General features: G+C 75.5%; 171 protein-coding genes and 4 tRNA genes. 97 read left to right on the top strand and 78 right to left on the bottom strand.

Annotated elements, in window-relative coordinates; all coding sequences use genetic code 11:
* Positions 1-681: MFS transporter (locus AAHH18_RS00870; protein ID WP_343300215.1), on the bottom strand; the 681-nt coding region annotated here is incomplete at its 3' end.
* Between the two features lie 149 nt (positions 682-830).
* Here AAHH18_RS00870 and AAHH18_RS00865 point away from each other — a divergent pair.
* The 5 genes from AAHH18_RS00865 to AAHH18_RS00845 all read left to right on the top strand — a co-directional run bounded on the left by AAHH18_RS00865 (position 831) and on the right by AAHH18_RS00845 (position 8,458).
* Positions 831-2,681, top strand: coding sequence for an MBL fold metallo-hydrolase (locus tag AAHH18_RS00865; RefSeq protein ID WP_343300214.1), 1,851 nt, complete (start codon positions 831-833; stop codon positions 2,679-2,681).
* A gap of 22 nt (positions 2,682-2,703) precedes the next feature.
* The gene (locus tag AAHH18_RS00860; RefSeq protein ID WP_343300213.1) at positions 2,704-3,753 is read left to right on the top strand and encodes a LacI family DNA-binding transcriptional regulator; all 1,050 of its coding nucleotides are present in this window, start codon (positions 2,704-2,706) and stop codon (positions 3,751-3,753) included.
* A 731-nt stretch (positions 3,754-4,484) separates the two neighbouring features.
* The gene (locus tag AAHH18_RS00855) at positions 4,485-5,831 is read left to right on the top strand and encodes an ROK family protein (RefSeq protein ID WP_343300212.1); all 1,347 of its coding nucleotides are present in this window, start codon (positions 4,485-4,487) and stop codon (positions 5,829-5,831) included.
* A complete protein-coding gene (locus tag AAHH18_RS00850; RefSeq protein WP_343300211.1) occupies positions 5,824-6,405 on the top strand; it encodes a D-sedoheptulose-7-phosphate isomerase in 582 nt (193 codons plus the stop codon). The genes AAHH18_RS00855 and AAHH18_RS00850 overlap by 8 nt, the downstream gene beginning before the upstream one ends.
* Positions 6,406-6,436: 31 nt before the next feature.
* Complete coding sequence (locus tag AAHH18_RS00845; protein WP_343300210.1) at positions 6,437-8,458, top strand: hypothetical protein; 2,022 nt, start codon at positions 6,437-6,439, stop codon at positions 8,456-8,458.
* A gap of 73 nt (positions 8,459-8,531) precedes the next feature.
* Here AAHH18_RS00845 and AAHH18_RS00840 read toward each other — a convergent pair whose 3' ends face one another.
* From AAHH18_RS00840 to AAHH18_RS00830, 3 genes are all read right to left on the bottom strand, one after another.
* Positions 8,532-9,506: a carbohydrate ABC transporter permease gene (locus AAHH18_RS00840; protein ID WP_343300209.1), complete on the bottom strand. Its 975-nt coding sequence runs from the start codon at positions 9,504-9,506 to the stop codon at positions 8,532-8,534.
* Entirely contained in the window at positions 9,506-10,480 is a 975-nt protein-coding gene (locus AAHH18_RS00835; protein ID WP_343300208.1) for a carbohydrate ABC transporter permease, read from the bottom strand. Before AAHH18_RS00835 ends, AAHH18_RS00840 begins: the two co-directional genes overlap by 1 nt.
* A gap of 223 nt (positions 10,481-10,703) precedes the next feature.
* Positions 10,704-11,591, bottom strand: a complete 888-nt coding sequence (locus AAHH18_RS00830) for a Sir2 family NAD-dependent protein deacetylase (RefSeq protein ID WP_459349052.1) — start codon at positions 11,589-11,591, stop codon at positions 10,704-10,706.
* A gap of 132 nt (positions 11,592-11,723) precedes the next feature.
* Here AAHH18_RS00830 and AAHH18_RS00825 point away from each other — a divergent pair.
* A tRNA-Ser gene (locus AAHH18_RS00825) sits at positions 11,724-11,810 on the top strand.
* A gap of 105 nt (positions 11,811-11,915) precedes the next feature.
* On the opposite strand, the gene yidD is transcribed toward AAHH18_RS00825, so the two are convergent.
* Positions 11,916-12,194 (bottom strand): membrane protein insertion efficiency factor YidD, encoded by a 279-nt coding sequence (gene yidD / locus AAHH18_RS00820; RefSeq protein WP_343300207.1) that lies wholly within the window; start codon positions 12,192-12,194, stop codon positions 11,916-11,918.
* A gap of 146 nt (positions 12,195-12,340) precedes the next feature.
* Between yidD and AAHH18_RS00815 the strand changes: the two genes are divergently transcribed.
* Positions 12,341-12,730, top strand: a complete 390-nt coding sequence (locus tag AAHH18_RS00815) for an aldehyde dehydrogenase (protein ID WP_343300219.1) — start codon at positions 12,341-12,343, stop codon at positions 12,728-12,730.
* A gap of 16 nt (positions 12,731-12,746) precedes the next feature.
* Here the strand turns inward: AAHH18_RS00815 and AAHH18_RS00810 are convergent, their stop codons facing one another.
* Positions 12,747-12,998, bottom strand: a complete 252-nt coding sequence (locus AAHH18_RS00810) for a nuclease (protein WP_283318954.1) — start codon at positions 12,996-12,998, stop codon at positions 12,747-12,749.
* A gap of 737 nt (positions 12,999-13,735) precedes the next feature.
* Between AAHH18_RS00810 and AAHH18_RS00805 the strand changes: the two genes are divergently transcribed.
* Genes AAHH18_RS00805 through AAHH18_RS00795 form a run of 3 tightly spaced genes read left to right on the top strand, consistent with a single transcriptional unit; the run spans position 13,736 to position 21,563 of the window.
* Positions 13,736-14,449, top strand: a complete 714-nt coding sequence (locus tag AAHH18_RS00805) for a hypothetical protein (RefSeq protein ID WP_343300206.1) — start codon at positions 13,736-13,738, stop codon at positions 14,447-14,449.
* On the top strand, positions 14,446-21,210 hold the full coding sequence (locus AAHH18_RS00800) for a DUF6531 domain-containing protein (RefSeq protein WP_343300205.1): 6,765 nt from the start codon (positions 14,446-14,448) through the stop codon (positions 21,208-21,210). Before AAHH18_RS00805 ends, AAHH18_RS00800 begins: the two co-directional genes overlap by 4 nt.
* Positions 21,210-21,563, top strand: a complete 354-nt coding sequence (locus AAHH18_RS00795; protein WP_343300204.1) for a hypothetical protein — start codon at positions 21,210-21,212, stop codon at positions 21,561-21,563. Before AAHH18_RS00800 ends, AAHH18_RS00795 begins: the two co-directional genes overlap by 1 nt.
* A 138-nt stretch (positions 21,564-21,701) precedes the next feature.
* On the opposite strand, the gene AAHH18_RS00790 is transcribed toward AAHH18_RS00795, so the two are convergent.
* The 5 genes from AAHH18_RS00790 to AAHH18_RS00770 all read right to left on the bottom strand — a co-directional run bounded on the left by AAHH18_RS00790 (position 21,702) and on the right by AAHH18_RS00770 (position 25,385).
* Entirely contained in the window at positions 21,702-22,520 is an 819-nt protein-coding gene (locus tag AAHH18_RS00790) for a PH domain-containing protein (RefSeq protein ID WP_343300203.1), read from the bottom strand.
* 16 nt (positions 22,521-22,536) lie between these two features.
* Entirely contained in the window at positions 22,537-23,793 is a 1,257-nt protein-coding gene (locus AAHH18_RS00785; protein WP_343300202.1) for a hypothetical protein, read from the bottom strand.
* Positions 23,790-24,083, bottom strand: coding sequence for a hypothetical protein (locus AAHH18_RS00780; RefSeq protein ID WP_343300201.1), 294 nt, complete (start codon positions 24,081-24,083; stop codon positions 23,790-23,792). The genes AAHH18_RS00785 and AAHH18_RS00780 overlap by 4 nt, the downstream gene beginning before the upstream one ends.
* Entirely contained in the window at positions 24,080-24,283 is a 204-nt protein-coding gene (locus tag AAHH18_RS00775) for an SAV_915 family protein (protein ID WP_343300200.1), read from the bottom strand. The genes AAHH18_RS00780 and AAHH18_RS00775 overlap by 4 nt, the downstream gene beginning before the upstream one ends.
* A gap of 250 nt (positions 24,284-24,533) precedes the next feature.
* Positions 24,534-25,385, bottom strand: coding sequence for a helix-turn-helix domain-containing protein (locus tag AAHH18_RS00770; protein ID WP_343300199.1), 852 nt, complete (start codon positions 25,383-25,385; stop codon positions 24,534-24,536).
* Positions 25,386-25,512: 127 nt separating this feature from the next.
* Between AAHH18_RS00770 and AAHH18_RS00765 the strand changes: the two genes are divergently transcribed.
* Entirely contained in the window at positions 25,513-26,253 is a 741-nt protein-coding gene (locus AAHH18_RS00765) for an SDR family oxidoreductase (protein ID WP_283318959.1), read from the top strand.
* Between the two features lie 61 nt (positions 26,254-26,314).
* Here AAHH18_RS00765 and AAHH18_RS00760 read toward each other — a convergent pair whose 3' ends face one another.
* The gene (locus AAHH18_RS00760) at positions 26,315-26,821 is read right to left on the bottom strand and encodes a septum formation family protein (RefSeq protein ID WP_283318960.1); all 507 of its coding nucleotides are present in this window, start codon (positions 26,819-26,821) and stop codon (positions 26,315-26,317) included.
* 222 nt (positions 26,822-27,043) lie between these two features.
* On the opposite strand from AAHH18_RS00760, the gene AAHH18_RS00755 reads away from it, so the two are divergent.
* The 5 genes from AAHH18_RS00755 (at position 27,044) to AAHH18_RS00735 (ending at position 34,239) form a co-directional block, all read left to right on the top strand.
* Positions 27,044-28,774 carry an SdrD B-like domain-containing protein gene (locus tag AAHH18_RS00755; RefSeq protein WP_343300198.1) on the top strand — a complete coding sequence of 577 codons (1,731 nt, stop codon included), beginning with the start codon at positions 27,044-27,046 and terminating at the stop codon, positions 28,772-28,774.
* A 32-nt stretch (positions 28,775-28,806) separates the two neighbouring features.
* Positions 28,807-29,538, top strand: a complete 732-nt coding sequence (locus AAHH18_RS00750) for a response regulator transcription factor (protein ID WP_283318963.1) — start codon at positions 28,807-28,809, stop codon at positions 29,536-29,538.
* Positions 29,538-31,001: a sensor histidine kinase gene (locus tag AAHH18_RS00745; RefSeq protein WP_343300197.1), complete on the top strand. Its 1,464-nt coding sequence runs from the start codon at positions 29,538-29,540 to the stop codon at positions 30,999-31,001. Before AAHH18_RS00750 ends, AAHH18_RS00745 begins: the two co-directional genes overlap by 1 nt.
* 89 nt (positions 31,002-31,090) lie before the next feature.
* Complete coding sequence (locus tag AAHH18_RS00740; RefSeq protein ID WP_283318965.1) at positions 31,091-31,897, top strand: hypothetical protein; 807 nt, start codon at positions 31,091-31,093, stop codon at positions 31,895-31,897.
* 125 nt (positions 31,898-32,022) lie between these two features.
* Complete coding sequence (locus AAHH18_RS00735; protein WP_343300196.1) at positions 32,023-34,239, top strand: MMPL family transporter; 2,217 nt, start codon at positions 32,023-32,025, stop codon at positions 34,237-34,239.
* Between the two features lie 10 nt (positions 34,240-34,249).
* Here the strand turns inward: AAHH18_RS00735 and AAHH18_RS00730 are convergent, their stop codons facing one another.
* The gene (locus AAHH18_RS00730) at positions 34,250-37,306 is read right to left on the bottom strand and encodes a DEAD/DEAH box helicase (protein WP_343300195.1); all 3,057 of its coding nucleotides are present in this window, start codon (positions 37,304-37,306) and stop codon (positions 34,250-34,252) included.
* Positions 37,307-37,365: 59 nt separating this feature from the next.
* A complete protein-coding gene (locus AAHH18_RS00725; RefSeq protein WP_343300194.1) occupies positions 37,366-38,121 on the bottom strand; it encodes a hypothetical protein in 756 nt (251 codons plus the stop codon).
* 165 nt (positions 38,122-38,286) lie between these two features.
* Here AAHH18_RS00725 and AAHH18_RS00720 point away from each other — a divergent pair, with 165 nt between their 5' ends.
* Positions 38,287-38,484: a hypothetical protein gene (locus AAHH18_RS00720; protein ID WP_283318970.1), complete on the top strand. Its 198-nt coding sequence runs from the start codon at positions 38,287-38,289 to the stop codon at positions 38,482-38,484.
* Between the two features lie 28 nt (positions 38,485-38,512).
* Entirely contained in the window at positions 38,513-39,478 is a 966-nt protein-coding gene (locus AAHH18_RS00715; RefSeq protein ID WP_343300193.1) for an Fpg/Nei family DNA glycosylase, read from the top strand.
* 28 nt (positions 39,479-39,506) lie between these two features.
* On the opposite strand, the gene AAHH18_RS00710 is transcribed toward AAHH18_RS00715, so the two are convergent.
* Together AAHH18_RS00710 and AAHH18_RS00705 are read right to left on the bottom strand one after the other, a co-directional pair.
* Positions 39,507-39,941 carry a GNAT family N-acetyltransferase gene (locus AAHH18_RS00710; RefSeq protein ID WP_459349051.1) on the bottom strand — a complete coding sequence of 145 codons (435 nt, stop codon included), beginning with the start codon at positions 39,939-39,941 and terminating at the stop codon, positions 39,507-39,509.
* A gap of 101 nt (positions 39,942-40,042) precedes the next feature.
* The gene (locus tag AAHH18_RS00705) at positions 40,043-40,708 is read right to left on the bottom strand and encodes a DUF1684 domain-containing protein (protein WP_283318972.1); all 666 of its coding nucleotides are present in this window, start codon (positions 40,706-40,708) and stop codon (positions 40,043-40,045) included.
* Between the two features lie 85 nt (positions 40,709-40,793).
* Here AAHH18_RS00705 and AAHH18_RS00700 point away from each other — a divergent pair, with 85 nt between their 5' ends.
* Positions 40,794-41,738 (top strand): LLM class F420-dependent oxidoreductase, encoded by a 945-nt coding sequence (locus tag AAHH18_RS00700; protein ID WP_283318974.1) that lies wholly within the window; start codon positions 40,794-40,796, stop codon positions 41,736-41,738.
* Here the strand turns inward: AAHH18_RS00700 and AAHH18_RS00695 are convergent.
* On the bottom strand, positions 41,719-42,999 hold the full coding sequence (locus AAHH18_RS00695; RefSeq protein WP_343300191.1) for a glycosyltransferase 87 family protein: 1,281 nt from the start codon (positions 42,997-42,999) through the stop codon (positions 41,719-41,721). The two genes, AAHH18_RS00700 and AAHH18_RS00695, sit on opposite strands and share 20 nt — an antisense overlap.
* Positions 43,000-43,188: 189 nt before the next feature.
* On the opposite strand from AAHH18_RS00695, the gene AAHH18_RS00690 reads away from it, so the two are divergent.
* Positions 43,189-44,535 (top strand): uracil-xanthine permease family protein, encoded by a 1,347-nt coding sequence (locus AAHH18_RS00690; protein WP_343300190.1) that lies wholly within the window; start codon positions 43,189-43,191, stop codon positions 44,533-44,535.
* Between the two features lie 57 nt (positions 44,536-44,592).
* Here AAHH18_RS00690 and AAHH18_RS00685 read toward each other — a convergent pair whose 3' ends face one another.
* The gene (locus tag AAHH18_RS00685) at positions 44,593-45,258 is read right to left on the bottom strand and encodes a LytR C-terminal domain-containing protein (protein WP_283318977.1); all 666 of its coding nucleotides are present in this window, start codon (positions 45,256-45,258) and stop codon (positions 44,593-44,595) included.
* Positions 45,248-45,556, bottom strand: a complete 309-nt coding sequence (locus AAHH18_RS00680; protein WP_222170677.1) for a type II toxin-antitoxin system VapB family antitoxin — start codon at positions 45,554-45,556, stop codon at positions 45,248-45,250. The genes AAHH18_RS00685 and AAHH18_RS00680 overlap by 11 nt, the downstream gene beginning before the upstream one ends.
* A gap of 153 nt (positions 45,557-45,709) precedes the next feature.
* Here AAHH18_RS00680 and AAHH18_RS00675 point away from each other — a divergent pair, with 153 nt between their 5' ends.
* Positions 45,710-48,550: a putative bifunctional diguanylate cyclase/phosphodiesterase gene (locus AAHH18_RS00675; protein ID WP_343300189.1), complete on the top strand. Its 2,841-nt coding sequence runs from the start codon at positions 45,710-45,712 to the stop codon at positions 48,548-48,550.
* A gap of 2,573 nt (positions 48,551-51,123) precedes the next feature.
* Positions 51,124-52,074: a prephenate dehydratase gene (gene pheA, locus AAHH18_RS00670; protein ID WP_343300188.1), complete on the top strand. Its 951-nt coding sequence runs from the start codon at positions 51,124-51,126 to the stop codon at positions 52,072-52,074.
* Between the two features lie 11 nt (positions 52,075-52,085).
* On the opposite strand, the gene AAHH18_RS00665 is transcribed toward pheA, so the two are convergent.
* Positions 52,086-53,216, bottom strand: coding sequence for a diacylglycerol/lipid kinase family protein (locus tag AAHH18_RS00665; RefSeq protein WP_343300187.1), 1,131 nt, complete (start codon positions 53,214-53,216; stop codon positions 52,086-52,088).
* A gap of 92 nt (positions 53,217-53,308) precedes the next feature.
* Here AAHH18_RS00665 and serS point away from each other — a divergent pair, with 92 nt between their 5' ends.
* The 7 genes from serS to AAHH18_RS00630 all read left to right on the top strand — a co-directional run bounded on the left by serS (position 53,309) and on the right by AAHH18_RS00630 (position 61,241).
* Positions 53,309-54,622, top strand: a complete 1,314-nt coding sequence (gene serS, locus AAHH18_RS00660; protein WP_283318981.1) for a serine--tRNA ligase — start codon at positions 53,309-53,311, stop codon at positions 54,620-54,622.
* Positions 54,619-55,431 (top strand): HAD family hydrolase, encoded by an 813-nt coding sequence (locus AAHH18_RS00655; RefSeq protein WP_283318982.1) that lies wholly within the window; start codon positions 54,619-54,621, stop codon positions 55,429-55,431. Before serS ends, AAHH18_RS00655 begins: the two co-directional genes overlap by 4 nt.
* A 120-nt stretch (positions 55,432-55,551) precedes the next feature.
* Positions 55,552-56,574, top strand: coding sequence for a LacI family DNA-binding transcriptional regulator (locus tag AAHH18_RS00650; protein WP_283318983.1), 1,023 nt, complete (start codon positions 55,552-55,554; stop codon positions 56,572-56,574).
* 101 nt (positions 56,575-56,675) lie between these two features.
* On the top strand, positions 56,676-58,064 hold the full coding sequence (locus AAHH18_RS00645; protein ID WP_283318984.1) for an ABC transporter substrate-binding protein: 1,389 nt from the start codon (positions 56,676-56,678) through the stop codon (positions 58,062-58,064).
* 99 nt (positions 58,065-58,163) lie between these two features.
* Complete coding sequence (locus AAHH18_RS00640; protein WP_283318985.1) at positions 58,164-59,153, top strand: carbohydrate ABC transporter permease; 990 nt, start codon at positions 58,164-58,166, stop codon at positions 59,151-59,153.
* Positions 59,150-60,127, top strand: coding sequence for a carbohydrate ABC transporter permease (locus AAHH18_RS00635; protein WP_283318986.1), 978 nt, complete (start codon positions 59,150-59,152; stop codon positions 60,125-60,127). Before AAHH18_RS00640 ends, AAHH18_RS00635 begins: the two co-directional genes overlap by 4 nt.
* Positions 60,128-60,200: 73 nt before the next feature.
* Complete coding sequence (locus AAHH18_RS00630) at positions 60,201-61,241, top strand: EamA family transporter (protein ID WP_343300186.1); 1,041 nt, start codon at positions 60,201-60,203, stop codon at positions 61,239-61,241.
* Between the two features lie 33 nt (positions 61,242-61,274).
* On the opposite strand, the gene AAHH18_RS00625 is transcribed toward AAHH18_RS00630, so the two are convergent.
* Positions 61,275-61,844 carry a bacterial proteasome activator family protein gene (locus AAHH18_RS00625; RefSeq protein WP_283318988.1) on the bottom strand — a complete coding sequence of 190 codons (570 nt, stop codon included), beginning with the start codon at positions 61,842-61,844 and terminating at the stop codon, positions 61,275-61,277.
* A gap of 86 nt (positions 61,845-61,930) precedes the next feature.
* Complete coding sequence (locus tag AAHH18_RS00620; protein ID WP_343300185.1) at positions 61,931-62,914, bottom strand: NAD(P)H-quinone oxidoreductase; 984 nt, start codon at positions 62,912-62,914, stop codon at positions 61,931-61,933.
* 209 nt (positions 62,915-63,123) lie between these two features.
* Between AAHH18_RS00620 and AAHH18_RS00615 the strand changes: the two genes are divergently transcribed.
* The 13 genes from AAHH18_RS00615 (at position 63,124) to AAHH18_RS00555 (ending at position 79,305) form a co-directional block, all read left to right on the top strand.
* The gene (locus AAHH18_RS00615; protein WP_343300184.1) at positions 63,124-67,467 is read left to right on the top strand and encodes a sensor histidine kinase; all 4,344 of its coding nucleotides are present in this window, start codon (positions 63,124-63,126) and stop codon (positions 67,465-67,467) included.
* Between the two features lie 52 nt (positions 67,468-67,519).
* The gene (locus tag AAHH18_RS00610) at positions 67,520-67,969 is read left to right on the top strand and encodes a roadblock/LC7 domain-containing protein (RefSeq protein WP_222170662.1); all 450 of its coding nucleotides are present in this window, start codon (positions 67,520-67,522) and stop codon (positions 67,967-67,969) included.
* A 7-nt stretch (positions 67,970-67,976) separates the two neighbouring features.
* Complete coding sequence (locus AAHH18_RS00605; RefSeq protein ID WP_283318992.1) at positions 67,977-68,351, top strand: DUF742 domain-containing protein; 375 nt, start codon at positions 67,977-67,979, stop codon at positions 68,349-68,351.
* Positions 68,332-68,973 carry a GTP-binding protein gene (locus AAHH18_RS00600; RefSeq protein WP_255595830.1) on the top strand — a complete coding sequence of 214 codons (642 nt, stop codon included), beginning with the start codon at positions 68,332-68,334 and terminating at the stop codon, positions 68,971-68,973. Before AAHH18_RS00605 ends, AAHH18_RS00600 begins: the two co-directional genes overlap by 20 nt.
* A 54-nt stretch (positions 68,974-69,027) precedes the next feature.
* Positions 69,028-69,435, top strand: coding sequence for a PIN domain-containing protein (locus AAHH18_RS00595; protein WP_283318993.1), 408 nt, complete (start codon positions 69,028-69,030; stop codon positions 69,433-69,435).
* Positions 69,436-69,490: 55 nt separating this feature from the next.
* Positions 69,491-70,285, top strand: a complete 795-nt coding sequence (locus tag AAHH18_RS00590; RefSeq protein WP_343300183.1) for an SDR family NAD(P)-dependent oxidoreductase — start codon at positions 69,491-69,493, stop codon at positions 70,283-70,285.
* A gap of 168 nt (positions 70,286-70,453) precedes the next feature.
* Positions 70,454-71,467, top strand: coding sequence for a LacI family DNA-binding transcriptional regulator (locus tag AAHH18_RS00585; protein WP_343300182.1), 1,014 nt, complete (start codon positions 70,454-70,456; stop codon positions 71,465-71,467).
* Positions 71,468-71,547: 80 nt separating this feature from the next.
* Positions 71,548-73,596, top strand: a complete 2,049-nt coding sequence (locus AAHH18_RS00580) for a beta-galactosidase (protein WP_343300181.1) — start codon at positions 71,548-71,550, stop codon at positions 73,594-73,596.
* Positions 73,597-73,609: 13 nt separating this feature from the next.
* The gene (locus tag AAHH18_RS00575; RefSeq protein ID WP_343300180.1) at positions 73,610-74,911 is read left to right on the top strand and encodes an ABC transporter substrate-binding protein; all 1,302 of its coding nucleotides are present in this window, start codon (positions 73,610-73,612) and stop codon (positions 74,909-74,911) included.
* Positions 74,908-75,855, top strand: a complete 948-nt coding sequence (locus AAHH18_RS00570) for a carbohydrate ABC transporter permease (protein WP_283318998.1) — start codon at positions 74,908-74,910, stop codon at positions 75,853-75,855. Before AAHH18_RS00575 ends, AAHH18_RS00570 begins: the two co-directional genes overlap by 4 nt.
* Positions 75,852-76,763, top strand: coding sequence for a carbohydrate ABC transporter permease (locus tag AAHH18_RS00565; protein WP_283318999.1), 912 nt, complete (start codon positions 75,852-75,854; stop codon positions 76,761-76,763). The genes AAHH18_RS00570 and AAHH18_RS00565 overlap by 4 nt, the downstream gene beginning before the upstream one ends.
* Positions 76,764-76,821: 58 nt before the next feature.
* Positions 76,822-79,161: an alpha-xylosidase gene (gene yicI, locus AAHH18_RS00560; RefSeq protein WP_343300179.1), complete on the top strand. Its 2,340-nt coding sequence runs from the start codon at positions 76,822-76,824 to the stop codon at positions 79,159-79,161.
* Positions 79,162-79,215: 54 nt separating this feature from the next.
* A tRNA-Ser gene (locus AAHH18_RS00555) sits at positions 79,216-79,305 on the top strand.
* 29 nt (positions 79,306-79,334) lie between these two features.
* Here the strand turns inward: AAHH18_RS00555 and AAHH18_RS00550 are convergent.
* Together AAHH18_RS00550 and AAHH18_RS00545 are read right to left on the bottom strand one after the other, a co-directional pair.
* Positions 79,335-80,000 (bottom strand): hypothetical protein, encoded by a 666-nt coding sequence (locus AAHH18_RS00550; protein ID WP_343300178.1) that lies wholly within the window; start codon positions 79,998-80,000, stop codon positions 79,335-79,337.
* Positions 80,001-80,196: 196 nt separating this feature from the next.
* A complete protein-coding gene (locus AAHH18_RS00545) occupies positions 80,197-80,589 on the bottom strand; it encodes a YchJ family protein (RefSeq protein WP_343300177.1) in 393 nt (130 codons plus the stop codon).
* A gap of 93 nt (positions 80,590-80,682) precedes the next feature.
* Between AAHH18_RS00545 and AAHH18_RS00540 the strand changes: the two genes are divergently transcribed.
* Positions 80,683-81,951 carry a threonine/serine exporter family protein gene (locus AAHH18_RS00540; RefSeq protein WP_283319003.1) on the top strand — a complete coding sequence of 423 codons (1,269 nt, stop codon included), beginning with the start codon at positions 80,683-80,685 and terminating at the stop codon, positions 81,949-81,951.
* A gap of 48 nt (positions 81,952-81,999) precedes the next feature.
* Positions 82,000-82,088, top strand: a tRNA-Ser gene (locus AAHH18_RS00535).
* Positions 82,089-82,308: 220 nt separating this feature from the next.
* On the opposite strand, the gene AAHH18_RS00530 is transcribed toward AAHH18_RS00535, so the two are convergent.
* Positions 82,309-83,133: an alpha/beta fold hydrolase gene (locus tag AAHH18_RS00530; RefSeq protein ID WP_283319004.1), complete on the bottom strand. Its 825-nt coding sequence runs from the start codon at positions 83,131-83,133 to the stop codon at positions 82,309-82,311.
* A gap of 138 nt (positions 83,134-83,271) precedes the next feature.
* On the opposite strand from AAHH18_RS00530, the gene AAHH18_RS00525 reads away from it, so the two are divergent.
* The 5 genes from AAHH18_RS00525 (at position 83,272) to AAHH18_RS00505 (ending at position 87,561) form a co-directional block, all read left to right on the top strand.
* Entirely contained in the window at positions 83,272-84,309 is a 1,038-nt protein-coding gene (locus AAHH18_RS00525) for a helix-turn-helix domain-containing protein (protein WP_343300176.1), read from the top strand.
* 144 nt (positions 84,310-84,453) lie between these two features.
* On the top strand, positions 84,454-85,287 hold the full coding sequence (locus AAHH18_RS00520) for a DUF4397 domain-containing protein (protein ID WP_343300175.1): 834 nt from the start codon (positions 84,454-84,456) through the stop codon (positions 85,285-85,287).
* A 105-nt stretch (positions 85,288-85,392) separates the two neighbouring features.
* Positions 85,393-86,169 carry a class F sortase gene (locus AAHH18_RS00515; RefSeq protein WP_343300174.1) on the top strand — a complete coding sequence of 259 codons (777 nt, stop codon included), beginning with the start codon at positions 85,393-85,395 and terminating at the stop codon, positions 86,167-86,169.
* Positions 86,166-86,804, top strand: a complete 639-nt coding sequence (locus tag AAHH18_RS00510) for a sigma-70 family RNA polymerase sigma factor (protein WP_459349047.1) — start codon at positions 86,166-86,168, stop codon at positions 86,802-86,804. Before AAHH18_RS00515 ends, AAHH18_RS00510 begins: the two co-directional genes overlap by 4 nt.
* Positions 86,791-87,561 carry an anti-sigma factor gene (locus AAHH18_RS00505; protein WP_343300173.1) on the top strand — a complete coding sequence of 257 codons (771 nt, stop codon included), beginning with the start codon at positions 86,791-86,793 and terminating at the stop codon, positions 87,559-87,561. The genes AAHH18_RS00510 and AAHH18_RS00505 overlap by 14 nt, the downstream gene beginning before the upstream one ends.
* Before the next feature lie 43 nt (positions 87,562-87,604).
* Here AAHH18_RS00505 and AAHH18_RS00500 read toward each other — a convergent pair whose 3' ends face one another.
* From AAHH18_RS00500 to AAHH18_RS00485, 4 genes are read right to left on the bottom strand one after another with little or no spacing between them, the layout of a single operon-like run.
* On the bottom strand, positions 87,605-89,008 hold the full coding sequence (locus tag AAHH18_RS00500) for an ABC transporter permease (protein WP_343300172.1): 1,404 nt from the start codon (positions 89,006-89,008) through the stop codon (positions 87,605-87,607).
* Positions 89,008-89,727, bottom strand: coding sequence for an ABC transporter ATP-binding protein (locus AAHH18_RS00495; RefSeq protein WP_343300171.1), 720 nt, complete (start codon positions 89,725-89,727; stop codon positions 89,008-89,010). The genes AAHH18_RS00500 and AAHH18_RS00495 overlap by 1 nt, the downstream gene beginning before the upstream one ends.
* Positions 89,724-91,487 carry a hypothetical protein gene (locus tag AAHH18_RS00490; protein WP_343300170.1) on the bottom strand — a complete coding sequence of 588 codons (1,764 nt, stop codon included), beginning with the start codon at positions 91,485-91,487 and terminating at the stop codon, positions 89,724-89,726. Before AAHH18_RS00490 ends, AAHH18_RS00495 begins: the two co-directional genes overlap by 4 nt.
* A gap of 1 nt (position 91,488) precedes the next feature.
* Positions 91,489-92,565: a hypothetical protein gene (locus AAHH18_RS00485; RefSeq protein ID WP_343300169.1), complete on the bottom strand. Its 1,077-nt coding sequence runs from the start codon at positions 92,563-92,565 to the stop codon at positions 91,489-91,491.
* A 267-nt stretch (positions 92,566-92,832) separates the two neighbouring features.
* On the opposite strand from AAHH18_RS00485, the gene AAHH18_RS00480 reads away from it, so the two are divergent.
* Positions 92,833-92,905 (top strand) — tRNA-Arg (locus AAHH18_RS00480).
* Here the strand turns inward: AAHH18_RS00480 and AAHH18_RS18280 are convergent.
* From AAHH18_RS18280 to AAHH18_RS00465, 4 genes are all read right to left on the bottom strand, one after another.
* Entirely contained in the window at positions 92,864-93,136 is a 273-nt protein-coding gene (locus AAHH18_RS18280) for a helix-turn-helix domain-containing protein (protein WP_459349050.1), read from the bottom strand. The genes AAHH18_RS00480 and AAHH18_RS18280 overlap by 42 nt on opposite strands.
* Before the next feature lie 1,275 nt (positions 93,137-94,411).
* The gene (locus tag AAHH18_RS00475; RefSeq protein ID WP_343300168.1) at positions 94,412-94,927 is read right to left on the bottom strand and encodes a hypothetical protein; all 516 of its coding nucleotides are present in this window, start codon (positions 94,925-94,927) and stop codon (positions 94,412-94,414) included.
* A 1,056-nt stretch (positions 94,928-95,983) separates the two neighbouring features.
* On the bottom strand, positions 95,984-96,565 hold the full coding sequence (locus AAHH18_RS00470; RefSeq protein WP_343300167.1) for an LbetaH domain-containing protein: 582 nt from the start codon (positions 96,563-96,565) through the stop codon (positions 95,984-95,986).
* 183 nt (positions 96,566-96,748) lie between these two features.
* Positions 96,749-97,024: a glutaredoxin family protein gene (locus tag AAHH18_RS00465; RefSeq protein WP_343300166.1), complete on the bottom strand. Its 276-nt coding sequence runs from the start codon at positions 97,022-97,024 to the stop codon at positions 96,749-96,751.
* Positions 97,025-97,314: 290 nt separating this feature from the next.
* On the opposite strand from AAHH18_RS00465, the gene AAHH18_RS00460 reads away from it, so the two are divergent.
* The 5 genes from AAHH18_RS00460 (at position 97,315) to AAHH18_RS00440 (ending at position 101,686) form a co-directional block, all read left to right on the top strand.
* Positions 97,315-98,046, top strand: a complete 732-nt coding sequence (locus AAHH18_RS00460; RefSeq protein ID WP_343300218.1) for a response regulator transcription factor — start codon at positions 97,315-97,317, stop codon at positions 98,044-98,046.
* Positions 98,043-99,191, top strand: coding sequence for a sensor histidine kinase (locus AAHH18_RS00455; RefSeq protein WP_343300165.1), 1,149 nt, complete (start codon positions 98,043-98,045; stop codon positions 99,189-99,191). The genes AAHH18_RS00460 and AAHH18_RS00455 overlap by 4 nt, the downstream gene beginning before the upstream one ends.
* 210 nt (positions 99,192-99,401) lie before the next feature.
* Positions 99,402-100,370 (top strand): cytochrome c biogenesis CcdA family protein, encoded by a 969-nt coding sequence (locus tag AAHH18_RS00450; protein ID WP_343300164.1) that lies wholly within the window; start codon positions 99,402-99,404, stop codon positions 100,368-100,370.
* On the top strand, positions 100,367-100,993 hold the full coding sequence (locus tag AAHH18_RS00445) for a peroxiredoxin family protein (protein WP_343300163.1): 627 nt from the start codon (positions 100,367-100,369) through the stop codon (positions 100,991-100,993). The genes AAHH18_RS00450 and AAHH18_RS00445 overlap by 4 nt, the downstream gene beginning before the upstream one ends.
* Before the next feature lie 108 nt (positions 100,994-101,101).
* Positions 101,102-101,686, top strand: coding sequence for a DUF305 domain-containing protein (locus tag AAHH18_RS00440; protein ID WP_343300162.1), 585 nt, complete (start codon positions 101,102-101,104; stop codon positions 101,684-101,686).
* 135 nt (positions 101,687-101,821) lie between these two features.
* On the opposite strand, the gene AAHH18_RS00435 is transcribed toward AAHH18_RS00440, so the two are convergent.
* Positions 101,822-102,991, bottom strand: coding sequence for an MFS transporter (locus AAHH18_RS00435; RefSeq protein ID WP_343300161.1), 1,170 nt, complete (start codon positions 102,989-102,991; stop codon positions 101,822-101,824).
* A complete protein-coding gene (locus tag AAHH18_RS00430; RefSeq protein WP_343300160.1) occupies positions 102,979-103,296 on the bottom strand; it encodes an MFS transporter in 318 nt (105 codons plus the stop codon). The genes AAHH18_RS00435 and AAHH18_RS00430 overlap by 13 nt, the downstream gene beginning before the upstream one ends.
* A gap of 83 nt (positions 103,297-103,379) precedes the next feature.
* Here AAHH18_RS00430 and AAHH18_RS00425 point away from each other — a divergent pair, with 83 nt between their 5' ends.
* The 3 genes from AAHH18_RS00425 to AAHH18_RS00415 all read left to right on the top strand — a co-directional run bounded on the left by AAHH18_RS00425 (position 103,380) and on the right by AAHH18_RS00415 (position 108,289).
* Positions 103,380-104,018, top strand: coding sequence for a TetR/AcrR family transcriptional regulator (locus AAHH18_RS00425; RefSeq protein ID WP_343300159.1), 639 nt, complete (start codon positions 103,380-103,382; stop codon positions 104,016-104,018).
* 258 nt (positions 104,019-104,276) lie between these two features.
* Positions 104,277-106,388 (top strand): RCC1-like domain-containing protein, encoded by a 2,112-nt coding sequence (locus tag AAHH18_RS00420; RefSeq protein WP_343300158.1) that lies wholly within the window; start codon positions 104,277-104,279, stop codon positions 106,386-106,388.
* Between the two features lie 290 nt (positions 106,389-106,678).
* Positions 106,679-108,289, top strand: a complete 1,611-nt coding sequence (locus AAHH18_RS00415) for a methyl-accepting chemotaxis protein (RefSeq protein WP_343300157.1) — start codon at positions 106,679-106,681, stop codon at positions 108,287-108,289.
* A gap of 30 nt (positions 108,290-108,319) precedes the next feature.
* Here AAHH18_RS00415 and AAHH18_RS00410 read toward each other — a convergent pair whose 3' ends face one another.
* Complete coding sequence (locus tag AAHH18_RS00410) at positions 108,320-109,156, bottom strand: SDR family oxidoreductase (protein ID WP_343300156.1); 837 nt, start codon at positions 109,154-109,156, stop codon at positions 108,320-108,322.
* A 94-nt stretch (positions 109,157-109,250) separates the two neighbouring features.
* Between AAHH18_RS00410 and AAHH18_RS00405 the strand changes: the two genes are divergently transcribed.
* A complete protein-coding gene (locus AAHH18_RS00405; protein WP_343300155.1) occupies positions 109,251-109,943 on the top strand; it encodes a TetR/AcrR family transcriptional regulator in 693 nt (230 codons plus the stop codon).
* Between the two features lie 11 nt (positions 109,944-109,954).
* Here the strand turns inward: AAHH18_RS00405 and AAHH18_RS00400 are convergent, their stop codons facing one another.
* Positions 109,955-110,770: an AraC family transcriptional regulator gene (locus tag AAHH18_RS00400; RefSeq protein WP_343300154.1), complete on the bottom strand. Its 816-nt coding sequence runs from the start codon at positions 110,768-110,770 to the stop codon at positions 109,955-109,957.
* 129 nt (positions 110,771-110,899) lie between these two features.
* On the opposite strand from AAHH18_RS00400, the gene AAHH18_RS00395 reads away from it, so the two are divergent.
* Positions 110,900-111,340: a universal stress protein gene (locus AAHH18_RS00395; RefSeq protein ID WP_283319172.1), complete on the top strand. Its 441-nt coding sequence runs from the start codon at positions 110,900-110,902 to the stop codon at positions 111,338-111,340.
* A gap of 22 nt (positions 111,341-111,362) precedes the next feature.
* On the opposite strand, the gene AAHH18_RS00390 is transcribed toward AAHH18_RS00395, so the two are convergent.
* From AAHH18_RS00390 to AAHH18_RS00380, 3 genes are read right to left on the bottom strand one after another with little or no spacing between them, the layout of a single operon-like run.
* On the bottom strand, positions 111,363-112,043 hold the full coding sequence (locus tag AAHH18_RS00390) for an MBL fold metallo-hydrolase (RefSeq protein ID WP_343300153.1): 681 nt from the start codon (positions 112,041-112,043) through the stop codon (positions 111,363-111,365).
* Positions 112,044-112,050: 7 nt separating this feature from the next.
* On the bottom strand, positions 112,051-112,710 hold the full coding sequence (locus tag AAHH18_RS00385; protein ID WP_283319174.1) for a TetR/AcrR family transcriptional regulator: 660 nt from the start codon (positions 112,708-112,710) through the stop codon (positions 112,051-112,053).
* Between the two features lie 56 nt (positions 112,711-112,766).
* Positions 112,767-113,306: a TetR/AcrR family transcriptional regulator gene (locus AAHH18_RS00380; protein WP_343300152.1), complete on the bottom strand. Its 540-nt coding sequence runs from the start codon at positions 113,304-113,306 to the stop codon at positions 112,767-112,769.
* Between the two features lie 81 nt (positions 113,307-113,387).
* On the opposite strand from AAHH18_RS00380, the gene AAHH18_RS00375 reads away from it, so the two are divergent.
* Positions 113,388-114,398, top strand: coding sequence for an SDR family NAD(P)-dependent oxidoreductase (locus tag AAHH18_RS00375; protein ID WP_343300151.1), 1,011 nt, complete (start codon positions 113,388-113,390; stop codon positions 114,396-114,398).
* A gap of 14 nt (positions 114,399-114,412) precedes the next feature.
* Here the strand turns inward: AAHH18_RS00375 and AAHH18_RS00370 are convergent, their stop codons facing one another.
* Positions 114,413-115,618, bottom strand: coding sequence for an amidohydrolase (locus tag AAHH18_RS00370; protein WP_343300150.1), 1,206 nt, complete (start codon positions 115,616-115,618; stop codon positions 114,413-114,415).
* Positions 115,619-115,697: 79 nt separating this feature from the next.
* Between AAHH18_RS00370 and AAHH18_RS00365 the strand changes: the two genes are divergently transcribed.
* Positions 115,698-116,747, top strand: coding sequence for an Lrp/AsnC family transcriptional regulator (locus AAHH18_RS00365; RefSeq protein ID WP_283319179.1), 1,050 nt, complete (start codon positions 115,698-115,700; stop codon positions 116,745-116,747).
* A 57-nt stretch (positions 116,748-116,804) separates the two neighbouring features.
* Positions 116,805-118,202, top strand: a complete 1,398-nt coding sequence (locus AAHH18_RS00360) for an L-serine ammonia-lyase (RefSeq protein ID WP_283319180.1) — start codon at positions 116,805-116,807, stop codon at positions 118,200-118,202.
* A gap of 24 nt (positions 118,203-118,226) precedes the next feature.
* On the opposite strand, the gene AAHH18_RS00355 is transcribed toward AAHH18_RS00360, so the two are convergent.
* The 3 genes from AAHH18_RS00355 to AAHH18_RS00345 form a co-directional block, all read right to left on the bottom strand.
* On the bottom strand, positions 118,227-119,027 hold the full coding sequence (locus tag AAHH18_RS00355) for an alpha/beta fold hydrolase (protein ID WP_343300149.1): 801 nt from the start codon (positions 119,025-119,027) through the stop codon (positions 118,227-118,229).
* 4 nt (positions 119,028-119,031) lie between these two features.
* On the bottom strand, positions 119,032-119,886 hold the full coding sequence (locus AAHH18_RS00350; protein ID WP_283319182.1) for an enoyl-CoA hydratase/isomerase family protein: 855 nt from the start codon (positions 119,884-119,886) through the stop codon (positions 119,032-119,034).
* Between the two features lie 138 nt (positions 119,887-120,024).
* Positions 120,025-120,624 carry a TetR/AcrR family transcriptional regulator gene (locus AAHH18_RS00345; protein ID WP_283319183.1) on the bottom strand — a complete coding sequence of 200 codons (600 nt, stop codon included), beginning with the start codon at positions 120,622-120,624 and terminating at the stop codon, positions 120,025-120,027.
* Between the two features lie 270 nt (positions 120,625-120,894).
* Here AAHH18_RS00345 and AAHH18_RS00340 point away from each other — a divergent pair, with 270 nt between their 5' ends.
* The gene (locus tag AAHH18_RS00340; RefSeq protein ID WP_343300148.1) at positions 120,895-122,196 is read left to right on the top strand and encodes a hypothetical protein; all 1,302 of its coding nucleotides are present in this window, start codon (positions 120,895-120,897) and stop codon (positions 122,194-122,196) included.
* Positions 122,197-122,209: 13 nt separating this feature from the next.
* Here AAHH18_RS00340 and AAHH18_RS00335 read toward each other — a convergent pair whose 3' ends face one another.
* A complete protein-coding gene (locus AAHH18_RS00335) occupies positions 122,210-122,698 on the bottom strand; it encodes a GNAT family N-acetyltransferase (RefSeq protein ID WP_283319185.1) in 489 nt (162 codons plus the stop codon).
* Positions 122,695-123,210 (bottom strand): MarR family winged helix-turn-helix transcriptional regulator, encoded by a 516-nt coding sequence (locus AAHH18_RS00330; RefSeq protein WP_283319186.1) that lies wholly within the window; start codon positions 123,208-123,210, stop codon positions 122,695-122,697. Before AAHH18_RS00330 ends, AAHH18_RS00335 begins: the two co-directional genes overlap by 4 nt.
* Before the next feature lie 94 nt (positions 123,211-123,304).
* On the opposite strand from AAHH18_RS00330, the gene AAHH18_RS00325 reads away from it, so the two are divergent.
* A complete protein-coding gene (locus AAHH18_RS00325) occupies positions 123,305-123,937 on the top strand; it encodes an FMN-dependent NADH-azoreductase (protein WP_343300147.1) in 633 nt (210 codons plus the stop codon).
* Between the two features lie 105 nt (positions 123,938-124,042).
* Here AAHH18_RS00325 and AAHH18_RS00320 read toward each other — a convergent pair whose 3' ends face one another.
* Complete coding sequence (locus tag AAHH18_RS00320) at positions 124,043-124,510, bottom strand: VOC family protein (protein ID WP_343300146.1); 468 nt, start codon at positions 124,508-124,510, stop codon at positions 124,043-124,045.
* 107 nt (positions 124,511-124,617) lie between these two features.
* On the opposite strand from AAHH18_RS00320, the gene AAHH18_RS00315 reads away from it, so the two are divergent.
* From AAHH18_RS00315 to gap, 4 genes are all read left to right on the top strand, one after another.
* Complete coding sequence (locus tag AAHH18_RS00315) at positions 124,618-125,616, top strand: helix-turn-helix transcriptional regulator (RefSeq protein ID WP_343300145.1); 999 nt, start codon at positions 124,618-124,620, stop codon at positions 125,614-125,616.
* A 182-nt stretch (positions 125,617-125,798) separates the two neighbouring features.
* A complete protein-coding gene (locus tag AAHH18_RS00310) occupies positions 125,799-127,433 on the top strand; it encodes a methyl-accepting chemotaxis protein (RefSeq protein ID WP_343300144.1) in 1,635 nt (544 codons plus the stop codon).
* A gap of 33 nt (positions 127,434-127,466) precedes the next feature.
* Positions 127,467-128,423 (top strand): GlxA family transcriptional regulator, encoded by a 957-nt coding sequence (locus AAHH18_RS00305; RefSeq protein WP_343300143.1) that lies wholly within the window; start codon positions 127,467-127,469, stop codon positions 128,421-128,423.
* 115 nt (positions 128,424-128,538) lie between these two features.
* Positions 128,539-129,543 (top strand): type I glyceraldehyde-3-phosphate dehydrogenase, encoded by a 1,005-nt coding sequence (gap, locus tag AAHH18_RS00300; protein ID WP_283319195.1) that lies wholly within the window; start codon positions 128,539-128,541, stop codon positions 129,541-129,543.
* 21 nt (positions 129,544-129,564) lie between these two features.
* On the opposite strand, the gene AAHH18_RS00295 is transcribed toward gap, so the two are convergent.
* On the bottom strand, positions 129,565-130,152 hold the full coding sequence (locus AAHH18_RS00295; RefSeq protein WP_459349049.1) for a GNAT family N-acetyltransferase: 588 nt from the start codon (positions 130,150-130,152) through the stop codon (positions 129,565-129,567).
* Complete coding sequence (locus AAHH18_RS00290; protein ID WP_343300141.1) at positions 130,152-130,598, bottom strand: SRPBCC family protein; 447 nt, start codon at positions 130,596-130,598, stop codon at positions 130,152-130,154. Before AAHH18_RS00290 ends, AAHH18_RS00295 begins: the two co-directional genes overlap by 1 nt.
* A 108-nt stretch (positions 130,599-130,706) precedes the next feature.
* On the opposite strand from AAHH18_RS00290, the gene AAHH18_RS00285 reads away from it, so the two are divergent.
* The 7 genes from AAHH18_RS00285 (at position 130,707) to AAHH18_RS00255 (ending at position 138,314) form a co-directional block, all read left to right on the top strand.
* Positions 130,707-130,868: a hypothetical protein gene (locus AAHH18_RS00285; protein ID WP_283319199.1), complete on the top strand. Its 162-nt coding sequence runs from the start codon at positions 130,707-130,709 to the stop codon at positions 130,866-130,868.
* Positions 130,865-130,954: a potassium-transporting ATPase subunit F gene (locus AAHH18_RS00280; RefSeq protein ID WP_222170594.1), complete on the top strand. Its 90-nt coding sequence runs from the start codon at positions 130,865-130,867 to the stop codon at positions 130,952-130,954. Before AAHH18_RS00285 ends, AAHH18_RS00280 begins: the two co-directional genes overlap by 4 nt.
* On the top strand, positions 130,954-132,624 hold the full coding sequence (gene kdpA, locus AAHH18_RS00275) for a potassium-transporting ATPase subunit KdpA (RefSeq protein ID WP_343300140.1): 1,671 nt from the start codon (positions 130,954-130,956) through the stop codon (positions 132,622-132,624). The genes AAHH18_RS00280 and kdpA overlap by 1 nt, the downstream gene beginning before the upstream one ends.
* A gap of 5 nt (positions 132,625-132,629) precedes the next feature.
* A complete protein-coding gene (gene kdpB / locus AAHH18_RS00270; protein WP_343300139.1) occupies positions 132,630-134,798 on the top strand; it encodes a potassium-transporting ATPase subunit KdpB in 2,169 nt (722 codons plus the stop codon).
* 42 nt (positions 134,799-134,840) lie between these two features.
* Entirely contained in the window at positions 134,841-135,440 is a 600-nt protein-coding gene (gene kdpC, locus AAHH18_RS00265; protein WP_343300138.1) for a potassium-transporting ATPase subunit KdpC, read from the top strand.
* A gap of 82 nt (positions 135,441-135,522) precedes the next feature.
* Positions 135,523-136,467: a glycoside hydrolase family 43 protein gene (locus AAHH18_RS00260; protein WP_343300137.1), complete on the top strand. Its 945-nt coding sequence runs from the start codon at positions 135,523-135,525 to the stop codon at positions 136,465-136,467.
* A gap of 233 nt (positions 136,468-136,700) precedes the next feature.
* A complete protein-coding gene (locus tag AAHH18_RS00255; RefSeq protein ID WP_343300136.1) occupies positions 136,701-138,314 on the top strand; it encodes a methyl-accepting chemotaxis protein in 1,614 nt (537 codons plus the stop codon).
* 36 nt (positions 138,315-138,350) lie between these two features.
* On the opposite strand, the gene AAHH18_RS00250 is transcribed toward AAHH18_RS00255, so the two are convergent.
* The 6 genes from AAHH18_RS00250 to AAHH18_RS00225 form a co-directional block, all read right to left on the bottom strand.
* Positions 138,351-139,016 (bottom strand): TetR/AcrR family transcriptional regulator, encoded by a 666-nt coding sequence (locus tag AAHH18_RS00250; RefSeq protein WP_343300135.1) that lies wholly within the window; start codon positions 139,014-139,016, stop codon positions 138,351-138,353.
* An 81-nt stretch (positions 139,017-139,097) separates the two neighbouring features.
* Positions 139,098-140,639: a sucrose phosphorylase gene (gene gtfA, locus AAHH18_RS00245; RefSeq protein WP_343300134.1), complete on the bottom strand. Its 1,542-nt coding sequence runs from the start codon at positions 140,637-140,639 to the stop codon at positions 139,098-139,100.
* Positions 140,640-140,752: 113 nt separating this feature from the next.
* Positions 140,753-141,769 (bottom strand): alpha/beta hydrolase, encoded by a 1,017-nt coding sequence (locus AAHH18_RS00240; RefSeq protein ID WP_343300133.1) that lies wholly within the window; start codon positions 141,767-141,769, stop codon positions 140,753-140,755.
* Positions 141,766-142,590 (bottom strand): carbohydrate ABC transporter permease, encoded by an 825-nt coding sequence (locus tag AAHH18_RS00235; RefSeq protein ID WP_283319208.1) that lies wholly within the window; start codon positions 142,588-142,590, stop codon positions 141,766-141,768. The genes AAHH18_RS00240 and AAHH18_RS00235 overlap by 4 nt, the downstream gene beginning before the upstream one ends.
* Positions 142,587-143,552, bottom strand: a complete 966-nt coding sequence (locus tag AAHH18_RS00230) for a carbohydrate ABC transporter permease (RefSeq protein ID WP_343300132.1) — start codon at positions 143,550-143,552, stop codon at positions 142,587-142,589. The genes AAHH18_RS00235 and AAHH18_RS00230 overlap by 4 nt, the downstream gene beginning before the upstream one ends.
* Positions 143,552-144,916: an ABC transporter substrate-binding protein gene (locus AAHH18_RS00225; RefSeq protein WP_343300217.1), complete on the bottom strand. Its 1,365-nt coding sequence runs from the start codon at positions 144,914-144,916 to the stop codon at positions 143,552-143,554. Before AAHH18_RS00225 ends, AAHH18_RS00230 begins: the two co-directional genes overlap by 1 nt.
* 221 nt (positions 144,917-145,137) lie before the next feature.
* On the opposite strand from AAHH18_RS00225, the gene AAHH18_RS00220 reads away from it, so the two are divergent.
* The 3 genes from AAHH18_RS00220 (at position 145,138) to AAHH18_RS00210 (ending at position 149,234) form a co-directional block, all read left to right on the top strand.
* On the top strand, positions 145,138-146,178 hold the full coding sequence (locus AAHH18_RS00220; RefSeq protein WP_343300131.1) for a LacI family DNA-binding transcriptional regulator: 1,041 nt from the start codon (positions 145,138-145,140) through the stop codon (positions 146,176-146,178).
* 130 nt (positions 146,179-146,308) lie between these two features.
* Complete coding sequence (locus AAHH18_RS00215; protein ID WP_283319212.1) at positions 146,309-147,835, top strand: SPFH domain-containing protein; 1,527 nt, start codon at positions 146,309-146,311, stop codon at positions 147,833-147,835.
* Between the two features lie 61 nt (positions 147,836-147,896).
* Positions 147,897-149,234 (top strand): APC family permease, encoded by a 1,338-nt coding sequence (locus tag AAHH18_RS00210; RefSeq protein WP_283319213.1) that lies wholly within the window; start codon positions 147,897-147,899, stop codon positions 149,232-149,234.
* Positions 149,235-149,238: 4 nt separating this feature from the next.
* Here the strand turns inward: AAHH18_RS00210 and AAHH18_RS00205 are convergent, their stop codons facing one another.
* The gene (locus AAHH18_RS00205; protein ID WP_343300130.1) at positions 149,239-150,255 is read right to left on the bottom strand and encodes a serine hydrolase domain-containing protein; all 1,017 of its coding nucleotides are present in this window, start codon (positions 150,253-150,255) and stop codon (positions 149,239-149,241) included.
* 465 nt (positions 150,256-150,720) lie between these two features.
* On the opposite strand from AAHH18_RS00205, the gene AAHH18_RS00200 reads away from it, so the two are divergent.
* The 7 genes from AAHH18_RS00200 (at position 150,721) to AAHH18_RS00170 (ending at position 158,382) form a co-directional block, all read left to right on the top strand.
* Positions 150,721-151,101, top strand: coding sequence for a PLDc N-terminal domain-containing protein (locus AAHH18_RS00200; RefSeq protein ID WP_283319215.1), 381 nt, complete (start codon positions 150,721-150,723; stop codon positions 151,099-151,101).
* A complete protein-coding gene (locus AAHH18_RS00195; RefSeq protein WP_343300129.1) occupies positions 151,098-151,628 on the top strand; it encodes a hypothetical protein in 531 nt (176 codons plus the stop codon). Before AAHH18_RS00200 ends, AAHH18_RS00195 begins: the two co-directional genes overlap by 4 nt.
* A gap of 88 nt (positions 151,629-151,716) precedes the next feature.
* The gene (locus AAHH18_RS00190; RefSeq protein WP_283319217.1) at positions 151,717-153,351 is read left to right on the top strand and encodes an AbgT family transporter; all 1,635 of its coding nucleotides are present in this window, start codon (positions 151,717-151,719) and stop codon (positions 153,349-153,351) included.
* Positions 153,352-153,388: 37 nt separating this feature from the next.
* Positions 153,389-155,197 (top strand): SLC13 family permease, encoded by a 1,809-nt coding sequence (locus AAHH18_RS00185; RefSeq protein ID WP_343300128.1) that lies wholly within the window; start codon positions 153,389-153,391, stop codon positions 155,195-155,197.
* Positions 155,198-155,225: 28 nt separating this feature from the next.
* Positions 155,226-156,719 carry a leucyl aminopeptidase family protein gene (locus AAHH18_RS00180; RefSeq protein WP_343300127.1) on the top strand — a complete coding sequence of 498 codons (1,494 nt, stop codon included), beginning with the start codon at positions 155,226-155,228 and terminating at the stop codon, positions 156,717-156,719.
* A 29-nt stretch (positions 156,720-156,748) separates the two neighbouring features.
* Positions 156,749-157,789 carry a lysylphosphatidylglycerol synthase domain-containing protein gene (locus AAHH18_RS00175; protein ID WP_343300126.1) on the top strand — a complete coding sequence of 347 codons (1,041 nt, stop codon included), beginning with the start codon at positions 156,749-156,751 and terminating at the stop codon, positions 157,787-157,789.
* A 50-nt stretch (positions 157,790-157,839) separates the two neighbouring features.
* The gene (locus AAHH18_RS00170) at positions 157,840-158,382 is read left to right on the top strand and encodes a GNAT family N-acetyltransferase (protein ID WP_343300125.1); all 543 of its coding nucleotides are present in this window, start codon (positions 157,840-157,842) and stop codon (positions 158,380-158,382) included.
* Between the two features lie 10 nt (positions 158,383-158,392).
* On the opposite strand, the gene AAHH18_RS00165 is transcribed toward AAHH18_RS00170, so the two are convergent.
* The 6 genes from AAHH18_RS00165 to AAHH18_RS00140 all read right to left on the bottom strand — a co-directional run bounded on the left by AAHH18_RS00165 (position 158,393) and on the right by AAHH18_RS00140 (position 165,193).
* Positions 158,393-158,752 (bottom strand): VOC family protein, encoded by a 360-nt coding sequence (locus AAHH18_RS00165; RefSeq protein WP_283319222.1) that lies wholly within the window; start codon positions 158,750-158,752, stop codon positions 158,393-158,395.
* A 101-nt stretch (positions 158,753-158,853) separates the two neighbouring features.
* Positions 158,854-159,963, bottom strand: coding sequence for a sugar-binding protein (locus AAHH18_RS00160; RefSeq protein WP_343300124.1), 1,110 nt, complete (start codon positions 159,961-159,963; stop codon positions 158,854-158,856).
* Positions 159,964-160,047: 84 nt separating this feature from the next.
* Positions 160,048-161,337: a multiple monosaccharide ABC transporter permease gene (mmsB, locus tag AAHH18_RS00155; RefSeq protein ID WP_343300123.1), complete on the bottom strand. Its 1,290-nt coding sequence runs from the start codon at positions 161,335-161,337 to the stop codon at positions 160,048-160,050.
* Positions 161,338-161,362: 25 nt separating this feature from the next.
* Positions 161,363-162,910: a multiple monosaccharide ABC transporter ATP-binding protein gene (mmsA, locus tag AAHH18_RS00150; protein ID WP_343300122.1), complete on the bottom strand. Its 1,548-nt coding sequence runs from the start codon at positions 162,908-162,910 to the stop codon at positions 161,363-161,365.
* Positions 162,911-163,178: 268 nt separating this feature from the next.
* On the bottom strand, positions 163,179-163,964 hold the full coding sequence (locus AAHH18_RS00145) for an ATP-binding cassette domain-containing protein (RefSeq protein WP_343300216.1): 786 nt from the start codon (positions 163,962-163,964) through the stop codon (positions 163,179-163,181).
* A 53-nt stretch (positions 163,965-164,017) separates the two neighbouring features.
* Positions 164,018-165,193 (bottom strand): ROK family transcriptional regulator, encoded by a 1,176-nt coding sequence (locus AAHH18_RS00140; protein WP_283319226.1) that lies wholly within the window; start codon positions 165,191-165,193, stop codon positions 164,018-164,020.
* Positions 165,194-165,380: 187 nt separating this feature from the next.
* On the opposite strand from AAHH18_RS00140, the gene AAHH18_RS00135 reads away from it, so the two are divergent.
* Positions 165,381-165,683: a hypothetical protein gene (locus AAHH18_RS00135; protein WP_343300121.1), complete on the top strand. Its 303-nt coding sequence runs from the start codon at positions 165,381-165,383 to the stop codon at positions 165,681-165,683.
* 43 nt (positions 165,684-165,726) lie between these two features.
* Here the strand turns inward: AAHH18_RS00135 and AAHH18_RS00130 are convergent, their stop codons facing one another.
* A complete protein-coding gene (locus tag AAHH18_RS00130; protein ID WP_283319228.1) occupies positions 165,727-166,221 on the bottom strand; it encodes a glutathione peroxidase in 495 nt (164 codons plus the stop codon).
* Between the two features lie 50 nt (positions 166,222-166,271).
* Positions 166,272-167,078 (bottom strand): GNAT family N-acetyltransferase, encoded by an 807-nt coding sequence (locus AAHH18_RS00125; protein WP_343300120.1) that lies wholly within the window; start codon positions 167,076-167,078, stop codon positions 166,272-166,274.
* A 235-nt stretch (positions 167,079-167,313) separates the two neighbouring features.
* Between AAHH18_RS00125 and AAHH18_RS00120 the strand changes: the two genes are divergently transcribed.
* On the top strand, positions 167,314-168,372 hold the full coding sequence (locus tag AAHH18_RS00120) for a GGDEF domain-containing protein (RefSeq protein WP_343300119.1): 1,059 nt from the start codon (positions 167,314-167,316) through the stop codon (positions 168,370-168,372).
* A gap of 76 nt (positions 168,373-168,448) precedes the next feature.
* Here the strand turns inward: AAHH18_RS00120 and AAHH18_RS00115 are convergent, their stop codons facing one another.
* Positions 168,449-170,932 carry a helix-turn-helix transcriptional regulator gene (locus tag AAHH18_RS00115; protein ID WP_283319231.1) on the bottom strand — a complete coding sequence of 828 codons (2,484 nt, stop codon included), beginning with the start codon at positions 170,930-170,932 and terminating at the stop codon, positions 168,449-168,451.
* Positions 170,933-171,221: 289 nt separating this feature from the next.
* On the opposite strand from AAHH18_RS00115, the gene AAHH18_RS00110 reads away from it, so the two are divergent.
* From AAHH18_RS00110 to AAHH18_RS00100, 3 genes are all read left to right on the top strand, one after another.
* Entirely contained in the window at positions 171,222-173,822 is a 2,601-nt protein-coding gene (locus AAHH18_RS00110) for a LuxR C-terminal-related transcriptional regulator (RefSeq protein WP_343300118.1), read from the top strand.
* Positions 173,823-174,020: 198 nt separating this feature from the next.
* On the top strand, positions 174,021-174,344 hold the full coding sequence (locus tag AAHH18_RS00105) for a hypothetical protein (RefSeq protein ID WP_343300117.1): 324 nt from the start codon (positions 174,021-174,023) through the stop codon (positions 174,342-174,344).
* Positions 174,341-174,832, top strand: coding sequence for an ArsR/SmtB family transcription factor (locus AAHH18_RS00100; RefSeq protein ID WP_343300116.1), 492 nt, complete (start codon positions 174,341-174,343; stop codon positions 174,830-174,832). The genes AAHH18_RS00105 and AAHH18_RS00100 overlap by 4 nt, the downstream gene beginning before the upstream one ends.
* A 157-nt stretch (positions 174,833-174,989) precedes the next feature.
* Here the strand turns inward: AAHH18_RS00100 and AAHH18_RS00095 are convergent, their stop codons facing one another.
* On the bottom strand, positions 174,990-177,536 hold the full coding sequence (locus tag AAHH18_RS00095; RefSeq protein WP_343300115.1) for a LuxR C-terminal-related transcriptional regulator: 2,547 nt from the start codon (positions 177,534-177,536) through the stop codon (positions 174,990-174,992).
* A 342-nt stretch (positions 177,537-177,878) separates the two neighbouring features.
* On the opposite strand from AAHH18_RS00095, the gene AAHH18_RS00090 reads away from it, so the two are divergent.
* Complete coding sequence (locus AAHH18_RS00090) at positions 177,879-178,274, top strand: hypothetical protein (protein WP_343300114.1); 396 nt, start codon at positions 177,879-177,881, stop codon at positions 178,272-178,274.
* Between the two features lie 90 nt (positions 178,275-178,364).
* Here AAHH18_RS00090 and AAHH18_RS00085 read toward each other — a convergent pair whose 3' ends face one another.
* The 5 genes from AAHH18_RS00085 to AAHH18_RS00065 form a co-directional block, all read right to left on the bottom strand.
* The gene (locus AAHH18_RS00085; RefSeq protein WP_283319238.1) at positions 178,365-178,823 is read right to left on the bottom strand and encodes a hypothetical protein; all 459 of its coding nucleotides are present in this window, start codon (positions 178,821-178,823) and stop codon (positions 178,365-178,367) included.
* A gap of 87 nt (positions 178,824-178,910) precedes the next feature.
* A complete protein-coding gene (locus tag AAHH18_RS00080) occupies positions 178,911-181,448 on the bottom strand; it encodes an MMPL family transporter (RefSeq protein ID WP_343300113.1) in 2,538 nt (845 codons plus the stop codon).
* A gap of 51 nt (positions 181,449-181,499) precedes the next feature.
* Complete coding sequence (locus tag AAHH18_RS00075) at positions 181,500-182,138, bottom strand: TetR/AcrR family transcriptional regulator (protein WP_283319240.1); 639 nt, start codon at positions 182,136-182,138, stop codon at positions 181,500-181,502.
* A 69-nt stretch (positions 182,139-182,207) separates the two neighbouring features.
* Entirely contained in the window at positions 182,208-182,798 is a 591-nt protein-coding gene (locus AAHH18_RS00070) for a response regulator (RefSeq protein ID WP_459349048.1), read from the bottom strand.
* 56 nt (positions 182,799-182,854) lie between these two features.
* Positions 182,855-184,153 (bottom strand): sensor histidine kinase, encoded by a 1,299-nt coding sequence (locus AAHH18_RS00065; protein WP_343300111.1) that lies wholly within the window; start codon positions 184,151-184,153, stop codon positions 182,855-182,857.
* A gap of 116 nt (positions 184,154-184,269) precedes the next feature.
* Between AAHH18_RS00065 and AAHH18_RS00060 the strand changes: the two genes are divergently transcribed.
* Positions 184,270-184,905 (top strand): hypothetical protein, encoded by a 636-nt coding sequence (locus AAHH18_RS00060; protein ID WP_343300110.1) that lies wholly within the window; start codon positions 184,270-184,272, stop codon positions 184,903-184,905.
* Here the strand turns inward: AAHH18_RS00060 and AAHH18_RS00055 are convergent.
* From AAHH18_RS00055 to AAHH18_RS00045, 3 genes are all read right to left on the bottom strand, one after another.
* On the bottom strand, positions 184,891-185,457 hold the full coding sequence (locus tag AAHH18_RS00055) for a hypothetical protein (RefSeq protein WP_343300109.1): 567 nt from the start codon (positions 185,455-185,457) through the stop codon (positions 184,891-184,893). The genes AAHH18_RS00060 and AAHH18_RS00055 overlap by 15 nt on opposite strands.
* Positions 185,458-185,723: 266 nt before the next feature.
* Positions 185,724-187,532, bottom strand: coding sequence for a glycoside hydrolase family 2 protein (locus AAHH18_RS00050; RefSeq protein WP_343300108.1), 1,809 nt, complete (start codon positions 187,530-187,532; stop codon positions 185,724-185,726).
* 87 nt (positions 187,533-187,619) lie between these two features.
* Positions 187,620-188,642: a LacI family DNA-binding transcriptional regulator gene (locus tag AAHH18_RS00045; protein WP_343300107.1), complete on the bottom strand. Its 1,023-nt coding sequence runs from the start codon at positions 188,640-188,642 to the stop codon at positions 187,620-187,622.
* A 113-nt stretch (positions 188,643-188,755) separates the two neighbouring features.
* On the opposite strand from AAHH18_RS00045, the gene AAHH18_RS00040 reads away from it, so the two are divergent.
* Genes AAHH18_RS00040 through AAHH18_RS00025 form a run of 4 tightly spaced genes read left to right on the top strand, consistent with a single transcriptional unit; the run spans position 188,756 to position 193,122 of the window.
* Positions 188,756-190,069, top strand: coding sequence for an ABC transporter substrate-binding protein (locus AAHH18_RS00040; RefSeq protein ID WP_343300106.1), 1,314 nt, complete (start codon positions 188,756-188,758; stop codon positions 190,067-190,069).
* Positions 190,070-190,072: 3 nt separating this feature from the next.
* Positions 190,073-191,002 carry a carbohydrate ABC transporter permease gene (locus AAHH18_RS00035; protein ID WP_343300105.1) on the top strand — a complete coding sequence of 310 codons (930 nt, stop codon included), beginning with the start codon at positions 190,073-190,075 and terminating at the stop codon, positions 191,000-191,002.
* Positions 191,002-191,892 (top strand): carbohydrate ABC transporter permease, encoded by an 891-nt coding sequence (locus AAHH18_RS00030; protein WP_343300104.1) that lies wholly within the window; start codon positions 191,002-191,004, stop codon positions 191,890-191,892. Before AAHH18_RS00035 ends, AAHH18_RS00030 begins: the two co-directional genes overlap by 1 nt.
* 6 nt (positions 191,893-191,898) lie before the next feature.
* On the top strand, positions 191,899-193,122 hold the full coding sequence (locus tag AAHH18_RS00025) for a family 1 glycosylhydrolase (protein ID WP_283319250.1): 1,224 nt from the start codon (positions 191,899-191,901) through the stop codon (positions 193,120-193,122).
* Here the strand turns inward: AAHH18_RS00025 and AAHH18_RS00020 are convergent.
* From AAHH18_RS00020 to AAHH18_RS00005, 4 genes are all read right to left on the bottom strand, one after another.
* Positions 193,106-194,641 (bottom strand): DHA2 family efflux MFS transporter permease subunit, encoded by a 1,536-nt coding sequence (locus AAHH18_RS00020; RefSeq protein WP_343300103.1) that lies wholly within the window; start codon positions 194,639-194,641, stop codon positions 193,106-193,108. The two genes, AAHH18_RS00025 and AAHH18_RS00020, sit on opposite strands and share 17 nt — an antisense overlap.
* A gap of 38 nt (positions 194,642-194,679) precedes the next feature.
* A complete protein-coding gene (locus tag AAHH18_RS00015; RefSeq protein ID WP_343300102.1) occupies positions 194,680-195,237 on the bottom strand; it encodes a PadR family transcriptional regulator in 558 nt (185 codons plus the stop codon).
* An 87-nt stretch (positions 195,238-195,324) separates the two neighbouring features.
* Complete coding sequence (locus AAHH18_RS00010) at positions 195,325-195,825, bottom strand: hypothetical protein (protein WP_343300101.1); 501 nt, start codon at positions 195,823-195,825, stop codon at positions 195,325-195,327.
* A 38-nt stretch (positions 195,826-195,863) separates the two neighbouring features.
* On the bottom strand, positions 195,864-196,598 hold the full coding sequence (locus tag AAHH18_RS00005) for an SIR2 family NAD-dependent protein deacylase (RefSeq protein ID WP_343300100.1): 735 nt from the start codon (positions 196,596-196,598) through the stop codon (positions 195,864-195,866).
* Positions 196,599-196,699: the final 101 nt, after the last annotated feature.

Here is a 196,699-nt window from a genome sequence, read left to right as displayed (position 1 = left end):
GTCGCCCGGTCCGGACGCGACGCCGCCGTCGTCCCGCCGCGCCGCGACCCACACCCCGGCGGCGACCACCGCCGCGGCCGCGGCGACCACGGGCACCGCCGCCCCCGCCGCCCCGAGGGCTGCTGCGAGCCCGGCGCCGGCCATCGTGCCGAGCCCGCGGACGGCGCCGGCCCGCGCGATCCAGCCGACGCGCTCCCGCTCCGACCCGGAGTCCGCCACCAGCCGCACCTGCGTCGCGGGCCCGGCCGCCGCGACCGCGGTGCCGAACACCAGGCCGCGGGCCACCAGGAGCGCCACCCAGCCGGGAGCCGGCGCGAGCGTCCCGGTGACCGTGAGCACGGCGGCGACGCCGAGCGTGCCGAGGGCGCCGGCCACCGCCGCGGCCAGCAGCACCGGCCGGGGTCCGGCGGCGTCCGCGCGGCGCCCCCACCAGGGGCTGGTGAGCACCACGACCGCCGCGGAGGCGGACGTGACGACGCCCGCCTGCCAGTCCGCGAGCCCGAGCAGCCGGGAGGTCGCGGGCAGGGCGGCGGCGGTGGCGGCCTGCGCGACGACGACGGCGAACAGCGTCGCGAGCGCGGCGGTGCCCGCGCGGGACGGGGTCAGGGCCGCGCGAGCGGGTGCGGAGCCGGCCACCGCGGGGCGGGTCGCGGGCGGCGGGTCGCTCGGGCTCGACGACACGTCAGGCACTGTACCGACCACCCGGACCGGGACAACCCCGGCTATCCGGGCCATCGGGTCGACCCGGACGAGCGGCGCGGATCGGGTGAAACCGCCCCTGAGCAGCGCTTCTCTTGTCCCGCCCGGTCTGGAATCGATACCATAACCGCATGACCCCCGTCACCGAGGTCGCTCCCGGGGTGTTCCGCATCGCGGACACGTGCCAGGTCTACGTCGTGCGCGCCGAGCAGCCCGCACCCGACGGCACACGCACCGCGGTGGCCGTCGACTTCGGGTCCGGCACCGTGCTCGACCACCTCGCCGAGATGGGCGTGGACCGCATCACCGACGTGCTCATGACGCACCACCACCGGGACCAGGGCCAGGGGCTGCCGCGCGCCGTCGCCGCCGGCATCGCCGTGCACGTCCCGCCGGTGGAGCGCGACCTGTTCGAGCACGTCGACGAGATGTGGCGGACCCGACCCGTCGTCAACGACTACAACCTGCGCCAGGACCGGTTCTCGCTGCTGGAGCCCGTGCCCGTCGCCGACGTCGTCCCGGAGTACCGGGTGCGCGAGTACGGCGGGGTGGCCGTCCAGGTGGTGCCGACCCCCGGCCACACGACCGGCTCGGTGACGTACGTCGTCGAGCGCGCGGGCCGGCGCCTGGCGTTCACGGGGGACCTCGTCTACGCGCCCGGCAAGGTGTGGTCGCTCGCCGCGACGCAGTGGTCGTACACGGAGAACGAGGGGCCGGCGATGACGGTCCTGTCCTGCTACCTGCTGATGGACGAGCGGCTCGACCTGCTGCTGCCCTCGCACGGCGCCCCCATGGACGACCCGCAGCACGCGCTCGGGCTGCTCGCCTCCCGCATGCGCGGCTACGTCGACTCCCGCCGCCCGCAGCCGTGGGACCTGCGCACCCGCCTGACCGAGCCGTTCCAGCGCATCACCGAGCACTTCCTGCTCAACGTGTCGTCCAACGCCTGCTCCTACGTGCTGGTGTCGCGCGACGGCGCCGCGCTGCTCATGGACTACGGCTACGACATGACGACGGGGCTGCCGACGGGCACCGACCGCGCGTCCCGCCGGCCCTGGCTCGCGTCCCTGCCCGCGCTGCGCCGGGACCACGGCGTCACGGACGTCGAGGTGGTGCTGCCCACGCACTACCACGACGACCACGTCGCGGGCATGAACCTGCTGCGCGAGGTCGAGGGCACGCAGATCTGGGCGCCGGAGAACGTCGCGCCGGTGCTCGAGGAGCCGCTGCGGCACGACCTGCCCTGCCAGTGGTACGACCCGATCCCGGTGGACCGCGTGCTGCCGCTGGGGGAGACGTTCCGGTGGCACGAGTACGAGATCACGGTGCACGAGCTGCCCGGGCACACGCTGTACGCCGCGGCGTTCGAGGTCGAGGTCGACGGCGTGCGGGTGCTCGTCACCGGCGACCAGCAGGACGGCCTCGGCATCCCCGGCCACCGCCGCGAGATCCTCAACTACCAGTACCGGAACCTGTTCCGCATCACCGACTACCGGGACTCGGCGGCGCTCTACCGGCGGATCGCCCCCGGCGTCATGGTCTCCGGGCACTGGGAGCCGCGCTGGGTCGACGAGGCGTACCTCGACATGCTCGCGCAGGAGGGCGACGAGCTCGTGCAGATCCACCACGACCTGCTGCCGCTCGACGAGTACGACCTGGGTGCCGACGGCCGGCTGGCGCACATCGCGCCGTACCTGTCGCAGGCGCGCGCCGGCGAGCCGGCACGGTTCACCGTGACCGTCCGCAACCCGACCCGCGCGGACAGCAAGGCCACGGTGCGGCCGGTGCTGCCGCTAGGCTGGCGCGCGCACCCCGACGAGGTCGTCGTCGCCCTCCCGCCCGCCGGGACGGCCGATGTGGACCTCGAGGTGGTGCCCACGGGCCCCGGGGCACGGCGCCGTCGGCTCGCCGTCGACGTCAGCATCGGGGACCTCCGGCTGGGTCAGCACGCCGAGGCTCTCGTGGACGTGACGGGGGACTGAGGACGACGCTCGAGGAGCACGCATGGACGCCGTCGCGCAGGGGACGCGGGGCCCGGTGACCGCCGGGCGTCGCGCGACGATCAAGGACGTGGCCGAGGCGGCCGACGTCTCGCGCTCCACGGCGTCGCGCGCACTCACCGGCCGCGGCTACGTCGCCCCGGCCGTGCGGGACCGCGTGCGCCGCGCCGCGCAGACGCTCGGCTACGTGCCCGACGCGATGGCCCGCAACCTCCGCCAGCAGGTCAGCCGCTCCATCGGCGTCCTGGTGTCCGACCTGCGCAACTCGTTCTACGCCGACCTCGCCGCCGGCGTCAGCCAGCAGTCCCGCCGCCGCGGCTACGCGATGATGCTCGCCGACGACAACGGGTCGGTCGAGGCCGAGCTGGAGGCCGCCGAGACGTTCGTGGCGCTGCGCGTCGCCGGCGTCATCCTCACGCCGCTGTCCGTCGAGGTCACCGAGTACCTCGCCCGCCACCGCATCCCCGTCATCGAGGTCGACCGGCAGTTCGCCGAGGGCGCCTGCGACGCCGTGGTGGTCGACAACAAGTCCGCCGCCGAGCGCGTCACCGCCGGGCTGCTCGCGCAGGGCCACCGCCGCGTCGCCCTGCTCATCGACGAGATGGACTGGACGACGGGCCGCGACCGCCTGGTCGGGTACCGCTCCGCGTTCCTCGCGGCCGGCATCCCGCTGGACGACCAGCTCGTGGTCCGCGGCGGCTGGGACGTCGGGGCCGCGCAGGGCGTCGCGCACGAGCTGCTCGGCTCGCCCGACCGGCCCACCGCGGTGTTCGCCGCCAACAACGTGCTCGCCGAGGGCGTGTGGCGCGCCGCCCAGGGCCTCGGGCTGCGCATCCCCGAGGACCTCAGTCTGGTGTCGTTCGACGACGCCCCCTGGATGACGATGGTCCGGCCCGGCGTCACGGCCGTGGCGCAGGACGCGGTCGCGCTCGGCGAGGCCGCGGTGGCGCAGATGCTCGACCGCATCCAGAGCCCCGAGTCGCCCGTGCGGACCGTGATGCTCTCCGCCGCCGTCGCCGAGCGCGGCTCGACGGCCCCGCCCGCCGCCGTCTGAGCCGGTCCCGCCCCCGGGCGGCACAGGACCCGCCCCCGGGCGGCACAGGGCCCGTGCGCGGGCGGTGCCGGGCCCGTGCCCGGGCGGTGCGGGGGCCCCCGTGCGCGGGCGGCGCGAGGCCCGGGCGTGCGGGAGGCTGACGCCCAGAGGTGCCACCCATCCCGTCGGAGGCTCCGAACGCGATCGGAGACTCCCGCGCGGGATCGGAGACCTCCCCGGACCCCTCCGATCCCGCGCGGACACCTCCCACCACGGGGGGAACCTCCGAACCCCCGTCGGAGGCTCCGACCGCGACCGGAGACTCCCGCGTGTCATCGGAGACCTCCCCGGACCCCTCCGATCCCGCGCGGACACCTCCCACCACGTGGGGAACCTCCGAACCCCCGTCGGAGGCTCCGACCGCGAACGGAGACTCCCGCGTGTCATCGGAGACCTCCCCGGACCCCTCCGATGGCGCGCGGACACCTCCCAGCACGTTGGGAGCCTCCGAACGGGCGGAGGGTGAGGGGGCCGTGCCGGCTGGACTCGTTCCCATGCTGACGTCGCAGGCCGGACCGCCTCCCTGGCCGCATCGCCGCCCCGTGGCTTGACGGTCGATCAGGCATCCTCCTATGCTCGTTCTGGAATCGATCCCAGGCCGGATCGGCTGCACAGGAGCCGCCGAGCCGCCGCCGGGGTCCCGCGCTCGACGCCTGCCGCGTCGCGCGCCGTCGGGGGTCTGGAGGACGTGCATGACGACGGATCGACCGCTCGCGCCTGCCCGCACGGCGCAGGTCGCCCGCGACGCGGCACCAGGCCCAGCGGCGGCCGCGGCACCCGCGCCGGGGGCCTCGCGCGCGGCCGGCGCTGAGCCCGTCCTGGCGCTCGACATCGGCGGCACCAAGCTCGCGGTCGCGGTCGTCACCGCCGACGGCGCCGTGCACGGCCTGCGCATCCGGCCCACCCGGCGCGAGGAGGGCCCGCAGGCCGTCATCCGCCGGCTGTTCGACATGGGCCACGAGGCGGTCGCCGAGGCCGGGCTCGGTCCCGTCGGCGCGGTCGGCATCGCGTGCGGCGGCCCGCTCGACGCCCCCGCCGGCCTGCTGCAGTCCCCGCCGCACCTGCCGGGCTGGGACGACATCCCGATCGGCCCGCTGGCGTCGCAGGAGTTCGGCGTCCCGTTCGCGCTCGAGAACGACGCGACGGCCGCCGCGGTCGCGGAGCACCGCTACGGCGCGGGCCGCGGGCTGCGCTCCCTGGTGTACCTCACGGTGTCGACGGGCATCGGCGGCGGCGTGATCCTCGACGGGCGGCTGCACCGCGGTGCCGCGGGCAACGGCGGCGAGCTCGGCCACATCACCGTACGGCGGGGCGGGCGCGCGTGCTCCTGCGGTCGAGACGGCTGCATCGAGGCCTACGCCTCCGGGACGTCGATCGCGCAGCGCGCCCGGGAGGCCCTGGCCGCGGACCCCGGCTCGACGCTGGCCGGGCTGCCCGCGGTCACCGCCGCCGACGTCAGCGCGGCCGCCGCGGCGGGGGACCCGCTCGCCCGGGGGCTGTGGGACGAGACGACCGACCTGCTCGGCTGCGCCGTCGCCGACCTGGTGAACGTGCTGGAGCCCGAGCTCGTCGTGCTGGGCGGCGGCGTCACCCGCTCCGGTGCGATGCTGCTGGACCCGGTGCGGGACCTGGTCGCCCGTGAGGCGATGCCGCCCGCCGCCCGCGCCGCGACCGTGACGCTCGCGGCGCTCGGGGACGTGGTGTGCGTGGTGGGCGCCGGGGCGATCGCGCTCGACGTGCTGCCGGCCGCAGCCCCGCCCGCTGCCGGTGCCGTCGGCGATGCCGCCGCGCCCACGACCGCCGCGCCCACGACCGCCGCGCCCACGACCGCCGAGCCCACGACCGCCGAGCCCACGACCGCCGCGCCCACGACCGCCGCGCCCACGACCGCCGCGCCCACGACCGCCGCGCCCACAACCGCCGCGCCCACGACCCCCGCGCCCACAACCGCCGCGCCCACAACCACCCCGCCCACCTCCGCCGGGCACCCGTCCGCCGGCCCCCCGCCCCCCACCGCCCCGGAGGCCGCTCGTGTCTGACTGGCTGCAGGCCCACCTGACCGCGCACACCGACGTCGCCCACGCGATGTCGGGCCTCGCGGAGCAGATCCGCGCGACGGGCGAGCTGGTGCGCGACACGTTCGCCGCCGGCGGCACGCTGTACACGTTCGGCAACGGCGGCAGCGCCGCGGACGCCCAGCACCTCACCGGGGAGCTGGTCGGCCACTACAAGCGCGACCGCCGTCCGCTGCCCGCGGTGACGCTGAGCACCGACCCGACGTCCATGACCTGCATCGCGAACGACTACGCCTACGACGACGTGTTCGCCCGCCAGGTGCAGGCGCTCGCGCGGCCGGGGGACCTGGTGGTGGCGTTCACGACCAGCGGCCGGTCTCCGAACGTCGTCGGCGGGCTGGCGGCGGCGCGGGCGAACGGCGCGACCACCCTGCTGCTGGCCGGCGGCGACGGCGGTCCGGCGCGGGAGCACGCCGACCACCTGCTGCTCGTCCCGTCGGCCACCACCCCGCGCATCCAGGAGATGCACACCTTGGTGCTCCACGTCATCAGCGAGATGGTGGACGCCTGGGCCGCCGACGAGGCGCCCACCGCCTGACCGCGTCCCCCGAGACGAGAGGAACCGCGCCGTGGACGAGGGTGTCCTGCTGCGACCCGCGGGGACCCGGTGGCCGGGCGGCGACGCGCCCGTCGTGGGCACCGTCCCGCACGTCGTCGAGGTCGTGGCCCCGGACGGCACCGTCACCCCGGTGCCCCCGACGTCGTCCCCCGGCCCGGGGGCGGTCGCCGGCGAGGCGGCGGGGTTCCGCGCCACGGCGTGGTGGTCGCCGCCGAGCGCCACCGGTCGCGTGGACGTGCGGCTCGACGTCGAGCACCGCGGCGCGGTCGAGCGGGACGCGTGCCTGCGCGTCCGCGTGCTGCTGCCCGCCGCCCCGCACCCGCCGTGGTGGCTGGTGCCGGGCGCGTTCTACGGCGAGAACCGGCCGGTCGGCTGCGAGCGGGCGTTCCCGCGGTTCGAGGTCGGCGCCGACGACCCGGCCGGCATGGTGAGCGACCACTGGGAGCTGCGGGCGGACCGCGCCGCGACCCCGGCGGTGCTCGCGTGGGCCGGCCCGGGGGGCGTCGCGCTGCTCGCGCCCGAGACGACGCCGCTCGGCATGACGGGGCTCGGCCTGGCGCACGACGCGGCGACCGGGGTCGGCAGCATCCACCTCACGTTCCCGTTCCGGGAGGGGCCGGTGTCGTACACGGGGTCGGCCACGCCCGCCCCGGCGGAGGTCACGACGCACCGCTGGGCGCCCGGCGAGCGGGTGTCGCTGCGGTTCGCCGTGCACCCCACCGGCCCGGACCGCCACGCGTACGCGGCCGTCCTGCGGGAGGAGCACGAGCGGACCCGCGCCGGCTCGCCGCTCGCGCCGTGGGTGGGCGTCGACGAGGCGGCCGACCTCGCCGCCGAGGGCCTGCACCGCTGGCACTACGCCGAGCCGGGCGTCCTGCTGGAGACCGTCGGGTTCGACCGCGAGGTCAGCGGCCGCGACGGCCTGACGGTGGACCGGCAGGCCATGCACGTCGGCTGGGTCAGCGGCATCCCGTGGGCGCACGCCCTGCTCGCGCACGCCCGCCGCCGCGGCCGCCCGGACGTCGGCGCCGCGGCCGCCCGCGTCATCGACTTCATCTGCGAGAACCTCGCGCCCTGCGGCACGTTCTGGGGCGTCTGGTACGCCGAGCACGGCTGGTCGCAGTCGTGGTCGCACACCAGGGGCGCCCTGCACTCGCGGACGCTGGCCGAGGCGGCGCAGTTCCTGGCGCGCGCGCTCGAGCTCGGGGCGGACGTGCGCGCCGCGCACCCGCGGTGGGAGGCGGCGCTGCTGTCGAACCTCGACGCGGTGGTGCGCCGGCAGCGCGCCGACGGCAACCTCGGCTCCGCCCACCACGCGCAGACCGGGGAGGTGCTGTCCTGGGAGGGCGCCGCGGGCCTGGCGTGGGTCGGGGCGCTCGCGGAGGCCGGACGCTGGGACGGCCCCGGTGGCGGCGACGGCGCGTACCTCGCGGCCGCGGTGCGCGCGGGGGAGTACTACGCGCAGTTCGTCGACCGGGAGTTCCTGCACGGCGCACCGGAGGACGTCGACCTCGCGCCGACGTCCGAGGACGGGTACGTGGCCGTCATGGCGTACGTCGCGCTGCACCGCCGCACCGGTGACCCGCGCTGGCTGGACCTCGCGCGCCGCGCGGCCGACTGGATGCTGACGTTCCGGTACTCGTACAACACGCGGTTCCCCGCGGGCACGATGCTGGAGCGCTACGGCTTCGCGACCCGCGGCGCCGACAACGCCTCGCCGTCCAACCAGCACCTGCACGCGTACGGGCTGGTGTGCACGGCCGAGCTCGCGGAGCTGTCCGGGGCGCTCGGGGACCCCTGGTACGCCGAGCGCGCCGCCGAGACGCTCGCGTGCTTCCGGCAGATGGTCGCGCGGTTCGACGGCGACATGAACGCCTACCGCGGCATGACGTCCGAGCGGTACTACCAGACCGCGTGCTTCCAGCCGAAGGGCATGCTGCTCACGCTGTCGCACGCCTGGACGACCGGGGTGCTGCTGCTGGCGTGCGAGCAGGTGCTGGCGCGCCCGGGGCTGCTGCCCGACCCGGTCTGAGCGACCGCGTGCACGACGCGAGGGCCGGGTCGCCGTGTGCGCGGCCCGGCCCTCGTCGTCGGTGCGGCGGGTGTCAGCCCTTGCGGCCCTGCGTCGCCACACCCTCGATGAAGTAGCGCTGCCCGAAGGCGAACAGCGCCAGCATCGGCAGCGTGACCAGCAGGGAGGCGACCATCACGTACTGGTAGTCGCCCTGCCCGCCGGCGGTCGGCGAGTACTTCGTCATCGCGTACGCGATGCCGAGCGGCGCCGTGAACTCGTCCGGGCTGCCGGCGTTGAGGTAGATCAGCGCGGCCTGCAGGTTGTTCCAGGACGCCTGGAACTCGAACAGCAGCACGATGATGAACGACGGCACCGACAGCGGGAACGCGATCCGCCAGTACGTCCGCCACTGGTTCGCGCCGTCGATGCGCGCGGCCTCGAACAGCTCCCGCGGCAGGCCCAGGTAGAACTGCCGCTGCAGGAAGATGTAGAACGCGGACCCGAACAGGTTCGCGCCGAACAGGGGGACCCAGGTGCCGAGGAACCCGAGCTCCTTCCAGATCAGGTAGATCGGGATCATCGTGACCGCGCCGGGCAGCATCATCGTGGCGAGCACGAGACCGAACAGCGGGCCGCGCAGCGGGAACCGGAAGTGCGCGAACCCCCACGCGACCAGCGAGGACGACACGGCGACGCTCACGGCCGCCAGCACGGCGATGCCGATGCTGTTGACCATCCAGCTGCCCAGCGGCAGCTCGTCGAAGACGCGGACGTAGTTGTCCCAGTGGAACGTCGTGGGCCACAGCGAGTTGTCGAACACCTGCCCGCGGCCCTTGAGGCTGGCGGCGAGCAGCCACGCGAACGGGTACAGGAACACCAGGGAGATGACCGCGAGCGCCGCGAGGACCACGCCGCGCCGGATGCGGCGGCCGGTGCGCCCGCCACCGCGGACCTCGCTGGGTGCGGGCCCGGTCGGGTCGATGGGGCGGTCGCCCTGCCCGGCGGCGTCCTCGGGGAGGCCGGGGACCTGGCGGACGGGCGTGTTCGTGGTGCCGGTGCTGGCCATCAGTCCTTGCCCCCCTCGTAGTAGACGAACCGGTTGCCGAACTTCATCTGGATGGCCGTGATCGCCATGATGATCACGAAGAGCAGCCAGGCCATCGCGGCGGCGAACCCGAAGTTGAACTGCCGGAACGCCTGCTGGAACAGGTAGATCGCGTAGAACAGCGAGGCCTCGGGGGAGGCGTTCGACTGGTCGCGCCAGAACAGCAGGTACGCCTGGTCGAACACCTGGAACGCGGCGATCGACAGCACGATCACGTTGAAGAAGATGGCGCTCGAGATCATCGGCAACGTGATGTTGCGGAACCGCTGCCAGACGCCGGCGCCGTCGAGCTCCGCGACCTCGTAGAGCTCGCGGGGGACGTTCTTCAGGGCGGCCAGGAAGATCACCATCGTCCCGGAGACGCCCCACAGCGTCATGAGCACGATGGACGGCTTGATCCACGCCGGGTCGACGAGCCACTGCGGCCCCTCGATGCCGAAGATCCGCAGGAACTGGTTCAGCGCCCCGGTGTTGCCGTTCAGCAGCAGGAAGAACACGGCGGCGGTCGCCACGGCGGGCGTCATCTTGGGCAGGTAGTACACCGTGCGGAAGAACCCGGCGCCGCGACCGGCCTGGTTGAGCAGCGAGGCGAGGCCCAGCGCCACCAGGATCTCCAGCGGCACGGCGAGCACCGCGTAGAACAGCGTGTTGCCGAGCGCCGTGGCGACGCGCGGGTCGGTGAACAGCTGCGCGTAGTTCTCGAAGCCCGCCGGGCGGGCCGTGTTCGTGGCCAGGTTGTAGTGGCTGAACGAGATCACGAGGCTGTAGACCATCGCCCCGGCCGTGAAGATCAGGAACCCGACGATCCACGGCGAGATGAACAGGTAGCCGGCCAGCGCCTCGCGCTTGTTGTAGGGCACCTTGTCCCGCCGCTTGCGCGGGGCCCGGGTCGAGCGCGCGACCACCGGGGCGGCGTCGGCTCTGAGCTGCGTCATCGGGGCCTCCAGTCGACCGATATCGCCGGTCGAGGCCTGCCCCTGCTCCGTTGCCCGGCGATGTGGCAACGATGCCACATGCCGCGACTATAGGGCGCAGGGGGTGCTGCCGCAAGACACCGGCCGGAGCCCGCGGGCTACCTCACGGGCGCTGTCGGGGGCAGCGTGGCACGAAGCGCGGGACCCCACGACCGGAGCGGCCACCGCGCCCCGGACCCCGGCGTCAGAGCCGCGCCGCGAGCTCCGTCAGCGCCTCCGACGCGCCCTCGTCCAGCGTCAGCGTCGCCAGCGGGTCGCCCCGCGTGGCCCCCCGGTTGAGGATCACGACCGGCTTGCCCGCGGCCGCCGCGTGCCGCACGAACCGCAGCCCCGACTGCACCGTCAGCGACGACCCCGCCACTAGCAGCGCGTCCGCCTCGTCCACCAGCGCGTACGCCTCGGCCACCCGCGGGGCCGGCACCGTCTCCCCGAAGTACACGATGTCCGGCTTCAGCATCCCGCCGCACGGCCCGTCGCCCCCGTCCGGATCCGGCAGCCAGCAGTCCACGACCCGGAAGTGCGCGGTCCGCTCGACCACCGCGTCCGCGTCCGGCGCGATCTCCACGTCGCCCACGGCCCCGACCGACTCCGCGAACCCGGGGTTCGCCGCCTCGAGCCGCTCCGCCAGCTCCGCGCGCGACACCGTGCGCCCGCACCGCAGGCACACCACCCGGTCGTACCGGCCGTGCAGGTCGATCACCCGCCGCGACCCCGCCTGCTCGTGCAGCAGGTCCACGTTCTGCGTGATCACCCCCAGCACCACGCCGTGCGCCTCCATCGACGCCAGCGCGCGGTGCCCCGCGTTCGGGTGCGTCCGGTGCACGTACCGCCACCCCACGTGGTTGCGCGCCCAGTAGTGCCGCCGGAACGCCGCGTCCCCCACGAACTGCTGGTACGTCATCGGGTTGCGCGGCGGCGAGTCCGGCGACCGGTAGTCCGGGATCCCCGAGTCCGTCGACAGCCCCGCGCCCGTCAGCGCCGTCACCCGGCTGCCCCGCAGCAGCGCCACCACGTCGTCCACCGTCCCCGGGTTCGGCCGCACGTCGTCGTGCGCCGGCACCGGCAGACGCACCGGCGGCGCCGGCGTCACGGGCGGGAGGGGCAGCGCGGGGGCGGGGGGCACGGGGTCCGGGGACGTCACGGGTCCACGCTACGTCCGCCGATGCGGGAGTTCGTCCCGGCATCCGGTAGTCTCTCCTGCCGAGGTAGCGTGTCCGAGCGGCCTAAGGAGCACGCCTCGAAAGCGTGTGTGGGTGAAAGTCCACCGTGGGTTCAAATCCCACCGCTACCGCTCGAGAGGAGCTGACGACGCTCAGCCCCTCGCAGTGACGACACCCCCGCCGGGTCCCCGGCGGGGGTGTCGTCGTCCCGAGGGTGGGTCGCCGGGTGCGGGCCGTCAGAACCGGAACGGGATGGGGATGCCGCCGCAGCAGCACACCCCCCGCACGTCGGACTGGGCCAGCATCGCCGCCGCCTGGTAGCAGGCGACGAACCGGGCCGCCGCCGGGCGGACGCCCCGCAGCGCCCCGCGCGCGACGACGGTCCGGCGGATCTCCTCGGAGCAGGACGTGCCGCCGTGCGCGACGCGGTGCGCGCACGCGTAGCCCTTCCGGGGCGAGATCCAGCGCTGGTAGACCCGGATGAGGCGGTCGGCGACGACGGAGGCGGGGCTCATCGCGTCACGGTAGGCGGCGTCGGTGCCGCGCGCGCGACGAGCGCTCAGCCCGCCCCCGACCACTGGTCGCCCTGCGCGCCCCCGGCGTAGCGTCGTGCGTGCCGGAAGCACCAGCCGATCGCACGAGAGGTGGCACTGCCGTGAGCATGATGATGGACATGATGAAGTCGATGCCGGCGGGCACGACGGGGATGGACATGACCGCGATGCAGCCGTGCATCGAGGCGTGCTCGGCCGCCGCGATGGCGGCGACGATGTGTGCCGACGCCGACGCCGGGGAGAGCATGGGCCGGTGTGCGTCCATGTGCGCCAGCACCGCGGACGTGGCGACCACGACGATGCGGATGATGATGCGGCCCGCGGGCTACGACATGACCGTGATGTCGGCGATGATGCAGGCCTGCGTCGCGATGGGCGAGGCGTGCGCGGCGGAGTGCGAGATGCACGCGTCCATGTCGGAGCACTGCCGGATCTGCGCGCAGGCCTGCCGGGCGATGGTCGACGCGTGCCGGTCGATGATGTCCTCGATGGCCTGACGCGCGGCGGGGACCGCTAGACCGACGGGCGGGCGGCGTACCAGACGCCGCCCACCGCGAGCAGCCCGGCGACCGGGTGCACCGCCACCGGCTCCCCGGGCTGCGGCGTCGCGCGCGTCGTGAGCGCGTGCAGCCCGCCGTCGAGCAGGGCGACCGTCACCTGGGCCTCGCCCTGCTCGACGACGAGGCCGTCGCGCCAGGCGCTGGGCGAGGCGGAGGCGACGACCTCCTGGATGGGGAGGACGTCGACGCGGGTGTGCTGCGGCACTTCAGGCTCCTGGGGTCCGGCGGGTCGTGCGGTGCGGGTGCGCTCACGCGCCGGGACCGGGTGGACCGGGGCGGGGCGCGGCTGCTGCGGGATGACGCGGGCCCGGCCCGGGGCGCGCCTCAGGCGCGGGCGGGGGGCCGCTGGGACGTCAGCGACACATTCGACAGCGGCACCGCACCGTCGGCACGGCGACGGACCCCGCGGGGAGCGGGGTCGCGTGGGCGTGCCGGACGGCGGACATGGCGACGAGTCTGAGCAGGCCCGGAGGACGTGTCAAGGGTGATCGTCGCCCCCCGCACGGCGTCGCTGGTCAGGGCCGCGAGCGCCCCGCGGGCGCCGTCCGGGGCGTGGACGCACCCGGTGGCTCCGCGCGCCGGAACTCGGGCGGCCGACCTGAGCGCCCCGACAGCGACGAGCTGGCCGAGTCGGCCAGGTAGGTGCCGGGCCGGTGAGGCCGCGAGCACTCAGCGGCGCCGGGCGACTCCACCTGGTCACCGGGCTCCTGCCACTCAACTCTCGCGCTCGCGCACCTGAAGGCTGTCAGACGGCTGCGGCTGGGTGGTGCGCGCCCCTAGCGTCTCGACCCCGGTGGCCCGAGCCCGGTCCGCTGCTCGCCTCCAGGGGAAGGCCCGTGCCGCGTGCGCTCGTTCCGTCATCTGCTGTCCGCCGCTGAGGGACCACGGGCAGCTGCCGGTGCTGCGCCGGTCACGCGGGACTCGTCTCGGACGAGGGCGCTCGTGACCGCTGGCGTCGTGCTCCTCGCCCTGGCCGCCGTCGCCGCGTTCGCGGCCACGGCGGCACCGGACGGGCCTGGCAGCCGGGCGGCGGCGCACGTGCTCCCGGGGCTGGAGCGCACCGGGACGCCCCTGGCGCAGCTGGGGTTCGTCTCGCTGGCAGGCACGGGCCTCATCGACCGCACCGCGTGGGCGGACGTCGACGAGGACGGCGTCGCGGACCGCGTCGAGGAGGCGCTGTGCGGGTCGGCCACGTGCGCGGTCCCGTGGGCGGACGTCGACGGGGACGGTGTCCCGGATGCGGTGGACGTCGTGGTGTGCGGGACCGCTGGCTGCGTGGACGCCCGGGTCGACGCGGACGCCGACCAGATCCCCGACTTCGTGGGCGTGCTGCTGTGCGGGGAGGTCGGGTGCTCGGCCGGGACGCTGCGCGGCGACGTCGACGGCGACGGCGTGGAGAACTGGGTCGAGGCGCTGATCGCCGGGGACGCCACGGGGGCCACCGGTCAGGAGGACCTGGACGGGGACGGCATCGCGGACGAGGCGGCGCTGATGGAGTGCCTGCGTCTGGTCGACAGGCTGGCGATGACCGGTGCCGAGGCGTGGTGGCTGCTGGCCGCTGCGTGCGCCGCCGGTGGGGCGGGGCTGGTGCTGCGCGGGTGGCGTGACCTGCGCGTGGAACGGGACGGGACGTCGTCGGAGGGGGTGGCGGCGTGAACACCACCCGCACGAGCAGCAGGGTCCGCGCGGTCGGCCGCGGTGTCGAGGTGGCGTTGGCCCGGTGGGCAGGGCGAGGCGTGGTCGCCGCCGTGGCCGCGGGCGCCCTGGTCGCGGTGATGCTGGTCCCCGCGGAACCCTCGGCGGCGCACCAGCAGGCGCAGGCCGCGGCGGAGGTGCTGGCGTGGGCGCGTTCGAACGCCCCCGCCGCGACCACCGCCACCGACCCCGCTCCCGACCCGCAGCCCCGGCCCGCTCCTGACCACACCGGCGACGCCCAGGCGCCGGTGTGGGGGACCGGCGCCGTCACGCCGGGTGCGGGTGGGCAGGTCACCGGCGACGTGGCCTCGGTCGAGTTCTCGGGCCACGGACTGACCGCACCGGTGGATGTGATCGTCACGGCCCTGGACGACGCCGTGGCGGCGACGGCGGCCGATGGGGACACCACCGTCGTCCTCGCGCCGGGTTTCGATGTGACGGCACTCGACCCGGACGGCGAGCAGGTCACCGCGTTCCCCCACGACTCCCCGGACGCACCGGCGCCCGGCACTGCCGCGGCAGCTCGTCGAGCGGGTGCCTCCGGGCTGCCGGTGACGCAGGCCGAGGACGGCTCCACGCTGATCGGCGGGCTCCCCGTGGGGCAGGCGCCGCACCCGGACGCGGCGAACCTGGACGCCGGGCTGGGTGAGGCGATGGCCGGCGACGACGGCGAGACCACGCCGGGCGTCCGGATCGAGGTGCAGGTCGCGCCGACCGAGCTGGACGGCATCCGTCCCGGGTCGGTGCGGTTGATGACCCGTGAGTCCGACGCCGACCCGTGGACCGTCGTCCCGTCGTACCTCGACGCCGCGCGGTCGGTGGTGGTGGCCGAGCTGGACCACCTGTCGCAGTTCGTCGTCATCGGCGGCAAGGACCTCGGCGACCCACGCCCGCGCGTCGTGCTCGACCCGGACAACGACCGGGCGTTCGCGAACTCCCCGGGTCCGCGCGTGACGGAGGTCGGGTACAACGTCGCCCTCGCGAACCAGGTCGCGGCCCGACTCACCCAGACCTGCAACGCCGACGTCGTCGTCACCCGCACCACTCCGATCCCGGACCTGGGGCGCGACATTCGGGCGGGGATGGCGGTCGCCCACCACCCGGACCTGACCGTGACGTTCGGGTTCAACGGCAACGACGGGGACGCGTGGGGGAACGTCGGCAACGGTGGGTCCGAGGTGTACTCGCGCGGCGGCGGCCTCGACGAGCAGGCCCGCGCCACGATGCTGAACGTCCTGCCCGTCTACACCGGTCGCCCGGCGAACCCGAAGTCGCGGGTCAACCTGACCTACCCCGAGTACGCGGGCCTTCCGGGCGCCCTGATCCACCTCGAGGCGCTGTTCCTCGACCACAACTTCGACCGGCCCGTCATCGACAACGGGTTCTCCTTCATCGTCGACGGGGTCTTCACCTCGCTGGGCCTCCAGCTGGAGAACCAAGGGTTCGACTGCTCGGACCCCGACCGCGGGGGCGGGTGGCCGTCACCGCCGTCGGCGGCGCAGGTCGCGACGTGGATGCAGCTGGGGTTCAAGAACTACGCCGCCTACGGCGCCGACCCCGTCAGCTTCGCCACCGGCAACCTGGTCGAGCTCGAGGACCTGTTCCACCTGACCGGCCCCGGCGGGTCGGACACGCAGATCGCGCTGATCCACAACTCCCAGGACGGGCGGGTCAGCCGGTTCGGGGCCGGGTGGACGAGCGACCTGACCGCGAGGGCCCAGCGGTTCGCCGACGGGTCTGTCATGGTCGTGCGCGGCGACGGCGCGTCGTTCGTCTTCACGCCCGACGGGACCGGTGGGTACAGCGCGGACCCCAATACCGGGGCGGCCCTGGCCGAGGCCGGCAGCGGGCAGCTGGTCCTGACCGTGGACGATGGCACCAGGTGGCGGTTCGACACGTCCCATCCCGAGGGCGTCGGGGACGTGGTCGAGCGCCGCGACCCCACCGGCGCGGTCACCCGGTTCGAGTACGCGCCACTGTCGGGGGACCCGTTGTTCCGCTCGCTGACCGCCGTGGTGCTGCCCGGCGACCAGCGGATCGCCGTGGAGTCCGACGCGCGCGGGCTCGTGACGGCGCTGACCGCACCCGACGGGAGGGCCTGGCGGCTGGGGTACGACGACGCCCTCGACCTGCGCACGATCACCCTGCCTGACGGGCGCGTGCGCGGCTTCGACTACGACACCGCCCACCGGATCACGGTCGCCCGGGACGCCGCGGGAGCGGTGTACCTGACGAACAGCTACGACGCGGCCGGCCGTGTGGTGTCCCAGGGGGACGGCGTCGGTGGGACGCGCACCTTCGCGTACCGCACGGGCGGGACGGACTACACCGACGCCGCCGGGTCCGTCTGGCGGTACCAGGTCGACGCGCGGTCCCGGGTCACCGGGTTCACCGACCCCCTCGGGCACACCACCAGAGTGGAGTACGGGGCGCTCGACGCACCGACCGCCGTGGTCGGCCCCGACGGGGAACGCATCACCTACGAGCTGGACGCCCAGGGCCGGCCCACAGCCGTCGACGTCCCCGGGACTGGTGCGACGGAGCTGGTGCTCGACGAGCTCGGCCGGGTCACGCAGGTGACCGCACCTGGCGCCGGCGGTGCCGCCGTGACGACCCGCATCGAGCGGGACGGGGCGGGGCGGCCCACCCAGGTGCAGCACCCCGACGGGGTGGTCGAGGTCACGCGGTACGACGCCGCCGGTAACCCTGTCGCGTTCACCGATGCCGCCGACGAGACCTGGACGGCGACATTCGACGCCCGCGGGAACCAGACGTCGAGCACCGATCCGCTCGGGCGGACCACGACGTTCGCCTACGACGCCGGCAACCGCCTGACTGCCCGCACTCTGCCCTCCGGCGCCACCTGGGGATACGGGTACGACGCGGTGGGGCGTCTGGTGTCGGAGACCGACCCCACCGGGGCGGCCACCACCTACGGGTACGACGCGAACGACAACCTCACCCGGATCACCGATCCCACCGGGGCCGTGACCCGCCAGACCTGGGACACCGGCCGGCGCCTGACCCGTGTCACCGACCCGAACGGCGGGGTGACGACGTACGCCTACAACGGCGAGGACGTCGTGGTGCGCGAGACCGACCCGACCGGTGCGACGACCGCATACACCCTCGACGCCGCGCACCGGGTGGTCGCTGTGACCGATCCGAACGGCGGAGTCTGGGAGCGGACCCTCGACGAGTCCGGCAACGTGGTCGCCCAGACCGACCCGGGCGGCGGGGTGTCGACCTGGGAGTACGACCAGGGCGGGCGGCTCATCGCCCAGAGTGATCCCGACGGGGTCGTCACCGCCTTCGCCTACGCCCCGGGTGGCGGGCTTCTGGAGACCCGCGACGCGGCCGGTGCCACGACGACGTTCACCTACGACGCCGCAGGCCGCGTCGTCGCCGAGTCCGGTCCGGCCGGGACGACCCGGTACGCCTACGACGCGGTCGGACGGCTCATCGCGACCACGGACCCGGCGGGGCGCACCACCGAGGTCGCCGTCGACGCCGCCGGGCAGGTCACGGCCGTCACCGACCGGACCGGAGCCACCACGGCTTTCGAGTACGACGCAGACGGTCACCAGGTCGCGACCCTGGACGCCGACGGTGTGCGCCAGACCGGGAACCTCGACCTCGCGGGGAGGGTCCTGGCCGCCGGTGTCGAGGGCGGCGCGGTGCGGGAGTACACCTACGACGCCGCTGGTCGGGTGACCGCCGAGACCGACGGCCTGGGTGCCGCCACGGCGTACTCCTACGACCCGGCCGGGCAGCTGATGGGGGTCACCGACCCGACCGGCTCCGTCACGACGTTCGCCTACGACGGTGCGGGGAGGCAGACCGCGACCACGGACCCCGACGGGGTGGTGACCGCGTACTCCTACGACCGGGCCGGGCAGCTCGTCGAGGTCGTGCAGAACGCCACCGGCACAGGCGACGCCTCCGATGACGAGAACGTCACCACCACGTACGCCTACACCCCCGTCGGGGACCTGTCGCAGGTCACTGGCCCGCGCGGCGCCGTGACCAGGTACGCCTACACCCCCGGTGGGCGGCTCGTGGCCGAGACCGATCCGCTGCGCCACACCTGGACCTCCGCCTACGACGACGCGGGACGGCTCGCGCGAGAGACGGACCCGGACGCCCGGACCGTCACGTACGCGTACGACGACGCGGGACGGGTCCGGTCGGTGGAGTACACCCAGGGCCGTCGTGCGGCGCGTGCCGCCCGTGACGAGCCGCTGCGGGTCGAGCTGGAGTACGACGCCACCGGGAACGCGATCGCGATGACCGACCCCACGGGCGTCACCGGGTGGACCTACGACGCCGAGGGCCGCCGCACCGCCCAGCGGACCGTCGCCGGCACGGTGAGCACCGCCTACAGCGCTGCGGGCCGTCAGGTCAGCCTGACCACCCCCGACGGGACGACGCAGACGTGGGCGCACGACGCCGCAGGCCGCGTGGCCGAGCAGGGCACCCCGGCCGGGGTCATGACCTACGCGTACGACCAGACCGACCAGGTCACCGCGATCAGCCGCACCAACGCGGACGGCACGCCCGGCCCGATGACCGCCTTCGCCTACGATCCCGCGGGGCGCACCACCGGCATCCGCCACCGCGTCACCGAAGTCGACCCGTTCATCGCGCCCGAGCCCGGCGAGGTGGCGCTGACGTGCGACACCTGCCTGCCGGGGCCGGACTACCTCGCCGGACGCACCCTGCCGGGGACCGGCACATCCGGGTCCGGGGTCTGGGACATCCAGATCGACCAGACGTACACGCCCACCGGCCACGTCGCCACGCGCACCCGTGTCGACGCGGGCGGACGGACCCTGTCCGGTGCGTACACCTACGACCCGCTCGGGCGGCTGACCGGCGGCACCGAGACCGACCGGATCCCCGGTCCTGAAGCCACCGACGAGGCGGAGGCGTGGGACCTCGCGCAGGTCCCCGCGGTGCCGGCTCCGCGCGCGCCGGACACCCCCGCGGCCTCGGACGCCGGATCGGGCGAGACGGCTCCCGAGACGCCGGCCACGCAGCTGACGTACGCCTACGACGCGGCCGGCAACCGCACCGCCGCTAGGGCCACAGGCCCGGACGGGACCACCCGTACCCGGGCTGCGGTCTTCGACCAGGCGGACCGGCTCACCCGCACCACCGACACCACCACGCAGCAGGACGACGGCGCCGACGTCCTGTCCGGGCTGATGGCAGCCGCCCGGGGCGGGTCGGTGACCGAGTACCGGTACGACGAGGCGGGCAACCGCACCCGCGAGGCCACGACCCCGGCCGGCGGGGGCCTTCTCACCGCGGGAACGTTCGTGCGCGACTACGTCTACGGGCCGGACGGGCGCCTCGGACAGGTCACCGACCTGGACCGGACCGTCGCGTTCACCCGCGACGGCCTTGGGCGCACGGTGACCACGACGACGGCGACCGAGTTCGTGACGCACACCGCCACCGCGACGTGGGACGGGTTGACCCAGGTCGCCACCACCGACGACCAGTTCGGCACCACCACGTACGCGCGGGATGTGACCGGGGACCTCGCGGTCCAGTCGTCGGCCCGGACGGCGACGACGGGTGGCGTGGGGAACAACGACCCGACCGTCCTGCCCGGCGGGGTGACGTCCGGGGCGGTGTGGGAGCTGACGGACGCCCTCGGCTCCGTGATCGCCCAGGCGGTGGGGGACACGATCACCCAGGTCGCCTCCTACGACCCGTGGGGCGACGCCACTACCCGCACCGCGGGGTGGGACGCCGATCACGGGTACACCTCCCAGACCGCCGACCTCGGGCTCGGTGAGGTGTGGTTCTACGCGCGCACGTTCGACCCGACCACCGGGACGTTCACGACCCAGGACGCCTGGGAGGGACTCCTCACCGCCCCCGGCACCCTCAACGCCTACGCCTACGTCCTTGCCGACCCGCTGACCACAGTCGACGTGCTCGGGTACTGGCCGGACTGGCTGGACGACGTGAACTGGCGCGAGGTCGGGGGAGCCGTCGCAGGCGTGGCCGCGGGTATCGCGGTGGGCGTCGCTGTCGGCGCGTGCATCGCCGCGACCGCCGGGATCTGCGGTGGCGTGGTCGCGGGTGTCGCGGTCGCGGTTGCCGGCGGTGCTGCAGCCGGAGCAGCCGGGGCGGCAGCCAGCTACGCCGTCACCGGGAGCAACGGGCAGTACTCCTGGGGCGGCTTCGGCACGCAAGTCGGCCTCGGAGCCGCCGTCGGGGCAGCAACCGGCGGTCTCGGCTACGGGGTGACGTCGGGGCTGCGAGCGGTGGGTAACCGCATCGCCGCAGCACACCGGGCAGCGCAAGCTCAGCGTGCAGCCCAGGCCGCCGCGAGGCGCAATCCGAGCGGACGGTCGACCGTGGGTCGGTCGAGCCAGGTGACGTCTGGATCTCACGCCACCCAGGCGCCACCGAAGGCGTCGGGCGCCTCGGCTGCTACCTTCACGGATGATGCCATCGCTTACGCGATGACACCTCAGAGATACGGGCACATCTTCCGTGCTAAACACCTTCTGGGTCCCGTGTTGGCACGTGCGGGCTCCGAGCGAGCGCTCCTGCGTGCTGTGATCGGCACCGTTCGCCCGTCTCTACCCGCTCGAGGTCCGTTCGCGCGAATCGTGCGGGTCTACGGCTACCAACTCGAAGTGCGAGGCTCCGTGATGGAGGGACGGCTCCTAATCGGGAGCATCTTCCGGAAGGGGAAGTGATGGCTCCTCGATTGCTCTCTACGCAACGAGCCATCGCGTTGATTGAGCGCGCCCGTGAACTGCTCGGGTCCGAATCCATGTCCCCTTATTCGGGCATCTCCGAGGTGGTGCAGGAAGAAGTCTCAACCTTCGCTCGGCTCGGCCCCGACGACTCTTCTGTTCAGCGGCCTGTTCCGGCCGATAGCCAGCTTTTCTGTGGGCACGATGACTCTGGATTTCCGATGGGCGAGTTGATTTTCTGGGTCAAGGACACCGGAGAGGTCGGCGAAATCGAGCTGGTCTGGTACTCCAACGACCTGCCGGACGAATGGCCGTCTGCTGCTGATTTGTGGGTGTCGGCGAAGCGGCTGTGAGGAGGCGCCGCTTTTCGCGGTCTGGGTGCGGCGACGTCGGATGACGCCCGGTGTGGGGGCGATGGACCGGAGCATGGGCCCCGGCGTCGTCGCTGAACGGGACGAGGCCGAGGGGCGTCACCGCGGAGGCACCGGCCGTCAGGCCACGGGCCGCACGCGGTCGACCAGGCGGGTCCGAGCCGTGCCGTCGCCGAGCTCGTGCCGCGCGCCCGGGGTGGCGGCGTAGAAGAGCAGCGTCCCGGCGAGGAACAGCGGGTCGGCGTCGAGCACCGGGGCCGGCACGCCGAGCACCGCACCCGGGGGCGAGCCGAGCCCGCCGGGCGCGGGGGCGCTCAGGAACCGGCCGCGCCGCCGCCAGGTCGCCGAGCGGGCGCCCGGCCTCGCGATCAGGTGGAGTACCGGCCAGGAGCCGGTGTCGCCGAGCCGGACGTCCGCGAGGTCGTCCCAGGCGAGGTGCCCGTCACCGTCCCAGCCGTGCACGGTGACGCCGCGGGCGTCCAGGACGAGGCGGTGCGGACGGCGGCGCAGGCGCAGCAGGCTGTCGGGGAGCGGCAGCGCGAGCAGCACGGCGGCGCCGATCATCACCCCCGTGATCGGGGCGGGTTCGCCGAGCTGGAGCGAGGCCCCCGCGAGCAGCACGACGACGAGGCCGCCGATCGTCGCCGCGGGCACGGTGAGCAGGGTGGTGGACCACGTGAGCACGGTGGCGCGGCTGCCGTCGGGGAGCCTCTCGACCGTCACGCGCCGGCCGTCGAGAGGCGGTCGGCGCAGGTACATCCGGTGGAACCCGACCGCGCCGGCGCCGACCCACAGCAGTCCCGTCCCGGCGACGACCACGCAGGTCGCCGGAGACCAGGTGTCGGGCGAAGCCACCAGCAGGGCGACGGCGAGCAGGGCCAGGGCCGAGCCGAGAAGCGCGTTGCCGACGACGACCGCCCACAGCACCGGGCGAGACATGCCGCGACGAGGCCGGTCAGAAGAGGGCATCCCACACGTCCTTCACGCCGTCGCCGACCGCACCGGCTGCATCGCCGACGATGTCGGCGGCGTCGCCGACGGTGCCGGCGAGCTCGTCCCAGCCGTCGGCGATCGCGTCACCCACGTCGCCCAGTGAATCCACCCCGTTCTCCCACATCGAGTCGATAGCCCCCGAGGTGATGAGTCCGGCCGCGGTACCGACCACGGTACCGACCACGGCGCCTGCAACAGTTCCGACCACCGGGACGGGGATGAAGGAGCCGATGATCGCACCGGTGGCGGCGCCAGCGCCCGCGCCGGCGAGCAGCGAGACGCCGAAGCCGACGCCGTTGGACACCGCTGCCTGCGCGGGCGACTCGCCGTTCTGGATGTCGTCGTAGATGCCGTAGCCGGTCGCGGCGATGCCGAGCACCATGAGACCGCGACCGAGCGCCACTGGGGTACGGGCGGATCCGGCTGCGCGGGCAGCGTCGTCGGCGAGCGCCGCCTGGCCGCGCATCTGGTCGTAGAGGTCGTACCAGTGCGGTCTGGACGTGACGACGCGGCCGTCCGGGGCGAGCTCGTCGACGTGCCGGGCGAGCGCAGCGGCCTGGTCTGCATGCGCCTGGGCGGCCGCAGACGAAAACCGCGATACGGCAGAGATGGCGGCGACCTCGGCCCCGCTCGACAGCAGGTCGGTCGTCAGGCCGACGAGGTTCGCTGCGTTGTCACCCCAGATGGCGGTGGCGTCGGTGAGCGCCTCCGCCCAGCGGCGTCGGGCATCCTCGACGATGCCGACCGCCTCGTCCCAGGTCGCGATGCGCGCGGTGGCCTCGCGATGCCGAGCCATGGCCTGCTCGTGCTCCCGCGCCTGAGCCGGGCTCGACCCCGGGGGCAGGGCGGGCACGGCCTGGGCGGGTGAGGGGGCGTGCACCGTGGTGCCGACGACGGTCAGCCCGCCGCTGGTCGCCACTTCCAGGGCTCGCGCTGCCTCGCCCTTCGCCGCAGCGAGCTCGGCGGCGAGCCCGTCGAGAGTCCCAGCAGTGGAGGTCGAGATCTCGGCGAGACCGGACGTGCGGTCTGCGAGCGTGGCCATGCGACCGCGTGCTCCGTCGCCTGCGTCGCCGGTCCACGAGCTCTGTGCGCGCCTCGCCTGGCCGGTCGCGACCTCGCCGGCGCTGGTCGCCGTGCGCGCGAGCGCGTCGCGCAACCACGCCGATACTCCGAGGATCGTCGAGGTCTCGCCCTCGATCAGCGTCTCGAGCGTCGTCATCTGCCCGCTGCGCCGTCGAACATGCTGGACAGGTTCCGCGACACGGTGCGGTCGGTCTCGTCGTAGGCCCGCTCGCACTCGGCGACCTGGGTGCCGATCACATCCGCCTCGTAGGCAAGGAGCGCGACCGTCCCGGACACGGTGGCGAGGATGTCGCCCAGTAGCGGCGCGGCGTCGCCCGTCCCGGGCGACGAGGGCTGGCTCGCGCACGTGCCGTCGAGATCCTGACCTGCGGCGACCATGGCCTCGGCGATCGCCGTGAGCGCGCCGTGGTCGACGTCGATGCTCACGTGTCCGCGCCGATCCGCTGGTCCTCGGGGACGACCAGGTCGAGCAGAACCAGGTCGAACGGGCGTACGTCCCAGAGCTTCTGCAGCTCGACGGTCGGCAGGACGAACCAGGGTTGCTCAGCCCCGGCGCACCGGTGCAGCCGGTCGAGGGCCGAGTACACGAGCAGCGCGGTGCGGCCGTCACGCGTGGTGCGGTACACCACCTCAAGATCGCCTGGGTCCGTCACGGCTCGCACGCACGGGATGTACAGCACCGGTGGGTAGTCCGGTGGCAGCGACCGACTCATGGCCCCCTCCAGGGTCGACGTCAGCGTGACCGTACCCGATGGGTCCGTGCGGTGGTGCCCCACCTGACACGTTCGGATCTCATCCGCCGGGGGGCGCAGGAAGATGGGCGGCCGACTTCTGTGGAGGCTGCACCGTGGCGGTCGAAGAAGGCGCGGGGCGCCGTCACCCGGACACCACGTCCCCCGCCACCCCCGCGTCCTCCGCCGCGAGCGCCCCCAGCAGCCGCAGCCGCTCCGCGCTGGGGCTGCCCGCGTCGGCGTAGTAGACGACCAGGACCACGCCCTCGACCGGCAGCTTGTCGCGGTGCAGCGTCAGCTCGCCGACCACGGGGTGGTGCACGACCGTCGTGCCGCCGGTGAGCGGGCGCACGTCCTGGCGCGCCCACAGGGAGCGGAACCGGGCGCTCGCCAGCGAGAGCTCGCCGACGAGCTCGATGATGCGCGGGTCGTCGGCGTCGTCCCCGACGCTCTGGCGGAACGCGCCCAGGAACCCGGCGACGGCGGCGTCCCAGTCGGCGTGGAAGGCCCGCTCCTCGGGGTCGAGCAGCAGGGACCGGAGCCGGTTCTCGCCCGGTCGCAGCCGAGGCGAGAACGCGGCGGCGAGCGGGTTGGCGGCGAGGACGTCGAACGCGCGGCCCTCGACGAACGCCGGCACGTCGAACGCCGCGAGCAGGTGGTGCAGCCGCTCCGGCACCCGCTCGGGCGGCCGGCGGCGGGGACGGGAACGGGGCTGCGGCACGGCGAGGTCCCGCAGGTACGCGGCCTCGACGTCGTCGAGCCGCAGCACCCGGGCCAGCGCGTCGAGCACCTGGGCGGACGGGTTGCGGTCGCGGCCCTGCTCGAGCCGCAGGTAGTAGTCGGCGCTGATGCCGGCGAGCAGCGCGACCTCCTCGCGGCGCAGCCCGGCGACCCGCCGGTTCGCGCCGCCGGGGATGCCGGCCTGCTCGGGCGTGACGAGCGCGCGGCGGGCACGCAGGTACGCGCCGAGCCGCCGGGTGCCGTCGTCCGCGCTCACCGGACCACGGTAGGCGCGCGGCCCCGTCCGCGGGGTGGTCCCGTCACTCCCAGGAACCACGGGGCCGACCCGCGTCGGCGCCGCCGGGCCGAACCTGGAGGTCCCCGCACGGAAAGAAGGAACGACCATGGACCTCTCGCACCGCACCGCCCTGATCGTCGGCGGCACGTCCGGCATCGGGCTCGGCCTCGCCCACCGGCTGGCACGCCTGGGCAGCACCGTCGTCGTCGGGGGCCGCCGGCCCGAGCCCGTCGACGGCCTGGAGTCGGTGCAGGTCGACGTCACCGACCCCGCCTCGGTGCTGCGCGCCCGGGACGAGGTGCTCGCCGCCCACCCGGACCTGGACCTCGTGGTGACGATGTCCGGCGTGATGCTCGTCGAGGACCTGCTGGACCCCGCGCACATCGCCGCCGCCGAGTCGACGGTCGCCACCAACCTGCTCGGCACCATCCGCGTGCTCGACGCGTTCACGCCGCACCTCGTCGCCCGGGGCGCCGGGGCGTTCGTCACGGTGACCTCCGGCATCGCGTTCCTGCCGTTCCCGGCGATGCCGACCTACGCGGCGTCGAAGGCCGGCGTCCACGCCTACACCGAGGCGCTGCGCGTGCAGCTCGCCGGCACGGGGGTCGAGGTCACCGAGCTGGTGCCGCCCGCCGTCGCGACCGCCGGGCAGGAGACCGTGAACCCCGCGGCGCTGCCGCTCGACGCGTTCCTCGACGAGGTGCTGGACCTGCTCGGGCGGACGCCGACGCCCGACGAGGTCCTGGTGCAGGGCGTGCGGATGCACCGCTGGGCGGAGCGCGACGGCACCTACGCCGAGCTGGTGGCGCGGCGGTCGCAGGCGCTCGCGACGATGCTCGGGCGCTGACGGACCGAGGCCCCCCGCCGGGTGTCCGGCAGGGGGCCCCGGCGCAGGCGGTCGCGCGACGTCAGAGCGCGGAGCCCTCGAACGACTGCGTCACCATCTCGGACGGGTGCTGCGCCACGCACTGCAGCGCGTCGTCGCCCTGGTCCCAGCTCTGCTCGGTCGGGTACAGGAACGTCACCTCGAGCACCGAGCTCTCGTACGCCGCACCGACGAACGGCTCGAACTCCGCGAGGCAGAACTCCTGGGCCATCGCGTCCAGCTCGGTCTGCTCCGGCAGCTCGGTGAGCGTCTGCTCGGCGTAGATCTGGCCGTCGTGCGGCTGGTCGCACGGCAGCGCCTGGAGGGACTCGACCATCGTCTCGCCCGCGGACGGCATGACGAGGCAGTCCTTCACCTCGAGCGAGAAGACGCTGGCCTCGGCGGACTCGGTGATCTCACCGGACGCGGAGTCGCGCTTGGCGTCGTCGGCGCCGCCCAGCACGCCGCAGGCGGAGACGGACAGGACGAGCGCTGCGGCGCCCGCGAGGACGGCGGCGGGGCGGGACAGGTGGTGCACAGGGAACGTCATGGCGACATCCCAGCAGGTCACAGCCGGTTCTGCTCGCCGGGTCACACCGCGGACGCCCGGTTCGCCCGATCGGACGCCCCGCCCCGCGCCGGGTCGCCGCCCCAGGTGCTACCACCCCCGGGCCCGGACCTCACCCGCCCGCCCGGCTACCGAACCCCGCTGCGGAGCCGATGAACACCCGGCGGGACCCCACCGGGAGGTCCACAGGGGGAGGGATCCAGGATGGGCGCACGACGCACGGCGGCGGCCGCCGCCGTCACCGCGGTGCTGGTGGGGGTGACGGTCGCCCCGGCGCTCGCCGCTCCGGCCGGGAGCACCACGTCGGTGACCATGTGCCACCGGACGCGTTCGGTCACCAACCCCTACCGGCTCATCACGGTGTCGCAGTCCGCCGTCACGGGCAACAACGGCGCCGGCTCCGGCAACGCCAGCGGGCACGGCGGGCACAGCGGGCCCGTGTTCGACGCCACGCCCGGCTACTACACGACGCACGCCAAGAGCTGGGGCGACATCATCCCGCCCTTCGGCAACTACAAGGGCCTCAACACCACGGGCCCTCTCCCCGCGTCCCCGACCTGCCGGGGGATGGCCGCGCAGGAGTTCTACGACGTCCAGCGCGAGGCCGGCGTGCCGCGCGACGAGATCATCGCCGACCTCCAGGAGCAGGGCGCCGCGGGTGATCCCACGACGACGGAGCTCGCCGCGTTCGTGTACACCGGCACCGACTCGACGCTGACCGCGGAGGACCAGGCGGCGACCGGCACGACCCCGCCGAGCACGGATCCCCCGACGGATCCCGACCCGTCGACCGACCCGTCGACCGACCCGGACCCGAGCACGGATCCGGACCCGAGCACGGACCCGGACCCGAGCACGGACCCGGACCCGAGCACTGACCCGGACCCGAGCACGGACCCGGACCCGTCGACCGACCCCGACCCGTCCACGGATCCGGACCCGAGCACCGATCCGGACCCGAGCACGGATCCGGACCCGAGCACGGATCCGGACCCGAGCACTGACCCGGACCCGTCGACCGACCCCGACCCGTCCACGGATCCCGACCCGGGGTCCGGCGGCGGGGAGCCGACCCCGAGCACCCCGCAACCGTCACCGTCGCCCACACCCACGCCCACGCCGACCCCGAAGCCGACCCCGTCGGTCCCCGCGCCGTCGGCCCCGGTGACGGGTGACCAGCGGATCACGGGCACCGTGTGGCTGGACCGTGACCGCGACGGGGCGCAGAGCCTCCCGGCCGAGCCGGGCCTCGCGGCGGTCGCCGTGGAGCTGTACCGCGTCGAGCTCGCGGGCGGCGGTGGCGCGGGCCGCGTCACGTCCGCCGCGGCCCCGGCGGTCGCCGGCACCCTGGTGGCGCGGGTGACGACGTCGGCGTCGGGGGAGTTCGCGTTCTCGTCCGTCGCGCCGGGCTCGTACTCGGTGCGCGTCCTGTACCCGGAGTCGCTGGCGGTGACGTGGGACTCGGAGGGCGCGGCCGACGCGTCGGCACTCGTCCTCGTTCCGGAGCGCGGTGAGGCGCAGGCGCAGGTCGGGCTGGCCGGCGACGCCCGCGCGGACCTGCGCGTGACGACGCCGGCGGGCACGCCCGTCGACGGCACGGTGCTGCTCTGGTGGGCCGGCCCGGACGGCGTCTTCGGCACCGACGACGACCTGCAGGTCCCGGTGACGGCGGTCGGCGGCCGGGTGCTGGCCGACGGCCTGCCGCCGGGGGAGTACCGCGTGCTGTCGCAGGACGGCGCGGTGGTCTCCGGGACGGTCGCGCTGTCGGCGGCCGGTGGCGCGGCGGCCGTGACGCTCGGCGCGGCGCCCGCGGCCGGGCCCTCGCTCGCGGAGACCGGCGCCGTGCTCGGGACCACGCTCCTGGCGGCGTCGTACCTGGTCGTCGGTGGGCTCGTGCTCACGGTCGTCGCACGTCGCCGGGGCCGCCGGGCCTGACCGGTCCGCGCAAGGCCTGGCAGGATCGGGCCGTGCCTGCCGACCGTCCGCACGTCCTGGTCGTCGACGACGACCCGGGCATCCGGGAGCTGCTCACCGCGGGGCTCGCGTTCTGCGGGTTCGCGGTGACGGCCGTCGGCACGGTCGCGTCGGCGCTGACGGCGCTGCGGGAGCAGCGGCCGGACGTCGTGGTGCTCGACGTGATGCTGCCCGACGCGGACGGCGTCGACATGCTGCGGGTGGTGCGGCGGTCGGGGGACCGGACGCCGGTGGTGCTGCTCAGCGCGCGCGACGCCGTGGCCGACCGGGTCGCGGGGCTGGCGGTGGGCGGCGACGACTACGTGACCAAGCCGTTCGACCTCAGCGAGGTGGTGGCCCGCCTGGAGGCGGTGCTGCGGCGCACGCGGGACGGCGGCGCGGTCGGTGCGGGGCCGGAGGGGGCGTCGGCGGCGGACGAGGTGCTGGCCTACCGCGACCTGCGCGTCGACACCGCGCGGATGCTGGCGCACCGCGGCGGGCGGGACCTGGAGCTGTCCCCGGCCGAGTTCCGCCTGCTCGCCGCGCTGGCCGCGAGCCCGGAGCGCGTGCTGTCGAAGGCGCAGCTGCTCGACCGCGTGTGGGCGTACGACTTCGGCGGCGACACCTCCGTGGTCGAGAAGCTGGTGTCCCGCCTGCGGCGCAAGGTGGACCCGCCGGACGAGGAGCCGCTGGTGCGGACCGTGCGGGGGTTCGGGTACGCGCTGCGCGCCGGGGGCGGCGGCTGATGGCGCAGGCCCCCGCGCGCCGCCCGCGTCCGCCCCGGTCGATCCGCGGCCGGGTCGTCGCCGGCGTCGCGGGCGCCGTGGTCCTCGCGCTGCTCGTCGCCGGGCTGTTCAGCGTCGTCGCGCTGCGCGCCTCGCTGCTCGCGCGGACCGACGACCGGCTGCGCGACGGCGCGGGGACGGTCCGGCAGGCGCTCGGGGCCGCCGGTGACGACGGCCTGCTCGTCCGCGACGCCCGGGTCCGGGTGCTGCTCGAGGCGTCCACGGCGGACCTCGCGGTGCACCTCGTCGCCGGGGACCGCGTCGTGGAGACCGTCGCGGCGTCCGGCGCGGTGCCCGCCCCGGTCGACGTCGCCGACGCCGACGCCCTGCGCGACGGGCCCGGGTGGCTGCCCGGCGACCGCCCGCTGCGGGCGCTCACCGTGGAGACGCCCGGCCTGACGGTGGCGGACGGGGACGCCGAGACCGCCGTGGACGAGGTCGTGCTCGTCGCCGACGTGTCGGAGGACCGGCGGACGGTCGCGAGCCTCGCGCGGATCGAGGTGGCCGCGGGCGCGGGGGCCACGGTGGTCGGTGTCGTGCTGGCCTGGTGGGCGGCGGGTGCCGGCCTGCGCCCGCTGCGGCGGATGGCGGCCTCCGCGGAGCGCATCGCGGCCGGCGACCGGTCGGTGCGGATCCACGACCCCGCCGCGCAGCCCACCGAGACGCGGCTGCTGGCGACGGCGCTCGACGAGGCCCTCGACCAGCGGGCGGTCGCCGAGCAGCGGGTGCGGGACTTCGTGGCCGACGCCGCGCACGAGCTGCGGACCCCCCTGACGAGCGTGCACGGCTGGGCGGACCTGTACCTGCAGGGGGCGCTCGACGAGGACGGGCTGGACCGGGCGATGGAGCGCATCGGGCGCGAGACCACGCGGATGCGGCACCTCGTCGAGGAGCTGGCGCTCCTCGCGCGGCTCGACGCGGACGTGCCGCTGCGCGCCGAGGCGGTCGACCTCCGGGGCGTCGTGGCGGACGTCGTGGCGGACCTGGGCGTCCTCGCCCCGGGACGCCCGGTCGTGTGGCGGCCGCCCGCGGAGCCGGTGGTCGTCTCGGGCGACCGGGACCGCCTGGTGCAGGTGGTGCAGAACCTCGTCGGCAACGTCCTGCGGCACACCCCGGCGTCGGTGCGCCTCACCGTGACGCTCGACGGGTCCGCAGCCGACGGCCGCGCCCGCCTGGTCGTCCACGACGACGGACCGGGCGTGCCGCCCGAGCTCGTGCCCCGGGCGTTCGACCGGTTCGTGCGGTCGCGCGCGGTGCCCGCGACCGGGCCGCAGGGAGCGGCGGGCGGCCCCCGACGGGAGGGCTCCGGGCTCGGCCTGGCGATCGTGGACGCCCTCGTCCGGGCGCACGGCGGGACCGTCACGCTGCGGTCCGGCGCGGATGAGGGGACGACCGTGACGGTGGAGCTGCCGCTGCTGCCCTGACCGGCTCCCAGGGACCCGGGGGCGGGACGTCAGCCTCCGGTCAGGTCCGCGGGAGCCGTCGTGCAGCCTGCCCTGGTCTGCTGCGCGACGTGCCCCGACACCCCCGCCCCGCCCGCACCCCCGCCCGGCAGCCCCGGCCCCCGGCGCCGCGCCCGGGCCTGCGCCGGCCCCGGCGGCGGACCGTCGTCCTGGGCGCCGTCGTCGCCGGGCTGCTCGTCGTCCTCGTCGGGGCCGACCTCGCCACCCGGTGGTGGGCGGAGGGCCGCGCCGCCGACCGGCTCGGCACCGAGCTCGCCGACCGCGGCCTCCGGGACGTCGGCGTGCACCTCGACGGCGTCCTGGTGCTGCCCCAGCTGCTGGGCGGTGACCTCGACGGGGTCGTCGTCTCGGCGGTCGTGCCGTTCGAGGCGCTGGACGCGTCCGGGCTGTCGCAGGGCTCCGACGGGTCCGGCACCGAGGGGCAGGGCGACGGGGAGGACGGCGGACGCACCCCGCCCGCGGGCGGCTCCGGCGCCGCCGGGTCGCTGGACGGGCTGAGCTGGTCCGGCGAGGACGGGCTGCTGGTCGCCCGCGGCGAGCTGACGCGCCGGTCCCTCTCGCTGCCTGTCGCGGTGGCCTCCGAGGTCGCCGCCGCCGACGGGGACCTCGTCCTCACGCCGCGCACGGTGACGGTCTCGGGCGTCACGCTCCCGGTGGACCGGGCCGCCGGCCTGCTCCCCGGCGGTCTGGCGGACCTGCTCGCGCCCCGGCGCGTCGACGTCGGCGCGCTGGTCCCGGAGCGGTTCGACGGCGCCGAGCTGCGCTCCGCCTCGGTGACCGAGCAGGGGGTGGCGGTGTCCGTCGCCGTCCCCGGCGACGTGCTGCCGGGTCCGGGTGCGGCGGCGTCCGCCCCGTAGCCCCGTCCGCCCCTCGTCCTCCCCCCGTCGTCGTCCGCCGCCCGCAGACCGGACGCGCCGCCCCGCCCGACCTGCCCGTCCCGCCCGACCCGGTCCGCCCGTCCCTGCTCCTGAGAGGTCCTCCCGTGCCCCGTCCTGTGATCGCCCTCGCCCGGTTCAGCGCCCGCCACCGGCGCCTCGTCCTGGCCGGCTGGGTGCTGCTGGCCGTCGCCCTGCTCGCGGGGAGCCGCGCCCTGGGCTCGGCGCTGGACGACGACCTGTCCGTCCCCGGCAGCGACAGCGCCGCGGCGGCCGAGGTCCTCGGCACCGTCGGAGGCTCCGACGGCGCAGCGGACGAGGTGGCGACGTCCAGCGTGCTCGTGGCGTCCGACGGCCCGGTCGCCGACCGTGCCGCGGACGTCGCCGCCCTGGCCGCGTCCCTCGCCGCGGTGGACGGCGTCACCGGGGTGACCGACCCCCTGGCCGACGCCGCGCCCGGCGACCGGCCGGCCGGCGTCAGCCCCGACGGCAGGGCCGTCACGCTGCGGGTCGCCGCGCAGGACGACGTCGACGCCCCCGCCCTGCGCGCGGCGGTCTCCGAGGCGCGGGACGACGGCCTGGACGTCGGCGTCGGCCAGCCGCTGGTCCGCGACCTGGAGCCCGCGGCCGACTCCCGCGTCAGCGAGGTCGTCGGGCTGGCCGCCGCCGTGCTGGTGCTGCTCGTGGCGCTCGGCTCGGCGGTCGCGATGACGGTCCCGATCGCGACCGCGCTGGTCGGCGTGGTGGGCGGCCTGTCGGCGCTGCAGCTGCTCGGGCACGCGGTCACCATCCCGACGGTGGTCCCGACGCTGGCGACGATGATCGGCCTGGGCGTCGGCATCGACTACGCGCTGTTCCAGGTGGCCCGCCACACCGAGAGCCTGCGGGCGACCCCCGACCGGGTGGAGGCTGCGGCGGTCACCGCCGCGACGTCGGGCTCGGCGGTCGCGTTCGCGGGCGTCACGGTCGCGGTGGCGATCTCCGCGCTCGCGGTGACGGGGGTCGACTTCGTCTCGTGGCTGGGGTTCGGCACGGCGGTCGTCGTGCTGGTGGTGCTGCTCGCGGCGCTCACGTTCACGCCGGCGCTGCTCGCGACGCTCGCGCCCCGGCTCGCGCGCCCGCGGCGCCGGTGGGGCCGGGGCCGCGCGGCGGCGTCCGACCAGGCGGCGGCGTCCGACCAGGCGGCGGCGTCCGACCAGGCGGCGGCGTCCGACCAGGCGGCGGCGTCCGACCCCGCGGCGGCGCTCGACGCCACCCGCTGGGCCGGCTTCGCGCGGCTCGTGACCCGCCGGCCGTGGGTGTCCGTCGCGGTCAGCTCGCTCGTCCTGGGGGCGATGGCCCTGCCGGCCGCCTCGATGACGCTCGGCCAGGGCAGCGACGGGGACCGGCCGCTCGGCACGGAGCGACGGACGGCCTACGACCTGACGGCCGAGCACCTCGGGGCCGGCGCGAACGCGACGCTCGTCGTCGCGGCGACGCTCGACCCGGCGGCGTCCGGTCCCGACGACCCCCGCGCGGCCGGCCTCCGCGCGGACGTGGCGGCGGTCGAGGGCGTGGCCGCGGTGGCGGCGCCGCAGCTCGCCGCCGACGGCTCCGCCCTCACGCTGCGCGTCACGCCGACCACCGACCCGGCGGACCCGGCCACGGCCGACCTCGTGGGGCGGCTGCGGGCGCTCGACCCGGCCGGCGCCGAGGTCCACGTCGGCGGGCAGACGGCGGCGCGGCTCGACCTGTCCGACCGGATCGCCGAGCGCCTGCCGTGGCTCGTGCTCGCGACGGTCGCCGTGGCGGCGCTGCTGCTGGTCCTCGCGTTCCGGTCGATCGCGGTGCCGCTGAAGGCCGCCGCGATGGACCTGGTGTCGGTGGCCGCGGCGTACGGGGTGGTGACCGCGGTGTTCGAGTGGGGCTGGGGCGTCGGGCTGCTCGGCCTGGACGGCCCGGTGTCGGTGGACGCCTACGTGCCGATGATGCTGTTCGCCGTGCTCTTCGGCCTGTCGATGGACTACGAGGTGTTCCTGCTGTCCTCGGTGCGCGAGCACTGGCGGGCGACGGGTGACGCCACCCTGGCGGTGCGCCGGGGCGTCGCCTCCACGGGGCGCGTGATCACGGCCGCGGCGGCCATCATGCTCGCGGTGTTCGGGTCGTTCGTGCGGGTGGACGACCCCACCATCAAGGTGTTCGGCGTCGGGCTCGCGGTCGCGGTGCTCGTCGACGCCACGCTGGTGCGCTGCGTGCTCGGCCCCGCGGTCATGGCGCTCATGGGCCGCTGGAGCTGGTGGCTGCCCCCGCGCCTCGACCGGGTGCTCCCGCGGGTCGAGGTGTGACGACGGGCGCTCAGGCCAGCAGCTCGCGCACCTCCGCCGCGGTGACGGCCGCCGAGAACAGGTCCCCGTCGTCGACCACGGCGTCGACGAGCGCGGCCTTGCGCCGCTGCAGCGCCACGACCTTCTCCTCGATCGTGCCCGCCGCGAGCAGCCGGTAGACCATCACCGTGCGGTGCTGACCGATGCGGTGCGCGCGGTCGACGGCCTGCTGCTCGACGGCCGGGTTCCACCAGGGGTCCAGCAGGAACACGTAGTCGGCCTCGGTGAGGTTCAGGCCCGTGCCGCCGGCCCGCAGGCTGAGCAGGAACACCGGGGCGTCGCCGCGGCGGAACCCGTCCACGACCTCCTCGCGGCGGGTCGTCGAGCCGTCGAGGTACGCGTGCTCGACGCCGGCGGCGGTCAGCCGCTCCGCGACGAGCCCCAGGTAGGACGTGAACTGGCTGAACACGAGCGCCCGGTGGCCCTCGGCGACGACGTCGGCGATCTGCTCCACCAGCGCCTCGGTCTTCGCCGACGGCACGCCGGCCAGGGCCGGGTCGATGAGGGAGGCGTCGAGCGCGAGCATCCGCAGCAGCGTGAGCGAGCGGTAGACGATGAACCGCTGCCGGTCCAGGTCGTCGACGAGCCCGAGGACCTTCTGCCGCTCGAGCTGGAGGTACCGGTCGTACACCGCGCGGTGCTCCGGGGAGAGCTCGACGGCGAGCGTCTGCTCCTGCCGGTCGGGCAGGTCCGCGGCGACCAGGTCCTTGGTGCGGCGCAGCAGGAACGGCCGGACGCGCCGCCGCAGCCGGTCGAGCCGCAGGGACCGCAGGCGCTCGGCGCTCGCGGGCAGGTCACCCGCGCCGGGCCCGGCGCTGATGCCCGCGTGCACGCCCTCGATGGGACGCACGTAGTGGTCGGCGAACCGGCGCGCGGACGGCAGCAGGCCCGGCGTCGTGAGGGCGAGCAGCGCGTGCAGCTCGGTCAGCGAGTTCTCGACGGGCGTCCCGGTGACCGCCAGCGTGAACGGGACGCCGAGGTCGCGGACGGCCCGGTGCCCCCGCGACGCGGCGTTCTTCACCTGCTGCGCCTCGTCCAGGACGACCCCGGCCCAGCCGTCGCCGGCGGCGACGCGGGCGTACGCGTCCGCGTCCAGCCGCAGCAGCGCGTAGCTGGTGACGACGACGTCCGCCCCGCGGGCGACCTGAGCGAGGGGCGTCGGCGCGGTCGCCTCGGTGCCCGCCACCCGGCGGACCGTCAGGCCCGGGGTGAAGCGGGTCGCCTCGGCGACCCAGTTCGGGACGACGGAGGTCGGCGCGACCACGAGGAACGGCCGGCGCGGCTCCGCCGGCGCGCGCTGCTCGACGGCGTGCTGCACGAGCGCGAGCGTCTGCACCGTCTTGCCGAGGCCCATGTCGTCCGCCAGCACGCCCCCGACCCGGTGCCGCCACAGGAACGCGAGCCACCGGAACCCCTCGGCCTGGTACGGGCGCAGCTCCGCCCGCAGGCCGGCGGGCAGCGGCACCGTCCCGCCGGCCGGGTCCTGCGCGTCGGCCAGGAGCGCCTGCCACGCGGGGGCGGCCTCGGCCTCGTCCGCCAGCTCGGCCAGGTCCTGCCACAGGGCCGTCTGGTGCCGGCTGATCCGCAGGCCCGTCTCCCACTCGGTGAGGTCGCGGGCCTCCGCGATGAGCTCGACCAGGGGCTGGAGCGCGGGGTGGTCCAGGGACAGGTAGGTGTGGTCGACCAGCAGGAGCTTGCGCCGGCCCTTCGCGAGGGCCGTGAACAGCGGCACGAACGGCACCGTCCGGCCCTCCAGGGTCACGGTCACGCCGAGGTCGAACCAGTCGTTCTGCTCGGTGGGCTGCGCGGTCACGGTGAGCACGGGCGTGCCCCGCAGCTCGCGGTACGCCGGGGCGTCGCCGACCGTGTCCACCCGCACGCCCGGCAGGCCCGCGAGGCGCGGCAGCACGGTCGTGGCGGCCTCCGCGGCCTCCACGTCGCGCAGGGTCAGCCGCCGCGGCAGCACGCCGCCCGGTGTGGCGTCCCCGGCCGCGTCGTCCGGCCACCACCCCGCGGGCAGCGCAGCACCGAGCAGCGCCCGCGGGTCCGGCGCGGGCGCCGCGGCGCGGCCGGCGTCCCAGCGCCAGGCCAGGTCGAGCACGTGGCCGGGGGAGTGCGTCGCGGTCAGGACGAGCGTCGGGGGTGCGGGCGGCGGGAGGTCCACGGTCCCGTCGGCGCTCGTGACCTCCATCCCGGCCCGCAGCGCCGGCAGGTGCTCCGCGAGGAACGCGGGCGCGTCGGCGTCGGGCACCACGACGCCGGCCCCCAGCGCGTTGCCCACCGTGCGGCCGCCGGCCGCCCCGAGCAGCGCGAGGTGCTGCGGCGTCAGCGGTTCCGCGACCGGCGCGAGCACGACGTCGCGGGGCCGCGCCGGGTCGGCCACCCACACGCCGTGCGTCCCGACCGGGTGCGCGTGGCGGACGGGCACCGCCGCGTCGTCGACGGTGACCCGGGCGCCGAGCCGGATGCCGCCGTCGACCCGGGTGGCGTCGATGCCCACCGCGGCTGCTGCGGCGACGCGGACCTCCGCCCGCGCGGACGCCCCGACGAGGGGCAGCCCGAGGCCGTCCGCCTGGGCCAGCAGCTCCCACAGCACGGGGTTGACGAAGTCGTCGAGGAACAGCCAGCCCGGGTCGTCCCCGGGCCGGGGAGGCCGGCCCGCCCGGTGCAGCGCCCCGAGCTGGCACAGCCAGCGGTGCTGGGCGTCGTCCAGGTCGAGCCGCTCCTGCAGGTGCGGCAGGTTCGACCACGTGAGGCCGGCGCGTGCCCAGCCGCGCGCCGTGCGGACCACCGGGCGTGCGCCGAGGCGCAGCTCGCCGCTGCCGGGGGCGCCGTCCGCCGGCGTCCGGCGCCCGGCGGCGCGCGAGGTCGGGCCGTTCCAGCGGTCCCGCGTCCGGGGCGTCAGCTCGCGGACCTCCAGCTGGAGCGCGGCCCGGCCGGAGCGCGCCGCGTCCTCGGTGCCTCCCCACGCCAGCAGCCCGTCGAGCACGGCGTGCCACGGCTCGGGTGGGACGGGGGGCTCGGGCACCGGGCGATCGTGCCACAGGCCCCCGACAACCTCCGGGGCCGTCAGAGGGCGGGCGGCGGTCAGCCCCGCAGCGGGCCCGTGGCCTGCTCGACCGCCTCGCGGGCCCCGTCCGCCTCGCGCGTCGCGGCGAGCACGGCGTCGACGTCGGTGCGGTCGACCGGCGCCGCCAGGACGGCCTCCGCCCCGGCCAGCGCCTCGCCGAGCACCGCGCGCTGCTCGGGCGTCCCGCGTCCCTCCGCCAGCGCGGAGGCCGCGGGTCCCGTCGCGCTCCGCAGCGCGTCCCGGGCGGACGCGAGCGCCGAGGTCGCCCGGGTCAGCTCCCACGCGGCCGAGGACTCGGCCGCGTCCGCGGACGCCGCGCGGACCTCGGCGGCGCTGCGTCCTGCCGCCCGGGCGTGCTCCCGCGCGGCGGCGGCGCGCTCCGGGCGGGACCCGGTCGCGTCCGGAGCGGGCCCCAGGGCGGCCGCCTCCTCGAGCGCCTCGGCGAGCGCGTCGCGCGTCGCGTCGGACTCGACCCGGCCGGCCGTGCTGAGCAGCACCTGCTCCCCGGCGGAGGCCGCGTCGTCCAGGTCCGCGACCGCCGCCGCGAGCTCCTGCTGCGCCGCGGCGAGCACCCGCTCCTCCCGGGCGACCTGCTGCTGGTGGCGCAGCAGCCACGCGCCGCCGCCGATGGCGAGCGCGAGGACGAGCAGCGCGACGAGCGCGGTCGCGCGGCGGCCGCGCTCGCCGGTCACCGGCGACGCGGGCGGCGTCGACGGCATCGGCGGCGCCGGTGTCGCGGCGGCCGGGTCGGGGGCGGGCGTCGTGGGGGGCATGCGGGTCCTGCGGGTCGGGTCGGGAGGGCACCATCCTCCCCCCTCGGGCCCGGTGGTCGCGCAGGACCCCGCCGACACGCGCCCGAGGACTTCCTGGGAGCGGGCTGAGGATGACAGGATGGGCCTCATGACCAGCACGGACGTCCTCCAGCACCGGTGGTCCGCGTGCTGAGCGGGTCGACCGACGCGCTGGTGGAGATCGTGCTCCGGCTCGCCTCCGCCCTCGTCGAGCGCGTGGTCGCCGGCGGCGGAGCGGTGACGGAGCTCGCCGCGCAGTGGTCGTGGACCGTCGTCGGCCCGGCGCTCGGCCTGGTCGCCGTCGCGCTCGTGCTGGGCGCGTGGACGGCGTTCTGGGACGACTGACGTCGGACCCCGCACCTAGCCTGGGCGCATGCCCGAGGGTCACACCGTCCACCGCATCGCCCGCCAGTTCGCCCGGGACCTCGTCGGCCACCGACCGGCGGTGTCGTCCCCGCAGGGACGGTTCGCCGCCGGCGCCGCGCTGCTCGACGGCCGGGAGCTGCTGACCTCGGCGGCCGTCGGCAAGCAGCTGTTCCTCGGCTTCGAGGGCGGGCACGTGCTGCGGGTGCACCTGGGGCTGTACGGCGCCTGGGACTTCGCCGGCGTCGTCTCGCCCCTGGAGGACGGCGTCGCCGCGGTCGCCAGCCTCGGCGCCCCCCGGGTCCGGCGCCGGCTGCGGATGGGCGAGGGGGAGCGGGAGGGCGACGTCGGGGCCGAGGTCGAGGAGTTCCCGCCGGCACCGGTCGGGCAGGTTCGCGTCCGGATCGCCACGGAGGCGACGGTGGCCGACCTGCGCGGCCCGACGGCGTGCGAGGTGCTCGACCCGGCCGCGACCGCCGCCGCGATCGACCGGCTCGGGCCTGACCCGGCGGTCGAGGACGACGTCCGCGCCCGGGTCACCGGGACGCCGTCGGAGGCGGCCGGACCCGGGGCGGGCGACGTCGTGGTGCAGCGCCTCACCGCGCGCCGCACGCCCGTCGGTCAGCTCCTCATGGACCAGGCCGTCGTCGCCGGCATCGGCAACATCTACCGTGCGGAGCTGCTGTACCGCGCTCGGCTCGACCCGCACACCCCGGGGACGCGGGTGCCGCGCGAGACCGCCCGGGCGCTGTGGGACGACTGGGCGCTGCTGCTGGCGGACGGCATCCGCACCGGCGTCATGCTCACCCGCGAGGACCTCGACGAGGCGGGCCGGGCCGTGGCGCTGGCGGACCCCGCCGAGCGGCACTGGGTCTACGGCCGGGCGGGGGAGCCGTGCCGGACGTGCGGCACGCCGGTCGCCGTCGAGGAGATGGCCGGCCGGCGGCTGTACTGGTGCCCCACCTGCCAGCGCTGACCGCCGGGCCGGCCGGGCGGCGGCGGGCTCAGGCCGGGCGCCGGACCATCGGCACGTGCGGGATCCCGTCCTCGTCGTAGCCGTCGCCCGCCCGCTCGAACCCGAAGCGGGCGTACCAGCCCTCGAGGTGCGCCTGCGCGTGCAGGTCGATCGCCGCGTCCGGTCCGCACAGGCCCACGGCGTGCTCGAGGAGGGCCGCCGCCACCCCGCGACCGCGCGCGGCCGGCGCCGTGACGACCCGGCCGATCGCGGGGGAGGCGCTGCCGGCCCGCAGCACCCGCAGGCAGCCCAGCACGTCGCCGCCGTCGTGCGCCCAGACCTGCAGGGTGTCCGGCAGCAGGTCACGGCCGTCCAGGTCCGGGTACGGGCACGCCTGCTCGACCACGAACACGTCGACGCGCAGCCGCAGCAGCGGGTACAGCTCGGCGGCGGTGATGTCGGCGGCGGTGCGGGTCTCGACCACGAGGCCGCCGGCGCGGGTGGTGCGGGCGGGCACGGCGACGTCGGGCTCCAGGGGCTGGTCGGGCACCGCGCCAGCCTAGGCGGCGGGACCCGCGCCCGCGGTCAGCCGGCCTCGTCCTCCGCGTCGATCACCAGCATCGGGTCGGGCTGCCGCTCGCCGACGGGCACCTCCGCGTCGAGCACGTTGCCCCGCGTGGCCAGCGGGCACGCCCACGCGGGGTCGTACGCGCACGACGGGTTGTAGGCGAAGTTCAGGTCGACCACCAGGCCGCCGTCCGCCGCGCGCCCCAGGTCGGCGCCCTTGACGGTGTCCAGCACGTACCGGCCGCCGCCGTAGCTCCCGCGGCCCGACGTGCGGTCCTTCACGGGGACGAAGATGCCGCCGCCGTACGTGCGCAGCGCCCACACCGACAGCCCGCCGAGCCCCTCGAGCTCGACCCGCCCGACGCGGTCGAACGGCACGACGCCGTCGGTCCCGGTCGCGACCTCGAGCCGCTGGGCCGACGTCGCGCGCACCCGGACCTCGAACCGGTAGGCCGGGTCGTACGGCGCGACGTCCAGGCCGCGGAACACCGCCTTGGCGGCCGGGCGCAGGGGCGACGCGGCGTGCTCGGCGAACAGCTCGTCGCGGCGCGCCACCCACTCGGCGTGCGCGGCGGCCGGGTCGTCCGCGGCGATCCGGCGGACGTCCGCGTAGGTCTGCGCGGTGCGCCGCCGCCAGTCGGCGACCGCCAGCGCGTCGAGGGCGAGACCGAGCTGCGTCACCATGTCCTCACCGTCTCACGCGCCGGCGGGCAGCGGCATCCGTACGTCGCAGGGCACGCACCCGGGACGACGTGAAAGGCTCGGCGGCATGGACCTGAGGATCTTCACCGAACCGCAGCAGGGCGCCTCCTACGACGACATCCTCGCCGTCGCGCGCGCCACCGAGGAGCTGGGCTTCGACGCCTTCTTCCGCTCCGACCACTACCTGAGCATGGGCGGCGACGGGCTGCCCGGCCCCACGGACGCCTGGACCACGCTCGCCGGCCTGGCGCGCGAGACCAGCCGCATCCGGCTCGGCACGCTCGTGACCTCCGCGACGTTCCGGCACCCGGGCGTGCTGGCGATCCAGGTGGCGCAGGTCGACCAGATGTCGGGCGGCCGCGTGGAGCTCGGCCTGGGCGCCGGGTGGTTCGCGCAGGAGCACGCCGCGTACGGCATCCCGTTCCCGGCCAGGCGCTTCGGCCCGTTCACCGAGCAGCTCGAGGTCGTGACCGGCCTGTGGGGGACGCCCGTGGGGGAGCGGTTCTCCTACGCCGGCGAGCACTACACGCTGACGGACAGCCCGGCGCTGCCGAAGCCGGTCCAGCGCTCGCCCCTCGACCCGTCGCGCGCGGGCGTGCCGGTGATCGTCGGCGGCCTGGGCCCGAAGCGGACGCCGGCGCTCGCGGCCCGGTTCGCGAGCGAGTTCAACCTGTCGTTCCCGCCGCTGGACCAGGTCGGCGAGAGGCTCGAGACCGTGCGCGAGGCCTGCCGGGCGATCGGCCGCGACCCGCAGTCGCTCACGATGTCGGCCGCGCTCGTGGTGGCGGTCGGCCGGGACGACGCGGAGGTGGACCGCCGGGCCGCCGCGATCGGGCGCGACCCGAAGGAGCTCCGCGAGGTCGGCGTCGCCGGCACGCCCACCGCGGTCGTCGACCGGCTCGGCGCGCTCGCGGACCTGGGCGTGAGCCGGGTCTACCTCCAGGTGCTCGACCTGCACGACCTGGACCACCTGGAGCTGGTGGCCTCGCAGGTCATGCCGCAGGTGCGCTGACCCGCGCGGTCGTGGTGGCCGGGGCCCGTCCCGTGCGGACGACGTCCCGCGCCACCACGACCGCGAGGACCACCAGCAGCACGTTGCGCAGCACCAGCAGGAGCGACGGCCCGGCCTGCTGCGCCGTGATCCCGTCGTAGGTCACGGGGAACACCCACTGGGTGAGGGCCGCCACGACGAGCACCAGCACCGCGGGCAGCCGCCAGGCGCGCGCGCCCGCCGCGCCGGGCCGGGCCAGGCCGACGACCACGGGACCGGCCAGCCACCCCACGAACTGCGGCGACCCGACCTTGTTCGCCACGATCAGCGTCACGGCCACCAGCAGCGCACCGCGGGCGAGGAACCCCGCGGTGTCCAGCCGGTCCCCGGCGCGCAGCCGCACCCACGCGAGCAGCGCGGTGACGGCCGCGAGGGCCAGCGGCAGCAGCAGGCCGAGCGCCCCGGCCACGGCGGCCGTGCCGGGGCCGGTGATCTCCCACGTGGTGATCGCCTGGTTGAGCACCACGCGCACGTCCGGCGACCCGAGCCCGGCCAGCACCCACGGCGTGGCCGCGACCGCCTCGACCTGGAGCCCCCGGTCGCCCTGCTCGGTGAGGAACGACGTCAGGTGCGCCGCCCCGCCGCCCGCGACGACGGCCGTCGCCACGGCGACGCACACCAGCGCGGCCGGCAGCACGAGGTCGCGCCACGGCCGCCGCACCACGAGCACCAGCGGCAGCAGCAGGGCGCCGGGGGCGACCTTGATCCACGCGCCGGCCGTCAGCAGGGCCGAGGCGACCGCCGGCCGGCGCAGCGCGAGCGTGAGCGCGACGACCACCACCGGCGCGACCACCGCGTCGAGGCGGCCCACCGCCACGGGGCCGAGCAGCAGGACGAACGCCAGCCACCACCACGCGCCCGCCGCGGGGTCGTGCCCCGGCTGGCCGGTGACCACCCCGGCGACGACGCCGTCCGGCCCCGGCCGCGCGTCCCGGGCCGGCGCGCGCGTCCCGCGCAGCAGCACCCCGACGGCCGCGGCGTTCGCGGCCGCGATCAGCACCGTCCACGCGACGGCGTACGCGCGGGTGTCGACGGCGTCGACCACCAGCGCCGGCGCGAGCATCGGCAGCACCGCGCCGGCCGGGTACACCCAGTCGCCGCTCAGCACCGGCCACACGCCCTCGTGCAGCCCCTGCCACATCCACCAGCGGTACAGGTCGACGTCCCAGAACGCCTTCGTCGGGATGAGGACGGTCCCGACGTACCCGATCCAGGCGTGCACCGCGACGAACGCGGTCCACAGCGCAGCGCGGGAGCGCAGCAGGCGGTCGATGGCGCACCTCCGCGTGTGAGTCCGGGCGCGGGACACCCTACGCGGCGGACCGTCCCGACGGGCCCGGGGACCGAGCCGCTAGCCTGCGGTCCGGCGCGCCCGGACGGACCGGGCCGGGCAGCGAGGAGGCGGGACCGCGTGAGCGCGTTCGGGTGGCGGGTGCACGGCGACGGCAGGAGCGTCGCCCCGGGGGCGGTCGTCGCCCCGGAGGAGCGGTTGAGCTGGCCCCGGACCATCGGGATCGGCATGCAGCACGTCGTCGCGATGTTCGGCGCGACGTTCCTGGTGCCGCTGCTGACCGGCTTCTCGCCGGCGACGACGCTGCTGTTCTCGGCGATCGGCACCGTGACGTTCCTGCTGGTCACGGGCAACCGGCTGCCGTCCTACCTCGGGTCGAGCTTCGCGTTCATCGGCCCGATCGTCGCGGCGACCGCCTCGGGCGGCCAGTCCGCCGCGGTCGGCGGCATCCTCGTGACCGGCGTGCTGCTCGCGGCGGTCGGCCTGGTGGTGCACCTCGCGGGGTCCCGGTGGATCGACGTCGTGATGCCCCCGGTGGTCACCGGCACCGTCGTCGCGCTGATCGGCTTCAACCTCGCCCCCACGGCGTGGGGGTCGTGCGACGCGGAGGGCGTGTGCAGCGGGTTCCGCGCCGCCCCCGTGACGGCGCTCGCGACCCTCGGCGCGATCGTCCTCGCGGCCGTGCTGTTCCGGGGCATCCTCGGCCGGCTGTCCATCCTCGTCGGTGTGGTCGTCGGGTACGTCGTCGCCTGGGTGCGCGGCGAGGTCGACTTCGCCGCCGTGGGTGACGCCGCCTGGTTCGGCCTGCCGGACTTCGTGACGCCGACGTTCGAGCCGCACCTGCTCGGCCTGTTCCTCCCGGTCGTCTTCGTGCTGATCGCCGAGAACGTGGGGCACGTGAAGTCGGTCGCCGCGATGACGGACCGCAACCTCGACCACCTGACCGGTCGCGCCCTGTTCGCCGACGGCCTGGCCACCACGTTCGCGGGCCTCGGCGGCGGCTCGGGGACCACGACCTACGCCGAGAACATCGGCGTCATGGCGGCCACCAAGGTGTACTCGACCGCCGCGTACTGGGTGGCCGCCGCCACCGCGCTGGTCCTCAGCCTGTCGCCCAAGTTCGGCGAGCTCATCAACACCATCCCGCCCGGGGTGCTCGGCGGTGCCACGACGGTCCTCTACGGCATGATCGGCGTGCTCGGCGCCCGGATCTGGGTGCAGAACAAGGTCGACTTCTCCGACCCGGTGAACCTCACGACCGCCGCCGTCGCGCTGGTCATCGGCATCGCGAACTTCACCTGGACGGCGGGCGACCTGCAGTTCGCCGGCATCGCGCTGGGCACGGCCGCGGCGATCGGCGTCCACCACGTCATGCGGGCCGTGGCCCGGTGGCGCGGGACGAGCCAGGAGCCGGCGTCGCCGGCCTCCGTCCCGGGCGGCACGGAGCTCGAGGGCCGGACGCGCTGACCACCGGCGCGCGGCGTGGGCCCGTGGGGGCTCCCGCCGTGCGCCGCGTCGGCGGGGTCAGCCCGCGGGCGGCGCGGTGGTCGCCGGGGCGGTCGGCGTCGGCTGCGGCCGCGCCGTGACCTGGTCCAGGGCGATGCAGCCCTCCGGCACGGCGAACGGCTGGTCCGGCGTCAGGACGACGTCCGCGGCGGCGACCAGGTTGTTGAACGCGGCGCCGACCACCACGTCGACCGTGGCGTCCTCGCGGGTGTCGAGCACCAGCTGCGGGGAGTCGAACTGCGCGGCCACGGTGTAGGCGGCGGCGACGCCCTGCGACCCGAACTGGATGAGCGCCGTGTCCGGGTACGTGGCGTAGCCGGCGCCGCGGGCGTTCGCCTCGGCGCCGATGACGAAGCCGCGGGACTCGAGCGCGTCGCCGGTGTCGCCGGCCAGCCCGACGCGGTTCGTGCTGTTGTACACGTTCACGGTGATCTGCCCGTAGGGCACCGGCGTGGCGCCCTCCGGCGGGCAGGGCGAGTCCGCGACGGCCAGGCCGGTCGGCTCCGGGGACGAGAAGTCCCGCGTCAGGAACGGCAGCTCGAGGTTGCCCGTGTAGACGGCCCCCGCGCCGGCGGCGGCGACGCCGAGGCCGGCCAGCAGCACGCCGAACACGACGGCCTGGCGCTCACGGGTGTGCCGGCGGCGTCGCTGCCGGGCGGCGTCGGGGGTGCGGTCAGTGCTCATCGGTCTCGATCACCAGGACGCGCGCGTGCAGCACGGGCCGCTGCTGCAGCGCGGCGCGCACCGCCCGGTGCAGGCCGTCCTCCAGGTAGAGCACGCCGCGCCACTGCACGACGTGGGCGAACAGGTCGCCGTAGAACGTGGAGTCCTCGGACAGCAGGTTGTCGAGGTTCAGGGTGCGCTTGGTCGTGACCAGCTCGTCGAGCCGCACCTGCCGCGGCGGCACGTCCGCCCACTGCTTGGGCGTCACGAGCCCGTGGTCGGGATAGGGCCTGCCCTCGCCCACCGACTTGAAGATCACGCTGGCGAGTGTAGGTGAGAGGCGCGCGCCGCCGTGGCGCGGCTCGCGGGGCGGGACGAACCGCCGCGCATCGGGTGAATCTGCGGCGCCGTGGTCGCGCGGGGGTGCGTGCCGGCCGATGGGAGGGGGACGCAGGACGCGAAGGAGGTGGGCATGCCGCTCGACGAGCGCCGACGTGCCCGCACCCGAGTGCGCGTGATCGTCGCGGTGGCCGTGCCGGTCGGGCTGGTGCTGTCCCTCGCGGTCTCGGCGTTCGACGGGCACCAGCGGCGCGACCACGCGGCGGACGAGGCCCGGGCCCGGCTGGCCGTCACCGCCGAGGCGCTGGTGGCGCGGTGGGACATGCAGCTGCGCCTCGCGCGGACGTCGGCGCTGATGCTCACGCCCGGCCCCGACGACGCGTGGACGGCGACCGCCGACGCCTGGGAGTCGCACCTGCGGGTGTTCGTCGGCCCGGCGGGCAGGACCGAGACGATCGGCGGGGTCGCCTGGATCCCGGCCCCCGCGGACCCGGCGGACCGCGCGGGGCTCGTCGACCTCGTCGGCGGTGGGACGGAGCTGCCGCCCGGAGCGGTGGCGGCCGCCCAGGTCGTGCGCCTCGGGCCGGCCTCGCTGGTCGACGAGCTCGTGGCCGGGCGCACCGCGGACCCCGTCGCCGTGCGCGCCCTCGAGGAGGCGCTCATCGCGTCCCGCGACCTCGGGGACGTGGTCGTGTCCGAGCCGTACACCGCCGACGTCGGCGCCGCCTACGACGGGGCGGACGCGGGTCTGGTCGCCCGGGCCGGGGCCGTCGGGGGCATGGAGACGGCTGCCGTCGCGCCAGTGTTCGACGGCCCGGACGCTCCCCGGTCGCGCGGGGAGCGGGTCCGTCGCCTGCTCGGGTGGACGGTGACGACCGTGCGGTTCGACCCCCTCCTCGCCCTCCTCGACGAGCCGGAGGACCCCACCGCGGTGCTGGACGGCGACCAGTTGCTGGGGGCGCTGCCCGCCGGTGCGGGCGCCGCCGCGGTCCGGGCCCCGGTGGTGCGCACGCGGGACGTGCCCGTCGCCGGCCGGACGTGGACGCTGGTCGCGGCGCAGTCCGACGTGCCCGGGCCGCTGACGTGGTTCCCGCTGCTCGCCGGGACGGTGCTCACCGCCCTCGTCGTGGGGCTGCTGACGTCGCGCGCCGCGGCGGAGAACCGCGCCGTCGAGCTCGCCGCCGAGCGGACGCGGGCGCTCGCGGACCGGACGCGCGACCTGGAGTCGATCACCCGCAACACCCCGGACGCGATCGCCCGCGTGGACGTCGAGGCCCGGCTGCGGTTCGCGAACGTGGCCATGCGCCGGGCCGCGCAGCTCACGGAGGACGACATCGGGCTGCGGGCGGCCGAGCTCGCGTCCCGCTCCCCGGTGATGGACGCCGTGCGCGCGCTCGCGAACCACATGCTCGCGATCGCCTCCGACCCGGGCGCCGACGTCGAGCACGACCCCCGCCGCCTCATCAGCATGTCCGCGGAGCACCAGGGCAGCTGGTACGAGATCCGCGCCGTCCCGGAGCGCGGGCCGGCGGGGACCGTCGACTCGGTGCTGGTCGTCGCGCGCGACGTCACCCGGTTCCGCGACGCCCAGGACCGACTCACGCACGCCGCCACCCACGACCCGCTCACCGGGCTGGCGAACCGGGACGTCGCCCGCGAGCGGGCCGTGGCGGCGCTCGCCACGTCGCGCGTCGGCACCGCGCTGCTGCTGCTGGACCTGGACCGGTTCAAGCTCGTCAACGACTCCTACGGGCACGTGGTGGGCGACGAGCTGCTGCGTCGCGCGGCCGCCCGGGTCGCCGCGGGCCTGCCGCACCGCGCCACGCCCGCCCGGGTCGGCGGCGACGAGTTCGTGGTGCTGCTGCCGGACGCCACCCCCGGGGTGGCGGACGCCGTGGCGTCGCGCATCGTCGCCGCGTTCGACGAGCCGTTCGCGCTGCACGACGAGGAGTTCGCCGTCGGGTGCAGCGTCGGCGTCGTCCACGCCCCGCCGGGGACCATGCCCTGGGACGAGCTGCTGCGGTGCGCGGACGTGGCGATGTACCGGGCGAAGGCCGCCGGCGGCGGCTGCCACGAGTGGTACGAGGAGCAGGCCGCCGACCGCGCGCGGCAGCGGCTCACCATGGCGGCCGACCTGCGCCGCGCGGTCGCGGAGGGCGAGATGGCCCTCGTGTACCAGGCGGAGGTCGACCTCGTGCACGGCCGGGTCGAGGGCGTCGAGGCGCTCATGCGGTGGACCAGCCGGTCCCGCGGGCCCGTGCCCCCGGCGGAGTTCATCCCGGTGGCGGAGGAGACCGGCCTGATCGGCGAGCTCGGCGCGTGGGCGCTGGACCGCGCGCTCGGCGAGGTCGTCGCGCACAACCGCGGCACCGGCGCGGACCTGCGGGTGTGGGTCAACGTCTCCCCGCGGCAGTTCGTCGGCCAGAAGGACCGCCCGGACCTGGTCACGCTCGTCGTCGACCTGCTCGCGGCGCACGACGCCCCCGCGGCTTGGCTCGGCATCGAGGTGACCGAGGGCGCGCTGGCCGACGACACGCGCGTGGTGCCGATGCTGCGCGCGCTGCGCGAGCTCGGCGTCGGGGTGGCCGTCGACGACTTCGGGACCGGGTACTCGTCCCTGTCCCGCCTGCACGACTACCCGGTCACCCTGCTGAAGATCGACCAGTCGTTCGTGCACGGCCTCGGCGGCTCCGGGCCGGTCGGGCCCCGCGCGGCGGGCGTGGTGGAGGCGGTGGTCGCGCTCGGCCGGTCGCTCGGCGCCGACGTCATCGCCGAGGGCGTCGAGGACCGCACCCAGCACGTCGCGCTGCGGGAGCTCGGCTGCGACCTCGTGCAGGGCTACCTGTTCGGGCGTCCCTGCACGTTCGCCGACGCGGTGCGGCCGCCGGCCGCCGTCGACGAGCCGGTCCCCGCGGCGGCGCTCGTCGCCGAGGGCGCCGCGGACGCCGTGGCCGGGGTGCCGGGCGGCCTCTGACCCGCGGCGTCGCCGCCCGCGCGCCCGGCGGCGGGCGGCTGCAGCGAGAGCATCCACGTCGCGCACGTCGCGGCCAGCAGCGGGACGGCCAGGCCGATGCCCGTGGCCGGCACCACCACGCCGGAGTCGTTCAGGGCGAAGCCGATGCCGAGCGTGACCGCCAGCGCCGTGAGGCCCTTGAGCAGCACCGGGGCGTCCGTGGCCAGCCGCCGCAGCGGGGCGCCCGCGGACAGCCAGGCGTACGGGCCCCCGTCGTCCGCGCGCACCGCCGACCGCGCGGGGCGGCCGACCAGCAGCACGACGAGCAGCAGGCCGCCGATCGCCAGCAGGGTCTGCTCGCTGCCGAACAGGATGCGCAGGTTGGTCTCGGCCTTGCGGGCCAGCACCGTGGTCAGCCCGCCGTCGAGCACGGTCTCGATGAACCGCCCGAGGTGGGTCCGGTCGTCCGGGGGCCGCATCCAGTCCACCACCGCGATGCCGACGACCGTCACGGCGCCCGCGCCGAGCACCGCCACCACCCGGCGCCAGCTGAGCCGCAGGCCCGCGGTGAGCAGCCCCAGGATCAGGAAGCCCGGGACCAGCGCCGGCGGCCCGCCGAAGTCGGCCCCGAGGGACGGCAGGCCGTTGACGACGGTCGCGACCAGGCCCGTGGCGGCGACCACGCCGACGGCCAGGCCCCGGCGGCCCGCGCGCAGCAGCGGGTCCGCGAGCGCCACCGCCGTCAGGATCATCGCCGTCGCGAACAGGGCGAACGCCGGGTTGCCGAAGCCGTAGAACCGCCCGGCGACGAGCGACCCCGGCCCCATCATCGAGTCCAGGGCGAGGCGCGCGCCGGTCGCGACGTCGAGGGCCAGCACCGCGGCCGTCACGCCGCTGACCACGCCGAGCGGGCCGAGCAGCCGCCCGCCCCACCACGGGGGCAGCAGCGCCAGGGCGGTCACGGCGGCGGCGAACAGCGCGACGGCACCGGCCAGCGCCCACCCGGGGGTCGCCGAGCGCCACCAGGGCAGCAGGTTCGCCAGGAACGTCGAGACCGGGACCGCCGCCACGACGACGGCGCCCACGCGCAGGCCGTGCAGCACGCGCGCGGGGTGGGCCGAGCCGGCGACCCAGCGCGGCCACAGCCGGTGGAGCAGCCGGGACCAGGCGGTGCGCACCCGGTGGTTCAGGCCGACCATCACGAGCAGGTACAGGGCGAGGTTCATCCCGACCCAGAACACGTAGAACCCGCCGACGAGCGGCTTGGCGGCCTGCGCGTGCCGGTTCTGGTCGATGAGGTACGCGACGCGCTCCCCGGCCGGCGCGTCGTCGGGCGTCTGCCGGATGGTCGAGCCGACGAGCGCGCCCGACGGCGCCCGGTCGCGGATCCCGAGCGCGTCGAGCAGCGTCGGCGTGATGTCGGTCGTCTGCAGGTACCCGGTCTGCCGCGTGGACGGCGCGCCGATCGTCCCGCCGTCGTAGCCCGGCCCGGTGGCGGCCGCGAGCTGCAGGTGCGCCCGCCGGCTGGAGTCCGCGACGGACGCCACGAGCACGGTCGCGTCCGGGTCCGCGCGCCGGGCCGCCGCCAGGACGGCGCCGACGCGGGCGTCGATCTCCTGCACCTGCTCGGCGCGGGTCGGCGCCGTGACGACGTCCGTCCCCGAGAGGTCCGGGACCTCCTGCTCGGCGTCCGGGTCGGCGGTGCCGTCGGACTCGACGCGGCCGCGGGTCTGGTAGCCCGGGTCGCGGACCGTCCCCACGTCCACGACGACCAGCCGGGCGTCGGCCAGCGCGACGGCGACGGCGGCCTCGAGCGCCTGCGCGTCCGCCGGCTTGCGCACGTGCGTCCCGACCGGCGTGCCGTCCGACCCGGCCAGGGCGATCGCCGCGCCGGGGCCGATGCCGACGGCCGGGATCCCGGCGTCCGCGAGCGTGTCCCCCAGCAGCCCGAGGCGCGAGGAGTACGAGGACGCGTCCGTCGCGGCGACGTAGTCCGCCCACCCCGGGACGGCGCCGTTCGCCAGCGGGTCACGCAGGGTCCGGCACGTGCCGTCGGGCACGCGGAGGTCGTCCGCGCGGCCGCCCGCGGACACGGCGAGCCACCCCGCGCTCGGGCACGTGTACGACCACACGGACCGCACGACGGTCGTGCCGAGCGACCCCTCCCGGGAGAGCTGCCACAGCGCGGGCGTCGTCAGCGAGCCGAGGTCGTCCCACCGCAGGCCGGTCGCGCCGACGAGGACGACGGGCCCGTCGACCTCGTCGGGGACGGCGGCGGCCGTCGCGGCGGTGCCGGCCGCCGCCGGGGTCGCGGACCACCCGAGGGTCAGCACCAGCAGCGCGGCGAGCAGCGCCGCCACCCGTGCGCCGCGCGTCCGCCGGGACGTCCGGGCGGCGGGCGGTGCGGGAACGGGTGTGGACGGCGGCACCGGCCCAGCGTACGGGCGCACTACGCTCGGCCGGGTCGCCCGGGCGTGCCCGGACGGCACGTGCACGCGCGCCCCACAGCGTGCTCACGCCGTCCTCACGCGCCCCGCGCGACCGCTCGTCCCGTCCGTCCCGCCGCACCGCCACCGCCCGACCCGGAGGTCCCCATGCCCGGTCGTCCCCGCTACGCCTACCTGGGCCCCGCGGGCACCTTCACCGAGGTGGCGCTGCGGCAGGTCGCGAGCCCGCAGGAGGCCGTCTACCTCCCGCAGCCCGACGTCGTCTCGGCCATCGAGGCGGTGCGCTCCGGGGACGCCGACCACGCGGTGGTCGCGATCGAGAGCACGGTCGAGGGCGGGGTCACGGCGACACTCGACGCGCTCGCGGTCGGGAGCCCGCTCGTGCTGCAGCGCGAGGTGCTCGTCCAGGTCGGCTTCTCGCTCGTCGCGCGGCCCGGCACCTCCCTGGCGGACGTGCGGCGCGTCGCGGCCCACCCGCACGCGTGGGTGCAGTGCCGCCGGTGGCTCGCGGCGCACCTGCCGGGGGTCGTCCACGTGCCCGCGACGTCGAACACGGCGCCGGCGGCGCTGCTCGCGCAGGCGGGCGACGGCGACGCGCTCGGCTTCGACGCCGCGCTCGTGCCGCCGGCCGCCCCCGCGCACTACGGGCTGCCCGTGCTCGCGGACGGCGTCGCGGACAACCCGCACGCCGCGACGCGGTTCGTGGTCGTCGGCGCGCCCGGTGCGGTGCCGGCGCCGACCGGCGCGGACAAGACGACCCTCGTCGTGCACCTGCCGTCCAACGAGGCCGGCGCGCTGCTGACGATGCTGGAGCAGTTCGCCGCGCGCGGCGTGAACCTGTCCCGCATCGAGTCCCGCCCGATCGGCGACTCGCTGGGGCGGTACTCGTTCTCCATCGACGCGGAGGGCCACATCGCCGAGGAGCGGATGGGTGAGGCGTTCATGGGCCTGCACCGGGTGTGCCCGCAGGTGCGGTACCTCGGCTCCTACCCGCGGGCGGACGGGCAGGCGGCGGACGTGCACCTCGGCACGGCGGACGCCGACTTCCGCGGGGCCCGGGAGTGGCTGCGGTCGGTGCGGGACGGCACGAGCGTCTGACCCCGGCGGGGTCAGGCCCGGGCGACCCGCACGACCAGCGCCCCGGCGTCGACCCGGGCGGACAGCTCCGTCACGTGGCCGAGCACGTCCCCGTCCACCTGCACGTACTCGCCGCCGGCCACCGTGAGGTGGACCTCGCGGGCGCGGGTGTGGTCGATGCGGCCGATCTTCGCCGGGAGCTGGCTGCGCACGCCGACGCCCTGGAGCACCACCTCGCCGAACAGCTGCGCCCAGCCGGCGACGCCGCCGCGGGTGTCGATGGCGGCGACGTCGAGCCAGCCGTCGTCGAGCTCGGCGTCCGGGAGCAGCGTGATGCCGCCGGGCAGGCGCCCGCAGTTGCCGATCAGCAGGGAGCGGACGCGGGCGTTGGTCGGCGGGGCGTCGTCGAGCCGGAGCACGGTGCGCAGCCGGCGGCCGTGCAGGTGCTTGATGCCGGCGACGAAGTACGCGATCCAGCCGACCTTCGCCTTCAGCTCGTCGTCCGCGTCGGCGACCATCGCCGCGTCGAAGCCGACCCCGGCGATGACCAGGAAGATGTGGTCGCGGGGGACGTCGGTGTCAGCCGGCAGGTCGTCGGCGGCCTCCGCGATGTCGTCGTCCACCTGGGACTCGTACCGGATGACGCGGAGCCAGCCGACGTCGATCGTCCGGTCCGTGCCCTCGAGCGCGATCTGCAGGGCCGCCAGCGGGTCGCCGATCGGGATGTCCAGGTTGCGGGCGAGCAGGTTGCCGGTGCCGACGGGCACCAGGCCCATCGGGACGCCGGTCCCGACGAGCGCCTCGGCGACCGCGCGCACGGTGCCGTCACCGCCCAGGGCGACCACGACGTCCGCGCCGCGGGCGACGGCGTCCCGCGTCTGGCCGATGCCCGGGTCCTCCGGGGTGGTCTCGAGCCAGAGCGGCTCCGGCAGGTACTGCTCCGCGCACACCCGGCGCACGGTCGCGCGCAGGTCGGGCACTCCGGGCTTGGACGGGTTGGCGACGAACGCGACCAGCGGCCGCCGGCTCCCCGGCCCGCCCGGCGCCGTGGCCGCGCGCCCCGCACCGCGCGCGGCGGCGCCCCGCCACGCGGCGACCGCGACCCCGGCGGCCACCACCGACAGCACGAGGGCGGTGACGGACAGCCAGGCTTCCCAGGTCATGCGAGGAATCTACGGCCCGGCGGCCGGTCCTGCCCACGGCGGGCGTCGACCGGTCCGGTCCCGCGTGCGCCGGCGGTCGGTAGGCTCGCCGTGTGATCGATCTGAAGCTGCTGCGCCAGGACCCGGACGTCGTGCGTGCGAGCCAGGTGACCCGCGGCGACGACCCCGGTCTGGTCGACCAGGTGCTCGACGCCGACGCCCGCCGCCGTGCCGCGCTCACCGACTTCGAGACGCTGCGGGCCGAGCAGAAGTCCCTCGGCAAGCAGGTCGCCTCCGCGCAGGGCGACGAGAAGCAGGCGCTGCTCGCCCGCGCGAAGACGCTCGCGGAGCAGGTCAAGGCCCTGCAGGCGGACGCGGAGGCGGCCGACGCGCTCGCCACGGAGCTCGCGCGGCGGATCGGCAACGTCGTCGAGGAGGGCGTGCCCGCCGGCGGCGAGGACGACTACGTGGTGCTGCGGCACGAGGGCACCCCGCGCGACTTCGCCGCGGAGTACGGGCCGGACTTCGCGGTCCGCGACCACCTGGAGCTGGGCGAGGGGCTCGCCGCGATCGACACCGAGCGCGGCGCGAAGGTCTCCGGCGCGAGGTTCTACTACCTCACGGGGATCGGCGCCCGCCTGGAGCTCGCGCTGCTGAACGCCGCCGTGGACCGGGCGCTGGCCGTGGGCTTCACCCCGGTCATCACGCCGACCCTGGTCAAGCCGGAGATCATGGCCGGGACCGGGTTCCTCGGGGCGCACGCGGACGAGATCTACCGCCTCGAGGCCGACGACCTGTACCTGGTGGGCACCAGCGAGGTGGCGCTCGCGGGCTACCACTCCGGCGAGATCCTCGACCTGTCGGCGGGGCCGCGCCGCTACGCCGGCTGGTCGGCGTGCTACCGCCGCGAGGCCGGCTCGTACGGCAAGGACACCCGCGGCATCATCCGCGTGCACCAGTTCCACAAGGTGGAGGCGTTCTCCTACACGACGGTCGAGGACGCGGCGGCCGAGCACCGGCGCATCCTCGGCTGGGAGGAGGAGATGCTCGCGCTCGCCGAGCTGCCGTACCGGGTCATCGACACCGCCGCGGGCGACCTCGGGTCGAGCGCCGCGCGCAAGTTCGACTGCGAGGCGTGGCTGCCGAGCCAGGAGCGCTACCTGGAGCTGACGAGCACGTCCAACTGCACGACGTTCCAGGCCCGCCGGCTGGGCGTGCGGGAGCGCACGGCGGACGGCGAGGTCCGCCCCGTCGCGACGCTCAACGGCACGCTCGCGACCACGCGGTGGATCGTCGCGATCCTCGAGAACCACCAGCAGGCGGACGGCTCGGTCCGGGTGCCGGAGGGGCTGCGCCCGTACCTCGGGGGCCTGGAGGTCCTGGAGCCGGTGCGGGCCGCCGCGGCGGCGGGGGGCGGATCGCGATGAGCCACCCGCGCACCGTGGCCGGGACCCTGGTCGCCCTCGACGTCGACGGCACGCTCATGACCTACGACGGCGTGGTCTCGGACGAGGTGCGCGCGTGCGTGGCGTCGCTGCGCGAGGCGGGCGCCCACGTGGTGCTCGCGACGGGCCGCGCGGTCCTGGCGACGGTGCCGGTGGCGCGCGACCTCGGCATCGACGACGGCTGGCTGGTGTGCTCGAACGGCGCGGTGCTGGCGCGGGTCGCCCCGGAGCGGCCGGAGGGCTACGAGGTCGTCGAGCTCACGACGTTCGACCCCGAGCCGGTGCTGCGGGTGCTGCAGATGGAGCTGCCCGACGCGTTCTTCGCGGTGGAGGACCTGGGCCGCGGGTTCCTGGTGTCCCGGCCGTTCCCGGACGGCGAGCTGACGGGGGAGCAGCGCGTGTCGACGTTCGAGGAGCTGTGCGCGAGCCCGGCGACGCGCGTGGTCATCCGCGACCCCGGCAGCACGCCCGAGGAGTTCCACGCGCTCGTGGAGCGGGTCGGCCTGCACCAGGTGTCCTACGCGGTCGGCTGGAGCGCGTGGCTGGACCTGACGCCGGGCGGGGTGTCCAAGGGCAGCACGCTGGAGGAGCTGCGGCGGCGGCTCGGCGTGGAGCCGTTCGCGACGGTCGCGGTGGGCGACGGCGGCAACGACGTCGAGATGCTTCGCTGGGCGGCGCGCGGGGTGGCCATGGGTCACGCGCCCGACGCGGTGCGGCAGGCGGCGGACGAGGTCACCGGCACGATCGCGGACGACGGCGTCGTCGCGGTGCTGCGCAGCATCGGCCGCTGACGGCGACGGCCGGTGCCCGCGGGAGGCGTGCGCGCCGTCCCGGAGGCCGCGAAAAGCGGTAGCGCTCCCACGGGCTCCCCCGGTGGACCCGGCCCAGCCGCGCGGAGCACAATCCCCGCCATGGCGCACGGCATCGTCGACGTGGCCCGGGCAGCCGGGGTGTCCACCGCGACCGTGTCGCGCGCCCTGCGGGGCCTGCCGAACGTCACCGCCGCCACGCGCGAGCGGGTGCGCCGGGCCGCCGACGAGCTCGGCTACGTGCCGTCGCCGTCGGCCTCGTCGCTCGCGTCGGGCCGCACCCGCACCATCGGCCTGATCACGCCCTGGGTCGCACACTGGTTCTTCGCCCACGTCATCGAGGGCGCGGAGCGGGCGCTGCGGGTCGAGGACTTCGACGCCCTGCTGTACACGTTCGAGCTGAGCCGCGACGTGCGGCGGCTGCGCGTGGACCCGGACGTGCTGCGGCGGCGGGTGGACGGGGTGCTCGTGGTCGGCCTGCCCCTCGAGGCCGAGGAGGTCGCGGCGCTCGAGGGACTCGGCTACCCGCTGGTGTTCGTGGGCGCGGGCGCGCCGGGCCGCGTCACGGTCGGGCTGGACGACGTGGCGACCGCGCGCACGGCCGTCGCGCACCTGGCGGACCTCGGGCACCGGACGATCGCGCACCTGTCGGGCGAGCCCGACGACTGCCTGCCCTGGTCCCCGGCGGTGCGGCGCGCGGCCGGCTGGCGCGCCGAGATGGCCGCCCGCGGCCTCCCGGTCGAGGGGCTGGAGGTGCACGGGCACTTCGACGTGGCGGGCGGGCGGGCGTCGATGCACGCCCTGCTCGACCGCCGCCCGGACGTCACGGCGGTGTTCGCGGCGTCGGACGAGATGGCGATGGGCGCGATCCTCGCGCTGCGCGACCGGGGCCTGCGGGTGCCCGGCGACGTGTCGGTGGTCGGGGTCGACGGGCACGAGATGGCCGAGCACCTCGACCTGACGACGATGGCGCAGAACGCGCACGACCAGGGCGTCACCGCGGCCTCGATGCTGCTCGAGATGATCACCGGCGCGCCGGTGCCGCGGGAGGTGCTGTTCCCGACGACGCTGGTGGAGCGCGGGTCCACCGCCCGGGTGCGTGACCAAATCGTGACCGGTCCGTAGCCCGGAACCGGTTGTGCGCCAGCCATGTAAACGCTTGCATAGGGGACACGGACCGGGCGTACCCGCCGCGGTCGGCAACCACGACGAGGTGGAGGCACAGCATGACCAGGATTCGTCGACGCCGGGCAGGCGTCGTCGTCGCCGGCGGGCTCGGGTTCGCGCTCGCGCTGACGGCATGTTCCGGGGGTGACTCGGGCGACGAGAGCACGGGGGGCGGCGGCGGGGACACCGGCGCGTCGTCCGAGATCGACTGCTCCGCCTACGACGAGTTCGGCGACCTCGACGGCACCACGGTGACCGTCTACACGTCGATCGTCGAGCCCGAGCAGAAGACCCAGGAGGACTCCTACACCCCGTTCGAGGAGTGCACCGGCGTCACGGTGGAGTACGAGGGCTCCCGCGAGTTCGAGGCCCAGCTGCTCGTCCGCATCCAGGCCGGCAACGCCCCGGACATCGCGTACCTGCCGCAGCCCGGCCTGCTGAAGACGATCGTCCAGGACTTCCCGGACGCGATCGTCCCGGCGCCCGACGCGACCGCGGCCAACGTGGACGAGTTCTTCTCCGAGTCGTGGAAGGACTACGGGTCGGTCGACGGCACGTTCTACGCCGCCCCGCTCGGCGCCAACGCGAAGTCGTTCGTCTGGTACTCGCCGGCGATGTTCGAGGACGCCGGGTACGACATCCCGGAGACCTGGGACGACATGATGGACCTGTCCCAGCAGATCGTCGACGACGGCGCCATGCCGTGGTGCGCGGGCGTGGAGTCCGGCGACGCCACCGGCTGGCCGGGCACCGACTGGGTCGAGGACGTCATGCTCCGCACCGCGGGCCCCGACGTGTACGACCAGTGGTACACCCACGAGATCCCGTTCAACGACCCGCAGGTCAACGAGGCCTTCGACACGGTCGGCGAGATCCTCAAGAACCCCGACTACGTGAACGCGGGCCTCGGCGGCGTGGACTCCATCGCCACCACCCCGTGGACGGACGCGGGCTTCCCGATCCTCGACGGCACCTGCTGGATGCACCGCGCGGCGAACTTCTACGCCACGCAGTGGCCGGAGGGCACCGAGGTCGCGCCGGACGGTGACGTCTACGCGTTCTACCTGCCGACCAACCAGACCGACATCAAGCCGGTGCTCGGCGGCGGCGAGTTCGTGGCGGCCTTCAACGACCGTCCCGAGGTCCAGGCGTTCCAGACCTACCTGTCCTCCGCGGACTGGGCCAACGCCAAGGCCAAGGCCACCCCGATGGGCGGCTGGGTCAGCGCGAACAACGGGCTCGACACCGAGAACCTCGCCACCGACTTCGACAAGCTGTCGGCCGAGATCCTCTCCGACCCCGACGCCGTCATCCGGTTCGACGCGTCCGACCTGATGCCCGGCGAGGTCGGTGCCGGCACCTTCTGGACCGGCATCGTCAACTGGCTGACGGGCTCCTCCACCGAGGAGGTCACGGACGCGATCGAGGCCTCCTGGCCGTCGTCCTGACCTGCACGGTCGACATCACCTGATCGGCAAGCGGCCTGCTCGGCCGGCCGGGGGTCCGCCCCCGCCGGCCGGGCAGGCCGACGTGGCTCGGAGGGGCACATGGACTGGCTGACGCAAGCATCGACGCCTGGCGAGAAGTTCGCCCTCATGGGGTTCGCCATCGTCCTGTTCGTCGTCGTGATGGGGGCGATCCTCTTCCTGGTGGACCGCCCCAAGAGGATCCCGCGCTGGGTGGTGGCCACGGCGTTCGCAGGCCCGGCGCTGCTGCTGCTGGCCTTCGGGCTGGTGCGGCCGGCGCTCATCACGTTCTGGAACTCGTTCTTCGACAAGCGCGGCAACGAGTTCATCGGGCTCGACAACTACCAGCGCGCCCTGACCGAGGGGCAGTTCCAGAGCGTCCTGGTCAACACCGCGATGTGGGTGGTGCTGGTGCCGCTGCTGTCCACCGGCATCGGCCTGGTGTACGCGGTGCTGGTGGACCGGACGCGGTTCGAGAAGCTCGCCAAGGCGCTCGTGTTCGTGCCGATGGCGATCTCGATGGTGGGCGCGTCGATCATCTGGAAGTTCGTCTACGAGTTCAAGCCGAACCAGCCCGGGGTCAAGCAGACGGGTCTGCTCAACCAGGTGCTGGTCTGGATCGGCCTCGAACCCCAGCAGTTCCTCATCAACTCGCCGTGGAACACCATGTTCCTCATCGTCGTGATGGTGTGGATCCAGACCGGTTTCGCGATGACCGTGCTCTCCGCGGCCATCAAGGCGATCCCGGACGACATCGTCGAGGCCGCGCGCCTCGACGGGCTCGGCGGCATGCGGATGTTCCGCTACATCACGGTGCCGTCCATCCGACCCGCGATGGTCGTCGTGCTGACCACCATCGCCATCGGCACGCTCAAGGTCTTCGACATCGTCCGCACCATGACCGGCGGGCAGTTCAACACGCAGGTCATCGCGAACGAGTTCTACACGCAGTCCTTCCGGCAGAACAACCAGGGCCTGGGTGCCGCGCTCGCGGTGATCCTGTTCATCCTGGTGATCCCGATCGTGATCTACAACGTGCGGCAGCTGCGGAAGGCGGAGGAGATCCGATGACGTCCACACCCCCGCCCCCCGTGGTCCCGACGGCCGCCGCGCTCGACGAGGCGGCCTCCGGGACCGGCTCGACGTCCGTCGGCGCGCGCCGGCTCAGCCGCCTCGAGCGCCGGGCCATCGCCACCAAGGGCAAGCTGTCGTCCCCCTGGGCCTCGTTCGCGGCGATCCTCATCGCGATCCTGTGGACGATCCCCTCGATCGGCCTGCTCGTCACGTCGTTCCGGCCCGAGCTCGACATCCGCCGCTCCGGCTGGTGGACGGTGTTCGGCGGGCTGTTCAGCGGCGAGTCCGAGTTCACGCTCGACAACTACGACCAGGCGCTGTTCGGCTCCGGCGCGAACCTGGCGACGTACTTCGTCAACTCGTTCGTCATCACGATCCCCGCGGTGGTCATCCCGATCACCATCGCGCTGCTCGCGGCGTACGCGTTCGCGTGGATCGACTTCAAGGGCCGCGAGTTCCTGTTCGTCGCCGTCTTCGCGCTCCAGATCGTCCCGCTCCAGGTGGCGCTGGTGCCGCTGCTGCGGGACTACGTGAGCGTCGGCGTCGAGGGGTCGTTCTGGACGGTGTGGCTGTCGCACTCGATCTTCGCGCTGCCCCTGGCGATCTTCCTGCTCCACAACTTCATGAAGGAGATCCCGTCGTCGCTCGTCGAGGCGGCGCGGGTCGACGGCGCGGGCCACGTGAAGATCTTCTTCCGGGTGCTCCTGCCGCTCCTGGTGCCGGCCATCGCGGCGTTCGGCATCTTCCAGTTCCTGTGGGTGTGGAACGACCTGCTGGTCGGTCTGACGTTCGCCAACCCGACGTCGCGGCCGCTGACCGTGGCGGTCGCCGAGATGGCGGGCACCCGCGGCGGCGACTGGCACGTGCTCACGGCCGGCGCGTTCATCTCGATGGTCGTGCCGCTGATCGTGTTCATCTCGCTGCAGCGGTACTTCGTGCGCGGCCTGCTCGCGGGGTCCGTGAAGGGCTGACCGGCCGACGCCCCGGTGCGCACGTGGCACCGGGGCGTCGTGCTGCCCGCGCGGTGCGTAGAGTGCGACGTCGATGCGCGCGACGACGGAGGGGACGCCCTCGGCACCCGGGGAGCCGGCCGCGCCGGGGTCGCGGGCGGACGGCGGACCGGGCGGTGGCGCCGGCGCGGGCGGTGGTGGCGGCGGGGCGCTCGCGCGGGTCCCGGCGCCCGCGCTGTTCCTCGTCTCCGGCCTCGCGCAGTACGGCGGCGCCGCCCTGGCGGTGGCGCTGTTCGCCGTCGTCCCGTCCCCGACGGTGGCGTGGCTGCGGATCGCGGTCGCGGCGCTCGTGCTGCTCGCGTGGCGCCGGCCGTGGCGCGCCCGCTGGACCCGCGGGGACCTCGGTGCGGCCGCGCTGTTCGGGGTGGTGCTCGCGGCCATGAACGTGACGTTCTACGTGGCGATCGACGTGCTGCCGCTGGGCACCGCCGTGGCGATCGAGTTCATCGGCCCGGTCGCGGTCGCGGCCGTCACGGGGCGGGCGTGGCGGGAGCGGCTCGGCATCGTCGTGGCCGCGGCCGGTGTCGTGGCGCTCGCCGGCGTGGAGCTGCGCGGCGGCGGGGAGGACAGCCTGCGCGGGCTCGTCGCCATCGGCCTGGCCGCGGCGTGCTGGGCCGGGTACATCCTGCTCGGGCGGCGCGTGGCGCAGGGCAGTGCGCGCCGGCGGCGGTCCCCGGCGGACGGGGACGCCGGCACCGCGCCCGCGCGACCCGACGGGATCACCTCGCTGGCCGTCGGCATGACCACGGGTGCGCTGGTCGGCGCGCCGTTCCTCGCCGCACCGGCGGCGCCCGTCCTGCACGACGCGCGCCTCGCGCTCGCGGTGCTCGGGATCGCGGTGCTGTCCTCCGTCGTGCCCTACGCGATCGAGCAGGTGGTGCTGCGCCGGGTCACCGCCGCGACGTTCGCGGTCCTGCTGGCGATGCTGCCGGCGACGGCGGCCGTGGTCGGGGCGGTCGCGCTGCGGCAGTGGCCGCACGGGTGGGAGGTCGTCGGACTGGCGTGCGTGTCGGTCGCGATCGTGCTCACCGCGCGCAGGCGCGCCCCGGAGCCCGGACCGGCCGACGCCGCGTGACCGGCCGACGCCGCCCGACCGGCGGCGGGGGCGTCAGAGGTACTGCCCGGGTCCCTGCTCGCCCGGGCCCGCGGCGGCGCCGGGCGCACCCGGCACCCCCGTGCCGTGACCCCCGGGCAGAGCGCGGCGCATCTGCGTGAGCTGCGCCTGCGCGGCCATCTGCTGGGCGACCAGCGCCGTCTGGATGCCGTGGAACAGGCCCTCGAGCCAGCCCACGAGCTGCGCCTGCGCGATCCGCAGCTCCGCGTCGCTCGGGGTCTGCTCGTCGGCGAACGGCAGCGTGATGCGGTGCAGCTCGTCGATGAGCTCGGGGGACAGGCCGTCCTCCAGCTCGTGCAGGGACCGCTCGTGCACCTCGGCGAGGCGCGCGCGGGCCGCCTCGTCGAGCGGGGCGCTGCGCACCTCCTCGAGCAGCTGCTTGATCATCGTGCCGATCCGCATCACCTTCGCGGGCTCGCCGACGACGGCGGCCGGGTCCTCGGCGGCGTCCTGCGGCGCGCCGGACGGGCCGTCGGGCGCGCCGGGTGCCCGCTCCGTGCCGGGGTCGTCGCCGCCGAGCACGACGATGCGCGGGTTCCGGCCGGGGGTGCTGGGCTCGCTCATGCCACCATCCTCTCGCGCGCGGCCCGGAGCGGCACCTGCCCCGGCCCGCTCGGGCGGGCGGGGGCCGGACGCGACGGCCCGGGGCGTCAGGTCGTGAGCACGACCTTGCCGAAGACCTCGCCCGAGTCGAGCAGCCGGTGCGCGTCCCCGGCCCGCTCCAGCGGCAGCCGGGCGTGGACCACCGGCCGGAGCCGGCCGTCCGCGAGCAGGGGCCAGGCGTGCACGCGCACGTCCGCGACGATCCGGGTCCGCTCGGCGAGCGGGCGGGACCGCAGCGTCGTGCCGATGACGCTGGCCCGCCGGGCGAGGAGCAGCCCCAGGTCGATCTCCCCGCGCGTCCCGCGCTGCGTGCCGATGACGACCAGGCGCCCGCCCGTCGCGAGCGCCGCGAGGTTCGTCGCGAGGCCGCCGGCGCCGAGCACGTCCAGCACCACGTCCGCGCCGTGGCCGCCCGTGGCCTCCCGGACCGCGTCGGCCACGTCGGCGGTGCGGTGGTCGACGACCGTGCGGGCGCCGAGCTCCCGGCAGCGGGCCGCGCGCCCGGGCCCGCCCGCCGTGGCCACGACATGCGCCCCGAGCGCCGCCCCGAGCTGGACCGCCACCGACCCGACGCCCCCGGAGCCGCCCTGCACCAGCAGCGTGTCGCCGGCGCGCAGCCGCCCCGCGTCCACGAGGTTCGACCAGGCGGTGCACACCGCCTCCGGCAGCCCGGCGGCGTCGACGAGGTCGATCCCGTCCGGCACGGGCAGCAGCAGGCCGGCGTTCACCGCCGCGGCCGTCGCGTACCCGCCACCGGGCAGCAGGGCGGCGACCCGGGCGCCGAGCGGCCAGGCGGCGGCGTCGACGCCCGGGCCGTGACCGGCGACCTCGCCGGAGATCTCGAGCCCCGGCCAGTCGGGCGCGCCGGCGGGCGGCGGGTAGTGCCCCTGCCGCTGCAGGACGTCCGCGCGGTTCACGCCCGCGGCGGCGGTGCGGACCAGCACCTCGCCCGGGCCGGGCACCGGGTCGGGGCGGTCCGCGACCGCGAGCTGCTCCGGACCACCCGGACGGACGACCTCGACGACGCGCACCCGCCCAGGCTACGCACGGGCCGGGTGACCGCCGCGGTCGGCGGCACCGGTCACCCGTCCGGACGACCCGGGCACGCCTCCCGAGCCCCCGGCCGGGAAGAATCCACGCGGAGCGCTCATGTCCGGGCCCCGGCGCGCCGATGCATGTCGGACGGGGGGCGCCGCCACGGGCCCCCGCGGGCGACCAGGGACTCGGGAGGCAGGTCGACATGCTGCGCAGGCTCGGCATCCGCGCCAAGGTGCTGGCGGTCCTCGCGGTGCCCGTGCTCGTCCTGCTGCTCGCCGCGGGGTACATCGCCGCGCAGTCCGTCGACGAGGCCCGCACCGCGGCGACCGTCCGCGACATCGTGGCGACCCTGCCGCAGTACTCCCGCGCGGCCCAGGCGCTGCAGCAGGAGCGCACCCTGTCCGTGCAGGAGGCCAGCGACAGCGCGCTCGGCGGCAACCTCACGGTGTCGCGCTCCGCGACGGACGACGCGATCGCGGCCCTGGGCGTCGCGCTGCGGTCGGTCGACCTGTCGGCGCTGGACGCCCGCGTGGCCGACGCGGTGACGAACGCCAGCAACCAGCACACCCGCCTCATCGAGATCCGCGACCGCGTGGACGCCGGCTCCATCCCGCCGTCGCTGGTCGACAGCAACTACACCGACATCGTCCGGGCGGACAACCAGGTGCCCGTCACGGTGGCGGAGACGCTCTCGGAGCGGTCCCTGGCGAGCCGCATGTCGGCGTTCGGCGCGGTCGCCGACACGATCGAGCAGGTGCTGCGCGCCCAGCCGGTCGCCGCCGACGTGATCGCGACCGACGGCGCCGACGGCGCGCAGGTGCGCGAGCTCGCCTCCCTGTTCGCCGTGCAGGACCAGGCGCGCGACGAGGCGCGGTCGATCACGAACACCCTGCGCCTGCCCGGCCTGCAGCTCGCCTCGCGCGACGCCGACCTCACGGCGATGCAGCTCGCGCTGGAGTCCGGCAACCCCGAGACGATCGCCGAGGTCGACCCCACCCGGTGGAACTCGCTGGTGAACGCCGAGCTCGCGGTGCTGCGCCCCGTGGCGTCGGACGTGCTGGCCGCCGCGGGCGACCGCGCCGACACCATCGCGACGCAGGCCCAGGAGCAGGCCCTCATCACCGGCGGCGTCGCGGCCGTCGCGGCGGCGCTGTCCATCCTCATCGCGCTCGTCGTCTCCCGCGGCATCGTCGTCCCGCTGCGGCGCCTCACCGTCGCGGCCGGTCAGGTCCGCGAGGAGCTGCCGCGCCTCGTCGAGCAGGTGGCGGTGCCCGGTGAGACCCCCGACCTGACGCTGGCGAACCTGCCCGTGGAGTCGCGGGACGAGGTCGGGCGGCTCGCGCAGGCCTTCAACGACGTCAACGCCACCACCATCGAGGTCGCCCGCGAGCAGGCGGCGCTGCGCGGGTCGATCGCGGAGATGTTCGTCAACGTCGCCCGCCGCGACCAGGTGCTGCTCGGTCGCCAGCTCGCGTTCATCGACTCCCTCGAGCGCTCGGAGGAGGACCCGGCGACGCTGGCGAACCTGTTCCGCCTCGACCACCTCGCCACCCGCATGCGCCGCAACGCCGAGTCGCTGCTCGTGCTCGCCGGCATCGACTCCGGCCGCCGCCTGCGCGAGGCGATGCCGCTGTCGGACGTGGTCCGCACCGCGTCGTCCGAGATCGAGCAGTACGACCGCGTGCAGCTCGACCTCGGCGCCGACCCCCTGATGCACGGCTTCAACGCCCTGGCCGCCGCGCACCTGCTCGCGGAGCTGCTCGAGAACGCCACCCTGTTCTCGGAGCCCGGCACGCCGGTGCAGGTCGCCACAGCCGTCGAGGACGACCACGTGGTGGTGCGCATCGCCGACCAGGGCCTCGGCATGGCCCCCGACGAGCTGTCCGCGGCGAACGCCACCATCCGGTCGACGTCGCCCACCGAGGCGCTCGGCGCCCAGCGGCTCGGCCTGTACGTGGTCGCCCGGCTGTCGCAGCGCCTCGGCGCGCGCGTCCGGCTGGAGCGGGCCCGGTCGACCGCGTCGTCCGGCACGCTCGCCGTCGTCGAGTTCCCCGTCGCGCTGTTCACGGCCCACGACCCGGCGCTCGCCGGCGGGCTCGCCGGGCCGCAGCGCGCCTCCGGCCCCGAGACGGGCGCGCTGCCCGCCGCCGAACCGCCCGTCGCCGTGCCCGTCGACCTCGCCGCGCTGACCGACGGCGCCACGCCGACGGGACTGCCGCGCCGCCGCACGCCCGGGGCGTCGCCCGACGGGGCGCCGGCCGAGCAGGACGTGGTGCTGCCCGCGCCCGCCGAGGCGACCCTGGCCCCCGAGGTGGCCGCCGAGGCCGGCGGCTGGACGCCGATGGTCGCACCGGGCGGGGGGCCGGCCGCGCTCCCCAGCCGCGGCGCGGCGCTGCCGACCCGCGGCCCCGCGGGGGCCACCGAGACCCCCGGCGCCGGCGAGGACCCGACGACCGCGGAGCGGACGCCCGCGGCCCCGCGCGGCGGCCTGTTCGCCGGCTTCCGCGGACGCGACGCGCTCGCCGCCGGCGGTGCACCCGTCGCCGCCGGTCCCGGCCCGGACGGACCCGTGCCCGGCGCGACCGCGGCGCCCGCCGAAGAGCCGTCCCTCCGGGAGGCCCCGGTCCCCGGGTGGCCCACGGACGTGCCGGAGGGCGACCGTGCGGCGTCCGCGTGGCCGCTGCCCGACGCCCCCGCGGCGGCGGACGAGCCCGCTGCCGCCGCCCCCCCGGAGCCGGAGCCGCTCGTGGTCCCCGGCCTCGTGCCCGACGACCCCGCGCTCGAGTCGCAGGTCTGGGCCGGGACGGCGTTCGCGCCGCCGGACCCGTCGCGCTGGTCCGACGAGACGCAGGTCCTCCCGCCGCAGGGCACCACCCCCGCGACGACGCCGGCCCGGGACGACGTGCCCGGCGCCGCGTGGGACGTCGAGACCGCCTGGCGGTCGGGGGAGCCCGGGGACGCCGTGGCCCCCGGAGCGGGTCCCGCCGTGCCGGGGCCGGTCGCGCCGGAGCCGTTCCCGCCGACCACGCCGGACCCGGTGGCGCCGGACGCGGTCGCGCCGGACGCGTTCGCGCCGAGCCCGTTCGCGCCGAGCCCGTTCGCGCCGGTTGCCTTCCCGCCGGGCGAGCCCGCGGTGGACGGTGCGGTGCCGGGTGCGTTCCTGCCGGGCGCGTTCGTCCCGGACGGCGGCGCCCCTGCGGCCGGGCCGGTGCCCGCCGCCGAGCCGGTGCCCGCCGTCGAGCCGCCCGCCGCGCCGCCTGCCCTCCCCGACTTCGCGGAGCTCGTGCGCGGCGACGACCCGGCCCCGCCCGCCGAGCGGCCGCGCCGGCAGCGCGCCCGTCGCTCGTTCTTCTCGCTGCGCCGCCGGCGGGAGGCACCCCCCGTCGCTCCGGCCGCGCCCGCTGCTGCTGCCCCCGCCCCTGCCGCGTCCCCGGCCGTGCCGGCGCCGGCAGCACCGGCGCTCCCCGCACCGGCCGCGTCCCCGGCGGCCCCCGCCCGACGGTCCGCCCGTGGCGCGCACGCCGCCCCGGAGCCCACCGCCCCGGAGCCCACTGCCGCGCAGCTCCCCGCCCCGCAGCTCCCGGCACCGCACCCCCCGGCACCGCAGCCCGGCGACCCCACGGGGGCCGCGCCCGGCGCAGCACCCGCCCCGGGCGGCGCCGCGTGGCTGCCCGCCGCGGGCTGGCACCCGCTTGACACGCCGGCCCCGGACGCCGCGGCGCCCGCCGGTGCGTTCCCCGTCGACCCGTTCCTCGCCCCGCCGGCGCCCGTCGCCGACGGGCACGACGCGGTGCTGCCCGCCCCGGGGGTGCCCGAGCCGTTCGCCCCGGCCGGGCCCGTGCCGGCGCCCGACCTGTCCGCCGGCTCCGCCGACCTCGTCCCGCCGCTGTCCGCCCTGGCGCCCGCCGTGGCGCAGTCCGACGCCGACGGCGAGGCCGCGTGGTCGGTCGCCCCCCCGGCCGACGACGCCGGACCGCTCCGGCGCCGGACTCCCGGCGCGGTCCCGCCGCCCGCCCCTGAGCCGGCCGCGGCACCCGCCGGCGAGCGCCGCCCGCCGCGGGACATCAGCACCTGGGCGTCGGCCTGGTCGCCGCAGGGCCCGGGCGGCCCGCAGGCCACGTCCTGGCCGGCCCCCGCGCAGGCGACGGCGTCCGAGCCGGCTGCCGGCGCCGAGGGCGCCCGCCAGCCGGGCGGCATGGACCCGGAGGCCGCCGCGATGCTCGCCCTGCGAGCCGACATCCAGGAGCAGGCGTTGAGCGAGCTGAGCCAGCTGTCCGCGTACCGGCCGAAGATCGACGCGCGGCCGGCCGGGGAGTCGCTGACGCGCCGCGTGCCGACCTCGATCCCGGCAGCCCCCGAGCTGTCCGCGCCCGAGCCGGGCCGGGCGGCCGCGCGGGACGCCGACGGGCTGCGTGACCGCCTGTCGAGCTTCCAGTCCGGGACCCGCCGGGGCCGTCGTGCCCTCGCGGCTCCTGACGCGGACGGCGAGCCGTCGCCGTCCGCCGCCACCGACCAGCAGCCCGTCCCGCCGTCGCCGTCATGGTGACACCCGTTCCCGCAGCCGCACACCGCGGGCCTGCACCACGTCAGGAGGATGCGTGACCACCCTCAGCACCGAGGCCGCCAACTTCGGCTGGCTGCTGGACAACTTCGTCCGGACCGTGCCCGGCACCCAGCACACGCTCGTGGTGTCGGCGGACGGCCTGCTCATGGCGATGTCCGAGCAGCTCGACCGGACCAGCGGCGACCAGCTCGCCGCGATCGTCGCCGGCATGTCCAGCCTGACCCGCGGCGCCGCCCGCCAGCTCCGCGCCGGGGACGTCCGGCAGGCCATCGTCGAGATGGACAACCTGTTCCTGTTCCTCATGAGCGTCTCGAACGGCTCCGTGCTCGCCGTCGTGGCGGACGCCACGTGCGACGTCGGCCTGATCGGGTACGAGATGGCCATGCTCGTGTCGCGCACCGAGGCGACGCTCACGCCGCAGCTCATCTCCGAGATGCGCGGCAGCCTGCCCGTCGACGGCGCGACCCGCGCTCCGACCGTGTGAGCGCCGGATGAGCGAGAGCGAGTTCGAGACCCGGACGGTGCGCCCGTACGCCCTCACCGGCGGCCGGGTGCGCTCCGACCGGTCCGACTACCCCCTCGAGGCGCTGGTCGAGCTGCTCCCCGACGGGGTGGCCGGACAGGGCCTGACGCCGGAGAAGCGCGCGATCCTCCAGCACGCCTCCCACGGCTACATCTCGGTCGCGGAGCTGTCCGCGCTGCTGCACCTGCCGATCGGCGTGATCCGCGTGGTGGTGTCCGACCTGGTCGACGCCGGCTACGTCCGTGTCCACGCCTCCGACCCGGTCGAGGTCCGCACCGGGCAGTCGCCCGCCCTGTCCCTCAGCGTCCTGGAGAGTGTTCTCAATGGCATTTCCGCCCTCTGACGCCGCCCCGGCGCTGTCGTCCACGGTGCCGACCGCCCGGCAGGCCGGTGCCGCCGGCACGCTCGGGGCCGCGCCCACCGTCGTGAAGATCGTCGTGGCCGGCGGGTTCGCGGTCGGCAAGACCACGTTCATCGGGTCCATCTCGGACATCGAGCCGCTCAACACCGAGGCCGCGATGACCGAGCACTCCGTCGGCGTGGACGACGCCGGAGGCGTGTCCGACCGCAAGACGTCGACGACCGTGGCCATGGACTTCGGCCGCATCGCCCTGCCCGGGTCGCTCTGGCTGTACCTGTTCGGCACGCCCGGGCAGGACCGGTTCCTGTTCATGTGGGACGACCTGGTGCGGGGTGCGATCGGCGCCGTCGTGCTGGTCGACACGGACCGGCTCGACCAGTGCTTCCCGGCGGTCGACTACTTCGAGTCCCGCGGCATCCCGTTCGTCGTGGGGGTCAACTGCTTCGACGGCATCGCCAAGCACCGGCTGGAGGACGTCCGCGAGGCGCTCGCCATCCCGGCGCACGTGCCGGTGCTCTACACGGACGCCCGCTCGCGGACGGCCACGAAGCAGACCCTCATCGCCCTGGTGCAGCTCGCGATGGAGCGGCTCCGGGGCGCGTGACGCCGCAGGTCGGGGGCCTCCGCGAGCCCGGCACCGCCCGATAGGGTGCCAGGCGTGCGGGTCTACGCCGACGGGTCGGCGCTCGTCCGCTACCTCCCGGGATCGGAGCACCACGAGGACTGGCTGAGGTGGGCGGACCGGCGCGGGCCCGATCTCCTCGTCACGTCGCTGTCCCTGAGCGAGCTGCGCGCCGCGGTCGCCGAGGCACCGGCGGACGTCCGCGCGCTCGCGCACGACGTCGCCGAGGGCCTCGAGGTGGTCCGGTACCACGACCAGGCGCTCAGGCTGGCCTCGATGACGACGGGCGTCCTGACGCCGTTCGCGGCGCTGCACCTGGGGGTCGCGGCCACCCACCCGGACGTGACCGCGTTCGCGTCGTACGACCGCCGGCTGGTCGCGGTCGCGGCCATCCACGGGCTGGAGATCGTGTCGCCCGGGCTGCCGCCGCAGTGGTGGGTCTGACGACCGCGACCGGCTGCGGGTGCCGGCGGGCGGGCCGAGCGCCTACGGTCGGGGCATGACCACGCTCGACCTGACCGGGCGCACGGCGCTCGTGACCGGATCCACCCAGGGCATCGGCGCGGCGATCGCCGCGGGCCTGGCGCGCGCCGGTGCCCGGGTCGCCGTCAACGGCCGCTCCGGGGCGTCCGTCGCCGCCGCCGTCGACCGCCTCGCCGCCGAGGGCGCCGGGCAGCTCGTCGCGGCGCCCGGCGACGTCACGACGCAGGAGGGGGTCGACGCGGTCCGCGCCGTCGTCCCGCACGTCGACGTCCTGGTCAACAACCTCGGCGTCTTCGAGGCCCGGCCGGCCCTGGAGATCGACGACGACGAGTGGCGCCGGTACTTCGAGGTCAACGTGCTGTCCGCCGTGCGGCTGATCCGCACCTACCTGCCGGGCATGACCGCCGCCGGCTGGGGCCGGGTGCTGAGCATCGCGTCCGACTCCGCCGTCGTGATCCCCGCCGAGATGATCCACTACGGCACGTCGAAGACGGCGCTGCTCGCCGTCACCCGCGGCTTCGCGAAGGAGGCCGCGGGCACCGGCGTCACCGTCAACTCCGTCATCGCCGGCCCGACCCGCACCGGCGGCGTCGAGGACTTCGTGTACTCCCTGGTGGACCGCGACCTGCCGTGGGACGAGGCGCAGCGGGAGTTCATGCGGCGGTACCGGCCGCAGTCGCTGATCCAGCGCCTCATCGAGCCGGAGGAGATCGCGAACCTCGTCGTGTACCTGGCGTCGCCGCTCGCGTCCGCGACCACCGGCGGGGCGCTGCGCGTGGACGGCGGCTACGTCGACGCGATCCTGCCCTGACCGCGTGGCCCTGACCGCCTGACCGCCTGACCGCCTGACCCCGGCGCCCGCGTCGCAGCGCTCGGACGCCCGGACGCCCGTCGCCCCGCCCGCCTGACGTGGGCGTTTGTCTCCCGCGGGCCCGGACCCGTACTGTCATCCCGAAGCGCTTCGAGGGTGAGGACAGCAGTGGCCACGATCAGCGACGTCGCCCGGGTCGCCGGGGTGTCGATCAGCACCGTCTCGGCGGCGCTGAGCGGCAAGCGGCACGTGGCCAGCGACACCCGCAGCCGCATCGAGGCCGTGGCCCGCACGATGGGCTACCACCCCAACGCCGGTGCCCGGATGCTCGCGGGGACGCGCGCCCAGATGCTCGCCCTGTCGGCCCCGCTGCACGCCGACACCTCGACCCCCGCGCACATGCGCTTCGTGCTCGCCGTCACGACGGCCGCCCGGGCGCACGGCTACGACACGCTGCTGCTGGTCGAGGACGAGGCGGCGGCCGGCATCGAGCGGGTCAGCGCGAGCGCGCTCGCCGACGGCATCGTCGTCATGGACGTCGACGCGCGCGACCGCCGGGCCGACCAGCTGCGGTCCGGCCGGTACCCCGCGGTGTTCCTCGGCGTCCCGGACGACCCGACGGGCCTGCGGTGCGTCGACCTGGACTTCGCGGCGGCCGCGCGCCTGTGCCTGGACCGGCTGGCCGGCCTGGGGCACCGCGCGGTGGGCCTGGTGGGTCAGCCGGAGGTCACGTACGAGCGCGGGACGAACTACGCGCGGGTCTTCCGTGACGCCTTCGTGGCGCACGCGGCGGCGACCGGGCTGCGGTGCGAGGTCGTGACGCCCGAGCCGGGACGCCTCGGCGCGGACGCCGCGCTGCCCCGGCTGCGCCGGCTCCTGCCGGACGTCAGCGCGGTCGTGCTCAACGCGAGCGAGCTGACGACGCACCGGTTCGTGCGGTCCTGCCTCGAGGCCGGGCTGCGCATCCCGGGCGACCTGTCGCTCGTCGTCGCGGGCGCGAGCTTCGACACCAGCGACGACGACGTCCCGCTGGACACCGTGCCGCTGCCGGCGGCGACCATGGGCGCGCGCGCCGTGCAGCTGCTGGTCGACCGCATCGAGGGGGCGAGCGAGCCGGTCGTCGAGCGGCTCGCCCCGACCTACGTCGAGCGCGGCTCCGTCGCGGCGCCGGACGCCGCCTAGCACCCATGAGCACCACGTCGGGGCGCCGCACGGCGTCGATGCGAAGCGCTTCGGGAACGACGCGCGCAGAGAGGGGAACGGTGACCGAGGACAACGAGCTGGTCTACGGCGGGGACTACAACCCCGACCAGTGGCCGCGGGAGACCTGGGACGAGGACATCCGCCTCATGCGCCAGGCGCACGTGAACCGGGTGACCCTCGGCGTCTTCTCCTGGTCGAGCCTCGAGCCGCGCGAGGGCGAGTACGAGGTCGAGTGGCTCGACACGATCATGGACAAGCTGGCGGACGCCGGCATCGGGGTCGTGCTCGCCACCCCCACCGCGTCGCCGCCGCCGTGGTTCTCGCTCGCGCACCCCGAGGCGCTGCCCGTCCGCCCCGACGGCGTGCGCCTGGTGCACGGCAGCCGGGACACCTACAACCCCGCCGCGCCGGCGTACCGCGAGGCCGCCGTGCGGATCACGCGCATGCTCGCCGAGCGGTACGGGCAGCACCCGGCGCTGCGGATGTGGCACCTGCACAACGAGTACGGCACCGTCTCGCACGGGCCGGTGAGCGACGAGGCGTTCCGGGTCTGGCTCCGCGCGCGTTACGGCACGCTCGAGGCGCTGAACGCGGCGTGGTGGACGGCGTTCTGGTCGCAGGGCTACGGCGCCTGGGAGGAGATCCTCACCCCGCGCGCCACGCAGTACCTGCCGAACCCGGCGCACGTGCTCGACTTCAAGCGGTTCTCCGCCGACCTGCTGCGCGACTGCCTGCGCGACCAGGTGGAGGTGGTCCGCGCCGTCACGCCCGACGTGCCGGTCACCACCAACTTCATGCTCCCGTCGTGGCACCACTACGACGAGTGGGACCTCGCCGCCGAGATCGACACGGTGTCGATCGACCACTACCCGGCCGCGCGGGACGTGGAGGGCGAGGTGCACGCCGCGTTCGGCGCGGACCTGGCGCGCTCGTTCAACGGCGGCCGCCCGTGGACGCTCATGGAGCAGGCCACGAGCACGGTCTACGACTACGCGGCCGGCCGCATCTTCGCCAAGGAGCCCGGCCGCCTCGAGCGGAACACGATGCAGTACCTGGCCCGCGGGGCGACCGGCAGCCTGTTCTTCCAGTGGCGCAACGGGCGCGGCGGCGCCGAGATGTTCCACTCGCCGATGGTGCCGCACACCGGGCCCGACTCCCGGGTGTTCCGCGAGATCTGCGACCTCGGCGCCACGCTCGGCCGGCTCGGCGAGCTCGCGGCCCCGCCCGCGGACGGCGGGCCGGTCAACCGGAACCGCGTCGCGTTCGTGTGGGACTCGACGGCCTGGTGGTCCTCCGAGACGCGCGCCATGCCGACCGACGACCTGAGCTTCCTCGACGCCGTGCGGGCCGCCCACCGCGCGCTGTGGTGGGAGGGCATCGGCTGCGACGCCGTCCGCCTGGGCGACGACCTGAGCGCGTACGACGTCGTGCTGGTGCCGAGCAAGCTCGCCGTGAGCGACGACGAGGCGCAGGCGCTGCGCCGCTTCGTCGAGCAGGGCGGCACGGCCGTCGTCTGGTACTTCGCGGGCTCCACCGACGAGCACCTGCGCGTGCGCCAGGGCTCCTTCAGCGGGGCGTTCGCCGACCTGCTGGGCATCCGGGTGGAGGAGCTCCACCCGCTCGCACCCGGCGAGACCGTCACGCTCGACGACGGGTCCACCGGCGACTGCTGGTCGCAGCTCGTGCAGCTGCGCGGCGCCGAGGCGCTCGCCCACGTGACCGGGGGCGTGCTCGACGGGGTCCCCGCGATCACCCGCCACGACGTCGGCGCCGGTGCGGCGTACCACGTCGGCACCCGCCTGGAGCCGGGGGCCCTGCGCCGGCTGCTGGCCGACGTCGTCACGCGCGCCGGCGTCACGCGCGACCACCCCGCGGCGGGTGACGGCCTCGAGGTCGTGCGGCGCCACGCCGGAGCCGGCACCTACCTCCTCGCCGTCAACCACGACGAGGTCCCCCGCGCGCTCACGGTCGACGGGCACGACCTGCTCGCCGACCGTCCCGTCGCCGGCGAGGTCGTCCTCGCCCCCGGCGCGCACCTCGTGCTGCGGGAGACCGCGCGCACGCCCCTCCCAGCCCGGCCGGTCGACCCCGTCCAGCCGACCCCCTGAAAGGAAGCCAACGATGGCACGTTCCTCCCGCCTGCTCGCCGCGACCTCGGTCGTGGTGGGAGCAGCCCTCGCGCTCACCGCGTGCTCGTCCTCGTCCGACGACTCCGGTGGCGACACCGGTGCCGCGGGACCCGTCACCCTGGAGTTCTGGGGCTGGGCCACCGGCCTGGAGGACGCGGTCGCCCTCTGGAACGAGGAGAACCCCGACATCCAGGTCGACTTCTTCCGGATGACCGGCGACGACGGCGACAAGATCCCCGCGGCGATCGACAACGGCACGGCGCCGGACGTCGTGCAGATGTCCGTGCACTCGATCCCGTCGCACGTCATCGCCAACCGGCTGACCGACCTCACCGAGTACGTCGGCGACCTGGAGGACGACTTCACCGAGGCGTCCTGGGCCAACGTCACGTTCGACGGCAGCACCTACGCGGTGCCGCAGGACTTCGGGCCGAACGCCCTGATGTACCGCAGCGACATCTTCGAGCAGCACGGCCTGACGGTCCCGACCACGTGGGACGAGTACCTCGAGACTGCCCGCGCGCTGAAGGCGGCCGACCCGGACCTCTACATCGCCCAGATGTCGCCCAACGAGACGGGCTACTGGATCGCCGACGTCTGGCAGAACGAGGGCTCCTGGTTCGGCATCGACGGCGACGCGTGGACGGTCGACGTGAACGACGAGGCCAGCAAGGAGGTCGCCGAGCGGTGGCAGACCCTGCTGGACGAGGACCTGGTCAAGGTCGTCGACATGTGGACCCCCGAGTACTGGGCGGAGATCAACGCCGGCACCATCGCGACGATCAACTACGCCGCCTGGTTCCCGGCGATGCTCGAGGCCAACGCGGCTGACCTGGCCGGCTCCTGGTCGGTGGCGCCGAGCCCGGTGTCCGAGGCCGGCTCGACGGCCGCGGGCGCGGGTGACTCCTCCGTCGACGTCATCCCGACCGGCACCGAGGACGTGGCGCAGGCCGCGCAGTTCCTCACCTGGCTCAACACGTCCGACGAGTCGCTCGACATCCTGGTCGGCGAGAACAGCATGTTCCCGGCGGCCCTGTCCGGCCTGCAGAGCGACGCGCTGCACCAGCCGAACGAGTACTTCGGCGGCCAGGTCGTCAACGACGTCTTCGCGGAGGCCGCGGAGAACGTGCCGGCCTCCTGGGTCGACGGCCCGGTCTACGACCTGGTGCAGGACAACATCAAGGACCAGTTCGCCAAGGTCGGCAACGGCGCGCAGACGTTCGAGCAGGCGCTCGACGCCGCCGCCGAGTACGCCCGGACCCAGCTCGAGCAGCAGGGGCTGAACGTCAAGTGACGACCGCGACGGCCACGGCCGTCCGTCGCACCCCCCGCCGGCGCCCGCGCGCCGGCGGGGGGCAGCGCCGGGCCCCGTACCTGTTCCTCGCACCGTTCCTGGTGCTGTTCGCCGTGTTCACGATGGCGCCCATCGTGCTCGCCGTGTACTCGAGCTTCTTCCAGACGAGGCGCAGCGGGCTGGGCTTCGGCGGCGAGGGCGAGGTCGTGTTCGCCGGCCTCGACAACTACGTGCGGGCGCTGTCGAACGACGGGTTCGTCGCCGGCTTCGGGCGGATGCTCGGGTACGGCGTCGTGCAGGTCCCCGTGATGCTCGGCCTGGCGCTCGTGCTGGCCCTGCTCTTCGACACCGCGCTCGTGCGCTGGAAGCCGTTCTTCCAGCTCAGCGTGTTCATGCCCTACGCGGTGCCGTCCGTCGTCGCCGCCCTCATCTGGGGCTTCCTCTACCAGCCGCGGGTCAGCCCGATCGTCGAAGGCCTCCGCTCCGTGGGGTGGGACGTCAGCTTCCTGTCGCCCGACGTCGTGCTGTGGTCGCTGGCGAACGTGGCCGTCTGGTCGGTGACCGGCGTCAACATGGTCATCCTGTTCTCGGCGCTGCAGTCCGTGCCGCGGGAGATCTACGAGGCCGCGCGCATCGACGGCGCGAGCGAGCTGCGCACCGCGCTGTCCATCAAGATCCCGATGATCATGCCGTCGCTCACGCTGACGTTCCTGTTCTCGATCATCGGGACGATGCAGCTGTTCAACGAGCCGATGACGATGCGGGCCGTCACGTCCAACATCAGCGGCGACTACACGCCCAACATGGCGATCTTCCAGGCGACCACGCTCGGCGGCGACGTCAACCTCGGGTCGGCCATGGCGGTCGTGCTGGGGCTCGTCATCTTCGTGCTGTCGCTGGTCGTGCAGGGCGTCTCGCGGCGCCGGAACGGAGCTGACCGATGAGCGTCGCCACCACCGCGCGCCCGACCACCGCGGCGCGTCGCCGCCCGCGCACCACGCAGGAGGGCGAACGCCCCTCGGTGCGCTCGCGGGTGCTGGCCGGGGTCGTCATGGTCCTGGTCGCGCTGTACTTCCTCGTGCCGATCTACTGGCTGGTGGTCGCCGCGACCAAGTCGACCGCCGACCTGTTCGGGACGCCCGGGTTCTGGTTCGCGGACCTGCAGCTCGGCCAGAACCTCGTGGACCTGTCGACCTACGACGGCGGCATCTTCTGGCGCTGGATGCTCAACTCCCTGGTGTACTCGGGCCTCGGCTCGGTCCTCATGACGCTCGTGAGCCTGGCGTCGGGGTACGCGCTGGCGATCTACCGGTTCCGCGGGCGGGCGTTCGTCATCGCGCTCGTGCTGGGCTCGATGCTCGTGCCGCAGACCGTCCTCGCGCAGCCGATCTACCAGCTGCTCGTCGAGATCGGCCTGAACAACACCATGCTCGGCGTCCTGCTGCCGACCATCGCCTACCCGTTCGGCGTGCTGCTCGCGTTCACCTACGCCCAGGCGTCGGTGCCGCAGGAGATCGTCGAGGCCGCGCGCCTGGACGGTGCGGGCGAGGTGCGGACGTTCTTCTCGATCGGGCTGCGGATGCTCTCCACGGGCGGCGTCACGATCCTGCTGTTCGCCTTCATCGCGAGCTGGAACAACTTCATGCTCCCGCTGCTGGTGCTCAGCGACACGCGGCTGCAGCCGGTCACGGTCGGCCTGTCCGGCTGGAGCCAGGCGGCCATCACGGTGCCGGGCCTGCAGACGCTCGTCGTCGTCGGCGCGCTGCTGTCCGTGGTCCCGATCATCGCGGTGTTCCTGAGCCTGCAGCGGTTCTGGAAGTCGGGTCTCTCGGCAGGTGCCGTGAAGATGTGACGGCGCCGCGCCCCACCCCCATGCACGCAGACGACGTAGACGACACGGACAGCAGGCGATGAAGTTCACCGACGGTTTCTGGCAGGCCCGCCCGGGCGTGGAGCGGCTCCTCGCGCGCGAGGCGTACGCGATCGACGACCGCGGCGACGCGCTGCGCGTCCTCGCACCGACCAAGGAGATCGGGCGGCGCGGCGACACGCTGAACCGGCCGGCGCTGACGGTGACGCTCGACTCCCCGCTCGAGGGTGTCGTGCGGGTCCGCGTCGAGAACCACCGCGGGGGCGCCCCCGCGCCCGGGTTCGGGCTGCCGGGCTCCCGCGGGTCGGTCGGCGTCACGGGCACCGACGCCGACGGGGCGACGCTCACGTCCGGCCCGCTGACGGCCCACGTGCACCGGGGTGCGCCGTTCGGCATCGCGTTCACGGCCGAGGACGGCACCCCGCTCACGCGCACCGGCCCCGACGGGGTGGCGCGCGTGCGGCTCGACGCGCACGCGGCCGTCGCCGTCGAGCCGGTGGGGGAGACCGGCGTCAGCCCCGACGGGCGCGCGCCCGCCGGGACCTACCTCGTGGGGCGGCTCGGGCTGGGCGTCGGCGAGCTGGTCTACGGGCTGGGGGAGCGGTTCGGGCCGCTGACCAGGAACGGCCAGAGCGTCGACACCTGGAACGCCGACGGCGGCACCGCCAGCGAGCAGGCGTACAAGAACGTGCCGTTCTACCTGACGAACCGCGGCTACGGCGTGCTGGTCAACCACCCCGGGCACGTGTCGTTCGAGGTCGGCAGCGAGTCGGTCGGGCAGGTGCAGTTCGCGGTGCGCGGCGAGGTGCTGGAGTACCTGGTCGTCGCCGGGCCGACCCCCGCGGACGTGCTGCGCCGGTACACCGCGCTCACCGGGCGCCCGCCGGTCGTGCCGGCGTGGTCCTACGGGCTGTGGCTGTCGACGTCCTTCACCACGGACTACGACGAGCAGACCGTGACGTCGTTCGTCGACGGCATGGCCGAGCGCGGCATCCCGCTGTCGGTGTTCCACTTCGACTGCTTCTGGATGCGCGAGTTCCAGTGGACCGACTTCGAGTGGGACCCGCGCGTCTTCCCGGACCCCGAGGGCATGCTCGCGCGCCTGCACGACCGCGGGCTGCGCGTCAGCGCCTGGGTCAACCCGTACATCGCGCAGGCGTCGCCGCTGTTCGACGAGGCGCGGGAGGCCGGGTACCTGGTACGCCGGCCGGACGGCTCCGTGTGGCAGTGGGACATGTGGCAGGCCGGCATGGGCCTGGTCGACTTCACGAACCCCGCCGCGACCGCCTGGTACCAGGGCTACGTCCGGCGGCTGCTGCGTCAGGGCGTCGACGCGGTCAAGACCGACTTCGGCGAGCGCATCCCCACCGACGTGGTGTGGCACGACGGGTCCGACCCCGAGGCCATGCACAACCTCTACGCGCACCTGTACAACCGCGCGGTGTTCGACGTCCTGGAGTCCGAGCGCGGCACCGGCGAGGCCGTCGTGTTCGCGCGGTCGGGCACGGCCGGCGGGCAGACGATGCCCGTGCACTGGGGCGGCGACAACTCCTCGTCGTTCGAGTCGATGGCCGAGACCCTGCGCGGCGGGCTGTCGCTGTCGCTGAGCGGCTACGGGTTCTGGAGCCACGACATCGGCGGGTTCGAGGGGATGCCGGACCGCGAGGTGTTCATGCGCTGGCTGGCGTTCGGGCTGCTGTCCTCGCACAGCCGGCTGCACGGGTCGTCGAGCTACCGCGTGCCGTGGGCGTTCGACGAGGACGGCACCCCCGAGGGCGAGTCGGCCGTCGAGGTCGCGGCGTTCTTCACGCGGCTGAAGATGCGGCTCATGCCGTACCTGCTGCACGTCGGCCGGACCGTCCACGAGGAGGGTCTGCCCTTCACGCGGCCGATGGTGCTGGCGTTCCCCGACGACCCCGCCGTCGAGCACCTCGACCGCCAGTACCTGATCGGCGACGACCTGCTGGTGGCCCCGGTGCTCCAGCCCGGGGGCCGCGTGCGGTACTACCTGCCGGAGGGCCGGTGGACCCACCTGCTCACGGGCGAGGAGGCCACCGGCGGCTGGCGCGACGAGGTGCACGACGTGCTGAGCCTGCCGCTGTGGGTGCGCGAGGGCGCGGTGCTCGTCACGACCGACCGCGACGACCGCCCCGACCACGACCACACCGTCGACCCCCTGGTGACCGTGTACCCCGGCGGGCCGGCGCGGCGCACCGCGACGGTGACCGACCCGGCGTCGGACGCGCAGGTGACGTTCGACGTGGTGGACGACGGCGGCACGGTCACCGTGACCGCCACGCCCGCGTCGGCCTTCCGGGCGCGGCTGGGCCACGGAGCGGAGGTCACCTCGGTCGACGGGGTCGCCCGGCTCACCCGCTGAGCAGGGAACGGGTCCTGGTAGCGTGCCGCAGGATCCGGCGCGCTCCAGGATCCGGGAGGGCTGGCTGAGCGGCCGAAAGCGACGGTCTTGAAAACCGTTAGTGCGGTGACCCCGTACTCAAGGGTTCGAATCCCTTGCCCTCCGCCGAGCGGTGGTGAGGCGACGTGCGGTCGTCACGCCGGACGCCTCGCCAGCAGTGCGGCGACGTCGGACTGCCCCTCGATCCACGACGCGAGGTCGGGGTCGACGTACCCGGCGACGGTGAGGATCGCGGCCCGGTCCTGCTCGAGGGCGCGCGGCCAGATGCGGTGGTGGTGGCTCATCCGGTTCCGGAGGTCACGAAGCGCCTCGACGGGGTCGGCGACCGTCTCACGGGTGCGGTTCGGCGCGTGCGGGAACGCCGCCGCGAGGTCCGGCCAGAGGCGGGTGCTCCACCTCCGCGACACGAGCTGGTGCCAGAGGCCGAACGTCGTCTCGGAGATCACCTGCCCGTGCGACAGGGACTTGCGGTTGCTCCTCACGCGCCCCTTCGCGGACGCGAGGTCCCGGTACGGCTGGGCGTGCCTGCCGACGCCCAGCCGGTCGCGCCCCAGCTCGCCGGTCGGGTCGTCGATCCAGTCGCCGGAACGCTCGAGCCGCGCGTGGCGCGCCGTCATCCGCTCGTCCAGGGCGTTCCGGACCGCCACCTCGAGGTGTCCGAGGTCGGTCCCGAGCGCCCCGGCCACCTTCGCGTTCCACACGTACAGGCCGTTCGCGCGGTCGAGGTCGTCGCCGCACTCGAGCAGGTAGCCGGCGATGCGTGCGGCACCGAGGTGCCTCGCGTGGAACGTGGACTGCATCGTGCCCTACCCGTAGACTGGTCCCAACGCCCCGGAACCGTCCCTGTAACCACCTCGGTGGTCGATCACACGGCCGGGGCTTCGTCGTGCTCCGGACGACCCTCGCAGCCGAGCGCGGTCAGGTGCCAGTCAGCCTCGTCCACCTCGTCGCTGGTGGTGCCGCCCGGATGTCCGCGGAACGTTGCAGGCCGGCGGGTCAGTCGTCCGCGACGTCGCCGTCGAGGTAGGACCACGCCCCGTCCTCCCGGACGAACCGGCTGACCTCGTGCAGGCTGCCGCGGCCGTCCGGTCCGCGGTGGTGCGCCCGGAACTCGACCGTGCCCGCGGTGTCGAACGGCCCGCCGGCGGTGGTCGCGAGGACGTCCAGCCGGTACCACCGCACGTCCGGGTCGAGCTCGAGGTCGCGCGGGCGGGTGCGCGGGTGCCAGGTGGCACGCAGGTACGCGACGTCGCCGACGGCGAACGCGCTGTAGCGGGAGCGCATGAGCTGCTCGGCGGTCGGCGCGGTGGCGTCCCCCCGGTGCAGCGGGCCGCAGCAGGCGTCATAGGTCTCGCCGCTCAGGCAGGGGCAGCGGTCGGGGGCGGGCACCGGTCCAGTATCCCGGGGCGGGCTCGCACGGACGGACGACCGGTGCGACGGACGTCCCGGCATCGCGGGTCGCGGCCCGTCATCATGGTGCGCGTGCCGACCCAGCCCACCGACGACGAGCTCGAGCTCATCCGCCAGTCCGGCGTCGCCCTGCGCGTCGGCCGGCTGAGCCTGTCCGCCGGCACCGGCTCGTACCGCGTGAAGTCGTCGATGGCCCGCGTCGCCCGTGCCATCGGGGTCGACCGGCACGAGGCGCACGTGACGCTCACCGAGATCACGACGACCTCGCACCGGGGCGCGAGCTTCCGCACGGAGGTCGCCGAGGTGCGGTCCGTCGGGATCAACGCCGACCGGCTCGCCGAGCTCGAGCGCCTCGCCGGGACGCTCGCCGCCTCGCCCCGCCGCGCGACCGTCGAGCAGGTCAGCGCCGAGCTCGACCGCATCGAGCGCAAGCCGCCCCTGTACCCGGACGTCGTCAACGCGCTCTGGGCGGCGGTCGCGTGCGCCGCGTTCGCGTTCCTCAACCACGGCGGCCCGGTCGAGATGGGCGGGGCGTTCGTCGCCGCGTGGCTCGGGCAGCTCACGCGACGGCTGCTGCTGCACCGCGGGTTCAACCAGTTCGGCGTGACGATGCTGGCGGCGGCGGTCGCGTGCCTGGCGTACCTGGGGCTGGTCTCCGTGCTGCACGGCCTGGGGGCGACGGAGGTCCGCCACGCGGCCGGCTACGTCTCCGCGGTCCTGTTCCTCGTGCCCGGGTTCCCACTGGTGACCGGCGGCCTGGACCTGGCGAAGCTCGACTTCTCCGCCGGCGTCGCCCGGCTCACGTACGCGCTGATGATCCTCACGTCCGCCGCGCTCGCGGTCTGGGGCGTGTCGATCGCGGTGGGCCTGTCGCCCGACCCGGAGGCCGGGCCGGCGCTCGCACCGGAGGTGCAGCTCGCCCTGCGGACGGTCGCGAGCTTCGTCGGAGTGCTCGGGTTCGCGCTCATGTTCAACAGCCCGTGGCGGATGGCGCTCGGCGCGGCCGCTGTCGGCATGGTCGCGAACACGGGCCGGCTGTACCTCGCGGACACCGGCGTGGCCGCGCAGGCCGCCGCCGCGGGCGCCGCGCTGCTGGTCGGGCTGCTCGCCGCGGCGATCGCCCCGCGGCTCGGCGTCCCGCGCATCACGGTCTCCGTGCCCGCGGTCGTCATCATGGTCCCGGGCGTCTCCGCGTACCGGGCGGTGTTCTACCTGTCGAACGGCGACACCACCGAGGCGCTCGCGTACGGCGTGCAGGCCGGGCTGGTCGTGGTGGCGCTCGCGGTGGGCCTCGCGGTGGCCCGCATGCTCACGGACCGGGAGTGGGCGTTCGAGCACTGACGGGCGCTTTGCCGCCTGCCGCCGGCGCCCGGTACCCTGGTCCGACCTGGAGACGTCGCATAGTCAGGTCTAGTGCGCGACCCTGCTAAGGTCGTGAAGGGGCAACCCTTCCGTGGGTTCAAATCCCACCGTCTCCGCCGTGTGGCGCCCTCGGGGCGCCGACGACCAGCCCGGACCCGCGAGGGCCGGGCTGCTGTCGTCCCAGGGCCGGGGAGCTGCCGGGTCCCGGTGCGTGGACGCGTCCCGCTCCCCGAGCGCGACGCGTCCCGCTCCCCGAGCGCGCTGGGCACCTGATCGACGAGGGATGTGGCGGCCGGGGGTCACCGGCGCCCGTCGTGGCGACCCCCGGCGCGCACGTCAGCTCGTCAGCCACTCCAGGATGTCGGCGTTGATGACCGCGGCCTGCGTGGTCGGCATGCCGTGCGGGAAGCCCGCGTACGTCTTGAGCGTGCCGTTCGGCAGCAGCTCCGCGCTCAGCGGCCCGGAGTCGGCGTACGGCACCACCTGGTCGTCGTCGCCGTGCATGACCAGGACCGGCACCGTGATCTGCTTCAGGTCCTCGGTGAAGTCGGTCTGGGAGAACGCGACGATGCCGTCGTAGTGGGCCTTCGCGCCGCCCATCATCCCCTGGCGCCACCAGTTCTCGATGATGGCCTCCGACGGCTCCGCGCCCGGGCGGTTGAACCCGTAGAACTGCTCCGACGCCAGCGCGCGGTAGAACTCCGAGCGGTGCTCCGCGACCTGCACCTGCAGGCCGTCGAAGAACTCCTTCGGCAGGCCGCCGGGGTTCGCCTCCGTCCGCACCATGATCGGCGGCACCGCGCTGATCAGCACCGCGCGCGCCACCCGGTCCTGGCCGTGCCGGGCGATGTAGTGCACGACCTCCCCGCCGCCCGTGGAGTGCCCGACGTGGATCGCGTCGTGCAGGTCCAGGTGCGCGGTGAGCGCCGCGAGGTCGTCCGCGTAGTGGTCCATGTCGTGCCCGTCGGCGACCTGCGACGACCGGCCGTGGCCGCGCCGGTCGTGCGCGACCACCCGGTACCCGTGCTGGAGGAAGAACAGCAGCTGCGCGTCCCAGTCGTCGGCGGACAGCGGCCAGCCGTGGCTGAAGACGATCGGCTGACCGGACCCCCAGTCCTTGTAGAAGATCTCGACGCCGTCGGTCGTGGTGATGGTGCCCATGGCTCCTCCTGTGGTCCTCGGCGGGCCTCCCGCAGACCCAGGATCCGGTCGCCGTGGCGGACGGTCTTGGACGGCCCGGCACTGTACTGGCCCGATCGCGCACGCCTAGGGTCGGCTCATCCGCAGAAGGGGGTCTGCGTGTCCGCCCTGATCGCCATCGAGGACCTGCCGGTCACCGACCGGGTCGAGCTGCTGCGCGAGCACATGCTGCGCGCGCCCGTGCCGCTGGAGCTGCGCCCGTACCCGGGGGTGGAGCTGCGGGCGCGGTCGCGGGTCGCGGACCTCGGCCGGGTGCACGTGCTCACCAGCCTCGGCACCGGCGCCACCGTGGTCCGCTCGGAGCGGCTCGCCCGGGACGGCACCGAGCCCCGGGCCGTCCTGACCCTGCTGGCCGCCGGCCGCACCTGCGACCACCAGGACGGGCGGACCGCGCGGCTGCGGCCCGGCGCGCTGGTGCTCCACCGGACGTCCGCGCCCTACTGGGCGACGTTCCCGCACCGGACCCTGCGGGTCTCGTTCCAGCTGCCGCTCGCGGCGCTGCAGCTCCCCGAGGGCCTGGTGCGCGCGCTGACTGCGACCCCGATCGAGGCGGAGCCCGCGGTCGCCGAGGTCGTCGTCGGCCACCTGGCGCGGGTCGCCCGCACCGCCGCGGCGCTCACGCCGGACAGCCGCGCGGCCCTCGAGCGCCCGACGGTCGACCTGGTGCGGCTGCTGCTCGCGAGCCACGCGGGCCGGGTGGACCTCGCCCGGGACGCCCAGGCCGAGTCGCTGCGGACCCGGCTCTTCGAGTACGCGCGCCTGCACCTCGCGGACCCGGGCCTCGGCGCCCCGATGATCGCCGCGGCGATGGGGATCTCCGAGCGCTACGTCTACGCGCTGGCCCGGGACTCCGGCGTGTCGCTGGGCGACTGGATCCGCCGGGAGCGCGTCGACGCCGCCGCCGACCTGCTCGCACGGCCCGGGGCCGCGCGGGTGGGGATCGCGACGGTGGCGCACCGGCTCGGGTTCGCGGACCACTCGCACTTCACGCGGACGTTCCGGGCCGTGCGCGGCCAGACGCCGTCGCAGTGGCGCCGGTCCGCTCTGGCTGCGGAGGCTGCCGGGGCGGCGGAGGCGGCGGAGGCGGCGGAGGCTGCGGGGGCGGCGGAGGCTGCGCAGGCGGTGCGCGGCCGCTGACCGCGGCGGCAGGACCGGGACGCCGGGCACCCGCGGCGGGAAGCCGTCGCGCCCGGGTGCATCCGGCGGGCCGGTCCGCGCCGTAGAGGAGGTGTCAGCACACGCAGCCCCCGACGACGGGGGCACGGACCGAGGAGCACCACCATGCGTCACCGTCCGTTCGCCGCCGGAGCAGCCGGCATCGCCGTCACCGCCGTGGCCGTCGCCGCGGCCGCCCTGCCCGCCTCGGCGGCCACCACGGGCACCGCCTCCCTGGCGGTCCTGCACGGGGTCCCCGACCTCACCGTCGACGTCTGGGTCGACGGCGAGCGCACGCTCGACGACTTCACGCCCGGGACGCTCGCCGGGCCGCTCGACCTGCCGGCCGGCGCGCACACGGTCGCGATCACCGCCTCCGACGCGGCCGACGACAGCTCGCCCGCCATCGGCCCGGTCGACCTCACGCTCGACGCCGGTGCCAGCTACACCGCCGTGGCGCACCTCGACGAGGCGGGCGACCCGACCGCGACGCTGTTCACCAACGACATCTCGCCCGTCTCGGCCGGCGAGGGCCGGCTCACCGTGCGGCACACCGCCGCGGCGCCCGCCGTGGACGTGCTCGCCGGCGGCAGCCCGGTCATCACCGACCTCAGCAACCCCGACGAGCAGACCGTCACCGTGCCCGCCGGCACCGTCTCGGCCGCCGTCGCCGCCACCGGCACCACGGACCCGGTGATCGGCCCGACCGACCTCGACGTCGCCGAGGGCGTCAGCACCATCGTGTACGCGTGGGGCTCGCTCGAGGCCGGCAACCTGCAGCTCGCCGTCCAGACCATCGACGGCCTGCACTCCGCACCCGGCGGCGTGCCGTCCGGCGAGCTCGGTCTCGCCGCCGACGGGCCGTCGACCGGCCTGTGGCTCGGCGGCGCGGCACTCGTCGCCGCGCTCGGCGCCGTGCTGCTGACCACCCGCCGGCCGGCCGAGCAGCGCCGCCGCTGAGGGGGTCGGGGCGCGGCGACCGTCCCCGCGCCGCGCCCCGGCCCGTCCCACCGCCGTCGTGCGCCCCGGTCGCCGGGGCGCACGCCCGATCCCCGGAGCAGACCCGTGTCCCAGCAGCCCGTGGCCGGGCACCCCGACCCCCGGCCGGGTGACCCCCGGCCACGCCGCAGCCCCCGCGGCGTGGCCGGGCTCGTGGCGGTCGTCCTGGCGCTGCTCACGGCCGGGCTGGCGGTCGCGGCGGCGTGGGGAGCGGCACCGCCCGCCACGCGCCCGGACGCGCCACCCGCGCCGGAGGCGGCCCCCACCCCGTCCGCTGCGGCGGCGGACGGGGTGGGCGGCGACCGGCTCGGTGACCGGCCCGGCGCCTCCGCCGCCGGTGCCGTCCCGCTGGTGGCGGCCACGCCCCCGCCCGTGGCGGCCGCGTCCCCGACCGCGCCGGTGCGGGTCGTCGTCCCGGCGCAGCGGATCGACGTCCCGGTGGACCCGGTCGGGGTGGCCGCCGACGGGCGGATGGAGATCCCGCCGCTCGCCGAGAGGGGCGGCTGGTACCGGTTCGGGGCGGACCCCGGGGACACCGCCGGCACGACCGTCGTCGCGGCGCACGTGGACTCGGTGGCGTCCGGCGGCACCGGGCCGTTCGTGCGGCTCGTCGACGTGCGGCCGGGCGACCGCGTGGAGGTCACGCTCGCGGACGGCAGCACCCGGGCGTACGCCGTGGACGCGGTGACCCGGTTCCCGAAGACCGAGGCCCGCTGGCCGGACGTCTTCACCCGCGAGGGCCCGGCCCGGCTCGCCCTCGTCACGTGCGGCGGGTCGTTCGACCGCGCCGCGCGGTCCTACACCGACAACGTGCTGGTCGTCGCGACGCCCGTCGGCGCATGATGTCCGTGACGACCCCCGACGACGCCGTCCAGCGGAAGGCGAGGAGGCCCGCCCTGACCAGCTCCCCGGCGCCGCCGGTGCACCCGCCGTCCGACTGGGACGACGACGACGTCGGCCGTGCCTTCGTAGCAGGCGACGAGCGTGCCCTGGCCGAGGCGTACCGTCGCTGGTCGGCCCTCGTCCACACGCTCGCGCTCCGCGCGCTGGGGTCGACGGCCGACGCCGAGGACGTCACGCAGCACGTCTTCGTCTCCGCCTGGCGGGGGCGCGGCGGGTTCGACCCGCGGCGCGGTCCGCTGCGGGCGTGGCTCACCGGGATCACCCGCAACGCCGTCGCCGACGCCCTGGGCCGGCGCAGCCGCGACGTCCGGGACCTGCGCGCGGTGGCCGCGACAGCCGACCGCGGCACCGCACCCGACGTCGCCGCCGTCGCCGACCGCATCGTGGTCGCGGACGAGCTGCACCGCCTCGGCGAGCCCCAGCGCACGATCCTCGCGCTGGCGTTCTACCAGGACCTCACGCACGACCAGATCGCCCGGCGGCTCGACCTGCCGCTGGGCACGGTGAAGAGCCACATCAGGCGTAGCCTGCTCCGGCTGCGCGACCGGTTGGAGGTGGACGGTGCGGCACACTGACCCCGACCTGCTGGCTCTCGCCGCCCTCGGCGAGCCGCTGGACGCCGCCGACCGCGCGCACCTCGGCGAGTGCCCGGACTGCGCGCGCGAGCTCGCCGCGCTGTCGGCGGCCGCCGCCGTCGGACGCTCCGCCCGCGACGACGCGCCCGCGCCCGCACCGGCCGGCGTGTGGGAGCGGGTGCGCGAGGAGCTGGGGCTCGACCCGGAGCTGGACGCGGTGGCCGGCGCCGGGCGTGGCGTCGACGCGGGACCCGCAGCCACCGTCGGACCGCACGCCGAGCCGGCGCCCGGCGCCGCCGTCGTCCCGCTGCCCCGGCGTCGCACCCGCCGCGCCCTGCTGGCCGTGGCCGCCGTCGGGCTGGTCGTCGGCGGGACCGCGGGCGGGCTCGTCGTGGCGGGCCTGCAGCGCGGCGACCAGGAGCAGGTCGTCGCCAGCACGGTGCTCGACGCCCTGCCCGGCTGGGCGGCCAGCGGCGACGCGGTCGTCGAGGAGGACGCCGAGGGGCGCCGCACCCTGGTCGTGCGGCTCGAGGGGGGCGAGGCCGACGGGTTCCGCGAGGTGTGGCTGCTCGACCGCGACGTGACCGGGCTGGTCAGCCTGGGGCTGCTCGACGGCGACGAGGGACGGTTCGCGATCCCGGCCGGGCTCGACCTCTCGCGGTACCCGGTGGTGGACGTCTCCGCGGAGCCGGACGACGGCGACCCGGCGCACTCGGGGGACAGCATCCTGCGCGGGGAGCTGACCGCCCCGGCGTGACGGCGGCCGGCGTCGGCGTCGTGGGCGGCGCGGTCGGGGTGGGTCAGACCCCGCCGCGCAGCGCCGTCACGGGCTCGACGGACGCGGCCTTCAGCGCGGGGTAGATGCCCGCGACGAGTCCGATGACGCCGCCGCCGGCCGCGGACGCGAGCACCACCGCGGTGTCGAGGATCGGCGTCCACGACTGCGCGGCGGACACCACGACGACGACGGCCACGCCGAGCGCCGCCCCGATGAGCCCGCCCAGCAGGCCGACCGCGACCGACTCGAGCATGAACTGCAGGCCGATGTCCCGCCGCCGCGCGCCGAGCGCCCGGCGCAGCCCGATCTCCCCGACGCGCTCCATGACGGACAGCAGCGTCACGTTGGCGATCCCGAGGCCGCCGATCAGCAGCGCGACCCCGCCGAGCGCCAGGAAGATCGTGTTGACGTCGGCCTGCACCGACTCGCGCACCCGGGAGCCGCTGGACGGCACCTGCATGCTGACGGCCTCGGGGGCGTTCGGGTTGAGCGCGACGGGCACCTGCTCGCCGACCACCGGCCCGGCGCCGACCGCGATCCGCAGGTGCAGCTCCTCCGGCGCCCGGAGCCCGAAGTCCGCGCGGGCGGTGCCGAGCGGCAGCACCACGGCCTCCAGCAGGTCGCTGCGGCGCTTCACGCCGTCGACGATGCCGATCACCGTGTACGAGCGGTCCCCGATGAACACCGACGGCTGGCGGTCCACCCGGGAGACGCCGAGCCGCTGGGCGGCGCGGGACCCCAGCACGACCACCCGGTCGGCGCGGGCGTCGTGGCCCGCGTCGAAGAACCGGCCGGTCACGACCTCGCCGCGGATCGCGTCCAGCAGCCCGCCGGAGGCGGCGAGCACCGGCGGTGACACCGGCTCGGGCTGGCTGGGGTCGTTGACGGGGACCGCGGTCACGGTGGCGTCCCCGGTGTCGACGGACGCGACGAGACCGGCCGCCGTCACGCCGTTGAGACGCTCGGCACGCGCGTCGCTGTCCCAGGGCAGCGCCGCGTTGGCCCGCTGCGACCCGTCGGCGGTGCGGGTCGTGCTCGCGGTGGCCATGGCCTGCGTCGCGGCGACGGCGTCGAACTGCTTGGCGATCTGCCCCGCGGCGGTCTGCGCGAGGCCGATCGTCACGACCACCGACGCGATGCCGAGCACCGTGCCGAGGATCGTGAGGAACAGGCGCCCCGGCCGGGCGTCGATGCCCGCGGCCGCCTCGGTGACGAGGTCGCGGATCCCGAACCGGTCGGAGCGCGGCGGGCGGGTGCGGCCCGCCGGGACGCCGGTGGGCTCGTCGCCGTCCGGGCGGGCGTCGGCGTCGAGCAGCAGCAGGTCGGTGGCCGCGCCGCCGGCGCCCGCGGCGGGACCCGCCGCGGAGCCGTCCCCGGGGGTGGCCGGGGGCGTCGCGGCGTGGCGGCGGAGGCGGGGGCGGGCCATCAGGCGATCTCGCTCAGCCGGCCGTCGGCGATCCGCACGCGGCGCTGCGCGCGGGCGGACACCGCGGCGTCGTGCGTGATGACCACCAGGGTGAGCCCGTCGGCGTGCAGCTCGTCGAACAGGTCGAGCACGCCCGCGGAGTTCTGGGTGTCGAGGTTGCCGGTCGGCTCGTCGGCCAGCAGCACGTGCGGCGACGTCACGACGGCCCGGGCCACGGCGACGCGCTGGCGCTCGCCGCCGGACAGCACCGGCGGCCGGAACCCGAGCCGGTGCCCGAGGTGCACGCGGTCGAGCGCCGCCAGCGCCCGCTGCCGCCGCTCGGCCCGCGGGACCCCGCTGTACAGGGTGGCGAGCAGGACGTTGTCGAGCACCGTGCGGTGCGGCAGCAGGTGGAACGCCTGGAACACGAACCCGATGCGCCCGCCGCGCAGCGCCGAGCGCTGCGCCTCCGACGCGGTGCGGGTGGAGACGCCGTCCAGCAGGTACTCGCCGGACGTCGGGCGGTCGAGCAGGCCCAGCAGGTTGAGCAGGGTGGACTTGCCGGACCCGGACGGGCCGACGATCGACACGTAGTCGCCCGCGTCGATCCGCAGGTCGCTGGGGTGCAGGGCGTGCACCGGCGGCTCGCCCGGGAACACGCGGGCCACCTGCCGCAGCTCGACCACCGGCCGCGCCGGCGCCGCGTCCGCGCCGGGGGCCCGGACGTCGAGGGCCGTCACCCGTCCGACCCGGCGGTCGGGTCCGCCGTCGGGTCGTCCTGCTCGCCCGACGACCCGATGACCACGAGGTCGCCCTCGGCGAGGTCGCGGTCGACCCCGGTGACCTCGACGTAGCCGCCGGCGGCCAGGCCGGTCTCGACCTCGACGAGCTCGGTCGCGTCGTCGTCGCCCATCAGCTCGACGCGGGACTCCCCGCCCGGGCCGGCGGTCAGCGCCGCGAGCGGCACCGCCAGCACGGCGCCGCCCGTGGACGACACCGGGATGGTCACCCGCACGTTGCTGCCCTGCAGCTCGGCGACCTGCTCCGGGGTGAGGTCGTCGGGGGTGAGCACGACCGTCGTGCGGCCCGCGCCGCTCCCGCTGCCCGACCCGCCGTCGCCGCCGCCCTGGTCGTCGCCGGACCCGCCCGACCCGCCGGAGGAGTCGTCGGTGCGCAGCTCGGTCACGGTGACCGGCACCTCCAGGTCGCCCGCCACCACCGTGCCGGTCGCGCCGACCTCCAGCAGCGCGGCGTCCGCCTTCGCGGCGCTCGCGACGACCTCCAGCTTGGCGCCGGACACGCTCATGACCGTGCCGTCGACCGTCCCGCCGCGCTGCACGGACACGGCGTCCACGCGGCGGGGGAGGGTCTCCAGGTAGACGACCTCGCTGGCGGGCAGGACCGTGATCACGGCCTCCTGCGCCTCGGTCAGCGCCTTCTGCGCGTCGGTCAGCGACTGCCGCGCCGACGTCAGGGAGGCCTGCTCCCCGGACGTGTCGGGCGCGGCGTCGAGCTGCGCCCGGCGTGCGGCGGCCACGCCGACGGCGTCCTCCGCGTCCGCGACGGCGTTGCGGGCCTGCAGCAGCCCGGCGGAGCTGCAGTCGACCTCCGGCGAGGGCGTCGGCGCCCCGCAGGCGGCCTCCCGGTCCGCGAGGGTCGCGCGCGCCACGTCCCGCGCCCGCTCCGCCTGCCGGACGTCCGCGTCGGCCTGCGCGACGTCGCCCGCCGCGCTCCCGCCCCGGCCGGCCGTCGCCAGCGCGGTCTCCGCGGCGGTGACCTCGGCCTGCGCGGAGCGGACGCCCTGCTCGGCGGCGCTGAGCGCCTCCGCCTCCTCGTCCGACGGTGCCGGGGCCGCGTAGCCGGCGCGCTGGTAGAGCGCCTCGACGCCGCGCGCCGTCGCCGCGTCGTACGCGTCCGAGGCGGGGTCGCCGGCGTCGATGCCCAGCTGGCCGAGCGCCTGCTTGAGCTGCACCACGTCCGGCCCGGAGACGCCGACCCGCAGCGTCCGGTACGTCGGCAGGCCACCCGGCAGCACGATGACGGGTCGGCCCGCGATCTCCAGGGCGACGGAGCCGGCGTCGAACGTCGCGCCGACCTCCGGCACCTGCCCGGTGACGACCGCGCGCTCGCCGAGGTCCGACGTCTCGACGCGCACGTCCGCGGCGTCGTCGAACACCACGTCGCCGCGGATCGTGACGTCGTTGCTCAGCTCGCGGCTCTCCACCGGGACCGTGATCGGCCCCGCGGGCGGCGGCGCCGTGCGGGCGGCCGCGTCGGCCGGGTTGATGATGAGACGGCTGAGCCCCAGGCCCGCGGCCAGGCTCACGACCGCGACCGCCCCCAGCACCGGCAGCGTGCGGTTGCCGCCGCGCCACCACCGCCCGAACGCGCCGCCGCGTCCCGACCCGCCCGCGCCGTCGCCGGCACCCGCACCGCCGTCGCCCGGAGGCTCGGGGAACGGCGGCACCGCGACGTCCGTGCCCGGCTGCCCCGCCGTCACGTCAGGCGTCCCGGGCCGCGGTCGCGGCCTCGGCCCACGCCTCGAGCTCGTCCGCGTGCTCGTCGACGAACTGCTGCTGGAGGTCGTGGTCGATCTTCATCGCCTCCTCCTGGAAGTTCGTCTTGTCCTGGCAGTCGAAGTCGGCGACCGCCATGGCGATCTCCTTCTCCGTGAACGCCTTCACCGCGGCCTCGTCGGGCTCCGGCGCGGGCGGGCCGTCCGGGTCTGCCTCCCAGTCCCAGGACTCCACCTGCTCCTGGTACTCCGGGTCCTCCCAGCCCTGCAGCTCGTTCCACTCGTCGTACAGCGGCTGCTGCGACTCGTAGGCGTTCGTCATGCCGTCGTAGCCGGCGTCCGCCATGCACGAGCCCCACTTCGCGTGCAGGTCCGCCATCCGCGGGTCCGCCTGCACCGACTCGTAGAACGTCCCGATCTCCTCCTCGATCGCGCTGAACTCGTCCAGCTCGACGCCGCCCTCGTAGACCTCGTGCTGCGCGGCGCCGTAGCACCCGCCCTGCGTCCAGTCGTACTCCTGCGGCTCCTCGCCCTCCACGTAGTCCTGCGGCGGGCCCCACAGCGCCTCGTTGTACGCCTCGGCCTCCGACTCCGACATCGACTCGACGTACTCCTGGTTCGGGTCGACGTACTCCGCGCCGTCCTCGACCGGGACGTCCTCGTTGCCCCACGGGTCGGTGCTGATGCCGTAGCCGTACTGCTCCGCGAACTCGCGCGTACCCCACTCGACGTCCAGGTCGTCGCCGGTGTAGACGGTGCCCGTGTTGCCGACGTTCGGCTGGTAGTCGAAGCCCTGCTCCTGCATGCAGGACGCCACGAGCTCCTCGACGCGGCGGTTCTGCTTGTCGGACTCCGCCTGCAGCTCCTCCTGGCTCTGCTCGTCGGCGTCCAGCGAGTAGCCGTAGATGCGCGACTGGTACTCGTCCAGCGGCCCCGCCTCCCACTCGAAGGCCGACGACCCGCCGCCCTTGCCGCCGTTGCCGCCGCCGGAGCAGCCCGCCAGCAGCAGAGCCGCGGCGCTCACGGTCACGAGCGCGAGGCGCGTGCGAGTCGGTCGGGTCATCGTGTCCCCCTGGTGTCGGAGCGGTGACCGGAGCCGGCCGGGGCCAGGCGTCCAGTGGCCGCGGCGTACGCCTGCCACGACCTGCACGGACACCATAGGCGGCACTCAGGTGGCGGCGGGCGCGTTCCGGGTGTTCAATCTGCGCCCGCTGTGTGACCGGGCGGTGGGGGTGGGACCGCCGTCGCCGGGGTGGCCGGCGGGGGGTCCGGGCGCCGGTTTGGGCCAGGGGCGGGGGACCTGTATCCTCGTCTGCGGCCCTCGGGCCAGGCGCCCGTAGCTCAATGGATAGAGCATCTGACTACGGATCAGAAGGTTGGGGGTTCGAGTCCCTCCGGGCGCACAGCGCAGCATCAGCAGTCGAACCCCCGTCCGGGTCCCCCGGGCGGGGGTTCTCTGCTTCCCCGGTCGCGAGCCAGGTGTAGGGCACACCGGTGCGGAGCGCCCACTGCTTCACGAATGCGGCGCGAGGCGGTGTGCCGCGGTCAGCCATCCATCGGCTCAGGCTGTTGCGTGCCATGCCGAGTTCGTCAGCCATCTCCTGGACCGAGATCCCGGCCTGACGCAGTGCCATCTGGAGCCGCCAGCCGAGGGTGAGGGGCGGAATGCTGCCTGCCTGTCCGGGGTGCCTGCCCCGTGCCCACGACGACCTGAAGCGAGATCGGTACGAGGCGATGAAGGTCGCCGGGGGATGCGAGGTGCAGGCGTAGACGGGACCTACGGACCGGGCGTGACGACGTGAGACCCGGCGGACATCTCTGTCGACATGGCGTCGACCGCGCTGTTCCCCCAACCCGGTCGGGGGCGAGCGCGGACAAGCCCGGGGCAGATTGCGACGTTCCTCTCCAGCTGTGCAACGTCCGTCATCCTGCACATGTGTTGTCAGCCCCACCGTGATCGAGGAGGCACGATGGAACGCGCTCCCGCATCCCAGGCACGAGTGAACCCGAGTCCCGGTGATCTGTTTACCGACAGAGCCGAAGCCGCGGAAGTGTTTGCCGTAGCTCTCACCCGACACCGGACGCTGCTCGACAACGCGCCCCGTGGCTTGCAGGGAACCGGAACGTCCTCGTCTTCCATGGTGCTGGCGGAGTCGGCAAATCCACGCTGTCTAGGCGGTTGGAAGTCTGGGCGGCCCGCGAACTGCCTCCGCTGCACGGCTGGAGACCGGAGCATCCACGAACCGTGGTCGCGGCGACGACTCGAGTTGACCTTGACGGCACCCGAGGAACGCTAGACGTCGAGTCCACTCTCACTGCGCTCCGCCACAGCCTGCAGGCTGTGGCGGCCGCGCTGGCCGGCGTTCGACTTCGCGTTCGCCGCGTATCGGGGGCGGCCCATCCTGGTCAGGGTCCGCGTTGCCCGCGGCGACGACGATGCGGTGCGTCAGGTCCGGGACGACGTCCTCTCGCGCCCCACTGAACGATCCCGGGCATGGATCCCGCTCGAGTGTCTGCTTGAGGAGCATGGCTTCCCCCTGCCGGAGCAGCCTACGCAGTGGTTGGAGCCCTATCCGATCGTGCAACAGCGGTGGAGGGACAGATTCGCTGCGCTGCGACGGGCGCACACGGCGCCTTAGCTGCTGGGTCTGATCTAGGGTCGGTTGGAGACGGGGAAAGGCGTCGAGTGCTTCGAGCGCCGACGCCGACCAGGGGCCGAAGCTCCGCGCCCCGGTCGCTCGACGGCCGCGGCTCCGGCGTGCGACACCGAGCAAGAAGCAACCCATCGACGCGGTCAAGCCGCTGTCGCGTCCCACCGGGGCCAGCGTCGGATCTGGCGCCTCAACCGGCCCCGTCAGCCCCGGCGAGCTGACGCCGGCGCCGCCGCGAGGTGAGGGTTCACCACGCCTCTAGAGGTAGGTGCGCAGCCCCCGCACATCCTCGGGGCGCCACACCACGACGTCGAGTCCGTCGTCGGCACGCAGCCGATCGACCGCCTCGCGGGTGGCAGCTATACCCGCCCAGTGCGCATCGACATCGCACACGACACACCACCGGCGGTCCTCCGGCCACACCAGGGCTGGAGGGAGGTCGGACTCCGTCCCCAGCAACCGCTCCCAGCCGCCGATGTCCTCGAGTCGCCCGTGAAGCACCGCGTACTCCCGGCTCGCGAGCTTCAGTAACGGACCTCGGGAGAGTGCGGGTGGCAGGCGGACGTCCGAGTAGCCGTCCCAGACGCCGAAGTACACCGACTCGGGCGTGCTCGTGAAGGTGGCGAGCGAGAGCAGCGCCCGGCGCATCTTGCCGATGTCCGACAGGCCCCCTGTCCCGGCGACCGCCTCGGACTCGAGCTGGTCCGGCCGGTCGGGGTCCGGGATCAGCCGAAGTCGGGCATAGGCCTCGTACCCCCCTGGGCCAGCGCTCACCAGGAGTTCCTCAGGAACCCCGGACTGGGTGAGCCAGCGGGCCGCTGCCAGATCTCGTGCCCGCTCTACAGCCATGACGGGATGCGTTCGCTACGGCGCAAGGGCCCTCGCCTCACCTAGTTGACCCGGCACGCGATCGTGGCGGCGTTGTAAGGCTGCTCACCGGTGTCGATCTGCCCGTCCACGTCGACATCGACATGGTTGCGCCACGTCGTGGTGAGAGTGCTCGAGCAGGTCGCTCGGGCGGTCGAGCGCTTGCCACGCCCTCCACCAGGACCGACCTGCACTGTCTCGGAGCACGCCTTCTGACGGAAGGACCCATCCGTGTAGTACTCGTAGAGGCAGTTGTACACGTGTGCGGTGTCGGCGGTGCACGTTCCCTTCGTCCACCATCCATGGCCCGAGACATCCCCTGAGGAAGGATGTGGATTGTCTCGGCCGCTGCCAGGTGTGCACCCGATTGCTTGCGGACTGACCGACGTCTCAGCTGTGGACGCGAGCCCGGAACCGCCGGATGTGATCTCGCGCCCAGCTTGGTCGTAATACACCGCGTTGCTGTCCACGTCGGCGGGCGCGACGCCCGGCACAGCATCCTCGTACGAAACTCGGGCCGGTTCTGCGCCCTGCGCTGCCCCGCTCGCGCCCGATGCCAACACCAACAACAGGGCGGCACCGATCCCCGCCAGCCGCCGCTCAACTCGTCGACCACTCACGACATCGCCCCCTAGATCGTTGCCTTAGAGCACCACTAGACGGTCCTACCACTGACCGGTCCTGTCAACGCCTTCCTGCATAGCTGCGCGCTCCGCCGAGACGTTCTGTATTGGCGCCAAGACCACGCTGCAAGTTGTGTTCCGGATGCAGCAGGCTGTGCGCCACGCGCAGGCCGCGTGGACTGAGGAAGTCCCGCGCTGTCGGTAGAGCAGACGGCCGGAGCGCCGTCCCGCGACACAGCAGCGGCACGAGCGCCGCCGGCCGTGATGCGCTCGCGCCGCTGGGTGCTCAGGCGGCGAGTGCGACCTGAGTGGACGTGATGGTCGTCCTGCTCGACGGGCATCACGCCCGCGGGTGGTAGACGCTCTGGCGCTCCACGCGCGCGTCGGCGAAGTTCCCGAGGCCGTTGACGACCTCGCCGACCTCGACGCGGGTGCCGCGGGCGAGGCCGACGCCCTTGAGGACGCCGGCCCGGCGGTCGACGTCCGGCTCGGTGTGGTCGCCGCCGCCGGCGATCTGCACGGACCGGGCCCGGATCGGGCCGATGAGCTGCCCGCCGTCGCCGATCGACGTCGCGCCGACGACCTCGGGGCCGTTGGTGAGGCGCACGCGGTCACCGACGATGATCGCGGTGCCGCGTGCGTCGGCCTTGAGCTGCACCCCGCCGGGCCCGTACGAGCCGTGCGATCCGATCTCGAGGCGGCCACCGTTCTCGGCCAGCAGGAACGCGCCCGGGTAGAAGACGTTGTGCGAGCCGATCGTGAGGACGGAGTCCTCGTCGGACTGGATCACGACGCCGGGGTAGAAGACGTTCCCCTCACCGAGGGTGGCGAACCGGCTGATCAGCACCGAGTGCGGGTCCAGCACCTGGTGGTCCGTCGTGGCGCCGGCAAGGGCGTCGACGCTGAGGAATCTCGATCGCATGTGTGCGTCCTTCGTCGTGTCCAGGGGACTTCCGTGACCGGGGCGTCGCCAGGACGGACACGCGCCGGGTCCCTCGGAGACCCGGTGCGCGCCACGGAGTCGGCGACCACGGGCTCCCCGGCCATCGTGCCGCCCGGGACGGCCGCGTGTCGGGCACAAGGCACGGGCGCGAGGAAGGGTCGATCAGCCCGTCCGGCCCTCGAGCGCCTTCGCCAGCTTCCTGCGGGGCAGCCGACCGGAGGAGAAGTACCGCCCGTCGAGCAGGACCAGCGGGTTCATGGCCGGCCGGTGCTCGGCGACGAGGGCGCGGCCGGCGTCGCTGTCGATGTCGACGACGCGGACCAGCAGCGGGGTCTGCTCGGCCAGGGCAGCCAGGGCGTGCTTCGCGTCGTCGCAGAAGTGGCAGGCGGGGGCCTGCACGACGGTGATGACGGGCAGGTCGGGGGCGGTGGTGGGCACGGCTCCTCCTCGGGTCGGGTCGTCTCGTGCACGACGGCGGGTGCCGCCATGGCGGGGTCGGTGGCGTCGCGGTCCTCGCCGTCGTCGCGCGGGCCGACCGCCGGGCGGCCCGGCGCCGGGGAGCCACCGGCGGGCCTACCACGGCACCCGAGGGGACGGCCGGCGGGGAGCCGGCACGGCCACGGTCCCGCGGGCGGGTTGAGGGGACCCCGCGACGACGGTTGACCTCCGATCAAGGTTCGGTGAAGACGCCGACCGGCACCCCGCTCCCGCCCGACGCCGACGACACAATGGCCGGCATGAGACCTCCTGCCGCCCTGCGCGCCGTGGTCGTCGACGACGAGCGGCCGCTCGCCGCCGTGGTCGGCGGCTACCTCGAGCGCGAGGGCTTCGAGGTCACGCTGTGCCACGACGGGGCGGCGGCGGTCGACGTGCTCCGCGAGGTCGACCCGGACGTGGTGGTGCTCGACCTCGGGCTCCCGGGCCTCGACGGCATCGAGGTGTGCCGGCGGCTGCGGACGTTCTCCGACTGCTACGTGGTGATGCTGACCGCGCGCAGCGACGAGGTCGACACCCTCATCGGTCTGTCGGTCGGCGCCGACGACTACATGAGCAAGCCGTTCAGCCCCCGGGAGCTCGTCGCGCGGATCCGCGTGATGCTGCGCCGGCCCCGGCGGCCGGCACCCTCCGTGCCGGATGACGTGCCCGCGCCGGACGAGCACGTCCTCACGATCGGGGGACTGCGGCTGGACCTCGGTGCCCGCGAGGTCGACGTGGACGGTGAGCGCGCCCTGCTCACCCGCCTGGAGTTCGACGTGCTCGCGACCCTCGCCTCGCGTCCCGGCCTCGTGTTCTCGCGACCCGCCCTGATCCGCGCGGTCTGGGGTGAGGGCTGGGTCGGCGACGAGCACCTGGTCGACGTCCACGTCCTGCACGTGCGCCGCAAGCTGGGGGACACCGCGCAGGAGCAGCGGTTCGTGCGCACCGTGCGCGGCGTCGGCTACCGGATGGGCCCGGGGTGAGCACCCGCGACGCGATCGGCCCAGGAACGCTCGGCCGGCGGCTGCTGGTGTCGATCGCCCTGGTGCTCCTCGCGGCGGCGGTCACCGCCTGGGTCGTGGCGACCCTCGTCGGACCGGCCCTCTTCCACGAGCACCTCGTCCGGGCCGGCATCGAGGACCACGAGCTCGCCGACCTGCACGTCGAGGAGGCGTTCCGGTCGGCCAGCACCCTGGCTCTCGCCCTGGCGCTGGTGGTGGCCGGTGCGACCGCGCTGGCGGTCAGCGTGCTGCTCACCCGCCGCGTCGGGCGCTCCGTGGCGCAGATGTCCCGTGCGGCGGCCCAGGTGGGTGCCGGGCGCTTCGACGCCCGCGTCCCGCTGCCGGGGATCGGCACCGAGTTCGACACGCTGGCCGCGGCGTTCAACACCATGGCTGCGCACCTGGAGGACGACGCGCGGCTGCGCGAACGGCTGATCGCCGACGTCGCGCACGAGCTGCGCACCCCGGCGGCGACCATCGCCGCGTACGTCGAGGCGGTCGAGGACGGTGTGCGCGTGCTCGACGCCGAGACCGTCGCCGTCCTGCGCGACCAGGCGGAGCGGCTCGCCCGGCTGGCGCGGGACCTTGCGGCGGTGACCCGCGCCGAGAGCGGCGAGCTCGACCTGCTGCTGACCGACGTCCCGGCCGCCGACCTGGTCCACGCGGCGGCGCTGGCCGGGCGCGAACGTGCCGACTCCGCCGGCGTGCGCATCGAGGTGCAGGCGGCGCCCGACGCCGGGACGGTCCGGGTCGACCGGGTCCGGCTCGCGCAGGTCCTCGACAACCTCGTCGTCAACGCGGTCCGGCACACGCCGGCCGGAGGGACCGTCACGCTGCGCGCCGCCCGGAGCACGCCGGACACCGTCGAGCTGGTGGTCGCCGACACCGGTGAGGGGATCTCCGCCGCGGACCTGGAGCACGTCTTCGAGCGGTTCTACCGGGTCGACAGCGCGCGCGACCGCGGTCGCGGCGGGTCCGGCGTCGGCCTGGCGATCTGCCGCGCGCTCGTGCACGCCCACCACGGGTCGATCCGCGCCGCCTCCGACGGCACCGGCCGCGGCGCGACGTTCACCGTCCGGCTCCCCGCCGCCCTGCCCTCCGTGCCCCGCGCCACCACCCCCGGGTGAGCCGCGCCCCGAGCCTTCACCGGAACTCAACGCGGCCCTGACCGCCGCACAAGAACCGGGCGGCACCGTGGGAGGCATGCTCGACATCCCCGGAGCGCCCCGCGGCGCGCTCCTCCCGCGCGTCACGGTGGCCCGCCCGACCGGCCGGTGCGACGGCGCGTCGCGGACGCCCGGACGCGGCGGCGGCGTCCCCCTCGCGGCGGTGCGCTGATGGGGTCCCAGCTGCTGACCACCGGCAGCGTCCTGGCCGCGTTCTTCGCCGGCGGCGTCGCCCTGTTCGCGCCCTGCTGCATCGTGTTCCTGGCGCCCTCCTACCTCGCCGGTGCGGTGAAGAACCGCCGCTGGCGGCTGCTGCCCCTGACCTTCGTGTTCGCGGCGGGCCTGGCCACGGTGCTGCTGCCGATCACCCTCGGCGTCAGCATGGTCGCCGGGGCGATCGCCCGGTACCACGCGCCCCTGTACTACGCGGGCGGCGCCCTGATGCTGGCTCTGGCGGCCCTGGCCGTCTCGGGTCGGATGTGGTCGCTGCCGAGCGCGCTGCGCACCCCGGACACCCGCCGCGGCGACACCGGCAGCTTCTACGCGCTCGGGGTGTTCTCCGGTATCGCGTCCAGCTGCTGCGCACCCGTCCTGGCCGGGGTGATGACGCTGTCGGCCCTGTCCGGGTCACCCGCGGGCGGGCTGCTCCTGGGGCTCGCGTACGTCTTCGGGATGGTGTTCCCGCTGTTCGTGATGGCCCTGATCTGGGACAAGGCCCGGCTGCGCGACCGCCGCTGGACCAGCCCCCGGCCCGTCCGTGTGCGCCTGGCCGGGCGCTCCCTGGTGACGAGCTCGCTGAACATCGCGGTCGCGGTCGGCTTCACCGTCATGGGGGTCGCCGTGATCCTGCTGGCCGGGCGCCCCGACATGACCCGGGGCACCGAGGCGCAGGCGGCGATCGGCCGTGGCCTCACCGCGGTGTTCTCCCGGTTCGAGGACTGGACCTCACCCGTCCCCGAACCGGTGCTCGGGCTCGCGCTCGTGGCCCTGGCCGCGCTGTTCGTCTGGGCGACCCTGTCCGAGCGCCGACGCCCCGGGACGCCCGCGCTCACGGCCGGGACCGCGCCCGACGACACCCCCGAGCCGCACGCCGCAGCGGGGACCGGCTGCCACGGCGAGCACGAAGGAGCCGCACGATGACGTCCGCCAAGGTCGCCCGGGAGCAGCGGGTCGTCGCCCTCGCGCAGGTCCACGAGGACCAGCGCCGTCACGGCAGGCGGCGCAGGCTCGTCGTGGCCGCCGCGTCGGCGCTGGTGGTCGTGCTGCTCGTGGCCGTCGTGACCGCGGCCCTGCTCAGCGCCCGGGAGACGACCGCCGAGGACCTCGGGCCGGCACCGGACTTCACGCTGCGGGCCACCGACGGCTCGAGCGTCAGCCTCGCGGACTTCCGCGGCTCACCGGTCGTCCTGTACTTCAACGAGGGCGCCGGCTGTGGGTCGTGCCTGCAGCAGATGGGCGAGATCGAGAAGGACCCCGCGTTCGCCGAGGCGGGGATCACCGTGCTGCCGATCGTGATGAACACCGCCGAGCAGATCAGCGCCGACATGGCGACGTACGGCGTCACCACGCCGTTCCTCCTCGACGACGGCACCGTCTCCGAGGAGTACGGGACGCTCGGCACCGGCATGCACGAGGGGCTGCCCGGGCACAGCTTCGTCCTGGTCGACGCCGACGGCCGACGCGCGTGGTCCGGCAGCTACCCGTCCATGTGGCTCGCGCCCCGGGACCTGCTCGAGGAGGTCCAGGCCCGGCTGCCCGGCTGACACCACCCGCCGACCGGCACGACCACGCCCGTCGCCCGACCCCCGACGGGCACCCGCCGACCGAGGAGCGATCCGATGTCCCCGAAGCACCCCCGAACCGTCGCCGCCGTGGCAGCGACCCTCACGCTCGGCGCCCTGCTCAGCGCCTGCTCGACCGGCGAACGGACCACGGCCGACCGGCCGGACCCCTCCAGCGCGTCCAGCACCGCTGCGACGTCCGTCGTGCACAACGACGCCGACGTCGAGTTCGCGCAGATGATGGTCCTGCACCACCAGGGCGCGCTCGACATGGCCGTCCTCGCCGAGGGTCGCGCCCAGAGCGAGCCCGTGCAGGACCTCGCCGCGAGGATCCAGTTCGCCCAGCAGCCGGAGATCGACCTCATGACCTCGTGGCTGCTGACGTGGGGCGAGCGCCCGGTCGGGGCCGACGACGCCATGGGCGGCATGGACCACTCCGGCGGGGCCACCGGCATGGCCGACGAGGCCCAGATGCAGCGGCTCCAGGACGCCGGCGCCGGCTTCGACCGCTTGTTCCTGGAGATGATGATCGACCACCACGCCGGCGCGATCGCCATGTCCGAGGCCTACCGCGACCGCGGGCAGAACGAGGACGCCCTCGGGCTCGCCGACGCGATCATCGCCGACCAGACGGCCGAGATCGCCGAGATGGAGCGCCTGCTCGCGGACCTGTGAGCCGGGCGTCGGGCAGGTCGGTGCGGTCGACGAGCTGCGCTGCATCGAGCGGCGACCGCCGCCTCGGTCGCCGAGGTCGAGCGACGGTTCCACGCCCGGCTCGCCGCGAGGCTGCCGCGACGGGTACCTCCGGCGTCAGGCTCGCGCGGAGCCCGACCCGGTGCGCGCGACGGCGCCCGGCACGGTCTCCGCAGGCGGGTCCGGCCGCTCGTCCTCCCGCCGCGTCGAGCCGCCGGGGAGCGCCAGCGCCGGCAGCACCGCGAGGCACGCCAGGCCGATCGCCCACCAGAACGCCCCGTGGAACGCCGCGGTCGCCCCCTGGTCGAGCAGGGACTGCAGGGCCACCGCGACGATCGCGGTGCCGAACGCCCCGCCGACCTGCTGGGCGATCCGGGTGTTCGCCGTGGCGTGCGGGACGTCGTCGTGGGGGACGTCCTGGTAGGCCACCGACATCGCGGGGATCAGGACCGCGCCGATCCCGATGCCGCGCACGAGGAGCACCGCGCCGAGCCACCACAGGCTGGTGCCGGGCCCGGCGAGCGCGAACGGGACCGTCGCGACGGCGGTCAGCACGAAGCTCGCGACGGTGACGGCGCGGGCACCGAACCGGTCGACGAGCCTGCCGACCGCGAAGCGCGCGGCCAGGGCGCCGACGCCCTGCGGGATCATCAGCAGGCCCGCGTGCAGCACGCTCTGGCCGTGGAGCTGCTGGTAGAACAGCGGCAGCAGGAACATCGCGGCGTACATCGCGGCCCCGGTGCCGAAGAGGACCAGCGACGCGGAGCCCAGCGACCGCACGCGCAGCAGGCGGATGTCGACGACGGGCTCGGTGGCACCCGGGCGCAGCGCCCGGGCCACGAACACGCCGAGCAGCACGACGCCGGCGGCGGCCGGGACGAGGACGTCGACGTGCCCGATCCCGCCGTCCGCGGCGAGCCGGGTCAGCCCGAGCAGGGACGCGGCCAGGCCGGCGGCCAGCAGCACCAGCCCGGCGACGTCGAGGCGCGCCGGCCGTGCGGCGCGGGCACGCCGGTCGTCGGGCAGGTACCGCCATGCCATCCACAGCCCGACGGCGACGAGCGGCACGTTGACGAGGAACAGCCACCGCCAGCTGAGCCAGCTGAGGATCACGCCGCCGATCACCGGCCCGAGGATCGGCCCCAGCGCCATGGGCAGCGCGACCGTCGCCATCATCCGGCTGGTGACGCGCCCGCCCGCCGCGCGCACCGCCAGCGTCTGCATCAGGGGCATGATGAGGCCGCCGCCCAGGCCCTGGACCGCCCGGAACGCGATCAGGCTCGGCACGCTCCAGGCGATCGCGCACAGCACCGACCGGTCACGAAGACCAGGAGCGCGGCCGCCCACGCGCGCTTGCCGCCCCACCGGCTCTCGACCCAGCCGGTGACGGGGATGGCCACGGCGATCGCGAGCAGGTAGCTGGTGGAGACCCACTGGATGTCGGCGCTGGTCGCGCCGAGCTCCAGGGACAGCGTGTGGATCGCGAGCGCGACCATCGTGGAGTCGAGGATTGCGGCGATGCCGCCCACGATCAGCGCCGCGAGCGCGCCACGCAGGTCCGGGGTCGGCCGGGTGTCAGTCGGTGTCGGCATGGTTCGTCCACGAAGAGAGGGAAGTGTCTCTTGGAGAGTAGGACCGGTGGCTAGGGAACACAAGCCTCTCTAGAATCGACCGGGTGACCCCCGGACCCGCCCGTCGCCGCCGCGGCCAGGCGCTCGAGGACGCGATCCTCGAGGCCGCGTGGGACGAGGTCGTCGAGGCCGGCTTCGCGAACCTGACCATGGAGTCCGTGGCGGCCCGGGCACGGACCGGCGTCGCGGTGCTGTACCGCCGCTGGGCGAACAAGGTCGAGCTGGTGCTCGCCGCGACCGAGCACAACCGCCGCGCCCACCCCGTCGAGCTGCCTGACACCGGGACGCTGCGCGGGGACCTGCTCGCCCTGCTCGGAGGCATGGGCCGGGCCCGGTCCTCGATCTTCCCCGTCGGTGCCGCCATCGCGACCTCGGGTCTGCTGGCCGGCAGCGACATGACGCCACGGCAGATGCGCGCGTCGATCCTGGGCGACCAGGCGCTGTCCGACCACGCCCGCACCGTGTACCAGCGCGCGCACGACCGCGGCGAGATCGACCTGCGTCGCATCCCGCTGGCCGTCCTCACGCTCCCGTCGGACCTGGTGCGCCACGACATCTTCATGGACCTCGGGCCGGTCGGGCCGGAGCGGCTGCGCGCGATCGTCGACGACGTGTTCCTGCCGCTCGCGCGGAGCTACTCGCAGGGGCAGGGCGCGGGCGACGCCGACACCGGAGGTCGCTGACGGCTCCCCGGGGTGCAGCCGCGCACCGGCAGAGCCGCGCGCACGGTGCCGTGACTACTTAGCGGGCCGGGACCGACCACTCGGCCGGGCAGGCCGGGTACTCCCCTTGCCCGCCGGCGCTACGCAAGCGGACCCGCCTCGCCCGTAGCGGGCGGAGACCCGGACCTACGGTTCGAGGCGCAGCCCCCGGACGCGACCCCACGTCGCGCGGGCCCGGTGCTGCGGTCCCCGACTCCCACCCCACTGTGAGGTCCACTCGTGTTCGTTCGTTCCACGTCCCGGAGGCTCGGCGGGCTCGTCGCGGTCGTGACCGCGTGCCTGCTCGCCGGCTCGTCCGCTGCGGTCGCGGCCCCCGCGCCCGACCGGGGACCCACCTCCGGGGGGACGGTCGTCTCCGGCGCGGTCCCGGACCCCGTCACGTTCGTGGACGTCGTCGGCGGTGGCAGGCACACGCTCGCGCTCGGGGCCGACGGGAACACCTACGCCTGGGGCCGGGGCCAGGAGGGGCAGCTCGGCGACGGCACCACCACCGAGGTGTCGAAGCCGACGGCCGTGGACGTCCCGGCCGGGGTGACGCTCACGCAGGTCTCCGCCGGCGGCGAGTTCTCCGTGGCGCTCGGGGCGGACGGGAACACCTACGCCTGGGGCAACGGGCGGTTCGGGCAGCGCGGCGAGGGCAGCCTCGAGTCGTCGGTGCCGGTGGTCCTGGACGTCCCGGCCGGGGTGACGTTCACGCAGGGCGCCGCCGGCGGCGAGTTCTCCGTGGCGCTCGGGGCGGACGGGAACACCTACGCCTGGGGCAACGGGCGCTTCGGGCAGCTCGGCGAGGGCAGCCTCGAGTCGTCGGTGCCGGTGGTCGTGGACGTCCCGGCCGGGGTGACGTTCACCCAGGTCGCCGCCGGCCACGACTTCTCCGTGGCACTCGGCTCGGACGGGAAGGCCTATGCCTGGGGCAGCGGGTACTTCGGGCAGCTCGGCAGCGCCCTCACCGACTCGTCCGTCCCGGTGCCCGTGGGCCTCCCCGCCGGTGTGACGTTGACCCAGGTCGCTGCCGGCTACGGCCACGTCGTGGCCCTGGGGTCCGACGGGAACACCTACTCCTGGGGCTTCGGGATGTTCGGGCAGCTCGGCAACGGCACCACCACCGACTCGTGGGCCACGGTGACCGTGGACCTCCCGGCCGGTGTCACGTTCACCCAGGTCGCTGCGGGGGACTTCCACTCCCTGGCGCTCGGGTCGGACGGGAACACCTACGCCTGGGGCTACGGGACCGACGGGCAGCTCGGGGACGGCACCGTCTTCACGACGTCGGCGGTGCCGGTGCGGGTCGAGGTACCGGCGGGCGTCACGTTCACCCAGGTGGCCGGCGGAGCCTCCTTTTCCCTGGCCGTCGGGTCGGACGGCCAGGCCTATGCCTGGGGCTTCGGGAGCTACGGACAGCTCGGGGGCGGCGCCGCGAGCCCCCAGACGCCGCTGCCGGTCGCCGCAGCCCTCCCCCCGGGCGTCACGGTCACCCGGGTCACCGCCGACCACGGCTACTCCGCGGCGCTCGGGTCGGACGGGAACGCCTACGCCTGGGGCCTCGGGGACGACGGGCAGCTCGGCACGGGGGACGCGACGCGCTCGTCGGTGCCGATGCGGGTGGACACCGGGGGCACCACGGTGCAGGCGGTGTCGTTCGACGGTGTGGCCGGCACCGACCTGACGGTGGACGGCGACACGTGGTCGGTGACCACCCCCGCGCACGCGTGCGGACCGGTCGACGTCGTCGTCGAGCACACCCAGATGGGGCTGAGCCGCAGCCACCGGTCCGCCGGTGGCTTCACCTACGGCTCGGCGCCCGTGGTCACGACGCACCCCGTCGGGGCGGACCTGCCCCCCGGCGGCGGTCAGGTGCAGCTCACCGCGGCGGCCGACGGCGACGAGACCCCCGCCGTGCAGTGGCAGCAGGCACCCGCGGGCACGCAGGAGTGGACCGACGTCCCGGGCGCCACCGCGGCCGTCCTGGAGGCTGAGGTCACCGCGGCCACCGACTACCGGGCCGTCTTCACCACGTGCCTGGGCTCCGCCGCCACGGACACCGCGGCCGTCACGGTCGCCCGCGCGTCCGACCCCGAGCCCGCCCCGGACCCCGAGCCCGTCCCCGGCCCGGACCGCACGCCGGCGCCCGGCCCTGCTGCGGACCCCGGGACCCCCGCCGGTGACGCGGTGCCGGGTGCCGCGGTCGCCGGCGCCGGCGCCGGCTCCGGCTCCGCTGACGTGCTCGCGCGCACCGGCTCGGACGCGGCGCTGCTCGCGGGTCTCGCGCTGGCCCTCGCCGGAGCCGGCGCGACGCTGGTCGCGACCCGCCGGCGCCGCGCCCGCCGCTGAGGCACGACGGACGGCGTCGCCCCTGACCGGGGGGCGGCGCCGTCCGTCGGCCGCGCGCCGGGTCGGTGGGATGACGGTCGAGCCGGCGTCCGGGCACCACGTGGCTCGAGCACGACGACACGGACCGCCCCCTGGCGCCGGCGGCCGCACGTCCGTCCCGCGTCGACGACGACGCCGGTCAGGGACGGGTGGCGCGGGACCGCCACCTCGCACTTCACCCTCGGCATTCCCTCCCGTGTCGCCCCGGCGTGCCGATGGCTGATCCGGCAGGGGCTGTCGAGGGAGTTCGCATGAGGTGGTTCTCGGATCGGTCCATCGCGGTGAAGGTCGGCGCCTGCCTGGGGCTGCTGGCGGCGGTGGCGGTGCTGCTGAGCGTGATGGCGACGGACCGGCTGGGTCGGCTCTCCGACCAGCAGGAGCGGATGTACGCGGAGTCCTCCGCGCCGCTGGCGGAGCTGATCGGGCTGACCCGCGACGTCGGCGGCATGCGCGCGCGGGTCTCGATCCTGCCGTCGCTGCCGCCCGAGGACCGGCAGGCGGCGGCCGCCGACCTCGAGGACCGCGTCGCGACCGTCCGCACCGAGCTCGCGGGGTACGAGGAGCACGCGAGCGACGACGACGTGATGGGCGCCATCGAGAGCGACCTCGGCACGTACATGGACGACATCGAGCAGGTGCAGACCCTCGCGGAGTCCGGCGACGACGCCGCGGCGACCGCCCTGATCGTCGGGGAGATGCGCGACCTCGCCACCTCCGTCAACGACGGGCTGGAGCAGGAGGCGTCGCAGCTCGCCGCGGCCGGCGAGCAGACCAACGCCGAGGGCTCCCGGCTGGCGCAGCGCAGCGTGCTGATCCTGTGGGTGTCGCTCGGTGCGGCGCTCGTCCTGTCGTTCATCGGCTGCGCGGTCGTGCTGCGGTCGCTGCGGCGGAGCGTGCGCGAGGTCGAGTCCTCGCTGTCCGCGCTCGAGCGCGGCGACCTCACCCGTGACCCGGTGGTGTCCTCCGACGACGAGCTCGGCCGCATGGCGCGGTCGCTCACCAGCGCGCAGGCGGCCCTGCGCGCCACGATCGCGCAGACCGACCAGGCGGCCCAGAGCGTCGCCGCCGCGGCCGAGGAGCTCACCGCCTCGACGACGGAGGTCGCCGCGGGTGCGGAGCAGACGTCGGCGCAGGCGGGCGTCGTCGCGGCGGCGTCGGAGCAGGTGTCGCGCAACGTGCAGACCGTCGCCGCGGGCGCCGAGCAGATGGGTGCGTCGATCCGGGAGATCTCCCAGAACGCGTCGCAGGCCGCGAAGGTCGCGGGCCAGGCCACCGAGGCGGCCGCCGTCACGAACGAGCAGGTCGCGCGGCTCGGCGCCTCCTCCCAGGAGATCGGCAACGTCGTCAAGGTGATCACGTCCATCGCGGAGCAGACGAACCTGCTGGCGCTGAACGCGACGATCGAGGCCGCTCGCGCGGGGGAGGCCGGCAAGGGCTTCGCGGTCGTCGCCGGGGAGGTCAAGGAGCTCGCCCAGGAGACCGCGAAGGCGACCGAGGACATCGCGCGCCGCGTCGAGACGATCCAGAGCGACACCGCCGCTGCGGTGACCGCGATCGGGGAGATCTCCCAGATCATCGCGTCGATCAACGACTACCAGCTCACCAGCGCCTCGGCCGTCGAGGAGCAGACCGCCACGACGACCGAGATGTCGCGCTCCGTGGCCGAGGCCGCCTCCGGGTCCGGGGAGATCGCGTCGAACATCACCGGGGTGGCGTCCGCCGCCGACGCCTCCACGCAGAGCGTGCAGCAGATCGGGTCGGCGGTGAACGAGCTCGCCCGGATGTCGGCCGACCTGCGCTCCGCGACGTCCCGCTTCGTCTACGTGGAGGCGCCGGGCCGGGCGGTGCCGGCTCCGGTGTAGGCCGCGTCGGCGCCTCGCCGGGCCGCGGGGTCAGCGGAACAGCGCCGCGTGGTCCTCCACCCAGGTCCGGAACGCGCGGGCCGGCCGCCCGGTGAGGCGCGGGTACGCGTCCGAGATCGTGGGCGTGGTGCCGACGGCCTCGCGCCAGCCCGTGATGATCTGGCGGACCCACACCTGCGGCACGTGCCGGCCGAGCAGCGCGGCGGACTCGGCCTCGGTCTGCTCGACCACCGTCACGGGGAGGCCGATGACGTCGCCGATGGTCGCGACCTGCTCGCGCAGGGTGAGCCGCTCGGGGCCGGTGAGGACGGGTGCCGCGCCGACCAGCGTGTCGCCGGTCAGCGCCAGCACCGCGACGTCGGCGATGTCGGCCTCGTGGACCGGGGCCTGCACCGCCTCGGGGTAGGGGAGCGGCACCGCGCTGTCGGCCCGCACGCCCCAGCTCCACCGGGCGGCGTTGCCGGCGAACCCGCCGGGGCGCAGGAACGTGCGGTCGAGGCCGGCCGCGTCGATCGCGCGCTCGACGCGCAGGAACCGGGACCCGTTGTAGTCCTCCTCGGCGCCGGGCTCGGTGACCGCGGAGGACGAGAGCAGCACGACGTGGCGCACGCCCGCCCGCGCGAGCTGCGCGACCAGCGCCTCGGGGTCGTGCAGGTCGGCGTAGAGGAACACGCGCTCGACCCCCTCCAGGGCGGGGCCGAACGAGGAGGGGTCGTCGAGGTCAGCGGCGTACGTCCCGACGTGCGGCGGCAGCGCGAGCCGGCGCGGGTCGCGGCTGGTCGCCCGCACCTGCTCGCCCCGCTCCAGGAGGCCGGCGACCACGAGGCCCCCGACCGCTCCGCTGGCTCCGACCACCAGGACCGACATGACGCCCTCCTCCGCGACGGCCGCTCGGACGAACGGCGTTCGCGAACACTGTTCGCCTCGAACGGTGATCGTGTCAAGCGGCTATGCTGGGGCCGTGCCGCCGTCCGCCGAACCCGTGTCGCGCCGGGACCGCCCCGCCAAGCCGCCGCTGTCGCGCCGCTCGATCCTCGACGCGGCCCTGGCCCTCATCCGCGAGCGCGGCGTCGAGGCGGTGACCCTCCGGGACGTCGCGGCGGCCGTGCAGACCGGGCCGGCGTCGCTGTACGCGTACTTCGCCCACCGGGACGAGCTGCTGGAGCACGCGCTCGACGAGGTCTACGGGAGCGTCCGGCTGGTCGGCGTGGGCGACGTCGCCGACGGGGACTGGCGCGCCGCGCTCGCGGCCACGGTCGTCCGCACGATCGACGCCCTGGAGCTGTACCCGGGCATCGGCGTCGTGGCGCTGGGGACCACCCCCACGCACCCGGGCGCGCTGCGGCTGGCCGAGCACGAGCTGGCGCTGCTGGAGGCCGGCGGTGTCCCCGACGCGGACGCCGCGCTCGCGATCGACCTCATCGCCCAGTTCGCGGCCGTCACCGCCGTCGAGCGCACGGTGCGCCGCCGCAGCGGGTCCGGCGCCGGCGCCCCCGGTGCGGACGCGGCCGCGCTCGGTGAGCACGCCGACGCGGACCGGTTCCCGCGGGTCAGTCGGCTGGTGCCGGCGCTCACCGGGCCGGACGAGCGCCGCCGCCGCGACTTCTCCATCGGTGTGATCCTCGCGGGCCTCGAGGCGACGACGCGCGCCTGAGGGCGCGGCTGTCAGCGCGCGCCGCCGCCCGCCCGGTAGCGCCCCGGCGTCGTGCCGACGAGGGGCGTGAACTGCTCGATGAACTGGCTCGTCGTTGCCCAGCCGCACGCCGCCGCGGCGTCGGTGACGCCCGCGCCGCCGGCGAGGAGCACGAGGGCGCGGTGGACGCGGAGCTGCAGCCGCCACTGCCGGTAGCCCATCCCGGTCTCCGCCCGGAACAGCCGGCTGAGGGTCCGCGCCCCGACGCCGGTCGCCTCGGCGACCTCCTGCAGCGACAGCGGGGTGGCGAGGTCGCGCTCGACGAGCCGCGCGACCGTCCGCAGGCGCGGGTCGCGGGGCTCCGGGAGGTGCAGGGGCTGCTCGGGGGCGGCGGTGGCCTCGTCGACGACGACCCGCAGGAGGTGCGCCACCGCGGCGGCGGACCGGGGCTGCCCGGACGTCGCCGCGAGCACGGCCTCCCGGGCGAGCGGGGACGCCACGAGCACCGCGGGAGCGGCGGGGAGCTCGGCGGCCAGGGCGTCGTCGAGGTACACGATGCGCATGTCGGTGCGCCCGTGCGCACGGTGGCGGTGCACGCAGCCCGCGGGCACCCACGCGAACCGGGTCGCCGGCGCGATCCACGTCCCCTCGCCGGTCGTCAGGGACAGCACGCCGGAGGCGGCGTGCACGAGGTGGCCCTGGCGGTGGGCGTGGTCCGGCGACACGGCCGCGTGCTCGATGAGGAACGCCCCGCCGACCCGCGCGCCGGCCGACGCCCCGGCCGCGCCGCGCGCCTCGGACTCCAGCAGCTCCGCCCACCCCGGGGTGGGTTGGCGAGAAACAGACATCACGGGGGACTTTACGTGTTCCGCGCCGGGGTGCGCGGCCTGTCTACTCGTCGGCATGACCACCTTCCCCGCGACCGCGTTCCCCACGACCCCGCCCGCTGCCCGCGTCTCCCGCGCCGGGGGTGCCCGATGAGCCTGCGCTCCATCGTCGTCGGGGTCGACGGGCGCGAGCGGTCGTCCCGGGCGCTGGCCTTCAGCCTCGGGCTCGCCGAGCGGGAGTCCGCGACGCTCCACGTCTGCTACGTCCGACCCTTCGTGCACTGGTCGTCGTTCGCGCTGACGTCGATGTCGATGTTCTGCTGGGACGTCGGCGGCCTGCTCCGCGTCTCCGGCGAGGAGGTCGCGGACGAGGTGGCCGCCGAGGTGTCCGACGCGTTCCGCCGCACGGGCGTCCGCGGCCGGCTGTTCCTCCCGGCCGGCGACATCGTGGGCGAGCTCGCGGAGCTCGCGCGGGCGCAGCAGGCCGACCTGGTCGTCGTCGGGCGGTCCCGGCGCCTCGGGGCGGGCCGGTCCTCCGCCGCGCGGCGGCTCACCGACGGGTTCCGGCGCGGGCTGCTCATCGCGTCGTAGCGCCCCGCCGGAGGGGTCGGCGCTAGACGTTCGGCCCCGGCGTGCCCGCCGTGATCCGCGCGACGAGCCCGTCGATCTGCTCCCGCGCGCGCTCGGGGGTGACGGGCTCGAGCACGGGCCGGCCGCGCTGCGCGGGCCACGGCACGAGGACGTCGAAGTCGAGGTCCCGCATGAGCGCGAGCGTCTCCAGGAACGCGGACCGGTCGCTCTCGCCCAGGATGACGGCCCGCCACACGCCGTCCTCCACCCACAGCGAGTCGCCGGGGAACAGGTAGCGGTGCTCGCCGTCGTCCCAGAGGTAGAACGCGGTGCCGGCGGTGTGGCCGAGGCTCGGGACGACCTCCAGGTCGTCGCCGAGCCGCTGCCGTCCGCCGAACACGACGTCGACGCGCATGGACCGCTCGGTGTGCGCCCGGTCGCGCTCGTGGACGAACGTCGGCACGTCGAGCGCGGGGGACCCGTGCATGCCCTCGTGCCAGTGGTTGACGAGCAGGCGCTTCGGTGTGCCGAGCGACCGGATCTGCTCGGCGGCGGCGTCGATGCCGGGGTTGTTGTAGACGATGACGGGGCCGTCCGCGGCGTCGAGGACGAAGGCGCGCAGGTCGACGCCGGCCATGAACGGCAGCGGGGCCGGTGGAGTGGTGGCGTAGAGCCGTGCGCCGAGCTGCTCGAGCCCGGCCCCTGTCGGGGAGGGTGCGGTCACGGCGGCGTCACGGCCTCTCGAGGGTGCGGCCCATGGCCTCGGCGACCGCGCGGAACGCCGGCGGCTCGGGGGCGAGCGGCTCGGGTGAGGCGCTGGGGCGGGTGCCGTCGACGACGAGCGCGGCGTAGCGGCGCCACAGCGCGGGGTCGACGTCGCGGATCGCGGGGGCGATGCCGCTGACCATGACGGCCAGGGCGACGGTGTCCTGCCGGGTGAACCCGGCGCGGAGCTCGCCGGCGGCCACGGCGGCGTCGATCAGGCCGTCGGCGGTGGTGGCGAGGAGGTCGCTGAGGTCGGGCGGGAAGCGGTCGAAGCGGCCGGGCCCGAACAGGACGGTCGCGAGGCTGCGGTCCTGCGCGTGCACCTCGATGATGCCCATGAGGTACGTCCGGAACGCCTCGCCCGGGTCCGGCAGCTCGGCCGCCTCGACGGCGACCCGCAGCACCGTGTCGATCTTGTCGGCGAACAGGGCGTCCAGCAGGGCCTCGCGGTCGGGGTAGTTGCGGTACACCGTGGCGATGCCCACGCCGGCCGCCTGGGCGACGTCGCCGAGCGTCGCCGCCGGACCGTGCTCCGCGAACACGCGGGACGCCGCGTCGAGCACCCGCCTGCGGTTGCGCTCGGCGTCGGCCCGGGGCCGGCGGACGGGAGGGGCGTCGGTGGTCATGCCCGCAGCGTACGCCAGAAAGTGGATGTGGAGGTTCCAGATCCGGTTAGTGCTAGTCAGTCCGGCCGCAGCCCCGCGCGGAGCACCGCCGTGACCGTCGCCCGGTCCTCGGGCGTGCCGAGGCGGACGACGTGCTCGATGCCGCAGACCAGGTGCATGAGCTGCCCCAGGGTCAGCTCCGCCCGGACCGCCCCGGCGCGCTGCGCGCGGTCGAGCAGGGTCGCGGCCGTCTCCGTGAGCTCGGCCTTGGCGCGGCCGACCTCGGAGGAGGAGCCGTCCGCGGCGAGCAGCACGGGCTGCAGGCCGTCGTCGGCGAGCAGCAGGTCGAGCATCGCGGACAGGAAGCCGTGGAACGCGGCCCCGGCGTCCTCGGTGCGCAGCGCGGTGCGGGCGGCGTCGAGGGCCTGCTCGACGGTGCCGGCGGTCAGCGCCTCGACGAGCGCGTCCACGGTGGGGAAGTGCCGGTACACGGTGCCGACGCCGACCCCGGCGGCGCGGGCCACCTCGTTGAGACGCAGGTCGGCCCGGTGGCAGCCGGCGGCCGCGGCGAGGATGCGCTCGCGGCTGCGGGCGGCGTCGGACCGGAGGGGCGTCATGCGCTCAGCGTAACCGAAGCGGATGGATCATCCGGTATGGTCCCGTAGCAGATGGGCTATCCACTTCGAGACGAGGACGCCATGACCACGCCGACCCGCACCGACGACGCCGACCACACGGACCGCACCGACCGCACCGCCACCCCGGGGACGACCGGGCGCACCGCCTGGGACCCGCTCCGCCTGCCGCGCCAGGACGGCCGGACGCTGGTGGTCACCGGTGCGACCGCCGGGATCGGGTACTTCGCCGCCGAGCAGCTCGCGGCGGCGGGCGCCGACGTCGTGCTCGCCTCCCGGTCGGCCGCCAGGCTGGCCCACGCGCGCGACACGATCCTCGCCCGCACCCCGGACGCGCACGTGCGGACGGTCGTCCTGGAGCTCGGCTCGCTGGACGCCGTCGACGACGCGGCCGCGGAGCTGGCGGCGCTGCCCCGCCTGGACGGCGTGTTCCTCAACGGCGGCGCCATGTCGATGCGGTCGGGCGCCCGTACGGCGGACGGCCTGCCGCTGCTGCTCGGCACCCACGTGGTCGGGCACGCGCGGCTGCTCGCCGGGATCCTGCCGTTGCTCGCCGCCACCGCCGCGGCCCACGGCGGCGAGAGCCGGGTCGTCCACGCGTCCACCGGCTTCGTCCGCCGGTTCCGCCCCGGGTTCGACGACGTCGCCCGGGTGCCGCGGCTCGGCATCGTGGCGTACGCGAAGGCCAAGGCCGTCACGGAGGTGCTCGCGTTCGAGCTGGACCGCCGGCTGCGCGCCGCCGGACGGCCCGTCGCGTCGGTGGTCACGCACCCCGGCGTCGGCGTCGACGCCCGCACCCCCGAGCGCCCGGGGATCCGCGACCGGTCCACCCCGTACCGGCGCAACCCGTACACGCCCTGGGCGCAGGGCAAGGACGCCGCGGCCTGGCCCGGCGTGCGCGCGCTGACCGACCCCGGCGTCCGCGGCGGGGAGTACTACGCGCCGGCCGAGGGGACGCGCGGCGTGCCGGCGCTGCTCCCCGTCCCCGTGCGGACCGCCGAGCCGGGGGACGACGCGGCGCGGCGCGTGTGGGCGGAGGTCGAGTCGCTCGCGGGGGTCGAGCTGCGCGTGTGAGCCGGCCCGGCGGGCTACCTCCCGGGCGGCGGCGTCCCCAGCCGCTCCCCGGCCCGCAGCGCCGCCACCGTGTCCACCGCGGTCAGCGCCATCGCCAGGGCACCGTCGACGGCGGCGCGCTCGGCGGCCGGGCCGATCGTGTCCTCCGCGAACTCGGGGGTGTGCGGCGCCGAGTCGCAGCCCTCGATCGCGACGAGCGGGTGGATGGCGGGCACGGCGTGGGACACCGTGCCCATGTCGGTGGACCCGCCCGCGGGCCCGGCGTACGCCTGCGGGGAGCGGCCCAGGGCGGCGAGGTTGCGGTCCCACGCCCGGGCGAGCAGGGGGTCCTGCACGACGTCCGCGTAGGTGGGCTCGGCGTCGGTCCAGGACCAGGTGCACCCGGAGGCGACGGCGCCGCCCTCGAAGCACGCGAGGACTCGACGTCGGGCGTCCTCGACGGCCGCGAGCGTGTCGCCGCGCACCTCGGCGCGCACGGTCGCGGCCGCCGGGATGATGTTGGTCGCCTCGCCGCCGTCGGCCACGTACGCGTTCGCGCGGGTGCCGTCGGGCAGGTGCTGGCGCAGGAGGCCCAGGGCGACGAGGCCGATCGTGGCGGCGCCGGCGGCGTTGGCCCCGCCGGGGTTCGCCGCGCCGGCGTGCCCGCCGCGTCCCCGGAACGTCACGTCGAAGCGCGCGGCGGCCTGGGTGCGCACGTCGGCGCAGCGCACGTCGTGCCCCGGGCCGGGGTGGACCATCAGGCTGAAGTCGACGTCCTCCCAGGCGCCGGCGTCGAGCAGCAGGACCTTGCCGCCGCCGTGCTCCTCCGCCGGGGTGCCGAGCAGCTTCACCCGCAGGCCGGTGCGGTCCGCGACGCGGGCCAGGGCGAGCGCGGCGCCGACCCCGGCCGCCGCGATGAGGTTGTGCCCGCACGCGTGCCCCATGCCGGGCAGCGCGTCGTACTCGGCGCACACGGCGACCGTGACGTCGCCCGTCCCGCAGGTCGCCTCCACGGCCGTCCCGAGCCCGTAGGCGCCGACGGTGGTCGCGAAGCCGGCGTCGCGCAGGACGCCGGCGACCGCCGCGGCGGCGCCGTGCTCCTCGAACGCCGGCTCGGGGGTGGCGTGGATCCGGGCGCTCAGCCCGAGCACGGCGTGCTCCCAGTCGGCGCGTGAGGCGAGGACGGCGGCGCGCACGTCGTCGGGGGCGCGGTGGACGGGCGGGGGCTGGGTGACGGACATCGCTCCTCGATCGACGCGGCGGACGGGTCGCGTGCAGGATGTCCCGCCCGTGCCGGCGGCCTCGGTAGGGTGAAGGATCATGACGGCCACCCGCAGCCCGGTGCAGGGACGCAGCCTCGACGAGGTCGACCGGCGCATGATCCACGCTCTGCAGATCAGCCCGCGTGCGCGCTGGGCCGCGCTGGCGCCCGTCGTCGGCGTGGACGCGGTCACGCTCGCGCGGCGCTGGGAGCGGCTCGCGGGCGAGGGGGTGGCGTGGGTGGCGGGGCTCCCGGGCTCGGCGGCCCGCGGCCCGGCGGCGATCCTCGAGGTGGAGGCGCAGCCCGGTGCCACGCCGCAGATCGCGGACGCGCTCGCCGCGGACGCCGAGTCGTTCACCGTCGACCACACCGCCGGCGGCCGGGACCTCCTCGTCCTGGTCGGCGCCCCCGACCTGACCGCGCTGGGCGACTACGTCATCGGGCGGATGCGGGGGCTGGACGGGGTGCGGGCCACCCGCACGCACCTGCTCTCCTCGCCGTTCACCGACGCGGGGCAGTGGCGCCTGGGAGCGCTGTCCCCGGAGGAGGCGGCGGCGGTGGGCCGCACGGTGCCGGCGCCGGGTGCGGCCCGGCTGCGCGTCGACCCGCAGCTGGAGGAGGCGCTGCTCACGGTGCTCGGCCGGGACGGCCGCGCGACGGTGGCGACGATCGCCCGGACGCTCGACGTGGGGCAGCGCCGGGTCCGCGAGTCGCTGGCGGCGCTGACCGCGCGCCGGCGCCTGGAGGTGCGCACCGAGATCGCGCGGGCGTACTCGGGGTGGCCGGTGCACGCGTGGTACTTCCTGCGGGTGCCGGCGTCGCTGACGGAGCGGGTCGGCGCGGCGCTCACCCGGCTCGGGGAGGTGCGCCTGGCCGTGTCGACGATCGGCCCGTACAACCTGGTGCTCTCCGTGTGGATGCGGACGCTCGCCGACGTCCAGCGGCTCGAGGTGGCCATCGGCAAGCGGGTGCCCGACGTGTCGATCGCCGACCGCTCCGTCGTCCTGCGCAGCCTGAAGAAGGAGGGCCGGGTGCTCGACGGGCACGGGCACGCGACCGGCACCTTCGTCCCCCTGCCGACCGACTTCGCGCGCGACGACGCCGACTGAGGTACGGATCCTGCACCGCGCGGAGAGCCGCTGACGCGCTGCCTATCGTCGCGTGCCATGGAGACGCAGCAGACCGTCGGGGTCTTCGACCTGTTCACGATCGGCATCGGCCCGTCCAGCTCGCACACGGTCGGTCCCATGAAGGCGGCCGCCGACTTCGCGCGGCGCCTGGCGGACGCGGGGGCCCTGGAACAGGTGCACACGCTGCGGGTCGACGTCCTGGGCTCCCTCGCCGCCACCGGCGCGGGGCACGGGACGTTCACCGCGATCCTCCTGGGGCTCGCCGGCGCCCTGCCGGACCGGGTCCTCCCCGACGAGGCCGAGGCCCTGCTCGACCGGATCACGCGCACCGGCACGGTCGACCTCGACGGGCGGCACCCGGTGCCGTGCCGGGTCGAGGACTTCGTGCTCCGCCCGCTCACGGTGCACCCCCGGCACCCCAACGCGCTGTCGTTCGCCGCGTCCGACGCGCAGGGCCGCGAGCTCGCCGCCGGGACGTACTTCTCGGTGGGCGGCGGCTTCGTCGTGCGCGAGGGGGAGGACGCCGCCGGCGACGCGGCGGACGGCACCGACGCCGCGCCCCTCCCGCTGCCGTTCCGCACGGGCGCCGAGCTGCTCGCGGTGTGCGGGTCGACGGGGCTCGCCGTGAGCGAGGTGATGCGCACCAACGAGCGCGCGCGCCGCTCCGACGACGAGATCTCGCGGGGCCTGCGGCACATCTGGGAGGTCATGGAGGCGTGCGTGCGCTCGGCGGTCGCCCGCGAGGGCGTGCTGCCGGGCGGCCTGGGCGTGCGCCGACGGGCGGGGGAGTGGGCCGCGCGGCTCGAGCGGGAGGACCCGCACCACGACGAGGCGCACTGGCAGCAGCGCGTGAACCTGGTGGCGCTCGCGGTCAACGAGGAGAACGCCAGCGGCGGCCGCGTCGTGACCGCACCGACCAACGGCGCCGCCGGGGTCGTGCCCGCGGTGCTGTCGTACGCGCTGGACTACACCCCGGCGGGTCGCGCCGACCGGGACGACGTGGTCGAGCGCTTCCTGCTCGCCGCGGCGGCGGTCGGCACGCTGTACAAGGCGAACGCGTCGATCTCGGGCGCCGAGGTCGGGTGCCAGGGCGAGGTGGGGTCCGCGTCGTCGATGGCGGCCGCGGGGCTCGCGGAGGTCCTCGGCGGCACGCCGCGGCAGGTGGAGAACGCCGCCGAGATCGCCATGGAGCACAACCTGGGCCTGACGTGCGACCCGATCGGCGGGCTGGTCCAGATCCCGTGCATCGAGCGGAACGCGATCGCGGCGGCCAAGGCGGTCAACGCGGCGCGGATGGCGCTCTGGGGCGACGGCGACCACCGGGTCTCGCTCGACCAGGTGATCGCGACCATGCGCGAGACCGGGGCGGACATGAGCCACAAGTACAAGGAGACCGCGCTGGGCGGTCTCGCCGTCAACGTCGTGGAGTGCTGAGCCGGCGTCCCCGGCCCGGGCGCGTCACCCCTCGGCGCGGAGGAACGCCGTGAGGTGCGCGGCGGCCCGGGCGGGCACCTCGTTCTCCCACGCGTGCCCGGCGCCCGCCAGCAGCAGCAGGTCCGCGTCGGGCAGCTCGGCGGTCATCGCCAGCACGTCCTCGACGGGGACGGTCGCGTCGTCGCGCCCGTGCACCACCAGCACCGGCGCGGCGACGCCGCCGAGGGCGCCGCGGGTGTCGAAGCCGCGCGTCGCCGCGAACCGCCGCACGAGGGCGGCGCTGCGGGCCGCCGCGGCGCCGTCGTCACCAGCGCCCGCGGTCGCCGCCCTGGTGGCCGGGGCCATGCGCGCCAGCAGCGCCGCGGCGCGCCCGGCGTCACCCGTGCCGAGCGCGGCGAGCAGGTCGGCGACGGGTCCGGTGACCCGCCCGGGTCGGAACGGCGCCTGGGAGGTGGCCCCGAGCACCAGCCGGTCGAGCAGCGCCGGGTGCCGCAGCGCGAAGGCCTGCGCCACCATCCCGCCGAACGACGTGCCGAGCACGTGGACGCGGGGGTGCCCGAGCGCGGTGACGAGCGCCGCGAGGTCGTCGGCGAGGTCGTCGGTGCCGTAGCCGGCGGGCGGGTACGCGCTGCCGCCGCAGTCGCGCTGGTCGTACGTGATGACCTGGAAGGCCGGGGCGAGGTGCCGGCGCAGGGGGTCGAACAGGGTCTGCCCGATCTGCAGGCCGTGGACGAGCACGAGCGCCGGCGCGTCCGCGGGCCCGGCCACGCGGAACGCGGTGCGCCCGCCCCGCAGCTCCACGCCGTGCACCTCGCCTCCGGTCACCGGGTCACCAGACCTTGCGCCCGCGGGCGTCCGCGACGAGCTCGGGGTCCGGGATGAGGGTCTTCGCCGCGACGGTCGCGAGCGACTGCTGCGAGAAGTGGAACCCGAAGTCCTCGGTGACGAGCTTGCGCCACGGGCGGTTGAGGATGTTGTGCGTCGCCCAGCGGGCGAACCGCGGCCGCTTCATGATGTCGCGCGCCAGGTCCCAGGCGCGCGGGAGCAGCTCGTCGCGCGGCAGCACGTCGCTGACCAGGCCCCACTCGAGGGCCTTCGGCGCGGGGATGGAGGTGCCGCCGTAGATGGCGTACGCGGCCCGCTTGGTCCCCAGCAGGTGCTGGAGCGCCAGGGACAGGCCGTCGCCGGGGGCGGTGCCGACCATGAAGTGCGGGTCCATGAAGTCGGCGTCCTCGGCGGCGAGCGTGACGTCGCACATGAGGGCGAACTCGGTGTGGATGCCGGGCCCGTTCACCGCCGCGATCGTGGGGATGTCGATGCAGTTGACGAAGTTCTCGATGAGCTTCCAGGCGTCGATCGTCTGCTGGAAGATGTAGTCGGGCGTCTCCTCGACGAGCGGCTTGGGCCACGTCTGGCGCGGGTCGCCCCGGAACCAGGTGTCGCCCGTGCCGGTGATGATGAGTACGTGGTTCTCGGGGTCGTTGCCGACGTCCTGCCAGACGCGGTTCCACGCGTTGTGCGCGGCCCAGTTGTGCACGTACGGCCCGCCGTCGGTGTGCAGGCGCAGCTCGAGGATGCCGTCCTCGCGCCGCATCTCGAAGAAGTCGGCGTACTTCGGCGCGTACTCCTCCAGGGGCGTCGGCGGCACGTGGCCGTCCCACCCGAAGCTCGACGTGTCCACCATGGTGAGGTCCCTCGCTCGGGGCGAGCCGTTCCCGCCCGTTGACGAGACAAAGTATCTCGTTAACGCCGCCGGCCGGCCGGGCCGCGGGTCGTGCGCCGGGAACGGGCGACGTGGCGCCGCGCGCGCAGGTTCCGGGACCTAGAGCCGCCCGGTCTGCCGCAACCCGGCCACCACGAGCTCGACGACGTCGCGCGCCTCGGCGACCGACAGGGGCCGGGCCCGGCGCAGCGTCGACCACTGCACCGGCCCGGCGAGCATCATGTTGACGAACGGCGCCCCCACCGGCGGCAGCTGCCCGGCCGCCGTGGCCAGGTCGAGGCGCCGCTGCAGGTCCGCGGTCCGCTGGTCGAGCAGCCGGACGCCCGCCCGGCGCAGGTCGTCGTCCTCGTCCACCCGCCGCAGCAGGATCTGCAGCACCACCCGCCCGGCGGGGGACGCCGCAGCCGCGGCGAACGCGTGCACGAACGCCGTCAGGTCCTCCACCACGTCGCCGGTGTCGGTGATCGGCACCGACGTCACGGCGAAGTGCTCCAGCACGTCGGCGAGCAGCCCGTCCCGGTCCGGCCACCGCCGGTAGACCGTCGCGCGCCCCACCTGCGCCCGGGCGGCCAGCTCGTCGTACTGCAGGCCGTCGAGCCCCCGCTCGGCCAGCAGCTCCACGGCCGCCGCGTACAGGCGCTCGGTGACCCGGCGGGTGCGGCCGCCGGGGCGGCGGGTCGGGGCTCCGTCAGCCGGCATCGCGCTGGTCCTCCCGTTCGACGGCACCGACCTTAGCGGGGTGAGCCGACCGGCCTGCCCATCAGCCCGGGCCCCTCGGCGCGGCCCCCGCCTCCGCGCCCGGGCTCGGCGGGGACCTTCCGCACCACCGGAGCGAGAAGTCCGCACGCTCCCGCACGCCCCGGGGGTGCCGCGGCCCCCGGTGCCGCGCCTACCGTCCGGACCGACGGGTCCCCGCACCGCCCGGACGCGGCGCGGCGCGGACCCGCGCCCCCACCGTGAGGAGACCCGATGCGACCCCCTGCACCCCGCCGCCGGACGACGACCGCCCCGGCGCTGGCGGCGGCGGTGGCCCTGCTGACCGCGTGCGGCGGCGGCGGCACCGGCACCGACGGCGCGGGCGCGCAGTCGCCGGAGCCGGAGGTCTCGCCGGTGTCGTACCCCGTGCCGGAGGGCTGCCCGACGGGTCAGGAGCTCAGCCTGGTCTCCGTCGGGGAGGACGACTGGGCCGAGCCGCTCGACGCCGCCCTGCTGGACGGGGAGCTGTCGACGCCGCTGCTCCCCGGCGGCTGCGGGTACGTCGTCGGGGACGAGGGCACCACGGACTCCGGGACGCGCTACCGGCGGCTCGTCGTCGAGTACTTCAACCTCGACACCCCGGGCCGGCCGACGCAGGCGGACGTGCGGGCGTGGGGCGAGGCCGCCGGCGGGGTGCCGACGGAGGTGACCGACCTGGACGGCAACCCCACCGGGGAGTACAGCGACACGTCCCTGCGCCTGCCCGACGACTTCACCGGCTTCACCAACGCCGTGGTGAGCTGGGTGGACGGCGAGACGTCGTGGCGGTTCGACCCCGAGAACGACGTCATCCCCGCGTTCACGCAGGGCGCGAACGCGGAGGTCGGCCTGTACCTCGAGGCCGAGCGGGTCGAGGCGATCCAGGCCGCGGCCGCCGCCCCGGGGGCGTCGGCGGGTGCCGGCATCGACCCGACGACGGCCCTCGCCCAGGGACTCTCCGCGACGTTCTCCACCTCCTACAGCGTCGTCGACGGCGAGGGCTACACCGCGACGTACGAGCTGTCGGGCCGGATGCAGCCCTTCACGTCGGACGTCACCGACGCCCCTCCCGGTCAGCTCGAGGCCGTGGGCGCGTCGGGTGTCGGCGGGTCGGTGACCAACACGACGGCGGAGCGCAACATGACCGCGCCGGCCGTGAGCGTCGTCGCGCTGTACCCGCTGGAGTCGGCGGCGTGCAGCGGCTACAACGGCATCTCGGCCGAGGGCGCGGACTGGCAGGACTCGGCGTACTGCGTGCTCGGCCTCGGCTCCGTCCCCGGGGCGCAGCTCACCCCGGACGGGACGCAGTCGTGGGACGCCGCGGAGAGCAGCCAGAGCCTCGGGCCGTACGACGAGACCGGACCGGCGCTCGCGGAGCTCAACGCCCCCGTGTCGGTCTACGCGCGGTTCGGCGGGAAGGGCTCCGGGCTGACCGGGGTCGACTGGACGGCGGACGTCGGCTGCCACGTGCAGAGCACCAACGGCGGCACGTGGGTCGTCGTGATGGACGGGTGGCCGGAGGTCCTCTGCGGCTGACCGGGTCGCGGGGTCAGTCCAGCTCCTTGCCGTAGCACCGGGACTGGGCGAGCACCTCGTACGGCGGGTAGGTCGGGATCCGGGACCAGCCGAGCGCGACGTACAGCCCCTCGGCCTCCGGCTGCCGGTCCCCGGTCTGCAGCACGAGACGCCGGGCGCCGGCGGCGCGGGCCACCCGCTCGGCCTCCGTCATGACCGCGCGGCCGATCCCGCGGCCGCGGTGGCCGGCGGCGACGACGACGCGCTTGACCTCCCACTCCCCGTGGTGCTCCCGCAGGGCGGCGTGCCCGAGGGGCGTGCCGTCGTGGTCCACCGCGAGCACGACGTGCCGGATCGTGGCGGGGTCGACGGCGAGCGCCTCGCGCGCCGCGTCGGACATCGGGCCGAGGTCGCCGTACCGCTCGCCCATCTCGGCGTCCATCGCGGCACGCAGGGCCGCGGCCCGCGGGTCGTCCCAGGCCACCGGCTCGAGCGTGTACGGCGGGTGGGCCGTGCCGGTCACGCGTCGCCCCGGTCGGTGATCGGGGCGACGACCGCCGCGAGCTCGGGCACGGCGGCCTGCACGACAGCGCGTCCGGCGTCGCCGAGCGCCGCGAACCGCTCGGGGCCGAGCAGGTCGACGACGACGCGGCGCACCTCGCGGACGTGCCCGGGTGCCGCGGACTCGACGCGCGCCCGCCCCTCCGGGGTGAGGCGGGCGCTGGTCCGCTTCCCGGCCGCGACGCACGACCCGCGGACGACCAGGCCGGCGTCCTCGAGCCGCCCGACGGCGTGCGACAGGCGCGAGGGGGAGCTCTGGGAGAGGCGGGCCAGGTCGCTCATCGCCGCCTCGTCGTGGGGGCTCTCCGAGAGCGCGGCGAGCACGTGGTACTCGAACAGCGTCATGCCGGAGTCGCGCTTGAGCTGGGCGTCGAGCACGACGGGCAGCGTCATGACCAGCGCCATGACCGCGCGCCAGTCGTCCAGCTGCGCACCCGACAGCCACGGCGTGACGTCCGGCTCCGGCTGTGACATGCCGTGCAGTCTACGGGTGTTGAACTTTCAATGCGAGCGTGTCTAGAGTGCGCGACGTCTTGAACTTTCAACACCTCGTTGGCAGGAGCCACCCATGACCGTGCTGCGCGTCGACTCGACCATCCAGGGCGACCGTTCCGCGAGCGCCGCGCTCGCCGACCTCGTGCTCGCCGAGCTCACCGCCTCCCGCCCGGCCGAGGCGGTCGTGCACCGCCACCTCGGCCGGGACCCGCTGCCCGCCGACGCCTGGGCGACCGCCGTCGGCGCGGGCTGGACGGCCCCCGAGCAGCGCTCCCCGGAGCAGGCGGGCGCCGTCGCGCTCGCCCAGCAGCTCGCCACCGAGCTGCGCGAGGCCGACGCCGCGGTGCTCGCCCTGCCGCTCTACAACTGGGGTGTCTCCCAGCACGTCAAGACGTGGATCGACCTCGCCATCGCGGGCGGCGCCCCCGGCGACCGGCTGCTCGACGGGACGCCCGTCGTGCTCGTGACCACGCGGGGCGGCGGCTACGGCCCCGGCACCCCCAAGGAGGGCTGGGACCACGCCACCGGCTACCTGCGCCGGATCCTCGCGGAGGTCTGGGGCGCCGACCTCACGGTCGTCGAGCGCGAGCTGACCCTGGTGGGCGTCAACCCCGCCCTCGACGCGCTCGCCGAGCCGGCCGCGCTGCAGAAGAAGGAGGCCGAGGCGGCGGCAGCGGCCGCGGGGCGGGCGCTCGCGGCGCGCTGACACGCGGACCCGCGCGGTTCGGCAGCACGGGACTCCGCGGATGCACGTCACGGCTCGCCCGGACCTGGGCGGGCCGTGACGTGCTGCACCGGCCGGTGCCGGGGCTCATCCCGCGCGCGGCGCCTCCACGTCGACCACCCACGTCACCCCGAACCGGTCGGTGAGCATGCCGAAGCCGGGGCTCCACGGGGACGCCACGAGGGGCTCGACGACCTGGCCGCCTGCCGCGAGGCCGTCCCACAGCGGGGTGACCTCGTCGAGCGACCGACCGCGCAGCGACTGGAAGAACGGGCGGTCGGTGAGGGTCAGGCCGTTCTCGCGCCGGGTGCTGCCGGCCGGCCCGGCCAGGCCCGGGGCCGGCTCGCCGGGGACGTCGTACGCCATGAGCCGCAGGCCGTCCGGGGTGTCGAGCTGCCCGAACACGAGCCGGTCGGCACCGGGGACGTCCTGGGGTGCGCCGAGGTCGGCGTACGTCGCGGTGGTGAGGGTGCCGCCGAACACCGCGCGGTAGTGCTCGAGCGCCTCGCGGGCGGTGCCGCGGAAGTTCAGGTGGGTGGTGGTCGTCAGGGTCATCGGGTCCGTCCTTCGCGTGGGTCGGCGGTCACCGGGCCGGTGCCGTGCCGCCACGGTGGACCATGTCGCGGACAGGTCGTGTCCTCGACCGCGCGCACACTGGGGGCGTGCCCGGGACCGCCACGCGCCTGCTCGCCCTGCTCTCGCTGCTCCAGTCCCGTCGCGACTGGCCCGGGCAGGTGCTCGCCGACCGCCTCGACGTGACCACCCGGACCGTCCGGCGCGACGTCGACCGGCTGCGCGAGCTCGGCTACACCATCGCCGCGACGTCGGGCCCCGACGGCGGCTACCGCCTGGCCGCGGGCTCGGAGCTGCCGCCGATGCTGTTCGACGACGAGCAGGCGGTGGCGGTGGCCGTCGCGCTGCGGCACGTGCCGTCCAGCGGCGTGGACGTCGACGAGGCGGCCGCGCGCGCCCTGGCGACCGTCCGGCAGGTGATGCCGTCGCGGCTGCGGCACCGCGTCGACGGCATCCGGTTCTCCGGCTCACCGCCCGCGGAGCGGGTCGACCCGGCGGTGCTCGAGGCCGTCAGCTCCGCGACGCGGGAGCGGCGGACGCTGCGGTTCGACTACGCCGGCCGCGCGGACCCGGTGCGGGTGGAGCCGCACGCCGTCGTCGCCCGCGGGGGCCGGTGGTACCTGCTCGCCTGGCACCCGGGGGCCGCGGGCTGGCGCACCTACCGGCTGGACCGGATGGCGCCGCGGCACCCGGCGGGCGCGCGGTTCGACCCGCGGCCGGTGCCCACCGGCGACGCCGGCACGTTCCTCGCGGCCCGCGCGCGGGGCCTCGACCCCGGCGTCGACGCCGGCGTCGACACCGCGCCCAACCCCGCACCGGACCCCGACGCCGCCGGGGCCTGGCCCTGCACAGGGGAGGTCCTGCTCGAGCTCCCGGCGGCCGCGGTCGCCCCCTGGCTGGGCGACGGCGTCCTCGTGCCCGTCTCGGCGACGGCGTGCCGGGTGACGGCGGGGTCGTGGTCGTGGGCCGGGCTGCTCGCGTGGGTGCTGCGGTTCGACGCGCCGTTCACGGTGCTCGGGCCGGACGCCTTCGCCGAGGCGACCGCGGCGCTCGCACGGCGGGTGGGGGCAGCGGCGGGCGGTGCGTGAAGCAGTTCGGATCGCCGAATCTGCGGATCAGGTCCGCTCAAAGTCCCAGGTCGCGGGGTGGACACGGGAACCCCGCCGCCCGCGAGGGACGATGGTCCCCTCCTGAGCGCGCCCGCGACGGCGATCAGCAGTCCACGGCCGGCACGACACCGGACGACCACTGGACACAAGGGGGCCGTGCCATGGGCACGACAGCACCGACAGCACCGCACCGCCGCACGCTCGTCGCCTGGTTCCGGGACCGGGGCGTCAGCACCAAGATCCTCGCCGCCGTCCTGGTGGCCGCCGCCGTCGGCGCGGCCGTGGGCGTCATGGGCATCGCCGCGCTCGGGCGCACGGACCAGGCGACCACCTCGATGTACGAGCAGAGCTTCAAGGGCCTCGAGTACGCGGCCGTCATGCGCCGCGCGACGGTGGAGATGCGGTTCCAGGTCGCGAACCACATGCTCGTGACCGACGACGCCGCGAAGGACGCCGCCGAGCAGAAGATCGACGCGTCGGAGGCCGAGATCCGCGACGCCGCCGCCACGTACGGCGAGCTGAGGCTCGGCGCGGAGCAGCGCGCGTCGCTCGACGAGTTCGTGACGGGCCTGGACGCCTACGCGGCCGTCCGGGACAACGACCTGCTGCCGGCCAGCCGGGACCGCGACCTGGCCCGGTTCGTCGAGCTGCGCGACAGCAAGGCGCAGGGCCTGATCGACTCGATGAACGCGAGCGTCACCGCGCTGGTGGACCACGAGAGGGAGTCGGCCGCCGCGGCAGCCGACGCCGCCTCCCGGCAGTACCGCAGCAACCGCCTGCAGGTGATCGTGCTGCTCGCCGTGGGCACGGCGCTGGCGGTCGGCCTCGGCATGGTGGTCGCGCGGTCCATCCGCGGCGGGATCACGCGGGTGCGGGCCGTCGCCGAGGGCATCGCGCGCCGGGACCTGACGGTCCGGGCCGCGCTCGGCTCCCGCGACGAGCTCGGGCTGATGGGCGAGGCGCTCGACACCGCGATGGACGACCTCGGGCAGGTCGTGGCCACGATCGACGCGTCGTCGGGCGCGCTGTCGGCGGCGGCCGAGGAGATGTCGGCGACCAGCGGGGAGATCGCCGCGGCGGCGGAGCAGACGTCCGCCCAGGCCGGCGTGGTCGCGGCGGCGGCCGAGCAGGTGTCCCGCAACGTCCAGACCGTGGCCGCGGGCTCCGAGCAGATGGGCGCCTCCATCCAGGAGATCGCGCAGAACGCGGCGCGCGCCGCGGAGGTCGCCGACCGCGCGGTCGCCACCGTCGGCTCGACGGCGACGACCATGGCACGCCTCGGCGACGCGAGCCGGCAGATCGGCAACGTGGTCAAGCTCATCACCAGCATCGCGGAGCAGACCAACCTGCTCGCGCTCAACGCCACCATCGAGGCGGCCCGCGCCGGCGAGGCCGGCAAGGGCTTCGCGGTCGTCGCCGGGGAGGGCAAGGAGCTCGCGCAGGAGACCGCCAAGGCCACGGGGGACATCGCCCAGCAGGTGGAGGCCATCCAGTCCGAGGCGGGCGGCGCGGAGGCGGCGATCGACGAGATCAGCGGGATCATCGGGCAGATCAGCGCGTTCCAGGGCACGATCGCGAGCGCCGTGGAGGAGCAGACCTCCACGACGGCGGAGATCAACCGGAGCGTCGCCGAGGCGGCCACCGGATCCAGCGAGATCGCCGCGAACATCTCCGGGGTCGCCGACGGCGCGTCGGACACCACGCAGGGGGTCGCGCAGTCGCGGGACGCCGTGCAGTCGCTCGCCGCCATGTCGGCCGACCTCCGCACGCTCGTCGGCAGCTTCCGGGCGGGCTGACCGGCGGTCCGGCACGGCGCCTACGCTGGCGCCGTGCCGGACACCCGCCTGCGCCGCGTCGCCGTCCTGGTGCTCGAGGGCGCCAAGCCGCTGGACGTCGGGATGCCCGCGCAGGTGTTCACCACCCGGCCGTCCATGCCGTACGAGGTCCGGGTGTGCGGGCCCGCGCCCGGCCTGGTGCGCGGCGGCGACGGCCTGTCGTACCACGTGGCCGACGGCCTCGACGCGCTGGCGTGGGCGGACGTCGTGTTCATCCCCGGGTACCGGTTCCCGGACCGGGAGGACCCGCCGCCCGCCGTCGTGGCGGCCCTCGTCGCGGCGCACGGGCGCGGCGCGGACCTGGCGGCGATCTCGACCGGGGCGTTCGCGCTGGCGGCGACCGGGCTGCTGGACGGCCGGCGCGCGACGACGCACTGGCACTACACGCGCGCGTTCGCGGCCCGGTACCCCCGCGTGACCGTGGACGAGAACGTGCTGTTCGTCGACGAGGGCAGCCTGCTCACGTCCGCGGGCGCGGCGTCCGGCCTCGACCTGTGCCTGCACATCATCCGGCGGGACCTCGGCGTCGCGGCGTCGAACCACGCGGCCCGGCGGCTGGTCGCGGCGCCGTACCGCAGCGGCGGCCAGGCGCAGTACGTGCCGCGCAGCGTGCCCGAGCCCCTGGGCGAGCGGTTCGCCGCGACCCGGGAGTGGGTGCTGCGCCGGCTCGACGCCCCGCTGACGCTCGAGGTCATGGCGCGGCACGCGGCGGTGTCGCCGCGCACCTTCTCCCGGCGCTTCGTCGACGAGACCGGCTACACGCCGATGCAGTGGGTGCTGCGGGTGCGCGTGGACGCGGCGCGGGAGCTGCTCGAGCGCTCGCAGCGCTCCGTCGAGCAGGTCGCCGCCGACGTGGGGCTGGGCACCGGCGCGAACCTGCGGCGGCACTTCCAGCGGGTGCTGGGGACGACCCCGAGCGAGTACCGCCGCACGTTCACGCGCGGCGAGTAGGGGCCGCGGCCCGGCTGGCGAGATCCGTGCGGACCGTGGCGCCTCGGCCGCTGTCGGGCGCGCGCCCGCCCGGACAGGCTGGTCGCGACCGATCAGGCACCACCAGGAGGACACCATGACCCGCATCGCCGTGAACGGCTTCGGCCGCATCGGCCGGAACGTGCTGCGCGCGCTGCTCGAGCGCGGCAGCGACCTCGAGGTCGTCGCCGTCAACGACCTCGCCGAGCCGGCCGCGCTGGCCCGGCTGCTGGCGTTCGACTCCACCGCCGGCCGGCTCGGCCGGCCCGTCACCGTCGACGGCGACGCGATCGTCGTCGACGGGCACCGCATCCGGGTGCTCGCCGAGCGCGAGCCGTCCGCGCTGCCCTGGGCCGAGCTCGGCGTCGAGGTCGTCCTCGAGGCGACCGGGCGGTTCACGTCCGCCGCCGCGGCCCGCGGGCACCTCGACGCCGGCGCGCGCGTCGTGCTGGTCGGCGCACCGTCCGACGGCGCGGACGTGACGATCGCCTACGGCGTCAACACCGACGCGTACGACCCGGCCGTCCACACCGTGGTGTCGAACGCCTCGTGCACCACCAACGCCCTGGCCCCGCTCGCCCTCGTCCTCGACCAGCTCGCGGGCATCGAGCACGGGTTCATGACCACCGTGCACGCCTACACGCAGGAGCAGAACCTGCAGGACGGCCCCCACCGGGACGCCCGCCGGGCGCGGGCGGCAGCGGTCAACATCGTCCCGACCACGACGGGCGCCGCGAAGGCCATCGGCCTGGTCCTGCCGCAGCTCGACGGCCGGCTGTCCGGCGACTCGATCCGCGTCCCCGTGCCCGTCGGCTCGCTGGTCGAGCTGAACGCCACCGTGTCCCGCGACGTCAGCCGCGACGACGTGCTGGCGGCGTACCGGGCCGCGGCGGCGGGGCCGCTCGCGGGGGTCCTGGAGTACTCGGAGGACCCGCTGGTGTCGTCCGACATCACCGGCGACCCGGCGTCGTCGGTGTTCGACTCGCTCCTGACCCGCGTCGACGGCCGGCACGTCAAGGTCGTCGCCTGGTACGACAACGAGTGGGGCTTCTCGAACCGCGTCGTCGACACGCTCGAGCTGCTCGCGCGCTCGCTGGCCTGAGGCCGGGCCGCCGCGCGCGCCTCACCCGCGCGCGGCGGCCTGCTCCTCGCGCAGCAGGGCGTACGCGAACGAGTCCAGCCACCGCCCCGACCGGTGCAGCGACTCGGCGCGGAACGTCGCCTCGCGCCGCATGCCGATCCGCTCCATGAGCCGCCACGACGGCGTGTTGTCCGCGAAGCAGAGGGCGGTGACGCGGCGCAGGCCGAGGTCGGTGAAGCACAGCCCGAGCACGCGGGCCGCGGCCTCCGTCGCGAGTCCCCGGCCGTGGTGCGCCGGGTCGAACGCCCAGCCGAGCTCCGCCTGCGTCGCCGCGGCGTCGCCGGCCACCTCCGTCTGCGCCCAGGCGTCCTCGACGCGGACCATGAGGTCGCCCACGACGACGCCCTCGTGCTCGGCGACCAGCGTCACGCGCAGGCGGTCCGGCTCCGCGAACTGCGGGGCCCACGCGTCGAGCGCGCCCGGCACGGCGGTCATCCACTCCGCCACGGCCGGCAGGCGCCGGTACCGCCACACCGCCTCGGCGTCGGAGGCGGTGGCGGGGCGCAGCGTCAGGCGCTCGGTGGTGACGGGCCAGGCGAGGTCCTGCAGGGCGGGCGGCACGGTCCCCATCATGCGCGCGGCGACGGCCCCGCGGAGCCGGTCTCGGACACCCGGCGGAGGCGCTGCAGGTGGTACCGCCAGCCCTCGGCGTGCTCGGCGGGCAGCGTGGGCGGGGTCCCGGCGGTCGCGAACCCGGACTCGGTGAGCGTCACCTCCGTCCCCGCCCCGGCGGCGGCGAGGCGGATCGTCACGTCCAGGGGGTGCGCCCACGACGGCTCGCGCCACCGGAACGCCAGCAGGCCCGGGGCGTCGCACCGGACCACCTCGCCGGTCGCGGACCGCACCTCGCCGTCCTCGGTCCACGTCTCCACGAGCGGGGACCCGGCGACGGGGTCGAAGACGAGCTCGGGCCACCACGCGGCGCGCCCGGCGGTCAGCGCCCACCAGACCGCGTCGGGCGCGGCGGCGACGGTCTGCGAGACGGACACCGATCCGGGCGGGGACGACGGGGGCACGACCGGACGGTAGCGCGGACGCCCGCCGCACGGGATCCGTGAGCACCGCGTCGCGGGCCGTATGGGATCCGTGAGGATCGCCGCCGGCACCCCGACGGCGGGCGTGTGATGGGCGACGGCCCCGCTCTCGCCGGGGTCGCCGCCCGGCCGAGCGCCGGTGCGGCCCCGTCCGAAGGGAGCCCCCTCGTGCTGGACCTGGTTGTCGTGGCGGCCGTGGTCGTCCTGTTCGCCCTCGTGGGCGCGGTGGCCTCGGGGGTGGAGCGGCTGTGATCGTGCTCGACCTGCTGGCCGTCGTCCTGGGCGTCGCGGCGGTGGTCTACCTGGTGTGGGCGCTCGTGAAGCCGGAGCGGTTCTGATGGGGGCGGGCTGGGCGGCCGCCGCGCAGCTGGCGGCCGTCGTGCTCGTGCTCGCCGCGCTGTACCGGCCGCTGGGCGACGCCATGGCGCGGGTGTACACCTCCGGCCGGGACCTGCGGGTGGAGCGCGTCCTGTACCGGGTGCTGGGGGTGGACCCGGGGTCGGAGCAGTCGCCGCGGGCGTACACGCGCAGCGTCCTGGCGTTCTCCCTGGTCGGCGTGCTGCTCGTCTACGCGCTGCAGCGGCTGCAGGCGTGGCTGCCGTGGGACCTGGGCCTGCCGGGCGTGGGGCAGCACCTCGCGTTCAACACGGCCGTGTCGTTCGTGACGAACACGAACTGGCAGGCGTACTCCCCGGAGGCGACGCTCGGCTACGCGGTGCAGGCCGGTGCCCTGGCGGTGCAGAACTTCGCGTCCGCGGCGGTCGGGCTCGCGGTGGCCGTCGCGCTGGTGCGCGGGTTCGCCCGGCGCCGCAGCGGGACGATCGGCAACTTCTGGGTCGACCTGGTGCGGGGGACGCTGCGGATCCTGCTGCCGCTCTCGGTGGTCGCGGCGGTCGTCCTGGTCGCCGGCGGCGTGGTCCAGAGCTGGTCCGGGTTCACCGACGTGACGACGCTCGCCGGCGGCACGCAGACGCTCCCGGGCGGCCCGGTCGCCTCGCAGGAGGCCATCAAGCTGCTCGGCACCAACGGCGGCGGGTTCTTCAACGCGAACGCGGCGCACCCGTACGAGAACCCCACCGCGTGGACGTCGGCGTTCGAGGTGGTGCTGCTCCTCGCGATCCCGTTCAGCCTGCCCCGGACGTTCGGGCGGATGGTCGGCAGCGACCGACAGGGCTACGCGGTGCTCGCCGCGATGGCGTCGATCTTCCTGGTCAGCACCGTGGCGCTGACGGTCGTCGAGATGCACGGCGCCGGCACCGCGCCGCAGCTCGCGGGCGCCGCGATGGAGGGCAAGGAGCAGCGGTTCGGCGTCGCGGCCTCCGCGCTGTACGCGGGCGCCACCACGCTGACGTCGACGGGGTCGGTGAACGCGATGCACGACTCGTTCACGGCGCTCGGCGGCCTGTTCCCGATGCTCAACATGATGCTCGGCGAGGTCGCTCCGGGCGGTGTCGGCTCCGGCCTGTACGGGATGCTCGTGCTCGCGGTCGTCGCCGTGTTCGTCGGCGGCCTCATGGTCGGGCGGACGCCGGAGTACCTGGGCAAGCGGATCGGGCCGCGCGAGATCAAGCTCGCGTCCCTGTACATCCTCGTGACGCCCACGCTGGTGCTCGCGGGCACCGCGCTGTCGTTCGCGGTCCCGGGGGTGCGCGCCGGCGTGGAGGGCTCCATGGCCAACCCCGGCGTGCACGGCTTCTCCGAGGTGCTGTACGCGTTCACGTCCGCGGCCAACAACAACGGCTCGGCGTTCGCGGGGCTGACGGCGAGCACGCCGTGGTTCGACTCGGCGCTGGGCGTCGCGATGCTGCTCGGCCGGTTCGTGCCCGTCGTGCTGGTGCTGGCGCTCGCGGGCTCGCTCGCCGCGCAGGACGTGGTCCCCGCCACCGCCGGGACGCTCCCCACCCACCGGCCGCAGTTCGTCGGCCTCCTCACGGGCGTCGCGGTGATCGTGACCGCCCTGACGTACTTCCCCGTTCTCGCGCTGGGTCCCCTGGCGGAAGGGCTGTGACTCCCATGACGACGCTCCTGCAGCAGGACCCCGCGCAGCAGGCCCCCGGCGGCCCGGCGGCGCCGGCCGCACGTCCCCGGCGCGGGCTGAGCGCGGCGCAGCTCCGCGAGGCCCTGCCCGGCGCGCTGCGCAAGCTCGACCCGCGCGTGATGTGGCACAACCCCGTGATGTTCGTGGTGGAGGTCGGCGCCGTCCTGACGACGCTCCTCGCCGTCGCGGAGCCGTTCACCGGCGGCCCCGGGGAGTCGGGCGGCACGCCCACGCCCGTGACGTTCACGGCGGCGATCGCCGCCTGGCTGTGGGCGACGGTGCTGTTCGCGAACCTCGCCGAGGCCGTGGCGGAGGGCCGTGGCAAGGCGCAGGCGGACAGCCTGCGGCAGACCCGGTCGAGCACGACGGCCACCGTGGTGGTCGGCTACGACGCGGCGGCCGACCCCGCGGCGGAGCGCGCCCGCACCCGGACGGTCGCCTCGCCCGACCTCGCGCTCGGGGACGTGGTCGTCGTGACCGCCGGCGAGCTGGTGCCGGGCGACGGCGACGTGGTGTGGGGCATCGCCTCGGTGGACGAGTCCGCGATCACCGGCGAGTCCGCGCCGGTGGTCCGGGAGTCCGGCGGCGACCGCAGCGCGGTGACCGGCGGGACGCGCGTGCTGTCCGACCGGATCGTCGTGCGGATCACCTCGACGCCGGGGGAGACGTTCGTCGACCGGATGATCGCGCTCGTCGAGGGGGCCGCGCGGCAGCGGACTCCGAACGAGATCGCGCTGAACATCCTGCTGGCGTCGCTGTCCGTGGTGTTCGTGGTGGTCGCGCTGACCCTCGGGCCGGTCGCGTCGTACGCCGGTGCGGCCGTGAGCGTGCCGGTGCTCGTGGCGCTGCTGGTGTGCCTCATCCCGACGACCATCGGCGCGCTGCTGTCCGCCATCGGCATCGCGGGCATGGACCGGCTGGTGCAGCGCAACGTCCTGGCGATGTCCGGCCGCGCGGTCGAGGCCGCCGGCGACGTCACCACGCTGCTGCTCGACAAGACCGGCACCATCACGTACGGCAACCGCCGGGCGGTGGCGTTCCTGCCGCTCGCCGGCGTCCCGGAGGCGGAGCTGGTGCGGCGCGCGGCGCAGGCGTCCGCCGTCGACCCGACCCCGGAGGGCCGCTCGATCGTGGACCTCGCGGTCGCCGGCGGGGTCGCCGGCGGGGCGGCCGACGTCGCCGACCTGCCGCCCGGGACGGACGTCGTGCCGTTCACCGCGCAGACCCGCATGAGCGGCGTCGACCTGCCCGACGGCACGGTGGTCCGCAAGGGCGCCGGCAGCGCGGTGCTGGCCTGGCTCGCGGCGGCGGAGGCGCCGGCCGGGCTGACGGAGGTCGTCGAGCGGATCTCCGCCGACGGCGGCACCCCGCTGGTGGTCGCGGTGCAGGACCGCGACGGGGAGGGTCGGGTCCTCGGCGTCGTCCACCTCAAGGACGTCGTCAAGGAGGGCCTGTCCGACCGGTTCGCCGAGCTGCGCGCCATGGGCATCCGCACCGTGATGATCACGGGCGACAACCCGCTGACCGCCCGGGCCATCGCCGCGGAGGCTGGCGTGGACGACTTCCTCGCGGAGGCGACGCCGGAGGACAAGCTGGCGCTCATCCGGCGCGAGCAGGAGGGCGGGCACCTGGTCGCGATGACCGGCGACGGCACCAACGACGCCCCCGCGCTCGCCCAGGCGGACGTCGGCGTCGCGATGAACACCGGCACGTCGGCCGCCAAGGAGGCCGGCAACATGGTCGACCTCGACTCCGACCCGACCAAGCTCATCGACATCGTGCGGATCGGCAAGCAGCTGCTCATCACGCGCGGCGCGCTCACCACGTTCTCGCTCGCCAACGACGTCGCGAAGTACTTCGCGATCATCCCGGCGCTGTTCGCCGGCGCGTTCCCGGGGCTCGCGGCGCTCAACGTCATGCACCTGGGCTCGCCGGCCTCGGCCATCCTCTCGGCGATCGTGTTCAACGCGCTCGTCATCGTCGCGCTGATCCCGCTGGCGCTGCGCGGGGTGCGGTACCGGCCCGCCGCCGCGTCCGCGCTGCTCGGCCGCAACCTGCTCGTCTACGGGCTGGGCGGCGTGGTCGCCCCGTTCCTCGGCATCAAGCTGATCGACCTGGTCGTCAGCCTGCTGCCCGGCTTCTGACCGGCGCGCCGGACCCCGACCCCCGAACCCCGAGAAGGACCCATGAGCTCCCCCCGCACCACCTGGCCGCACGTGCGCGTCGCCCTGCGCGCGATGCTCGTCCTCACCCTGCTGCTCGGCGTCGGCTACCCGCTGCTCGTCACCGGCCTCGGGCGCCTCGTGCCGGCGCGTGCCGACGGCTCGCTCGTCACCGGGCCGGACGGCGACGTCGTCGGCTCGGCGCTGATCGGCCAGGCGTTCACCGACGCGGACGGGGCGCCGCTGCCGCAGTACCTGCAGCCCCGGCCGTCCGCGACCGGGTACGACGCGGCGGCCTCCGCGGGGTCGAACCTCGGCCCGGAGAACCCGGACCTCGTCGCCGCCGTCGAGGAGCGGCGCGAGGCGGTGGCGGCGTTCGAGGGCGTCGACCCCGCGGCGGTGCCGCCGGACGCCGTCACCGCGTCCGCGTCGGGCCTCGACCCGCACATCAGCCCGGAGTACGCCGAGCTGCAGGTGCCGAGGCTGGCGCGGGAGCGCGGCCTGACGCCCGACGAGGTGCGCCGCGTCATCGCGGACGCCACCACCGGGCCGGACCTCGGGTTCCTCGGGCAGGCGGCGGTGGACGTGCTGCAGGTCAACGTGGCGCTCGACCGGCTGGCGTGACGGGCGGGCGCCGGCGGTGGTGTAGAACGGCGGGGACCCCCGCGACGCCGCGCGGGCGACCGCACGCACAGGAGCGCCCCGCATGACCGAGCCGTACGGCTACCTGCTGGTCCACTTCGTGGAGGACCAGGTGGGCCACGCCGAGAAGATCTACTTCTCCCTGTCGGTCGGCGACGACCCGCTGCGCTGGCGGCGGCTCCGCGGCGGTGAGGCGGTGCTCGAGTCCACCGGCGGGACCGGCGGCGTCCGCGACCCCCACCTGGTGCGCGGGCCGGACGGCTTCCACCTGCTCGCGACGGACCTGCGCGTCTGGCGGCCGGAGGGCCCGGACTGGTGGGCGTACCGGCACCGCGGCAGCCGGGACCTCGTCGTGTGGGACTCGCCGGACCTGGTCACCTGGTCCGCGCCGCGGTACGTCACCGTCGCGCCGCCCGGTGCGGGCATGGCGTGGGCGCCGGAGGCCGTGTACGACCCCGTGTCGGGCGACTACCTGGTGCACTGGTCGTCCGGGCTGGACGACGGCGGACCCGACGGCGACGCGGGCCGGGACACGGGGCCCGCCCGGATCATGGTGGCCCGCACCCGCGACTTCCGGACGTTCACCGAGCCGCGGACGTACCTGGAGCTGCCCGTCGGTGTGATCGACATGACGGTGCACGTCACCGGCGACGCCGTGCACCGGTTCGCCAAGCAGGACGACGACGCGCCCGGGTCCTGGGGCGTGTTCCACCAGGTCGGCCCGTCGTTCTTCGCGGACGACTTCGTGACGGTGGCCCGGAACATCGGCGCCGACCTCGGCTCCCACGTCGAGGGGCCGCTCGTGTTCCGGGCGCACCACGAGCACCGGTGGTACCTGTGGGTGGACCGGTACCCGGAGCTGCCGCAGGGCTACCGCGCGCTGACGACCACCGACCTGCGGTCGGGGGACTGGCGGCCGGTGCCCGACCTGGAGCTCGAGCCGAACACCAAGCACGGGGTGGTCCTGCCGCTGCTGCGCCACGAGCACGCGGCCCTCGACGCCCTCTGAGGTGACCGGCGCCGGCCGGTCCGGCGCGCCGTCGCGGTGCCACCCCCGGGGTGGACCCGTCGACCCTCCGCGCCCCGGCGCCGCCACGAACGGGTGGTCCGGCGTGGGCCGCGCGTGGTCGGGGCGCTGGGCCGATCGGGTGCAGCGGTCACGGAACACCGCGAAAACCTGCGGATCGGTCGGGATGTGCCGAATGGGCCGGGTGTCCAACTCGTGCCACCGAAGGAGCAGTCATGCCCGTGCAGCCCGTCGATCCCCCGCTCGTGGTGCGGCGCCGAGGGCCCGCGAGCTGGCCGCTCGCCGTGAAGCTGGGCGGCAGCCTCGCCCTGCTGGCCCTCGTGGCCGTCGTGCTCGCCGCGGTCTCGACGACGCGGCTGCTCGCGATGGCGGCCAGCCAGGACGAGATGGACTCCGACGGCGTCGTGCCGCTGGTCGCGGTCGCCGACCTGCAGCGGGAGTTCACCGCGCAGCGGCTGGCGTACGTCCGGCTCGCGCTGGTCGACGAGCAGGACGTGGAGGCGGAGCTCGGGGAGATCGGCGAGCGGGACGACCGGATCGCCGACCTGACCGGGACGCTGGTGGCGGAGCTGGGGTCGGACGGCGCCGCGGGCGAGATCCAGGAGGCCGTCGCGGCCTACGAGCAGACGGCCTCCGAGGACTACGTCCCCCTGCTCCGCGCCGGCGACCCGGCCGCGGTCGACGTGGTGAACGGAACCCTGCGCGCGGCCGGGCAGGACGCCGACCAGCTCATCGACCAGGTCTCGGACGCCGCCGGGACGCGGGCCCACGACATCGCCGCGGACGGCGAGCGGCTCGTCCGGCAGTCGGTGCTGGTCGTGTGGGTCGTGCTCGCCGGCGCCCTCGCCGTCGTCGGCGTCGTCGCGGTCCTGGTGCTGCGCCAGGTGCTGACCGGCCTGCGGTCGGTCCAGACCTCGCTCGTCGCGATCGCCGACGGCGACCTCACCGTCGCGCCGCGGGTGGTGTCCGGCGACGAGGTCGGGCAGATGGCCTCGGCGCTCGCCACCGCGCAGACGCAGCTGCGCGGCACGATCTCCCGGGTGGTCGAGGCCGCGCAGACGGTGGCCGCGGCGACCGAGCAGCTCTCGGCGTCCTCGACGCAGGTGTCGGCGTCCTCGCAGGAGACGGCGACCCAGGCCGGCTCGGTCGCGGCCTCCGCCGAGCAGGTGTCGCGCAGCGTGCAGACGGTCGCCGCCGGCGCGGAGCAGATGGGCGCGAGCATCCGCGAGATCGCCCAGAACGCGTCCGAGGCGGCGAAGGTCGCGGCGTCGGCGACGCAGGTCGCGCAGTCCACCACCGAGCAGGTGAGGCGGCTCGGCGAGTCCAGCCAGGAGATCGGCAGCATCATCAAGGTCATCACCAGCATCGCGGAGCAGACCAACCTGCTCGCGCTGAACGCGACGATCGAGTCGGCCCGTGCGGGCGAGGCGGGCAAGGGCTTCGCGGTGGTCGCCGGCGAGGGCAAGGAGCTCGCGCAGGAGACCGCGAGGGCCACCGAGGACATCGCCCGCCGCATCGACCGCATCCAGACCGACACCACGGGTGCGGTCGCCGCGATCGACGAGATCTCCGAGACGGTCGGGGCGATCAACGACTACCAGACGACCATCGCGAGCGCCGTCGAGGAGCAGACCGCCACCACCGCGGAGATCTCGCGCTCGGTGGCGGAGGCCGCGACCGGGTCGGGGGAGATCGCGCAGACGATCAGCGGCGTCGCGCAGCAGGCGGACGCCGCGAACCAGGCGCTCAACCAGGTCGACCAGGCGGTCGGCGAGCTCGCGCGGATGGCCGAGACGCTGCGCGGCGACGCCGCGGTGTTCCGGGTCTGACCGCGGGCCCCCGGCCAGGCCGGCGGGCGGGGCGGCTCACGCGGCCGCCCCGTCCACCGCGCCGCCCGTCGTGCCGCCCGTCGCGCCGTCCGGAGGGGCGGGCACGCACAGCCCCGCGAGGGCCAGCGCCGCCGCGTCCGCCGCGGCGCCCACGAGCGCGTCGTCGCGGGTGGTGAGCCACAGCATCCCCAGGCCCGAGCCGGCCGAGGTGAAGGCGCCGGCCAGGGCGTCGATGGGGACCGTCCAGGACAGCCGCATCCGGTGGCTCCAGCGGGCGACGAGGTCACCCACGGTGCGGTCCGCCTCCGTGCGGCTCCGGGCCGCCCGGTCCGGGGAGTGCCGGGCGACCGTCACCGTGAGCTCGTGGAGCAGCAGGTGGCGCTCCGGGTCGGACCGCACCGCCAGCAGGAGGCCCTCGAGGGCGTCGCGGAACGCGGTGCGCGGGTCGGGGTGCTCGAACGCGGCGTCCCCGGCGGGGTGCAGCACCGCCAGCGCCTCACGCTCGAGCAGAGCCTCCACGAGCTCGCCCCGCGAGGCGAAGCAGTAGTGGAAGGCCCCGTGGGCGAGACCCGCCCGCTGGGTGACGGTCCGCGTGGTGACGGCGGCGAGCCCGCCGTCGCGGGCGACGGCCGAGGCGGCCTCGAGCAGCTGCTCGCGTCTCTCCTCGACCGGTCGGTGCTCCTGGTGCCGCATCGTGGCCATGGCGGGACCTCCTCGCGCGCCACCGTAGTGGCGCGGCGGGCGGGTCGCCCCGGCGAGGGCTCCCGCCTGCGGGGGCGCCCGTCAGGCCGGCGACGACGCCACGTCGGAGTCCGTCAGGACGGTGCGGGAGACCCCGTGCGTGGTGGCGTGCACGGCGAACGCGCCCGTGGCCGCGTCGAGCTCGAGCTCCGCCGTCTCGGCCCCGGACGTCCACCGGAGCCGGGCGGTGGTGCCGGTCACCTCGGGGTGGAACGTGCCGCCGAACGCCGGGTGCGTGGTGCGCAGGCGCAGCGCGGTCAGCTGGGCGCGGACCGCCGGCCGGTCGAGCGCCGCAGCCACCTCGTCGTCGGTGTACCGGTGCCGGTTGACGTCCCGCCCGACGCCGGTCGCCGCGAGCAGGTCCATGTCGTTCTCCCCGGCGAGCAGGCCCACGTAGTACACCTGCGGGATGCCGGGCACGAACAGCTGGACCAGGCGCGCCAGCACGTAGCGGCGGTCGTCGCGACCCAGCGCGTCGTAGAACGTGCAGTTGACCTGGTAGAGGTCGAGGTTGGACGCGGCCGCGCCGGTGGCCTGCCGGCTGGTGCCGCCGCTGTTGTCGTGGATGCGCTCGACCAGGGCGTCGATGTCCGCGGGCGGCAGCAGCCCGGGCTCGCCGGGACGCAGGTCGCTGGGGCCGACGTCGACGATGCCGATCCCGTCGTGCGTGTCGAGCACCGTCACGGCGTTCGCCGGCCGGATGCCGAGCCAGCGGTCGAGCGGCGCGAGGTCCCCGGTGGTCAGCGCGTGCAGCACCAGCGGCGGCAGCGCGAAGTCGTAGACGAGGTCGACGGTCTGCGCGATCTCGACCTGCTGGAGGTAGTGGCCGTGCACCTCCACCAGCACCTGGGCGCCGCGGGCGTGCGCGTGCTCCACGATGCGGCGCGTGTACGCGTCGGTCGCGGGCGTCATGAAGCAGTCGGTGCCCGCCTCCTTGCCCGTGTACCCGACGGCGTCCAGGCGCAGCACCGTCACCCCGCCGGCGGTCAGGGCGTCGACCACGGACGTGAGGTAGTCCCACGCCTGCGTCGTCCGCAGGTCGATGTCGACCTGGTCCGGGGTGAACGTCGTCCACACCAGGCGCCGCTCGCCGCCGAGCGTCATCGCCGTGAACGGCAGCCCGGGCCGCGGGCGGTAGATGCGCGCGAGGTCCTGCTCGGTGGCGCCGTCCGGGAACACCGACCCGAGCGTGAGGAACATCGGCGCCCAGGGGGAGGCGTCCCCCCGCTCGCGCACGTCCTGGAACTGCGCGGACTCCGCCGAGACGTGGTTGACGATGACGTCGGCCATCACCGTCCGGCCGTCCGCGAGGCGCCGCACGTCGTCCCACGTGCCGAGGCGCGGGTCGACCACGGTGTGGTCCCGCGGGTCGAACCCCGCGTCGGTCCCGTCGAACGGCGTGAAGAACGGCAGCACGTGCACGCCGTCGAACGCGCCGGCCAGCGGGCCGTCGAGCAGCCCGGCGAGCCGGGCCACGTCCCCGCCGAGCCGGTCCGCGTAGGCGATGAGCTGCGGCCCGGTCCGCACGGCGGGGGCGGGGGGGACGTCGGGCACGGCCGGGGTGGCGGCGGGCTGGTCGGTCACGGCGGGTCTCTTCTCCGGTCGGTCCGCCCGGGTCGCGGGCGGGTCGGTGGCGGCAGGTCGGTGGCGGGTCGGTGCCGGTGGGTTCGGGGTCGGCGGCCGCGGGGCCGCCGCTGTCACAGGGCGGGGAACGCCGCGGGCGGCGCCTGCCCCTCGGGCGCGCGGGGTCCGAGCAGCCGTCGCACCCACGCGCGGCGCGCGGCGCGGGACGCCTGCGACAGCGCGGCGCCGGGCACGAACACGTCGAACGCGTGGCAGCCGCCGGGCCAGACGTGCAGCTCGGCGTCGCCGCCGGCCGCCCAGATGCGCGCCGCGTACGCCACGCACTCGTCCCGGAACGTCTCGGCCGACCCGACGTCGACGAACGTCGGCGGCAGGCCCGACAGGTCGGTGGCCCGCGCGGGCGCCGCCGTGGCCGGGACGTCGTCCCCGCCCTGCGCGTCGCCCAGGTAGGCGCGCCAGGCCTCCCGGTTCACGTCGGCGTCCCAGGAGCCGTGGCCGCGCATCTGCGCGGGGGAGCCGTCGCCGTCGCGGTCGTCGAGCATCGGGCACACGAGCAGCTGCCCGGCCAGGGCGGGGCCGCCACGCTCCCGGGCGGCGAGGACCACGGCGGCGGCCAGCCCCCCGCCCGCGCTGATCCCGCCGAGCAGCACCCGGTCGGGGTCGACCCCGAGCTCGGCGGCCTGCGCCACCACCCACTCCAGCGCGGCGTAGGCGTCCTCGAGTGCCGCCGGGTACGGGTGCGCCGGGGCCAGCCGGTAGTCCACCGACACCACGGTCGCGCCGACCTCGTCGGCGAGCTCGCAGGCGTCGGCCACGTTGTCGCGGACCGACCCCGTGACGAGTCCGCCGCCGTGCAGGTGCACGATCACGGGCGTCGGGGCCGTGGCGCCGTGCGGCCGGAGCACGAGCACGGGCACGTCGCTCCCGCCGGGCCGGGGGGCGGGCACCGTCCGCTCCTCGATGCGGTACCGCGCCTCGAGCGGGCCGAGGTCCGGCTCCACGTGACGGTCGTGCAGCGACGCGATCCCGTCCTGCGGCACCCCGACGACCACGTCGGAGGCGTGCTCGGTGAGCGCCGCGGCGATCTCGGGGTCGAACGGGGGCCGCCGCAGCTCGGAGACGGTCGTCATCCCTTGACCGCCCCCTGCATGAGCGCGGAGACGAACTGCCGCTGGAACGCCAGGAACACGATCAGGGTCGGCGTGAGGATCAGCAGCGACCCGGCGCACAGCAGCGGGATGTCCGTGCCCCACTGCCCCTGGAACGCCCCGAGGGCGCCGGCCATCGTGCGCTTGGTCGGGTCGTCGACGAGCACGACCGCCAGCAGGAACTGGTTCCAGGTCCACAGGAACAGCAGGATCCCGAGCGACGACAGGGCGGGCGCGGACAGCGGCAGGTGGATGCGGCTGAACAGCTGCCACGTGCCGGCGCCGTCGATGCGGGCGGCCTCCGACAGGTCCTCCGGCATGTTGACGAAGTGCGCGCGCATCCACATCACCGCGAACGGCATGTACAGGCCGAGCAGCGGCAGGATGATCGCCCACCGGGTGTTGAGCAGGCCGAGGTCGCGCATCTGGTAGTACAGCGGCACGATCACGCCCTGGAACGGCAGGGTCAGCCCGAGCACGAACGCCAGGAAGATCCACCGGTGCCCCGGCGGGCGCAGGTGCCCGAGCGAGAACCCGGCGAGCGTCGCGATGAGCAGTGACAGCGGGACCGTGCCGATCTCGATGAGCACGCTCGACCACAGCAGCGCGCGCATGTTCGCCGCCTGGAACGCGTCGACGAAGTTGTGCCACTGCGGCTGCTCGGGCAGCGACAGGCCGGCGGGGTAGGAGCCCGACGGGTGCAGCGCCGTGAGGAACAGGCTGACGAACGGGGCGATGGTGATGACCATCAGCAGGATCAGCAGGACGCGGCTCAGCCACGCCTCGCGGCGGGAGACGATCACCGGTCACCTTCCCGGGTCAGGCGCTGGATCGGCAGAACGATGGCGAGGACGAGCACCATGAACGCCACCGCGAGCGCGGACGCCTGGCCGACCTCCCGGCTGAAGAACGCCAGGTAGTAGATCTCCAGGCCGGGGACGAGCGTGGCGTTGCCGGGCCCGCCCTGCGTGGAGATGTAGACGATGTCGAAGCTGGCGAGCGCGGCGATCACCGTCACGGTGATGCACACGCCCAGCTCCTGGCGCAGGCTCGGCAGCGTGATCGCGAAGAACTCGCGGACCGCGCCGGCGCCGTCGAGGCGCGCGGCCTCGTACAGGGCGGGGTCGATCTTGGTCATGCCGGCGAGCAGCAGCAGCATGCACAGGCCGAGCGCGACCCAGGCGCCGATGACGCCGACCGCGGGCAGCGCGGTCTGGAAGTCGCCGAGCCACGCCCGGGTGAGCGAGTCGAGGCCGACCGCCCGCAGCACCTGGTTGACGAGCCCGTCGGACGACATCAGCCAGGTCCACATGATGCCGGCTGCCACCAGCGGGATGACCTGCGGCAGGAACAGCACGGTCCGGGACACCAGCGCCAGGCGGCTGGTGGCGAACTTCCGGATGATCGCCGCCGTCAGCAGGCCCAGCAGCACCGGGACGAAGCTGAAGTAGATGATGAGCTGCAGCGCGTTGAGGATGGACCCGAACATCTCCGAGTCCCCGAGCAGCCGCGTGTAGTTGTCGATCCCGACCCACGTCGCGGCCGAGATGCCGTTCCAGTCGTAGAACGAGTACTGCACGGTCAGCGCCAGGGGCCGCAGCACGAACACCACGTACACCACGGCCGCCGGCACCACGAGGGCGAGCGCGACCCAGCCCCGGCGCAGGCGCCGCGCCCGGAGGGCGCGGCGTCTGTCGTCCAGGCCGTGCGGCTGCTCGGCCGCCTCGCGGAGACCGGGACGACCGGTCGTCCGCATCTGCATCATCAGCCGCCGATCTCGCTCTCGTACTGCTTCTGCACGTCGGCGAGCATCCCGGCCGGGTCCTGCTGACCCGCGACGAGCTTCTGCAGGTTCGGCGTCCAGCCCTTGGCGTAGATCGCGCCGGTGGCGTTGGCGATGAAGTCCATCGCGCCGTCCTTCTCGCCGATGGTCGCGCCGGCCGCGAGCGTCTGCGCGGTCACGGAGTCCGCGTCGACGTCCGGCATGAACGCGTCCGCCAGGCCCAGCGGGTGCGAGCCGCCGACCTCGACCTGGATGGTGCGGGCCTCCTCGTTGGTGGCCGCCCAGTCGAAGAAGAACGCCGCGCAGTCCGGGTGCTCCGCCTGCGCGCCGATCCCGAAGGTCAGCGGCGCGGACATGGCGCCCAGGTCGCCGCCCTCCTCGAGCGGCGGCATGAGGAAGAACCCGACCTCGCCCGGCATCTGCGCGTCGAGGTTGCCCGACTCCCAGTCGCCGTTGAACATCAGGAGGCTCTCGCCCTCCATGAACCGGCTCATCATCATCGAGTAGTCGAGGGAGTTGATGTCGTCGGCGAAGTAGCCGGCGTCGATCCACGACTTCAGGTGCTCGGCGGCCTCGAGGTTGGTCGGCGTGTCGATCGTCGCGCCGGACCGCTGGAAGATCCAGTCGTTGATCTCGGTGGTGTCGCCGTAGGACGCCATGAGCGCCTGCAGCGGGAACGCGAGGCCGCCGGTGGCGCCGCCGTTGAACTGCGCGGCGGGCGTGATGCCGGCGTCCTTGGCCTTCTGCATCATGTCGTCGAGCTCGGCGAGCGTGGCCGGGGGCTCCGTGACGCCGATCTGCGCCGCGAGGTCCTTGTTGTAGAACACGCCGGTCATGGAGAACCCGAGGCCCATGCCGTACAGCGGGCCCTCGCCGCGGGCGCCGTCGTCGTCGACGCGCAGCTGGACGAGCTGCGAGGCGGGCCACTGGTCCCACCCCATCGAGCTGGCGTAGCCGTCGAGGTCGAGCAGCAGGCCGTCCTTCGCGAGCTCGGACATCTGCGGCAGGCGCATGAGGTCCGGCGGGTCGTCGGCCAGCACCCGGGGGGCGTTCTGCGTGATGACCGCGAACTGGTCCTCGCGGACGTCGAACGTCACGTTCGGGTACTGCTTGGTGAACTCGGCGAACAGGTCCTTGGGCATGGGGAAGCCCGTCTCGATGTACGCGCTGAGCGTCACCGGGTCGGTGCCGCAGGTCGCCGTGGCGTCGCCTGTGGACGACCCGCCGGTCGCCGAGTCGTCCGTGTCGCTGGTGCCGCCGCCGGGTGCGCTGCACGCCGTCACGGCCAGCAGGCCCGCGAGGCACAGCGACGTCGCTGCGGCGGCCCGCCGGCCCTTCGTGCTCATTCGAGACACCGGTGTCTCCCTTCATCGAGGAGCGGCCCGGAGGCCGGTGCTAAATCGACTTAGCACGCATACTGTCGTCCCGGGACGGCGCGCACGTCAAGCCGACGCCGGTCACGGATTCGTCACGGTTCGCGGCCCGCGCCCCGCCCGCGCCCGGCTCCCGGACGTGGCACCGCGCCCGCGGGCCGCCGCTAGGATCGCGCCGACGGAGGGACACGCACGTGGGTCGCAGGGTGACGCTCGCGGACGTCGCGCGCGCCGCCGGCGTGTCCTCGACGACCGCGTCGCTGGCGCTGTCGGGGCGCGGCGACGAGCTGCGCATCTCGCGCGCCGTCCAGGAGCGCGTCCGCGCCGCCGCCGGCGAGCTGGGCTACCGCCCGAACATCGTGTCCATCGGGCTGCGCAAGGGCACCACCCGCACCCTCGGCTTCATCTCCGACACCGTCGCGACGTCGCAGCTCGCGGGTGACATGATCCGCGGCGCCATCGAGGCGGCGCGCGAGCACGGGTTCCTGCTGTTCATCGGTGAGACCGAGGGCGACGACGAGGCCGAGCAGCAGCTGCTCGACGCCATGCTCGACCGGCAGGTGGACGGCATCGTGCTCGCCTCGATGTTCACCCGCACCCGGCCCGCCCCCCAGACCGGCCGGGTCCCCACGGTGCTGCTCAACACCGTCCCGTCCGACCCGACGCCGATGCCGGCGGTCATCCCCGACGAGGAGCAGGCCGGCCGGCAGGCGGCGCGGCTGCTCGTCGAGGCCGGGCACCGGGACATCCACCTGGTCGGCGGCGGCCCGCACCCCGGGGACGTCGCCCCCGGCACGGTCGCGGGCACCGAGCGCCTGGCCGGGATCCTCACCGAGCTCGCCGCGCACGGCCTCGCCCCGGCCTCCGGCCACGTGTGCGACGACTGGCTGCCGCCCTACGGCTACACCGCGACGCGGGAGCTCCTCGCGGCGCACCCGCGGCCCGGCGCGCTCCTCTGCTTCAACGACCGCATCGCGTTCGGCGCGTACCAGGCGCTGCGCGAGGCGGGCCTCGAGGTGCCGGACGACGTCTCCGTGGTGTCGTTCGACGACTACCCCCTGGCCGAGTGGCTGCGACCCGGGCTGACCTCGTTCGCGATCCCCCACGAGGCCCTCGGCCGGCGCGCCGTCGAGCTGCTGCTGGAGCAGGTGCAGGGCGGCCCGGCCGGCGAGGACGGCGTCGTGCACCGGCTGCCGCTGCCGCTGCACGCACGGGCGTCGGTGCGCGCGGTCTGACGGCGCGGTGCCGCGCGGTGCCGCCCGTGGGAGCTGCGCCGGACGGGGCCTGTGGACGACGTCCGCGCCCGGCCGTGGCCCTCTAGAGTCGGAGCACACCCGCCCGCCCGGCCACGCCCGAGGGAGTCCCATGGAGATCGCAGGAACCGTCCTGGTCGTCGCCGGTGCCGTCGTGCTGCTGGTCGTGCTCGCGATCGTCGGGGCGATCTACGCCAAGGTGCGGTTCAAGATCGCGACCCCCGACGAGGCGCTCATCATCACGGGCCGCAAGAGCGGGACGCCGGTCATCAACCCCGAGACGGGCGACGAGACGACGGACCTGTCGGGCCAGCGCGTCGTCATCGGCGGCGGCACGTTCGTCAAGCCGATCTTCGAGCAGGTCGCGCGCCTGTCGCTGGCGTCGCAGAGCTTCCCGGTGACCGCGGAGGACGCCACCACCAAGAGCGGCGTCGGCGTCACGCTGCGGTCGATCGCCGTGGTGAAGGTCGGCGGCACGGAGCGCATGGTGCGGGCGGCCGCGCAGCGGTTCGCGGGCCGCAGCCAGGAGCAGGTCATCGAGCAGCAGACCAGCGAGGTCCTCGTCGGCGTGCTCCGCACCATCGCCGGCACGCTCACCGTCGAGTCGATCCTCTACGAGCGGCAGGAGTTCTCGAAGGAGGTCAAGGACATCGCCGTGCCGATGCTCGCCGAGCGCGGCCTCGTCCTGGAGAACTTCGAGATCCAGACCGTCGAGGACACGGGCGACTACATCCGCAACCTCGGTCGCCCGCGCGCCGCCGCCGTGGCCCGGGACGCGGAGATCGCCGAGGCGCAGGCCCGCCAGGAGAGCACCGAGCGCTCCAACGAGGCGGCGGTGCAGATCGCGGAGTCCAACAAGGCCCTCGCGCTGCGCAACGCCGAGATCGCCCAGCAGACCGCCAAGGCCCGCGCCGACGCGGAGGCCGCCCAGGAGCGCGCGGAGGCCGAGGCGCAGCAGGGCGTGCTCGAGCAGCAGGAGCAGGTCGCCCAGCGCCGGGCCGCGCTGCGTGAGCAGGAGCTCCAGACGGAGGTCCGCAAGCCCGCCGAGGCCCGCACGTACGAGGCCAAGCAGGAGGCCGACGCCCGCAAGTACGCCGCGGAGCAGGAGGCGGAGGCCGCGAAGACCACCGCGATCCGCCGGTACGAGGCCGAGGCGCAGCGCACCACCGCGCAGGCGGAGGCCGAGGCGTCCGCCGCCCGCGCCCGCGCGGAGGCCGCGCTCGTCGAGCAGCAGCGCCGCGCCGAGGGCGCGCTCGCGCTCGCGAAGGCCGAGGCGGACGGCATCCAGGCCCGCGGCGAGGCCGAGGCCGCCGCCGAGCAGGCCCGCGGCGAGGCCCGCGCCGCCGCGATCAAGGCGGAGTCGGACGCCTACCAGGCGTTCCCCGAGTCGGCGCGGCTCCAGATGGTGCTCGACGCCCTGCCGAAGGTCGCGCAGCCCTACGCCGACGCGCTCGGGTCGATCGACGGCATCACGGTCATCGACAAGGACGGCGCGTCCCGCCTGCCCGGGCAGGTGTCGACCGGCGTCCAGGAGCTCGCGACGCTGCTCAAGGCCCAGACGGGGCTGGACCTGGTCGAGCTCGTCCAGGGCCTGGGCGGGCGCGGCGGCAGCGGGTCCGGCGGCACGCCCGCGGCCTGAGGCGACGGGCCCGCCGCCGCTCGACGCGCGCTCCGGCGGCGGGCACCGGAGACTCGGGCGGGTGACCTCCACCGCGCCCACGGCGAGCGGGACCTCCGGCACCGGCCTGCGCCGGGCCGTGACCGGGCCGCTGCTGTACCTGTTCATCCTCGGCGACGTCCTCGGCGCCGGCATCTACGCCCTGATCGGGGAGATGGCCGGCCAGGCCGGCGGGCTGGTGTGGCTGTCCTTCGGCATCGCGCTCGCGATGGCGCTGCTCACGGCGTTCTCGTACGCCGAGCTCGTCACCAAGTACCCGCAGGCGGGCGGGTCGGCGGTGTTCGCCGAGCGGGCCTACCGCAGCCCGCTCGTCGCCTTCCTGGTCGGGTTCTGCATGCTCGCGGCCGGCATGGTCAGCGCCGCGGGCCTGGCGCTCGCGTTCACCGGCGAGTACCTCTCCGCGTTCCTCGACGTCCCGCAGGTGCCGGCGGCGATCGTGTTCCTCGTGGTCGTGGCCCTGGTCAACGCGTGGGGTATCAAGGAGTCCCTGTGGGCCAACGTCGGCATGACGGTCGTCGAGTCCGCCGGGCTGGTGCTCGTCGTGGTCCTCGGTGCCTGGGTCATCGGGCGCGGCGACGCGGACCTCGACGGGGCGGTGTCGGCGCCGGACGGCTCGTCGGTGTGGCTGGCGGTGCTCGGCAGCGCGCTGCTCGCGTTCTACTCGTTCGTCGGCTTCGAGACGTCGGCGAACCTCGCGGAGGAGGTCCGCGACGTGTCGCGCGTCTACCCGCGGGCCCTCTTCGGCGCCCTCGCCACCGCGGGCGGCATGTACCTGCTGCTCGGCTTCGTCGCTCCGGCGGTGGTGCCCCCGGCGGAGCTCGCGGAGTCCTCGGGCCCGCTGCTCGAGGTGGTGCGGGCCGCCGGCGCGGTGCCGCCCGGGCTGTTCGCGGTGGTCGCGCTGGTCGCCGTCGCGAACGGCGCGCTGCTCACGATGATCATGGCCAGCCGCCTCGCCTACGGGATGGCACGGCAGGGGCTGCTGCCCCCGGTGCTCGGCCGGGTGCTCCCCGGGCGCCGCACCCCGGGCGTGGCCATCGCGGTGACGACGGCCGTCGCGGTGGTGCTCGCGGCGACCGGCGAGCTGGTGGACCTCGCGTCGACCGTCGTGCTGCTCCTGCTGTTCGTGTTCCTGTCGACGAACGTCGCGGTGCTGGTGCTGCGGCGCGAGCGGGTGGAGCACGACCACTTCCGGTCGCCCACGGCCGTGCCCGTCCTGGCGGTCGTCTCGTGCCTGGTGCTGCTCACGCAGCAGGAGGCGCGGCACTGGGCGCTCGCGGGGGTGCTGCTCGCGGTCGGCGTGGTCGTCCACGCGGTCACGCGCCGGCTGTCCCGGCCCGCCCCGCGGCCCGCGGGGCGCTGAGCGGTCAGGCGTCCTCGGCGTCGCGCAGCGCCCGCAGCACGGGCCACGCGCCGTCCGAGGTGTTCGCGACGACCGTGACCGTCACGCCGGTGCCCGGGCTGTGCCGGGTCAGCGCCGACACGCCCGCGTCGTAGCCCTCGAGCTCGACGTCGTCCGAGTCCCCGCCGAGCCAGAAGCCCCGGCCGTACCGCCGGTCCTCCTCCGCCTCGTGCAGCGGCTCGACCAGCGTCGCGAGCGTCCCCGCGGAGATCACCCGGTGCGCGAACAGCGCCCGCCAGAACCGCGCGAGGTCGCCGGCCGTGGTGACCAGGCCGCCGTCGCCGCTGCCGCGCACCGGCAGGTGCAGCACGTTGGTGCGCAGGCCGGTCTCGTGCAGGTAGCCGCGGGCGACGTCGCCGGGCAGCTCGTCGCCGCGCGGGTAGCCGGTCGCCGTCATGCCGGCGGGCTCGAGCACCCGCTGCCGGACGAGCTCCGTGAACTCGGTGCCCGTGAGCCGCTGGAGCAGCAGCGCGAGCACCACGAACCCCGAGTTGTTGTACGCGAACTCGGCGCCGGGCTCCGAGACCTGCTCGCGGCCGTCCAGCACCGGGAGGAACGCCTCGGCGTCGTCCAGCAGGTGCACCGGCACGGGCAGCACGTGGTCCGTGATGTCGCCGTCGTCCGACTCGTCGAGGTAGTCCCCGATGCCGGACGTGTGGCTGAGCAGGTGGTCCCACGTCACGCGGTGGTCCACCAGCGGCAGGTCGTCGCCGAGCAGCGGCCGCACCGGGTCGTCGAGCCGCAGCCGGCCCTCGTCGAGCAGCGCCCCGACCGCCAGCGCCGTGAACCCCTTCGCGACGCTCGCGACGCCGAACCGGTGGTCCGTGGTCGCGGCGACCCCGTGGGCGCGGTCGGCCAGCCCGTACGCGTGGGCGAACAGGGTCTCGTCGCCGCGGTCCACCCGGACGACGCCGCTCAGGCCGGAGGCCAGGGCGCTCTCGTGCAGGACGGGACCGACGGCGGTGGGGTCGAGGGGAGGCATCCACCGACCCTACGGAGCCGCCGCGCGCCCTCGCGAGCGGATTACCCGCCGCGTGCGGGGCCCGTCCCCACCCCCAGCCGCCACCACTCACGTGCGGGGCCGGTTCCACCCAACGGTGGCGGCGCGGACGTCGACAGGCTGCCGTGACATCCGCGGAATGACGCCGTGCGAGCCGGCGCGTGGCGTTGCGTAGGTATTTCTCTGACAGGTCACGTACCGCGGTGCGCTGCGATTTCCGGTGCCTTCGGCAACCACGCGGAGCGTCGCTGCGACGCACCCTTCGCGACGGGCCCGCCGCGAGGGGTGACCGGAGCGGTGGCAGATGCCTCTAGGCGCCCGACCTCGACAGATGTACTGTCGGCCTCACCTCCACCGGAGGCGCGGGACCGAGAAATGCGGCAATGGTGCCGCGGCATGACAACTGCGTGTTGATCCGGCAGGAAGCGTCGGAGATCGGAGCACCTCATGTCCCTCTGGGAGTCGTTCGTCCTCGTCCTCGAGATCTTCTTCTTCGTCGCCTACCTGCTGGTGATGTTCCAGATCATCGGCGACCTGTTCCGCGACCACAGCCTGTCCGGCGTGGCCAAGGCGGTCTGGGTGCTGTTCCTCGTCTTCTTCCCGCTGATCGCCGCGCTGGTGTACCTGATCGCGCGGGGCAAGGGGATGGCCGAGCGCAGCGTCGCCGGCATCCGTGAGCAGCGCGAGCGCACCGACACCTACATCCGCGAGGTCGCCGGGACGGCACCCGCCCAGGAGATCGCCACGGCCCAGGGGCTGCTGCGCGACGGGGTGATCACCGCCGAGCAGTTCGAGCAGCTCAAGGCCCGCGCGCTGGGGACGGCGTGATCGTCGTGACCCGGACGGACCGGTGGCGGCGGGCGGCGCTCGCCCTCGCCGCGCCGGCCACCGCGGCGGTGCTCCTGCTCGCGGGGTGCGCCTCCGGGGACGCGGGCTCGGGCTCGGGCACGACGGAGCCGCCGGCGGACGACGGCACCGCGGACGTCGACCTGGTCGCGGGGTCCTCCGCCCTCGGGGTCCCCGCCGGGCTGGGCAGCCCGCCGGCGGACGCCGCGGCCGGGGCGGCCCGGACCGCGGACGCCGGCCTGCTGTACGTCGTGACCTTCGGGTCCAGCACGTGCCCCGTGGTGGCGGACCCCGAGGCGACGGCGGCCGGTGACGCCGCGGTCGAGGTGACGTTCCCGGAGCCGACCGACGACCCGTGCACCGCCGACTACGTCCCGGCGACCTCCGTCGTCGCGCTGCCGGACGGCGTCGACCCGGACGCCGACCTCACGGTCACGGTCGGCACCTGGGGCGACGTGACGCTGCCCGCCGGGTCGCAGGACCCGGCCTGGGCCACCGCGGAGGGCTGACCGGCCCACCCGTCCACGACGCCGCAGCCCCGTCGGGCGCCGGCGTCGGCCACCCACCCCAGCCGCTGGTTCCAGAGAGGGGATCGCCATGTCCGAGGTGGTGCAGGAGGGCCGGCCGTCCGGTCTGCAGCGGGTGCTGGACGCCGTCGAGCGGGCCGGCAACCGGGTCCCGCACCCGGTGATCATCTTCCTGGTGCTCATCGGGCTGCTGATCGTCGCGTCGCACGCGTTCGCCCTGGCGGGGACGTCCGTGACGTTCGAGCAGGCCGCCGTCTCCGAGCAGGTCGAGCCGAGCGGCGAGGCGCTGGTCGGCGACGAGCCGTACCAGTCGGCCGAGCCGGAGGTCGAGGAGGTCACGGTCGAGGCGCAGAGCCTGCTGTCGGCCGACGGGATCCGGTTCATCTTCACGTCGCCGGTCGCCAACTTCAACGGGTTCGGCGTGGTCGGCGTCATCATGGTCGCGATGCTCGGCGTCGGGCTGGCCGAGGAGGTCGGGCTGATCGGGGCGTTCATCACGCGCCTGGTCAGGGTGACGCCGCGGCGCCTCGTGACCGCCAGCATCGTGCTGCTCGGCGTGCTGTCGTCGATCGCCACCGACGCCGGGTACCTGGTGCTGATCCCGCTCGCGGCGGCGGTGTTCCACTCGCTCGGACGGCACCCGCTGGCAGGCCTGGCGGCGGCGTTCGCGGGCGTCGGCGGCGGGTTCGGCGTCAACATGCTCGTCACGCCGGTCGACGGGATGCTCGCGGAGATCACCAACGAGTCGATCGCGGACCCCGCGCGGCACGTCTCCATCACCGGGAACCTGTACTTCGGGATCGTCTCGACGCTCGTCATCACGCTGGTGGCGACGCTGCTGACGGAGAAGGTCGTCGAGCCGCGGCTCGGCACCTACCGGGAGGACGAGGCGCCGGAGCCGGCCGACGGCGACGCCGCGGCCCCGCCGTCGCACGAGCTCGGGCCGGAGCAGCTGCGCGGGCTGCGCTTCGCGTTCTGGGGGTTCGTCGGCGTCACCGCGCTGGTGCTGCTGCTCACCGTGCCGTCCTGGGGGCCGCTGCGGAACCCCGAGACGGGCAGCCTGATCGAGGACTCCCCGCTGATGGGGTCGATCATCTTCCTGATCCTGCTGTACTTCTTCGTGATGGGGTACTGCTACGGCAGGGGCGCCGGGACCATCCGCACCAGCATGGACGTCATCAACCCGATGACGAAGACGATCTCGGGCCTCGCGGGGCTGTTCTTCCTGCTGCTCGTCATCAGCCAGTTCATCGCGTACTTCACGTACTCCCAGCTGGGGACCATCGCCGCGGTGCAGATGGCGGACGTGCTGGAGCGCGCGGGGCTGCCGACGGTCTGGCTCATCGTCGGCCTGATCGTCATGACGGCGATCGTCGACATCTTCATCGGCGGCGTCGTGCCGAAGTGGGCGATCTTCGCGCCGATCTTCGTGCCGCTGTTCATCCAGCTCGGCATCTCCCCGGACGTCGCCCTGGCCGCCTACCGGGTCGGCGACTCCCCGGTGAACGTCGTCACGCCGCTCATGCCGTACTTCGCGCTCATCGTCATCTTCGCGGAGCGGTACCGGCGCAAGGTCGGCGTGGGGTCGGTGATCTCGCTGATGCTGCCGTACACCGTGGCGCTGCTGCTGGTGTGGACCGTGCTGCTGGTGGTCTGGTACCTGCTCGGGATCCCGCTCGGGCCCGGCGGCACCATCTACCTCTGAGCCCGCGCACCGGAACCCGCACCCGAGGCCCGCGACCATGTCCGACGCCACCCTGAGCCTGCTGGTCCTGGCGGCCGCCGTCGTGCTGTTCGTGTGGAACCGGCTGCCCGTCGGGGTGGTGGCGGTGCTGACCGCCCTGGCGCTCGCGGCCACCGGCGTCCTCACCTCGGAGCAGGCGCTGGCCGGCTTCGGCGACCCGGTGGTGGTCTTCATCGCGGCGCTGTTCGTGCTGAGCGAGGGGCTGGAGTCCTCCGGGGTGACGGCCTGGGCGGGGCAGCAGCTCCTCGCCCGCACGGGGCAGGGGCGCACGCGGGTGGTCGTCGCGCTCATGCTGCTGTCGGCGGTGCTCGCGGCGGTGGTCACCCCCAACGGGGCCACGGCGGCGCTGATCCCGGTGATGGTGCTCGCCGCGCGCCGGTCCGGCATGGCGACGTCCCGGGCGGCGCTGCCGCTCGCGTACGCCGCCAGCGCGGGCGCGCTGCTGACCCTCAGCGGCAGCACGGTCAACGTGATCGCCTCGGACGCGCTGGCCGGGGCGACGGGCGAGCGGTTCGGGTACCTCGAGTTCGCGGTGGTCGGTGCCCCGCTGGTGCTCGTGACGATCGCCGTCACGGTGCTGCTGGGCGACCGGCTGCTCCCGGAGCGCACGCCCGCGACGCTGCCCCGCGACTTCTCGGCCCACGTGGACACCCTGGTCGAGCACTACCGGCTGGACCACGGGTTCTTCCGGCTGGCGGTGCCGGCGGCCTCGCCCCTGGCCGGCGCGGCGCTGCGGGACGTGGCGGTGCCGCCCGAGGTCGTGCTCGTCGGTGCGCAGGACGCGGCGGGCGGGCCGTGCCCCGACGGGCGCCCGGTGACGCCGGGCGACGTGCTGGTGGTCAGCGGGCCCGCGGAGGGTGTCACCGCGTTCGCGGCCGACCAGGCCCTCACGGTGGCCCGGACGCCGCTGACGCGCCGCACCCGCGAGGCGCTGCTCGACGCGCAGCGCGGCCTGGCCGAGGTCCTCGTCGCCCCCCGCTCGGAGCTCGTCGGCACGGCCGTGTTCCCGGGCATGGTGCGGGCGGGCACGACGGTGCTGGCCGTGAGCCGCCGCGGTCGCGACGTCGGCCCGCGACCCGTGGCGCTCGCGGAGGGCGACGCGCTGCTGGTGCACGGGAGCTGGGACCGCATCGAGGCGCTCGCCGCCTCGGAGCAGGTGCTCGTGGTCGACAGCCCGGACTCGGTGCGCCGGCAGACGGTCGCGCTGGGACCGAGGGCGGGCGCGGCGCTGTCGGTGCTCGCGGTCACGGTCGTGCTGCTGGCCACGGGCGTCGTGGCGCCGGCGGTCGCGGGCCTGCTCGGCGCGGTCGCCATGGTCGTCACCGGCGTCGTCACCCCGCAGCAGGCGTACCGGGCGATCTCCTGGCAGACCGTCGTGCTGGTGGGCGGCCTCATCCCGCTGTCCGTCGCCATCCGCACGTCCGGTGCGGCCGACCTGCTCGCGGGCGGGATCGTCGGGCTGGTGCCGGACGGCGACGACGGCCGGCTGCTGCTGGTCGCGCTCTTCGTGCTGACCGCGGTGCTCGGGCAGATCGTGTCGAACACGGCGACCGTGCTCATCGTCGTGCCGGTCGCGCTCGCCGCCGCCGAGGCGTCCGGCGTCCACCCCGCGCCGGTGCTCATGCTCGTCGCCGTCGCCGGTGCGGCGTCCTTCCTCACCCCCATCGCCACCCCCGCCAACATGATGGTGATGGCGCCGGGCGGCTACCGGTTCGGCGACTACTGGCGGCTCGGGCTGGTCACGATGCTCGCCTGGCTGGCCGTCGCCGTCCTCCTGGTGCCGCTGGTGTGGCCCTTCAGCCCCTGACACCCACCACGAGAGAAGAGGACCCGCCATGCGCGACGTCGACCCCGTCCCCTCCGCCACGTCCGTCCCGGCGACCCGGCTGCGGGTGGTCGCGCCGGACGACCCCGCGCTGCCCGCCGGCCCGCACGGCCTCGGCGTCGGCGTCGACGGCCCGCTGCCCGACGGGGTGCCCGACCGGGAGGCGCTCGGGGACTGGGGGTTCGCCGGCCGGCCGGGGCAGACCCTGGTGCTCGACGTGGCCGCCGCGTCTCCCCGCGTGCTCGTCGGCTACGGCGCCGAGGCCACGCCCGCCGCGCTCCGGGACGCCGCGGCGGTGCTGGCGCGCGCGCTCGGCCACCGCGCGACGCTCGTGACGTCGCTGGCGGGGGCGGCGCCGGCCGGGGACGCGGCGCTCGCGGCGCAGGCCGTCGTCGAGGGCGCGGTCCTCGGCCGCTACCGCTACGACCCGCTGCGCACCGAGCCCGCCGGCGTGCCGCTCACGGAGATCGTGCTGGTGGTGCCCGCCGACCGCGTCGACGCGGCGCGCGCCGGGGCCGAGCGCGGCCTGGTGCTCGCCCGCGCGGCGGCGGTGTCCCGGGACCTCGCCAGCGCGCCGGCGGGGCACCTCACCGCCCCCGGCCTGGCGGACGTCGCGGTGCGGCTCGGCGGGGCCGCCGGGCTGCGCGTCGAGGTGCTCGACCGGGCGGCGCTGGTCGACCTGGGGTGCGGCGGCCTGCTCGGCGTCAACGCGGGGTCGGCGGTGGAGCCGCGGATGATCCGGCTGGAGCACGTGCCCGCCGGCCCGGCCCGGGGTGGCCACCTCGGACTCGTCGGCAAGGGCATCACGTACGACTCCGGCGGCATCAGCCTCAAGCCGTCCAACGCCATGCACGCGGCGATGAAGATGGACATGACCGGGGCCGGGTCGATCCTCGCGGCCATGACCGTGCTCGCCGAGCTCGACGTCCCCGTGCACGTCACCGCCTACCTGGCCTGCACGGACAACATGCCGTCCGGGTCGGCGACCAAGCTGGGGGACGTGCTGACGACCCGGTCGGGACGGACCATCGAGGTGGTCAACACGGACGCCGAGGGCCGGCTGGTGATGGCGGACGCGGTCGACCTGGTCCGGGAGGCCGGCGTGGACGCGATCCTCGACGTCGCGACGCTCACCGGTGCCGCGCTCATGGCTCTCGGGCCGCTCACGGCGGCGGTGATCGGCAACGACGACGCGATGGTGCACCTGGTCGAGCACGCCGCGGACCTGACCGACGAGCGGGTGTGGCGGCTGCCGCTCGACGCGCGCTACCGGCCGTGGCTCGACTCGGAGGTCGCGGACCTCAAGAACCTGGGCGGGGAGTCCGCGGGCGCGACGGTCGCCGCGCTGTTCCTCGCCGAGTGGGTCGGGACGACGCCCTGGGCGCACGTCGACATCGCCGGCCCGATGCGCTCCGAGACCGACGACGCGTGGCGCACCAAGGGCGCGACCGGGTTCGGGGCGCGGCTGCTGGTGGAGGCGATCTCCGCGTACGGCGAGCGGTGAGCGCCGCCGTCCCGGCCGGTGGTGGGGCGGTGCCGCCCGCCGGTGAGCCGCAGCGCCGGCGGCCGTGGCTGCGCGTCGCGGTGACGCTCGCCGCGGCGGCGCTGCTGTACCGGCTGGTCACGCGGCTGGTCGGGACGGTGGACTGGGCGGCGGTCGGCGCGGCGCTCGGCAGCCTGGAGGCGTGGGTCGTCCTCCCGCTCGCCGGGGCGCTGCTGCTGCGGCAGGTGCTGAACGCGGTGCCCCTCACGCGGTTTCTGCCGGGCCTGGGGATCGCCCGCTCGACGCAGAACGACCTCACCGCCAACCTGGTCGCGACGGTGGCGCCGCCGCCGGCCGACATCGCGGTCCGCGTCGCCATGTTCCGGTCGTGGGGGCTGGACCCGGTGCTCGGGATGGCCGGCGTCACGCTCAACTCGGTGCAGTTCTACGTCGTGCGGTTCGCGGTGCCGGTGCTCGGCCTCGGTCTGCTGGCCGGGCACGGCCTGGAGCGGCGGCACTGGCTGGTCGGCGGGCTGTGCGCGCTGGCGGCCGCGGTGGTGCTCGCCGGGCTGGCGCTGCTGCTGCGGGACGAGCGGCTCGCGGCGTGGGTGGGGGCCACCGCCGGGCGGGCCGTCCGGGTGGTCCGCCGCGGCACCGACCCGGGGGCGTGGTCGGCCCGCACCGTGCGGCTGCGGGCGGAGACCTCGACCGGGCTGCGCACGGGGCTGGTGCCGTCGCTCGCGGCGCTGACCGGCATGGTGCTCGCCGACGCCGCGATCCTGCTGCTCGCCCTGCGCGCGGTGGGCGTCCGCGGCGACGACCTGCCGCTGACGCTCGTGCTCGGGGTGTTCCTGCTCTGCTACCCGCTGACGATCCTGCCGCTGTTCGGCTTCGGCGTGCTGGACGCGCTGCTGCTCGGCTGGTTCACGGCCTCCGGGGGCCAGCAGGTCGAGGCGGGGGTGCTCGCGGCGACCGTGGTGTGGCGGGTGGTGACCCTGCTCGGCACGCTCGCGCTGGGGGCGGTGGCGCTCGGGCTGTGGCGGGCGGGGGACCGCCGCGGTGCGCGGGCGCCGGGGCCGGCGGGGCGGTGACGGCCGCAAACCCGGCGACAGCGGGGGCTCGGCGGTCGTACGGTCGGGCCGTGCACGCCACGACGCCGCGCCTGGTCCTGCGGCCCTTCACCGCGGCCGACGGGGCCGCGCTGCACGCGTACCTCGGCCTGGCGGAGGTCGTGCGGTTCGAGCCCTACGGCCCGGTCACCCGGGACGGGGCCGAGCGGGAGGCGGCCCGGCGCGCCGGTGACCCGCGCTTCGTCGCGGCCGTCCGGCGCGAGGACGACGTGCTCGTCGGCCACGTGTACTGCGCGCCCGAGGGCCCGCCGGCCTGGCGCACCTGGGCGGTCGGCTACGTCTTCGACCCCCGGTACGGCGGCGTGGGCTACGCCACCGAGGCGACGCGGGCGGTCGTCGACCACTGCTTCCGGGCCGAGGGCGCCCACCGGGTGGTCGCGGGGTGCGACCCGCGCAACGAGCGGTCCTGGCGGCTGCTCGAGCGGCTCGGGATGCGGCGCGAGGGGCACGAGCGGCGGTGCGCGTCGTTCGAGGACGACGCCGACGGCCGGCCGGTCTGGCACGACGCCTACCGGTACGCCGTGCTCGCCCAGGAGTGGGTCACCGCGGGGTGACCCGGCGTGCTCAGCGCCCCGGGCTGGAGACGCAGAACAGGTTCCCCTCCGGGTCGGCCATGACGACCCAGCCGTAGTCGTCCATGCCGTCGCGCCGCACCTCCGTCGCGCCGGCCGCCACGAGCTCGCGCGCGGCGACGTCGCGGTCCTCGCAGTGCACGTCGAGGTGCAGCTTGTTCTTGCCCGGCGTCGGGTCCGGCACGCGGATGAAGCACAGCCGCCAGCCCGAGCCGTCGACGGCCTCGATGATCGCGTGCGCGCGGTGCTCGGTCCGGTACACGTCCCGCCAGCCGAGCCGGTCGCGCCACCAGTCGGCGAGGGCGAACGGGTCGGTGCAGTCGACGGCGACCTGGGCGGGGGAGATCCGCATGGGTCTCACGCTAGGACCGGGGGCGACCCGGTGTCCGGCGGAAATCCCACGGACGCGGCGGAGGGGCGGACCCGCACCGGGCCCGCCCCTCCGGGTGACGCTCAGCCCTGGGTCAGCGGGAAGAGCGTGTCGTCGTTCTTGTAGACGTCCGCAGCGTTCTCCTTCGTGACGATGACCGGCGTCAGGAGGAACGACGGGACGACCTTCACCCCGTTGTCGTACGACTCGGTGTCGTTGATCTCCGGGTCCTCACCCTTCTGCAGGAGCTGGATCTCCTTGATGGTCTGGGCCACCAGCTCGCGGGTGTCCTTGTAGATCGTCGAGTACTGCTCGCCGGCCATGATCGACTTCACGGACTCCACCTCGGAGTCCTGGCCGGTGACCACCGGGGTGTCCTTGCCCGCCTGGGAGACGGACGTCAGGGCCGCGCGGCCGAGGGTGTCGTTCGGCGACAGCACGCCGTCCAGCTCGGTGTCCGTGTAGGAGCCGGCGAGGATGGTGTCCATGCGCTTCTGCGCGTTCTCGGCCTTCCAGCCCTGGGTCGCGACCTGCTCGAACGAGGTCTGGCCCGACACGACGACGAGGGTGCCGTCGTCGATCTTCGGCTGCAGGATGCTCATGGCGCCCTCGAAGAACGGCGTCGAGTTGGCGTCGTCCGGCGAGCCGGCGATCAGCTCGATGTTGTAGGGGCCGTCGCCCTTGCGCTCCTCGAGGCCCTGCAGCAGCGCCTGGCCCTGCAGGACGCCGACCTGGAAGTTGTCGAACGCGACGTACATGTCGACGGCGTCGGTGTTCTTCACCAGGCGGTCGTACGCGATGACGGAGGCGCCGGAGTCCTTGGCCGCCTCCAGCTGCGTGCCGAGCTGCGAGCCGTCGATCGCGCCGACCACGATGACGCTCGCGCCCTGCTCGACCATCGCCTGGATCTGGTTCTGCTGCTCGGTGACGCCGCTGTTCGCGAACTGCACGATCGGCTTGAAGCCGGCGTCGGTGAGGCCGTCGTTGAACAGCTGCTCGGCGAGCACCCAGTTCTCCGACGTCTTCTGCGGCAGCGCCACGCCGATGGTGGCGTCGGCCGCGAACCCGGCCGCCGCCTCGGAGGACCCGTCGGACGACCCCTCGGTGGACCCGCCGCGCTCGGACGAGCACCCCGTGAGCATCAGCGCTCCGGCGGCTCCGGCGGCGACGAGCGCCGCAGTCAGCTTCTTCATGGGTGGTGTCACTCTTCCCTCGGTTGGGCACCCCTCATCGGGTGCGGTGGCGTGCCCCGGCCGGGACCCGGCCGGGCGGGAGGTTCAGCGCTGGGCGAGGGTCTCCGGGGCCGACCCGGACACGGGCGAGGCGGACTCCGGCCCCTCCGGTCCCCCGGGGATCTGCGTCTGCCGGCGCGAGCGCATCAGCAGGCCGACGATCGACGGCCGGCCCTGGATCTTGTTGTAGACGTCGAACGCGACCGCGGCGAGCAGCACCAGGCCCTTGATCATCTGGGTGCTGTCCGAGCCGACGCCCATGAGCTGCAGGCCGTTGTTGAGCACCGCCATGACCAGGCCGCCGATGAGCGAGCCGACGACGGTGCCGACACCGCCGGAGACCGCGGCCCCGCCGATGAACACGGCGGCGATCGCGTCGAGCTCCCAGTTCGTGCCGTCGAACGGGCCGGACGCGGTGGACCGGCCGATGAACACGATGCCGGCCAGCGCGGCGAGCACCGACATGTTCATCATCACGAAGAAGTTGGTGCGGCGGATGTTCACGCCGGACAGCGACGCGGCGACCTTGTTGCCGCCCACGGCGTACACGTGCCGGCCGGTGATGGTCCGGTTGGACACGAACGCGTAGATCAGCACGAGCGCGACGAGGATGACGCCGGACACCGGGAACGACGTCCCGACGCGGCCCGACCCGAACAGCCAGGTCACGCCCGCGACGACGACCGACAGGCCGCCCGCGCGGACCACGGACACCCACGTCGGGACGGGGGAGCCGCCGAGGCGCCGGGCGGACCGGCGCCGCCGGGACTCGCCGTAGACGAGGGCCGCGATCGCGACGACCCCCAGGACCAGGGTCCAGTTGTTGAGGCCGGTGTTCGGCCCCCACTCCGGCAGGTAGCCCGCGCCGAGCGTCTGGATCTCCTTCGGCACCGGCACGGTGTTGGACTTGCCGATGTACTGGTTCGCGCCGCGGAAGAACATCATCCCGGCGAGGGTGGTGATGAACCCGGGGATGCCGACGTACGCCACCCAGAACCCCTGCCACGCGCCGATCACCGCCCCGACGGCGAGGCCGAGCAGGATGCCCGCCCACCACGGGATGCCCCAGTCCCGGATCGCGAGCGCCACGATGATGCCGACCACGGCGGCCACCGAGCCGACGGACAGGTCGATGTGCCCGGCGATGATGACGAGCACCATGCCGATCGCGAGGATCAGCACGTACGAGTTGCCGTTGATGATGTTCTGCGCGTTCGTCGCCGTCAGCACCTTGCCGCCGGTCGCGATCTGGAACACCGCGATCAGCGCGATCAGCGCGAACACCATGCCGAACTGGCGGGCTCCGCCGCCGAACAGCTGCTTGAGTGACGTCATCGTCAGGGCCGTCCTTCTGCCGTGATCAGTAGGTGAGAGCCGGGCTGCTGCCCGTCATGAGGCGCATGAGGTTCTCCTGCGTGGCCTCCGACCGGTCGAGGACGCCGGTGATGCGCCCCTCGAAGATCGTGTAGATGCGGTCGCACAGGCCGAGCAGCTCGGGCAGCTCGGACGAGATCACCACCACGCCCTTGCCGGCGTCCGCCAGCCGGTTCACCAGGCCGTAGATCTCGTACTTCGCCCCGACGTCGACGCCGCGCGTCGGCTCGTCGAGGATCAGCAGGTCGGGCTCGGGGAACATCCACTTGCCGAGCAGCACCTTCTGCTGGTTGCCGCCGGAGAGCTTCACGACGCCGACCCGCACGGACGGCGCCTTGACGTTGAGCGAGCGCCGGTACTCCTCCGCGGCGAGGTACGCGGCGTCCGGGTCCAGCACGCCCCGCCGCGTGACCCGCCGCAGGTCGGAGGACACGATCGTGTCGGCGATGGTGTCGAGCAGGTTGAGCCCCTGGACCTTGCGGTCCTCCGGGACGTAGGCGATCTTGTGCGCGATGGCCTGCTGCACGGTGTGGAGCTCGACCGGCTCGCCGTCGATCGTGATCTGCCCGCCGAGCCAGCGCCCGTAGGACCGGCCGAACAGCGACCGGGCGAGCTCGGTGCGGCCGGCGCCCATGATGCCGGCGAAGCCCACGATCTCCCCGTGCCGGACGTGGAACGACGAGCCCTTGCAGACCAGGCGGCCGGGCACCTGCGGGTGCTCGACGGTCCAGTCCCGCACCTCGAAGAACGTCTCCCCGATGTGCGGGGTGTGCTCGGGGAACCGGTGGTCCAGGGCCCGCCCGACCATGCCGCGGATGATGCGGTCCTCGTCGACCTCGCCGGCCGCGGCGTCGAGCGTCTCGACCGTGCGGCCGTCGCGGATGATCGTGATGGAGTCGGCGATGGCGGCGATCTCGTTGAGCTTGTGGCTGATCATGATGCTGGTCATGCCCTTGGAGCGCAGGCCCCGCAGCAGGTCCAGCAGGTGCGCCGAGTCCTCCTCGTTGAGGGCGGAGGTCGGCTCGTCGAGGATCAGCAGCCGCACGTCCTTGGACAGCGCCCGGGCGATCTCGACGAGCTGCTGCTTGCCGACGCCGAGGTTCTTGATCTGCTCGTCGGGGGAGGCGTCCAGGCCGACGCGGGCCATGAGCTCGGCGGCGCGCTCGCGGGCCGTCTCCCAGTCGATGCCGAACCGGCCGGTGGTCTCGTTGCCGAGGAAGATGTTCTCCGCGATCGACAGCTCGGGGATGAGCGCGAGCTCCTGGTGGATGATGACGATGCCCGCGCGCTCGCTGGACTTGATGTCCTTGAAGCGCACCTCCTCGCCCTGGTAGACGATCTCGCCGTCGTAGGTGCCGTAGGGGTAGACGCCGGACAGGACCTTCATGAGCGTGGACTTGCCGGCGCCGTTCTCGCCGCAGATCGCGTGGATCTCGCCCGCGCGCACCGTCATCGAGACGTCGTCCAGGGCGCGCACGCCCGGGAAGACCTTCGTGATCGACCTCATCTCGAGGACGACGGGGGTGTCCGTCATCGTTCCTGCTCCCTGTGCCTCGCTGCACGGGCCGGCGTCGTCGCCGGTCGTGGTCCGCGTCGGACACTAGGGACGTGGCGTCCTAGCCGTCAACCTCTGAAGGCAAGGAGCGCGCTTCGTTATCGGATCGCAACGCGCCGGGGCCGTCTCGGCGCGCGATCGCCGCCCGTGTGGCGTCCCGGCGGGTGGGAGCGGGCCTCTCGCGGGTACGCGGCGCGCCGCTGACGCGCAGGTCAGCGGTATTGCCCACAACCTCTGAAGGCAATACCTACCGCGTGGCCCACATCGGCCGGATGACGCGGGTCGCCCCCGCGATGGCGCCGATGATCTCCTCCGGCGCCGACGTCCCGGCGTCGAACGACCCGTTGTTCCGCCCGTGGCGCAGCACCTCGATGCGGTCCGCGACCGCCCGCAGGTCCGCCAGGTTGTGGCTGATGAGGATCACGCCGAGCCCCATCGCCCGCAGCCGCTCCACCAGCATGAGCACCTCGGCCGTCTGCACCACCGACAGCGCGGCGGTCGGCTCGTCGAGCACGAGGATCCGTGGCCGGGTCGTCAGGGTCCGCGCGATCGCGACCGCCTGCCGCTGCCCCGCCGAGAGCTCGCGCACCGGCACCCGCACCGACGGCACCGAGACCGTGAGGTCCCGCAGCAGCCGCGCCGCCTCGAGCTCCATGCTGTCGGTGTCCATCGGCCCCACCCGCGACGTGCGCAGCTCCCGGCCCAGGAAGATGTTCGCCGTCACGCTGAGGTTCTCGCACAGCGCGAGGTCCTGGAACACCGTCGAGATGCCCAGCGTGTGCGCGGCGGCCGGGTTCGGGATGCTCACCGGCTCGCCGGCGACCTCCACCAGCCCGGCATCCGGTTGCAGCACCCCGGACACGATCTTCGCGAGGGTCGACTTGCCGGCCCCGTTGTCGCCCACCAGCGCCACGACCTCGTGCGCGTGCAGCTCCAGGTTCACGCCGGTCAGCGCCTCCACGGCGCCGAACCGCTTGGTGACCTGCCGCAGCGAGAGCACAGGAGGGCGCGGTGCCGCCTGCGTGCCTGCCATCGTCACCTCCTCGATCACCGCCGGCCCCGTCGCCGGTGCGTCGTCCACCTCGATCAGTCTCCGTCCTGGTGCTCGAACCAGTGCGTCAGCTCGTGGGTGTTCTCGAGGACGAGCAGCAGCGCACCGATCACCTCCGCCTGCGGCCCGAGCTCCGCGCCCACCACCTCCAGCGGCGCGATGTGGTTGAGCGGCACCCGCCGCCGGATCGCCTCGCGCATCGGGCCCAGCAGCACCTCGCCGGTCTCGGCCAGCTCGCCGCCCACCACCACGCACTGCGGGTTGACCGCGATCGCCAGGCCGGCCACCACCGCGCCCACCGCGGAGCCCGCGTCCTCGACGACCTGCCGGCAGCCCGGGTCGCCGTCGAGGGCCAGGGTCACGATGTCCCGCAGCGTCAGCGGCCCGCGGCTCGCCCGGAGCACCTCGATCAGCGCGGGCGCCCCGACCACCGTGTTGAGGCACCCGCGGCTGCCGCACAGGCACACCACCCCGCCGGCGTCGACCTGCACGTGCCCGATCTCCCCGGCCGTCCCGGCGAACCCGCGGTGCAGGCGGCCGGACAGCACCACGCCGGCGCCCGTGCCGTGCGAGACCCGCACGTACACCGAGTCCTGGTAGAGCCGCGCGGCGCCGACCCGGCTCTCCGCGAGCGCGCCGAGGTTCGCGTCGTTGTCCACGAACACGGGCACGCCGAGCCGCTTCGACATCACCTGCGCCACCGGCGCGTCGTCCCAGCCGCGCAGGATGCCGGGCACCGAGATGGTGCCGGTCGCCGCGTCCACCGGCGCGGGCACCGCGATGCCGATGCCGAGCAGCTCGCCCAGCGACGAGCCGACGCGCTCCAGCAGCTCGACCACCAGCAGCGCCGCGCGGTCCAGGCTCGTGTCCGCGCGGTGCTCGTGCGGCAGCGGCAGCGTCTGCTCGACCAGCACCTGCTGCGCGGAGTCGGCCAGCGCGATCGACATGTGCCGGGTGCCGATCCGCACGCCCGCCGCGATGCCCGTGCGGTGCACCATCGTGACGAGCTGCGCCCGGCGGCCGTTGTGGATGGTGGTGCGGACGTCCACCGCGCCGGCGCCCTGCAGCTCGCGCACGATGTTCGACACGGTGGCCGCCGACAGGCCGGTGGCCGCCGCGAGCTCGACCTGCGTCAGGCCGCCGTAGCGGCGCACCGTCTCGATGACGGTGGCGCGGTTCGCCTCACGGAGGGCGGTCTGCGAGCCAGCCATCGCCGACAGCCTCCCGTCTCCTGCCGCACGTCGTCCACGCACGCGCTGGACGCAGGGTACTCGGTGCGCGTCGCGCCGCCGGGGCGTGACCGAGGTCGCGGACGAAAGTCCTGGTCCGGTGGTGAGCGCTTGCCGATCGGGAGACGGGGTGGTGCGCACCGCCCCGCCGACCGCCGAAGGGACACCCGTGCTCCGACCGACCCGCATCCTGCTCCGCGACGGCGAGACCCGGGCCCTGCTGCGCGCCGTCGACGTGCGCGGGCACACCGTGCGGATCGAGGGCACGGCCGCCAGCCTGCGCATCGAGGACGTCACGACGGGCACGCTGCTCGTGGACGCCCCGATGGCGGTGCTCGAGCTCATCGACGGCGAGACGATCCACTACTCGGGTGCGGGCCGGGTGCTGGACTCCCGCGAGCTGCGGTACCTGCGGATCACCCTGGAGTTCACGGAGCCGGCCGCGCGGTCGCTGCCCCGGCCGCCGCGCTGACGTCGGGGCGCGCGGGGACCCGCGGCGGTGACCGTGGCGGCGATCAGGCCGGTCCGGGACCGACGAGCTCCTCGACGGCGGCGACGACCTCCGGGGCGTCCGGGCGCACCCGGGGCCGGAACCGCCGCACCCGGCCGTCCGGCGCGACGACGAACTTCTCGAAGTTCCAGGTGATCCGCCCGGCGCGGCCCGCGTCGTCGGGGTACCGCGTCAGCGCCCGGTACAGCGGGTGCGCGTGCCGGCCGTTCACCGGGGTCTTCTCGAGCATCGGGAACGTCGCGCCCCACGTCGTCGAGCAGTACTCGGCGATGGCGTCCGACGACGACAGCTCCTGCAGGAACTGGTTGCTCGGCACCCCCACCACGGTGAACCCGCGCGGGCCGTACCGGCGGTGCAGCTCCTCGAGCTGCTCGTACTGCGGCGCCAGGCCGCACCGCGACGCGACGTTCACCACCAGCGCGACGCGCCCGCCGGTCAGCTCCCCGAACGTCGTGTCCTCGCCGCGCAGCGTGCGCACCGCGATCCCGTCCAGCTCCACGTGCCGCTCCTCGCCCGTCGTCGTCCCGCGCGTCCCTCCGGGCTCCCGGTCTACCACGGCAGGAGGTGGTAGTAGGGCGTCCGGGTGGACGGGGTGAACCCCAGGCGCAGCGCGAGCCGCGCGGAGCCGACGTTGTCCTCCCGGCACGACCACACCGGCGTGAGCCCGGCGTCCAGCACGTCCGCCAGCATCGCCGCCGCCGCGGCCGAGGCCAGCCCCTGCCGGCGGTACGCCGGGTCGGTCTCGATGCCGAGCTCCAGGTCGTCGCCCGTGCGGTACGACGTGAAGGCGATCGCCCCGGTGCGCCCGTCCCGCTCCACCACCGTGCCGCCCCCGTGCGCCAGGAAGCTCGCCGCGTCGGGCCAGAACCCCGACGGCACCACCGCCCCGGCCCACGCGAAGTCCTCGGCCGTGGCCCGCCGCGCCCGCCAGCCGTCCGGGGGGCGCAGCGCACCGAGCCGCGCGCGGTGCGCATCCGGGTCGGAGGTGAAGTTGAGGCGGGTGTGACGGACGACCGCGCCGCGCGCCGGGTGGGCGCCCGCCTCCGCCAGCGGCACGGCGCCGAGCGCGTCGTCCCAGTCCGGCGCCGTCCACCGCGGATCGACCTGCAGCCACTCCTCGTGCCCCGCGGCGCGGCGGGCGGCGAGGTGCGCGACGACCGCGTCCCGGGCCTCCCCGACCGCCGGGCCCCAGACGAGCGACATCCCGTACGGGTGCACCACGTGGAAGGCGCGGGGGTCGTGCTCCCGGTCGGCCCAGGGCACCGCGCCGGCGACGTCCATCGCGGCGCGGGCGAACCCGACGTTGAGGGGCACCGCACCGAGTGCGCGGCGGGCGTGGTCGAGCAGCGGGGGCACGGTTCTCCTCGGGTGGTGGGCGGCTGCCGGCAGCACGCTCCCAGGGGCGGACGTGGGGGGTCCATGGCCACTCGCGGCGAAGTTGCCTCGGCGTGCGCTCCCCGGGGCGGAGCCGTTCCCGTCGGGTCGGCCGGGCCTGCCTGGGGGCGCGGCGCCCGTCGCGGACGGTGACGGCGCGTCGGCCGGTGCGGCGGATCCGCTCATCCGCCGCACCGCGCGTGTCGATACTCCGGGTGTGCGCCTCGTGACGCTCCAGCTGGAGGGCGACCCCGGGATGGGCGCGGACGACCGTCCGCGCTACCTCGCCATGGTCTACGGCCGGGTGCTGACCGCCGTCACGGGCACGATCGTCCTGCTCGCCTACGTGCTGTTCGACCGCGACGCCACGACGCTGCGGACCCTGGTGGCCGTCGCGCTCCCGCAGCTCGCGTTCGTCGCACTGTCGTTCCGGGCCCGCCCGCACCCGTGGCTGGTGGCGGGCTTCCCCGTCGGCGCCCTGGGCGGTCTGACGAGCGTCGGCCTCACGAGCGACGCCGTGTCCACCGCGCTGCTGGGGCTCGTCGGTCTCGCGTTCGTGTACACCGGCCTGTTCCTGCCGTTCGGCTGGTCGCTGGGTCTCGTCCCGCTCGGCTGGAGCACCTACCTGGCGCTGCTGCCCGTCCTCGACGGCCCGGGCGTGATGCGGCTGCTGACGTACACGGCCGTGTGGCTCGCGACGGCGTCCGCGCTCCGGTTCGCCAGCAGGATCGCGCTGCGGCACGAGCTCGCGCTGCGGGCCGCCGCGGAGACCGACGCCCTCACCCACGTCGGCAACCGCCGGGCGCTCGACGCGCAGCTCGCCAGCCAGACGCCCGGGGACTGCCTGGTGATCTGCGACCTGGACCACTTCAAGCTCGTGAACGACCGTCACGGCCACGTCGTCGGCGACCAGGTGCTGGTGGCGTTCGCCCGGCTGCTGGACGAGCACGTCGGCCGCCGCGGCATGGTGGTCCGGTTCGGCGGCGAGGAGTTCGTGCTGGTGCTGCCGCAGACGCACCCGAGCGACGCCGTCCGCCTGGTCGAGCGGGTGCGCGAGCAGTGGCGCGCGTCGGGGGCGGAGACGACGTTCTCGGCGGGCGTCGCCGTGATCCACGCGGGGACGCCGCCGGCGACGGCCCTCGCGTCCGCGGACATCGCGCTGTACGCGGCCAAGCGCGGCGGCCGGGACCGCACCGCGGTCGAGCCGGCCCCGCCCGGCACGCCCGGTCCGCCGTCGCAGCGCCCCTCGTGGGAGGCGGACGAACCGGCCCTCTGACGACGCCGGCCCACGCCGGCCCGCGGCGGTTCGCGCCGGTTCGCGCCGGTTCGCGCCGGCCGGTGCCCGACGCGGGTCAGCCCGCGTCGGGGTCCCAGTCCGCGGCGAGGTCGGTGCGGGCGGCGAGCCCGAGCTTGCGCAGCGCCCGGTACATGTGGCTCTCGACCGTCCGGACGCTGAGGAACAGCCGCGCGGCGATCTCGCGGTTGCTCAGGCCCGCGCGCGCGAGCAGGGCCACCTCCCGCTCCCGGTCGCTCAGCGGGTCGGCGCCCGCGGCCGTCCGCTCGACGGACGGGTCGAGGCCGTGGCCCGCGGGACGCCCGGCGGCCTCGGAGACCTGCGAGGCCGTCAGGGGCGGGAGCCCCTCCTGCGCGCGGAGCTCCGTGAGCCGGTCCAGCACGACGCGGGACTGCGCCGGCCCGAGGGTGGAGCGCAGCCCGCCCACGGCCGCCACGACGGCGGCGCCCGGGCCCTCGCTGAGCGCCCGGTGCAGCTCCACGACCGGCGCGAAGAGGGAGAGCCGGTCCGCGGGGAACCGGTCGAGGACGACCCGCAGCCGGTCCGGCGGGTACACCCACGCGATCCAGGACCAGCACACCATCGCGGCGGTCAGGTGCCCCGCCTCCGCGGCGCCGAGGCCGTGCTCCCACAGCAGCCGGTTCCCCGCCTCGACCTCCCCGCGGGCGTAGTGCGCCTCGGCCTCCGCCCAGGCCGTCAGCGCGCGCAGCAGCGGGTCACCGGCGACGTCGCGGTGGTCGAGCTCCCGCAACAGCAGCTGGGCGAACCGGAGGTTGCCCGCGCGTGCGTGCACGACCGCGCCGAGCGGCACCACCCGCAGCGGCATCGGGTCGTCGAACGGGCCGGGCAGCCCCAGCCGCAGCGCGACGCTCAGCCAGGGCCACGCGTCCTGCCCGCGGCCCGACACGATCTGCAGGCCCGCGAGGGTCGACGTGTGGGCGCGCACCGAGACGGCGTCCAGCTCGGCGGCGGCGTGCGCCAGGTGCGTCCGCGCCCACGTCGAGGCCTCCTCGACGCGGCCGTCGAACAGCAGGGCGTCCGTCCGCAGCGCCTCGAGGGCGGCGCGCACGGGCTCCGGCGGGGGCGCCTCCGCCGACCCGAGCAGCGTGAGCGCCTCCTCCGGCCGGCCGTCGTGGACGGCCGCCCGCGCGGCGGCCACCAGCTCCCGCGCCTCCGCGAGCGGCGTACGCGCGTCCGCGGGCAGGCCGAGGCGCGTGGCGGTGCGTCCCAGCGCGCCCGCGTCCTCCTCCGCCCAGGCCGACCACTGCGCCTGCTGCTCGAGCAGCCGCGCGACGTCGGCGGGGTCGTCGTCCGGGCCCCGCTCGACGTGGGCGAGGACGTCCCGGACCAGGGCGCGGTCCGGGGAGCCGGAGAACGCGTCGAGCAGCGCCACCGCGTGCCGCACGGTCGGCGCCTCGCGCCACGCCGCCCGCCGGGCGGCCCGCTGGACGGACACGCGGTCGAGCAGCAGGCCCGCGGTCGCGGACGTCCACGCGGCCGACGGGTTCTCGGCGGCGAGCTGCCAGGTGAGCGTGTCCGGCACCGCCGGGTCGACCGCCGTGTGCGGTCGCGGCGAGTAGTCCGTGCCGAAGTGCGCGCGCACGACGGCGTCGTCGTGCCGCGCCTGCGCCGGCGTCCGCCGCCGCACGAGCCCGTGGGCGAGCGCCGGCGGGGTGACGAGCACGAGGCCGTCGGGGTCGGCGGTCGACGCGGTGAGCCGCCCGCGGGCGAGCAGCTCGTCGAACCGGCCCGCCCCGGCCAGCTCCGCGGCGTCGGCGGCGGGCACCGGTCCCGTCCACGACAGCAGCGTGAGCGCGTCGACCAGCCCGGGGTCCAGGCGACGGGTCAGCGCGTGGACGGCCGCGTCGAGCGGGGCGTCCTCCAGCGGCCCGACCAGGTCCCACACGCCGTCGACGCGCTCCGCCGCGCCGGACCACCGGGCGGCGTCCAGCAGCGCGAGCGCGACGGCCGGGTGCCCGCCGGACTGGTTGAGCAGCGCGGCGGTCAGGGCGAGCGCCGGCGGGCCCTGCAGCCGGTCCGCGAGGAGTCCCGCGGTCCCCGGCTCGCCCAGCGGCGCGACGGCGACCTCCGCGGGGGCGCGGCCGGCGAGCGTGCGCCGGGCCGGGCCCTCGAGGACGGCGGAGTCCACGGTCGCCGCCAGCAGGCAGGACGTGCGGCGCAGCAGCTCCTCGACGACGACGAGCGTCGCGGGGTCCAGGTGGTCCAGGTCGTCCACCGCGAGCACGTTGCGGCGCCCGGCGAGCTCCTCGGCGAGGACGTCCACCAGCTCCGGGAGCGGCGTGCGCCCGGCGGACCGCGGCGTCCGCGCGAGCTCGTGCAGCAGCACGGGCGTCAGGGGCGGCGCCTCGGGCACGTGCGAGGCGCGCAGCACCAGCACGTGGGTGCCCGCGGCGGTCGCCCGCCGCACGAGGTCGTCGAGCGCGGTGGTGCGGCCCGAGCCCTCCTCGCCGCGGATCAGCACGTCGCGGCCCAGGTCGAGCCACCGCAGCGCGTCGCCCGCCACGTCCAGGGTCTGGTCCATCGCCCACCTCCTGAGCAGCACCGTCGCGCAGCCCATCCTGTCCTGAGCGGGAGCCCGTGCCAATGCCCGGCGCGCCACCTACGGAGCCGTCGCGGGAGCCGTTGCGTGGTCCCGCGGTGCCGCACCCTGGGTCCGACCGGGTGCGCGCCGCCGACCCCCGGTTCGCGCCCCCGGCCCCCCGGTGGAGGTGCCGTCGTGGACGGCGCGGCGCGCACCGCCCCTCGACCCTGCGTGACGCCGCCCCCGGTGTGCGCGCCCGGGTACTCACCGCACGGAAGGACGCCTCACCATGACGCAGACGCGCGAGCGTGCCGCGACCCTCCGGGCGGCGCGACGGGAGAGGGGGTGGCGGGTGGGCGTCGTCGCGGACGTCGTCGGGTACCTGAACGAGGGCGTGAGCGTCGACGTCGTCGGCCACCGGGGCTCCGGGCGCTCGCACGTCGCGGACCTGGTCGAGCAGACGCTCCACGACGAGGGCGTGCCCGTCCTGCGGCTGACGGGGGTCCCCGCGCTGCGGGACCGCCCGCTCGGGGGGATCTCCGCGGCGGGCTTCGAGCTGCCGCGCGGCGGGGCGTCGAGCGTCGGCGAGGTGCTGGCCGCGCTGCGGCCCCGCGTCCGCGGCCGGGGGGCGGTCGTCGTGGTGGACGACCTCGACGGCCTCGACGCCGCCAGCGCCGGAGTCGTCGCCGCGCTGCGCACCACCGTGCCGGCGCCCACCCTCGTGACCCGGCGGCTCGGCACCGAGCGGGACGAGGCGGTGGTCGCCGTGCTCCCCGGGATGCAGCCGGGGATCCGGCTCCCGCTCGCCCCGCTCCGCTTCGGCGAGGTCCACGCCTGCGCGCAGGAGCTGCTCGGCGGCCCCGTCGACTCGTCGACCGTCGCCCGCCTCGCGACCAAGTCGGGCGGCCTGCCCGGGCTGGTGCGCGCGCTCGTCACCGTCGGCCGGCGCGCGGGCACGCTCACGTACGACGGCGCCGTGTGGCGCGCGACCGCCCCGCTGTGGTCGCCGGAGCTGGCGCACACGCTCGACGGCTACCTGACCGGCCTCGACGCGCGGACGGTCGAGGAGCTGACGCTGCTGGCCGTCGCCGGCCCTCTCGACGTCCGGCGCGTGCGGGCGCTCGTCGACGACGCCCGGCTGCTGGACCTGCAGCGGGCGGGGCTCGTCGGGGCGCTCGACGGCTCGGGCAGCGGCGCGATGGGCCTGTACCCGCCGCTGCTGGGCGAGCACCTCGTCGCCCACTGCCCGGCGACGCTGCGGCTCGACATCGAGGCGCGGCTCGCCGACGAGGTGCCGGCCGTCCCGCACCCCCTCCGGGCGGCGGGCGGCGCGCGGGTGCACAGCCCGGAGGCGGTCGTCAGCACGCGGCTCGCCGACCACTGGGAGGAGGTCCGCGACCGGCTGCAGCAGGCCTGGGCCGAGGACCGGGCCCCGGCGGCGGGCGCCCGGCTGCTCGAGGCGACGCTCGCCTCGCCGGTGCGCACCGGGCCCGGCGTCGACGAGCAGGTGGTCGAGGTCTACCGCGGCACCGCGCGGGAGATCGGGGGCGACGCGGACCGGGCGCAGCTGGAGGCCTGGTACGCGGTGTACCTGGCCGTGGGCCGCCGGCGGCTGGCGGACGCCCGCCGGGTGCTCGCGGACGCCGAGCTCGCGGTGCCGTCCCACGGCGCCTACCTGCGCGCCACCGCCGCCCACCTCGGCCTGCTGCTCGACCGCGTCCCGAAGCCGCCCCGCACCACCGCTGCGGAGGACCGGAGCCCGCTCAACGCGGAGGCCAGCCGGGGGGTCGCGGTGGAGACGGAGCTGGCCCGGGGTCGCACCGCGGCGGCGCGGTCGCTCCTGGCCGCGGCCGTGCCGGAGCTGCCGCTCTTCCACCGGCACCACCAGGCGTGCGAGGGCCTGGCCCGGGTGCTGGCCGCCGAGCAGCCCGACCCCGCGACGTGGACGACCCCGCCGGCCGACCTCGGGCAGCTCGCGTCGGACCCGGCCTCGTTCCGGCCGCTGGCGTACGTGACGGCGCTGGGCATGGCCGTCGGGGGGCACGTCGCCGCCCTCGACGACTGGCTGTCCTCCGCGCTCACCGTGACCTCCGTGGGGACGCTGCAGCGGCACTACCACGTCGGCCTGCTGTCGGTCGCCGTGCTCGCGGCGCTCTGGCGCGGGGAGGACGCGTACGCGGCGGGCATCGCCCGCCAGGCGGCGGCGACCCGGCAGCCCGCGGGGCCGCTGCCCCTGATGGCGTCCGGGGAGGCGCTCGTCGCGCTTACCGAGGGCGACGCCGACGGCCTGTGGGCGGCGGTGGAGGCGCACCTCGCGGGCGGGTACCTGACCGCGGCGCTGTTCCTCGCCGTCGAGGCCCTCGAGCGCCGGCCCGACGCCGCGCGGGCCCGGGTCGTCGCCGAGCTCGGTACCCGCGTGGACGGCGGCCTGCTCGAGGCGCTCGTGGAGTACGCCGTGGCGCTCGGTCACGAGGACGAGGCGGCGCTCGCGGAGGCCGCCACGCGGTTCGGGCGCTGCGGCGCGGTCCTGTACGAGGTCCGGGCGGGCGTCGCCCGGGCGCGGGTGCTCAAGCAGCGGGGGCTCGCCTCGGAGGCCGTCGCGCAGGTGGAGGCGGCGTGGGCCGCGTCGCTCGACGTCGCACGGCACGCCCCGGGCGTCTTCTCGCCGTACCTGGACGCCCTGGAGCTGTCGCCGCGCGAGCTCGACGTGCTGCGCCAGGTCGTCGTCGGGCTGGGGACGTCCGAGATCGCGGCCGAGCTGAGCCTGAGCGTGCGCACGGTCGAGAACCACGTCTTCAGCACGTACCGCAAGATCGGCGTCGAGGGCCGGGCGGACCTGCTGCGCGTGGCCGCGACGTGGCTCGGGCCCCGGCTGCGGACGGGCGGATGAGGTACCCCGCCCGCCCGCCGATCGCCCCCGCCCGAGGGCTCCCCGGTACTCAATCCGCCCCCTTCCGACCCGCGTCCTGCCGGCATCCCGGCACGACGACCCGCTCGCGTCCCCACGATGGGGGCACCGCTCGCGGCCGCGGGCCCACGCAGCCGCCCGCCACCACCGCCGCGCAGCGCACCGACCCGAGGAGCCCGCATGACCGCCACGTCCGACCTGGCAGACCCGTCGCGCGGACGCCTGGTCGCACGGCTCCTCGGCGGCCCCCTCGGGGCGGAGCAGGCCGGTGAGCTGCCGGCCGCCGACGCCCGCGCGCTCCGGGAGCTGAGCGAGCGCGGTCACGTCGAGGTCGGGCGGGACGGCTCGGTCCGTCTCGCCTCCGCGACGCGCGACCGGTTCCTCGACCGCCTGCTCACCGCGGTGCTCGGCGTGGCGCCCGTCGGGCACGCCCCGGCCGTCCACCGGTCCGCCGACAGGGACACCCGGGCCGCCGTGCCCGGGGCGGTCCACCCCGCCCGGTGAGGACGGCGACAGCCGCCGCTCCGGCGGTCCGCGTCCTCGCCCCGCCCGACGAGCACGACCCGGCAGCCGGTGAGCTCTCGACCGCGCTCGCGGCGGTCGTCTCCCCGAGGTTCGCGGTGCTGCAGCTGCTCTCGGCCCGCCCGGGGATGATCTGCCGGGAGATCGCGGACGCCCTCGGGATGTCCCGGTCCGGCGTGCTCAAGTACCTCGGCGAGCTCGAGCGCGCCGGGCTCGTCGTCGGCGACGCGCTCCTCGGCGAGCGGCGCGGCCGCCAGGTGCGCTACGCGGTGCGCGACGGCGCGGTGCTGCAGGTCGTCGGGGAGATCGCCGACGCGATCGTCCCGCGCGGGCTCGAGGTGCTGGTGGGCGCGCGGCGCGACACCCGCCAGCCCCACCGCGCACGCCCGGCTGACGCCCGCGCGCGCCGGGCCCCCGCCGAGCGGGCCGCCCGGGGCCCGGGCGCCGCCCTGGCGCACGCGCAGGCCTGACCCGCCGCAGCAGCGGCAGGCGGGGTCTCGCCGCGAGCCGGGGACCTCGCCAGGTCGTGTGGCGAGCCGGGGGCTTCGCCGGGGCCTGGTGGAGCCGGGGACTCGCCGCGCTCCGCGCCCGCCGTGGTGCGGGCGGCTCCGACGTCCCCCGCGCGCGTCACCCCGTCCGCGCGGCGTCCGGGCGGTGCGTTGCGGCGGCGACCGTGCCGGTGGCGTTCCACCAGCTCAGGTCCGACCGGCGGGTGAAGCCGAGCTTGCGCAGCACGGCGCTCATGTGGTTCTCCACGGTCCGCACGCTGAGCCCGAGGGCGTCGGCGATGTCGCGGTTCGACCGGCCCTCCCGGGCTAGGGTGGCGACCTCCCGCTCGCGGGGCGAGAGCGTCAGGTGGTCCTCCGCGCGGAGCACGACCCGCACGGGGGGCCGCTCGTCGGGCAGCGCGACGCCGTCGAGGTGGCCCATCGCCTGGCGGAAGCGGTCGCCGGGATCCGCCGGCAGGGCGTGGAGCCGGGCGACCACCCCGGCCACGTCCTTGGCGGTGAGGGCCTCGTGCAGCCGCAGGTAGGGCTCGAGCAGCGGGAGCGGCGCGGCCTCGTAGGTCTCGCGCACCACGGCGAGCTGCTCGGGGGCGTACGTCGCGGTGCTGAACAGCCAGCACACCAGCGCGGGCTGCCGCCGGCCCTCCTGCGCGTAGCGTCGTCCCCGCTCCCACAGCAGGTCGTCGGGAGTCGGGCGCGTCACCTCGTCGACGGCCGCGCGGGCCAGCGCGGACAGGGAGCCGACGATCGGGCGGTCGGCGCGGGGCAGGGCGTCCAGCGACGCGACCAGGGACTCCGCCATGTCGACGTCGCCGCTGGAGACGCGCAGGATCGCGGCGAGGCTGAGCGCCCGCCGGTGGAACGCCGCGCCGACGGGCCCGGCCGGCCCGAGCCGCAGCGCCCCGCCGAGCGCGCGCCACGCGGCCGTGCTGCGCCCGGTCCAGATGAGCACCTCGGCGAGCAGGCACGCGTGCACGCGCACGCCGAGCACGTCCGCGCGGGCGTAGGCGGCGGCGAGCTCGCGGCGCACCCGGGCCTCGGCCTCGTCGAGCCGTCCCAGGAGGATGGTCGCGACCGCGTCGACGGCGTCCCGGTGGTGACGGACCTCGTCGGTCGGGGGGTCCGCGAGCACGGGCCCCCGGCAGAGGCGCAGCGCGAGGTCGAGCCGTCCCACCTCGACCAGCGCGGCGGCGCGGGAGACCGCGACGCGGGCCGCGACGTCGCCCCCGGCGTCCTCCGCCGTGCCGAGCAGCGTGGCGTCGTCGGCACCGGCGCGGGCCGCGGCCGTCACGTCGTCGTGGACCCGGAACGCGGCGGCGAGCGGGCCGAGCTCGCCCCGGTGCTCGGCGAGGAACGCCGCCCGGGCTGCGGGGCCGCCGCCGGACGGGACGAGCCAGCGCAGCCCGGCGGCGCGGAACCGGGCGCGCCCGGCGGGGTCGTCGTCCTGCAGCCGGGTGCCGGCGAGCACCTCGCGGGCCAGGTCGTGCGCCGGCCGCCGAGCGAGCTGGTCGAGCAGGGCGTTGGCCGGGCCGGTGCGGGGGTCGCGGCGCCACGCGTCGAGCAGGGCCTCCTCGCGGGACCGCTCGTGCTCGCGCAGGACGCCCGCCACCTCGGGCGAGCGGCGGGGAAGCTCGGCGCCCCGGCGCGCGAGGGGGACCGGCACCTCCTCCCCGAGGTCGAGGGGCGTCACGGGCACGACCGCGTCGGCGGCGGGGGCCCGGCCGGAGAGGTGGGCGAGCCGGCGCCGGCGCTCCGGCAGCAGGCGGGCGCGCAGGGCGTCGGCGAGCGCGGGCGGCGACACGGAGTACCGCGAGGTGCCGTCGGTGCCGGTGAAGCCGAGCAGCCGGCGGCGCGCGGTGAGGGCGTCGACGGTGGCCGGCGCGACGAGGCGCTCGACGGTGTCGTGGTCGGGCGTGCCGAGCCACGCGACGAGCTCGAGCGCGTCCAGGTGGTGCGGCGGCAGGCGGGCGGTCAGCAGGTGCACGACCGGGTCGCCGGGCGCCTCGCGCAGCGGGCGGGTCACCGTCCAGCGGTCGTCGGACCTCCCCACCGCGCCGGCCCAGCGCGCCGACTGCAGCACGAGGGTCGCCACCCGGGGGTTGCCGGCCGACGCGGCGGCGAGCTCCGCCACGAGCGTCGCGTCCACGGCGCCGCCGAGCACGGTGCGGGCCAGGGCGTGCAGCTCGGTGTCGGCGAAGGGCGGCAGCAGCACCTCGGCCGGCGCGCGCTCGCCGACCAGCCGCGCGAGGGCGGCGTCCGCGTCACGGGCCAGGTCCACCGCGGTGGTCACCACGAGGTCGGCACGGCTCTGCGCGAGCGACCGCCGGATCACGGCGAGCGTGCCCTCGTCGACGTGCTCGACGTCGTCGACGAGCAGCAGCGAGCCCTCGGAGCCGAGCTCACCCGTCAGCCACTCGACGAGCTCGGACTCCGACCACGGGTGGCCCCGCCGGGTGGGCAGGGACTCGTGCGCGCGCAGCGTCGCGAAGGGCGCGGGGCCGGACGCCCGCAGCAGCACGGTGTCCGCGCGGCGGTGCGGGAGGCGGCGCATCAGGTCGAGCAGCGAGGAGCGCCCGGACCCGTGGTCGCCGCGCACGACGACGTCCCGCCCCAGCGTGAGCCACCGGTGGACGGCACGCGTGGCGGTGTCGAGAGTCGCGTCACTCATGTGGCCCCCTGGGTCGCGCTGCCGCCCCGGCAGCGGCGTCGCTCAGCCGCAGGCAGGCCGTGTGCCTGGGCAGTCGCTCCGGAGACTAGGCACGAGGTCCCGGGGCCGGGGGTCGCCTCGGCCCGGACCGGTACCGCCGGGGCGCCTGCCGGGTAGGAGGACCGCCCGTCCCGGGGGCGGGTGGGCGCCGACCAGGGGTCACCGGGATGCCGACCGGGTACCGAGGTGCGGGCCGGCGGGGGGAGCAGGCGGGGGAGCGGGAGCGGTGCCGGGACGTGCGGCCCCGGCTGGGCGGGCCGAGAGGCTCTTCTCCCGGGGGCGTGCGGGCACTAGCGTCCGGACATGGTGATCTTCCTGATCCGGGTGGCGATCTTCCTCGGCTCCGCGGCCCTGGGGCTGGGGGCGGCGGCGCTGCTCGTGGACGACGTGCACCTCGGCGTGAGCGGGTTCGTGACCGCCGTCGTGGTCTTCACCGCGGTCCAGGCGGTGCTGACACCGTTCATCGCCACGATGGCGCGCCGGTACGCCAACGCGTTCCTCGGCGGCGTCGGGCTGGTCTCCACGTGGGTGGCCCTGCTGGTGGCGAGCGCGTTCACGGACGGGCTGCGGATCTCCGGCGGGGTGGTGACCTGGATCGCGACGGTCGTGATCGTGTGGCTGATCACGGCGCTGGCGACCTGGCTGCTGCCGATGGTGTTCCTGCGCAAGCGCCTGCGGGCACGGGGGGAGCGGGCCTGACGGCGGCCCGCGCGGGTCAGGACGGCAGGCCGACGACGTCGCGGTGGGTGCGGCGACCGGGCCTGCCCGGGGTGGTCGCGGCGGGCGGTCTCAGCCGCAGGTGTCGCAGATCCCCGTGGCGGGCAGCGCCGTGAAGCACGTCGGGCAGATCGCCAGCGGGCGGTCCTCCGGCGCGGGCCGGCGGGGCGTCGTGGCCGGCTTCGCGGCGCGGCGGGGGGCGGTGCCCGCGGTGGACCGGGCGGACGAGCGGGTCGCGGAGGTCGTCCGCGGCGCGGCGACGGGGCCCGCGACGTCGAACCCGCGGCGCGTCAGCAGGGTGCCGGTCGGGGCGGAGCGCAGCTCCTCGGGCGTGGCGGCGCGGCCGGTCGCGTACCGGTGGGCGACCGCGAGGACCGCGCGGGAGTCGTACGTCCGGCCCTCGTGCGCGAACGTCTCGCCCGGGGTGGCCTCGAAGCCGTAGACGCCGAGGAACGCCTCCGCGCCCCGGTCGTCGTGCTCCGCGATCGCCTGGAGGACGTGCTGCCGGCTGACGGAGGAGAACGTGGCCACACCTCAGGGTAGTCCGCCCCGGGCGCCCGAGAGCCCCGCCGCAGCCCGCCGCGGGGGCGGGTGTGACGGGGCTCTCGGTGCGGTGCCTCAGACGCGGTCGTGCCGGTGCCGCTCCGGGGCCTCGACGACCTGGTGCATCGGGTGCGGGTGGGTGCGCTCCAGGGACGCGCCCTCCACGTCGACGTCCGGCAGGATGCGGTCCAGCCAGCGGGGGATCCACCACGCCGCCTTGCCGGCCAGGTGCATGAGCGCCGGGATCAGCAGCATCCGGACGACGAACGCGTCGACCAGCACGCCGAACGCGAGGCCGAACCCGAGCGGCCGGATGATCGAGGACTCCGCGAAGATGAAGCCCGCGAACACCGACGCCATGATGATCGCCGCCGCGGCGACCACGACCCGTCCGGCGTGCAGCCCGCGCCTGACCGCCACGCGGGCGTCGACGCCGTGGGCGTACGCCTCCCGCATGCCGGAGACCAGGAACAGCTGGTAGTCCATGGCGAGCCCGAACAGGATGCCGGTGACGATGATCGGCAGGAAGCTCAGCACGGGCGCGGGGTCGTGCACCCCGAAGAGCGACCCGAGCCAGCCCCACTGGTAGATCGCGACGACGCCGCCGAACGCCGCGAACAGCGACAGGACGAACCCGAGCGTCGCGGTGACCGGCACCAGGATCGAGCGGAACACGATGATGAGGATGATCAGCGACAGGCCGACGACGATCGCCAGGTAGAGCGGCAGCACGTCGGCGAGCTTCTCGGAGACGTCGATCTGCGCGCTCGTGGTGCCCGCGACGCCGAGCTGCACGTCGCCGTCCAGCGGGGACGCCGCCCGCAGGTCCTGCACCAGGTGCTCGGTGCTCTCGCTGTCCGGTCCCTCGCGGGGCACGACCTGGAACGCGAGCACCGTGCGGCCGTCGTTGGCGCCGATCGGCGCGACCGCCACGACGTCGTCGAACGCCGCGAGCTCCTGGCCGATCCGCACCTGCTCCGCGACGAGCCCGTCCTCCGACACCGCGTCGGGCAGGTCCGCGACGACCAGCAGGGGGCCGTTCACGCCGGCCCCGAACTTCTCGGCCGTGATCGTGTACGCCTGGTACTGCGTGGAGTCCTCGGCCTCCGACGCCCCGCCCGGCAGGCCGAGGCGCATGGACAGCGCGGGGATCGCGACGACCAGCAGCGCGGCGAGGCCGACGACGAGGGTGAGCACGGCGCGCGAGGTGCGCATCGGGGTGGAGGGCACCGGCTCGGGCTCCTCGTGCCCGACGCGCGCGCGCTGCTTCTTCGGCAGCACCCGCAGGCCGATGCGCGACAGCAGCGCGGGCGTGAACGTGATCGCCATGAGGATCGCGATGGCGATGCACACCGCGGCCGTCGTCCCCATGAGGCCCAGGAACGGGATGCCGGTGACGTTGAGCGCCAGCAGGGCCACGAGGACGGTCGTGCCGGCGAAGACCACGGCGTTGCCCGCGGTGCCGTTGGCCAGGGCGATCGACTCGTGCAGCTCGACGCCGTCGCGGAGCTGGCGGCGGTGCCGGTTGAGGATGAACAGCGAGTAGTCGATGCCGACCGCGAGGCCGAGCATGATGCCGAGCACCGGGGTGACGGACAGCATGTCGACCACGCCGGACAGGGACAGGGTGACCGTGGCGCCGATGGCCACGCCGACCAGGGCCGACAGGATGGGCAGGCCGGCGGCGACCGCCGAGCCGAGCATCACCAGCAGGACGACGGCCGCGACGACGACGCCCACGACCTCGCCCGGACCGAGCACGCTCGGCACCTCCTGCGTGAGGTCGCTCGAGAACTCGACCTGGGCACCGGCGAGGTCCGCGTCGGCGAGGGTGTCCGCCACCTGCGTCTTCAGGTCGGCGTCCACCTCGAACTGCCCCGCGTCGAACGCCACGGTGGCGACCGCGGCGGAGCCGTCCTCGGACACGAGGCGGATCTCCCGGGCGAGGTCCAGCAGCGCCGCGCCGTCCTCGAGCTGGGTGGTCTGCGCCTCGAGCTGCTCGCGGCCCTCGTCGAGCGTCTGCTGCTGGGCGTCGAGCTGGTCCTGCTGGGCGTCGAGCTGCGCCTGGCCGGCGTCGAGCTGCGGCTGAACCTGCGCGAGCATCCCCGCGGCCTCGGCCTGCGCCCGCTGGGCGTCGAGCTGGTCCTGCGCGGCGTCGAGCTGCGCCTGGCCCGCCTCGAGCTGCGCCTGGCCGTCGTCGAGCTGGGTCCGGCCGTCGGCGATCTGCGCGCGGCCGTCCTCGAGCTGGGCGGCCTGCTCGGCGAGCTGCTCGGTGGTGGCGAACGGGTCGGTGACGCCCTTGACGCCGTCGAGGTCCGCCACGTCGGCCAGTGCGGCGCTGATGGCGGCCTGCTGCTCCGACGTGAACGCGTCGTCGCCGCCGGTGTGGAACACGACCGTGCCGGTGCCGCCGCTCGCGGAGGGGAACTCCTCCTGGAGGTGCTCGGTCACCTTCTCGGTGGCGGTGCCCGGGATGGTGATGGCGGAGGTGAGCGTGCCGCCGAACGCGAGGTACGCGCCGACCGACAGCGCCAGCACCGCGGCCCAGGCCGTGACGACGACCCAGGCCCGGCGGGCGGAGAACCGCCCGAGTCTGTAGAGGAGTCCTGCCATGTCCGGTGTCCGTCCCTGTCTCTGCGCTGTGGTGGGTGGGAGTGCGGGGCGTCAGTGCTCCGGCATGTACCCGGCTCGGACGTTCTCGATGAGCCGGTCGACGAGGCCGTCCCACGCCGCGCGCGCGTCGGGCGCGGCGGGGTCGGTGGTGGTGCACCAGTGCATGGCGATGACGCCGACACCGTGCACGAGGGAGGTCACGAGCAGCCGGACGTCGAGCGGGTCGGCGTGCGGGTAGCGGCGCAGCAGCTCCTCCACGAGGTGGTCCGCCACGCGGGCGAACGCCTGCTGGGCGAGCGCCGCGGCGCGCGGGTCGTCGCCCTGGGCCAGCGGGCCGAGGGCGTTCGCGAGGTAGGTGATCGGGGCGGGAAGGTCGGCGCCGCGCAGCGTCTCGGCGAGCTCGTCGAACATCGACGCGCGGGAGCCGTCGCCCACGGGCGTCCGGGTGGCCGCCAGCTCGACCTCGGCGATCACCTGCCCGAGCCGCTGCGCGCAGACGGTCAGGATGACGTCGTCGAGCGAGCCGAAGTGGTTGAACACGGTGCGCCGCGAGACGTCCGCGCGCTCCGCGAGTTCGTCGACGCTGAACGCGGGGGCGCCGCGCTCGACGAGCAGGGCGTCCGCGGCCTCGAGGATGGCGTGCCGGGACCGCGCCTTGACGGCGGAGCGCCGGTCGGGGGTCTCGGTCACGCGGAGGACGGTAGGCACGTGGGTGCACTCAGTGCAAGCGTGCACCGGGTGCAAAGCGCCTGATGTGGCTCAGATCACCAGCCCGGCCCGGTGCGCGACGGCCGCCGCCTCAAGGCGCGTCCGGCAGCCCAGCTTGGCCAGCACCCGGCTGACGTGCGTCTTCGCGGTGGTCTCCGACACCGTCAGCGCCTGCGCCACCTGCTGGTTCGACCGCCCCTCGCCGAGCAGCACGAGCACCTCGCGCTCGCGGGCCGTCAGCCGGTCGAGGCCCGGGGCGTCGGGGGCGGCCGGCCCGGGGGCGGGCACCGGGACGCTCGCGAGCACCCGCCGGGTGACCTCCGGGGCCAGCACCCCGTCGCCCGCCGCCACCTGCCGCACCGCGGCGACCAGCTCGGCGGCGCCGACGGACTTCAGCAGGAACCCGACCGCCCCGGCCCGGAGCACGCCGAACAGGTACTCGTCGAGGTCGAACGTGGTCAGCGCGACCACCTGCGCCAGCCCGTCGGCCACGATGCGCCGCGTCGCCTCGATGCCGTCCGCGCCGGGCATCCGGATGTCCATGAGCACGACGTCCGGCCGCAGCGCCCGGGCGTTCGCCACCGCGGCGTCGCCGTCGGCCGCCTCGCCCACCACCGTGACCCCGTCGGCCTGCTCCAGCATCAGCCGCAGGCCGGCACGGATCGCCCCGTGGTCGTCGGCCAGCAGCACACGCACGCTCACGTCGCGCCCCCTGCCGTGCCGAAGGTCGTCCGCCCGGCCGGCGCTGCCTGCGCTGCCTGCGCTGCCGACGCGGCGGGCGCGCCCGGAGCCAGCGGGAGGACCGCGTGCACCCGCCAGCGCCCGCCGGCGTGGGGCCCCGCCGCGAACCGGCCGCCCAGCGAGCGGGCGCGCTCCGCCATCGACACCAGGCCCGTGCCGGAGCCCAGCGCGGGGGCGCCGGCCGGGGCGGGCGTCCCGGCGGCGGGCAGCCGGTTGAGCACCTCGACCTCCAGGGCCGACCCGTCGGACGCCACCCGCAGGTCCACCCGGCCGCCCGCGGCACCGTGCGCGGCGGCGTTCGTCAGGGCCTCGCGGGCGATGCGGTAGGCCGCGTGGTCGACCACCGCCGGGAGCCCGGGCGCCGCGGCGTCGACCCGCACGTCCAGCCCGCGATCCCGCGCCGTCGCGACCAGGTCGTCCAGCCGGTCGAGGCCCGCCGCGGCCGTGGCGCCGTCCCGGGGGCCGGCGCCGCGCAGCACGAGGATCATCGAGCGCATCTCGGCGAGCGACGCCACGGACTCCGCGCGCACCGCCGCCAGCGCCGCCCGGTCGCGGCCGGCGTCGGGCGGGCCGGACAGCGCCGCCTCCGCGTGGATCGCGACGGCCGACAGGCGGCTCGCCACCACGTCGTGCAGGTCCCGCGCCATGCCCGCGCGCTCCTCGCGCACCGCGGCGTCCCGGTCGAGATCGGCGATCCGCTGCACGTCCGCGGCGTGGGCGCGCGCCAGGTCCGCCCGCGACCGCTCCAGCGTCGCGCGCTCGGCCTCCGACGCGGCGAGCTCGCTCCGGCTGCGCACGTCCGACCCCCACCACAGCGGTGTCACCAGGACGGCGACCGCCTGGAGCGCCGCCGCCAGGGCGTCGCGCAGACCCCCGCCCGTCGTCCACACGGCCGCGGGCGCCGCGACGGTGAGCACGCCGACCACCCCGTGCAGCGCCCGCCGCGTCCGGGCGGGGGCGTGCACCTCGGCGCTGTACAGCGCGTCGACCAGCACGAGCAGCAGCCCGAGGCTGCCCCCCGCGGGGACCGTGCCGGCCAGGCAGGCGGCGGCCAGCAGCAGCACCACCACCGGGTGCCGGCGCTTCGCGGTGAGCGCGCCGCACGCGACGAGCAGCAGCGCGGTGTGCAGCCACCAGCCCGCCGCCCCCGCCCCCGCGGACCCCGTCACCGAGATCCCCGCCCCGTGCAGCAGCAGCCCGGCGGCCAGGTACAGCAGCGCGACGCCGCGGTCGTCGAGGCGGGGCAGGGACGGCATGGCGTCCATCCCAGCACGGCCCCGGCGCGGCCGGGTCCTCCGAAGGGACGACGCCGCCCCGCAGGATCGTGCGGTCGGCCGACGCCCCCGCCCGGCGCCGGCGCGACGCTGCCGGCATGGACGTGATCGAGACCCTCCGCGAGAACCCGGTCGCCGCGCTCGTCGTCGCCTGCGAGGTGGCGTTCTGGGTGTTCCTCGGCGCCGCGGTCGTCGCCCGGTACGTGCTGCACCGGCGGCGCCTGTCGACGGTGCTGCTGCTGTGCGAGCCGCTGCTCGAGGTGGTGCTGCTGGTCGCCACCGTCGGGGACCTGCTGCGGGGCTCGGAGGCGACCTGGACGCACGGGCTAGCGGCGCTCTACCTCGGGTTCACCGTGGCGTTCGGCAAGCGGACCGTGCACGCCGTCGACGCCCGGGTCGCGCACCGGTTCTTCGGCGGGCCGGAGCCCGTGCGGCCTCCACGGCACGGGCCGGCGCGCGTGCGGTACGAGTGGGCGCTGTGGCTGCGGGTGCTGCTCGCCTGGGCGGTGGCCTGCGCGGTGCTCGGCGTGCTGCTGCTCGTCGCGCAGGGGCCGGGCGAGGCGGCGGCGGAGCAGCGGGAGGTGCTGCTGGGCTGGGGCGGCCGGGCGACCCTGGTGCTCGTGGCGTGGTTCGTGTTCGGGCCGGTGTGGGAGACGTTCACGCCGCGCCGGGCGGGGGCGGACGCGGCGCCCGGCGACGCGGCGGCAGGTCCGGCGCGGTCAGACGTGCGGTGACCCGGCGGGCCGGGCGACCCGCCGCCGCGTGAGCTGCGTGCCCACCAGCAGCGCCGCGGCCAGCGCCGGCCACCCCCAGGGCACGGAGGTGTGCGGCACGTACCCGGGCGGCGACCCGATGCTCGCGAGCGCGACCTCGGCGCCGGACCGCTGCAGCAGCGGCTGCGCGACCGCGAGGACGACGCTCGTGACGGCGGCCGCGGTCAGGTACGGCCCGGGCACGACGAGGCGCCAGGATCCCCGCCGGTCGGTGCGCCCGACGTGCAGCGCGAGCAGGCCGACGAGCAGCGCGGTCAGCAGCAGCGGGCCCCACAGGCCGACCCGGGCGAGCGCCGCCTCGGGTCGCGAGAGGTCCGCCACCCAGACCCGGGCGAGCGGCCCGGCGAGCCGCTCGACGTGGGTGTCCGGCAGCGGCGGGTACGCGGCGTCGGTCAGCGTGACCAGCGGCTGCGCGTCGTGCCGGGTGAGGCCGTTCAGCGCAGAGGCCAGCCCGGTCGCCGCGAACGCTGCGGCGACGAGCCCGAGCAGCGTCCCGCCGGTCGTGCGTCGCATGCGCGCCACGGTACCGACGCGTCCCGAGGGGCGGGGCGGGTTCAGCGCGGCAGCGCGTCCGGGGCCACGGCGGTCCCGGCCCCGTCCGCCCCGGTGCGACGCGACCCGGCCCGCCCTCCCGCCCCGCCCTCCCGCCCCACGAGGCCCCGTTCGGATCCGTTCGCACCGGCGCGCCGGGCGTGTCGGTACCAACGGATCCGAACGTCCCCACCCACGGGGGCGGAGTGGGGGACGGGAGCCGGGGGGGCAGGCAGAGGGGACGGGGGTCAGGCGCCGAAGAGGCGGCGCAGCGTCCCGACCGGGAGCTTGGGCCGACGGTCGGCGGTGCACAGGCCGTTCGTCTCGAGCCCCGTGTCGGTGAGCTGGGTGTAGCAGTAGCCTCGCAGCGCGGTGGACGACCGGACGGCGCCGAGCAGGTCGGTGAGGCGGGCCTCGAGGTCCTCGGGGCTGCGCGCCTCGGAGTACCCCCACGAGCCCTCCGGCGCCCCGGGGGCGAACGAGACGCCGCCGAACTCCGACAGCAGCACCGGGATGGTGCCGGGCTCGGGCGCCGGGCCGCCGACCCACATCCGGCGGCCAGCGGGGCCGATCCCGGCGACCGTGCGGGCGACCGCGGCGGCGTCGCCGTAGCGCTCGCGCAGCTCGGCGCCCGTGGCGGCGTAGTCGTGGACGGTCAGCAGGTCGGACGCGGTGTGCTCCCAGCCGTCGTTGGAGATCACCGGCCGCGTCGGGTCGAGCGCGCGCGTGAGCTCGGTGAGAGCGCGGCTGTAGGCCTGCTGCGCCGGGTCGTGGGCGATGTGCTGGACGCCCCACGACTCGTTGAACGGCACCCAGGCGATGACGCACGGGTGGGAGACGTCCCGGCGGACGACGTCCAGCCAGTCGCGGGTCAGCTGGGCGACGGCCTCGTCGGAGAACCGGTAGGCGCCCGCGGTCTCGCCCCACACGGCGAGCCCCAGCACGTCGCACCAGTACAGGTAGCGCGGGTCGGCGACCTTCTGGTGGACGCGCACCGTGTTGAACCCGAGCGCCAGTGCCAGCTCGACCTCCTCGCGGAGCGCCTCGGGGCTCGGCGCGGTGAGGTGCGACTGCGGCCAGTAGCCCTGCTCCAGGACGGCGCGGACGGTGAACGGCCGGTCGTTGAGCAGCAGGTGGTCGCCCTCGACGGCGACGGACCGCAGGCCGCAGTACGAGCCGAGCCGGTCGAGCTCGGCGCCCGACGCGTCGACGAGCACCACGTCGGCGTCGAGCAGCACCGGGTGACCGGGCGACCACAGCAGCTGCTCGTACGCCTGGCCGTTGTGCTGCGCGGGCAGCGGGACCACGACGTCCGCCACGGACCCGGTCACCGGCACCTCGGCGGCGCCGACCTCGGCGTCCCCGTGGCGGAGCCGCACCCGCACCCGCGTCCCCGCCGGGGCGGAGGCGCGCAGCCGCACCTGCACGGCCATGCGGGCGGCGGGCACGTCGGGCCGCCAGGTCAGCGAGCCGACGGCGACGGCGGGCACCTGCTCGAGCCACACGGTGCGCCAGATCCCGGACGTGCGGTGGTACCAGATCGCGTGCTGCTCGCGCTGCCAGTCCTGCTTGCCGCGCGGCTGCTCGACGTCGGTGCGGTCGTCGGTCGCGCGCACGACGACGACGTGCGCGTCGGGCGGCAGGTCGGGGTCGAGCAGGTCGGTGACGTCCGCGCTGAACGGGGTCTGCCCGCCCTCGTGCCGGACGGCGTGCCGGCCGTCGACCCAGACGTCGGCCTCGTGGTCCACGGCGCCCAGGTGCAGCAGCAGGCGGTCGGTGCCGAGGGCGGCCGGGACGGTGAACCGGCGCCGGTACCACAGGGCGGCGTGGTCGCCGTGGTCGGCGACGCCGGAGGCCTCGGACTCGGGCGGGAACGGCACGAGGACCTCGCGGTCGAACCGCGCGTCCGCGTCGCGGTCGTGCCAGCGCTCGCGCAGGCCCGCGTCCGCGTCGTCGAACGCGAACCGCCAGGGACCGTCCAGCGACCACCAGCGGTCGGGCCGGACGAGCTGGGGCCGGGGGTGCAGACCCGTCGCGGGTGCTGACGTCGTCGTCATGGCGGTCCTTCGGTCGCGGGAGTACGTCGTCGACCCATGTTGCCACGTTGCAAAGCCGCGTGTCACACCGTCGCGGCCGGGCCGGGCTCAGCCGCCCGTCGACTCCCGCAGGACGAGCGCGTGCGGCACCGTCACGTCCTGGCCGGCCGGCGGCCCGGCCGACCGCCGCTCGAGCTGCGCGACCAGCCGGGCCACCGCGACGCGGGCGATCTCGTCCCGGTCCGGGCGCACGGTGCTCAGCGCGGGCGTGAGGTAGCGGACCTCCTCGACGTCGTCGAACCCCATGAGCGCGACGTCCTGGGGCACCCGCACGCCGCGGAGCAGGCAGGCCCGCAGGGCGCCGACCGCGAGCATGTCGTTGAAGCAGAACACCGCGTCGGGGCGCTGGCCCTCGTCGAGCAGGGCGGTCATCGCCGCGAACCCGGACGCGCGGTCGTACGCCTCGACGTACCGCAGCAGCCGCGGGTGCGCAGGCAGGCCGGCCTCGGCGAGCGCGATCATGAGGCCCTCCGCGCGCTGCCGCCCCGTCTGCGCCTCGGTCTGCAGCCCGATGGCGGCGACCCGCCGGCGCCCCAGCCCCACCAGGTGCTCCGTCGCCTCGCGCGCGGCCGCGACGTTGTCGATGTGCACGTGGTCGAAGGCCGTGTCCACGGTCCGCTCGCCCAGCAGCACCACCGGGCGGCCGGGGTCCGCCTCGAGCAGGTCGCGCCGGGTGAGGGCGAGCGGGCTGAGGACGAGCCCGTCGAACATCGCGCCGCGGGGGCCCTGGCGCAGCAGCTCGCGCTCGCGGTCGGGGTCGCCGTCGGTCTGGTCCACCACGACGGTGAACCCCGCGCCGGTGGCCTCGCGCACCACCGCGCGGGCGAGCTCGGCGAAGTAGGGCTGGTCGAGCGCGGGGACCACGAGGCCGAGCAGCCCGGTCCGGCCGGTGCGCATCGCCCGGGCCGCGGTGTTCGCGCGGTAGCCGAGGGCGTCGACCACCGCCTGCACCTGCTCCCGGGTGCGCGGCGCGACGTGCGCGTAGCCGTTGACCACGTTCGACACGGTCCGCGGGGACACCCCGGCGACCCGCGCCACCTCCTGCAGCGTCACCGCACCCCTGCGCGTCATGGCCCGCACCCTAGCGGGTTTGCCACGCTGCAATCAGTGGGGCTACGGTTTGCCACGTTGCAACGCCGCGGCACGCCCCCGCCGCGGCGACACGTGACCGCGAGGAGGCGGACATGCCGGACATGCACGGACGACGGACCAGGCGCGGGATCGCGCTGGCCGCGGGACTGACCCTGGCGCTGGCGGCCTGCGCCGGCCAGGGCTCGGCCCAGGACGACGACGGCGCGACGGGCGACGGGCCCACGGAGCTCGTGCTCTGGCACGGCATGACCGGCCCCGACGGCCCGGCCGTGCAGCAGATCATCGACGACTTCAACGCCTCGCAGGACGACGTGGTGGTGAAGCCCAACGTCATGCCGTGGGACGTGCTCTACCAGAAGGTGCTCACGTCGCTGTCGTCGGACGACGGGCCGCAGGTGGTCGCGATGAGCGCCTCGAACGTGCCGCAGTACGCGTCGAAGGGCGCGCTCGCGCCGGTGGACGACTTCTACGCCGACGACACCTGGATGGACACGTCGGCGCTGCCCGACGCCGCCAAGCACGCCGCCGACTTCGACGGCACCGCGTACGGCGTCCCGCTGAACATCGCGCCGATGATGCTCTACTGGAACAAGGACATGTTCGAGGCCGCCGGCCTCGACCCGGAGCAGCCGCCGACGACGTGGGACGAGTTCGCGTCCATGGCCGAGAAGCTCACGGTCGACGAGAACGGCGACGGCAAGCCCGAGCAGTACGCGGCGGCGCTGGCGGACCACACGACGGTGCCGATCTACCAGATGCTGCTCTGGGGCACGGGCGGCGGGGTGGTGGCGGACGACGCCGCGACCGCGACGCTCGACACCCCGGAGACGCTCGAGGCCCTCGAGTTCTGGGTCGACCAGGTGCGCGAGAAGAAGGTCTCCCCGATCGGCCTGTCGGGCGCGGACGCCGACAAGCTGTTCCAGACCGGCAAGGCCGCGATGGAGATCGTCGGCCCGTGGATGACCACCGGCTTCGACGAGGCGGGCCTGGACTACGGCCTCGCCGCCCCGCCCGCCGGGCCCGACGCGGACGTCACGCTCGCCGACGTGGTGGCGTTCACCGTCAACGCCAAGGCGTCCGACGCGCAGCAGGACGCCGCCAAGACGTTCTTCGCGTACTGGAACTCGGTCGAGTCGCAGAAGACGTGGGCCGACGGCTCGGGCTTCCCTCCCACGCGCACGGACATCCCGGCGGACGAGCTGGAGAACCCGTACTCCGCGGTGTTCGGCGACCCGGAGCTGCTCGGCAGCGCCAAGGTCTACCTGGCGGGTGTGCCGAGCTCCGGCACCATCACGGACTCGATCTTCTACCCGGCGCTGCAGCGCGTGCTCAACGGCGACGGCGACCTGACCGAGGTGTTCACCCAGGCGAACGCGGACGTGCAGGCCGCGATCGACAAGGGCTGAGGCATGACCGCAGCCACCCCCGCCCCCGCCCCCGCCCGCGTCGCCGTCCGGCGCGGGCGGGGGGCCCGGCGTCGCGAACGCACCGCCTGGCTGTTCCTGACGCCGAGCCTGCTGACCATCGCGGTGTTCATGCTCTGGCCGATGGTGCAGTCCGCGTACCTGTCCTTCATGGACTACAACCGCATCCAGCCCGCGCAGTGGGTGGGGCTCGACAACTACCGCGAGCTGCTCACCGACCCGGCCGTCGGCAACGCGCTGCGCAACACCCTCGTGTACGCGGTGGTCGTCACGCCGGTGACCGTCGGGCTCGCGCTCGCTCTCGCGCTGCTGCTCAACCGGGCGATCTTCGCGCGCGGGCTGGTGCGGACCGCCGTGTTCCTGCCGTTCATCGTGTCGCTCGGCATCGTCGCGATCGCGTGGGCGTTCCTGCTCGACCCGAACATCGGCCTCATCTCGCACTGGCTCGACGGGCTCGGCATCGTCTCGACGCAGGGCTGGCTGTCGGACCCGCAGCTCGCGATGCCCGCGGTCATGGTCGTCGGGATCTGGAAGACCGTCGGCTTCTACATGGTCATGTACCTCGCCGGGCTCCAGTCCATCCCGACCGAGCTCTACGAGGCGGCGTCGCTCGACGGCGCCGGGCCGTGGACGCGGTTCCGCAACGTCACCTGGCCGCTGCTGTCCAACCAGACGATGCTCATCTCGATCATGGCCGCGATCGCCACGCTCCAGGCGTTCGACCAGATCTACGTGATGACGCACGGCGGCCCCTACTTCCGCACGGAGACGCTCGTCATGCTCGTGTACCGCGTCGGCTTCGAGGACCTGCGCCTCGGCTACGGCTCCGCGATCTCCTGGGTGCTGCTGCTCGGGGTGTTCGTGCTGTCGATGCTCCAGTGGGGCTACTTCCGCAAGCGGGCGGTGACGTACTGATGGCCGACACCCTGCTGCGCCCCGCCGCGGTCGACGACGAGGTCCCGCCGCCCGTTCGGCACGACGTGCGCCGGCTCGACCGGCTGTGGCGGGTGCTGACCGGCGTCTCCGGGCTCGTCATCGCGGCGGCCATGCTGCTGCCGATCATCTGGATGGTGCTCACGGCGTTCAAGCCGGAGTCCGACATCGTGGCGTTCCCCCCGACGCTGTGGCCGCGCGCGCTGACGCTCGAGCACGTCGGGGACATCTGGTCGCAGATCCCGTTCGCGCGGCTGTACGGCAACACGATCGTGTTCGCCGGGGCCGTCACGGTGTTCTCGCTGCTGTTCGACGCGATGGCGGCCTACGCGCTGGCCCGGCTGGACTTCCGCGGCAAGAACGTCGTGTTCGTGCTGGTCCTCGTGCTGCTGATGCTGCCGTACCAGGTCACGCTGATCCCGCTGTACGACACCCTGGCGGCCGTCGGGCTGGCGGGGACGCTGCCCGGCATGATCGTGCCGCGGCTGACCAACGCGTTCGGCATCTTCTTCCTGCGGCAGTTCTTCCTGTCGCTGCCGCGGGACCTGGAGGAGGCCGCGCGCATCGACGGCGCGTCGGAGCTGCGGATCTTCGCGCAGGTGATCGTCCCGCTCGCCAAGCCCGCCCTGCTGACGCTCGGGCTGTTCCACTTCCAGTACAACTGGAACGACCTGCTGTGGCCGCTGATCATGGCGAACGACCTGGAGTCCGCCACCCTGCCCGCCGGGCTGGCGATGTTCATGGGCCAGCACGTCGTCGAGTACGGCCTGCTCATGGCCGGCTCCGTGCTGGCGCTGCTGCCCGTCGTCGTGTTCTTCCTGCTCATCCAGCGATCCTTCGTCGCGGGCATCGCGACGACCGGCATGAAGTGAGGTCTCGTGACTGACACGTCCTGGCACACCGACGGGCGCCTGCACCACGGCGTCGGCATCGAGGACACGTTCATCCCGTCGGAGCGCGTCGGGCAGCGCAAGCTCGACGAGTACGAGCTGACGCAGCACTACCACCACTGGCGCGAGGACCTGCGCCTGGCCGCGGGGTCCGGCGCGACGCTGATCCGCTGGGGCTCGCCGTGGTACCGGGTGGAGCCGGAGGAGGGGCGGTTCGACTTCCGGTGGCTCGACGAGGTGATGGCCGAGATGCAGCGGCTCGGGCTGCGCTGCGTGCTCGACGTCATGCACTACGGGACGCCGCTGTGGATGCCGAACGCGTTCCTCGACCCCCGCTACCCGGAGCTCGTCGCCCGGTACGCCGCCGCGGTTGCCGAGCGCTACCCGGGCGTCGTCGACGACCTGACGCCGCTCAACGAGCCGATGGTCAACGCGATCTGGTGCGGGCGCGACGGGCGGTGGCCCCCGTACCTCACGGGGGAGGACGGGCTCGTCGCCGTGCTGCTGCCCCTGGCGCGCGGCATGGTCGCCACCCAGCGCGCGGTCGCGGCCGTGCGGCCCGACGTGCGGTTCGTGCACGTGGACGCCGGGTTCCTCTGGGAGGGGCACGGGCCGGGCGGCACGTCGGTGGCGCACGGCGAGCAGTGGCGGTTCCTCGCCCTGGACCTCGTCACCGGGCGCGTGGGCGAGGACCACCCGCTGCACGACCACCTGCTGCGGCACGGCGCGCGCGAGGAGGACCTCGCGGCGCTGCGCCGGGACGCGGTGGTGCCCGACGTCGTCGGCGTCAACTACTACCCGGCGTTCACGCGGCAGGCGGTCGGCGCGGACGGCGCGGAGCAGCCCGTCGAGGCCGGGACCGCCGGGCTGGTCGAGCTGCTCGGGGCGTACCACGAGCGCTACGGCCTGCCGCTGGCCGTCACCGAGACCTCGCGGGCCACCCCCGACGTCGCCGCCAAGGCGCAGTGGGTGGACGACCTGCTCGACACGGTCGAGAAGGTCCGTGCCGACGGCGTGCCGGTCACCGCGGTGTTCTGGTTCCCGCTGCTCGACCTGGCGGACTGGTCGTACCGGGACGGCACCGCGCCGGCGGACGACTACCTGCTGCCGTTCGGGCTGGTCGACCTGGTGCGCGGCGCGGACGACGTCCTCGCCCGGGTGCCGAACGCCGCCTACGACCGCTGGCGGGCGCGGGTCACGGCCGCTCGCTGACCGTCCCGCGCGCCGCCGCGTCCCCGGCGGCGGCCGGTGCCCCCGCCGGGGAGGCCGCCGCCGGGCCGGCGGTGCGCTGCGGCGGGGCGAAGCACGCCACCACCACGGCGCCCACCACCGCGAGCGCGGCCGGCAGCAGCAGCGACTGGCCCATCGCGTCGGCGAACCCGGCGCGCAGCGCCTCGGGCAGGGCGCCCGCCGCCTCGGCCGCGCCCGTGGAGCCCGCCGCCCCCGGGCCGAGCTCGGCCACCAGGCGCGCCTGGATCAGCGCCGCGATCGCCGCCGAGCCGAGCACCGAGCCGACCTGCCGGGTCGTGTTGAACACGCCGGACCCGGCCCCCGCGAGCTGCCGCGGCAGGTTGCGGGTGGCGGTCGACGAGATGGGCGACCACAGGCAGGCGTTCGCGACGCCGAGCAGGGCCGACGGCAGCAGCAGCCGCGGCCAGGGGTCGGGGTCGGGCGTCAGCCACAGCGTGAACCAGACCAGGGCCGCCGCCTGCAGCAGCATGCCGACCAGCGCGATCGTGCGGGGGTTCGCGGTGTCCACCAGGCGCCCCACCACGGGCGACAGGACGAGGGTCATGACCGCCATCGGCGCGAGCATCAGCGCCGAGCGGGTCGGGGAGAACCCGAGGACGAGCTGGTAGTAGAAGACCAGCGGCAGGGACATCGCGGTGACGGCGAACCCCAGCGTGCTGATGGCGCCGTTCGCCAGCGCGAAGTTCCGGTCCCGGAACAGGCCCAGGGGCAGGAGCGGCTCGCCGCGCATCCGCGCCTGGTGCCGCACGAACACGACGAGCACGACGAGGCCGCCCGCGACCAGGCCCCACACCGGCAGCCAGCCGCCGATCAGGCCCCAGTCGTAGGTCTGGCCCTCCTGGATGCCGAACACCAGCAGGAACATGCCGACCGCGCTGAGCAGCACGCCGACGACGTCGAACGAGTGCGCGTGCGTCTCGAGCCGGGGGACCAGGCGCCACGCCAGCACGAACGCCACGACGCCCACGGGCACGTTGACGAAGAAGATCCACTCCCAGCCGAGGCCGTCGACGAGCACGCCGCCCAGCAGCGGCCCGACGAGCGTCGCCACGCCGGCGGTCGCGCCCCACAGGCTCATCGCCTTGCCGCGCTGGTCCGGCGGGAACAGGCGCGTGATCACCGCCATCGTCTGCGGGGTCATGAGCGCGGCGCCGAGTCCCTGGAACGCCCGCGCGGCGATGAGGGCGCCGATCGAGCCCGCGAGGCCGCACGCCGCCGAGGCCAGGGTGAACACGGCCAGGCCCACGAGGTAGACCGAGCGGGGTCCGAACCGGTCGCCGAGCCTGCCGGTGACCAGCAGCGGCACCGCGTACGTCAGCAGGTAGGCGCTGGTCACCCAGATGACCGCGTCGATGTCGGTGTGCAGCCCCGCCATGATGGCCGGGTTGGCGACGGACACGATCGTGGTGTCGACCAGGATCATGAAGAAGCCCACGACCAGCGCCCAGAGGGCGGGCCAGGGTCGGACGGTGGGGTGCACGGTGGCTCCTCGGGGGTGCGTGGGGGTGCCGGCGCCGGTCACCAGGTGACCTCGCCCGACTCGATGCGCTCGACGAACGCGGAGATCCAGCGGGACTCGGCCTCGTAGACCTCGATCTGGTAGGTCATGTCGGCCCAGTAGCGGGCCGGGAGCTGCTTGGCGGTCACGTGGGTGACGGCGCTGCGCAGGGTGTCGAGCTCGGCCCCCAGGCGGCCGAGGCGGTCGCGGAGCAGGTCGAGCACGGTCTCGCGGGGGAGGTGGTGCGCCTCGGAGAGGGCCAGGGGGAGCGTCGGGAACTCGTTGACCGGGGCGGAGATCATCGCGGCGAGGGCACCGGACAGTGCCGTGCGGCCCTCCGGCGTGATGGCGTACGTGGTGCGCTCGGGGCGGTTGCCGGCGCGGTCGGTGCCCGTCGGGACGATCAGGCCGTCGCGGTGGAGCCGGTCGACCGCGTGGTACAGCGAGCCCGGACGGACCTTGACGACGCGGTCGGTCGCGCGCTGCCGCATGACCTGGTGCAGCTCGTACGGGTGCCGCGGGGTCTCGTCGAGCAGCGCCAGGGTGGCGACGGCGAGCGGCGTCAGGGTGGCGGCCACGCGTTGCTCCTTCCGGATCAGTCCACGTGGACTATATGCCCGCACCGCCACGATCGCGCAACACCGGCACCCCCCGGGTGAGCGGTCTCAGTCGCCGTCGAGGTCCGCGAGCAGGTGCACGAAGGAGCCCTCGCGCAGCACCAGCTCGCCCGCGGCCAGCGTCGCGTCCTCGTCCACCACGCGGGTCGCCATCAGCGTGACGTCGAAGCCGTGGGCCGTGCCGCTCGCGAACGTCGGCCCCGCGTCGGCCTCCAGGTCCAGGCTGTCGACGGCGACGCCCTCGACGCCCGCGGCGGTCAGGGCCGCACCCAGGTCCGCGGCCGTGTCCCCGGGCGGCGCGTCGGTCCACCAGCAGCGGTCGCTCGCGTCGTCGGCCGTGGTGCCGCAGGGCGCCGCGCGGTAGCCGGCGGGGAGCTCGAGCGCCCCGAGGTCGGCCAGCAGCCGCTCGCGCCGGTCGTCGGCCGTGACCCGGTCCCACGCCGCGCGGGCCTGCCCCAGCCAGTACGGCCCCGCCCACACCGCGAGCGCGGCGCTCCCGGCCAGGGCGAGGGCGGCGACGAGGAGCGCGGTCCGGGTGCGGCGGGTCACCCCCGGGTCATCGGCGCGGCCGGCGCGCGACCTGAGGGTCAGTCGCGGGCGAGCAGCTCGCTGACCAGGGCGGGGAGCGCCTGCTCGATGGGGTCGCGCACCACGCGGTCGGCCACCCGGTCGTACGGGGTCGGCTCCGCGTTGACGATGACGACCTCCGCGCCGACCTCCGCCGCCAGCCCCACGAGGCTCGCGACGGGCTGCACGGTGAGCGTGCTGCCGACCGCGACGAGCACGTCGCCGTCCTGCGCCGCGGCGATCGCGCGGTCCAGCGCGCGCTCGGGCAGGCGCTCGCCGAAGTAGACGACGTCGGGCTTGAGCACGCCGCCGCAGACCGCGCACGGCGGGTCGGGCTCGGCGTCGAGGCGCGCGAGGACGGCCCGGGTGTCCTCCCGCGCGCCGCACGCGAGGCACGACGTGGTCCGGAGCGTCCCGTGCAGCTCGACGACGTCGGCCGGGTCGCTGCCGCCCGCCTGGTGCAGGCCGTCGAAGTTCTGGGTCAGCACCGCCTGGAGGCGTCCCGCCCGCCCGAGCTCGGCGACCGCGCGGTGACCGGCCGCGGGCCGGGCGTGCCAGGCGGGGTGGTCCCGCCACATCCGCCAGCCGCGCCGCCGCACGTCCGGGTCGGCGACGTACCGGCCGATGTCGAGCAGCTCCACCTGGTCCGGGTGCCGGGTCCACGTGCCCTGCGGCCCCCGGAAGTCGGGGATGCCGGCGGCGGTGGACAGGCCGGCGCCGCTCAGCACGGTGACCCGCAGGCCGGGGGCGGGCATGTGCACGGCTACCGCCCCCGCCGCGGCCGGCGGCCGGCGGCACCGGAGCGGCCGCCGCCGCGCTGACCGGCGGGGCGGCCGCCGGTGCGCCCGGTGCGCGC

It is taken from the genome of Cellulomonas olei, from assembly GCF_039548315.1.
GTDB lineage: Bacteria > Actinomycetota > Actinomycetes > Actinomycetales > Cellulomonadaceae > Cellulomonas.
Note: the sequence above shows the minus strand (reverse complement) of the source record. Positions and strands in the feature narration are given on the sequence as shown.

What these genes read in the sequence shown, in the direction of transcription:
- AAHH18_RS00865 (WP_343300214.1), top strand. Translation starts at nt 831, where the DNA reads ATGACCCCCGTCACCGAGGTCGCTCCCGGGGTGTTCCGCATCGCGGAC.
- AAHH18_RS00860 (WP_343300213.1), top strand. Translation starts at nt 2,704, where the DNA reads ATGGACGCCGTCGCGCAGGGGACGCGGGGCCCGGTGACCGCCGGGCGT.
- AAHH18_RS00855 (WP_343300212.1), top strand. Translation starts at nt 4,485, where the DNA reads ATGACGACGGATCGACCGCTCGCGCCTGCCCGCACGGCGCAGGTCGCC.
- AAHH18_RS00840 (WP_343300209.1), bottom strand. Translation starts at nt 9,506, where the DNA reads ATGGCCAGCACCGGCACCACGAACACGCCCGTCCGCCAGGTCCCCGGC.
- AAHH18_RS00835 (WP_343300208.1), bottom strand. Translation starts at nt 10,480, where the DNA reads ATGACGCAGCTCAGAGCCGACGCCGCCCCGGTGGTCGCGCGCTCGACC.
- yidD (WP_343300207.1), bottom strand. Translation starts at nt 12,194, where the DNA reads ATGAGCCCCGCCTCCGTCGTCGCCGACCGCCTCATCCGGGTCTACCAG.
- AAHH18_RS00815 (WP_343300219.1), top strand. Translation starts at nt 12,341, where the DNA reads ATGATGATGGACATGATGAAGTCGATGCCGGCGGGCACGACGGGGATG.
- AAHH18_RS00795 (WP_343300204.1), top strand. Translation starts at nt 21,210, where the DNA reads ATGGCTCCTCGATTGCTCTCTACGCAACGAGCCATCGCGTTGATTGAG.
- AAHH18_RS00790 (WP_343300203.1), bottom strand. Translation starts at nt 22,520, where the DNA reads ATGTCTCGCCCGGTGCTGTGGGCGGTCGTCGTCGGCAACGCGCTTCTC.
- AAHH18_RS00785 (WP_343300202.1), bottom strand. Translation starts at nt 23,793, where the DNA reads ATGACGACGCTCGAGACGCTGATCGAGGGCGAGACCTCGACGATCCTC.
- AAHH18_RS00765 (WP_283318959.1), top strand. Translation starts at nt 25,513, where the DNA reads ATGGACCTCTCGCACCGCACCGCCCTGATCGTCGGCGGCACGTCCGGC.
- AAHH18_RS00760 (WP_283318960.1), bottom strand. Translation starts at nt 26,821, where the DNA reads ATGACGTTCCCTGTGCACCACCTGTCCCGCCCCGCCGCCGTCCTCGCG.
- AAHH18_RS00755 (WP_343300198.1), top strand. Translation starts at nt 27,044, where the DNA reads ATGGGCGCACGACGCACGGCGGCGGCCGCCGCCGTCACCGCGGTGCTG.
- AAHH18_RS00745 (WP_343300197.1), top strand. Translation starts at nt 29,538, where the DNA reads ATGGCGCAGGCCCCCGCGCGCCGCCCGCGTCCGCCCCGGTCGATCCGC.
- AAHH18_RS00725 (WP_343300194.1), bottom strand. Translation starts at nt 38,121, where the DNA reads ATGCCCCCCACGACGCCCGCCCCCGACCCGGCCGCCGCGACACCGGCG.
- AAHH18_RS00715 (WP_343300193.1), top strand. Translation starts at nt 38,513, where the DNA reads ATGCCCGAGGGTCACACCGTCCACCGCATCGCCCGCCAGTTCGCCCGG.
- AAHH18_RS00705 (WP_283318972.1), bottom strand. Translation starts at nt 40,708, where the DNA reads ATGGTGACGCAGCTCGGTCTCGCCCTCGACGCGCTGGCGGTCGCCGAC.
- AAHH18_RS00700 (WP_283318974.1), top strand. Translation starts at nt 40,794, where the DNA reads ATGGACCTGAGGATCTTCACCGAACCGCAGCAGGGCGCCTCCTACGAC.
- AAHH18_RS00685 (WP_283318977.1), bottom strand. Translation starts at nt 45,258, where the DNA reads ATGAGCACTGACCGCACCCCCGACGCCGCCCGGCAGCGACGCCGCCGG.
- AAHH18_RS00675 (WP_343300189.1), top strand. Translation starts at nt 45,710, where the DNA reads ATGCCGCTCGACGAGCGCCGACGTGCCCGCACCCGAGTGCGCGTGATC.
- pheA (WP_343300188.1), top strand. Translation starts at nt 51,124, where the DNA reads ATGCCCGGTCGTCCCCGCTACGCCTACCTGGGCCCCGCGGGCACCTTC.
- AAHH18_RS00665 (WP_343300187.1), bottom strand. Translation starts at nt 53,216, where the DNA reads ATGACCTGGGAAGCCTGGCTGTCCGTCACCGCCCTCGTGCTGTCGGTG.
- AAHH18_RS00655 (WP_283318982.1), top strand. Translation starts at nt 54,619, where the DNA reads ATGAGCCACCCGCGCACCGTGGCCGGGACCCTGGTCGCCCTCGACGTC.
- AAHH18_RS00650 (WP_283318983.1), top strand. Translation starts at nt 55,552, where the DNA reads ATGGCGCACGGCATCGTCGACGTGGCCCGGGCAGCCGGGGTGTCCACC.
- AAHH18_RS00645 (WP_283318984.1), top strand. Translation starts at nt 56,676, where the DNA reads ATGACCAGGATTCGTCGACGCCGGGCAGGCGTCGTCGTCGCCGGCGGG.
- AAHH18_RS00640 (WP_283318985.1), top strand. Translation starts at nt 58,164, where the DNA reads ATGGACTGGCTGACGCAAGCATCGACGCCTGGCGAGAAGTTCGCCCTC.
- AAHH18_RS00635 (WP_283318986.1), top strand. Translation starts at nt 59,150, where the DNA reads ATGACGTCCACACCCCCGCCCCCCGTGGTCCCGACGGCCGCCGCGCTC.
- AAHH18_RS00630 (WP_343300186.1), top strand. Translation starts at nt 60,201, where the DNA reads ATGCGCGCGACGACGGAGGGGACGCCCTCGGCACCCGGGGAGCCGGCC.
- AAHH18_RS00625 (WP_283318988.1), bottom strand. Translation starts at nt 61,844, where the DNA reads ATGAGCGAGCCCAGCACCCCCGGCCGGAACCCGCGCATCGTCGTGCTC.
- AAHH18_RS00615 (WP_343300184.1), top strand. Translation starts at nt 63,124, where the DNA reads ATGCTGCGCAGGCTCGGCATCCGCGCCAAGGTGCTGGCGGTCCTCGCG.
- AAHH18_RS00605 (WP_283318992.1), top strand. Translation starts at nt 67,977, where the DNA reads ATGAGCGAGAGCGAGTTCGAGACCCGGACGGTGCGCCCGTACGCCCTC.
- AAHH18_RS00600 (WP_255595830.1), top strand. Translation starts at nt 68,332, where the DNA reads ATGGCATTTCCGCCCTCTGACGCCGCCCCGGCGCTGTCGTCCACGGTG.
- AAHH18_RS00590 (WP_343300183.1), top strand. Translation starts at nt 69,491, where the DNA reads ATGACCACGCTCGACCTGACCGGGCGCACGGCGCTCGTGACCGGATCC.
- AAHH18_RS00575 (WP_343300180.1), top strand. Translation starts at nt 73,610, where the DNA reads ATGGCACGTTCCTCCCGCCTGCTCGCCGCGACCTCGGTCGTGGTGGGA.
- AAHH18_RS00565 (WP_283318999.1), top strand. Translation starts at nt 75,852, where the DNA reads ATGAGCGTCGCCACCACCGCGCGCCCGACCACCGCGGCGCGTCGCCGC.
- yicI (WP_343300179.1), top strand. Translation starts at nt 76,822, where the DNA reads ATGAAGTTCACCGACGGTTTCTGGCAGGCCCGCCCGGGCGTGGAGCGG.
- AAHH18_RS00550 (WP_343300178.1), bottom strand. Translation starts at nt 80,000, where the DNA reads ATGCAGTCCACGTTCCACGCGAGGCACCTCGGTGCCGCACGCATCGCC.
- AAHH18_RS00530 (WP_283319004.1), bottom strand. Translation starts at nt 83,133, where the DNA reads ATGGGCACCATCACCACGACCGACGGCGTCGAGATCTTCTACAAGGAC.
- AAHH18_RS00520 (WP_343300175.1), top strand. Translation starts at nt 84,454, where the DNA reads ATGCGTCACCGTCCGTTCGCCGCCGGAGCAGCCGGCATCGCCGTCACC.
- AAHH18_RS00510 (WP_459349047.1), top strand. Translation starts at nt 86,166, where the DNA reads ATGATGTCCGTGACGACCCCCGACGACGCCGTCCAGCGGAAGGCGAGG.
- AAHH18_RS00500 (WP_343300172.1), bottom strand. Translation starts at nt 89,008, where the DNA reads ATGGCCCGCCCCCGCCTCCGCCGCCACGCCGCGACGCCCCCGGCCACC.
- AAHH18_RS00485 (WP_343300169.1), bottom strand. Translation starts at nt 92,565, where the DNA reads ATGACCCGACCGACTCGCACGCGCCTCGCGCTCGTGACCGTGAGCGCC.
- AAHH18_RS18280 (WP_459349050.1), bottom strand. Translation starts at nt 93,136, where the DNA reads ATGGCACTGCGTCAGGCCGGGATCTCGGTCCAGGAGATGGCTGACGAA.
- AAHH18_RS00470 (WP_343300167.1), bottom strand. Translation starts at nt 96,565, where the DNA reads ATGCGATCGAGATTCCTCAGCGTCGACGCCCTTGCCGGCGCCACGACG.
- AAHH18_RS00460 (WP_343300218.1), top strand. Translation starts at nt 97,315, where the DNA reads ATGGCCGGCATGAGACCTCCTGCCGCCCTGCGCGCCGTGGTCGTCGAC.
- AAHH18_RS00450 (WP_343300164.1), top strand. Translation starts at nt 99,402, where the DNA reads ATGGGGTCCCAGCTGCTGACCACCGGCAGCGTCCTGGCCGCGTTCTTC.
- AAHH18_RS00445 (WP_343300163.1), top strand. Translation starts at nt 100,367, where the DNA reads ATGACGTCCGCCAAGGTCGCCCGGGAGCAGCGGGTCGTCGCCCTCGCG.
- AAHH18_RS00430 (WP_343300160.1), bottom strand. Translation starts at nt 103,296, where the DNA reads ATGCCGACACCGACTGACACCCGGCCGACCCCGGACCTGCGTGGCGCG.
- AAHH18_RS00415 (WP_343300157.1), top strand. Translation starts at nt 106,679, where the DNA reads ATGAGGTGGTTCTCGGATCGGTCCATCGCGGTGAAGGTCGGCGCCTGC.
- AAHH18_RS00410 (WP_343300156.1), bottom strand. Translation starts at nt 109,156, where the DNA reads ATGTCGGTCCTGGTGGTCGGAGCCAGCGGAGCGGTCGGGGGCCTCGTG.
- AAHH18_RS00400 (WP_343300154.1), bottom strand. Translation starts at nt 110,770, where the DNA reads ATGTCTGTTTCTCGCCAACCCACCCCGGGGTGGGCGGAGCTGCTGGAG.
- AAHH18_RS00395 (WP_283319172.1), top strand. Translation starts at nt 110,900, where the DNA reads ATGAGCCTGCGCTCCATCGTCGTCGGGGTCGACGGGCGCGAGCGGTCG.
- AAHH18_RS00385 (WP_283319174.1), bottom strand. Translation starts at nt 112,710, where the DNA reads ATGACCACCGACGCCCCTCCCGTCCGCCGGCCCCGGGCCGACGCCGAG.
- AAHH18_RS00380 (WP_343300152.1), bottom strand. Translation starts at nt 113,306, where the DNA reads ATGACGCCCCTCCGGTCCGACGCCGCCCGCAGCCGCGAGCGCATCCTC.
- AAHH18_RS00375 (WP_343300151.1), top strand. Translation starts at nt 113,388, where the DNA reads ATGACCACGCCGACCCGCACCGACGACGCCGACCACACGGACCGCACC.
- AAHH18_RS00370 (WP_343300150.1), bottom strand. Translation starts at nt 115,618, where the DNA reads ATGTCCGTCACCCAGCCCCCGCCCGTCCACCGCGCCCCCGACGACGTG.
- AAHH18_RS00365 (WP_283319179.1), top strand. Translation starts at nt 115,698, where the DNA reads ATGACGGCCACCCGCAGCCCGGTGCAGGGACGCAGCCTCGACGAGGTC.
- AAHH18_RS00360 (WP_283319180.1), top strand. Translation starts at nt 116,805, where the DNA reads ATGGAGACGCAGCAGACCGTCGGGGTCTTCGACCTGTTCACGATCGGC.
- AAHH18_RS00350 (WP_283319182.1), bottom strand. Translation starts at nt 119,886, where the DNA reads ATGGTGGACACGTCGAGCTTCGGGTGGGACGGCCACGTGCCGCCGACG.
- AAHH18_RS00345 (WP_283319183.1), bottom strand. Translation starts at nt 120,624, where the DNA reads ATGCCGGCTGACGGAGCCCCGACCCGCCGCCCCGGCGGCCGCACCCGC.
- AAHH18_RS00340 (WP_343300148.1), top strand. Translation starts at nt 120,895, where the DNA reads ATGCGACCCCCTGCACCCCGCCGCCGGACGACGACCGCCCCGGCGCTG.
- AAHH18_RS00330 (WP_283319186.1), bottom strand. Translation starts at nt 123,210, where the DNA reads ATGTCACAGCCGGAGCCGGACGTCACGCCGTGGCTGTCGGGTGCGCAG.
- AAHH18_RS00325 (WP_343300147.1), top strand. Translation starts at nt 123,305, where the DNA reads ATGACCGTGCTGCGCGTCGACTCGACCATCCAGGGCGACCGTTCCGCG.
- AAHH18_RS00320 (WP_343300146.1), bottom strand. Translation starts at nt 124,510, where the DNA reads ATGACCCTGACGACCACCACCCACCTGAACTTCCGCGGCACCGCCCGC.
- AAHH18_RS00310 (WP_343300144.1), top strand. Translation starts at nt 125,799, where the DNA reads ATGGGCACGACAGCACCGACAGCACCGCACCGCCGCACGCTCGTCGCC.
- gap (WP_283319195.1), top strand. Translation starts at nt 128,539, where the DNA reads ATGACCCGCATCGCCGTGAACGGCTTCGGCCGCATCGGCCGGAACGTG.
- AAHH18_RS00295 (WP_459349049.1), bottom strand. Translation starts at nt 130,152, where the DNA reads ATGGGGACCGTGCCGCCCGCCCTGCAGGACCTCGCCTGGCCCGTCACC.
- AAHH18_RS00285 (WP_283319199.1), top strand. Translation starts at nt 130,707, where the DNA reads ATGGGCGACGGCCCCGCTCTCGCCGGGGTCGCCGCCCGGCCGAGCGCC.
- kdpA (WP_343300140.1), top strand. Translation starts at nt 130,954, where the DNA reads ATGGGGGCGGGCTGGGCGGCCGCCGCGCAGCTGGCGGCCGTCGTGCTC.
- kdpB (WP_343300139.1), top strand. Translation starts at nt 132,630, where the DNA reads ATGACGACGCTCCTGCAGCAGGACCCCGCGCAGCAGGCCCCCGGCGGC.
- kdpC (WP_343300138.1), top strand. Translation starts at nt 134,841, where the DNA reads ATGAGCTCCCCCCGCACCACCTGGCCGCACGTGCGCGTCGCCCTGCGC.
- AAHH18_RS00260 (WP_343300137.1), top strand. Translation starts at nt 135,523, where the DNA reads ATGACCGAGCCGTACGGCTACCTGCTGGTCCACTTCGTGGAGGACCAG.
- AAHH18_RS00255 (WP_343300136.1), top strand. Translation starts at nt 136,701, where the DNA reads ATGCCCGTGCAGCCCGTCGATCCCCCGCTCGTGGTGCGGCGCCGAGGG.
- AAHH18_RS00250 (WP_343300135.1), bottom strand. Translation starts at nt 139,016, where the DNA reads ATGGCCACGATGCGGCACCAGGAGCACCGACCGGTCGAGGAGAGACGC.
- AAHH18_RS00240 (WP_343300133.1), bottom strand. Translation starts at nt 141,769, where the DNA reads ATGACGACCGTCTCCGAGCTGCGGCGGCCCCCGTTCGACCCCGAGATC.
- AAHH18_RS00230 (WP_343300132.1), bottom strand. Translation starts at nt 143,552, where the DNA reads ATGATGCAGATGCGGACGACCGGTCGTCCCGGTCTCCGCGAGGCGGCC.
- AAHH18_RS00225 (WP_343300217.1), bottom strand. Translation starts at nt 144,916, where the DNA reads ATGAGCACGAAGGGCCGGCGGGCCGCCGCAGCGACGTCGCTGTGCCTC.
- AAHH18_RS00215 (WP_283319212.1), top strand. Translation starts at nt 146,309, where the DNA reads ATGGAGATCGCAGGAACCGTCCTGGTCGTCGCCGGTGCCGTCGTGCTG.
- AAHH18_RS00205 (WP_343300130.1), bottom strand. Translation starts at nt 150,255, where the DNA reads ATGCCTCCCCTCGACCCCACCGCCGTCGGTCCCGTCCTGCACGAGAGC.
- AAHH18_RS00200 (WP_283319215.1), top strand. Translation starts at nt 150,721, where the DNA reads ATGTCCCTCTGGGAGTCGTTCGTCCTCGTCCTCGAGATCTTCTTCTTC.
- AAHH18_RS00190 (WP_283319217.1), top strand. Translation starts at nt 151,717, where the DNA reads ATGTCCGAGGTGGTGCAGGAGGGCCGGCCGTCCGGTCTGCAGCGGGTG.
- AAHH18_RS00185 (WP_343300128.1), top strand. Translation starts at nt 153,389, where the DNA reads ATGTCCGACGCCACCCTGAGCCTGCTGGTCCTGGCGGCCGCCGTCGTG.
- AAHH18_RS00180 (WP_343300127.1), top strand. Translation starts at nt 155,226, where the DNA reads ATGCGCGACGTCGACCCCGTCCCCTCCGCCACGTCCGTCCCGGCGACC.
- AAHH18_RS00165 (WP_283319222.1), bottom strand. Translation starts at nt 158,752, where the DNA reads ATGCGGATCTCCCCCGCCCAGGTCGCCGTCGACTGCACCGACCCGTTC.
- AAHH18_RS00160 (WP_343300124.1), bottom strand. Translation starts at nt 159,963, where the DNA reads ATGAAGAAGCTGACTGCGGCGCTCGTCGCCGCCGGAGCCGCCGGAGCG.
- mmsB (WP_343300123.1), bottom strand. Translation starts at nt 161,337, where the DNA reads ATGACGTCACTCAAGCAGCTGTTCGGCGGCGGAGCCCGCCAGTTCGGC.
- mmsA (WP_343300122.1), bottom strand. Translation starts at nt 162,910, where the DNA reads ATGACGGACACCCCCGTCGTCCTCGAGATGAGGTCGATCACGAAGGTC.
- AAHH18_RS00145 (WP_343300216.1), bottom strand. Translation starts at nt 163,964, where the DNA reads ATGGCAGGCACGCAGGCGGCACCGCGCCCTCCTGTGCTCTCGCTGCGG.
- AAHH18_RS00140 (WP_283319226.1), bottom strand. Translation starts at nt 165,193, where the DNA reads ATGGCTGGCTCGCAGACCGCCCTCCGTGAGGCGAACCGCGCCACCGTC.
- AAHH18_RS00115 (WP_283319231.1), bottom strand. Translation starts at nt 170,932, where the DNA reads ATGGACCAGACCCTGGACGTGGCGGGCGACGCGCTGCGGTGGCTCGAC.
- AAHH18_RS00110 (WP_343300118.1), top strand. Translation starts at nt 171,222, where the DNA reads ATGACGCAGACGCGCGAGCGTGCCGCGACCCTCCGGGCGGCGCGACGG.
- AAHH18_RS00105 (WP_343300117.1), top strand. Translation starts at nt 174,021, where the DNA reads ATGACCGCCACGTCCGACCTGGCAGACCCGTCGCGCGGACGCCTGGTC.
- AAHH18_RS00095 (WP_343300115.1), bottom strand. Translation starts at nt 177,536, where the DNA reads ATGAGTGACGCGACTCTCGACACCGCCACGCGTGCCGTCCACCGGTGG.
- AAHH18_RS00090 (WP_343300114.1), top strand. Translation starts at nt 177,879, where the DNA reads ATGGTGATCTTCCTGATCCGGGTGGCGATCTTCCTCGGCTCCGCGGCC.
- AAHH18_RS00080 (WP_343300113.1), bottom strand. Translation starts at nt 181,448, where the DNA reads ATGGCAGGACTCCTCTACAGACTCGGGCGGTTCTCCGCCCGCCGGGCC.
- AAHH18_RS00070 (WP_459349048.1), bottom strand. Translation starts at nt 182,798, where the DNA reads ATGCTGGAGCAGGCCGACGGGGTCACGGTGGTGGGCGAGGCGGCCGAC.
- AAHH18_RS00065 (WP_343300111.1), bottom strand. Translation starts at nt 184,153, where the DNA reads ATGCCGTCCCTGCCCCGCCTCGACGACCGCGGCGTCGCGCTGCTGTAC.
- AAHH18_RS00060 (WP_343300110.1), top strand. Translation starts at nt 184,270, where the DNA reads ATGGACGTGATCGAGACCCTCCGCGAGAACCCGGTCGCCGCGCTCGTC.
- AAHH18_RS00055 (WP_343300109.1), bottom strand. Translation starts at nt 185,457, where the DNA reads ATGCGACGCACGACCGGCGGGACGCTGCTCGGGCTCGTCGCCGCAGCG.
- AAHH18_RS00050 (WP_343300108.1), bottom strand. Translation starts at nt 187,532, where the DNA reads ATGACGACGACGTCAGCACCCGCGACGGGTCTGCACCCCCGGCCCCAG.
- AAHH18_RS00045 (WP_343300107.1), bottom strand. Translation starts at nt 188,642, where the DNA reads ATGACGCGCAGGGGTGCGGTGACGCTGCAGGAGGTGGCGCGGGTCGCC.
- AAHH18_RS00040 (WP_343300106.1), top strand. Translation starts at nt 188,756, where the DNA reads ATGCCGGACATGCACGGACGACGGACCAGGCGCGGGATCGCGCTGGCC.
- AAHH18_RS00035 (WP_343300105.1), top strand. Translation starts at nt 190,073, where the DNA reads ATGACCGCAGCCACCCCCGCCCCCGCCCCCGCCCGCGTCGCCGTCCGG.
- AAHH18_RS00030 (WP_343300104.1), top strand. Translation starts at nt 191,002, where the DNA reads ATGGCCGACACCCTGCTGCGCCCCGCCGCGGTCGACGACGAGGTCCCG.
- AAHH18_RS00005 (WP_343300100.1), bottom strand. Translation starts at nt 196,598, where the DNA reads ATGCCCGCCCCCGGCCTGCGGGTCACCGTGCTGAGCGGCGCCGGCCTG.